Raw genomic sequence first — 172,079 nt, forward strand, 5'->3', positions numbered from 1 at the left:
GGGCGGGGGCGGTGCTTGCGGCCGTCGGCCCAGGCGCTGCCGGCGGGCAGCGCGAGCGTCGCGGTGACCGCGGCGCCGAGGGTGGTGAGGGCTCTGCGACGGGTGATGAGGGCCATGTTCTGCCTCCCTGCGGGGCGGGTCGGAACCACAGGGAGTATGGGGCCCTTGGGCCCTCAATGGACCTGTACGTGCCAGGAGTTGGCCGGACTGCCGCCGCCCGTTCACTCCTTGCGCGCAGGGGCACGGAAAAGCCCGCCCCAGGTGGGGCGGGCTTCACCGGCGTTCACCGGGTGGTGCTCAGGGCGCCTGGAGGTCGACGAGTTCGGCCAGTCGGGCGCGGTGCGTGCCCGCCGTGCCGTAGGCGATCGAATCGGCCTTGGCCCGCTTGAGGTACAAGTGCACCGGGTGCTCCCACGTCATGCCGATCCCGGCGTGCAGTTGGAGCGCCTCCTCGGCGGCGTGCACGGCCACGGAGGCCGCGTAGGACTGGGCGACGGCGACCGCCACGTCGGTGTCCTGACCCGTCGCGAGCGCGTCGGCCGCGTTGCGGGCGGCGGCACGGAGGTTGACGACCTCCAGCCAGAGCTGGGCGAGCCGGTGCTTGAGCGCCTGGAATCCGCCGACCGGGCGGTTGAACTGCTTGCGCTCCTTGAGGTAGCGCACGGTCTCGGTCAACGTCCATTCGGCGAGGCCGAATTGTTCGGAGGCGAGCAGTCCGGCGCCGGCCCGCAGGGCGCGGTGCACGGCGACTTCGGCGTCGCCCAGCAGGCGGCCCCGGGCCCCGTCGAGGGTGACGGTCGCGAGCGGCCGGGTCAGGTCGAAGGCGATCTGCGGGGTGACGGTCGCGGCGGAGGCGTCCACCGCGTACAGCCCGCCGTCGTCCGCGGGCACGAGCAGCACGTCGGCCGCCTGGGCGTCCGCGATCGCCGTCAACTCGCCGTGCAGGGCGCCGCCTTCATGGCGTACGACCTTGTAGGCGCCGCCCGGAGCGACGTTCAGGGCGACGGCGAGGGCGCCGATCCTCCGCCCGGACGCGAGCTCGCCGAGCAGGTCGTCGGCGTCGCAGGCGAGCAGGGCCTCGGTGGCGACGACCGCACTGGTGAGGTAGGGCACGGGAGCGACAGCGCGGCCCAACTCCTCCAGGACGACCGCTACTTCGCGGTGCGAGGCGCCCTGGCCGCCCTTGTCCTCCGGGACCAGGAGCCCCGCGAGGCCCATGCCGTCCGCGAGGGCCTTCCAGGCCGCGAGGTCGTGCGGGGTGTCGGACTCGGTCCGGGCGATCACGCCGGGCGCGTCGCAGTGGTCGGCGAGCAGGTCCCGTACGGCGGCCCGGAGCGCCTCTTCCTCCTCCGAGTACAGCAGATCGCTCATCGGGACAGGTCCTTCCAGGCGACGTCCTTGTCGGTGCGCGGCTCGGCCGGGAGGCCCAGGACGCGCTCGGCGACGATGTTCAGCAGGACCTCGCTGGTCCCGCCCTCGATGCTGTTGCCCTTGGAGCGCAGGTAGCGGTAGCCGGCGTCGCGGCCGGTGAAGTCCACCAGTTCGGGTCGACGCAGGGTCCAGTCGTCGTACAACAGGCCCTCCTCGCCGCGCAGTTCCACCTCCAGGCCGCTGATCTCCTGGTTGAGGCGGGCGAAGGCGAGCTTCATGCCGGCGCCCTCGGGTCCGGGTTGTCCGGCGACGAGCTGCTGGCGCAGGCGCTCGGCGGTGAGGCGGGCGACCTCGGAGTCGACCCAGAGCTTCAGCAGGCGCTGGTGCAGGTCGTGGGTGCGCAGTTCGGGGCGTTCGCGCCAGGTCCTGGAGACCGGGCCGATCATGCCGCCCTCGCGGGGCAGGCGCATGCCGCCGATGGCGACGCGCTCGTTGTTCAGCGTGGTCTGCGCCACCCGCCAGCCGTCGCCGACCTCGCCGAGGCGTCGTGAGTCCGGGATGCGGACGTCGGTGAGGAAGACCTCGTTGAACTCGGCCTCGCCGGTGATCTGCCGCAGCGGGCGGACGTCGACGCCGGGGTCGGTCATGTCGCAGATGAAGTAGGTGATGCCCGCGTGCTTGGGCACGTCCGGGTCGGTGCGGGCGATGAGGATGGCCCAGCGGGAGTTGTGGGCGCCCGAGGTCCACACCTTCTGCCCGTTGACCACCCAGCTGTCGCCCTCACGCACGGCCCGGGTGCCGAGCGCGGCGAGGTCGGATCCGGCGCCGGGCTCGCTGAAGAGCTGGCACCAGACCTCCTCCCCCACCCACAGCGGCCGCAGGAAGCGCTGCTTCTGCTCCTCGGTGCCGTACTTGAGGATGGTCGGCGCGGCCATGCCGAGGCCGATGCCGTTGCGCCGCGGGTCGTTGTCGGGGGCGCCCGCGGTCTCCAACTCGGCGTCCACGACGGCCTGGAGGGATCGGGGCGCGTTCAGTCCGCCGAGGCCCTCCGGGTAGTGCACCCAGGCGAGCCCCGCGTCGAAGCGGGCCTTGAGGAAGTCGAGCCGGTCCGTGCCGGCGGGCGGGTGTGCGGCCAGCAACTCGGCGGTGCGGCGCTTGAGTTCGGCGGCGTCGGTCATGCCTGTGCTCCTGTGGGTACGACGGCGATCCGGCCCGTGGTCACCCCGTCGCCGAGACGCTGGACGGCGTCGGCGGCACCGGCGAGCGGCACCCGCTCGCTGATCAGCGGCTTGATCGCGCCCCGGGCGGCCAGTTCGGTGAGCTGCTCGTGGCAGTGCTGGACCAGCTTGGGGTTCTTGGTGTTGTACAGGCCCCAGTGCAGGCCGAGGATCGCGTAGTTCTTCACCAGGGCGTGGTTGAGGCCGGGGCTCGGGATCGTGCCGCTGGCGAAGCCGACGACCACGATCCGCCCCTCGAAGGCGACGACCTTGGTCGACTGCGTGTAGGCCTCGCCGCCCACCGGGTCGTAGATCACGTCCGCGCCCCGGCCCCCGGTGGCCTCCTTCACGGCGGCGACGACGTCCTCGCTCCGCCGGTCGACCACCACGTCACAGCCCAGCTCGCGGGCCACGTCGGCCTTCTCGGCGCCGCCGACGACACCGATGACGGTGGCGCCGGCGGCCTTGCCGAGCTGCACGGCCGCGCTGCCGACCCCTCCAGCGGCAGCGTGGACGAGCAGCGTCTCCCCGGCCTCCAGGCGGGCCCGGCGGTGCAGTCCGAACCAGCCCGTCTGGTAGCCGATGTGCAGCGCGGCGGCCTCGGCGTCGTCCAGCGCGTCCGGCGCGGACAGCAGGGCGGCGGCGTCCGCGACGGCGTACTCGGCGAAACCGCCGTACGGCAGCGCGGGGTTGGCGATCACGCGCCGCCCGTCCTCGGTCTCGCCGCAGATCTCCACGCCGGGGGTGAAGGGCAGCGGCGGACGGACCTGGTAGTGGCCGCGGCACATCAGCACGTCCGGGAAGTTGATGTTCGCGGCGCGCACCTTGAGCAGGACCTGGCCGTCGCCGGGCACGGGCTGCGCCACGTCCGCGAGGCGCATCACCTCGCACGGCTCACCGTTCTCGTGTACTTGCCAAGCCTGCATGGGGGGCCTCCACGGGACTGCGTCGTCATGCCGGGGTCTGACCGGGGTCCTCCGCATACTAAGCGGTCGCTTGCCGATCAGGGAACAGTCCGCCGGAAAGTGTGGGCATCGGGACAGGGGCCCGGGTCAGAGGGCCCTGAACAGGAGCGCACCGAGCCGGGACGGCCCGGTCGGTCGAAGGACGCGGCCCGGCCGCTCAGTGCGCGAGGCGGTGCGGGTGCGCCGGGTACACGCCCAGGACGCGCACCTCGGTGGAGAAGAACCGCAGTTCGTTCAGGGCGAGGGCGACGTGTCGCTCGTCGGGGTGGCCCTCGATCTCGACGTAGAAGCGGCTGGCGTCGAGGCCCGCGCCGACCTGGTAGCTCTCGATCTTCGTGAGGTTCACCCCGCTGGTGGCGAACCCGCCCAGCGCCTTGAAGAGGGCGCTCGGGATGTTGCGCACGGAGAAGAACAGGCTCGTCATCGTCGGCTCGCCGGTGTCGGGGCCCACGACGGCCTCCCGGGACAGGACGACGAACCGGGTGGTGTTGTCGGGGTCGTCCTCGACCCCGGCGCGCAGCACGTCGAGGCCGTACAGCCCGGCCGCGGCGGGCGGGGCGAGCGCCGCGTGCCGCGGGTCGCCCAGTTCGGCCACCTCGCGCGCCGCTCCGGCGGTGTCGTCGGTGACGAGGGTGCGCCAGCCGCCGTCCCGCAGCACCTTGCGGCACTGCCCGAGGGCGTGCACATGGCTGCGTACGCACTCCACCTGGTCCACCGTCGCCCCGGGCACGCCCATCAGGTCGAAGCGGATGGCGAGGAAGTGCTCGGCGATGATGAACAGCCCCGACTCCGGCAGCAGGTGGTGCACGTCCGCCACCCGTCCCGCCGCGGAGTTGTCCACCGGGATCACGGCGACGTCGGCCGTGCCGAGCGTCACCGCGTCCAGGGCCTGCTCGAAGCCCGTGCAGGGCTGCTCGGCGCACCCCGGGTACAGGGCGTGCGCGGCGGTCGCCGAGTTGGATCCGGGTTCACCTTGGTAAGCGACGGTCGTCACGGGCTGCGGTCTCTTGTCGTCGGGCGGCAGAAGCTCCGTAACGTACCAGGAACGCCCGATCCGGGATCAGGGTGTCCGGCGACGCCCCCGTGGCCGGTGCCGCTCACGCTTTCCGGGGACGCGCCCGTACGTGCATCCGCTCCCCCTGCGGTCCGAAGAGGCTGAGGAACTCCGCCGGGCCCTCCCCCGTCGAACCGAACCAGTGCGGCACCCGGGTGTCGAACTCCGCCGCCTCCCCCGCCGCCATCACCACGTCGTGCTCACCGAGCACCACCCGCAGCCGGCCCGACAGGACGTACAGCCACTCGTACCCCTCGTGGGTGCGCAGCTCCGGCTCCTCCTCGCGGCGCGGTACCAGCACCTTGAAGGCCTGGAGGCCGCCGGGTTGCCGGGTGAGCGGCCAGAAGGTGCGCCCGTGCCGTTCGAGCGGTGCCGACCGCACCCGGGGATCGCCGACCGGCGGGGCGCCGACCAGTTCGTCCAGCGGTACTTGGTGGGCCTGGGCGATCGGCAGCAGCAGCTCCAGGCTGGGCTTGCGCAGGCCGGACTCCAGCCGGGAGAGCGTGCTCACGGAGATGCCGGTGGTCTCCGATAGGGCCGCGAGGGTCACCTCCCGGTCCTTGCGCAGCCGCCTGAGCCTGGGTCCCACTTCGGCGAGAACGTCGTCGGTACTCATACCCGTATTGCAGAATCGGCAAAGTTGTTTGTCAATCCCGCGTCCGCGGAGCGACTGTGTCGGCATGACCGAGACATACGGCGAGACCTATGAAGTGATCGTTGTCGGTGGCGGCGCGGCGGGCCTGTCCGCCGCCCTGGTCCTGGGCCGGGCCCGGCGTCGCACCCTGGTCGTCGACGCGGGCGAACCACGCAACGCGCCCTCCGCGCACATGCAGGGCTTCCTCAGCCGCGACGGCATGCCGCCCGCCGAGTTCCTGGCGATCGGCCGCGAGGAGATCAAGGAGTACGGCGTCGAGCTGGTCCGGGACCGGGTGACCGAGGTCGCGCCGGGCTTCGCCGTGACCCTGGCGGGCGGGCGCGTGGTCCGGGCCCGCCGCCTGGTCGTCGCGACCGGCCTCAAGGACGAGCTGCCGGACGTGCCCGGCGTGGCCGAGCGCTTCGGCAGGGACGTCCTGCACTGCCCGTACTGCCACGGCTGGGAGGTCCGCGACCAGGCCTTCGGCGTGCTGGCCACGAGTGCGCTCAGCGTGCACCAGGCGCTGATGGTGTCCCAGTGGTCGAAGGACGTGACCCTGTTCCTGCACACGGTCGCCGAGTCCGCACTCGCGGACGACGACCTGCGCAGGCTGGCCGCGGCCGGCGTCCAGGTGGTGCCCGGCGAGGTCGCCGGGCTGGTGGTGACCGACGACCGGCTCACCGCCGTACGGCTGGCGGACGGCACGACGCACGCGCGCGAGGTCGTCTTCACCGCCCCGCGGGCCGTCCCGCAGAACGGCCTGCTGGAGCGGCTCGGGGCCGAGTTCCAGGAGACGCCGTACGGCAGCTATCCCGTGGTCGACGCGACCTGGCGGACGACCGTGCCCGGTGTGTACGCCGTGGGCAACGTGGCCGGCTTCGGCGAGCAGGTGATCAACGCGGCGAGCGCCGGGTACCGGGCGGCCGCCACGATCAACGGCGAGCTGCTGATGAGCGACCTCGACGCGGCCGTGGGCGCGTAGTCGGGTGCGTAGTCGGAGGCGGCCGGGGTGTAGACCGGCCGCCTCCGGTACACCCTGGAAGCATGTTGCTTGCCCGGCTGGCACAGGTGTCCCAGGACGTCGCCGCGACCTCGGCGCGTTCGAAGAAGATCGCGCTCCTCGCGGAGCTGTTCCGGGACGCCGAGGCGGACGACGTCCCGATCGTCATCCCGTACCTGGCGGGACGGCTCCCGCAGGGCCGGCTCGGCGTCGGCTGGAAGGTGCTGAGCCGCCCGGTCGCCCCGGCCGCCGAGCCGACCCTGACCGTGCGCGCGGTGGACGCCCTGCTCAGCGAGCTGGGCAAGGTCGCGGGGGCGGGCTCGCAGGCCGAACGTGCCCGACTGGTCGGTGAGTTGATGGGCGCGGCCACCGAGGACGAGCAGCGGTTCCTGCTCGGGCTCCTCACCGGCGAGGTGCGGCAGGGGGCGCTGGACGCGGTGGCGGTCGAGGGACTCGCCCAGGCGACCGGGGCGCCCCCGGCGGACGTACGCCGGGCCGTGATGCTCGCGGGCTCGCTCCAGACCGTGGCCGAGGCCCTGCTCACCGACGGCCCGCCCGCCCTGGACCGCTTCCGGCTCACCGTCGGCCGCCCGGTCCTGCCGATGCTGGCGCACAGCGCCTCCTCGGTGGCCGAGGCGGTCGACAAGCTCGGCTCGTGCGCGGTCGAGGAGAAGCTGGACGGCATCCGCGTCCAGATCCACCGGGACGGGGACGTGGTACGGCTGTACACGCGCACCCTCGACGACATCACCGACCGGCTGCCCGAACTGACGGCCGCCGCGCTGGAGTTGCGGGGCGAGCGGTTCATCCTGGACGGCGAGGTGATCGCCTTCGACGAGGACGGGCGCCCGCGTTCCTTCCAGGAGACCGCGGGGCGGGTCGGCTCCCGGGTGGACGTGACGACGGCCGCCGAGGCGGTCCCCGTCTCCCCCGTCTTCTTCGACGCCCTGTCCGTCGACGACCGCGACCTCCTCGACCTGCCCTTCGCCGAACGGCACGCCGAACTGGCCCGGTTGGTGCCCGAGCCGATGCGGGTCCGGCGCACGCTGGTGTCCGGCCCGCAGGACCTGGGCGCTGCGGAGGACTTCCTCGCCGAGACCCTGAAGCGCGGCCACGAGGGGGTCGTGGTGAAGTCCCTCGACGCCCCGTACAGCGCGGGCCGGCGGGGCGCGTCCTGGTTGAAGGTCAAGCCCGTGCACACGCTGGATCTGGTCGTCCTGGCCGCCGAGTGGGGTCACGGCCGCCGCACCGGCAAGCTCTCCAACCTGCACCTCGGCGCCCGCACGGCCGACGGCGGCTTCGCCATGCTCGGCAAGACCTTCAAGGGCATGACCGACGCGATGCTCACCTGGCAGACCGAACGGCTCCAGGAGCTGGCGGTGGACAGCAGCGGTTACGTGGTGACCGTACGGCCCGAACTCGTCGTCGAGATCGCCTACGACGGCCTCCAGCGGTCCACCCGCTACCCGGCCGGCGTCACCCTCCGCTTCGCCCGCGTGGTCCGCTACCGCGAGGACAAGCGCCCCGAGGACGCCGACACGGTCGAGACCCTGCTGGCCGCGCACCCCGAGGTGAGGCCGTGAGGACGAGCGCGGGCCTGCTGTTGTTCCGGCACACCGGCGACGGCCTTCAGGTGTTGCTGGGCCATATGGGCGGTCCGTTCTTCGCGCGACGGGACGCCGGTGCGTGGACGGTTCCCAAGGGCGAGTACGAGCCGGACGCGGAGTCGGCCTGGGACGCGGCCCGCCGGGAGTTCCAGGAGGAGCTCGGGCTGCCGCCGCCCGACGGCCAGGCCGTACCCCTGGGCGAGGTCCGCCAGACCAACGGCAAGGTCGTCACGGCGTGGGCGGTCGAGGCGGACCTCGATCCGGCGAGCGTGGTTCCGGGGGTGTTCAGCATGGAGTGGCCGCCGAAGTCCGGGAGGACGCAGGAGTTCCCGGAACTGGACCGCGTCGAGTGGTTCGGCCTCGACCGGGCCCGGTCCGTGATCGTCAAGGCGCAGGCCGCGTTTCTCGACCGGCTGGCTGAGCACTCGCCCTGACGTCCACGCGTTGCGGACGCCCCCGCCGCGCGGGAAGGTCGAAGCACAGTCAGCTCTTCAGGAGGTCGGTCATGCCCATCGCGACGGTGAACCCGGCGAACGGCGAGACGCTCAAGACGTACGAGGCCATGGGCGAGGAGGAGATCGAGCGCAGGCTCCAGCTCGCGGAGGCGACGTTCCGCACCTGGCGGACGACGTCCTTCGCCGACCGCGCCCGTCTCCTGAACCGGGCCGCGGGGCTGCTCGACGACATCCAGCAGGACATCGCCAAGGTCATGACGACCGAGATGGGCAAGCCGGTCAAGCAGGCCCGCGCGGAGGCCGCCAAGTGCGCCAAGGCGATGCGCTGGTACGCCGAGAACGCGGAGTCGCTGCTCGCCGACGAGGAGCCCGCCGAGCACGACGTCAAGGACTCCGGCGCCTCCCGCGCCCTGGTGCGCTACCGGCCGCTCGGTCCCGTGCTCGCGGTGATGCCGTGGAACTTCCCGCTGTGGCAGGTGGTCCGCTTCGCCGCGCCCGCGCTGATGGCGGGCAACGTCGGCCTGCTCAAGCACGCCTCGAACGTGCCGCAGACCGCGCTGTTCCTGGAGGACCTCTTCCATCAGGCGGGCTACCCGGAGGGCTGCTTCCAGACCCTGCTCGTGGGGTCCGGCGCGATCGACGAGATCCTGCGCGACGAGCGGGTGAAGGCGGCCACGCTCACGGGGAGCGAGCCCGCGGGACGGGCGGTCGCCGCCACCGCCGGGGACATGGTGAAGAAGACCGTGCTGGAACTCGGTGGCAGCGACCCGTACATCGTCATGCCGTCCGCGGACGTCGACCGGGCCGCCGAGATCGCGGTGACCGCCCGTGTGCAGAACAACGGGCAGTCCTGCATCGCCGCCAAGCGGTTCATCGTGCACACGGACGTCTACGACCGGTTCGCCGAGCGGTTCGTCGAGGGCATGAAGGCGCTCAAGGTCGGCGACCCGCTGGAGGAGGACACCGAGGTCGGGCCGCTCGCCAGCGAACAGGGGCGGACCGACCTGGAGGAGCTGGTCGACGACGCCCGGCGCAGCGGGGCGAGCGTGCTGTGCGGCGGGGAACGGCCCGAGGGGCCCGGCTGGTACTACCCGCCGACCGTGGTCGCCGACGTGAAGCGCGAGATGCGCATCCACCGCGAGGAGACCTTCGGCCCGGTGGCGACGCTCTACCGGGCGGCCGACCTCGACGAGGCGGTGCTGATCGCCAACGACTCGGCGTTCGGGCTGAGTTCCAACGTGTGGACCCGGGACGAGGCGGAGGTCGACCGGTTCGTACGGGATCTGGAGGCCGGCGGGGTGTTCGTCAACGGGATGACCGCCTCGCATCCGGCGTTCCCGTTCGGCGGGGTGAAGCGGTCCGGGTACGGGCGTGAGCTGTCCGGGCACGGAATCAGGGAGTTCTGCAACATCACGACGGTTTGGCACGGAGCGTGACACTTGCGCGGCTAACATCCCGGGTGTGAACCGCGAAGTGACACTGCCTCTGATCGTCGATGACCGCGGGACCCTTCAGGTGGCCGCGGCCGATGTGAGCAAGCTGCTCCGCAGTCTTGGCGGGCGGTGGCTGCACCTGGTCGAGGCCGGGGCCGACGGGCTCGACGAGGACACGGTGGCCGCACTGACCATCGAGCTCGCCAAGCTCGCCGATCGGATCGACGTCGCGTGCATCGCGCACAGCAGCGGTGGGGCGCCGTAGAGGTCTCGTGTCCCGCGTTCGGTGCAACCCGGCGCGACGCCGCCCGCCCCCCGGGTGATCGTGGACTGGACCAGGCTTCGGTACCGGGACGAGACGGTGTGGGATGAGCGAAGAGACGATCACCGAGATCCTGCCCCCGATCCGGCACTGGCCGGCACTCGACCTGTCCGGCGTCGACTTCGACCCGGTGCTGACCGAGCTGATGCGTGAGGGTCCCCTCACCCGGATCCAGCTCCCCCACGGCGAGGGCTGGGCGTGGCTGGTCACCCGGTACGACGACGTACGGACGGTGGCCGGCGACCCGCGCTTCGGTCGCGAGGCCGTGCCGGACCAGCCGGTCACCCGGTTCGCCCCGCACTGCGCGCCGCGGCGCCGCGCGGTCCCCTTCCTCGACCCGCCCGACCACACCCGGCTGCGCGGTGCGGTGGCCGCCGCGTTCACCGCGCGGGGCGTGGAGCGGGTCCGGGAGGAGTCCCGCCGGATGCTCGACGAGCTGGTCGACGAACTGCTCCAGGACGGCCCGCCCGCCGACCTCACCGCGGCGGTGCTCAGCCCCTTCGCCAACGCCGTGATCTGCGCGCTGATGGGTGTCCCGGCCGCCGACCGGCACACCCTGCACACCTGGACCGAGCTGATCCCGTCGTCCTCGCACGGTACGAAGGCCGGCGAGCGGGCCAGGGACGAGATGGGCGCCTACTTCGCCGACCTCATCGGCCTCAGGGAGGGCGGCACCGGCGAGGACGTGACCTCCCTGCTGGGGGCCGCCGTGGGCCGCGGCGAGGTGACGCTGGAGGAGGCCGTGGGGCTCGCGATCCTGCTCCAGACCGGCGCCGAGGCGTCGGCGAACAACAGCGGCCAGATGTTCTACCTGCTGCTGACCCGCCCCGACCTGGCCGAACGACTGCGTGCCGAGCCGGAGATCCGCCCGCGGGCCGTCGCCGAGCTGCTGCGCTACATCCCGCACCGCAACGCGGTCGGCCTGGCGCGGATCGCCCTGGAGGACGTGGGGGTCGGCGGCGTACGGATCCGGGCGGGCGACGCGATCTACGTGTCGTACCTGGCGGCGAACCGGGACCCCGACGTCTTCCCGTACCCGGAGACGATCGACTTCTCCCGCGGTCCGGACCCGCATGTGTCGTTCGGTGCCGGCCCGCACGCCTGCCCGGCCGGGACGCTGGTCCAGATGCAGGCCGAGTTGCTGGTCGAGGCACTGCTCGGCCGTGTCCCGGGCCTGCGGCCGGCGGTCCCGGCGGAGCAGGTGCCCTTCAGGAAGGGCACGTCCGTCCGCGGCCCCCAGGCGCTCCCGGTGACGTGGTGACGGCTCCGAAGGAGGGCTTCAGGTCCCTCCGGAGCCGCACCCACTACCGAATGGGCATCCCGGAGAGCGTCCGCGCGATCACCAGGCGCTGGATCTCGCTGGTGCCTTCGAAGATGGTGTAGATCGCCGCGTCGCGGTGCATGCGCTCCACCGGGTACTCCCGGGTGTAACCGTTGCCGCCCAGGATCTGGACCGCCTGCGCGGTGACCTTCTTCGCCGTCTCGCTCGCGAAGAGCTTCGACATCGAGCCCTCGGCGGCGGTGAACTGCTTGCCGTTGATCGCCATCCAGGAGGCACGCCAGACCAGCAGACGGGCCGCGTCGATGGAGGTGCGCATGTCCGCGAGCTGGAACGCCACGCCCTGGTTGTCGATGATCGGCCGCCCGAACTGCTCACGCGTCTTGGCGTAGTCGAGGGCGACCTCGTACGCGGCCCGGGCGGTGCCCACGGCCATGGCGCCCACGGCGGGACGCGAGGCCTCGAAGGTGGCCATCGCCGCGTTCTTGACCCGCTCGCCGCCGGCCTTCGCCCGCTCCCGGGCCCGGGCGAGGCGCTCGTCGAGCTTCTCCTTGCCGCCGAGGAGGCAGGAGCCGGGCACCCGGACGTTCTCCAGGACGACCTCGGCCGTGTGCGAGGCGCGGATGCCGTGCTTCTTGAACTTCTGGCCCTGGGACAGGCCCGGGGTGTTCGGCGGCACGATGAAGGAGGCGTGGCCCTTGGAGCCGAGCTCCGCGTCGACGACCGCGACGACGACGTGGACGTTGGCGATACCGCCGTTGGTCGCCCAGGTCTTGGTGCCGTTGAGCACCCACTCGTCCTTGGCCTCGTCGTAGACGGCACGCGTGCGCATGGAGGCCACGTCGGACCCGGCGTCCGGCTCGGACGAGCAGAACGCGGCGACCTTGACATCGTTCGCGTCGCCGTACATCTGCGGGATCCAGGTGCCGATCTGTTCCTCGGTACCGTTGGCGAGAACGCCGACAGCGGCCAGTCCGGTGCCTACGATCGACAGGGCGATGCCCGCGTCGCCCCAGAACAGCTCCTCCATCGCCATCGGGATACCGAGCCCGGTGGGGTCGAAGTACTGCTGGGCGTAGAAGTCGAGGGAGTAGATGCCTACCTTCGCGGCCTCCTGGATGACCGGCCAGGGAGTCTCCTCACGCTCGTCCCATTCGGCGGCCGCGGGGCGGATGACGTCGGCGGCGAAGCCGTGCAGCCAGTCCCGGACCTCCTTCTGTTCGTCGTTGAGCTCCATGGTGAACTCGGCCATGTCCCCTCCAGCGGCGACGCACGTGCATGTTACTTGCGGTAACCAGAGTCTGTTACCCACGGGTAGGAAAAGTCAACTCCCCATGACCAGTCAGCAGCCTGTTCGATGTCCGTCACCCGCCGGGTGTTAGTTTGCGCAGGCGTTACCGATTCAGCACGGGTGGGGAGAGCTCATGGACACCACACAGCGGACCGATCAGCAGCGGTCCGCCGACCGCCGCCGGCGCGAACTGCTGGAGGCCGCGGACAGAGTGGTGCTGCGTGACGGCCCACAGGCCTCCATGAACGCCATCGCCGCGGAAGCCGGCATCACCAAGCCGATTCTCTACCGGCACTTCGGCGACAAGGGGGGACTCTACGCCGCGCTCGCCAAGCGACACACCGACGCCCTGCTGGACTCGCTGCGGGCGGCCCTTGACGCACCCGCGGACCGGCGCGAGCGGGTCGAGGCCACGCTGGACACCTACCTGGCCGCGATCGAGGCCCGGCCCCAGGTGTACCGGTTCCTGATGCACCCCGCCGAGGGAAGCCAGGCCGGGGACCAGGGGTTCGACGTCGGCCAGCATTCCGCGCCGCTGCTGCGCAGGATGGGTGAGGAGTTGGGGCAGGTCATCGAGGACCGGCTGGATCTCGGGCCCGGGAGCCAGTTGCTGGCCCGGGTGTGGGGGCACGGGATCGTCGGGATGATGTACGCGGCCGGTGACTGGTGGCTGGGTGAACGGCCGTGCTCGCGGGCCGAGTTGGTGCGGAGCATGGCGGACCTGTTGTGGGGGCGGCTCGCCGCGGCGGGGGACAAGGTGGGGGGTCCGGGGTTCTGATCGCTGAATCCCGGGTGCGGGACCGTGGGGGCTGGTCGCGCCCACGCGGCGGAGCCGCACATTGACACAGCCCCGCGCCCCTAAGTCGGTCCACTCCCCCTGTGCCAGGAAGATCTGGCCACTTGTCGCATCAGCTTTCGGTGGCGGCGGCCCGTCAAGTGGTCCGCGTACACCTTGCCCTCCAGGTGGTCCGTCTCGTGTTGCAGGCACCTCGCGAAGAAGCCCGTGCCGTGGACCGTGATCGGGTCTCCCGTCATCGTGAACCCCTCCACCACCGCGTGGTCGTGGCGTTCCACCCCCGCCTCCAGGCCCGGCAGCGACAGACAGCCCTCGGGCCCCCTGAACACCAGACCGTCCGCCGCCACCAGCCGTGGGTTCACCACATGGCCGAGGTGGCGGACCTCCTCGTCGTCCGGGCAGTCGTACACGAACACGCTCAGGGGGACACCCACTTGGTTCGCCGCGAGGCCCACCCCCTCGTGCGCGTACATCGTCGCGAACAGGTCCTCCACGAGCGTCGCCAGTCGCGGACCGAAGTCCGATACCTCCCCGCAGGGTTCGTGCAGCACGGGGCTGCCGAGCAGGGTGAGGGGCCGGACCCGGCCACGGGTGCCCGGAATGGAGCCGTTTCGCATGGCCGCAAGGGTACGGCGATTCGGGAGTGCCTTCGGATCTCGATAGGCTGAGGTCCACACCACGTGGCCGGAGGCTGAGGCGCGGCGCGTACGCAAGGAGGATCGAGAACTGATGACAGGCAACTCGGACCCGCTCTCGCCGCGGGCCAAGCTGGCCGTGACGGCGGGCAAGGCCGTCGCGGCGGCATCCCGAGCCGCGGGTCGCGGCAGCGGTTCGGTCATCGGCGGCAAGGTGGCCCTCAAGCTCGACCCCGACCTCCTCGCCCGGCTCGCCCAACACCTGGACGTCGTCCTCGTCTCGGCGACCAACGGCAAGACCACCACGACCCGACTGATCGCGGAGGCGCTCGGCGCCGCCGGGCCCGTGGTCTCCAACGCCCTCGGCGCCAACATGCCGGCCGGCATCACCTCGGCGCTCGCCGGCGGCTCGGACGCCCGGTACGGCGTCATCGAGGTCGACGAGAAGTACCTCGCGGGCGTGGCCCGCGACACCGACCCCAAGTGCATCGCCCTGCTCAACCTCTCCCGCGACCAGCTCGACCGGGCCGCCGAGACCCGCATGCTCGCCGAGAACTGGCGCGAGGGGCTCGCCGGTTCGAAGGCGGTCGTCGTGGCCAACGCCGACGACCCGCTCGTCGTGTGGGCCGCCTCCTCCTCCCCCAACGTCATCTGGGTCGCCGCCGGGCAGATGTGGAAGGACGACGCCTGGTCCTGCCCGTCCTGCGGTGGCGTGATGCAGCGGCCGGGCGACGACTGGTTCTGCGGCGAGTGCGGGTTCCGGCGTCCCACGCCGAGCTGGGCGCTCTCCGGTGACCACGTGCTCGACCCGCACGGATCCGCCTGGCCGATCCACCTCCAGCTCCCCGGCCGCGCCAACAAGGCCAACGCCGCGTCCTCCGCCGCCGTCGCCGCCGTCTTCGGCGTGCCGCCGCAGGTCGCCCTGGAACGCATGTACCAGGTACAGGCCGTGGCCGGCCGCTACGACATCGTCCAGTTCCAGCAGCGCGACCTCAGGCTGCTGCTCGCGAAGAACCCGGCCGGCTGGCTCGAGACGTTCAGCCTGATCGACCCGCCGCCCACCCCGGTGATCCTCTCCGTCAACGCCCGCGGCGCCGACGGCACCGACACCTCCTGGCTGTGGGACGTCGACTACACGCGGCTGACCGGCCACCCGATCTGCGTGATCGGCGACCGGAAGCTGGACCTCGCGGTGCGCCTCGAGGTCGCGAACCAGAACTTCCAGGTCTGCGACAACCTCGACCAGGCCGTGCAGATGAGTCCGCCCGGCCGCATCGAGGTCATCGCGAACTACACCGCCTTCCAGGACCTGCGCCGCCGCGTCGGCAACTGAGACACAGGGGACTTTTGTGAGCGACAACCAACTGCGGATCGTCTGGATCTACCCCGACCTGCTCAGCACCTACGGCGACCAGGGCAACGCCCTCGTCATCGAGCGCCGGGCCCGCCAGCGCGGCCTCGACGTGGCCCGCCTGGACGTGCGCAGCGACCAGCCGATCCCGACCTCCGGCGACATCTACCTGATCGGCGGCGGCGAGGACCGGCCGCAGCGGCTGGCGGCCGAGCGGCTGCGCCGGGACGGCGGTCTGCACCGGGCCGTGGGCAACGGCGCGATCGTCTTCTCGGTGTGCGCCGGCTACCAGATCCTCGGCCACGAGTTCATCAACGACCTCGGCCAGCGCGAGCCCGGCCTCGGCCTGCTCGACGTGGTCTCCGTGCGCGGTGAGGGCGAGCGCTGCGTCGGTGACGTGCTCGCCGACATCGACCCGCGCCTCGGTCTCCCCCCGCTGACCGGCTTCGAGAACCACCAGGGCGTCACCCACCTCGGCCCCACCGCCCGCCCGTTCGCCAACGTCAAGCTGGGCAAGGGCAACGGCACCGGGGACGGTACGGAGGGCGCGTACAACGACACGGTCTTCGGGACGTACATGCACGGGCCCGTGCTCGCGCGCAACCCGCTGATCGCCGACCTGCTGCTGAAGCTGGCCCTCGACGTCAACGCGCTGCCGCCGACCGACGACCGCTGGTACGAGGCGCTGCGCAACGAGCGCATCTCGGCCGCGCAGCAGCCGGCCTGAGCAGGGAGTTCACCTCGGTTCCAGGCGCCTGTCAGCAGCCCGTCTGACGAGGTGTCCGCACAGGTGAGCGGGGCCGTCCAGCAGGCGGACGCATGCTTCGGCCCCGCCCCCTCCTGCCGCTAGGGTGTGCGGGGTTCCAGTCGGACAGCGTGGTCCGGACCCATGCCACGTCCCATCGCTGAAAAGGTTCCCGCGGCTATGCGCATTGGTGTCCTCACGTCCGGCGGCGACTGCCCCGGCCTGAACGCCGTCATCCGGTCCGTCGTGCACCGCGCCGTAGTCGACCACGGCGACGAGGTCATCGGGTTCCGGGACGGCTGGAAGGGCCTCCTGGAGTGCGACTACCTCAAGCTCGACCTCGACGCGGTGAACGGCATCCTGGCCCGCGGCGGCACGATCCTCGGCTCCTCCCGGGTCCAGCCCTCGCACCTGCGGGACGGCGTGGAGCGGGCCAAGGGGCATGTCGAGGAGCTCGGGCTCGACGCGATCATTCCCATCGGCGGTGAGGGCACCCTCAAGGCCGCCCGGCTGATGTCGGACGCCGGTCTGCCGATCGTGGGCGTGCCGAAGACGATCGACAACGACATCGCGGTCACGGACGTCACCTTCGGGTTCGACACGGCCGTCGGTGTCGCCACCGAGGCCCTCGACCGGCTCAAGACCACGGCCGAGTCCCACCAGCGGGTGCTCGTCGTCGAGGTCATGGGGCGGCACACCGGCTGGATAGCGCTGCACTCCGGGATGGCGGCCGGCGCGCACGCCATCGTCGTACCGGAGCGTCCCTTCGACATCGAGGAGCTGGCCCGGCGGGTCGGCGAGCGCTTCGAGGCGGGCAAGCGGTTCGCGATCGTCGTGGCGGCGGAGGGCGCCAAGCCGGCGCCCGGCTCCATGGCCTTCGACGAGGGCGCCAAGGACATCTACGGCCACGAGCGCTTCGCCGGGATCGCCCGCCAGCTCTCGATCGAGCTGGAGGAGCGGCTGGGGAAGGAAGCCCGGCCGGTCATCCTCGGGCATGTGCAGCGCGGCGGTACCCCGACCGCGTACGACCGGGTACTGGCCACCCGGTTCGGGTGGCACGCGGTGGAGGCCGTGCACCGGGGCGAGTTCGGTCACATGACGGCTCTTCGCGGGACCGACATCGTGATGGTGGCGCTCGCGGAGGCGGTCGAGACGCTGAAGACGGTGCCGGAGGACCGGTACGCGGAAGCCGAGTGCGTGCTTTAGTTCCGGCGACGGTGGGCCCCGGCTGAAAGATCAGCCGGGGGCGGTTCTAGTCTGTGTGGCGGACAGACTTGTACAACCCCCACGAATCAGGAGCCGCCGCGATGGACCACAGCGGGCACGGCATGACGCACGATCTGCCGCCGTTCACGCTGGGACGAGGGCTTCAGTGGTCGGCCGACCCGTTCTTCCTCGTCGCCTGCCTCCTCGCGCTCGGCCTGTACGCGTGGGGTGTCGTGCGGCTGCGGCGGCGGGGGGACTCGTGGTCCGTGGGGCGGACCGTCTCCTACGTCGTCGGTGTGCTGTCCATCGGGCTGATGATGTGCACGAAGCTGAACGACTACGGGATGGTCATGTTCAGCGTGCACATGGTGCAGCACATGGTGATCAGCATGCTGTCGCCCATCCTCGTCCTGCTCGGCGCCCCGGTCACTCTGGCTCTGCGGGCGCTGTCCGTCGCGGGCAAGGGGCGCAAGGGGCCCCGTGAGCTGCTGCTCGCGCTGCTGCACAGCCGGTACATGCGGATCGTCACGCATCCGGCGTTCACCATCCCGCTGTTCATCGCGAGCCTGTACGCCCTGTACTTCACGCCGATCTTCGACTTCCTGATGGGGTCGAAGACCGGGCACGTCGCGATGATGGTCCACTTCCTCGCCGTCGGTGTCGTCTTCTTCTGGCCGATCATCGGGGTGGACCCGGGACCGCACCGGCCCGGGTACCTGATGCGGATGCTGGAGCTGTTCGCCGGGATGCCGTTCCACGCGTTCTTCGGCATCGCGCTGATGATGGCGTCCGAGCCCATGGTGGAGACGTTCAAGAACCCGCCCGCCTCGCTCGGCATCGACGCGCTCTCCGACCAGAACTACGCCGGCGGTATCGCGTGGGCGTTCAGTGAGATTCCCTCCGTTCTGGTGCTCATCGCACTGCTGTTCCAGTGGTACGGCTCCGAACAGCGGCAGGCCAAGCGCACGGACCGGGCCGCCGACCGGGACGGCGACAAGGAACTCGAGGCGTACAACGCATATCTGGCCTCATTGAGCACCCGCGAGCGTTGAAAGGCTTCGCCTTTCCGGAGCATTCAGTAGCATGAAGCGCGTTGGGGGAACCGCTAGGGGGAGCGGTCATGACACTTCGCGCATTTATGCACAGGATCGCCGTCCTGGTGATTTTCTCACTGCTGCTGAGCGGCTGCGAGAAGGGGAATCCACTGCCGGTGGTCAAGGCGGTCGCCGTCGGTGTGCCCTCGCTCGCGCCGTTCTTCGAGGAGAACAGCGGACTGGGCAAGGACGCCGCCACCGTGCGGTCGCAGCCCGTCCAGGGAAGTCTCCAGCAGGGGGACACGCCCGGCCTGTACGGCGGCAGCAAGCAGCCGACCATCTGTGACGTCGCCAAACTCGAACGATTCCTCACCGATCCCAGGAATCACCAAAAGGCACAGGCGTGGGCCGACGTGCTGGACATCGGCACGGGCGAGATACCGGAATATCTGGATCGACTCACACCGGTCCTGCTGCGTCACGACACGCTCGTCAAGAACCACGACTACAAGAAGGAAAAGGCCGTCCCGTACAACTCCTTGCTCCAGGCGGGAATCGCGATTCTCGTCGATGAACAAGGGATTCCGGCTGTGAAGTGCTCGTGTGGAAATCCATTGCGGCCCTTCGACGGCGACACCAGGCGGATTTCCGTCCGGTTCGAGGACGGCAACAAGAAGTGGGCGGGATACGAACGGGAGTCCGTGGTGGCCGTGAAGCCCGCGCCGCGGACGCTGGAACGGGTCGTTCTCGTCGACGTTCGGGAGCCCGCCCGCGGCATCAGCCGTCCGGTCGGCACCACCGGTGAGAAGGACACCGCCTTCGACGCGGAGAAGCGGCGCACCGTGCCGGACGTCACCGGGCGGACCTTCGCCCAGGCCGGTCGGGAGCTGATCGAGGCCGGGCTGGCGGCCGGGTACGCCGGGCAGGGGACGCCGTCCGACGGCGCGAGGGTCACGGCGACCGATCCGCCCGCGGGGACCGAGCTGCCGTTCGGGCGGTACGTGACGCTGACCGTGGCCGGGGGCGGGGCCGGCACGGGTACCTCCGGCGGGGGGAACGGGCCGACGACCACTCCCCCACCACCGCCCCGGACGAAGACACCGCCGCCCCCGAGCACACCGCCGCCACCGCCGCCACCACCGTCATCGGGGTCGACGTCGCCCAGCGGCAGGCCCGGTGGTTCGCCCTCGGCGCCGCCGTCGTCGAGCACGCCGGCGCCCGGCTCGCCCTCGCCTGGCAGGTCGAGCAGTCCGCCGCCCTCCGCCCAGCCACCACCGGCCGGCGCCCCGACGACCAGCAGCGCGCCGCCTCCCCCTCCGCCGCCTCCGCCGCCTCCCCCGCCACCGCCGCCTCCGTCGACGACCAGCGCGCCCGTCACAGGCAGGCCCTCCACCAGCGCGCCCGCCTCCAGCCAGCCCGCCACCAGTGAGCCCGCCACCGACGGGCCGAGCACCACCGTCGCCACGTAGCGTCCCGCAGAACCGGGGAGTCACCGGATGCCTTCAGGATCACCGACGTCGGGAGTGGGCCGGGTCATCGCCGGCCGGTATCTGCTGCTGAACCCGCTCGGCAGCGGCGGCATGGGCCATGTGTGGCTCGCCCACGACCGGAGACTCGCCTGCGAGGTCGCGCTCAAGGAGATCGTGTTCCGTGACCCGGTGGAGGAGGGCCACGAACGGGAAGCCCGGGTGGCGCGGGCCCGCGCGGAGGCCCGGCACGCGGCGGGGCTGCGCGGCCACCCGCACGTGGTGACCGTGCACGACGTGCTGGAGCACGAAGGGCTGCCGTGGATCGTCATGGAGTACGTGGCGGACGCCGTGGACCTGCGTGACCTGGTCGACTCCCGGGGACCGCTCGCCCCGGCGGAGTGCGCCCGCATCGGCCTCGCCGTGTTGGACGCGCTGACCGCCGGGCACCAGCGGGGCGTGATGCACCGGGACGTGAAGCCGGCGAACATCCTGCTGGCGCCGGACCGCTCGGGATCGCCGTACGGACGTGTCCTGCTCACCGACTACGGCATCTCCGTGCAGCCGGACGCCGGGGAGACCCGGTACACGCTGGCGTCGGTGCTGGTGGGCACGGCGGGCTATCTGGCGCCGGAGCGGGCCACGGGCGGTACGCCCACGCCGGCCGCCGACCTGTTCTCCCTGGGCTGCACGCTGTACCACGCGGTGGAGGGCGTGGGTCCCTTCGAGCGGGAGTCCCATCTGGCCGAGGTGACCGCGGTGGTCATGGAGGAGCCGCGGCCCGCCGTGCGCGCCGGCGCGCTGGGCCCCGTGCTCCAGGCGCTGCTCGCGAAGGACCCCGGGCGGAGGCTGTCGGCGGCGGAGGCGGAGGCCGCGCTGTCGCGGATCGTGACACCGCAGGCCGAGCCGTACGTCCGGACGCAGACCGACCTCGGTTCCCAGCCGCCCTGGGCGGCCGTGCAGGCGCCGCCGCCCGGGACACCGCCTCCGAACGGGCACCGGCGCGAGCGCTCGCACGCCCTGCGGGCCGTCCTCGCCTGCGGTCTGGGGCTGCTACTGGCCCTGGGCGGTGTGTGGTACGCCATGGCCGACCGGTCGTCGGACGGCGGGGGCGGCCACCAGGGCGCGCGGCAGCCGTACGGCGAGACGGTCGGGCTCACGAAACCGCTGCGGGACGGCGACTGTGTGATCGCCGACTGGCCGGGGTCTAAGCGGTTCCGGGGGACTCCTCGGCTACGGCTGGACCCCACGTGCGGCACGGCCCCGGACGGCCAGGTGACGGCGTTCGCCACGGCCGCCTCGGCGGACGAGGCACGGCGGACGGGTGCGGCGCGGTGCGAGGAGCGGACGCGGGAGGTCCGGGAGCGGCTCGCGGACGTCCGAAGCCAGGCCGTCGTACCGACCGAGGGCGGCTTCGAGGCGGCGGGGCGGCGCACCGCCTGTCTGGTGCTGGGGGCGAGCGGGCCGTTGTACGGGCCGGTCGGGGCGCATCGGTCGCCGGGTTCGTCGTTCGCGGACACGGCGACCATGCAGCGGCGGGACTGTCTGGACGTGCGCACCAACCGGGACGCCCGGCTGGTGTCCTGCGCGGGCTCCTACGACGAGCAGGTGCTCGGATTCACCCGGCTGGCCCCCGACGTCACGCTGTCCGAGGCGCGCACCGAGTCGGACACGGCGTGCGCGCGTGACGTGCCGCCGGGCGACTACGGCTTCGATCCGTCCGTGTACACGGCGGGCTCCTGGACCAGCGAGGGGCCCTGGAAGAACGGCACACATTTCGTCGTGTGCACCGTCCGCAGGCAGAACGGGGGCACCATGGAGGGGGACGAATCCTGAGGAGGGTGTCGCGATGCCCGGTACCGGTTCCACGGACGGCTCGACCCGGACGATGGGGGTGCTCACCGTAGGCGGTCTCGTCGCGGTGACCGCCTACACGGTGGCGCTCGGCAGCAACGGCTGGCTGTGGTTCGGCTGGGTCGTGCTGGGCCTGATCACCCTCGGGATGGTGGCCACCCGCGGCTGACTCAGCCGCCCGTGAGGCGGCCCGCCGAGTGCACGCCCGGCTGGTACTTGGGCAGCCGGGCGGTGATCTTCATGCCCGCGCCCACGGCGGTCTCGATGACGAGGCCGTAGGCGTCGCCGTACACCTGGCGCAGCCGGTCGTCGACGTTGGACAGGCCGATGCCGCCCGAGGGGCTGACCTCGCCCGCGAGGATACGGCGGAGCAGGACCGGGTCCATTCCGGCGCCGTCGTCCTCGATGACGACCAGGGCCTCGGCGCCGGCGTCCTGGGCGGTGATCTGGAGGTGGCACTTCTCGGCCTTGCCCTCCAAGCCGTGCTTGATGGCGTTCTCGACGAGGGGCTGGAGGCACAGGAAGGGCAGGGCGACCGGCAGTACCTCGGGGGCGATCTGGAGGGTGACGGAGAGGCGGTCGCCGAAGCGTGCCCGCACGAGCGCCAAGTAGTGGTCGATGGCGTGGAGTTCGTCGGCGAGGGTGGTGAAGTCGCCGTGCCTGCGGAACGAGTAGCGGGTGAAGTCGGCGAATTCGAGGAGCAGTTCGCGGGCGCGCTCGGGGTCGGTGCGGACGAACGAGGCGATCACGGCGAGCGAGTTGAAGATGAAGTGCGGGGAGATCTGGGCCCGGAGTGCCTTGATCTCGGCCTCGATCAGGCGGGTGCGGGACTGGTCCAGGTCCGCCAACTCCAGTTGGACGCTCACCCAGCGGGCGACCTCCCCGGCGGCGCGGACCAGGACGGCCGACTCGCGGGGCGCGCAGGCGACCAGGGCCCCGTGGACGCGGTCGTCGACGGTCAGCGGGGTGACGACCGCCCAGCGGACCGGGCAGTCGGGCGCGTCGCAGGTGAGCGGGAAGGCCTCGCCGCGGCCGGTCTCCAGCGGGCCGGCGAGGCGTTCCATGACCTCGGTGCGGTGGTGGCTGCCCACGCCGTCCCAGACCAGGACCTGTTTCTGGTCGGTGAGGCACAGGGCGTCCGTGCCGAGCAGCGAGCGCAGTCTGCGCGCCGATTTGCGGGCGGTCTCCTCGGTGAGCCCGGCCCGCAGCGGAGGTGCGGCCAGGGAGGCGGTGTGCAGGGTCTCGAAGGTGGCGTGCTCGACGGGGGTGCCGAGGCCGCCGAGGTTCTGCGGGTGGGCCGTGCGCCGGCCGAGCCAGAAGCCTGCGGCGAGCAGCGGGAGGATCGCCACGCAGAGGCCGGCCAGGAATCCGCTCATGCCTTCAGCCACCTCATGCCTTTACCTCCGCCCTGAGCTCCTCCGGCAGGTGGAAGCGGGCCAGGATCGCCGCCGTGCCCGCCGGTACCCGGCCCGCGGTGGCCAGGGACACCAGCACCATGGTGAGGAAGCCGAGCGGCACCGACCAGAGCGCGGGCCAGGCGAGCAGGGAGTGCAGGGTGCCGGTCGCCGGGAGGCCCGCCATGGTCGCGGCCACGGCGAGGAAGGCGGAGCCGCCGCCGACCAGCATGCCCGCGGCGGCGCCGGGCGGGGTGAGCCGCCGCCACCAGATGCCGAGCACGAGCAGCGGGCAGAAGGAGGAGGCGGAGACGGCGAAGGCGAGCCCGACCGCGTCGGCGACGGGGAGTCCGCCGACCAGGACGCTCGCGGCGAGCGGGGCGCACATCGCGAGGACCGTGCCGAGCCGGAAGTGCCGTACGCCGCGTGACGGCAGGACGTCCTGGGTGAGCACGCCCGCCACGGCCATGGTGAGTCCGGAGGCCGTGGAGAGGAAGGCCGCGAAGGCCCCGCCGGCCACCAGCGCGCCCAGCAGGTCGCCGCCGAGGCCGCCGATCATGCGCTCCGGGAGCAGCAGGACGGCGGCGTCGGCGTCCCCGGTGAGGGTGAGTTCGGGGGCGTACAGGCGGCCGAGGGCGCCGTAGACCGGGGGCAGGAGGTAGAAGCAGCCGATGAGGCCGAGGACGGCGACGGTGGTGCGGCGGGCGGCGACGCCGTGCGGGCTGGTGTAGAAGCGGACGACGACGTGCGGCAGGCCCATGGTGCCGAGGAAGGTGGCGAGGATCAGTCCGTACGTGGCGTACAGGGGCCGTTCCTCGCGGCCTGCTGCCAGGGAGGTGGACATGCCGTCGCTGGTGCCGCGGTCGGCGGCGGGGACCGTGGTGCCCTTGGCGAAGGTGAGGCGGGTGCCGCGTTCGATGTGGTGGGTGCCGGTGGGAAGTTCGAGTCGCTCGTCGTCGTGCCGGCGGCCGTCGACCATGCCGGTGACCGTGACGGACAGGGGGCTCTCCAGCTTGAGGTCGAGGGTGGAGTCGACGCGGACCACCCGCTGTTCGCGGAAGGTGGCGGGTTCCTCGAAGGCGTGACTGGGGGCGCCGTCACCCTGCCAGGCGAGGATGAGGAAGAGGGCGGGGACGAGCAGGGCGGTGAGCTTGAGCCAGTACTGGAAGGCCTGCACGAAGGTGATGCTGCGCATGCCGCCCGCGGCGACGGTGGCGACCACGACGGCGGCGACGATGACTCCGCCGAGCCACTGGGGCGCGCCGGTCAGGACCGTCAATGTCAGTCCGGCGCCTTGGAGTTGGGGCAGCAGGTAGAGCCAGCCGACGCCGACGACGAAGGCGCCCGCGAGCCGTCGTACCGCTTGGGAGGCGAGCCGGGCCTCGGCGAAGTCGGGGAGGGTGTAGGCGCCGGAGCGGCGCAGCGGGGCGGCGACGAACAGGAGCAGGACGAGATAGCCGGCCGTGTAGCCGACCGGGTACCAGAGCATGTCGGGGCCCTGGACGAGGACCAGGCCGGCGATGCCGAGGAAGGAGGCGGCGGAGAGGTACTCGCCGCTGATGGCGGCCGCGTTGAGGCGGGGGCCGACGGTGCGGGAGGCGACGTAGAAGTCGGAGGTGGTGCGGGAGATGCGCAGGCCGAAGGCGCCGACCAGGACGGTGGCGACCACGACCAGGGCGACGGCCGGCACCGAGTAGCTGGAGTTCACCGGTCCTCGACCAGCCGCACGAAGTCCCGTTCGTTGCGTTCCGCGCGGCGCACGTACCAGCGGGCCAGCAGGACCATGGGGACGTAGAGGCCGAAGCCGAGGACGCCCCATTCGAGGCGGTGGGCGTCGGGCATGGCCGCGAAGAGCAGCGGGAGCGGGCCGATGAGCAGTCCGAGGAAGGCGAACACGGCGAGGGCGGCGCGCAGTTGGGTGCGCATCAGGGAGCGGACGTAGGTGTGGCCCAGGGTGGTCTGTTCGTCGATCTCGGTGCGCGGCCGGTAGTAGCCGGAGGTGGGCCGGCCACGGCGGGGCGGGCCGGTGACGACGACCCGGCGCTCGACGGGGTCCTGGGGCATGGCTACGGCCTCCTCATCAGCAGGTCCCGCAGCTCGCGCGCGTGGCGGCGGCTGACCTGGAGCTCCTCGCCGCCGACGAGGACGGACACGGTGCCCGCGTCCAGGCGGAGTTCGCCGATGTGGCGCAGGGCGACGAGGTGGCGGCGGTGGATGCGGACGAAGCCGCGTGAGCGCCAGCGTTCCTCCAGGGTGGACAGCGGGATCCGGACCAGGTGGCTGCCCTTGTCGGTGTGGAGGCGTGCGTAGTCGCCCTGGGCCTCGACGTGGGTGATGTCGTCGACGGCGACGAAGCGGGTCACGCCGCCGAGTTCGACGGGTATGTGGTCGGGGTCGGGTTCGTGCACGGGGATGCGGGGCGCGCTGTCGAGGCGCTCGGCGGCACGGCGGACGGCCTCCGCGAGGCGTTCTTTGCGGACCGGTTTGAGGACGTAGTCGACGGCCTTGAGGTCGAAGGCCTGGACGGCGAAGTCCTCGTGGGCGGTGACGAACACGACGAGCGGCGGTTTGGCGAAGCCGGTGAGCAGCCGGGCGAGGTCGAGGCCGTCGAGGCCGGGCATGTTGATGTCGAGGAAGACGACGTCGATCGCCTCGGGCCCGTGCGGCCCGGACTCCAGCGCGCGGTTGATGCGGCGCAGCGCCTCGGTGGCGTCGCCGGCGCCCTCCACACTGCCGATCCGCGGGTCGGCGTTCAGGAGGTAGAGCAGTTCCTCCAGCGAGGGGCGTTCGTCGTCGACAGCCAGGGCGCGCAGCATGAACCCGGAGTGTAGGAGCAATTCGTACGACTGGACACGTGCGGTGGTGTGGACGCCCCCGCTGGATACAGTGCCGACATGAACAGCAGGACCGCCGCGTTCGACGAGCTCGACCGGAAGATCATCACCGCGCTGATGGCGAACGCGCGGACCTCCTTCGCGGAGATCGGTGCGGCGATCGGGCTGTCCTCCACGGCGGTGAAGCGGCGCGTGGACCGGCTGCGGGAGACCGGGGTGATCACCGGGTTCACGGCCACGGTGCAGCCGTCCGCGCTGGGCTGGCGCACGGAGGCGTACGTCGAGGTGTACTGCGAGGGCGCGGCCCCGCCCCGGCGGCTCGCGGAGGTGGTCCGCAACCATCCGGAGATCACCGCGGCGATGACGGTGACCGGTGGCGCGGACGCGTTGCTGCACGTACGGGCGCGGGACGTGGAGCACTTCGAGGAGGTCCTTGAGCGCATCCGGGTGGAGCCGTTCATCCGGAAGACGATCAGCGTGATGGTGCTGTCCCACCTCATCCCGGAAAGCCCGGAGGCGGGGGCGACCCACGCCGCTCCCGAATAAACCTCAGGGGGCGCAGCGGTCGTGCGTCATATCCGTCGAATACGCAGCGTTCCTGCGCGGACACGCAATTCTCGTTCCTTGTCGGGCGTGACCGTCACTTCCTACCTTGGTGTCAACCCTCAGTCGACACCGCAGGAAGCGGAGGAACCCCTCTGTGTCCGACTCCCGTGTGCCGAGCCGTCGGCGTTTCCTCGTCTGCGAACCCAGACACTTCGCCGTGCGGTACGCGATCAATCCCTGGATGCATCCCGACACCCATGTCGACGTGGATCTCGCGCAGGAGCAGTGGCGGACCCTGATCCGCGCCTACGAGGCCCACGGTCACCGCGTCGAGGCCGTGGAACCGGTCCCCGGTCTCCCGGACATGGTCTTCGCCGCGAACTCGGCGGTCGTCGTCGGCGGCCGCGTCTTCGGCTCCCTCTTCCACGCGCCCGAGCGGCGCCCCGAGTCCACGCACTACGACCTGTGGTTCAAGAAGGCCGGCTATGACGTCCAGCGCCCCCGGGCGGTCTGCGAGGGCGAGGGCGACCTCGTCTGGACGGGCCGGTACGTGCTGGCCGGCACCGGGTTCCGCACGAGCCGGGAGGCGCACCGCGAGGTGCAGGAGTTCTTCGGGCACCCGGTGATCAGCCTGACGCTGGTGGACCCGCACTTCTACCACCTGGACACCGCGCTGTTCGTCCTGGACGACGACAACATCGCCTATTACCCGGAGGCCTTTTCACCGGGCAGCCGCGAGGTACTCGCCAAGCTGTACCCGCGCGCGGTGCTCGCGACCCGCGACGACGCGATGGCGTTCGGCCTGAACTCCGTGTCCGACGGCCGGCACGTCTTCATCGCCCCGCAGGCCGAGGCCCTCGCCCTGCGCCTCGACGACCACGGCTATGTCCCCGTCCCCGTCGACCTCTCCGAGCTCCACAAGGCCGGCGGTGGCATCAAGTGCTGCACCCAGGAGATCCGCTCATGACCGCACCCGTAGGCACGCGTTCCTCCGCCGATCTCATCAGCGCCGAGGAGCCGGTCCTCGCGCACAACTACCACCCGCTGCCCGTGGTCGTCGCCCGTGCCGAGGGCACCTGGGTCGAGGACGTGGAGGGCCGCCGCTACCTCGACATGCTGGCCGGCTACTCCGCCCTGAACTTCGGCCACCGCCACCCGGCGCTGGTCGAGGCCGCGCACCGGCAGCTCGACCGGCTCACCCTGACCTCCCGGGCCTTCCACAACGACCGCCTCGCCGAGTTCGCCGAGCGCCTGGCCGAGCTGACCGGCCTGGACATGGTGCTGCCGATGAACACCGGCGCGGAGGCGGTGGAGAGCGGCATCAAGGTGGCCCGCAAGTGGGCGTACGAGGTGAAGGGCGTCCCGGCCGACCGGGCCACGATCGTGGTGGCGGCGGAGAACTTCCACGGCCGTACGACCACGATCGTGTCGTTCTCCACCGACGAGACGGCGAGGGCGGGGTTCGGCCCCTTCACGCCGGGCTTCCGGATCGTGCCGTACAACGACCTGGCGGCGCTGGAGGCGGCGGTCGACGAGACGACGGCCGCGGTGCTCCTGGAGCCGGTCCAGGGCGAGGCGGGCGTGGTCATCCCGGACGACGGCTATCTGACCGGGGTCCGCGAGCTCACCCGCCGCAGGGGCTGTCTGTTCGTCGCGGACGAGATCCAGTCGGGCCTCGGCCGCACGGGCCGCACGCTGGCCGTCGAGCACGAGGGGGTCGTCCCGGACGTCCTGCTCCTGGGCAAGGCCCTGGGCGGCGGCATCGTCCCGGTCTCCGCGGTGGTCGCCCGCCGGGACGTCCTCGGCGTCCTGCGCCCGGGCGAACACGGCTCGACCTTCGGCGGCAACCCGCTGGCGGCGGCGGTGGGCACGGCGGTCGTCGAGCTGCTGGAGACGGGCGAGTTCCAGCGCCGGGCGGCCGAGCTCGGCGTACTGCTGCGGGACGGCCTGGCGGGGCTGCTCGGCAAGGGCGTCGTCGGTTTCCGCGCGAGGGGCCTGTGGGCGGGCGTGGACGTCGACCCGGCGATCGGCACGGGCCGGGAGGTGAGCAAGCTCCTGATGGAGGAGGGGATCCTGGTCAAGGACACCCACGGCTCGACGATCAGGCTGGCACCCCCGCTGACGATCACGGCGGAGGAGCTGCGTGAGGCGCTGGGGGTACTGGAGAAGGTACTCAGGCACTGACCTAACCAGGGGCGTGGGGAACTGCGCGATCAACCCCCACACACCCGCGCCCGCCACCCGACTCATGCACCCCTCCCCGTAGGCGCACTCCCGACGTACCGGGTGAAGATGATGCGAAGAGGTGATAGACCACTCTCAGCGACAGAGAGGTCGTCCGTGGGCGCTCACAAGGGGCAGGACACCGCGCGGCACCGGTTCGACGTGGCCGATGCCGCCCCCCTGCTGCTCGACGCCCACGGCACGGTGACCGGCTGGACCAGGGACGCCGAGCGCCTGCTGGACTACGGCGCCGCGGAGGCCGTCGGAATGGCGGCCTCCGCGCTGCTGGCCGCCGAGGAGGCCCACCGTCTGCCCGAGCTCGCCGAGCGGTGCCGCAGCGACGGCGGCTGGGTCGGACTGCTGACGGCGCTGCGCAGGGGCGGCCGGCCGGTCCGGGTCATGGCGCGGATCACCGCCGCCGACGACTCCGACGGCTCCGCCCGCTGGCTGGTCCTGCTCTCCGAGATGGCGGAGGCCCCCGGCTGGGACATGAGCCGCCGCGTGCTGGAGCAGATGGTCAGCCGCTCCCCCATCGGCATCGCGGTCGTGGACACGGACCTGCGCTGTGTGTGGTCCAACCCGGCGCTGGAGCAGTTCGGCAGTGCCCCCGCCCAGCAGCGGCTGGGACTGCGGTTCGCGGAGATCCAGCCGGGCCTGGACGCCGAGGCGATAGAGACGCAGATGCGGCGCGTCCTGGAGACCGGTGAACCGATCGTGGAGTACGAGCACGTCGGGCGGGTCCGCTCCGCCCCGCACCGCGAGACCGCGCACACGATGTCGTTCACCCGGATCGACGACGACCGTGGTCACCCGATCGGCGTCTACTACACGGTCGTCGACATCACCGAGCGGCACCGGGCCCGCCAGCGCCTCGCCCTGCTCGACCGGGCCGGCGAGTACATCGGCCGCAGCCTGGACATCTCGCGCACCGCGCAGGAGCTCGCCGACGTGGCGGTACCGGCGCTGGCCGACTACATCACCGTGGACCTGCTGGAGTCGGTGCTGCGGGGAGCGGAGCCCTCCACGGACGTGATGCTGCTGCGCGCCGGGCAGCAGTCGGTGAACGAGGGCGTCCCGGAGGCCGTCGTCGCGGTCGGCGAGGTGGCCGCCTACCGGTCCGGCTCCCCCCCGCTGAGGTGCCTGGCCGAGGGCACGTCCTGGCGGGAGGAGCGGCTCGACCCGCCGGCCGCGGAGTGGGCGAGCGACATACCCGGCGGACGCCGGGCCACCTTCCTGGAGCTGGGCCTGCACAGCGTGATGGTGGTGCCGATCCGCGCGCGGGGCGTCACCCTGGGCGTCACCACCTTCTTCCGCCGACGCCGTCAGGAACCCTTCGACGAGGACGACCTGAACCTGGCCGAGGACCTCGTCTCCAGGGCCGCCGTCTGCGTGGACAACGCCTGGCGCTACACCCGGGAGCGTGAGGCGGCGCTCGTCCTCCAGCGCAGTCTGCTCCCCCACCGGCTGCCCGAGCAGGACGCCGTGGAGGTGACCGCCTGCTACCGGCCCGCCGACGAGCTGACCGGCCTCGGCGGCGACTGGTACGACCTCATCCCGCTCTCCGGCGCGCGGGTCGCCCTCGTGGTCGGCGAGGTGCCCGGGCACGGGATCGGCGCCGCCGCGGCGATGGGCCGGCTGCGGACCGCCGTACGGACGCTGGCGGCGCTGGACCTGCCGCCCGAGGAGGTGCTGGGCCACCTCGACGACCTGGTGGCCCGGGCGGCGCGCGAGGAGGGCGCGGAGGCGGAGACGGAGGACACCGACAGCGCCCGGGGCTCCGGATGCGTGTACGTCGTCTACGACCCGGTCGACGGGCAGTGCACGATGGCCGCCGCCGGGCACCCCGCGCCCGCCGTGATCCTGCCCGACGGCACGGTCGCCTTCGTGGACCTTCCGCAGGGCCCGTCGCTCGGCGTCGGCGGGCCGCCCTTCGAGTCGGTCGAGCTGGCCCTGGCCGCGGGCAGCACCCTGGCGCTGCACACCGACGGGCTGCTGGCCCGCGGCGAGGAGTGGGCCGTGGACGCGGGCCGGCACCGGCTGCGCCAGGCGCTGGAGAGATCGGCGCCCTCGCTCGACCTGCGCTGCCGCGCGGTGGTCGACGCCCTGGCCCCGGACCGGCCGCACGACGACGTGGCCCTGCTCATGGCCCGTACCCGGCTGCTGGGCCCCGACCAGGTCGCGGACTGGGACGTGCCCGTGGACCCGGCCCGGGTCGCCGAGGCCCGCAAGACCGCGTCCCGGCAGCTCACGGAGTGGGGCCTGGAGGCGTTCGCGTTCACCACGGAGCTGGTCGTCAGCGAACTGGTCACCAACGCCATCCGGCACGCCGTCGGCCCGATCCGGCTCCGGCTGATCCGGGAGCGGTCCCTGATCTGCGAGGTGCTCGACAGCGGGGACACCGCGCCCCATCTGCGCCACCCGCGCACCACCGACGAGGGCGGCCGGGGGCTGCTGCTGGTCTCCCAGTTCGCCCGGCGCTGGGGCACCCGGTTCGTCCCCGAGGGAAAGGTCATCTGGGCCGAGCAGTCCCTCGCGGATCCGCCGGACTGACCGCCGGACCCCGCATACCGTGGGAAAATGGTGCGATCCCGGCGGGGAGGCGGCAGCCATGAGCGACAGATCCAGCGACACCGACTCCATCGACTACGCGGCCGTGTTCCAGGCCCTGCCCGGCATGGTCGCGCTGCTCACGCCCGACCTGGTGTACGCGGACGTCAACGAGGAGTTCCTGCGCATGGCCGGGCGCCGGCGCGAGGAGCTCGTGGGCCGCTACCTCTTCGACGTGTTCCCGGACAACCCGAACGAACCCGCGTCCACCGGCATGCGCAACCTGGCCGCCTCCCTGCGCCGGGTGCTGGAGACCGGGGAACGCGACTCCATGGCACTCCAGCGGTACGACGTCGAGGCGCCGGGCCGGCCGGGAGCGTGGGAGGAGCGCTACTGGAGCCCCTGCAACGCCCCGGTGCTCGGCGCCGACGGCAGGGTCGAGCTGCTGGTGCACCGGGTCGAGGAGGTCACCGAGCTGATCCGGAACCGTGGCAGCGCGAGCGGCGAACGGGACCACGTGCTGGAGGCCGAGCTGTACACCCGCGCCCGTGAACTCCAGGCCGTCAACGAGCGCCTGCGGCAGGCCCACGCCCGTGACCGCGAGGTCGCCCTCGCCCTCCAGGACGCCATGCTGCCCACCTGCCGGCAGACCCAGCACCCCAGGGCCGCCGTGCGCTACCGGCCGGCGGTCGGCGCCCTGCACGTGTGCGGCGACTGGTACGACCTGGTCGACCTGGTGGGCGGCCACCGTGTCGGCGTCTCCGTCGGTGACGTGGTGGGCCACGGTCTCGCGGCCGCCGGGGTCATGGGCCAGCTCCGCAGCGCCCTGAGCGCCGCCTCCCGGGTGGCCGAGGGCCCGGCCCAGGCCCTGGACGTGCTGGGCCGGTACGCCCATGTCGTCGACGGGGCCGAGTCCGCCACCGCGGTCACCACCTTCATCGACCTCGACCGCGGCACCATCACCTACAGCAGCGCGGGGCACCCGCCGCCCATGCTGGTGCACGCCGACGGCCGGGTGGAGTGCCTGGACAAGGCGACCGACCCGCCGCTCGACGCCCGCCCCGACCCGATGCCCCGGCCGCAGGCCGCGACCACCTTCACCAGCGGCGCCACCCTCGCGCTCTACACCGACGGCCTGGTGGAGCGGCGCCGCGAGGACATCGACACGGGTCTCGCCCGGCTCGCCGACTCCCTCGCCCGGCACCGCGAGGACGACCCCGAGACGCTCGCCGACGCGGTCCTGCTGGAGCTGCTTCCGCCCGGCGGCGCCACGGACGACACGGCGCTGGTGATCGTACGGCTGTGAACAGGCCAAGGTCCGGTGAGAGCTGCCTCGGCCCTGTTCCGGGGCCCGGCGCCTGCGCCTACACTGACACCCCCGCCTCACGCCGGTTGACCAGCCAGAACGCGGAGTTGAGCCGTCCGCCCGACAGAGGAGCGCCCCCTCTTGTTCTACTACCTGCTCAAATATGTACTGCTGGGGCCGTTGCTGAGACTGGTGTTCCGGCCTCGAATAGAAGGTCTGGAGCACATCCCGGAGTCGGGTGCGGCCATCGTCGCCGGCAACCACCTGTCCTTCTCCGACCACTTCCTGATGCCCGCGGTGCTCAAGCGGCGCATCACCTTCCTGGCCAAGGCCGAGTACTTCACCGGACCCGGCGTCAAGGGCCGGCTGACCGCCTTCTTCTTCCGCAGCGCCGGGCAGATCCCGGTCGACCGCTCCGGCAAGGAAGCGGGCCAGGCCGCCATCCGCGAGGGCCTCGGCGTACTGCGCAAGGACGAACTGCTCGGCATCTACCCGGAGGGCACCCGCTCCCACGACGGCCGCCTCTACAAGGGCAAGGTCGGCGTCGCGGTGATGGCGCTCAAGGCGCAGGTCCCGGTCGTCCCGTGCGCGATGATCGGCACCTTCGAGGCCCAGCCGCCCGGCAAGGTCATCCCCAACATCCACCCCGTGGTCATCCGCTTCGGCAAGCCGCTGGACTTCTCCCGCTACGCCGGGATGGAGAACGAGAAGGCGATCCTGCGGGCCATCACCGACGAGATCATGTACGCCATCCTGAAGCTGTCCGACCAGGAGTACGTCGACCAGTACGCGGCCGTGGTGAAGGCGGAGGAGACCGCGGCGCGCCAGGAGAAGGAGCGCAAGTTCCCCCGGATGCCGCTGAGCTGAGGTCTGCCGTCGGCAGAACCCTCTGGAGAAGGCGGAGTCGAGCGCCGTACGGTCGCCGCATGACACGACGTGCTGTGGTGGTCGGAGCGACGGGACAGATCGGGCGGGCGGCCGTGGGAGCGCTGGCCCGGGACGGCTGGGAGGTGACGGCCGTCTCCCGGGGCGGCGGACGCGACGAGAGCTGGCCCGACGAGGTGCGCACCGCGCGGGCCGACCGGGCGGACGACGACGCCCTGGCCGCCGCGGTCGGCGACGGCTGCGAGGTACTGGTGGACATGGTGGCCTACGAGCCCGCGCACGCACGGCAGTTGGTGTCGCTGGCCGACCGGGTGGGCTCGGCCGTGGTGATCTCCAGCATCTCGGTGTACGAGGACGACAAGGGCCGTGGCTTCGACACCCAGGGCGAGCCGGACGGCTTCCCGGAGTACCCGGTGCCCCTGACCGAGGACCAGCGGACCGTCGCGCCGGGCGACACCTCGTACAGCACCCGCAAGGCGGGGCTCGAACGTGAACTCCTGGCGGCCGGGGAGCGGTTGCCCACCACGCTGCTGCGGGCCGGCGCGATCCACGGACCGCACTGCCGAACCCCGCGTGAGCTCTACTTCGTCAAGCGCAACCTGGACGGCCGGTCCCGGCGCGTTCTCCCCTTCGGGGGCGTAAGCCGCTTCCATCCCGCGAGTGTCCACAACATCGCGGAGCTGATCCGGCTCGCGGCCGCCCGCCCAGGCAGCCGGGCCCTGAACGCCGTGGACCCGGACGCCCCGACGGTGGCGGAGATCGCCGCCGCGATCGACGCCGTCATGGGCGTGGAGACGGAGACGGTCCTGCTGGACGGACCGCCACCGTCGCCGACCGTGGGCGACACCCCGTGGTCGGTGCCCGTGCCGGTGGTCTGCGACATGTCCGCCGCCGAACGGGAGTTGGGCTACCGCGCCGTGGTGCGGTACGCGGACCGGCTGCCCGAGACCGTCGCCTGGATCGAGGCGCACCTGGCCGGGCGGGACTGGCGGGAGGCGTACCCGAGGATGTTCCAGACCTACGGCGACCTCTTCGACTACGCGGCGGAGGACGCGTATCTCGACGCACTCGGCGCATGAGGAAGGGGCGGCCCGTGGCTCGGGCCGCCCCTTCTTCTTGTCCTGCGGTGTACCGGTTACGGCTTCGGCGTGGCGTGCGGGGTGCAGGTCACGTCGGCCTTGTCCAGCTTGCCGGTGAGCAGGTAGGCGTCCACCCGCGCGTTGATGCACGGGTTGACCAGACCGGTCACGCCGTGGGAGCCGGCGTTCTTCTCGGTGATCAGGCGGGAGCCCTTGAAGCGCTTGTGCAGTTCGACGCCGCCCTCGTACGGGGTGGCCGCGTCACGCTCGGACTGCACGATCAGCACGCCCGGAAGGCCCTTGCCGGTCTTGACGTTCACCGGGGTCTGCTGCTTGACCGGCCAGGTGGCGCAGGGCAGGTTCAGCCAGGCGTTGGCCCACGTCATGAACGGGTACTTCTTGTGGAGCGCGGTGTTGTCGCGGTCCCACTTCTTCCAGCTCGTGGGCCACTTGGCGTCGGTGCACTCGACGGCCGTGTAGACGGCGTTGCCGTTCTCCGAGGAGATGTTGCCCGCGGTGTCGCTGAGGTCCGGGGCGGCCGCGTCGACCAGCGCCTGGGTGTCACCGGCGACGTACTTGCTGAACACCGTCGCGACCGGCACCCACGAGGAGTCGTAGTACGGGGCGCTCTGGAAGAAGCCGATCAGCTCGGCCGGGCCGACGACCCCGCCGATGGGGTTCTTCTTGGCGGTGGCCCGCAGTTGGAGCCACTTCGCCTCGACCGCGGCCCGGGTGGTGCCGAGGTGGAAGGCGGCGTCGTTGGCGGCGACCCAGTCCTCCCAGTCCTTCCAGCGGCCCTCGAAGGCGATGTCCTGGTCGAGGTTGGCCTCGTACCAGATCTTCTCCCGCGACGGGTTCACCACGCTGTCGACGATCATGCGACGGACGTGGGAGGGGTACATCGTGCCGTAGACGGCGCCGATGTAGGTGCCGTAGGAGACGCCCAGGAAGTTGAGCTTCTTCTCGCCGAGCGCGGCGCGGATGACGTCCAGGTCGCGCACGGTGTTGGGCGTGGTCATCTGCTGGAGCATCGCCTTGCCGGTGCGCTCGGCGCAGCCGTCGGCGTACTCACGGGCCAGCTTGCGCTGGGCGCGCTTGTCGGCCTCGCTGTCCGGCACCGGGTCCATCTTGGGCGCCTTCACGAACTCCTGCGGGTCCATGCAGGAGATGGGCGCGGAGTGGCCGACGCCGCGCGGGTCGAAGCCCACGAAGTCGTACGCCTTGGCCGCGTTGGCCCAGATCGGGTTCTTGGTGGTGACACGGAGCGGGAAGCGCATGCCCGAACCGCCGGGCCCGCCCGGGTTGTAGACGAGGGCACCCTGGCGCTCCGTCTTGGTGCCGGTGTTGCCGATGCGGTCGACGGCGAGCTTGATCTGCTTGCCGTTCGGCTTGGCGTAGTCCAGCGGCACGCTGACCCAGCCGCACTGGACCGGCTTGGCGATCCCCCAGTCGGCGGGGCAGTCCGCCCAGTCGATGCCGGCCTTCGCGGCGCGGGCCGCGGCGATGGCGGCACCCACCGCCTCACGGTCCTGTGCGTGCCGGCCCGTCCGGTCGGACGTGTTGGCGCCGGACGCGGGTGCCGCGACGGCACCGGATATCAGTGTGGCCGTGATGAGCACCCCGGCCGAACCGAGCGCGGTCGTCCGCCACTTCGGTCTCGTCTCCCTCAAGAGGGATCCCTCCCCGTACGTCGTTTCGATTCGTACGGGGATCCTCCTGGCTATGGAGACTCTGTGAACAGGGGCACGGGCCCTTCTTTGCCAATCCGATAAACGGAAGAGCTCGTTCGCTGGGCGGACTAGGCACCCAGAGCCGTCAGCGCCTGCTCCAGTGCCCGGCGCAGTCGCAGGGCGTCCGGGGCGACGGCGCTCACGAGAGCGGCGGGTCCGGCGAGCGGCATGAGGGCGGCGCCCTCGTCGAGGACCTGTGCCGTCACCGGCCGGTCCGCGAACTCCGGGCGTACGACGAGAAGTTGGCCGACCGCCCGTCGGCCCCCGAGGACCGCCGGGCCGTCCCAGCCGCCGGGTGCACCCGGGCCGCAGACCAACTCCTGGTCGAGCACGAGCCGCCCCGCGACCCGCAGCACGAGCCGGCTGCTGAGCCGCCCGGGCTCCTCCCCGACCCGCCCGAGGACCTGCTCCTCCCGCAGCACGAGGCGGCCCGTCGCCGCGACGTCGATCCGTGTGGTGACGTACAGGTCGCTGCCGCCCACGGAGATCAACTGCTCGGGCAGCCAGTGCAGTTCGCCTCCGTCGGCGACGGTGAGCCGGACGTCGTAGCGGGCCTCGCCCTTGGCCTGACCCGGCAGGGCGATGGTGGCGGCCGCAGATCCCACCCGCAGGCGCGCGCCCTCCTGGACGTCGGCCGCCACGGTGAAGTGGTCGCCGCCGAGGGGTCCGCTCATCGCGCCGACGAGCATGACGCGTGTCTCCGTGCCGCTCCCCCGGGTCCTCCGCAGCGCCAGCGGTCCGTCGCTCTCCAGCACCGGCAGGGCCGTGCCGCCGCGCCCGTCCTCCCGCGCGACCAGCCGCGCGGTGGCCCGCACCCCGGCCGCGGCCGTGGTCACGCCGTCCACGCGGTGAGCTGCGCCCGGACCCAGGCGGCGACGTCCTTGACGCCCGCCTCGCCGCGGAGGGACTGGAAGACGACGGGGAGTTCGGCGCGCTGGGCCTTGGCGTCGGCGGCCATGCGGGCGAGGTCGGAGCCGACGTACGGGGCCAGGTCGGTCTTGTTGACGATGAGCAGGTCGGCGGTGGTGACGCCGGGGCCGCCCTTCCTCGGGATGTCGTCTCCCCCGGCCACGTCGATGACGAAGATCTGGGCGTCCACCAGGCCCTTGGAGAAGGTGGCGGTGAGGTTGTCGCCGCCGCTCTCCACGAGGATGAGGTCCAGGGGGCCGACCTCGTCCTCCAGGTCCTCGACGGCCTCCAGGTTGGCGGAGATGTCGTCCCTGATCGCGGTGTGCGGGCAGGCGCCGGTCTCCACCGCGGTGATCCGCTCGGGGGGCAGCACGGCTTCCCTGAGCAGGAACTCGGCGTCCTCGCGGGTGTAGATGTCGTTGGTGACGACGGCGAGGGACAGTTCGTCGCGCAGGGCGCGGCAGAGGGCGGCCACGGTGGCGGTCTTGCCGGAGCCGACGGGGCCGCCCAAGCCGATACGCAGGGCTCGGTGGGAGCCGTCCGCGCGGTGGGCGTCGGCGCTTACAGCGGCGGGGCCGTCGTGGTGGTGGTCCAAGTGCATGTGCGGCTCCTGGGGTTCGTTGTCGGGTGCGGGTGCGTGGGGGCTTGTCGCGCGGTTCCCCGCGCCCCCGGGTAGGTTGCCTGCCGGGAGCCCCTTATGAGGCGAACAGTCGTACTGGCCATGCCGCGTGCAGCTCCGCTCCGATCTCCAGCAACGGTGCGGACGCCGAGGGCAGCGCATCGACGCCCTCACCGGCAATGACCCGCCTCGCCGCCTCCACCGCACGGTCCGCCACGCGATCCAACTCCGGTGCCAGCCTCGCCAGTACGCCCGTCGCGTCGAAGGGGTCCAGGCTCAGCAACCGGACGATCGCCGACGCGGGTCCGCTCACGCTCTCGTACGCCGCGCAGTAGGCCGCGTCCAGGGGATCCAGGCCCGCCGATCGAGCCGCCAGCCCCAACACGACAGGCTGGTGGGCGCCCTTGGGGAACTCCCGTGCCAGCGCGTCGAGTTCGACCGAAGGCCAGGTCGCCCGGGCCGCCCGCATCAACTGTCGGCCCAGCTTGCGTGCTGCCGTCCGCAGCGCCGGAGAGGGGGTGCGGGCGTCCGCGGCCTGGTCCAACTGCCGTGGATCGACGCCGAGCACGGCCGCCGCGGCGAGCGCCGCCGACACCAGGCCCGCCGTGTGCAGCCGCCCTCGGCAGAAGGATTCCAGGCCCTCCGCGCCGGTGATCCGCCCCGCCTTCACCGCCGCCTCCGCCCCGCCGGAGTGCGCGTGCCCCCCGGCGGGAAAGCGGCCGTCGGCCAGGACGAGCAGTGCTGCCCGTGACATCACAACCCCGCCATCAGAAGAGGAAGTAACGCTGGGCCATGGGCAGTTCGGCCGCCGGGGTGGCCTCCACCAGCTCCCCGTCGATGTGCACGGCGAAGGAGTCGGGGTCCACCCGTACGTCGGGCCGGGCGTCGTTCTCGCGCATGTCGGCCTTGGTGACCTGGCGCGTCGACTCGATCGCCACGAACCGCTTGCCGAGCTGGAGCCGCTCCGGCAGCCCGTCCTCCAGGGCGAGGGGGGCCACGAAGTTGAAGGAGTTCGCGGCGGGGGCCCGCCCGATCGCCCCGTACATCGGCCGGGGGAGGATCGGCTGCGGGGTCGGGATGGACGCGTTCGCGTCGCCCATCTGCGCGTAGGCGATCTGCCCGCCCTTGATCACGAGGTGCGGCTTGACCCCGAAGAACGCGGGCTCCCACAGCACGAGGTCGGCCAGCTTGCCCGTCTCCACCGACCCCACTTCGCGCGCGAGGCCCTGAGCGACGGCAGGGTTGATCGTGTACTTGGCGACATAGCGCCGTACCCGATGGTTGTCCGCGCGGCCGTCGCCCGGCAGCGCTCCCCGGCGCCGCTTCATGACGTGCGCGGTCTGCCAGGTCCGCATGACGACCTCGCCGACGCGTCCCATGGCCTGGGAGTCGGAGGAGATGATCGAGATGGCGCCCAGGTCGTGCAGGATGTCCTCGGCGCCGATGGTCGACGGGCGGATGCGGGACTCGGCGAAGGCGAGGTCCTCCGGCACGGCCGCGTTGAGGTGGTGGCACACCATCAGCATGTCGAGGTGTTCCTCGGCGGTGTTGACGGTGAAGGGCCGGGTCGGGTTGGTCGAGCTCGGCAGCACGTTCGGCTGGGAGACCACGGTCATGATGTCCGGCGCGTGCCCGCCGCCCGCACCCTCGGTGTGGTAGGCGTGGATGCCCCGGCCGGCGATCGCGGCGAGCGTGTCGCCCACGAATCCGGCCTCGTTGAGGGTGTCCGTGTGGATGGCGACCTGGATGCCGGTCCGCTCGGCGACGGTCAGCGAGGCGTCGATGACGGCCGGGGTCGAGCCCCAGTCCTCGTGCAGCTTCAGCCCGAGCGCGCCGCCGCGGATCTGCGACAGCATCGCCTCGTGCGAGACGGTGTTGCCCTTGCCGAGGAAGCCGATGTTGAGCGGGTACTGCTCCATCGCCTCCAGCATCCGGGCGAGGTGCCAGGGGCCGGGGGTGACGGTGGTGGCCTTGGAACCCTCGGCGGGGCCGGTACCGCCGCCGACCAGGGTGGTGATCCCCGCGGACAGCGCCTCGTCGGCGATCTGCGGGCAGATGAAGTGGACGTGCGCGTCGATGGCACCGGCGGTCAGGATCCGGCCGTTGCCCGCGATGATCTCGGTCTCGGGGCCGATCACCAGGTCCGGGTGGACGCCGTCCATGGTGTCGGGGTTGCCCGCCTTGCCGATGCCGGTGATCCGGCCGTCGCGGATACCGACGTCGGCCTTGACGACACCCCAGTGGTCGACGACGACCACGCCCGTGATGACGGTGTCGGGGGTGCCTTCCGCGCGCGTGGCACGTGACTGGCCCATCGACTCGCGGATGACCTTGCCGCCGCCGAACACGGCCTCGTCACCGGCGAGTCCGGGACCGCCGGAACGATCCTCCTCGATCTCGATCAGCAGATCGGTGTCGGCGAGCCGGATCCGGTCACCGGTGGTGGGGCCGAACAGGTCGGCGTAGGCGGCACGGGAGATCTCAGGCATCGAGGGCACCTCCGGTCTCCCCGCGCAGTCCCGGCACCACGCGGGCGCCGGCGAGCGGGACGAGTTCCACCTCGACCGGGATGCCGGGCTCGAAGCGCACGGCGGTGCCGGCGGGGATGTTCAGGCGCCTGCCGCGGGCCGCCGGCCGGTCGAACTCCAGGCCGGGGTTGGTCTCGGCGAAGTGGTAGTGGGAACCGACCTGGACCGGCCGGTCGGCGGCGTTGAGGACGGTCAGCCGGGTGACCTCGCGGCCCTCGTTGTAGGCGATCGGCCCGTCGGCGAAGAGGATCTCTCCGGGAATCATCGGGCCCCCTCAGACGATCGGGTCGTGGACGGTGACGAGCTTGGTGCCGTCCGGGAAGGTGGCCTCGACCTGGACGTCGTGGATCATCTCGGGGATGCCTTCCATGACGTCGTCGCGGGACAGCAGCGTCCGCCCGGAGGCCATGAGTTCGGCGACGGTACGGCCGTCACGGGCGCCTTCGAGGATGTGTGACGTGATGAGGGCGACCGCCTCGGGGTGGTTGAGCCTGAGCCCGCGGGCCCGACGCTTCTCGGCCACGTCGGCCGCCACGTGGATGAGCAGCCTCTCTTGCTCGTGCGGGGTCAGTTGCACGTCCCACCTCACAGTCCTCGCTCCGGACCGTGCGGGGCCCGGTTGCCTCAGCCCCGGGGCAAAGTCCCTGGTGGCGTGGATCCGCAGGCTAGTTGGATCCGGTTTCAGGCACGTTAACCGAGCTGTGATCCATCAGCGCGTGTCGGCTTCCTCCCGCACGCTCATCAGCGCCCGCAGACCGTCCCCCAGGACCTCGGTGGGCGTCGGCCCGAACAGTGCCTGCTGCGCGATGAAGCCCATCGCGGCCGCCATCATCGTGCGGGCCACGTGCTCCGGGGACACGTCCGAGCGCATCGTCCCGGCCTCCTGGTACGCCCCGACGATCCGCGCCCAGGTCTCGCGCACGGCGCCGTAGCCCTCGAACAGGACGGCCGCCAGCTCGTCGTTGCGGAGCGTCTCGGTCCACACCTGGATCACCAGCCGCGGGAACGCCGGACGCCCGTCCACGGTCAAGGACTCCTTGGTGCCGAGGACGCGGCTGAGCACCGACGCCACCAGGACGTCCGGCGGCGGGGGCGGGCTGCTGCGGACCGCCTCCTCGAAGCCCGCGTGGACCTCGCCGAGCACCTCCCCGACGATCGCGCCGATGAGCTCCTCCTTGCCGCTGAAGTAGCGGTACACGGCTCCGGCCGAGAGGTCGACCTCCTTCAGGACGTCCTGCATGGACGTGGCGTGGAAGCCGTTGCGGGCGAAGCAGACCGCCGCGCCGTCGAGGATCTGCCGACGCCTGGCGTCGAGGTGTGCCTGGGATACGCGTGCCATGCCGCCCAAACTAAAACGAACATTCCTTCTTGACAAGGAGCGGCGAGGGCGAGACGGTGGTGGCGACCCTAAAACGAACGATCCTTCTTTTTGGCGGGGCCGCCCAGGCCCCGGAGAGGACCACCATGTCCACCCGTCGCATGCTCGCGGTCGTCGTCCTGGTGCCGCTGCTCGCCACCCTGGCCCTGTGGGCCTTCGCCTGGCCCGCCGCCCGCACCGCCCCGCGCGACCTGCCCCTCGGTGTGGCCGGGCCGACCACGGCGACCGCACAGGTGGAGAAACAGCTCCGGCAGCACGAGGGCGCCTTCGAGATCCACCACTACGCCGACGAGCGGGCCGCACGGGCGGCGATCGAGGACCGGACCGTATACGGCGCCGTCGTCGTCACCGCCCAGGGCCCCGAGCTGCTCACCGCGTCCGCCGCGAGCCCGGTCGTGGCCCAGCTCCTCCAGCAGGCCGTGACCCGGCAGGCCGCGGCGGGCGGCGCCGAGGTGCGGACCGTGGACGTCGTCCCGGCCCCGGCGTCCGACCCGAGGGGCGCGGCGCTGAGCACGTCCGTGCTGCCGCTGGCGCTGAGCGGCATCATCGCGGGCGCGATCGTGACTCTGCTCGGTCTGCGCGGATGGCGCGCCATGACCGCACTGGTCCTCAGCGCCGCCCTGGTGGGCGTCATCGCGGCTGCCCTGGCCCACAGCTGGCTCGGCGCGCTCACCGGGAACTGGTGGGCGGAGGCGGGGACGCTCGCCCTGGCGACACTGGCGGTGAGCGCGGCCGTCGCGGGACTCGCCTCCCTGATCGGCTTCGCGGGGATCGGCGTCATCGCGTTCCTGGTGATGTTCCTCGGCAACCCATTCTCCGGTGCCGCCTCGGCCCCGCAGTTGCTGCCGGAGCCGGTGGGCGCGATCGGCCAGTGGCTGCCGCCGGGGGCGAGCGCGACCCTGCTGCGCTCGGTGTCGTTCTTCGACGGCGCGGCGGCGACCGGACCTCTCCTGACGCTCGCCTGGTGGGCCGCGCTGGGCCTGGGTGCCGTGATGCTGGGGAGCGCGCTGAAGTCGCGGCCGAAGGGCACCGCGCCCGCCGCCGACGAGAGGGAGCTCGCCCCGGTCGGCTGACCGGACCCGCCACCCCGTGCCCCCGGCCGCGACGCCGGGGGCACACGCGTGTGCGCAAGGGACCTTCACGTAGGGCCGGTCCCGCGGTGACGCACGGGGCCTTACGAAGGACCGGCTCCGCGGTGACGCACGGGACCCTACGAAGGGCCGGCTCCGCGGTGATGCGCCGAGATACCGAACCGCTGCTGTTCGCGAGGAGCGGACGCGACCTCGCGCACGCTGGACACCGCGCTGATCACCGGCTCCTCGACGGGCTCCGAGGACTCCTCCAGCCGTTCGAGGTCGGCGGCCGAGACCAGGGCGACCAGCGGCTTTCCGTGCCGTGTGACGACGACGCGCTCGCCGCCGTACACCACCCGGTTGATCAGGTCGGCGAGTTCAGCCCTGGCTTGCGTCACCGGAATCTCGTAGGCCATACCCCCATCATAACGTCACGTACGTCCTGTACATTTTTGACAGACAGCCTGCCGCGAGGAGGGGTACGCCATGACCCGACCGACCGCCCGTCACGTCCTGCCCGAGTTCCATGAGCGCACGAGCGCCGGACAGAAGACGACGGATCCGTACTCGAAGCTGCTGGAGGGGCGGATCGTCTTCCTCGGGACGCGGATCGACGACACCGCCGCCAACGATCTGATGGCGCAGTTCATGTACCTCGAGCACCAGGCCCCGGACCGGGACATCTCGCTGTACATCAACTCCCCCGGCGGCTCGTTCAGCGCGATGTCGGCGATCTACGACACCATGCAGTACGTCAGTTGTGATGTGGAGACGACGTGTCTCGGCCAGGCCGGCTCCTCCGCGGCGGTGCTGCTGGCGGCGGGAGCCCCGGGCAAGCGGTCCGTGCTGCCGGGCGCCCGGGTGGTGATCCACCAGCCCGCGCTGACCGAGCCGGTGCGAGGGCAGGCCAGTGACCTGGCCATCCAGGCCGACGAGTTGATCCGGGTGCGGGCCCGCCTGGAGGAGATGCTGGTCCGGCACACCGGACGCAGCCCCGAGCAGGTCGGCGCGGACATCGAGCGGGACAAGATCCTGGACGCGCAGGGCGCCGTGGACTACGGCCTCGCGGACACGATCGTCCCGAACCGGAAGTCCTCCCGCATCGCACCGGACGTGAGGTGAGCCCTCGATGGTGCCGGACCTTCCACCGCTGCCCGCGCTCACGCGCGCCGAAAGCGAGCTGATCGACCGTTACCTCGACGTGGTCGACCTGCTGGGCCGGATCAACCCGGCCCGTCGCGAGGACACCTACGGCGGGCTGCGCGCGGCGCAGGCGCTGGTGAGCAGGGCGACCGAGCTGCGCGACGCGCTGGCGCTGATGCACGGCCGGGGCGAGCGCGAACTGCACGCCGCGACACTGGCGCGGGCCCTGCGGGTCCTGGACGGCGAACGGCGCACGGCTCGGGTCACCGTGCCGCCCGATCCCGGCAACTGACGCACCAGCAGTGAATCCGGACACCCCTCGGGCCTGACGGGGCGTCCGGAGCACGGCATAAACGGACCAAAAGGAGTACCGCCATTTGCAGGAGACGCGGATCCTTTTTCGGGGCGGTCGAGGTTGCGCAACGCGCCTGATTCAGGGAGGGAATGAGGAGTTTCTGTGCTGGTCGCGAGGGCTGCGGGTGCCTCGACGCCCCTGCGTTAGGTCAGGTGTCCACCCGAACGGGTGAGTGGTGAGTAACAACACAAACCCCCGGTTCCATTGGGTTTTTGGGACATCCGTGCGCCAAGATCCCTGTCTGACGACAAGCCCCCGCCGCAGCGGCGGGGCGATCCGGGCGGACGCCGAGTCCTGCCGCCGCCCGGATGACCGGTCGACAGGAGTGGATCGGCAGGAGTGGAGGACCCAAGCACGACGGGTCGCCGGAACGGTCACGCCATGACCGGGTCGAGCAGCCCTTGGGGTGAAGCCGCGTCAGCGGCCGGGCAACTTCGCCAGCCCGAATCCGACAGGTCATCCTTCACAGGCGGCTGACGAAGGGTTGCGCATGACTGCGCTCAATCGTGTCCCGTCGCTGATGGTCCGGGCCGGTACGGCCTCGGCCTTCGCCATCGCCGCCGTGGGCGGCTCCGTCGTGGTCCCGGGCGTCGCCGCAGACGCCGCCGCCGCGACGCCGGCGACGAAGGCGCTCAAGGTAGCGGCCTCCAAGAAGGGCTCGCCGTACAAGTACGGCGCCACCGGGCCCCGCCGCTTCGACTGCTCAGGGCTCACGCTGTACTCGTTCAAGAAGGCGGGCAAGAAGCTCCCGCGCACGGCGGCCCAGCAGTACAACAAGACCCGCCACATCGGCGCGGGCAGCCGCAAGGCCGGCGACCTGGTGTTCTTCCACTCGGGTTCGAACGTCTACCACGTCGGCATCTACGCCGGGAAGGGAAAGATCTGGCACGCCCCGAAGACCGGGGACGTGGTGCGGCTGCAGAAGATCTGGACGAAGAGCGTCTGGTACGGCCGGGTCAAGTGACGCCCCCGAGGGGACGGCGGCGACCTGACCTCCCGCCGTCCCCTCGGGCCCCCGGCGGCACGTGACACGGCCTCAGGCCCATTGGGCCGACCACCGCCCGCAGCGAGAGCATGCCGACCGCAACTCCGGCGAGCTGCTCAGGAACCGCTTCCCGCCCCTCGGCACCCGTCCAGCGCGCCAGGTACGTCACCACGCTGCTGTACACGGTGCTCTCGGCGGCCCTCTCCACCGCCGCCGGCCACCCTGCACCGCTCGCTCTCCCAACGCGGCGCGGTGAAGAACTCATCAGGCCCCGAACAACGGCTCGGCCAGGAGCAGCACCCCGAGAGCCGTCAACGCGCTTCCGGTGACCGCGCCGACGGCCCGCGCCGCCCGCGGCCGACGCAGCCACCGCCCCAGTCGGTCCACGAGCAGGGCCACCGCCGGGAACCACACCAGCGCGAGCACCACCACGATCAGCGCGAGCGACAGCGTCCGGGGCACCGCGGAGCTTCCCGCGGGCACGAACTGCGGCAGCAGACTGAGGAAGGTGATGGGCGCCTTGGGATTGAGCGCGTTGGTGACGAAGCCCTGGCGTAGCGGCCGTGCGCTCGCGTCGCCCTCGACGACGCTCTCCGTACGCGCCTCCCGCAGCTCCAGCAAGGTTCGCACGCCGAGGTACACCACATAAGCCCCGCCCAGCAGTTGAAGCGCCCGGAAGAGTGCGGGCACGGCCGTCAGCACCGCGGCGACCCCGGCCACCGCGAGAGCCGTGTGCAGCAGGAGCCCGCCCGCGACGCCGAGCGCGCAGGCGACCCCGGCCCGGCGGGACACCAGGGCGTTGCGTACCACGACGGTGAAGTCGGCGCCCGGCATGGCGACCATGCCGGCGGCGACCCCGGTGAAGGCGACGATCTGTCCGTCCATGCCGACCAGCCTGCCGCCCGAGAGCCTTCAGCAGGTATGTCGAATAACCTGGGTTTCCCTTAAGCACTTCTTTAGGCAGGCCCCGATATGTACGATCCGACCCGGCTCGCCGCGCTGGTCGCCGTCGCGGAGGCGGGCTCGATCACCCGGGCTGCCGAGCGCCTCGGCTACACCGCGCCCGCGCTCTCCCAGCAACTGGCCAAGTTGGAGCGGGAGGCCGGCGCAGCTCTTCTGGTACGGCATCACCGGGGCGCGCGGCTCACCGGCGCGGGCGAGTTGCTCGTGGCGCGGGCCCGACGGGTGCTGGACGAGTTGGACCGTGCCCGCCACGAACTCGCCCGCTTGACCGGCCTGTCGGGCGGCACGCTCAGGCTGGGCACTTTCCAGACGGCAGGCATCCAGTTGCTGCCGCCGGTGCTGAGCGCCTTCCGCCGGGCGTACCCGGACGTGGAGCTGTCGGTCGCCTTCTGCGAACCCCCGGCCGGGGTCACGGCGGTGGCGGCCGGCGAGGTCGACCTGGCGCTGACGCACACCTACGAGCCGGGCGAGCCTTCTTCCCTTCCGGCCACCCTGGGCGCGGAGCCGCTGCTGACCGAGGAGTTGGTCCTGGTGACCGCGCCCGGGCACGTCCTCTCCGACAGCTCGACGCGGCTGCCGCTGGCGGAACTGGCCGGTGAGCCACTGATCAGCATGGCGCCGGAGCATCCGGCCCGGCGTGAGGTGGAGGCGCTGTTGGCCCGGGTCGGGGCCACACCGTCGGTGTTGGTGGCTACCCCGGGATACGCCCTGGTGTGCGCGCTCGCCAGCGCGGGGCTCGGGGTCGGGGTGGTGCCGGAGATGGTGGCTCGGACGGCGGCCACTCCGGTGGGCACGCGGCTGCTGGAGGGCGGTGCGTTGCGCCGTACGATCTCGGTCGTTCATCGGGCCGGCGAGACGGCACCTGCCGCGGACGCCTTCCGGGCGCTGCTGCGGGGCGCGTTCGGCCGCGCGCGGCCGGTGTGACGTCGGCTCGGTCCGACGTCGCCTCGGCGGGTCTGTGCCGCACCGCGTCCGGCTGTCACGGCTCCTGCTGTCCCCCCGTCGTGACCGGCTGTGCCGGTACCGTCCAGGGGAGTTCGATCGAGACAGTCTTGCCGCCCTCCCGGGTGGGCCTGACTCTCAGCTTGCCGCCGTACTCGGCCGCGAGCCAGCGGATGATCACCATTCCCCGGCCGTTGTCCTGCTGGACCGCGGCCGGCAGCCGCTTGGGGAAGCGGGGGTGGCTGTCGGTGACCCCGATGCGCAGTTGTTCGTCACGGTCCAGCTCGATGTCCACCGTGAAGGTGGGTGACTGCCCGAAGGTGTGCTGTACGGCGTTGGTGGTGAGTTCGGAGACGATGAGCCGGACGGTCTCGGCGGTGTCCGTCGTGGGCGGCAGCCCCCACTCCGCCAGTGTGCTCAGGACATAGGTGCGGGCCGCGGAGACCGAGGCGGGTTCGCTCGGCAGAGTGACGGATGCTTCCAGGTGGTCTGCCATGGCGACGTCGTCCCTTTCCCACGGGACCGGAGTCCGACACGGTGCGGATGGTTCGAGTACGGTCCCGGACTGGTGGTTCATCGCCAGAGTGCCATCACCGAGGCTGTGACGGGTGCCGATCCACCAAGATGTGCATATATCTGTCGCTCGAAGCGGTGAACTCTGCGACGCGAGACCGTATTTGGGCGGCTCGTCGGGAGTAAGGAGGAACGCATGCAGCACGGCCCCGCGGTGCGCCGGCGGAAACTGGGCGCCGAACTGCGTGCGCTGCGCGCGAGTGCGGGGCTCACCAGCGGTGAGGCGGCCCGGCTCGTGGGCTGGCACCAGTCGAAGGTGAGCCGCATCGAGACCGGTGCCAGCGGGGTGAAACCGGCCGATGTGCGGTTACTTCTCGACGCCTACCGCGTGGGGGACGCGAATCTGCGGGAGCTGTTGCTGGTATTGGCGGGCTCCGACGAGAGCGCCGGCCGGCACCACTGGTGGCACGCGTACCGGGGTGTGCTGCCGCCGACGTACCGGGACTTCATCAGTCTGGAGTCCCAGGCGAGCGCGATGCGCACGCTGGAGACCTCGGTCGTGCCCGGGCTGCTCCAGACGCGTGAGTACGCCCGCGCGGTGACCCGGGCCGCGGTGGACGGCCTGGACGACGAACGTCTCGAAGCCCTGGTCGAGGTCCGGCTCGCCCGGCAGGACATCCTCCGTGCGCAGCGGCCCCTGGAGTTGAGCGCCGTCCTGGACGAGGCGGTACTGCGGCGGGAGGTCGGCGGCCCCGAGGTGATGGCTCGTCAGTTACGAAGGCTCCTGGAGGCCGCACGGCTGCCTCAAGTGCGGCTCCAGGTACTGCCGTTCACTGCCGGGGCCCATGTGGGCATCACCGGGCCTTTCGTAATCTTCTCATTTTCGCGCACTTCTGATCTGGATGTGGTTGTTCTCGACCACTTGACGAGTAGCCTCTATCTCGAGCGGAAAGAAGACCTCCAGGCCTACACCGAGGCCTTCAACACCCTTCAGGTCCACGCCCTTTCGCCCGAGGACTCGTTGGATTACCTCGCCGGGATGGGTGACGGCGCGTAAGGAGGCACCATGTCTGCACTGCCTCGGAACGTAACCTCCACTACCGAGCTGCCCGAAGTGCGCTGGCTGCGCAGCAGCTACAGCACCGGCGCGAACAACTGCGTAGAGACGGCGAGGCCGTCGGCCGGGCCCTGTGCCGGGCTGCTCGCCGTACGCGACTCCAAGAATCCGGACGGGCCCGCGCTGCTCTTCTCCCCCGAGAGCTGGGCGGGCTTCACAGCCGCGTTCTGACTCATCAGTCCACCAGGCGCACGGCCGTGTCACGCCGACTCATGGTCGTGTCTCGCCGATCACACGTACAGCGCGTTCGATCTGCTCCTCGGAGAGGTCCGCGCGGGCGGTCAGCCTGAGCCGTGAGATGCCGTCGGGCACGGACGGGGGCCGGAAACAGCCCACGAAGAGCCCGGCGGCACGGCAGTCGGCCGCCCACTGCACGGCCTCCTCCGGGGAGGGCGCGCGCACCGAGACCACCGCGGCGTCCGGACGTACCGCTTCCAGACCCGCGGCGGTCAGACGTGCGTGCAGTCCGGTCGCCACCTCGCGCGCGCGTGCGGCCCGCTCGGGCTCACGGCCGAGCAGCCGCAGGGCCGCGAGGGCGGCTCCCGCCGAGGCGGGGGCCAGACCGGTGTCGAAGATGAACGTCCGTGCCGCGTTGACCAGGTGTTCGATCACCCGTGCGGGGCCCAGGACGGCACCGCCCTGGCTGCCGAGCGACTTGGACAGCGTGACCGTGACGACCACGTCGTCGGCGGCCGCGAGTCCCGCCGCGTGCGGGGCGCCGCGGCCGCCGGCGCCGAGCACGCCCAGGCCGTGGGCGTCGTCGACGACCAGGCCCGCGCCGTGTTCCCGGCATGCCTCGGTGAGGCCGGCCAGGGGCGCCGCGTCGCCGTCGACCGAGAAGACCGTGTCGGAGACGGCGAGGGCGGGCCCGTCGTGGGTGCCGAGCGCCTTGCGGACCGCGTCCGGGTCGGCGTGGGCGACGACCTGGGTCGTGCCGCGGGCCAGTCGGCAGCCGTCGATGAGCGAGGCGTGGTTGCCCGCGTCGGAGACGATCAGTGAGCCGTGCGGCGCGAGCGCGGTGACGGCGGCCAGGTTCGCCGCGTACCCGGAGGAGAAGACGAGCGCCGCCTCGAAGCCGCAGAACTCGGCCAGCTCGCGCTCGAGTTGGGTGTGCAGCTCGGTGGTACCGGTGACGAGCCGGGAGCCGGTGGCGCCGCCGCCCCAGGTCCGCGCGGCCGCCTCCGCTCCCGCCACGACCTCGGGGTGGCGGGCCAGCCCCAGGTAGTCGTTGCTCGCGAGATCGAGCAGCGGCGAGTCGGACGGGCGGGGCCGCAGGGTCCGTACGAGTCCGGCCCGGCGGCGCGCCCGCGCCTGTTCGTCGATCCAGCCGAACGCCATGGGTCCTCCGGGGCTTTTGTAGACAACGGACAGACCCTAGCGGCAGCAAACGCTACCCACGGTGTGGCAATACCCACACGTCAAAGCGGGTGAGTTGTTCGATCCCTACCTTGGCCGGAAGCGGGTCCGTAGGACAGGATCGGCTCTCATGGACCTGCTGAACACGCTGGTGGACAAGGGGCTTCGGCGCGAGCTGCCGACCCGCGAGGAGGCGCTGGCCGTGCTGGCCACCTCCGACGACGACCTGCTCGACGTGGTGGCCGCGGCCGGAAAGGTGCGCCGGCACTGGTTCGGACGCCGGGTGAAACTCAACTATCTCGTCAACCTGAAGTCCGGACTGTGCCCCGAGGACTGCTCCTACTGCTCCCAGCGGCTCGGCGCCGACACCGGCATCCTGAAGTACACCTGGCTCAAGCCGGACGAGGCGTCCAAGGCCGCGGCCGCCGGTCTCGCGGGCGGCGCCAAGCGGGTCTGCCTGGTGGCCTCCGGGCGCGGCCCGACCGACCGTGACGTGGACCGGGTCGCCGGCACCATCAAGGCGATCAAGGAGCAGAACGAGGGCGTCGAGGTGTGCGCCTGTCTCGGTCTGCTCTCCGACGGCCAGGCCGAGCGGCTGCGCGAGGCGGGCGCGGACGCCTACAACCACAACCTCAACACCTCCGAGTCGACCTACGGCGACATCACCACCACGCACACCTACGCCGACCGGGTCGACACCGTGACCAAGGCGCACGCGGCCGGCCTGTCCGCCTGCTCGGGTCTGATCGCGGGCATGGGCGAGAGCGACGAGGACCTGGTCGACGTCGTCTACTCGCTGCGCGAGCTGGACCCCGACTCGGTCCCGGTCAACTTCCTGATCCCCGTCGAGGGCACCCCGCTGGCCAAGGAGTGGAACCTCACCCCGCAGCGCTGTCTGCGCATCCTGGCGATGGTCCGCTTCGTCTGCCCGGACGTCGAGGTCCGCATCGCGGGCGGCCGCGAGGTCCACCTGCGCACCATGCAGCCCCTCGCTCTCAACCTGGCCAACTCGATCTTCCTCGGCGACTACCTCACCACCGAGGGCCAGGCCGGCCAGGCCGACCTGGAGATGATCGCGGACGCCGGGTTCGAGGTGGAGGGCGCGGACCAGGTCACGCTTCCGGAGCACCGGGTGGGCGGCGGTTGCCACGAGAGCGCGGGCTGCGGCTCCCACGAGGGCGGCGGCGCCTGCGGTACGGCCGCCCCGGCCGCGCCCACGGTGAGCGAGCCCCGTACGGACCTGGTCGCCGTACGCCGTCGAGGCGCCGGAACGGATCTCGCGCCCAATGCCTGATCTGCCCGGCCTGCCCGTGCCGGAGCTGCTGGCGCTCGACCGGCGGCACGTGTGGCATCCGTACGGTCCGATGCCCGGCAGGGTCGACCCGCTCGTCGTGGAGTCGGCGAGCGGGGTGCGGTTGCGGCTCGCCGAGGGCCCGGAGCTGGTCGACGGGATGTCCTCCTGGTGGTCGGCGATCCACGGCTACAACCACCCGGTGCTGAACGAGGCCGCGCGGGAGCAGCTCGGGCGGATGAGCCATGTCATGTTCGGTGGGCTCACCCACGAGCCCGCCGTCCAGCTCGCGAAGCTCCTTGTCGACATGTCTCCCGAGGGTCTGGAACATGTCTTCCTCGCCGACTCGGGGTCGGTGTCGGTCGAGGTCGCGGTGAAGATGTGTCTCCAGTACTGGCGTTCGCTGGGCCGTCCGGGCAAGCAGCGGCTGCTGACCTGGCGCGGCGGCTACCACGGCGATACCTGGCAGCCGATGTCCGTGTGCGACCCCGAGGGCGGGATGCACGAGCTGTGGTCGGGGGTCCTGCCCCGCCAGGTGTTCGTGGACGCGCCCCCGGGCGAGTACGAGGAGTCGTACGCGGATCGGCTGCGCGCGGCGATCGAACGGCACGCGGACGAGCTGGCCGCGGTGATCGTGGAGCCGGTGGTGCAGGGCGCGGGTGGGATGCGGTTCCACTCCCCCGCGTATCTGCGGGTGCTGCGCGAGGCGTGCGACGCGCACGACGTACTGCTGGTGTTCGACGAGATCGCCACCGGCTTCGGCCGTACGGGCGCCCTGTTCGCGGCGGACCACGCGGCGGTGACGCCGGACGTGATGTGCGTGGGCAAGGCGCTGACCGGCGGTTACCTGACGATGGCGGCGACCCTGTGCACACCTCGGGTGGCCGACGGCATCTCGCGGGGCGAGGTCCCGGTGCTGGCCCACGGCCCCACCTTCATGGGCAACCCGCTGGCCGCGTCGGTGGCCCGCGCCTCGATCGGGCTGCTGCTCGGGCAGGACTGGCTCGCGGAGGTCAAGCGGATCGAGGCGGGGCTGCGGGAGGGACTGGCACCGGCTCGTGAGCTGCCGGGTGTGAAGGACGTACGGGTGCTCGGCGCCATCGGGGTCGTCCAACTGGACCACGAAGTCGACATGAGGGCCGCGACTCAGGCCGCCGTAGGCGAGGGCGTGTGGCTGCGGCCGTTCCGTGACCTCGTCTACACGATGCCGCCGTACGTCACGGGTGACGAGGACGTGGCACGGATCGCGCGTGCGGTGTGCGCCGCCGCCCGGGAGGGATGACATGCCGGTACTGGTGATCACGGGGACGGGCACGGAGGTCGGCAAGACCGTCACCACGGCCGCCGTCGCCGCGGCCGCGCTCGCCGCCGGACGGACGGTCGCCGTCCTGAAGGCCGCGCAGACCGGCGTACGGCCGGACGAGCCCGGGGACGCCGAGGAGGTGGCGCGGCTCGCGGGTGGCGTGACGAAGGGCGAACTCGCCCGCTATCCCGAGCCGTTGGCCCCGGCGACGGCCGCGTGGCGGGCCGGTCTCCCGCCGGTGCGCCCGCGGGAGGTCGCCGAGGCCGCCGCCAAGCTGGCCGCCGAGCACGACCTGGTGCTGGTGGAGGGGGCGGGCGGGCTGCTCGTCCGCTTCGACGACGAGGGCGGGACGCTGGCCGACGCGGCCCAGCTGCTGCGGGCGCCGGTCCTGGTGGTGGCGTCGGCGGGCCTGGGCACACTCAACACCACGGAGCTGACGGCCCGTGAACTCGGGCGTCGTGGACTGGACTTCGCGGGTGTGGTGATCGGTAGCTGGCCCGACTCCCCCGATCTTGCCTCGCGTTGCAACCTGGCGGATCTGCCGGACGTGTCCGGGGCCCCGCTGCTCGGCGCCCTGCCGGCCGGCGCGGGTGGCCTGGCGCCCGCCGACTTCCGCGCCAGTGCGCCGGGTTGGCTGGCACCACGGCTGGACGGGACGTGGGACGCGGAGGCGTTCGCGGTGCGCGAGGCGCCCTGAGGGAGCCGAGGGACCCGGCCGACATGGATGCTGACCGGCGAGGAGCCGCCGCCCTGGGGCGCCGCGCACAACGACCACGGCGTCTACGGGCAGGTGCGCGACTTCGTGCAGCGGGGGTGCGACGGGGTCGCGCGGGGGACAATCGCAGTGAGGCACATCCTGTGAGGGAGGCTGCCATGGCGCTGCGGTCCGCCGGTTCCGGCAAGGTGTCCCGGGACCCCGTCCACCATCCGCTGTTCGCCCGGTACTACGCCCGGGTCAGTGTCGCCGCCGAGACCCGGATGGGCATGGCCGGTGTGCGCGAGCGGCTGCTCGCCGGGCTGTCCGGGCGAGTGATCGAGATCGGCGCGGGCAACGGTCTGAACTTCTCGCACTATCCGGGCACGGTCTCCGAGGTCGTGGCGATCGAACCGGAGCGCAGGCTGCGGCAGTTGGCGGTGGAGGCCGCCCTGCGCTCCGAGGTGCCGGTCGACGTGGCGCCCGGGGCCGCGGAGGCGCTGCCCGTCAAGAGCGAGGCCTTCGACGCCGTGGTGATCTCGCTCGTGCTGTGCAGTGTGCGCGATGTGCCGCGGGCGCTCGGCGAGGTGCGCCGGGTGCTGCGGCCCGGCGGGGTCGTGCGGTTCTTCGAGCACGGCAGGGGCGGCGGCCCGGCGATGCGCCTCACCCAGCACGCCCTCGACCGCACGCTGTGGCCCCCGCTGACCGGTGGCTGTCATCTGGCCCGTGACCCGGTCGCCGCCCTGCGCCGGGCCGGGTTCGAACTCGGCCCCTACCGGCGGGTGTCGATGCCGGAGAAGGGGCCGACGCTGCCTACGTCCTTCTGCGTGCTGGGCACCGCCTGGCGGCCGCTGGAGGAGCGCTGATCAGAGGGTCCACCTGCGCAGCTCGCGCGCGATGTCGTGCACCGAGGCGTCGCCCTTCTTGGCCACTTTCGCGAGGTCCCGGACGAGTTCGGGCGAGGTGACGACCCTGAGTCCGCTCGCGACGAGGTAGGCGTACCCCACCGCGCAGGCGAAGAGCACGTTGGTGCGCTCCAACGCCGGGACGTGGATGAGGAGTTGCAGCAGCGCGGCGGCACGCAGGTGCGGGTTGTCGTAGACGGGGATGTCGAAGATCTCGGCCTGGTGGCGTGCCACGGCGGCGACCAGGGCGCCCCAGTCGGCGACCTGGGGATCGCCCGGGGTCTTCTGCTCGGCGAGCATCAGGAGCCAGGCGAGGTCGATGTGCAGATCGCTCAACGAGTCTCGTGGTCCTTGCTTTCCTTGCCGAACTCCTCCGCGAACACGGATTCGTACTGCTTCATGAAGTCGGCCGCGGCCTCCACGAAGGCCTGGCCCGCCTCGCCGGTGTCTTTCATGACCAGTTCCTCGATGTAGCGGTTGACGCTCACGCCGCGGGCGAGGGCACGTTCACGGGCGGCGCGGGCGGTGCCCTCGTCCACCCGCACGTTCAACTGAGTCTTCGCCATACCTCGAAGCTAGCGCCGAAACGCTAGCACTGGCAAGAGGGGCTTTCGCGGGCGGCAGGTGTCCCTTACACGGGTGTCAGGGACCCGACCTGGGGTGGAGACCGCCTCGACCGCGAGGGGGATATCGAGTGTGGGCCGGATCACATTACCCTCGGCGTCATGGCAACTGCTGCGGAGGACGCCCCAGGCACCGCCCCTGCCGACGCGATCGCGGCCCGCGCCCGCGGTCTGACCAAGGCGTACGGCTCGGGTGAGACGGCCGTGCTCGCCCTGGACTCGGTGGACGTGGACATCGCGCGGGGCCGCTTCACCGCGGTCATGGGGCCCTCGGGCTCCGGAAAGTCCACGTTGATGCACTGCCTGGCGGGACTGGACACCGTCTCGGCCGGCCAGGTGTGGCTCGGCGACACCGAGATCACCGGACTCAAGGAGCGCGAGCTGACCCGGCTGCGCAGGGACCGGATCGGGTTCATGTTCCAGTCGTTCAACCTGATCCCGACGCTGAACGCGGCCGAGAACATCACCCTGCCCATGGACATCGCGGGCAAGAAGCCCGACGAGAAGTGGCTGGACCAGGTCATCGACACCCTGGGCCTGCGGGACCGCCTCAAGCACCGGCCCTCGCAGCTCTCGGGCGGTCAGCAGCAGCGCGTCGCGTGTGCCCGCGCGCTCGCGTCCCGCCCCGAGCTGATCTTCGCGGACGAGCCGACCGGCAACCTCGACTCACGGGCGGGCCTGGAGGTCCTCGGCTTCCTGCGCGAGGCCGTCGACCAGCTCGGGCAGACCGTCGTCATGGTCACCCACGACCCCGGCGCCGCCGCCCACTCCGACCTGGTGCTCTTCCTCGGGGACGGACGGATCGTGGACCGCATGGAGCGGCCCACCGCGGAGGCCGTGCTGGAGCGTATGAAACGGTTCGACGTGATCCGCGGCCCATTCGACGAGACGCCCGAGGCCGGGGAGGCCTGACCGCCGTGCTGAAGGCGACGCTCCGGAGCTTCCTCGCCCACAAAGGACGGCTGCTGCTCTCCGCACTCGCCGTCGTCCTGTCCGTGGCGTTCGTCTCGGGCAGCCTGATCTTCTCCGACACCCTGAGCCGCACCTTCGACCGGCTCTTCGCCTCGACCGCGCCCGACCTCACGATCAGCCCGAAGGAAGACCTGCGCGAGGCCATCCCGTCCGGCACCACGGCCACCCTGCCGGCCGCCCTCGCGGACCGGGTCGCCCGGGTCGACGGGGTCGGCGCCGCGCGCTTCGACGCCGAGGACGACGGGATCACCGTCGCCGACTCCGAGAACGAGTCGGTGGGTTCGTCCACCGGCACCCCCACGATCGGCACCGACTGGAACCCGACCTCGCGCAGCCCCGTGAAGCTCACCTCCGGCCACGCCCCGCACGGCCCGGCCGAGGCGCTGCTCGACTCGGAGACCGCCGACCGCAAGGGCCTGCGCATCGGCGATCCGCTCACCGTGATCGCGGGACCCGGCTCGTTCAAGGTGCGGATCGTCGGCATCGCCACCTTCACCACCACCAACCCCGGGGCCACCCTGCTGTTCCTCGACCCGCCGACCGCGCAGACGAAGCTGCTCGGCTCCTCGAAGGCCGCCACCAGCATCTCCGTCGACGCCGCCGAGGGCGTCAGCAACGACCAGCTCAAGCAGCGCGTGGCCGCCGCGCTCGGCGCGGGCACCTACGAGTACCGGACCGCCGACGAACAGGCGAAGTCGGACATCGACCAGCTCGGCGGATTCCTCGACGTCGTCAAGTACGTCATGCTCGGTTTCGCGGGCATCGCCGTCCTGGTCGGCATCTTCCTGATCGTCAACACCTTCTCCATGCTGATCGCCCAACGCACCCGTGAACTAGGCCTGTTGCGCGCCCTCGGCGCGGACCGGCGCCAGGTCCGCCGCTCGGTGCTCACCGAGGCCACCCTGCTCGGCCTGGTCGGCTCCACGCTCGGGCTCGGCACCGGCATCGGCCTCGCCGTCGGCCTCATCGCACTGATGAACGCCTTCGGCATGAACATCGAGACCGGCGAGATGGTCATCGGCTGGGGCACACCCGTGGCGGCGTACGTCGTCGGCGTGGGCGTCACCTTCGTCGCGGCCTATCTCCCGGCCCGGCGCGCGGCCGGCGTCTCCCCCATGGCGGCCCTCGCGGACGCCGAGATCGCCGGCATCGGGCGACCGCTCAAGGTCCGCGCGATCGTGGGCGGCCTGGTGGGGGCGGCCGGCGCGGCGGCCCTCGTCGGCTGCGTGGTGTCGTCGAAGACGGCCTCCGCCGCCTCTTTCCTCGGCCTCGGTGTGGTCCTGACGCTCCTCGCCACCGTGATCGCCGGCCCGCTGCTGGTGCGGCCGGTGATCAGGGTGCTGGGCGGCGCCTTCCCAGCCCTCTTCGGCTCGGTCGGGCGGATGAGCCAGCGCAACGCCCTGCGCAACCCCCGCCGCACCGGCGCCACCGCGGCCGCCCTGATGGTCGGCCTCGCCCTCGTCGGCGGGATGTCCGTGGCGAGCGCCTCGATGTCCAAGTCCTTCGACGACCAGATCGACAAGACCCTCGGCGCCGACTTCGTGGTGCAGAACGGCAACTTCCTGCCGTTCCCGCAGGAGGTCACGGACGCGGTGCGTGACACCGAGGGCGCCGGGCTCGTCGTACGGTCGAGGTTCGCCCCCGTCGCCGTACGGCTGCCGGACGGCGAGCGCGTCGAGACCACCGCCGCCGGGTACGACCCGCGACTGGACGAGGTCGCCCACATCAATTACGCGCAGGGCGACACCGCGGCCGCGCTCGCCCCCGGTCACCTGGCCATGGACCTGGACTTCGCGCGCGACCACGACGTGAAGGTGGGCAGCAGGGTCCCCGTCGAGTTCCAGGGCGGGCGCCGGACCGAACTGACCGTGGGCGCGCTCACCGACCAGGACGCGGCGGAGGGCTTCGGGACACAGGGCGGCATCTACTTCGGTCTGGGCACGCTGGAGCGGTTCACACGGGGCGGTCAGGACTCCGCGCTGTACGTCAACGCCGCCCCCGGCACCGGTGCCGACCGGCTGCGCGCGGGACTGGAGCAGACGCTCGACCCGTATCCGCAGGTCCAGGTGCGCGACCTCGCCGACTACAAGGACCTGGTCCACGACCAGATCGCCGTCCTGCTCTACCTCGTGTACGCGCTCCTCGGGCTCGCGATCGTCATCGCGGTGCTGGGTGTGGTCAACACCCTCGCCCTGTCGGTCGTGGAGCGCACCCGCGAGATCGGGCTGCTGCGCGCCATCGGGCTCGCCCGGCGTCAGCTGCGCCGGATGATCCGGCTGGAGTCGGTGGTGATCGCGGTGTTCGGCGCGGTCCTCGGGCTCGCGCTCGGGCTGGTGTGGGGGGTGTGCACCCAGCAGGTGCTGGCGCTCCAGGGCATGAACGCGCTGGCGATCCCCTGGGGCACGATCGTCGCGGTCGTCGTCGGCTCGGCGGTGGTGGGCATCGTGGCGGCACTGTTGCCGGCGTTGCGTGCATCGCGCATGAACGTACTGGCGGCGATCGCGCACGAATGATGGAATCGCGGGGCAGACAACTCAAGTCGCTTATCGCTGAGGAGAGTTCATGCCCCGCCCCGAGCAGCCCCACCCCACCCTGCCCCGCCCCTTTCGCTTCGCCGTCAACCTGACCGCCGCCGCCACCGACGAGGACTGGCGCGCCAAGTGCCGCCGGGCCGAGGAACTCGGTTACGACGTGATCCTGGTCCCCGACCACCTCGGCAAGGTCGCGCCGTTCCCGGCTCTGGTCGCGGCGGCGGAGGTCACCGAGCGGCCACGGCTCGGCACGTTCGTCCTCAACGCGGGCTTCTGGAACCCGACCCTGCTCGCCCGTGAGGTGGCCACGGTGGACGCCCTGACCGGTGGCCGCCTCGAACTCGGCCTGGGCGCCGGCTATGTGCAGTCCGAGCACGACCGGGCCGGCCTGCCCTTCGGCTCGCCGGGCGAGCGGGTGGACCATCTGCGGCGCACGGTCGAGGAACTGGAGCGGCTGCTGTCCTCGGCGGACCATGTGCCGCAGCCGGTGCAACGGCCCAGGGTGCCCCTGCTGATCGGCGGCATAGGCAACCGGATGCTGAAGCTGTCCGCCGAGCACGCCGACATCGCGGCCTTCACGGGCGCCACCCTGATCCCGGGCGACACGACCGGCAAGCTCACCCCCACCACCGCCGAGCAACTCGACGAGCGCGTCGCGCACTACCGGCGACTGGCCGAGGGCCGCAAGGAACCAGCCGAACTGAACCTGCTCGTCCAGACAGTGGTCGTCACCGAGGACCGCGAGGCCGTCGCCGCCCCGTTCCTGCACCGGTTTCCGGACCTGACCCTCCAGCAGGCCCTGGACCTGCCCATCATCCTGATCGGCACGGTCGAGGAGATCGTCGCCCAGGTGCTGGCGCAGCGCGAGCGGTACGGCTTCACCTATGTCACGGTGCTGGAGGCGTCCATGGATGTCTTCGCGCCGGTGATGGCGGAGCTGCGCGGCCGGTAGCCGTCCGGATGGTGGAACTCGGGGCCCCGGGACGTCGGGTGTGATGGGATCGCCGTATGACCGACCTGCGGATACGGGCCGCGACGCCCGACGACCTCGACACCGTGCTGGCCTTCTGGAAGCAGGCCGCCGAGGGCACGAGCATCAGTGACGACCGGGACGGCGTGGAGCGACTGGTCACCCGCGACCCCGAGGCACTGATCCTCGCCGAGCTCGACGGCGAACTCGTCGGCACGGTGATCGCGGGCTTCGACGGCTGGCGGTGCCATCTGTACCGGCTCGCGGTGCACCCGGAGCGCCGGCGGCGCGGCATCGGATCGGCGCTGCTCACGGCCGCCGAGGAGCGGTTCGTACGGCTCGGCGGACGGCGCGGGGACGCGATGGTGCTGGTGCGCAACGAGACGGCACAGCACGCATGGCGCGCCGCGGGGTACGCGCCCGAGGAGAAGTGGCGGCGCTGGGTGAAGCCCCTCGCCGGCTAGGACGGGCGATCCTGGGGACCCTGTCCGATCATGGGACGGAGGTGACCCGATGACCGAAGTGCTCCTGCTGCTGGTGGCGATCCTGCTCTCGCTGGCCTGCGGTGCCTTCGTGGCGGCGGAGTTCTCGCTGACCACGGTCGAGCGCGGGCACTTGGAGCGGGCGGCGGAGCGTGGCGAGCGGGGCGCGGCCGGGGCGCTGAGAGCCGTACGGACCCTGACGTTCCAGCTTTCCGGGGCGCAGCTCGGGATCACCGTCACCAACCTGGTCGTCGGCATGCTCGCCGAACCGTCGATCGCGGCGCTGATCGCGGGGCCGCTGGAGGCGCTGGGGGTCTCGCAGTCCACGTCCCGGTCGCTGGCGCTGGTGCTGGGAACCGCGCTGTCGACCGTCTTCCTGATGGTGGTCGGCGAGCTGGTGCCGAAGAACTGGGCGATCTCCTCGCCGCTGGCCATGGCCAAGCGGGTGGGCACCGCGCAGAGCTGGTTCAGCGCGGCCTTCCGGCCCTTCATCACCCACCTCAACAACACGGCCAACCGGGTGGTGCGCCGCTTCGGCCTGGAACCCGCCGAGGAACTGGCCTCCGCGCGCGGGCCGCAGGAGCTGGCGGCGCTGGCCCGGCACTCGGCGCGGGCGGGCGCGCTGGAGGCGGACACCGCCGAGCTGTTCGTACGGACGCTCAACCTCGCGGACCTGACCGCGGAGAACGTGATGACCCCGCGCGTGCAGGTGATCGCCCTGGACGTCCAGGCGACCTGCGAGGACGTGGCGAACGCGACGCGCGCGACCGGGCTGTCCCGGTTCCCCGTCTACCGCGGCAGCCTCGACTCGGTCGTCGGCATCGCGCACATCAAGGACGTCCTGGCGGTCCCGGCCGAGCGCCGGCCGCGCGCCTCGGTCGCCGAACTGCTGCGGGAGCCGCTGCTGGTGCCCGAGTCGCTCACCGTGGACCGGCTTCTGGACCGGCTCTCCGGCAAGCGCACGATGGCGGTCGTCATCGACGAGTACGGCGGCACGGCGGGCGTGGCCACGCTGGAGGACATCGTCGAGGAGGTCGTCGGCGAGGTGCGCGACGAGCACGACCCGCACGAGACGCCGGACCTCGCCCCCGCGGGCACCGACGAGGAGGGCCGGGAGCTCTTCCATGCCGACGGCTCGGCCCGCATGGACCAGCTCGCGCGCGTGGGGCTGCGCGCCCCCGAGGGCCCGTACGAGACGCTGGCCGGCCTCCTGGCGACGGAACTCGGCAGGATCCCGGCCGCGGGCGACTCGGTCCGGGTCGCCGGCTGGCAGCTCGACGTGACGGACGCCCAGGGCCGCAGAGCCGCGCGACTTCTCCTGCACGCGCCTCCCGCCGGGGGTGGCGAGGGGGAGGAGGAGGGGGTGGGGCCATGACCGCCGGCCAGCGGGGGCGGGAGGGGGCTTTCGGGGTTCGTGCGGTCCGGTTGCTGCGGGAGAGGATCCTGGCGGTGACTGACGGCCGGATGCTGCGGGAGAGGGCTCACGGGGCTCGTGCCGGCCGACTGCTGCGGGAAGGGGCTTACGGGGCTCATGCCGTCAGGTTGCTGTCGGCGGGGACCCCCGCGGTGGCTGCCGGTCGGTCGCCGCAAGACGGGACCCGGGCCTTGCCCGCCGCCCGAACGTCCCTACAGGAAAGCCCAGCCAAGACCGCCGCCCGGGCGTCCAGCAAGGGAAGTCCCGGGACCATCACCCGGGCGTCCCTCCAAGAAAGCCCTGCCGAGACCGCCGCCCGGCCACCCCGCCGGAAAGCCTCGGGCGGGACCACCCCACAGCCGCCCCACTCAGGGAGGAGCCGGCGATGACCGTTGTCCAGTTGCTGATCGGTCTGGCGACGCTTGTCGTGAACGCCTTCTTCGTGGGGGCCGAGTTCGCGTTGATCTCGGTGCGGCGCAGTCAGATCGAGCCGTATGCCGAGCAGGGCGACCGGCGTGGGAAGAGCGTGTTGTGGGGGCTGGAGCACGTCTCCGCGCTGATGGCGGCCGCGCAGCTCGGGATCACACTGTGCACGCTGGTCCTGGGTGTGGTCGCGGAGCCGGCCATCGCGCATCTGCTGGAGCCGGTGTTCCACGCGGTGGGCGTGCCGAAAGGCGCGGGGCACGCGGTGTCCTTCGTGATCGCGCTGACCCTGGCCACCTATCTGCACATGCTGCTCGGCGAGATGGTCCCGAAGAACATCGCGCTCGCGGAGCCGGTACGCAGCGCGCTGCTGCTCGGGCCGCCGCTGGTCGCGCTGGCGCGCGGACTGCGCCCGGTGATCTTCGCGGTCAACGCCTTCGCGAACGCCCTGCTGAAACTGCTGCGCGTGGAGACCAAGGACGAGGTGACGGCCACCTTCTCGGACGCCGAGCTGGCGCGGATCGTGCGGGACTCCGGCGAGGCGGGGCTGATCGACGAGCGGGCGCGGGAGCGGCTGCACGACGCTCTGGAGCTGGGGCGGCGACCGGTGCGGGACGTGGTGCTGCCACTGGAAGGTGTCGTCTACGCGCGCGTGGGCGTCACGCCGGAGCAGTTGGAGGCACTGTCGAACGAGACGGGGTTCTCCCGGTTCCCGGTCGTGGACGAGGGCCGCCGGATCGTCGGCTACCTGCACGTCAAGGACGCGCTGGACGCCTCGCCGCGGGACCTGCCGTTCTCGGTGCGGGACATGCGCCCGATCGCACGGATCCGGGAGAGCACACCGTTGGACGACGTGCTGACGGCGATGCGGCGCAGCCGGACGCACCTGGCCGCGGTGCTCGGCACGGACGGACGGCTGGCGGGACTGGTGACCATGGAGGACGTGCTGCGGGAGCTGTTCGGACGGCAGGAGTGAGGACGCCCGAGCCCACCGACCGGTAAGTATGTGAGCGGGTTACCATTTCTTCCGCCATGCAGACGAATCCCACATACTCCAGCCTGGTCGCGGTCGGCGACTCCTTCACCGAGGGCATGTCGGACCTCCTGCCGGACGGTTCCTACAGGGGCTGGGCCGACCTCCTCGCCGGCCGGATGGCCGCCGTGACGCCCGGCTTCCGGTACGCCAACCTCGCGGTGCGCGGCAAGCTGATCCAGCAGATCGTCGACGAGCAGGTCGACGTGGCGGCGGCGATGCAGTCGGACGTGATCACGCTGGTGGGCGGGCTCAACGACACCCTGCGGCCCAAGTGCGACATGGTCCGGGTGCGCGACCTGCTCACGGAGGCCGTGGAGCGGCTGGCCCCCTCCTGCAAGCAGCTCGTCCTGATGCGCAGCCCGGGCCGCCAGGGCCCGGTCCTGGAGCGGTTCCGGCCGCGCATGGAGGAGCTGTTCACGGTCGTCGACGAGCTCGCCGCACGGCACGGCGCGGTGGTCGTCGACCTGTACGGCGCCCCTTCCCTCTCCGACCCGCGCCTGTGGGACGTGGACCGGCTGCACCTGACGGCCGAGGGCCACCGCCGCGTCGCCGAGGCTGTGTGGCAGACCCTCGGCTACGACCCCGAGGACACGCAGTGGCGTACGCCGATCCCGGCCACGGTCCCGCCGAGGTGGGTCGCGCGGCGCGTCGCGGACGTCCGTTTCGCCCGGCAGCACCTGCTCCCGTGGATCGGCCGGCGCCTGACGGGCCGCTCCTCGGGCGACGGCCTGCCCCCGAAGCGGCCCGACCTGCTGCCCTGGGAGCACTGAGGACGCCGTGCACACGCGCGTGGTCAACATCAGGGGCCGTATCCACGAGTACGGCCCCCGCCTCGAACACGCGCCCGCCGACCTCGTCTACGTCGGCCGCCGCTGGACCCTGGGCGGCTGGGACCTGCCCAAGCACCCGCTGTACAACCCCTTCGCCTACGACACCCCCGCGCGCCGCCGGGACGGTACCCGGGCCGAGGTGATGGCGAAGTACCGGGCGCATCTGCTGGGGCGGCCGGATCTGCTCGCTCTGCTGCCGGGACTGCGCGGCAAGGCCCTGGCCTGCTGGTGCGCGCCCGAACTGTGCCACGCCGAGGTCCTCGCGGAGCTCGCGGAGGAGCTCTCGTAGGTTCCGACGAACGGGACCCCGACGCTGGCCTGCACGAATCGCCAGTAGAATCCGTACACGTGACTTCCGCTCCCGCCAAGCCCCGCATCCCCAACGTCCTCGCCGGACGCTACGCCTCCGCCGAGCTCGCCACGCTCTGGTCGCCCGAGCAGAAGGTGAGGCTCGAGCGTCAGCTCTGGCTCGCCGTGCTGCGGGCCCAGAAGGACCTCGGGATCGAGGTCCCGAAGCAGGCCCTCGCCGACTACGAGCGGGTCCTCGACACCGTCGACCTGGCCTCCATCGCCGAGCGCGAGAAGGTCACGCGGCACGACGTGAAGGCGCGGATCGAGGAGTTCAACGACCTCGCCGGGCACGAACAGGTCCACAAGGGCATGACCTCCCGGGACCTGACGGAGAACGTCGAGCAGCTCCAGATCCGGCTCTCCCTGGAGCTGATCCGCGACCGCGGCGTGGCCGTCCTGGCCCGCCTCGGCAAGCTGGCCGGCGAGTACGGCGAGCTGGTCATGGCCGGCCGCTCCCACAACGTGGCCGCGCAGGCCACCACCCTCGGCAAGCGCTTCGCGACCGCCGCGGACGAACTGCTGGTGGCGTACGGCCGGGTCGAGGAGCTCCTCGCCCGCTACCCGCTGCGCGGCATCAAGGGCCCGGTCGGCACCGCGCAGGACATGCTGGACCTGCTGGGCGGGGACGCGTCGAAGCTGGCGGAGCTGGAGCACCGGATCGCCGGTCACCTGGGCTTCTCGCAGGCGTTCACCTCGGTCGGCCAGGTCTACCCGCGCTCCCTGGACTACGAGGTCGTCACCGCGCTGGTGCAGGTGGCGGCGGCCCCCTCGTCGCTGGCGAAGACGATCCGCCTGATGGCCGGGCACGAGCTGGTGACCGAGGGCTTCAAGCCGGGCCAGGTCGGCTCCTCGGCGATGCCGCACAAGATGAACACGCGGTCCTGCGAGCGGGTCAACGGTCTGATGGTGATCCTGCGCGGCTACGCCTCGATGACCGGCGAGCTGGCGGGCGACCAGTGGAACGAGGGCGACGTGTCCTGCTCGGTGGTGCGCCGGGTCGCGCTGCCGGACGCGTTCTTCGCGCTCGACGGCCTTCTGGAGACCTTCCTGACCGTGCTCGACGAGTTCGGCGCCTTCCCGGCCGTCGTCGCCCGCGAGCTGGACCGCTACCTGCCGTTCCTCGCCACCACCAAGGTGCTGATGGGCGCGGTGCGCGCGGGTGTCGGCCGTGAGGTCGCGCACGAGGCGATCAAGGAGAACGCCGTCGCCTCCGCCCTCGCGATGCGCGAGCAGGGCGCCGAGCGCAACGAACTCCTCGACAAGCTGGCCGCCGACGAGCGCATCCCGCTCGACCGGGCCCAGCTGGACGCGCTGATGGCGGACAAGCTGTCCTTCACGGGTGCCGCCGCCGACCAGGTCGCCGTCGTCGTCGGCCGGATCGAGGAGATCGTCAAGCAGCACCCGGCGGCCGCGGGCTACACGCCCGGGGCGATCCTCTGACACGCTCCTCGCGATGACGCGCTTCACCCCCGAGGAGCTGGAGGCCGCCCGCGACCGGCTGGTGCCGGACGTGGTCGCGGACGGTCTCCACGTGCTGTTCTGCGGCATCAACCCCGGTCTGATGACGGCCGCGACGGGCCATCACTTCGCGCGGCCCGGCAACCGGTTCTGGCCGGTGCTGCACCTGTCCGGCTTCACACCGAGACTCCTGAAGCCCTCGGAACAGCAGGAGTTGCTGTCGTACGGGCTCGGGATCACCAATGTCGTGGCCCGGGCGTCGGCGCGGGCGGACGAGCTGAGCGCCGAGGAGTACCGCGAGGGTGGTCGGCTGCTGGCGGAGAAGGTGACGCGGCTCAGGCCACGCTGGCTGGCCGTGGTCGGGGTCACCGCCTACCGTGCGGCCTTCGACGACAAGAAGGCGAAGGTCGGGCCGCAGGAGCGGACGATCGGGGACTCGCGCGTGTGGGTGCTGCCCAATCCGAGCGGCCTCAACGCGCACTGGACCGCGGCGACCATGGCGGAGGAGTTCGCCCGGCTGCGGGTGGCGGCCGAGCAGGGCTAGCGGCTCAGACCGGGTCGATGTCCGAGGCCACGGCGAGGACATGGACCTCGTCGGACTCGTCCCGGTAGCCCACGCCGAGGGCGATCCAGCGGTCCGAGCCCGGGGGCTGCCACAGGTCCAGATCGTCCGCCACCGAACTCGTCGTCGCCCAGGGTTCGGGTATCTCGTCCCCCCGCTCGCCGTGCACCCGGAGCGTGCCCATCCCCCAGAGCGGCTGCTGCCTGCCCCAGCGGTCGTCCAACTGCCGCGCTATGGAGCTCTTCAGCGCGTAGAAGTCCGCCACGGCCGCCATGCGCCGCGTCGCGTCACCGGTCCGCGTCCCGTGGCTCACCGCTAACGACTCGATGCGGTAACCGGGTCCCGCCCCGTAGGGGACCGACTCGCCGTCCGCCGCGGTCAGGTCGCGGGCGCACAGCGAGTCGATCGCGGCGAGGTACTTCGCACTGTCCATGTGATCCAGTAAAGCGGCCGCCACTGACATTTGGCGGGGCGTCAGGCGACTCGTGGTTCAGGCGTCCCGGTGTCGCACGCTCCAGGCCCCCGCGACCAGGGCAGCGGCCGCCCAGGCAGCGGTCACGGCGAGTCCCGTCCACGGTCCCAGGGGCCCGTCGTGCGTCTCGTACAGGACGATCTGTCCCGCGCGGTCCGGCAGGAAGTCGGTGGCCCCGCCTGCCACATCGCCGATCACGAACGAGACGACCAGGATGAAGGGGATCAGGAGCGAGAGCGCCGCCACCCCGCTGCGCAGCACCGCAGCGAGACCGGCCGCCAGCAGTGCCATCAGGGTGAGGTAGATCCCGCAGCCGACGACACCGCGTACCTGTTCACCGGTGCTCAGGCCGCTCGCCGCCTCGCCGAGCCCGGCACGGGCCACGACGAGGGCGGCGAGGGCGGTCACCAGACCGACCACGAGCGTGGGTACGGCGATGGCCGTCGCCTTCGCCGCGAACCACCGCCCCCGCCGCGGCACCGCGGCCAGGGACAGCCGGAGCCCACCCCCGTGGAACTCCGACGACACCGCCATGGCACCGAAGGAGATGGCGGCGATCTGGCCCGGCGCGACCCCGGACAGCGCCATGAACAGAGGGTCGAACTCGGGGTCGGAGGTCTCGGAGACCCCGGCGATCGCGGAGAACGCGGTGGTGGCGGCGAACAGCGCGAGCAGCGCGCCGGGGAGCGAGCGCAGCGTACGGATCTTCAGCCACTCGGAGTGGAGTACGGGGACGAAGGGCATGTCAGGCCTCCTGGTGCTGTGCGGTGAACTCGGTCTCGGCGGAGGTGAGGTCCAGGTAGGCCTGCTCCAAGGTGCCCTCCTCGGCGGCCAGTTCGAGGAGGGGGACGCCCGCGGCGGAGGCGAGGACGCCGATCTCGTCCACGCGTGCGTGCTGCACGGTCCAGTGCCCGTCCTCGTGCTCCACGGCGTCATGGCCGTGCCGCGCGAGGGCGCCCTTGAGCGCGGTCGGGTCGGTCGTGCGGACACGGACGCTGGGCTGCACGCGTGCGTGGATGAACTCCCGCATCGGGGTGTCGGCGAGGAGGCGGCCCCGGCCCAGGACGACGAGGTGGTCGGCGAAGGACGCGGTCTCGTTCATGAGGTGGCTGGAGACCAGCACCGTGCGGCCCTCCGCGGCCAGTCGGCGCAGCAGCTCGCGGATCCAGATGATGCCTTCGGGGTCGAGGCCGTTCGAGGGCTCGTCGAGCATGACCACACCGGGGTCACCGAGCAGGGCGGCCGCGATGCCGAGCCGCTGCCGCATGCCCAGGGAGTACGTCCGCACCCGGCGCCGGGCCACCGAGCCCAGGCCGGTCAGCTCCAGCACCTCGTCGACCCGGCGGTCGGGGATGCGGTTGCTCGCCGCCAGGGTGCGCAGGTGGTCGCGGCCGGTGCGGGAGCCGTGCGCGGCCTGGGCGTCGAGCAGGGCGCCCACGTGGCGCAGGGGTTCGTCGAGCGTGACGTAGGCGCGGCCGCCGACGGTGGCCGTCCCGGAGGTCGGTCGGTCGAGGCCGAGGACGAGCCGCATGGTGGTGGACTTGCCGGCGCCGTTGGGGCCGAGGAAGCCGGTGACACGGCCGGGCAGGACACGGAAGGTGACGTCGTCCACGGCTCGTCGGGTGCCGAACTCCTTGGTGAGGGCTTGGACTTCGATGCTGGTCATGGCATCAGCCTGGCCGCTGGCACGGGGACGGGGCCTCCCCCGCGCGTGGAGATCGTCTCCCCCGTGCGGGGGAGGCTCGTTGTCGGTGGCGGCTGGCACGATGGCCGGATGGTCCACTTGCTGCGCCCGTTCGGCCGGGCGGTGACGTACACACGATGGCTGCATCTGTTCATCGCCGTCGTGTGGCCGGCCATGTGGATGTTCATCGAGGAGGCGTGGTGGATCTGGCCGATGGCGGCCGTGACGCTCGCGCCCGCCGGGCTGGTGCCCGCGATGCGCACCGTGGAGGGGCTCCAGGCGAGGCTGCTGCTGACCGGACACCGGCACAACAGCGAGGACATCGACATCGTCGTCGCGCCGTCGCAGTCCTGGAGCGACCGGTGGCGGCTCGTCCTGTGGCTGGAGACGCGGCTGCTGCTCGGCAACGCCACGGCGATGCTCAGCGTGCAGCTGCTGCTCAGCTCGGTGGACCTGGTGGCGTCGGCCTTCGGCCGTGACGTCGACGAGGGTGTGCTGATCCTCCTGGACGGCCACCGGTGGTGGCACGTCCTGCTCGCGCCCCTGTCGCTGGCCGCGCTGGCCGCGACCGTGTTCGGCTCGGGTCGGCTGATCACCGCGCTCGCGCTGCGGCTGCTCGGCCCCTCTCCCGCCGAGCGCCTGGCCGCCCTGGAGGAGCGCACCGAGCAGCTCCTGGAGCGCACCCGTATCGCGCGTGAGCTGCACGACTCCATCGGGCACGCCCTGACCGTGGCCGTCGTGCAGGCGGGCGCCGCCCGGGCGGCCGGCGATCCGGCCTTCACGGACCGTGCGCTGGACGCCATCGAGGAGACCGGCCGGGCCGCGCTGGAGGACCTGGAGCGCGTCCTGGGGATCCTGCGCGAGTCCGATCGGCCGGTCAGCAGCCGTCCGACGCTGACGGACGCGGACCGGCTCCTGGAGTCCGCGCGCGCGTCGGGCGCGAAGGTGGACGCCGAACTGACCGGACCGGTGGACACCCTGCCCGGGCCGGTCTCGCGGGAGGGCTACCGGATCCTCCAGGAGTCGCTGACCAATGTGCTGCGGCACGCGGGGGCCGTCCCGGTCCGGGTTCGTATCGAGGTCACGGGCGAGGCCCTCGCCCTGGAGGTCCGCAATCCGCTCACGGCCGAGATACCGGGCCCCGGGCGGGGCAGCGGGCTGCGCGGCATACGCGAGCGGGCGGCCCTGCTCGGCGGCCACGCGCACACCGGACCCGACCGGGGCGACTGGCAGGTGCATGCAGAGCTGCCGCTCCGCTGATCTACGCTGACGGGATGCCCGTCACCGTTCTCCTCGTCGACGACGAACCCCTCGTGCGCGCCGGTCTGCGAGCCGTGCTGGAGGCGCAGCCCGACATCGAGGTGGTCGGCGAGGCGGCCGACGGAGCGGCGGTGATCCCCCTCGTCCGGCAACTGCGGCCCGACGTGGTCGCCATGGACGTACGGATGCCCCTGCTGGACGGCATCGAGGCGACGCGCGCGGTACTGCGGACGGTGGCGGAGCCGCCGAAGATCCTCGTGGTGACGACGTTCGAGAACGACGAGTACGTGTACGAGGCGCTGCGGGCCGGTGCCGACGGGTTCCTGCTGAAGCGGGCCCGGCCGGCCGAGATCGTGCACGCGGTGCGGCTGGTCGCCGAGGGCGAGTCGCTGCTGTTCCCCGCGTCGGTACGGCAGCTCGCCGCCCGCTACGGCGACGACGGCGGCAACCGGGCGGCCCGGGCCGCGTTGGAACGGGCCCAACTGACCGAGCGGGAGGCCGAGGTGCTGCGGCTGATGGCGCGCGGTCTGTCCAACGCGGAGATCGCCGCGCGGTTGATCGTCGGCACCGAGACCGTGAAGTCGCACGTGAGCGCCGTCCTGGCGAAGCTGGGGGCGCGGGACCGGACCCAGGCGGTGATCGCGGCGTACGAGTCGGGGTTCGTGGCACCGGGGTGAGAGGGGAACGGGACCGCGCCCCCCAAGGGCGCGGGGAACCACGAGGGCGTCGCAGCCGAAAAAGGGCCTGGCACGCCGCACCATCCCGGCGACGCGGCCTGTACGATCCGCCCCACACGCGCACGAGCTGGGAGGACGGACGTTGGGGCGACTGACCGGCGGGGATCCCTCGCTCCTGCGAAGGATCAATTCCGCGGTGGTGCTGCACGCGCTGCGTGCCACGGACTGCGCGACGCTGACCGAGATCACCCGGGTGACGGGCCTGTCCCGGCCGACCGTCGAGGGGGTCGTCGAGGGGCTCATCGAGGCCGGTCTGGTGGTCGAGAAGGCCGCCGACGACAGCGTCGCCCGGCGACAGGGGCGGCCCGCCCGGCGCTTCCGCTTCCGGGCCGAGGCCGGGCACCTGCTGGGCCTCGACATCGGGCCGCACCGGGTCGCCGCGCTTCTGTCCGACCTCGACGGCCGGGTGCTCGGCGCCGTGGCCAAGGACGTAGCCGAGACGGCGTCCGCCGACGAGCGCCTGGAGCGGCTGCGCACCGCGGTCGCCGAACTGCTGCGCCGGGCCGGGGTCGCGCGCGACTCCCTGTGGGCCGTGGGGGTCGCCTCGCCGGGCATCGTGGAGGCGGACGGCACCATACGGCTGTGCGCGGCGCTGCCCGAGTGGACGGGGCTGCGGCTCGGCGAGCGGCTCAGCCGGTCCTTCAAGTGCCCGGTGCTGGTCGAGAACGACGCCAACGCGGCCGCGGTCGCCGAGCACTGGAAGGGCTCCGCCACCGAGTCCGACGACGTGGTGTTCGTGCTGGCCGGGCTGAGCCCGGGGGCCGGTTCGCTGATCGGCGGGCGGCTGCACCGGGGGTACGGCGGGGCGGCCGGGGAGATCGGCGCGCTGCACCTGCTGGGCCGGGAGGTCACCCCGGAGACGCTGCTGTCCACCACCGACGAGCCCTTGCACCCGCTCGACGAGCAGGCCGTCGCCGAGGTGTTCGCGCAGGCGCGGGAGGGCGACCAGCGGGCCCGGGCGGCCGTGGACCGCTTCATCCAGCGGCTGGTGCACGACGTGGCGGCCCTGGTCCTGGCCCTCGACCCGGAACTCGTCGTGGTCGGCGGCTGGGCGGCCGGCCTGGACGGCGTACTGGAGCCGCTGCGGCGGGAGTTGGCCCGCTACTGTCTGCGCCCACCGAAGGTCGCCCTGTCGCTCCTCGGCGAGGCGGCCGTGGCGACGGGTGCGCTGCGGCTGGCCCTCGACCATGTGGAGGAGCAGTTGTTCGCCGTCGAGGGCACGGTGACCGCCCGGCGGTGAGCGGTCCGACGCCGTACGGCGGTGCCCGGGACGCGGGTCCGGGGCACCGCCGTGGCGCTCAGGAGGCCCGGCGTTCCGGGCTCTCGTGGATCTCCACCGCGCCGGAGTCCCCGAAGGTCAGCCGGCAGGTGTCCGCGCGGTAGGTGGCCACCGAGACCGCGGCGGGGCGGCCGCTGGCCAGGTAGCGGGTGGTGACGACGAGCACCGGAGCGCCGGGCAGGCGGTCCAGTTCCTTCGCGTCGTCCGCGCGGGCCGAACCGAGTTCGACGGCGTTCTCCCGGCTCTCCAGCTCCAGGCGCTGCAGTTCGCGCAGCACGGCACGCGCGCGTGCCGCCCCGGACGGGGCGTCTATGGCGGAGAGCTCCGGCACCGACGCCTCGGGGATGTACAGCAGTTCGGCCGCTACCGGCTGGCCGTGGGTGACGCGGGAGCGGCGCACGACGTGCACGGACTGCTCGCGGTCGGTGCCGAGGGTGTCCGCGACGGACGCGGGCGGTACCGCGGTGGCACAGTCGACGGGCTGCCAGTCGTCGCCGGCCGTACCGGGCCAGGCGTGCTGCTCGGTGCCGACGGACACGCCGACGCGTGGCGGGGCGACGGTCGTCCCGACACCGCGGCGGCGCTGGAGCCTGCCTTCCAGCTCCAACTGCTCCAGGGCCTGGCGGAGCGTGGCACGGGCGACACCGAAACGGGCGGCGAGGTCGCGTTCGTTGGGCAGGATCTCGCCCACGGAGAATTCGGAGTCCAGTGCCTCGCTGAGCACCGTCTTGAGATGCCAGTACTTCGGTTCCGGCACCGTTTCGAGCTGCGTGGTCCCCACCCTGTCCTCCGCAATCGCCGTGGTCCGGCGGCTTTTTAGCGCCCTTGTTTATTAAAGGTTGTTGCACTTCTCTGCGACCATAGGGCGGCCCCCACCCTTGGTCAAGACCAATCCTCGATCCCTCAGGCAGCAGACAGGGCGTGCAGCTTGTCCGGGTTGCGAATGATGTAGATGGACTGGATGCGGCCGTCCAGGACGTCCAACTGGACGACGGAGTCGGGCTTTCCGTCCGACAGGACGAGCACCGCGGGCCCGCCGTTGAGCTCCAGGAAGCGCCAGGAGATGTCCGTGACGTCCTTGCCGGCGACGCCGACGATGAAGCGCCCCACGTGGTCGGCCGATTCCAGGGCCCGCAGCGGCGCCTTGGACTTGCCGCCGCTGTCCCCGACGAGCCGGACGTCCGGGGCGAGCAGCGACATCAGTTCCTTCAGGTCGCCTCCGCCCGCGGCGGCGAGGAAACGCTCCGTCAGGTCACGGCGCCGGACCGGGTCGACGTCGTAGCGCGGCCGTCGTTCGTCGACGTGCTTGCGGGCCCGCCCGGCGAGCTGCCGTACGGCGGGTTCGGCGCGGTCGAGCATGGCGGCGATGTCGGCGTAGGGGTAGCCGAAGGCCTCCCTGAGGACGAACACCGCCCGCTCCAGGGGGGACAGCGACTCCAGGACGACCAGGACCGCGAGGGAGACCGAGTCGGCGAGGACGGCCCGCTCGGCGGTGTCGGGCACGGTGTCCCCGAAGTCGGTGACGTACGGCTCGGGCAGCCAGGGGCCCACGTAGGTCTCACCGCGCGCCTTGACCTGGCGCAGCCGGTCGATCGCCAGGCGGGTGGTGACGCGGACCAGGTAGGCGCGCGGTTCGCGCACCTCGCTCCGGTCCGCCGCCGACCAGCGCAGCCAGGCTTCCTGCACCACGTCCTCGGCGTCGGCGACGCGCCCGAGCATGCGGTAGGCGACGCCCAGGAGGACGGGACGGTGCTCTTCGAAGACATCGGTCTCGGTGTCGGTGGCCACGGGTTCATCCCAACGCAGACGCCGGTTCGTGTCCAGGCGACATGAGGTGCGGCGCGCCCTGCCGACCGGAGGGGTCTACCCGCCAGTAGCAATTGCTGACAAGCTGTCTACGACGTGTCCCGAGCGTCATCGCCTCAGCCCCCTGAGCCGCCGACAAGGAGCCCTCATGTCCGCCACCGTCTCCTTCAAGGTCCCCTCCCCCGAGGGTCCGCAGCCCGTGACCGTGTCCTACGCGCGCGTGGGGCGCGGTGAACCGCTGCTCCTGCTGCACGGCATAGGTCACCACCGGCAGGCCTGGGATCCGGTGGTGGACATCCTGGCGACCGAGCGCGACGTGATCGCCGTGGATCTGCCCGGGTTCGGCGCGTCGCCGGGGCTGCCCGAGGGGCTGTCGTACGACCTGGCCACCACCACGTCCGTGTTCGGGGCGTTCTGCGAGGCGTTGGAGCTGGACCGCCCGCACGTGGCAGGCAACTCCCTCGGCGGGCTGCTGGCCCTGGAACTCGGGCGCGAACGGCTCGTGCGGTCCGTCACCGCGCTGTCCCCCGCGGGGTTCTGGTCGCAGGCCGAGCGGCGCTACGCGTTCGGGGTGCTGCTCGCGATGCGGCACATCTCCCGGCGGCTGCCGCTGCCGCTGGTCGAGCGGCTCTCGCGCAGCGCGGCCGGCCGCACGATGCTCACGAGCACCATCTACGCCCGCCCCGGCCGGCGTTCAGCCGAGGCCGTGGTCGCCGAGACGCTCGCCCTGGCGCGTGCCACGGGGTTCGACGAGACGCTGCGGGCCGGGACCGCCGTCCAGTTCGGCGACGACGTCCCCGGACTGCCGGTCACGGTCGCCTGGGGCACCAGGGACATGCTGCTGGTGCGCCGGCAGGGCGTGCGGGCCAAGCAGATCATCCCCCGGGCACGGCTCGTGCGGCTGCCGGGCTGCGGCCACTGCCCGATGAACGACGACCCGGCCCTGGTCGCGCGGGTCATCCTCGACGGCAGCCGCTGACTTTCTCCGCCTCCGGCTCAACGCCCCCGATCCGAGGGCGACTCCGGCGCCGACCAGGGCACTGCCCACCACCTGGGCGGCGCCGTAGGAGCCCGTGCCCACGAGGGGCGCGGTGCAGGCGGCCGCGACCGGGATGAGACCCGAGAACAGCGTGGCGCGCTCCGCGCCGATCCGCTGCATGCCCATGTACCAGCACACGAACCCGACGACGGTGACCACCGCCGCCTGCCACAGCAGCGCGGCGGCCTCGGCGGTGTCGGGGCGGCGCAGCCACGCGGTGCCGTCCAGGATCAGTCCGGCCGCCGCGGCCTCGACGGCGGCGACCGCGCAGACGACGGCGGACAGCAGCCGTGGCCCCAGCGGCCGCAGCACCGGCACGGCGAGCACCGCGAAACCCACCTCGCCGGCCAGCGCGCACACCGAGAAGGCGATGCCCGCGCCGTCCGTACGGCCCCAGCCCTGCACGGCGAACGCGCCGAGAGCCACGAGCAGCGCGCCCCGCAGGACCCGGCGCCGGGGCCGGCGTCCCTCCAGCAGCGGGACGAGGACGGCCACCAGCACGGGGGCGCAGCCCACGAACACACCGGGGACGGCCGGTTCCGCGGTGCGTTCGGCGGCGATGACGGCGAGGTTGAAGCCGACCATGCCCACGGCGGCGAGGAGCGCGAGACGGGTCCACCGACCGGGCCCGAGCGCGCGCAGCCGTGCCCCGGCTCCCTTCGCGGCCAGGGGGACCAGCAGCAGCGCGGCGAGGGCGTAGCGCAGGAACTGGCCGCCCGCGTACGGGTAGTCGCCGAGGAGGCTGTTGGCGGTGAAGGACGCGCCGACGAGGACACAGGCGAGCGCGGCGAGGAGCGAGCCGCGCGTGGTGGTGGCGTTCATGGGAACGACGCTAGGAACTGGCGCGGCCCGGATTAAGGTCCAGTGCCATGACGTCATCGGGGACCAATCCGGAGCACCGGCCGCACGACCACCCCGTCGGTTCGGCCGCCTGGGAACTGCTCCTGCCCGCCGTCTCGGCGCCGGCACGCACGCGTGGCCGCTCCCTCCAGGCGGCGCTGCGGGAGGCGGTCCGCTCCGGGCGGCTCGTGCCGGGGACGCGGCTGCCGTCGAGCCGGGATCTGGCCGCCGACCTCGGGGTGTCGCGCGGTCTGGTCACCGAGGCGTACGAGCAGCTCACGGCGGAGGGCTATCTGCGCAGCGGCCGGGGTGCCGGTACCTGGGTCGGCGGTGCTGTGCGGGCGGCCCGGCCACGCCCGCGCGACCTGGCCCCGCGCCCTCGGGGCACCCGCGCGGACTTCGTCGCGGGGACGCCCGACCTGTCGTTGTTCCCCCGTACCGCCTGGGCCACCGCGCACCGGGGTGTGCTGGCGGAGCTGCCGCACCAGGACCTCGGCTATCCGGACCCGCGCGGGCTGCCCCGGCTGCGTGCCGCCTTGGCCGAGCTGCTGGCACGCCGCAGGGGTGTGGTCGCCGATCCGGAGCGGATCGTGGTCGTCTCCGGTGTGGCGCAGGCGACGACGCTGCTCGGATTCGCGCTCCACGCGCGCGGGTTGCCGACGGTCGGCGTGGAGGATCCCGGGAGCCCGCAGCACGACGCCCTGTACGCGGCGGCCGGCGTCACCACCGTCCCGGTACCGCTGGACGAGGACGGCATCACGGTCGGACCCCTGCGTGACGCGGGCGTGCGTGCCGTCGTCACGACGCCCTCCCACCAGTTCCCCACCGGCATCGCCTACTCCGCGCGGCGGCGGGCGGAACTGCTCGACTGGGCGCGCTCCGTCGACGGCTTCGTGCTGGAGGACGACTACGACGGCGACTTCCGCTACGACCGGGCTCCCGTGGGCGCGCTCCAGGGCCTGGACCCGGACCGTGTCGCCTACGCGGGATCGGTCAGCAAGTCCCTCGCTCCCGGACTGCGCCTGGGCTGGCTGCTGGTGCCGGAGGCGCTGGCCGACGAGGTCGTCGAGCGCAAGCGGACCATGGATCTCGGACATCCCACCATCGACCAGGCGCTGTTCGCCCGGTTCGTGGAGCGCGGCGACTACGACCGCCAACTGCGCCGCTGCCAGCGCGCCTACCGGGAGCGGCGCGACGCGCTGGTCTCGGCGCTGGACGAGCACCTCCCCGGCACGGAGGTGTCCGGGATCGCGGCCGGACTGCATGTCATCGCGGCGCTGCCGCACCGGTACGGCCCCCAGGAGAAGTTCCTCGCCCGCCTCGACGCGGCCGGTGTGACCGTCCGGCCCCTGACGGACTACGCACACGCGCGTGCCGAGCCCGACGACGAGGGGGGCGGCGTGCGGTTGGTCCTGGGATACGCGCACCTGTCCCCGACGCGGATCCGGGACGGCGTACGACTGATGGCCGAGGCCGCCCGCCACTGAGCCGCGCCATGGCGCACGCGGGTTCCCTTGTTCCCGCGGCCAGTTGTTCACTCGCGGTTCGCGTGTGCGCTGCGGAGCCCCAGTAGTTGTGGCATCGCACACTGGCCGGATCCCGTCCCTGGAGGCGCCTCCATGTCCCCTCGTCCGTTCCCCGGCCGCCGCAGCGTGCTGCGCGGCTCCCTGGCCGCGTCGGCGGCCCTCACCCTGCCCGCGGTCTCTTCAGCCGCGCCCGCCTTCGCCCTGTCCGGGCGCCCCGGGGCGGGCTGGGGGGTGCAGACGGGAGACGTGACCTGCGACTCCGGCCTGGTGTGGGTGCGTTCCGACCGTCCGGCCCGGATGATCGTGGAGACCTCCGCGACCGAGTCGTTCCGCAACCCCCGCAGATGGCACGGCCCGCTGCTCGGCGCGGACACCGACTTCACGGGGACGACCCGGCTGCGCGGGCTGCCGTCGGGCGAGCAGATCCACTACCGCGTGCTGCTGGTCGACCCGGACGACCCGCGCCGCACCGGCGAGCCGGTCACCGGCACCTTCCGCACGGTGTCCCCCAAGCGCCGGGACGGGGTGCGGTTCCTGTGGTCCGGTGACCTCGCCGGGCAGGGCTGGGGCATCAACCCCGACTTCGGCGGCTACACGATCTACCGGGCGATGGCGGGGCTCGACCCGGACTTCTTCCTGTGCAGCGGCGACAACATCTACGCCGACGGCCCGATCTCGGCCACCGCCGCCCTGCCCGACGGCGGCACCTGGCGGAACATCACCACCGAGGAGAAGTCCAAGGTCGCCGAGACCCTCGCCGAGTTCCGCGGCAACTTCCGCTACAACCTGCTCGACCACCACCTCCGCGCCTTCAACGCCCAGGTGCCGTCGATCATCCAGTGGGACGACCACGAGGTGCGCAACAACTGGTACCCGGGCCAGACGATCCTGGACTCCGACACCCGCTACACCGAGAAGCGCGTCGACGTGCTCGCGGGCCGGGCGCGGCGCGCGTTCAGCGAGTACTTCCCGATCTCCACGCTCCAGCCCGGCAGGCGGGACGGCCGGGTGTACCGGGTGCTGCGGCAGGGCCCGCTGCTCGACGTGTTCGTGCTCGACATGCGCACCTACCGCAACGCCAACTCCCCCGACGACCAGACCGTGGACCCGCAGGGCATCCTCGGCCGGGAGCAGCTGGAGTGGCTCAAGCGGGAGCTGTCACGCTCGCGCGCGGTGTGGAAGGTGATCGCCTCCGACATGCCGCTCGGCCTGGTCGTGCCCGACGCCACGGAGGGCAGGGCGAACATCGAGGCGGTGGCGCAGGGCGATCCGGGCGCCCCGCTCGGACGTGAACTGCAGATCGCCGAGTTGCTGCGGTACATCAAGCACCGGAGGATCACCGGCACGGTGTGGCTGACCGCCGACGTCCACCACACCTCGGCCCAGCACTACCAGCCCTCGCGGGCCGCGTTCACCGACTTCGAGCCGTTCTGGGAGTTCGTGTCGGGTCCGCTGAACGCGGGGGCCTTCCCGGCCAGCGCGCTCGACGGCACCTTCGGCCCCGAGCGGGTGTTCGTGAAGGCGCCGACCGCCTCGAACGTCTCCCCCGCGGGCGGCTACCAGTTCTTCGGCGAGGTGGACATCGACGGCCACAGCGGCGAGCTGACCGTACGGCTGCGCGAGCAGGACGGCACGGTGCTGTTCACGAAGGTGCTCCAGCCGGGCCGGGTGGGCCAGTAACTCCCGTACCCTCGACGGCGGGTCGCGCATCGGCGTCATCCCCCGGTGCGCGGCCCCTGAACAGTTGAAAAGGTCACAAACCGTACGGACCACACTTTACCGATCAGTCACAATGCGTTCGTGATCACGCAACACCGTTCCTCCACAGTGGCTGCATGACTCGAGACATGTCTGATGTGACCCGTGCGAAACACGGTCGCCCCGTGCACCACTGGCGGCGCGACGTGATCGAACTGGCAGCCCTGTTCACGGCCGTCGCGGTGGCCGACACGGTGGCGAACCTGATCGGGCACGGCCCCGACGGCACCGCCCTGCTGGTGATCTCGGCGGTGGCCCTGGCCGCCACGGCCGGATTCCACACCTGGTGGGCACGGCGCCACGGCCACGCACCCCCGACGGGCGATACCGGCGCCCGGCCGCTGCCCGAGGGGAAGCAGGCCGGGCCGTCCGAGCAGCCGTCGCGGGACCCGGACCCCGTGGCCCTGGAGAGCACGCTGTGGCGGATGCGCACCACGGTGAAGGACGAACCGGGCTCGCTGGCCGCCCTGTGCACGGTCCTCGCCGGGCAGCGGATCGACATCCTCAGCCTCCAGACCCACCCGCTGGCCGAGGGCACGGTCGACGAGTTCCTGCTGCGTGCCCCGGGCGCGCTGGAGGGCTCCGAGATCACCCGGGCCGTCGCGCGGTCCGGCGGCGCCGACACCTGGATCGAGCGGGCCGACACGCACGATCTGGTGGACGCCCCGACCCGGGTGCTCGGCCTCGCCACCCGTACCGCGCTGGACGCGGCCGAACTGCCGCTCGCTCTGCGGCAGTTGCTGGGCCGGTGCACGATCCGGTCGCTGCCGGCCGTGCCGGTGGGAGGCGGTCGCGGGCCGGAGGGGGTGCCCGTGGAGGGAGCGTTGGAGGACACCGTGATGCGGTTGCGGGCGCCGGAGGGCGGCGTGATCACCGTGGAGCGGCCGTATCTGCCGTTCACGCCGACGGAGTTCGCCCGGGCCCGGGCCCTGGTCGAGCTGGACGCCCGGCTCGGTCCGCGGGTGCCGCGCAGCCAGGACGTGCTGACCCTGCCGGAAGGCCACGACATCACCGTGCGGCGGGCCGACACCGGGGACCTCGCGGCCGCGGTGGCGATGCACGAGCGGTGCTCCCCGCGGACGTTGGGCATGCGGTACCACGGGCCGGTCGGCGACGCCGACCGCTATCTGAACCACCTGCTCAGTCCGCGTTTCGGGCGCACGCTCGCCGTGCAGACCGCCTCGGGGCGGATCGTCGGGCTCGGGCATCTGCTGTGGGACGGCGACGAGACCGAGGTCGCGCTGCTCGTCGAGGACGCGTGGCAGCGGCGGGGCATCGGCGGCGAGCTGCTGGAGCGGCTGGTCGCCATGGCCGCCGAGGCCGGGTGCGAGAGCGTGTACGCCGTGACGCAGTCGTCCAACACCGGGATGGTCGCCGCGATGCGCGGACTGGGGCTCCCCCTCGACTACCAGATCGAGGAGGGGACCCTGGTGATCACGGCGCGGCTGGGTGCGTCGGTGGAGGAGACGGAGGCCGCGGTCGCGATCACCAAGGCCGAGGCGCCGTAGCGATCCCGGCCTGGTCGGCGGGTGCGGGCCCACGCCCGCACCCCAGTGCCGTGTCCAGGTCCGCCCACAGGTCCTCCACGTCCTCCAGGCCCACCGACAGGCGCAGCAGACGGTCGCTCACCCCGGCGCCCCGCCGGTCGTCCGCGTCCACGATGCGGTGGCTGATCGACGCCGGGTGCTGGATGAGGGTGTCCACGCTGCCCAGGCTCACCGCCGGGGTGATCAGACGCACCCGTTCGATCAGGCCGTGCGGGTCGCCGTCGACCTCGAAGGCGACCATCGCGCCGCCGATGCGCGGGTAGTGGACCCGGCCGACCCGGGGATCGGCGGCGAGGCGGCGGGCGAGTTCCGCGGCGGTCGTGGAGGCGGCGCGGACGCGGACCGGGAGGGTCGACAGGCCGCGCAGGAGGAGGTAGCCGGCCAGGGGGTGCAGGACACCGCCCGTGGCGAAGCGGACCTGGCGCAGGTGCCCGGCGAACTCCTCGTCGCAGGCCACCACCCCCGCCATCACGTCCCCGTGGCCGCCGAGGTACTTGGTCGCGCTGTGCAGCACCAGCCGGGCGCCCTGTTCCGCGGGCCGTTGGAGCACCGGCGTGGCGAAGGTGTTGTCCACGAGGAGGGGCACGGAACCACAGGAGTGGGCCAGGGCCCGCAGGTCGATCTCGGCGAGGGTGGGGTTGGCCGGGGACTCGACCAGGACCAGGCCGGTGTCGGGGCGCAGGGCGTCGGCCACTCCCGCCGGGTCGGTCCAGGTGACCTCCGTCCCGAGCAGCCCCGCGGTCAGGAGGTGGTCGCTGCAGCCGTACAGGGGGCGTACGGCGACGACGTGGCGCAGGCCCAGGGAGGCCCGTACGAGCAGGACGGCGGTGAGCGCGGCCATGCCGCTGGCGAAGGCGACCGCGGCCTCGGTGTTCTCCAGTCGGGCCAGGGCGGTCTCGAAACGGGCGACCGTCGGGTTGCCGAGGCGTCCGTACACCGGCGGGCCGTCCGGCTCGGCGCCGGTCGCGGCGAAGGCGTCGATACGGGCGGCCTCGCCGCGGCTGTCGTAGGAGGGGTAGGTCGTCGACAGGTCGATGGGCGGGGCGTGCAGTCCCTGCCGGGCGAGGTCGTCGCGGCCGGCGTGGACGGCCTCGGTGGCCAGTGCTCTGAGCGGCGTACGAGAGGCGGTGGAGGTGCGCGCTGAGTCCATGGCCGCAAGAGTGAACACCGACCGGCGTTCACGGTAAGAAGCCCGTGCTACGTTCGGCCGATGGCCGAATCTGTCGTACTGGACCCGGTGGACCTGCATCTGCTGCGGCTGTTGCAGAACGACGCCCGGACCACCTACCGCGATCTCGCCGCCCAGGTCGGTGTCGCGCCGTCCACCTGTCTGGACCGGGTGACCCGGCTGCGCCGCTCGGGCGTCATCCTCGGACATCAGCTGCGGCTGGATCCGGCGAAGCTGGGCCGGGGTCTGGAGGCGCTGCTGTCGGTGCAGGTCAGGCCGCACCGGCGGGAGCTGGTGGGGCCGTTCGTGGAGCGGATCCGGGCGCTGCCGGAGTCACGGACCGTCTTCCACCTGACCGGCCCCGACGACTACCTCGTGCACGTGGCCGTGGCCGACATGGCGGATCTCCAGCGGCTGGTCCTTGACGGGTTCACGTCCCGGCGCGAGGTGGCCCGGGTGGAGACCCGGCTGATCTTCCAGCAGTGGGAGTGCGGGCCGCTCCTTCCGCCTGCCACGCCGACAGCGGAATCGGGGTGACTCCCGCGAGGTCCGCGTATGAGGATGGACCGCATGTCTGAGACTCAGAACCCGCTGCCCCGTCAGGTCGCCGACACCTACGTCGACGAGCTCATCGCCCTCGATCCGATCACCGGCACCTACCTGGGTGTGAAGGAGAGTTCGAGCAAGCTTCCCGACACGTCGCCGGCGGGTCAGGAGGCGCTCGCGGAGCTTCAGCGGGCCACGCTCGCGAGGCTCGACGAGGCCGAGCGCCGGCCCGGCGCTGACAGCGACATCGAGCGACGCTGCGGCCGGCTGCTGCGGGAGCGGCTGACGGCCGAACTCGCCGTGCACGAGGCGGACGAGGGCCTGCGCTCGGTCGGCAACATGGCCACGGCCGCGCACTCGATCCGGGAGATCTTCACCGTCACCCCGATGGAGACGGAGGAGGACTGGGCGGCGATCGCTCAGCGGCTGCGCGCGGTACCGGCCGCGTACGCCGGTTACCGCGAGTCCCTCGCCCTCGGTCTGGAGCGCAAGCTGTACGCGGCACCGCGTCCGACCGCCACCTTCGTCGACCAGCTCACCGAGTGGGCGGACACCGACGGCAACGGCCGCGGCTGGTTCGAGGACTTCGTCGCGGCCGGCCCCGAGGCGCTGCGCGCGGAGCTGGACGAGGCCGCCCGCACCGCGACCTCCGCCGTGGTGGAGCTGCGCGACTGGATGCGGGACGTGTACGCGCCGACGATCGCGGGCGCCCCGAACACGGTGGGCCGGGAACGGTACGCCCGCTGGGCGCGCTACTTCAACGGCACGGACCTCGACCTGGACGAGGCGTACGCCTACGGCTGGTCCGAGTTCCACCGGCTGCTCGGCGAGATGAAGCAGGAGGCCGAGAAGATCCTGCCCGGCGCCGCGACGCCGTGGGTGGCGCTCGCCCACCTCGACGAGCACGGCAAGCACATCGAGGGCGTCGACGAGGTCCGCGACTGGCTCCAGGGCCTGATGGACCAGGCGATCGACTCGCTCGACGGCACCCACTTCGAACTCGCCGAGCGGGTACGGAAGGTGGAGTCCTGCATCGCCCCGCCCGGCGGTGCGGCGGCCCCGTACTACACGGCCCCGTCGGAGGACTTCTCGCGCCCCGGCCGCACCTGGCTGCCCACGATGGGCCAGACCCGTTTCCCGGTCTACGACCTCGTCTCGACCTGGTACCACGAGGGCGTGCCCGGCCATCACCTCCAGCTCGCCCAGTGGGCCCACGTCGCGGAGAACCTCTCCCGCTACCAGGCCACGGTGGGCGGGGTCAGCGCCAACGCCGAGGGCTGGGCGCTGTACGCGGAGCGGCTGATGGACGAGCTGGGCTTCCTCACGGACCCCGAGCAGCGGCTCGGCTACCTCGACGCGCAGATGATGCGGGCCGCGCGGGTCATCGTCGACATCGGCATGCACCTGGAGCTGGACATCCCGGCGGACTCCCCCTTCCACCCGGGTGAGCGCTGGACCCCTGAGCTGGCGCAGGAGTTCTTCGGCTCGCACAGCAGCCGTCCGGCGGACTTCGTGGAGAGCGAGCTGACCCGCTACCTCACGATCCCCGGCCAGGCGATCGGCTACAAGCTCGGCGAGCGGGCCTGGCTGCTGGGCCGCGAGAAGGCCCGCGAGCGGCACGGCGACGCCTTCGACCTCAAGGCCTGGCACATGGCGGCGCTGTCGCAGGGTTCACTGGGGCTCGACGACCTGGTGGACGAGCTGGCCCGGCTGTGATCCGTACGACGGAACGGTGACGTGGCAGGCCGGTTCGTCGCTGTGTTCCGTACGTCGGACAGGTGATGAGGCGGGCCGGTTCGTCCGGCCCGCCTCGGCAGCTCAGGTGAACCGTGCTCAGTCCGGGAGCCGCCGCAGTTGCACGAGACCCAGCCAGGTCTCCGGACCGGGCCGCACGTTGGCGGCGCGTACCGCGTACCGGCCGGGGGCGAGCGAGACCTTCAGGTGGTCGGTGCCGACCGAGTCGCTGCCGGGCCAGGCCGCGTCGAACAGGACGACCGGGCCGGGCACCGTCCAGCTCACCTCGTCCTCCCAGACGGCGGTGGCGAGGGCGGACGGGACCTCGGCGAGGAGTTCGTCCTCGGAGTCGGCGGCGTACCACCGTACGAAGGTGTCGTATTCGGGGAGATAGGACGTCGAGGCGGGCTCGTCCCCGAGGACCAGGGCCGCGGCGTCGCCGACCGGCAGCAGGCCCACACAGCCGTCGACTTCACAGGCCCGGTCGTAGTCGGAGGCCGTCTCGTCGCCGTCGGCGCCCGCCCAGAACGGCAGCACCGTCTCCGGCACCGCTATGAGCGGACCGCCGCCCGACTCGACCCACTCCACCGCGCCCGGCTCCGCGTATCGCACCATGGGCCAGAACCTACACGCACCGGAACCTCAGGGTTGCACCTGCACAGGAACCCCACCGGAATCCCCAGGAGTCAGCAGCCGCAGTCCTCCGCGTCGGCCGGTGCGGTCAACGCGTCGGCGGCGCGCCGCTCCCGACCCTCCACGGTCTCGAACGCGAAGCCCTCGCGCACCCAGTACTCGAAGCCGCCGAGCATCTCCTTGACCTGGTAGCCGAGTTCGGCGAGTGCGAGCGCCGCGCGGGTGGCTCCGTTGCAGCCGGGACCCCAGCAGTACGTCACCACCGGCACGGACCTGTCGAGGAGTTGCCCGGCCTGCTCGGGGATGAGGGCGGTGGGCAGGTGGACCGCGCCGGGGACGTGGCCCTGGTCCCAGGCGGCGGTGGAACGGGAGTCGAGGACCACGAAACCGGGGTCCTCGTCCGCGGCGAGCGTGGTGGCGACGTCGGAGACGTCCGCGTGGAAGACGAGGCTGGCGCGGAAGTAGGCGGCGGCCTCGGCCGGGGCGGCGGGGGCGGCCCGCAGGACGGGGTTCAGGGTGAGTGAGTCGGTTGTCGTCATGCCCAGAAATCTACGGTTGATGATCCATCACCTGAAGGAGCATTCCCCGGCGTGAGCCTTGCCGGGCCGGGGATTCCCCTGCTATTCCTCGGGCATGACCGCGTATTCCCCGGACGCCACCGACTGGCGCATCCTCGACGTCCTCCAGCGGGAGGGCCGGGCCAGTTTCGCCGAGCTCGCCCGTGCCGTCTCGATGTCCGCGAGCGCGGTCACCGAACGGGTGCGGCGACTGGAGGAGGCGGGTGTCATCCAGGGGTACGCCGCCGTCGTGGACCCCGACCGATTGGGCCTGCCGATCCTGGCGTTCGTCCGCCTCCGGTACCCCAACGGCAACTACAAGCCCTTCCACGACCTGGTCGCCGTGACGCCCGAGATCCTGGAGGCGCACCACGTGACCGGCGACGACTGCTTCGTCATCAAGGTCGCCACCCGCTCGATGGGGCACCTGGAGGAGGTGACGGGCAAGATCGGCACGCTGGGCTCGGTGACCACGAGCGTCGTCTACTCCTCCCCGCTCCCCCGGCGGCCCCTGGGGCGCTGAGCTCAGACGCCGCCGCGCTGTCTCAGCACCGACCCCGACCGGCCCTTCACGACCTCCAGTTGGGCGTGGATGCGGCGGCGCAGATCGGCGACATGGCTCACGATGCCCACGCTGCGGTCGCGTTCCCGCAGGGAGTCCAGGACGTCGAGGACCTCGTCCAGGGTCTGGTCGTCGAGGCTGCCGAAGCCCTCGTCGATGAAGAGGGTGTCGAGCCGGACCCCGCCGGCCTCGTCGGTGACGACGTCCGCGAGACCGAGGGCCAGGGCGAGCGAGGCGAAGAAGGTCTCGCCGCCCGACAGTGTGGCCGTGTCCCGCTCGCGTCCCGTCCAGGCGTCGACGACGTGCAGTCCCAGGCCGCTGCGGCCGCGGCCGGTGCGGCCGTCGGAGTGGACGAGGGTGTAGCGGCCGGACGACATCCGTTGCAGGCGCACGGTCGCCGCGGCCGCCACCTGTTCCAGGCGGGCCGCGAGCACATAGGACTCCAGACGCATCTTGCGTTCGTTGTCCGCGGAGGTGCCCGCGGCGAGCGCGGACAGACGGGCCACCCGGTCGTACTCCGCACGCAGCGGCGCCAGTCGCCTGAGGCCGTCGGCCGAGCGGGCGGAGAGCCGGTCGAGCTCCGCGCAGCGCCGGGCGGCCGCGTCGCGCGCGGAGGCGGCCTCGCGGACCCGGCGGCCCGCGTCGGCGGCGGCCCGCTCGGCGGCGAGGACATCGGCGGGCGGCCGCTGGGCCGCCTCCGCGGTGTCGGACTCGGCGAGCACGGCCCGTACGGCTGCCTCCTCGGCCTGCCAGGCATCCAGCCGGTGCTGGAGGTCGCGGTGGGCCGCCTCGTCGAGGAGGGCGTCGGCCGCGGCCTGCGGGGTGTCGAAGCCGGCCCGGAAGGCTGCGTCGGCGAGGCGGGCGTCGGCGTCCTTGAGCCGCTGGGCGGTGTCCTCGGCGACGCGCGCGCTGTCGGCGGCGGTGGTGAGCAGCGCGGCCTGCCGCTCCAGCTGGGCGGCGCGGGCGGCCACGCTGTCGGCGGCGCCGCGCGCTTCGGCCAACTCCGCTTCCAGGGTGGTGTGTTCCCTGGCCAAGGCGTCCCGACGGGCGGCGCGCGAGGCGGTGCGCACGGCGGCCTCCTGCTGGGCGGTCAGGCGTTGTTCGCGCTCCCGCTCGGCCTGCCGCAGCTGTTCCGTCGCGGTGTGCAGCGCCGAGGCGAGGGTGCGGACGTGCGCGTACTCGCGCTCCAACTCGTCGGCCTGGACGGCGAGTTCCTCGGTGGAGGTGTCGCCGGCCTCGCCCTGGGCGGCGGCCAGCGCCCGCTGGACGAAGGCGAGGCGCCGCTCGGCCTCGGCCCGCTGTTCGTCGGCGTGCTGCGAGGTGGCGAGCGCGTGCTCCTCGGTCTCCCGGTCGACGTGGCCGGCGTCCTTGCGGGCGGGGGCGGGGTGTGCGGTGGCGCCGCAGACCGCGCAGGGCTCGCCGTCGGTGAGCTGTGCGGCCAGCTCGGCGGCGATGCCGTTCAGCCGCCGCTCCTTGACGTCCAGCCAGTGGGCGCGGGCCTGCTGTGCCCGGTCCGTCGCGTCGATGACCTGCCGCTGGGCGTCGTCGGTGTCCCGGGCGAACTGGTCGCGCTGGCGTGCGGCGGCGAGCCGCTTGCGGGCGGGCTCCCGCTGCACGGCGAGCTGTTCGGCGCGGGTGGCCGCCTCCTGGGCCGACTCGACGGCGTGCTGGAGGCCCGCGCGGGCCTCCTCCCAGCCGGCCAGCCAGGCTTCGGCCTCCTGGAGGACGTCCTCGTCGGAGCGCTCCTCGCTGTCCAGGTCGGCGCGTTCGCGGACGAGTTCGGTGAGCCGCCGCTCGGCGCGCCGGGCCGAATCCAGGCCGCCCAGCTCCTCGGCCGCCCGGCGTGCGGCGGTCGCGAGTCCGGCGGCGCCCGCCCCGGCGAAGGTCTCCGGCAGCCGCTCACGCGCGCGTGTCTCGGCCTCGGCCGCCCTGCGGTGCTCGGCCTCGGCCGCCTCCCGAAGTTCCAGCGCGGGTGCCACCGCCTCCGCCTTGCGGGCCCGCTCCATCCGGGCCTGCGCCTGGTGGTAGCCGTCGGCCCGCTCCGCCAGCAGCGCGGCCCGCTCACGCGCCTGGGCGAACCGGCGTTGCAGCCGGTCGACTTCGCGTACGTCGGCCAGGGCGCGCTCGGCGGCGGCCTGAGCGGACTCGGCGGCGGTGAGCCCGCAGTGGGCGATCGTCAGCTGTTCGCGGGCGGTGCTGCGGGCGACGGCGGCCGCGCCCAGGACGGCCTCGCCCAACCCGGGCTCACCGGGCGCCAGTTCGGGCAGCTCCATGGCGTGGCCGGCCGCCTGCTGCATGCGGTGCGCGTCGGCCAGCAGCGCGGCGTCGGCCTCGCGGACCTGTGCCTCGGCCGCGCGGCGACGCTCCGCCAGCCGCTTCTCGACCTCGGCGAACCGGTGCGTGTCGAAGAGCCGTCCCAGCAGCTTGCCGCGCGCCTCGGCGTCGGCCCGCAGGAAGCGCGCGAAGTCGCCCTGGGGCAACAGCACGACCTGGCAGAACTGTTCGCGGCTCATGCCGAGGAGCTGGGTGATCTCCTCACCGATCTCCTGGTGGGACCGGCTCAGGTCCTTCCAGGCCCCGGAGGGCGGGTCGTACTCGCGCAGCCAGCTCTGGGCCTTGTCGAGCGTCGTACCGGTACCGCGCTTCTTGGGTCGCTCCCACGGGGGTTGGCGGGTGATCTCCAACCGGCGTCCGGCGACGGTGAGTTCGAGGCGGATCTCGGTGCGGGTGCTCGGGGCGGCGTGGTCGCTGCGCAGTGCCGTCCCCTGGCCGCTCTGCCGAGCCCCGGGCACCGAGCCGTACAGCGCGTAGCACACGGCGTCGAGGACGGAGGTCTTCCCGGCGCCCGTCGGCCCGTGCAGCAGGAACAGGCCGGCCGCCGACAGCTCGTCGAAGTCGACCGTCTGGGAGCCGCCGAACGGCCCGAAGGCGGTGATGTCCAGCCGGTGCAGCCTCACCGCGCCACCTCCCGCACGGCGTCGTCCGCGCGCACGGCGTCGAACGCGTCCCGCAGCACGGCCTGTTCCCGCTCGTCGGGCCCGGCGCCGCGCACATGGGCCACGAAGTCCTCGGCGATCTCCTGGTCGCTGCGTCCGGCCAGCCGCCGGGCGTACGACACGTCGGGGTCGTCCGGCGCCCGCTCGGGGTCGAACACGAGGCTGAGGGTGTGCGGGAAGCGCTCACAGAGCCGGGCCATGGGTTCCGCCGGGCGGACCGGGTCGGTGAGGGTCGCCTCGACCCAGGCCTCCTCCTGCGGCACGAGCCGCGGGTCGGCGAGGAGCTCCTCCAGCGTCCCCCGGATCCGGGCCAGCGCCCGCGGCACAGGGCAGTCGACACGCTCGACGGTGACCGCGCCCCGGGCGTCCAGGTCGACGAGCCACATGCTCTTGCGGTGGTCGGTCTCCGAGAAGGAGTACGGCAGCGGGGAGCCGGAGTAGCGCACGGGCTCGGTGATGGTCTGGCTGCCGTGCAGATGCCCGAGGGCCGCGTAGTCGACCCCGTCGAAGACACCGGCGGGCACGGCGGCCACTCCGCCCACGGTGATGTCCCGCTCGCTGTCGCTGGCCTCGCCGCCAGTGACGAAGGCATGGGCGAGGACGACGGACCGCGTCCCCCGCGCGCGCGTGGCGAGGTCGGCGCGGACCCGGTCCATGGCGGCGGCGAGCACGGCCTCGTGCCCCGCCTTCTTCACGCCGAACTCGTCCTTCACCAGGGCGGGTTCGAGATAGGGCAGACCATAGAAGGCCACGTCGCCGTGAGCGTCGGAGAGCACCACGGGAGTTCCGCACGCCGCCGGCTCGGTCCGCAGATGGATGCCGGCGCGCCCGATGAGTCCCGCGCCGACGCCGAGGCGGCGGGCGGAGTCGTGGTTCCCGGAGATCATCACCGTCGGCACGCCGAGGTCGGCGAGCCGGTGCAGGGCGTCGTCGAACAGCTCGACCGCGGCGAGCGGCGGCACCGCGCGGTCGTACACGTCTCCCGACACGACCACCGCGTCGACCCCGTGCTCCCGCACGGTCGTGACGAGGTGACCGATGAACTCGGCCTGGGCCCCGAGCATGTTGACCCGGTGGAACGCCCGGCCGAGATGCCAGTCGGAAGTGTGCAGCAGTCTCATGATCCCCGACCCTAACGGCCGGGTCTGACATCACGGGCGGTTACTCCCGTATCGACCCGTCATACCCCGACTCCGGAAGGCCCGTTATGTCCGGAAAGCCCAACTAGGCGTCTCCGTACGCCTCTCCTCCGAGCTCGAACCCCGCCGTCCCCGCGGTCACGTCCGCCAGCCATCCCCGGAACGCCTCCACGTCCGCGTCCGGCAGCCCGATCTCGATCGTGACCGCCTCGCCGTAGCGGACGTCCCGGACCTCGCGGCCGGTCGAGCGCAGGTCGTTCTGCACCTTGCCCGCGCGCTGGTGGTCGACGGTCACCGTGGCGAGGCGGAACCGGCGGCGCGTGAGGGTGCCGAGGGTGTCCAGGGCCTCGCCGACCGCGCCGCCGTACGCCCTGATGAGTCCGCCCGCGCCGAGCTTGACGCCGCCGTAGTAGCGGGTGACGACGGCGACGACGTACCGCATGTCCCGGCGCAGCAGCATCTGGAGCATGGGGACGCCGGCGGTGCCGCCGGGTTCGCCGTCGTCGCTCGCCTTCTGGATCGCGGCGTCGGCGCCGATGACGTACGCGTAGCAGTTGTGGGTGGCGTCGGCGTGCTCCTTGCGGACCGACGCGACGAAGTCCTGGGCCTCCTGCTCGGTGGCCGCGGGGGCGAGGGCGCACAGGAAACGGGAGCGGTTGACCTCGGTCTCGTGCACGCCCGCGCGGGCCACTGTGCGGTACTCGTCCTGCATCCGGCCAGCCTAACGGCGTGGTGCGCGTCGCCAGGAGCGGGAGCGGGAGCGGGCGGATCTCATGGACTGCCCGGGTGACTGTGGAGCGGTCAACGTCGTAGGGAACGGGCACAGCCGCGTGCGGAAGCTGGAAGCGCAGGACCACCAGGGTGGCTATCACCCGGTCGGTGAGAAAGCCGCCAAGAGCCCTCAGAAACGCCCTAGTCCCGCTGGGCGGCGAACAGTTCCAGATGTGCGCAGGTGGGACAGCGATAGGCATCGATCTGCCAATGGGGCCGGCCCATCCTCCTGGCACCGCCGAGCGGGCCTCGCTGAAGGGGGCCCGCGATCCACCGCGCGAACCCGCGAGCGCCTTGTCCGGAGTCCTCGACGAAGCCCGGCTCCAGCCCCACCGCACCGCAGTGGGTGCACCGTATGTTGTTCATCGTGGGAGTGTAGTGAGCGGCTGTGGGCGTTGGTCATGGGGACCGGTTCCCGTCGCCCTCCTCCCATGTGACGCGCGGCAAACGGGCCGTGGACTTTCGAACGCGGCCCGTTGATCCGTGATCGAACACCGGTCGTGGCCGGGTGGACCTCGTGGTCCTCCCCCGGTCACTTCCTCCCGCGCGGCACCATCACGGACGTGAGCAGTGCCGTCCCCGGCTCCAGAGCCCGCCAGGACGTGCCGTGCCAGGCCAGCACCGCGATCGCCGAGGTCGGGAACTTCACCCGCACCTCGTCCAGCGCGTCGTCGAGGCTGTCCCCGGCCAACGTGAGGACCAGCTCCTCCAGGCCGGGGTTGTGCCCGACGAGGAGCAGCGTCACGACCTCGGGAGGTGTCTCGTGCACGGCCGCCAGCAGCTCCGGTACGTCGGCCCCGTACAGCTCGGGGTCGAGGCGTACCGGCGGCGGGGTGCCCCACTCGGCGGACGCCAGCTCCCAGGTGTGCCGGGCGCGCACGGCGGTGGAGCACAGCGCGAGGTCGGGGAGCAGGTCGGAGGCGGCGAGGACACGGCCCGCCTCCGGCGCGTCCCGGCGGCCGCGGGGCCCGAGGGGGCGTTCGTGGTCGGCGACGCCCTCGGGCCAGGCGGACTTGGCGTGTCTCAGCACGACCAGCCGGCGCAGCGGGCCCGCTCCGGGGCGCTCGATCATGCCGGGGCTCCCAGGTCGCGGGTGAGTTCGAGCCCGAGCAGCCGGTCCGCGTAGGCGTACGTCTCGAAACGGGCGCCCTCCGGCAGGTCCGACTCCTCGACCCACCGCAGCACGCGCAGCACCTCGGGTACGTCCAGGTCGTCCTCCCAGGCGGTACGGAGCCGTCCGCGCACCTCGTCGGGGACGGGCCGGGACGGATGCCGGGCCCAGTCGGCGACGGCCCGGCGCCAGCGTACGAGGGTGTCCTGGGCGTCGTTCAGGGCTGTCCCGTCGAGCTGGGCGGGCGTGCTCCGGGGCGGGGTGAGCAGGGCGAGGCGGACCTCGGCGGGGTCGGCGACCTGCGGGACGTCCGGTGTCCCGACGGGGGCGACGGCGACGCGGACCCCGTCCGGGGCGGCGCCGCCCTCCCCCACCACGTGGAGGACCTGGGAGTCTCCCCAGCCGGGGCCGACGTCCCGGCGGTCCTCGAAGGGCCGGATGCCCAGGGCGGCGGCGTCCGCGTGCAGCTCGGCCTGTTCGCGGCCGCCGGTGAGCAGCGCCCACACGGGCGTGCCGCCGATCTCCAGGGCGCGGACGAGAAGGTCGGCGACGAGCAGGACGCGCAGGGCGGAGGCGTCGTAGCCCGGCACATGGGCTTCGACTCGGGTCAGGCCCCTGCGGGCGGGGACGGCGTCGACGGTCTCGCCGGTTCGGGCGTCGGTGATGCGCAGCACGGGGCGAGCGTAGGCGGGCGGAGCGCTCCGCGCAGCCGACTGACCGGTATTCCGGACACGCTCACGCACGCGGTAGCGGACCCCGACCCTGACCCCGGCCCCGGCCCCAGCCCCAGCCCCAGCCCCAGCCCCGGGAAGACCCGGACGGCGGCCGGTGTTCCCTCCCATGCCGCAGTTCCCCCTTCCTTCTTCCCTAGGAGATCCGACGTGTACGGCGACCCAGCGACGGTCCGCAAGATCCTCACCGAACTCGGCGACACCTGGGCCGTCGTGGGCCTGTCGTCGAACCAGCGGCGCGCGGCCTACCGCGTAGCCGAGGTGCTCCAGCGCTACGGCAAGCGGATCGTGCCGGTCCACCCCAAGGCGGAGACCGTGCACGGCGAGCGGGGGTACGCCTCCCTCGCGGACATCCCCTTCGACGTGGACGTGGTCGACGTGTTCGTGAACAGCGACCTCGCCGGAGCGGTCGCCGACGAGGCCGTCGCCAAGGGCGCGAAGGCCGTGTGGTTCCAGCTCGACGTGATCGACGAGCCCGCGTACGACCGCACCCGTGCCGCCGGCCTCGACATGGTCATGGACAGGTGCCCGGCGATCGAGATCCCCCACCTGGGCTGACCTCTCTCCCGAATTCCTGAAACACTCGCAAGGAATTCCCCGCAGAGAAGTCAAATACACGACAACCGCCTTTAACTCAAAGGCGGTGGATTCGTAATCTGGGGCCGCTCACACAGTAAATGTATGTAATTCGTGAGAGGCCCCTTAATTTATGGTAAGCGTCGATTCAGCACCTGAGACAAAGGGGATACCGGGCGGCGGTCTGCGGCGGGACGTGGGGCTGATCGGGCTCATGTGGGCCTCGGTGGGCTCCATCATCGGTTCGGGCTGGCTTTACGGCGCCCAGGAAGCGGTCGTCGTGGCCGGGCCCGCCGCCGTCATCTCGTGGGTGATCGGCGCGGTGGCCATCGTGCTGCTCGCCCTGGTCCACGCGGAACTCGGCGGTATGTTCCCGGTGGCCGGCGGCACCGCACGATATCCGCACTACGCTTTCGGCGGCCTCGCCGGAATGTCCTTCGGCTGGTTCTCCTGGCTCCAGGCGGCGACCGTGGCGCCGATCGAGGTCGAGGCGATGATCGGTTACGCCGGTCACTGGTCGTGGGCGCGTGGACTCCAGCACGCGGACAAGACGCTCACCACGAGCGGACTCCTCGTCGCGGTACTCCTCATGGCCGTCTTCGTGGTCGTCAACTTCCTCGGCGTACGGGCACTCGCGCACACCAACAGCGCCGCCACCTGGTGGAAGATCGCGGTGCCGCTGGCGGCCATCTTCATCATCGCGATCGGCAACTTCCACCCGGCCAACTTCCACTCGGAGGGCTTCGCTCCGTTCGGCGCCAAGGGTGTGCTGAGCGCGATCAGCACCAGCGGCATCATCTTCGCCCTGCTCGGCTTCGAGCAGGCCATCCAGCTGGCGGGCGAGAGCCGCAACCCCCGGCGGGACCTGCCGCGCGCGACCATCGGCTCGGTCGCCATCGGCGCGGTCATCTACGTACTGCTCCAGGTCGTGTTCATCGGCGCGCTGCCGCACAGCACGTTCGCCCACGGCTGGGCGAAGCTCGACTACCCGGGGATCACCGGTCCTTGGGCCGGTCTCGCGACCCTCGTCGGCCTGGGCTGGCTGAGCGTGGTGCTGTACCTGGACGCGGTGATCTCACCGGGCGGCACCGGGCTCATCTACACCACGGCGACCTCCAGGGTCTCCTACGGCCTGGCCAGGAACGGTTACGCGCCCAGGCTGTTCGAGCGCACCGACCGCAGGGGCGTGCCCTGGTTCGGCCTCGCCATCTCCTTCGTGACCGGCGTGGTCTGCTTCCTGCCCTTCCCGAGCTGGCAGCAGCTGGTCAGCTTCATCACGTCGGCGAGCGTCCTGATGTACGCCGGTGCCCCGCTGGCGTACGGCGTCTTCGCGGACCGGCTGCCGCACCACGAGCGCCCCTACCGGCTGCCCGCGGGCTCGGTCCTGTCCCCGCTGTCCTTCGTGGTGGCCAACCTCATCATCTACTGGGCCGGCTGGCACACCCTGTGGCGGCTGGGGGTCGCGATCCTCCTCGGCTACGTGCTGCTCGGCGGTTACGCGCGCTACGCCATCGCCAAGAACCTGCCCGACGCGCCCCGCCTGGACTGGAAGGCCGCCCAGTGGCTGCCGGTCTACCTGGTGGGCATGGGCCTGATCTCCTGGCAGGGCGGCTTCGGCGGCTCGGGCCGGATCGCCCTGTGGTGGGACATCGCGCTCATCGCCGTCTTCTCGCTCGTCATCTACCACTGGGCCAGGGCCACCGCGTCCCCGGCCGCGGAGATCGAGCGCAGCATCGACGAGGTCGTCGTCACCGACGCGCCCGCGCACTGAGACGAGCGCCCGGGTGCCTCGCCGCGGAGGCACCCGGGCCCTCCCCGTCCCGACCGGAGGGCCGACATAATGACCGGGTGACGTCCCACCCCAACTCCCTTGCCCCACAGCGCTTTCCGGTCGTCGTCGTCGGTGCCGGACCCGCCGGGCTGACGATCGGCAACATCCTGCGGGCCGCCGGCGTCGACTGCCTGGTCCTGGAGGTGGAGACCCGCGCGTTCATCGAGCGGCGGCCGCGCGCGGGCGTCATCGAGGAGTGGGCGGTACGGGGTCTGCAACGGCGGGGTCTCGCCGACACCCTGCTGGAGCGCGCCCAGGTGCACACCGAGTGCGAGTTCCGCTTCGCCGGCGACCGCTTCCGCTTCACCTACGGCGAGCTGACGGGACAGCACCACTTCGTCTACCCCCAGCCCCTGTTGGTCACGGACCTGGTCCACGAGTACGCCGACGTACGGGGCGGCGAGATCCGCTTCGGCGTCCGGGACGTCCGGCTGCACGACCTGGAGACACCCCGGCCGTCCGTGTCGTACACCGACGCCGAAACAGGCGAACGGCAGCTGGTCGAGTGCGAGTTCGTGGCAGGCTGCGACGGGGCCCGCGGGGTGACCCGCACCGTCCTGCCCGAGACCACGAACATCGCCCGGCACGACTACGGCGTCGGCTGGCTGGCGCTGCTCGCCGAGGCGCCGCCGTCCTCCGACTGCGTCCTGTTCGGCATCCACCCGAACGGTTTCGCCGGGCACATGGCCCGTAGCCCCGAGGTCACCCGCTACTACCTGGAGTGCCCGCCCGGCGACGACCCCGAGAACTGGTCCCACGACCGGGTCTGGGCCGAACTCCAGCAGCGCCTGGGCGCGGACGGCACCCCGCCGCTCACCGAGGGCCGGCTGATCGAGAAACGCGTCCTCGACATGCACAACTACGTGGTCGAGCCGATGACGTTCGGCCGTCTCTTCCTCGCGGGGGACTCCGCCCACCTCACCGCGCCCATAGCGGCGAAGGGCATGAACCTCGCCCTGCACGACGCCTTCCTGCTCGGCGACGCGCTCGTCGCCTACCTCGGCGAGGGCGACGGCAGCGGACTCGACAGCTACTCGCAGGCCTGTCTGCGGCGCGTGTGGGACTACCAGGAGTTCTCCCAGTGGCTCTCCGAGGTCTACCACGGCACCTCGTCGGGCGACGAGTACCGCGCGGGCACCACCTTCGCCCGCCTGCGCCGCCTGTTCACCTCACCCGCCGCTGCCACCGCCTTCGCGGAGCAGTATCTCGGCACGGCGGCCGCCTACTGATCCCTCAGTCGTGCACCGGCCGGTCGCTGAGCCGGTGGTCGGCCACGCTCAGGGCCTCGTCGACGAGCCGGCGCAGATGGCCGTCGCGCAGGGCGTAGACCACCCGGCGTCCCTCCTTCCGCGTGTTCACCAGCCCGGCCAGCCGGAGCCGGGCCAGGTGCTGGCTGACGGCGGGCCGGGCCGCCCCGCACGCCTCGGTGAGCGTGGTGACGTCGGCCTCTCCCCCGGCCAGGGCGTGCAGCAGGGTGAGGCGGGTGCGGTCGCCGAGCAGGGCGAGGATCTCGGCGGCGAGGGCGAACTGTTCCTCGCCGGGGGTGCGCGGGTGCGCATCGTGTGCAGTTGATAGGTGCATGCGTGCGCTCATACGCACATAATGGCTCCATGGACGCGGTACGTCCACCACCGCGCGCACGGAAGGGGCAGCACGTGAGCGGCCACCACCACGAACACCCTCACCCGCACGAACACGGGCAGGGGCACCGGAGCCACCGGCTGCGCCACCGCCTCGCCCACCTCCTCACCCCCCACTCCCACGAGACCGCCGACAAGCTCGACTCCGCCCTGGAGTCCTCCGCCCGCGGCATGCGCGCCCTGTGGGTCTCGCTGGCGGTGCTGGGGGTCACGGCCCTGACGCAGGCGGTCGTCGTGGTCGTGTCCGGGTCCGTCGCGCTGCTCGGCGACACGGTGCACAACGCGGCGGACGCGCTGACCGCCGTACCGCTGGGCATCGCCTTCGTGCTGGGCCGGCGCGCGGCCACCCGCCGCTTCACGTACGGCTACGGCCGCGCCGAGGATCTCGCGGGCATCGTGATCGTGCTGACGATCGCCGCGAGCGCGGCCTTCGCGGGGTGGGCGGCGATCGACCGGCTGCTCGACCCACGTCCCGTGGCGCACGTCCCGGCGGTCGCCGCGGCCGCGCTGGTGGGCTTCGCGGGCAACGAGTGGGTCGCCCGCTACCGCATCCGGGTGGGCCGGGACATCGGCTCGGCCGCCCTGGTGGCGGACGGACTGCACGCCCGCACCGACGGGTTCACCTCACTGGCCGTGCTCGTCGGGGCCGGCGGCTCGGCCCTGGGCTGGCAACTCGCCGACCCGATCGTGGGGTTGGCGATCACGGCCGCGATCACGCTGGTGCTGCGGGACGCGGCGCGCGAGGTGTTCCGGCGGGTGCTGGACGCCGTCGACCCGGCCCTCGTGGACCGTGCCGAGGGGGCGCTGCGCGAGGTCGAAGGGGTGCGCGGGGTGGGCGAGTTGCGGCTGCGCTGGATCGGGCACCGCCTGCGTGCGGAGGTGGCCGTGGTGGTGGACGGCGAGATGACGGTACGTCAGTCGCACGCGGTGGCCGTGGCCGCCGAGCACGCCCTGCTGCACGCGGTGCCCCGCCTCACGGCAGCCCTGGTGCACGCCGATCCGGCGCCGGTGCCGGGCGAGGCGGACCCGCATCACGCCCTGGCCCACCACGCGTCGGCCTGAGCTCAGGCGACGCCCAGTCCCTCCAGCACCACGGCGCCCGGCAGTTCCGCGAACGCCTTGCCGGGCACCAGCAGCTTCCCTTGTCGCCGCCCGCTGCCGACCAGGACGTAGGGCAGGTCGACCACGGCCGAGTCGATCAACAGCGGCCAGTCGGCGGGGAGTCCGATCGGGGTGATGCCGCCGTACTCCATGCCGCTCTCCCCGGTCGCCGTGTCCATCGAGGCGAAGGACGCCTTGCGGGCGCCGAGTTGGCGGCGGACGACCCCGTTGACGTCGACCCGGGTGGTGGACAGCACCACGCATGCGGCGAGCGTGGTCTCACCGCCGCGCCTGCCGGCCACCACGACACAGTTCGCCGACTGCTCCAGGAGCTCTTGGCCGTAGTGCTCGACGAAGACCGCGGTGTCGGCCCACCGCGGGTCGGTGTCGACGTACACGATCTGCTCGGCGGGGACGCTGCCGCTCCAGTGGCGTACGGCGTCGGCGACCGGGCGGACCAGCTCGTCGAGGGCGGCGGGGGCGGGGGTGGCGTGGTCGAAGTGTCCGATGGGTGCGTCCATGACGGCACGCTAACAGCCGCTCAGGGCACGGCCGGCACCGAGACGGCCAGCATCCACCGCGCGGGGACCTCGCCCTGGTTGGCGTACACGTGCTCGGCGTTGGCCTCGAAGGTGACGCTCGCCCCAGCGGGGACCCGGTGCTCGACACCGTCGACGGTCAGGGTCATCTCACCCTCGGTGACGTGCAGGATCTCGACCGTCCCGGCCGGGTGCGGATCCGAGCGGCTACTCTCGCCCGGCATCATCAGCCACTCCCACATCTCCAGCGGGCCGGGGGCCTCGGCGCCCGCGAGGAGCCTGCTCCAGCTTCCCGCGTCGGTGCTCCACAGCCGCACCACCTGCTCGGGCGGGACGACCCGCACCTTCGGTCCCTGCTCGTAGTCGAGCAGCGTGGTGATACTGATGCCGAGGGCGTCGCCGATCTTCACGACGGTGCCGAGGCTGGGGTTGGTGCGGGCCTGCTCGATCTGGATCAGCATGCCGCGGCTGACTCCGGCCCGGGCGGCGAGCGCGTCCAGGGTGAAGCCGCGTTCGGTCCGCCAGCGCTTGACGTTGCGCGCCAGGGACTGGGTCAGCAGGTCGAGGTCCGACACGTCACGTCCAATATCATGTATGACACAGTGCAACTGAATGAACTACGGTGGGGTGTACCCGATCGTTCACCGAACTGTACTGCGAGGCACGCCGTGACAGCACTCTTCGCCCTGGCCACCAGCCTGTTGTGGGGCCTGGCCGACTTCGGCGGCGGGGTGCTGACCCGGCGGCTCCCGGCGCTCACGGTGGTGGTCGTCTCGCAGGCGATCGCGGCGGGCGTGCTCGGCGCGATAGTGGTGGCGACGGGCGGCTGGAGCGAGGCGGGTCCCCGGCTGTGGTTCGCGTTCGCCGCCGGGCTGGCCGGACCGGTCGCCCTCATCTGCTTCTACAAGGCGCTCGCGCTGGGCCCGATGGGAGTCGTCTCGCCCCTGGGCACGCTCAGCGTGGCGGTCCCGGTCGGCGTGGGCCTCGTCCTCGGTGAGCGGCCCGGGCTCGTGCAGGCCGCGGGCATCGCGGTGGCCGTCGTCGGAGTGATCCTGGCGGGCGGCCCCCAGTTGCGCGGAGCCCCGGTGCAACGGCAGGCGATCGTCCTCACCCTGATCGCGGCCCTCGGGTTCGGCGCGGTCTTCGCCCTGATCGCGGAGGCGTCCACGACCGTCACCGGCCTGTTCCTGGCCCTGTTCGTGCAGCGTCTGGTCAGCGTGGTGGTGGGGGGCGCTGCGCTGTTCGGCTCGGTGCGACGAGGCACCCCCGCCCTGCCGACCCCCGGCTTCCCCTGGCCGTCCCTACCCGCCCTCGCCTTCGTCGGCCTCGCGGACGTGGCGGCCAACGGCACGTACGCGGTGGCCGCCCAGCACGGCCCGGTCACGGTGGCCGCGGTCCTCGCCTCGCTGTACCCGGTGGTCACGGCCCTGGCCGCCCGGGGCTTCCTCAGCGAGCGCCTGCGCACCCTCCAGGCGGCGGGCGCGGGCCTGGCCCTGGTGGGCACCCTGCTCCTGGCGGCGGGGTGAGGCTCCGGCGCGCCCCTTCAGGGGCGCGGGGAACTGCGCGACAGGCCCCCACGAACCCGCAGCCGCCCGACAACCGAACCAGGCACTCGCCAGGCGCGTTCAGTCCAGCTCCGCCAACTTCGCCACGGTCTCCTCGTCCAACCCCGCCAACGCGTTCAACTCCTCCGCCGTGGCCCCCGGAGGGATCGGCACCGGCGCCGGCGTGCGCAGCGGCGGCTGCCAGCCGTCCTCGGCGGTCCATCGGCGTACGACACGGGCGGGCGCCCCCGCGACCACGGCGTGGTCCGGCACCACCCCCCGCACGACGGCACCGGCGGCCACGACGACGTTCCGCCCGATCCGCGCGCCGGGCAGGATCACCGCCCCGGTCCCGATCCAGCACCCCGAACCGATCTCCACCGGCTCCATCCGCGGCCACTGCTTGCCGATGGGCTCGTGGGGATCGTCGTAGGAGTGATTGGTGGACGTCACGTAGACGTACGGGCCGAAGTAGCAGTCGCTGCCGATGGTGACCGTGGTGTCGGCGATGACATGGCTGCCGCGGCCCAGCACGACCCCGTCGCCGATGCGCAGGATCGGCTCCGGGCCGAGATCCAGGTCGGGCATCAGGCCGGCGGTCAGGGTGACCTGCTCGCCGACGATGCAGTGGGAGCCGACGTGGATCCACGGCTCGCCGAAGACCGTGCCGAGCGGGAAGGCCAGCCGGGTGTGCGCCCCCAGCGCGCCGAAGCGGAAGCGCCCCGGGCGCTCGGCGGTGACGGAGCCCGTGCGCTGCACCCAGGCCCAGCCCGCGTGGACGGCACGCTGCACGAGGCGGCCCCGCCAGGATGAGAACGTGTTCTTGCTCTTCGGCACGAGCTCACCGTACTGAGCGCGCGCCGTCCGCATGAGCCCGCGGGCTTGTGATCTTCGCCCCAACCGGGTGGCGTACGGTGCGGGATATCACGAACCAGGAGGCGAAATGGCGCACAAGGCGTTGATCACGGGCATCGGCGGCCGGGACCCGCAGATTCACGGGGAGGCCTTCGTGGCGCCCACCGCGTCGGTGATCGGAGACGTCACGCTTGAGGCGGGAGCGAGCCTCTGGTACGGCGCGGTGGCCCGCGGTGATGTAGAACGCATCTCAGTCGGCGCCCAGAGCAACGTCCAGGACAACTGCACGCTCCACGCAGACCCCGGCTTCCCGGTGACGATCGGCGAGCGCGTGTCCGTGGGTCACAACGCCGTCGTCCACGGCGCCACGGTCGAGGACGACTGCCTGATCGGCATGGGAGCGACCGTGCTGAACGGCGCGGTGATCGGAGCGGGTTCCCTGGTCGCGGCCCAGGCGCTGGTACCGCAGGGCATGCTGGTTCCGCCCGGTTCGCTGGTGGCGGGCGTACCGGCGAAGGTGCGCCGGGAGCTGACGGAGGAGGAGCGTCAGGGGGTCACCCTGAACGGAACGCTCTACTCGGACCTCGCCAAGGCCCACCACGAGGTGCACGAGACACCGTGAGGGTCAGTCGGCGGCCGGGACGGGCTCCGGTTCGGCCGCCGACTGCGTCTGCGCCGTCGCCTTCTTCGCCTTGCGCTTGAGCACCAGCATCGAGGTCAGGCCGATCAGCACGGCCAGCACGAGCCCGAGCCACGAGAACTTCTTCAGCCAGGACTCCGCGACGATCCCTACGTAGTAGATGACCGCCGTCGTACCGCCCGCCCAGACGATCCCGCCGAGCACGTTGGCGATCAGGAACTTCCAGTACGGCATCCGCAGCACACCGGCGAGCGGTCCGGCGAAGATCCTCAGCAGTGCGACGAAGCGGCCGAAGAACACCGCCCACATGCCCCACTTCTCGAAGGACCGCTCCGCCGTGGCGACATGGCCCTCGCTGAAGTGCCTCGGGAACTTGTTGCCCAGCCAGGTGAGCAGGGGCCGCCCGCCCTTGCGTCCGATCGCGTAGCCGATGGAGTCACCGACGATCGCCCCGACGCTGGCGCACGCGCCGAGCACCACGGGGTTGATCCCCGCGTGCTGCGAGGACAGCAGCGCGGCGGAGACCAGGATGATCTCGCCGGGCAGCGGAATGCCCAGGCTCTCCAGGCCGATGACCAGGCCCACCAGGGCGTAGACGGCGGCCGGGGGCACGGTGTCGAGCCATTCCTGGACGTGCAACGCCGGTTCCTCCCAAGTCGCGTTCCCCGCGTGCGCCACCTGCCGACGCACGCCGGGGAAGCCTACCGGTTCAGGAGATCCGGCGTCGGGAGCACCGGCTCACCCGCCGAAGCTCCGCCCCGCACCGGCGACGAGTACGCCGAGGGAGGAGGCGCCGGACGCCGTCGCCGATGCCACGGTGTCCGCGACCGCGCCCACCGCCGCACCGGCCTGCTCGACCGGAACGGCAGGCCCGCTGTCGCTGTGGTCGACCTGCGCCGCCCGGGTCCCGTACTGCTGGGACGGGCTTCCGTGCTGCTCCGAGGGCTGGCCGGAATCCTGTTCGGGGTGGGCGTCGGAACCGGAGGGCGGGGGCGGCGGGGCGAGATCGGGTGCGGTCGGATCTCCGCCGGACTCTCCGGAGGGCCGGCCCGACTCCGCGTCCTGCCCCGGCCCCCTGTCCTGCGGCGAGCGCGTTCCCTGCTCGGCCGGCGCGCTCTCCGCCGCGGACTCCAGCAGCCACCGCTGGCCCTTCGATCCGTCGCGCTCGGTGACGACGACGCTCTCCCCCTTGCCGGGAGCGACCAGGAGCCCCTTGCCCCGGCGCAGCAGCAGTTCGCCGCGCACGGTGAGGTCGTAGCGGACCTCTCCGGCGTGGGTCAGGCAGTCGGCGACCACGACCGACCGTTTCTCGGTGTCCGCGTCCAGGCAGAGCCCGGGGTCGGCCGCACTGCGCAGCAGTCCGTCCTCCTGGTACGTCCACTGCTGGGACGCGGCGGAGGAGCATTCCGCGAGCACGGCCTTCGTACCGCCCGCGGTCCGCGGGTGGCCGGTGTCCAGGCACCGGCCGTCGCCGGCGTTGCGGAGCGTGCCGTGGCCGACCTCGACGGGGTTGCCCATGGAGGCGGTGGACGGGGAACCGGCGTCCTGCGAGACCTGCGACGGGCTCGGCCGTACGGTGTTGCCGCTCACCGCGCCCCAGGTGGCGCCGGGCATGGGAACACCGCCGTCGTCGGACCAGCCCTTGGTGACCAGCACCGTCGCGAGCAGGGCCAGGGAGGTCAGACCGGCGCCCACGAGGACGGCCCGGGCGCTCTTGCGCGGCTGGGCGAGCGGGCCTGCCGGGGCGGGGCGGTGGCGCCCGCCGTGCTTCGTGCGGGCCGCGCCGGGCAGGGACGGGGCCGGCCGCTCGGCGGCACGCGCGGGTCGTGAGTCGAGATAGCGGTGGGCGCCCCAGCCGAGCACCGTCTCGGCGAGCAGCACCTCCAGGCCGCCTTCGAAATGGCTGAGCTGTTCGGCGGCGTGACGGCAGTACCGGCATTCCGTCAGATGCTTGCGGACATCGGGCAGAAGGCCCCCGCCCCGACGAATCGGGACATCCAGGAGACGATTGTAGAAACGGCATTCACTGGTGGGCGCGAGTTCCCGGTGGGCACGGACACAGCCGGTACGGAATTGCTCGCGCGCCTGCTCGAGGCCGGCCGCCGCACGAACCGTGTCCACGCCCAGCAGACCGGCCGGTACGGATAGGGGTTCGGCTTCGACCTCGACATGCCACAACAGACATTGGGAAGCTCCGGGAAGGGCCCGGAATGCGCGCTCGGCGAGCAGTCGCCTTTCGGGGGTGACGGACCTCGCCGCGCGCAGGCCACGGCCACCGATCGTCTTGCGGAGTTCCGGCAGCACGGCGGATATCTCGTCGTCCGCGGCCCACTCCTTGACGAACTCCCTCACGGCAACGAGAAGTTGGGGGCGCAGTGCACCCTCACCCGCCCGGCCGAGCACACGGTGAAAAGCCGCCGCGGCCGCCATCGAGGCCGAACCCGACCAGGAGGCGAGGCAGATGACCGAGTATTCGTAGGTCGCCTGCCAGTGCCGCGCCATCAGCAGCGCGACGGCATGGCCGTCCACACCGTTCTCTCCCAGCCGGGCCAGGAGATTGCGGTCGGACTCCGCCGGACTCGATCCGGGACGTGGCGCGTAAGGGGGTCGTGGGGGGTAAGCGGATTGCACGGGACCAATTCCTTCCAAGCCGCAGAACCGCATGGAATATGCGGTCCTCGGAAAGCAGGCGCCTGATTGGTGCATACCTATGCCGCGTCAGATGTGACCCGGCCGTCGGCGGGGCGCTCACCTTCGCACAATTGATGTACAGCAAACAAGAAGGTGGAGTGACCCATGTTCAAAAAGAGGCGAGTTCAGAAAAGTTACCGCCGGTATCCGCACCCGTATTCGAAATAGGCGGGACGCGGGCACCGAGTTGTCCCCGGCAGCCGGATGCTTGGCACACGAAATCGCCCGCGCCCCGCCGGGTCCACAGCGGGCCCCCAGGCTTCTCCCGGTGTGCTCTCATCCGCGTGACGCAGCATGTCCCGCATGATCGTCCCCCACGCGACCGACACCACCGTCCCCGCCCCCGGCACCGTCCGCAAGGCGGTCGTCCCGGCCGCCGGGCTCGGCACCCGGTTCCTGCCGGCGACCAAGGCGACGCCGAAGGAGATGCTCCCGATCGTCGACAAGCCCGCCATCCAGTACGTCGTCGAGGAGGCCGCCGCGGCCGGGCTCCACGACGTCCTGATGGTCACCGGCCGCCACAAGCGGGCCATCGAGGACCACTTCGACCACGCCTTCGAGCTGGAACAGGCCCTCGCGGCCAAGGGCGACGCGGTACGGCTCGACGCCGTGCGCGACCCGGCCCGCCTCGCCGACATCCACCACATCCGCCAGGGCGAGCCGCTCGGCCTCGGCCACGCGGTGCTCTGCGCCCGCCGCCACGTCGGCGACCAGCCGTTCGCCGTCCTCCTCGGCGACGACCTGATCGACCCGCGCGAGACCCTGCTCAGCACGATGCTCGACGTCCGCGACCGGTACGCCGGAAGCGTGGTCGCCCTCATGGAGGTACCGCGCGAGCAGATCCACCTCTACGGCTGCGCGGCGGTGGAACCGACAGCGGACGAGGGCCTTGTCCGCGTGACCGGTCTGGTCGAGAAGCCCTCCCCCGAGAACGCGCCGAGCGCCTACGCGGTCATCGGCCGCTACGTCCTCGACCCCGCCGTCTTCGACGTCCTCGACCGGACCCCGCCGGGCCGCGGCGGCGAGATCCAGCTCACCGACGCCCTCCAGACCCTCGCGAGCGACGGCACGGTCCACGGCGTCGTCTTCGACGGCCTCCGCTACGACACCGGCGACAAGGCGGACTACCTGCGCACCGTGGTCCGCCTGGCCTGCGCCCGCCCCGACCTGGGCCCGGAGTTCACCGACTGGCTCAAGGGGTTCGTGACGGAACTGGAGAGCGGCGAGGGGATCGCAGGAGGGCGAGGGGGCCGCAGCGGGACGCGGGTGGCGGCCTGAGGGCCGGAGACCGACCGCCCGATTGCCGGAGATCGGTGTGCGGCCTCTCCCGCCCCCGGACTCAGCCGTCCTGCTCCGGACTCAGCCGTTCGGCCGCAGTGTCCACACCACCGTCATCTCGCCCGTGACCGCCCCGTCCCCGCGGCGGATCTCGATCGTGACCGGGAACTCCGGGCGCTCCCCGGCGTCGAGTTCGGCGACGACCTCGGAGGCCGGGCGGCCCAGGGTCGCCGTGGCGGTCACCGGGCCCATCGCGAGCTTGCGGTAGGCGATCTCCGCGCTGACGGCGAGCGGTACCGCCCGCGCGAGCTGGTCGCCGAACGCGGCCAGGACGACCGCCCCGCTGGCCGACTCGCCGAGCGTGAACATCGCTCCGGCGTGCGGTCCGCCCACGTGGTTGTGGAACTCCCCCTGGTCGGGCAGGGCGAGCACGACCTTCTCCGGGCCGGTCTCCACGAACTCGAGGTTCAGGGTCCGCACCATGGGCACGGTGGCGGCGAGCATCTCGCCGACGGACATCTGGTCTGCGCTCATGCCCGGGATGTTACCCACGAGTAGATGCCCCTGACCAGGCCCGGCACCAGTGACCGCCGTCTCCTTGCCGCAGACACCGAGCAGACTCCGACGCAGAGGCCGCCTCAGAACCCCACACCGACGCGGACACGGCCGGAACCGGCGGCCACACTCCCGATCTGGCCTGCAAACGGTTTGGCAAGGCGCCACCTCGACGGCGATAGTCGGCCGGTGACCCCCTCCGCCACCTCCTCCCGCGCCCGCAGACCCGCTTGGGCGAGCCGCAACTACGGCCTGCTGACCGGCGCCGCGTTCGTGACCAACCTCGGCAGCAACGGCGCCCTGATCGCCGCCGCGTTCGCCGTGCTGGAGGCGGGCGGCGACAGCGGCGACGTGGGCCTGGTGGCCGCCGCGCGCACCCTCCCGCTGGTGGTGTTCCTGCTGATCGGCGGCGCCGTGGCGGACCGCCTTCCCCGGCACCGCGTGATGGTCGCGGCCAACACCCTCAACTGTCTCTCCCAGGGCGCGTTCGCCGTCCTCGTGCTGACCGGCGAGCCGCAGTTGTGGCAGATGATGCTGCTCACCGCGCTCGGCGGCACGGGCCACGCGTTCTTCAGCCCGGCGGCCGAGGGCATGCTGCTGTCCTCGGTGAGCGGCGAGCAGGCCGGCCGGGCCTTCGCGGTGTTCCGGATGGCGATGCAGGGGGCGGCGCTGGGCGGTGCCGCGCTCGGCGGTGCGATGGTCGCCGCCGTGGGCCCCGGCTGGGTGCTGGCGGCCGACGCCGCCGCGTTCGCGGTCGCCGGTTCGCTGCGCTGCTTCCTGGACGTCGGTCACATCCCGGCCCGCGAACCGGGCGCCGGCCTGCTCGCCGACCTCCGCGACGGCTGGCGCGAGGTCGCGAGCAGACCGTGGCTGTGGGGCATCGTCGTGCAGTTCTCCGTGGCCAACGCGGTCCTGGGCGCCGCCGACGCCGTCTACGGCCCGCTCGTCGCCCGTGACCACCTGGGCGGCGCGGGCCCCTGGGGCGTGGCCCTCGGCTTCTTCGGCGCCGGCACGGTCGTCGGCGCCCTCCTCATGACCCGGTGGAAGCCGCACCGGCTGCTGTTCGTGGGCATCCTCTGCGTGTTCCCGCTGGCGCTGCCGTCCGCGGCGCTGGCCGTACCGGTCTCGGTGCCCCTCCTGTGCGCGGCGATGTTCGTGGCCGGCGCGACCGTCGAGGTGTTCGGGGTCTCCTGGATGACCGCCCTGCACCAGGAGATACCGGAGGACAAGCTCTCCCGGGTCTCGGCCTACGACTGGTTCGGCTCGGTCGCCCTCATGCCGCTCGCGGCCGCGCTGGCGGGCCCGGCGGAGTCGGCGTTCGGACGCTCCGCGGCCCTGTGGGGCTGCTCGGGCCTGATCGCGGCGGTCACGGCGGCGGTCCTGTGCGTACCGGACGTCCGCGACCTGCGCCGGAGCACCAAGCAGGTCGCACAGGCCGCGACCGAGTCAGCCGATTCCGAACGCCCCGTCGGGGGGCTCGGGTGACGCCACGGCCTCCTCGTCCCTGACCGGCCGGGCCGCGCCGATGAACTTCCGCACCCCCGCGCCGTGTTCGACCCGGGCGGGAAAGGCGTCGGCCGCCGTACGCCGGGCCAGGGCGGCCGTGTCCAGCGGCAGACGCGCGGCGACGAGCAGCGCGTTCCCGAACCGCCGCCCGCGCAGCACCCCCGGCTCGGCGATCAGCACGAGCTCCTCGAACACCTCGGCGAAGTTCGCGAGTTGGGACCGCAAGAAGGTGAAGGGCGCCGCGTCGGCGAGGTTCGCGAGATAGACGCCGTCGCTCCGGAGCACCCGCGCGGCCTCGCGGGCGTACTCCAGGGACGTCAGGTGCGCCGGGACGCGCGATCCCCCGAAGACGTCGGCGACCAGCACATCGGCACAGTCCGCCGGGGCGCTTTCCAGCCACGCCCGTGCGTCGGCCGCGTGCAGCGCGATACCCGACCCGTCCGGAAGCGGCAGATGTTCGGCGACCAGCTCCAGCAGCCCCCGGTCGAACTCGACGACGTCCTGCCGCGACCCCGGCCGGGTGGCCGCCAGATACCGCGGCAACGTCAGAGCACCCCCGCCGAGGTGTACGACGTCCAGGGCCCGCCCCGGCTCCCCGACGCCGTCCAGGACGTGCCCGAGCCGCCGCGCGTACTCGAACTCCAGATGCGTCGGCTCGTCCAGATCGACGTAGGACTGCGGAGCCCCGTCCACGGTCAGCAACCAGGCCCGCTCCCGGTCGACGTCGGGCATGAGCTTGGCGAAGCCGAAGTCGGTGGCCTTGGCGACGGGTATCGAGTCATTCACACGTCCAGTGTGCCGACTCAGGGGCGCGGGGAACTGCGCGACCAGCCATGACCGGGCCCGCAGTCCCCCGCTCAACCGCAACCAGCCTCACACGACGGCCGTCACGGTGCCCGCCCCCACGGTCCTCCCACCCTCGCGGATGGCGAACCCGAGCCCCGCTTCCAAGGGCACGTCCCGACCCAACTCCACGGTCATGACCACCCGGTCCCCCGGCCGCGCGACAGCGACCTCACCGAGGTCGACGTCCCCCACGACGTCCGCCGTACGGATGTAGAACTGCGGCCGGTACCCGGTGGAGACCGGTGTCGTACGCCCGCCCTCCCGGGCAGACAGCACGTACACCTGCGCGGTGAAGCGCCGACTGGGCACCACACTGCCGGGCGCGGCCACGACATGCCCGCGCCGGACCGCGTCCCGGGGAACGCCCCGCAGCAGCAAGGCCACGTTGTCCCCGGCCTGCGCCTCCTCCATCGGCTTGCCGAAGGTCTCGACCCCGGTCACCACCGTCTCCACGGCGGCCCCGAGCACCTCGACCCGGTCACCGACCCGCACGGTGCCCCGCTCGACCGCGCCGGTCACCACGGTCCCCCGGCCGGTGATGGTCAGCACGTTCTCGACGGGCATCAGGAACGGCGCGTCCAGATACCGCTCGGGGATGGGCACGTACGTGTCCACCGCGTCGAGCAGAGCCTCGATCGACGCCGTCCAACGCGGGTCCCCCTCCAGTGCCTTGAGCCCCGAGACCCGTACGACGGGCACGGCGTCGCCGCCGTAGCCGTGCGCGGAGAGCAGCTCACGCACCTCCAGTTCGACGAGCTCGACCAGTTCGTCGTCGGCCGCGTCCGCCTTGTTGAGGGCGACCACCACGTGGTCGACGCCCACCTGCCGCGCGAGCAGCACGTGTTCGGCGGTCTGCGGCATGATCCCGTCGAGCGCGGAGACGACGAGGATCGCCCCGTCGAGCTGCGCGGCCCCGGTGACCATGTTCTTGACGTAGTCGGCGTGGCCCGGCATGTCCACGTGCGCGTAGTGCCGGGTGTCGGTCTCGTACTCGACGTGCGCGATGTTGATGGTGATCCCGCGCGCGGCCTCCTCCGGGGCGCGGTCGATGCGGTCGAACGGCACGAACGTGCCGCTGCCGCGCTCGGCGAGGACCTTGGTGATGGCGGCGGTCAGGGTGGTCTTGCCGTGGTCGACGTGGCCCATCGTGCCGATGTTCAGGTGCGGCTTGGTCCGCACGTAAGCGGTTTTGGACATGGCTGTACCTCGAAGTCTCTTCGTGTTCGCGGAAGAACGGGGACCCCGAGGACTCGCCGACCCTCCCCCTGCGGGGTCCGCCGGACGATCCGGGAAGGGTCAGCTTCGGGCGCCGTCTGCGGCGGCCAGGAACACGGGAACGGCAGCCTTCGGCGCATCCGCGACTGCGGATGCTGCGAGAGCGAAGGCGTACCGGAACATGACGCAGATCATGTCCGACGCGTCGTCCCACGTCGAACGGTTTTTTGCGTCTCCCGGTCGTCGTCCGCCCGTACAACCGACGGCACCCGTACGGCGATCACGCCTCCGTGTCGGTTACCGTCACAGGATGCTCGATGCCACCACCCGCTCTGGGGGCACCGCCACGGCCACTCCCCCGGCCATCGCCACGGAGCTCGCTCTCCCCGTCCCCGCTCCGGTGCGTCTCACCGCCCGCTGCTCCAGAGTGCTGCTGTCTCCCTGGTTCCGGCTCTCCCTGCTGGTCGCCCTGCTCGCGGGCGCCGCGTCCACGGTCCTGCTCTTCGAGCCGCAGAGACTGCTGTCGGACGGCTGGCCGCCCCAGCTCGGCGGGGTCGCGGCCGCGGTCGTGTTCGGGGTCGCGTACGGGCTGTGCACGGTGGCGTTCGTGCCACGGCCGCTGCTCAATCTCGCCGCGGGCGCGCTCTTCGGGTCGCAGCTCGGGCTCGCCTCGGCGCTCGCGGGCACGGTGCTCGGGGCGGGTATCGCCTTCGGTCTGGGCCGGGTGCTCGGGCAGGACGCGCTGCGGCCGTTGCTGCGGGGGCGGTGGCTGAAGGCGGCGGACGGGCAGTTGAGCCGGCACGGCTTCCGCTCGATGCTGGCGGCCCGGCTGTTTCCCGGGGTGCCGTTCGCCGCGGCGAACTACTGCGCCGCCGTCTCCCGCATGGGATACGTCCCTTTCCTCACCGCGACGGCGCTCGGGTCGATACCGAACACCGCCGCGTACGTGGTCGCCGGGGCGCGGGCCTCAGCGCCCACCTCGCCGGCGTTCCTGATCGCCATGGCCGCGATCGCCCTGCCGGGCCTGGCGGGGGCGATCGTGGCATGGCGCAAGCGGCATCAGCTGCGCCGCCGTTGAGCCTCTGATCCGGCGGGTCGGCCGCGCTCCGCAAAAGGCCCTCCTCACACCCTTTCCAGGATCATCGCGTTGGCCAGTCCACCCGCCTCGCACATGGTCTGGAGGGCGTAACGGGCCCCGCGTTCCCGCATCGCGTGCACCAGCGTCGTCGTCAGACGGGTGCCGCTCGCGCCCAGGGGGTGTCCGATCGCGATCGCGCCCCCGTGGACGTTGACCTTGGCGAGGTCCGCGCCCGTCTCCTGCTGCCAGGCCAGGACCACGCTGGAGAACGCCTCGTTGACCTCGAACAGGTCGATGTCGTCGAGGGTGAGACCGGCCCGGCGCAGGACCCGCTCCGTGGCCGGGACGACTCCGGTGAGCATGAGGACGGGATCGGAGCCGGTGACGGCGAAGCTGTGCAGGCGGGCCAGGGGGCGCAGGCCCAGGCGTTCGGCGGTCTCGCTCGACGTGATCAGGACGGCCGAGGCGCCGTCGTTGATCGGGCTGGCGTTGCCCGCCGTCACGTTCCACTCGATCTGCGGGAAACGCTCCGCGAAGTGCGGGTCGTGGTAGGCGGGCTTGAGGCCGGCGAGGATCTCGGGGGTGGTGCCCGGGCGTACGCACTCGTCGCGCGAGACGCCCTCCAGGGGCGCGACCTCGGCGTCGAAGAGCCCCTTCTCCCAGGCCGCCGCGGCCTTCTGGTGCGAGGAGACGGCGAACGCGTCCATCTGCTCGCGCGTGATGGACCACTTCGCGGCGATGAGCTCGGCGCTGATGCCCTGCGGGACGAGGCCCTCCTCGTAGCGTGCGGCGATCCCGGGGCCGAAGGGGTCCTTGCCCTCGGGGACGTTCGACCACATCGGCACCCGGCTCATCGACTCCACCCCGCAGGCCACGACGATGTCGTAGGCGCCCGCGATCACCCCCTGCGCGGCGAAGTGCACGGCCTGCTGTGAGGAACCGCACTGGCGGTCCACGGTGGTCGCCGGGACCGTCTCCGGGAACCCGGCCGACAGGGCCGCGTAGCGGGTGGTGTTCATGGCCTGCTCGCCGACCTGGTCGACGGTGCCGCCGATGACGTCGTCGATGAGCGCCGGGTCGACGCCGGAGCGCTCCACGAGGGTGCGCAGAGTGTGGGCGAGGAGTTCGACGGGGTGCACGTGCGCGAGGGAGCCGTTCGGCTTGCCCTTGCCCACGGGGGTGCGTACGGCTTCGACGATGACTGCGTCACGCATGGTGCGGGCCTCCATCAATGAGGGCTACTACTGGTGAGTAGGGAATCCAAACTCACCATAGCCCTGCGGGTTGGAAAATCAAACCCTTGAGTTGGAGAAACAAACCCTCCCCTAGACTGGGCCTCATGGCCGCCACCGGAGATCCACGCCCCTGCTCCATCGCCGACGCCCTGGCGCTCGTCGGCGAGAAGTACTCCCTGCTCGTACTGCGGGAGGCCTGCATGGGCAACGGCCGCTTCGACCAGCTCGTGCGCAACATCGGCGCCCCGCGCGACGTCCTGGCCACCCGGCTGCGCCGGCTCGTCGACGCCGGGATCCTGACCAAGCGCGTCTACAGCGAGCGGCCCCAGCGCTTCGAGTACCGGCCCACCGAGGCGGGGCTCGAACTGGAGCCGCTGCTGCTGACGCTCATGGCGTGGGGCGACCGGCACCTGCGCAAGGACGACGACCGGCCCATGGTCGTCGAGCACATCTGCGGCAACGAACTTCTGCCCGTGGTCACCTGCTCCGCCTGTGGGGACACGGTCCGCCACGAGGACCTGACAGCTCACCCCCAGGCCGACGGCTGGACGGTGACCGGACCGACAGCCGCCTGAGCGCCCCTGTGGCCAGGCTGTCACCGCGGGGCGCTACGCTGCCCTCGCACCCCGATCACCGCGCCCGGTGATGCGGCGCGCCCGACTCCCGTCACACGACCAGCACTTGGACGCCGTAACTTCATGTCTTGGTTCGAATCACTCATCCTCGGACTCGTCCAGGGGCTGACCGAGTTCCTTCCCGTCTCCTCCAGCGCGCATCTGCGTCTGACCGCGGCCTTCTCGGGCTGGAAGGACCCAGGGGCGGCCTTCACCGCGATCACCCAGATCGGCACCGAGGCCGCCGTGCTGATCTACTTCCGCAAGGACATCGGGCGGATCATCTCGACGTGGAGCCGTTCCCTCGTCAAGAAGGAGCTGCGCGCCGACCACGACGCCCAGATGGGCTGGCTGGTGATCGTCGGGTCCATCCCCATCGGCGTGCTGGGACTGCTGTTCAAGGACCAGATCGAGGGGCCGTTCCGCGATCTGCGCATCACCGCCACGATGCTGATCGTCGTCGGCGTCGTCATCGGCGTCGCCGACCGGCTGGCGGCCCGCGACGAGAGCGGGGGGCGGCATCGCGCGCCCAAGCAGCGCAAGGGACTTGAGGACCTCGGCGTCAAGGACGGCCTGATCTTCGGCCTGTGCCAGTCCATGGCCCTCGTCCCCGGCGTCTCCCGCTCCGGCGCCACCATCAGCGGCGGCCTCTTCATGGGCTACCGGCGCGAGTCCGCGGCCCGCTACTCCTTCCTCCTCGCCATCCCGGCCGTACTGGCCTCCGGTCTCTTCGAGTTGAAGGACGCGCTGGAGAGCGACCACGTCTCCTGGGGCCCCACGATCTTCGCGACGGTGATCGCCTTCGTCGTCGGTTACGCGGTCATCGCCTGGTTCATGAAGTTCATCTCGACCAAGAGCTTCATGCCCTTCGTCTGGTACCGCATCGCCCTCGGCATCGTCATCATCGCCCTGGTCACGATGGGCGTCCTGAGCCCCCACGCGGCGGAGTCGGCGGGCTGACGCACCCGCGGTCCTGGACTCGCCGGGCGCGGCACCGAACCGGGGCCCGCCGACCGAGGACCTCCTGGACGTGGGCAGGGCGGTGTGCGTCATCCGGCGCCCGGCCCCTGCTGCTCACAGGGCGCCCGCCCCGAAACCCGTGACCAATCACATACGTTGTGCGTAGCCGTCCGGTAGCGCACTGTCAGTGCTTGCGCCTAGGCTTGTGCGCATGTCCCCCGATTCCGTGACCCCTGGTTCCGTGCGTTCCGCTGCCGAGGTGAACGAGCAGATCCGGGCGCTCTGGATGCGCGCAGGCGGCACGCTGTCGTCACAGGAGCGCGCGGAGTACGAGCTGTTGGTGGTCGAATGGGCGGCCGCGATCCGCAGTGACGTCATCGAGGCGGCCTGACCCAGAAGAGACGGCACGTCCCGCGAAGGTGAGGTCATGCCATGAGAGCGATCGTCGTGGGCGCGGGCATCGGCGGTCTGACCGCGACGCTGAGCCTGTGCCGGGCCGGCCATGACGTGACCCTAGTCGAGCAGTCGCGGCGGCTCACCGAGATCGGCGCGGGCATCCAGCTCGCCCCCAACGCCACCCGCGTACTGCGCCGGCTGGACCTCCTCAACGCCGTGGCGAAGCACTCCACGCGCCCGTCCCACGTGAGCTTCCGCACCTGGTCCGACGGTTCCGAGATCTGTCGCTACGTCATCGGCCGGGACGCCGAGGAGGAGTTCGGGGCACCGTACCTCCAGCTCCACCGGGCCGATCTCCAACGAGCCCTGCTCGCCGCCGTGCCGCCCGGATCGCTGCGCCTGGCCACCACCGTCGTGGGCATCGACCAGGACGACAAGGGAGCCCGCGTGGCCACGGCGAGCGGTGAACACCTGGACGCCGACCTCGTCGTGGCCGCCGACGGCATCCGCTCCGCCGCCCGCCAGTGGCTCTTCGGCGCGGACGAGGCGGTGTTCTCGCACACCGCCGCCTACCGGGCCCTGCTGCCCGCCGCCGAGGTCGCCGACCTGGACCTGCCGGAGTACGCCGCCTGGCTCGGCCCGGGCCGCCACATCGTCCACTACTGGCTGCGTGGCGGTGAACTCCTCAACTTCGTCGCCGTGTTCGTGACGGACCGGGCGGCCCAGGAGTCGTGGACCGCGCGGGCGGAACCCGGCGAGCCGTCACGCGCGTTCACCGGCTGGGACCCCCGTGTGACGACCGTCCTCGACCGCGCGGGCCAGGTCTTCCGCTACGGCATCTACACGCGCGCCCCGCTCCCCCGCTGGAACGTCGGCCGGGTCACCCTGCTCGGGGACAGCGCCCACGCGATGGTGCCCTTCCAGGCCCAGGGCGCGGCCCAGGCCATCATGGACGCGGCCGTCCTCGGCGACTGCCTCACCGGCACCGCACCGGACGAGGTGCCCGACGCGCTGGACCGGTACGTCCGCAGACGGGTCCCGGCCGCCACGGCCGTGCAGGCCAGTTCCGCGCGGGCCGGCCACGACTACCACGTGCCGGACGGCCCCGAGGCCGAGGAACGCGACGCCCGCCTGGTCGCCCTCGCGGCCGTGAACAGGTTCGGCCCCCACTCGGCGGCCTGGCCGCTCGACGTCCTCGCCGACGGCTGACCGCCCGCGACGGCCCTCCACGTCCAGCGGCAGCCCTCGCCGACCACCCCGGCCGTCCCCCGCCCCGCCCTCCGAATGTCACCGCACGCCCCTTGGCTCGGCCCGCCGCATGCCCAACACTGAGCCGATGACGCAGCGTGTGGAGCTCGCGACCGTGATGGACCGGCTGGCCGTGGACGCACTCGTCACCGACTACGCCGTGGCCGTGGACGACGGCGACTGGGAGGCGTACCGAGGACTGTTCACCTGCGACGGGCGGGCCGACTACCGCTCGGCGGGCGGGGTCGAGGGGGACGCGCGACAGGTCGCCGCATGGCTCGCGGAGAGCCTGACGTTGTTCTCGATGCGGCAGCACCTGATCGTCAACCGCCGCGTCCGGTTCGGCACCCTGGACCAGGACACCGGCGACACGGCCCGCGTCCAGGCCGACTACATCAACCCCATGCGCCTCGCCGCCGACACCCCCTCCACCACCCCCGACTTCGTCTGCGGAGGCCGCTACGCCTTCGCCCTGCTGCGCACGGACGACGGCTGGCGGCTCAGCGAGGTCGTCGTGCGGGAGAAGTGGCGTCGTCCGCCCCACCCCCGGCCCGCACCTGTGATCAACTGAGCCGACACCCCCGGGTGGTCAACCACACGCACACTGGAGACCCACACGGGGTAGGAGGCGCCGTATGAACACGTTCGGCCACTGGCTTGCCTCCCCCTGGCGGCGCTCGACCGTCGCGGTGCTGGCAGGCGCCCTCCCCGTCCTCGCGTTCCCGGCCCCGTCCCTGTGGTGGTTCGCCTACGTCGCCCTCGTCCCGTGGATCGCGCTGATCCGCTCGGCCCCGACGGCGAAACGGGCGGCGTACGACGGCTGGGCCGGCGGTTTCGGCTTCATGGTGGGGATGCACCACTGGCTGCTGCCGAGCCTGAGCGTGTTCATCTTCGTCATCGGCGCCCTGCTCGGCGCGCTGTGGGCGCCCTGGGGCGCTCTGGTACGGCACTTCCTCGGAGCGGCCGGATCTTCCCGGACTCCCTCGCACGGCCGGATCGCGGCCGCCCTGGCCGTGCTGCCGTCGGGCTGGCTCGGCATCGAACTCGTCCGCTCCTGGCAGGGGCTCGGCGGCCCCTGGGGCGTGCTCGGCGCCAGCCAGTGGGAGGTGGCGCCGGCGTTGCGGCTGGCCTCGGTCGGCGGGGTGTGGCTGATCAGCTTCCTGATCGTGGCCGTCAACGTGGCGGTCGCCGTGCTGGTGACGGTCCGTGAGTCCCGGGTCCCCGCGGTGGCGGGCCTCGTCGCCACCGCCGCCGTGACCTCGGCGGCCTGGATGTGGGCCCCGCGTCCCGACACCCGGAACAGCACGCGGATCGCGGTCGTCCAGCCCGGTGTCATCGACGGCCCCGACCGGCGCTTCGCCCGCGAGGAGCAGCTCACCCGCGATCTCGCCGGGCAGGACGTGGACCTGATCGTCTGGGGCGAGAGCAGTGTCGGCTTCGACCTCGGGGACCGGCCCGACCTGGCGAAGCGGCTCGCGGCACTCTCCGAGGAGACCGGCGCAGACCTCCTCGTCAACGTCGACGCCCGCCGCTCCGACAAGCCCGGCATCTACAAGAGTTCGGTCCTCGTGGGCCCCGGCGGGCTCACCGGCGACCGCTACGACAAGATGCGCCTGGTCCCCTTCGGCGAGTACATCCCGGCCCGCTCACTGCTCGGCTGGGTCACCTCGGTCGGCAAGGCGGCGGCCGAGAACCGCAGGAACGGCTCCGAACAGGTCGTGATGGACGTCGGGCACGGGCTGAAGGTGGGTCCGATGGTGTGCTTCGAGTCGGCGTTCCCCGACATGAGCCGGCATCTCGCCGAGGACGGCGCCCAGTTGCTGATCGCTCAGTCGTCGACCTCGTCCTTCCAGAACAGCTGGGCCCCCGAGCAGCACGCCTCGCTCGCCGCCCTGCGCGCCGCCGAGTCGGGCCGCCCGATGGTGCACTCGACCCTGACCGGTGTCTCAGCCGTCTACGACGCGAGCGGCGGGCGCGTCGGGCAGTGGGTCGGCACCGACGCCAGCGCCTCCCGCGTGTACGACGTTCCGCTGGCGACCGGGACGACGCCGTACGTGCGCTTCGGCGACTGGCCGGTGCACGCGGCCCTGCTCGTCCTCGCCGTGTGGTGCGCCACCGAGCTGGGCCGGCGGTTCAGGCGGCCCGCTCCTGAACCGCTCGTACCACCCGCTCGCACAGCTCATGGGTCGCCAGCGCGTCCCGGGCGCTGAGCACCTTGCCCGCGCGGACGGCGTCGAGGAAGGCGAGCACCGCCTGCTCGATGCCGCGCTGCCGGGCCACCGGCACCCAGTCGCCGCGCCGCCTGATGGTGGGCTGGCCCTTGTGGTCGATCACGTCGGCCAGGTTGAGCACCTGCCGCTTGGTGTCCTGCCCGGACACCTCCAGGATCTCCTCGGCCGAACCGCTGAGCCGGTTCATCACCCCGAGCGCGGTGAAGCCGTCCCCGGCGAGCTGGAGCACGACGTGGTGCAGCAGTCCGTCCTCCACGCGCGCGCGTACCGTCACGTCGTCGACCGGCCCCGGCACCAGGAACCGCAGGGTGTCGACGACGTGGATGAAGTCGTCGAGGATCATCGCGCGCGGCTCCTCCGGGAGCCCGATCCGGTTCTTCTGCATGAGGATCAGCTCGCGCGGATGCTCGGCGCACTGCGTGTACCCGGGGGCGAACCGCCGGTTGAAGCCGACGGCCAGAGTCACGTTCCGCTGCTCGGCGAGCGCCACCAGCCGTTCGGAATCGGCCAGTTCGTAGGCGAGCGGCTTGTCGACGTACGTCGGTACGCCCGCTTCCAGCAACCGCGCGACGATCTCGGGGTGCACGGCCGTCGGCGCGTGCACGAAGGCGGCGTCGAGGCCCTGGGCGAGCAGCGAGTCGAGGTCCCGGTGCCGTTGTCCCTCGGGCAGGTGGAGCCCGTCGGCGACCCGGACCAGCGTCGCCGGGGTCCGCGTCTGTACGTGCAGTTCGATGCCGGGCCGACTGCCGAGCACCGGCAGATACGCCTTCTGCGCGATGTCACCGAGTCCGATGCAGCCGACCTTCACGTGGACTCCTCCATGTCGTCGGGCCAGGGCGCTGCCGGAAGCATACGGCGACCGCCGCGGGCCCCGGCCGACGGCCGGGAAATCGCTGGTGGTGAGGGGTGAGGCGGGTGAGGATACAAGCATGACGACTCAGCGCGCCGAACCCGCGACCACCGCCGACGAACGCAGCATGCTGGAGGGCTGGCTCGACTACCACCGGCAGACCCTCGCCTGGAAGTGCGAGGGCCTGACCGACGCCCAGCTCCGGACCGCCTCGGTGGAGCCGTCCACGCTCTCCCTGATGGGTCTGGTACGGCACATGGCGGAGGTGGAGCGCAGCTGGTTCCGCCGGGTCCTGGCCGACGAGGACGCCGGACCGATCTACTACAGCGAGGCCGACCCGGACGGCGAGTTCCGTCTCACCGGGGCCGACACCTGGGCGGAGGCGTACGCCACCTGGCAGGCCGAGATCGACAGGAGCCGGGAGAACGCGGCCCGGTTCGGCCTGGACGACATCACCGTGGGCAAGCACCGCCGGACCGGCGAGCGGTACAACCTGCGCTGGCTCTACACCCACATGATCGAGGAGTACGCCCGCCACAACGGCCACGCCGACCTGCTCCGCGAGCGCCTCGACGGCGCCACCGGCGACTGACGTCAGCACCGGGAGACCCGAGCACGCCGTACGGGGGCGGAGATCACCCGTGCGGGGCAACCTCCGCTCGTCCGCTGTCGCCGAGGTCGCCCGACCCAGCAGAGTGACGCGGGTGCATCGAACCACGACTACCGCAACGCTCCTGGTCACCGTGGCTGTCTCGGCCCTCACCGGCTGTGTGACGGTCCAGCGTCCACCCGTGTCCGGGCCGCCGCCGACGACGGCACCGTCGCAGCTCCCGGGGCCGGGGGACGCCCGTCCGGACGGTCAGGCGGAGCCGCAGATCGTGCAGGCGCCGGCCCAGGAGGCGCTGTCCATGATCGACCCGTCCCCCTCCTCGAAGCCGGACGGGACCACGTCCCGCGACAAGGCTCCGGGGGCCGGGTGGGCCCCCGCGCATCCGCACGGCCGACAGCCGACACACGCGCATCCGTCTCACCCGGAGCGCCCCGCACGCCGGGCACATCCGGAGCCGTGGCGCCCGGACGCACCCCACCACCGGCGGCCGCCCGTCGAGATCCCGGACGTGGCCAGATCCGTGCCCAAGTCAGTCCCGAAGGGGCCGCAGGACGTGTGCGCGATGGGCCGGAAGTACGGCCGCTGGCAGGAGGGCAGCCCGGAGTCGGTCATCTGCGACCAGACCTACGGGCGGTGAGGCCCCCGGGCCTCAGGGCCGCTGCCTCGGCGGCCCCCACCTGCCCTCGCCGGCGGAGCCGCCTTCGCCCAGGCGCAGCTCCAGTCTGCTGATCGCCGCCCGCACCCCGTCGCTGTAGCTGTCCTCGCCCAGGGCGTCCGCCGCCCTGCGGGCCCGGCGCAGATGGGTGCGGGCGGCGTCCGCGCGGGCGAGCCGCACATAGTCGGCGGCCAGGTTGAGGTGCAGCGAGGGATACAGGGCGCGCACGGCGATCGCGCTCTCGTGCCGGGCCGGCCGGTCGCAGGTGAGCTCCTCGGCTGCCGTCAGCGCCCTGAGGTCCCACGCGAGTTCGTCGCAGGGGTCGTCCTGGGCGTCGGCCATGTAGTGGGCCAGGGTGCAGCGGTGCAGCGGGTCGCCGTCCTCGCCGATCTCCGCCCACAGCTCCAGGAAGCGGTGCCGGGCCTCCTCGCGGTCTCCCGCGTGACACAGCATGACGACCTGCCCGATCCGTGTCATCACGGCATCCGGCGCCGTCTGCTCCTGTCGCTCCGTCACACGTCCTCCACCAGGCCCTGGTCGGCTGTCGTCGCTGTCCCTCCCGACGCTAGCCGCCGCCACTGACAATCCCGGTCAGGCGGGACCGGGCCGGTCGGTGCGCCACCGGCCCGGTGGCGGGGTCAGCCGAGGTTCGGGATCGTCCAGTCGATGGGCTCGTGGCCCTGCCGGGCGACCGCCTCGTTGATCTGCGTGAACGGGCGGGAGCCGAAGAACTTCTTCGCCGACAGCGGGGAGGGGTGCGCGCCCTTGACCACCACGTGCCGGCTCTCGTCGATCAGGGGGAGCTTCTTCTGGGCGTAGTTGCCCCACAGCACGAAGACCGCCGGGTCGGGCCGCTCCGCCACCGCGCGGATCACCGCGTCGGTGAACTTCTCCCAGCCCTTGCCCTTGTGCGAGTTGGCCTCTCCGGAGCGGACCGTGAGCACCGCGTTGAGCAGCAGGACGCCCTGCTGGGCCCACGGCATGAGGTAGCCGTTGTCCGGGATCTCCAGGCCCAGCTCCTCCTTCATCTCCTTGTAGATGTTCCGGAGGGAGGGCGGGGTCTTGACGCCCGGGCGGACCGAGAAGCACAGGCCGTGTCCCTGGCCCTCGCCGTGGTACGGGTCCTGGCCGAGGATCAGGACCTTCACCCGGTCGTACGGCGTGGCGTCGAGGGCGGCGAAGACCTCCTCGCGGGGCGGGTAGACGGGACCCTTCGCCCGCTCGTCCTCGACGAACTCCGTCAGCTCCTTGAAGTAGGGCTGCTGCAGCTCGTCGCCCAGAACCCCGCGCCAGGACTCGGGCAGCATGGCGGTGTCGGTCACGTCAATTCCTCACGATGTGCGGTCACTTGCAGGCTTCAGAACCTACAGCTGCCCACTGACAATCGCTGCTACCAGCTCGTCTTCCAGTACAGCTCCCACATCGCCATCATGGTCGCCGGGTCGATGACCCGCTCGAGCCCGGCGATCTCCTCGCTCGCGGCCACGTACTGCTTGCCCTGCCACAGGGGCACCAGGCGTGTGTCGTCCACGAAGACCTGCTGGGCCTCCTCGATCTGCGGGCCGACGGCCCCACGGTCGCTCTCCGCGCGCGACTGCGGGAGCAGCTTGCCGGTGATCTCGGGGGCCTCGTACGGGGTGCCGAGGGCGTTCTGCTTGCCCACGAAGGGCGCGATGAAGTTGTCGGCGTCGTGGAAGTCGGGGAACCAGCCGCGCCCGAACACCGGGTACTCGCCCTTCTGGTAGCCCTCGACGTAGGTCTTCCACGGGCGGCTCTTGAGGGTGATCGTGAAGAGGCCGGAGGCCTCCAGCTGCCGCTTCAGCTCCTCGAAGGCGGGCTTGGTCGTCGAGCCGTAGCGGTCGCTGGTGTACCAGAGGGTGAGCGGGACGCGTTCGGTGATCCCCGCTTCGGTGAGGAACTTCTTGGCCTTGGCCACGCTGGGGTCCCCGAAGTCGTCGAAGAAGCCCGTGGTGTGGCCGGTGAGCCCGGCCGGGACCATGGAGTACAGCGGCTCGACGGTGTCCTTGTAGACGTAGTGGACGAGCGCCGGGCGGTCGACGATCTGCGCGACGGCCTTGCGGACCGCGGGCTTGGCGGACCACGGGTCGCTGGGGTTGAACACCAGGTAACTGATCTCGGTGGTGGGGTTCTCGACGAGCTGGAGCCCCTCCTTCCGCTGGTTGACCTCGATGTCCACGGTGTCGGAGGCGCCGAGACCCCGGTACACGACCGAGATCTCCTTGTCCTTGAGGGCCTTGACCATCGCGTCCGACTGCTGGAAGTAGCGGATCGTGACGGCGTCGTTCTTGAGGTCCGCTATGCCCTTGTAGTGGTCGTTGCGGACCAGCTCCGCCTTCTCGCCCTCCTGGTAGGAGTCGAGGCTGTAGGGCCCCGAGCCGCTGATCTTCCCGTCCTTGCGGATCTCGCTCGAGGAGTACTCCTCGGGGTCCACGATCGACATGGCCGGAGTGGTGAGCACCAGAGGGAAGGTGGCGTCGGGCTGGCTGAGGCGGAAGACGACCTCGCGGTCGCCCTTCACCTGCACCCGGGAGAGCGTGCCCAGCAGGCCCGCGGGACCGCCGTTGACGTTGATCTTCTTGATGCGGTCGAACGAGTACTTGACGGCATGGGCGTCCAGGGTGTGCCCGTTGGAGAACTTCAGCCCCTCGCGCAGCGTGCAGCTGTACACGGTGCTCGACGCGTCGGTGAACTCGCAGCGCTCGGCGGCGTCGGGTTCGGGGTCGGACGCGCCCGGGGAGTAGTTGAGGAGCGTCTGGTAGACGTTGCGGAACAGTTCCCAGGAGTTGTCCCAGGAGGCCGCGGGGTCGAGCGTGGCCGGGGCGCTGGTGGTCCCCACGATGATCGACTTCCCGCCGTCGGAGGAGTCCGAGGAGAACACACCACATCCGGCCACCGTGGATATGGACACGAGCGCCGCGAGAGGCGGCAGGTATCGGTTCCGCTTGAACACGCGCTTGCTCCTCGAAATGCCGTGCCGAGAGTCGGCAAAACATACCGCAGCGCCACGCACACTCAACCGGTTCGTCCACAGGCGGCTTGATCACCTCACCGGTGATGACCCTGTAATGCCGCTGTGAGGCTTTTGTGCGTCGACACGGGCGCCGTCGGTGTCAACGGGCGCCCGTGCCGAGGCGACGGGGATCAGCCCACGCCGGCGTTGAGGAAGATGCCGCCGTCGACGACGAGCGTCTGACCGGTGACCCAGTCGGACTGCTCCGAGGTGAGGAAGGCGGCGGCACCGCCGATGTCGGAGGGCACGCCGAGCCGGGCCAGCGGGTAGGACGCGGCGGCCTCCGCCTCCCGGCCCTCGTACAGGGCCTGCGCGAACTTGGTCTTCACGACGGCCGGGGCGATCGCGTTGACCCGCACCCTGGGGGCGAACTCGTGCGCGAGCTGCTGGGTGAGGTTGATCATCGCGGCCTTGCTGACGCCGTACGCGGCGATGAAGGGCGAGGGCGCGATGCCCGCGACGGAGGCGATGTTGACGATCGCGCCGCCGTTGTCCTTCTGCCAGGCGTGCCAGGTCTTCTGGGCGAAGCCGAGCGCGGAGATCACGTTGGTCTCGAAGACCTTGCGCGCCACGTTCAGGTCGAGGTCGGCGATCGGCCCGAACACCGGGTTGGTGCCGGCGTTGTTGATCAGGTAGTCGACGCGGCCGAAGGCGTCCATGGCGCGCTGCACGGCGACGGCCTGGTGCTCCTCGTCGTGCGCCTTGCCGGCGACGTAGACGGCGCGCTCGGCGCCGAGCTGCTCGACGGCCTCCTTGAGCGCGTCCTCGGTGCGGCCGGTGATGACCACCCGGTCACCGCGCGCGACGAGCGCCTCGGCGACGCCGTAGCCGATACCGCGGCTGGCGCCCGTGATGAGCGCGACCTTGCCCGAAGGCTCGGGGAGTTGCGAAGTCATGGTTCCGTTTCCCTAGTCGAGCGGTCCGCCGGCGACGTACAGCACCTGGCCGGAGACGAATCCGGCCGCCTCGCCCGTGAAGAAGGCGATGGCGTTGGCGATGTCCTCGGGCTCGCCCACGCGCGCGACCGGGATCTGGGTGGCGGCCGCGGCCTTGAACTCCTCGAAGCCCATGCCGACGCGCTCGGCGGTCGCGGCGGTCATGTCGGTGGCGATGAAGCCGGGGGCGACGGCGTTGGCGGTGATGCCGAACTTGCCGAGCTCGATGGCGAGGGTCTTGGTGAAGCCCTGGAGTCCGGCCTTGGCGGCGGAGTAGTTGGCCTGGCCGCGGTTGCCGAGCGCGGAGGACGACGAGAGGTTGACGATCCGGCCGAAGCCCGCGTCCACCATGTGCTTCTGGACGGCCTTGGTCACCAGGAACGAGCCCTTGAGGTGCACGTTCAAGACGGTGTCCCAGTCGGAGACGCTCATCTTGAACAGCAGGTTGTCGCGGAGCACGCCCGCGTTGTTCACGAGGATCGTCGGCGCGCCGAGCTCCTCGGCCACGCGCGCGATCGCGGCCTGCACCTGGGCCTCGTCGGAGACGTCCGCGCCGACCGCGATCGCTCGGCCGCCGGCCGCGGTGATCTTCTCCACGGTGTCCTTGCAGGCGGCCTCGTCGAGATCGATCACGGCGACCGCGCGGCCCTCGGCCGCCAGTCGTACGGCGGTGGCGGCGCCGATGCCGCGCGCGGCACCGGTGACGACGGCTACCCGCTGCTCAGTGGTGGACATTGCTGATTCTCCTCGCCCTTGAGAACGTTCGGCCCGACCGGGTCGGTGAGCGACCGCTTAGTACCTTCGGCAGACGTGACGCTAGAAGCCCTGGCACGCGGTGTCAACGTCCCGCGTGACCGGTGTGATCCATTACCTCACCAGCAGGTCGAGCAGGCGCTCCGGTTCGGCCGCCGGATCCAGGGTGAGTCCGGTGTGCACGGGGCCCGGCTGGACGACCGTGGAGCGGGGGGCGACGAGCCACCGGAAGCGGCGTCCGGTGTCGTCCCGCGCGGCCGGCCCGGCGGCCTCACTGCCCTCGCAGACCGCCTCGACGGCCCGCAGCGCGGCCCGGACACCGGCCACGTCCGCGTCCGGGTCGAGCGCCCGCAGCCGGTCCTCGTCGAGGTGGGTGCGCACGCCGACGTAGGCCTTGGCGCGGCAGTACACGAGCACGCCGGCGTTGATGCACTCACCGCGCTCGATCCGGGGGACGACCCGCAGCAGGGCGTACTCGAAGACGTCCCGCTCGCTGCTGCGGCCGCCCCTGATCACGTGGCGCTCGACCACGCTGCCGGCCATGTGGATGTGGCGCTCGCTCACTTGTCCCCCTCGATGCCGGTGATGCGTTCGTGAACCGCGGCGGCCCGCAGGAGCAGGGGCCGGGCGTACGCCCTTCTGAGCTCGTCCGGGGTGTCGAACCCGGGCTCGTCCGCCAGCCAGGCGTCCGGGATCTCGGCGGTGACCTCGGCGAGGAGGTCCTCGGTGACACGGGGGGCCAGGTCGGCGGCGGCAGCGGCGACATCGGGCGCGAAGGGCCTGAGGACGTGGTCCGAGGCGTCGTAGGGGCGGGCGGCGGATTTCTCCGCGCCGGGCCAGTTGTGGTGCCAGATCATGGTCGCGCCGTGGTCGATGAGCCACACCTCGCGCCGCCACCACAGCAGGTTGGGGTTGCGCCAGGAGCGGTCCACGTTGTTGACCAGCGCGTCGAACCAGACGATCCGGCCCGCCTCCTCGGGGTCCACCGGGAAGGCGAGCGGGTCGAAACCGAGCGCTCCGGAGAGGAAGTCCATGCCGAGGTTGGTGCCGCCGCTGGACCGGAGGAGCTCCTGCACCCGTTCGTCGGGCTCGCCGAGCCCCAGGTCCGGGTCGAGGTCGAGCGTCAGGAGCCGCGGCACCCGCAAGCCGAGCCGGCGGGCGAGTTCTCCGACCACCACCTCGGCGACCAGCGTCTTGCGGCCCTGGCCGGCGCCGGTGAACTTGATGACGTACGTCCCGCGGTCGTCTGCCTCGACGAGCCCCGGCAGCGAGCCGCCCTCACGCAGGGGCGTGATGTAGCGGGTCGCGATGGCTTCCTTGAGCATCGCCCCAGGTTACTGGGGGGGTGTCTGAACAACAGGCACTCCGGGGCCGTACCTCAGGGCAGTCCGGAGAATCCGTGGAAGGGGACGTCAGCATGGCCAGCGAATCGATTCATCCCGCATCGGCCCCCAGTCGCCGGGTCGTCGTGGCGGCGGTCGGCGCGGCGGGACTCGCCCTCACCCTGAACGCGTGCGGGTCGGAGGACGAACCCTCCTCGTCGTCGGAAGGGGCCGCCGCCGGCAGCGTGCTCGGCAAGACCTCGGACATCCCCGAGGGTGGCGGCAAGATCTTCAAGGACTCGGGCGTGGTGGTCACCCAGCCCACGGCGGGTCAGTTCAAGGCGTTCTCGTCGAAGTGCACGCACCAGGGGTGCGCGGTGACCGGAATCGCCGACGGGGTCATCACCTGTCCGTGCCACAAGAGCGAGTTCTCGGTGACCGACGGCAGCGTGAAGAAGGGGCCCGCGACCCAGCCGCTGCCCGAGGAGAAGATCACCGTCAGCGGCGACTCGATCACCCTCGCATGAGAGGTCAGGCACCGCGGGGGCGCCGGAGACAGGCCAGCACCTCGTCCGTGGTCGCGAGGGTGGCGACGAGGGCGAGGGTGTGACGGATCATCGCCGGGGTGTAGTCGGAGGGCACACCGGCGACGGCGTCCGTCACCACCACGGTGTGGTATCCGCGGTTCACCGCGTCGAACACGGCGTTGGGCACCGCCACGTTGACGGAGACGCCGGTCACGACCAGGGTGCGGCAGCCGAGGTTGCGCAGCAGCGCGTCGACCTCGGTGCCCTGGATCGGCGACAGGCCGTGCAGCCGTCGTACTACGAGGTCCTCCTCGCTCACCTCGATCGGGGCCGCCACCCGCACCGCGGTGGTCCCGGTGAGCTGCTGGACGGGCAGGCGCTCGGCGGCGCCGAAGAGGCGGGCGTTGCGGTTCGCGCCGCGGCCGTCCGGACGGCGTTCGGCGATCGCGTGGATCACCTGGACCCCGCTCCCGTGGGCCGCGGCGACCAGCCGGGCGACGTTGGCGAGCGCGCCCGAGTCCCGTGCGGCCCGGGCGAGTTCGGGCAGGGCGCTGTCCGGTCCGACGACGCCCTGCTGGCACTCGACGGTGAGCAGGACTGTGCCCTCGGGATCGAGCAGTGCGCTGAGTCGTTCGTACGACGGCACGGTTCCCCCTCGTCGCCGACGGTCCAAGGGCCGTGACAGTAGCCACCATTGCGTGGGGACGGAAGACGACCCATCCTTTTCTGACGTGATGTCAGAGGATCTCTCCTCTGACACGACGTGAGAGAAAGAGGGGGATGTATGACCGTCACGCAGCGCAGGGGCCGGAAGATCATGATGACGCCGGGCGAGCTGGACGAGTTCCTGACGAGCCAGCGCACCTGCCGGGTCGCCACGGTCTCGGCCGACGGTGCTCCGCACGTGAGCACGCTGTGGTTCGCCTGGGACGGCATCTCGATGTGGCTGTACTCCGTGGTGCGCAGCAAGCGCTGGGCGGACCTGCGGCGCGATCCTCGGGTCGCCATCGTGGTCGACACGGGCGAGGAGTACGACGAGTTGCAGGGCGTCGAGCTGTCCGGGACCGTGGACTTCGTGGGCGAGGCCCCGCGCACCGGCGAACTGTGCGCCGAACTGGACGTCCCCGAGACGCTGTTCGCCCGCAAGAACTTCCGCCTGGAGGAGATGCCGCACGACGGACGGCACGCGTGGATACGGCTGACCCCGGAGAAGATCGTCTCCTGGGACTTCCGCAAGCTGGGCCCGGCCTGAACCGAGCGGCCCCACTCGGCACCTGCCTCACACGGCCTTCTCCGCCGCCGACTTCAGCGCCTCCACCGCCGCCCGGATCGACGGGCGGCGGTCGGCGTCCGCGCGCCACACGGCATAGATGTGCCGGCTGACCGACTGCCGTACGGGCACGGTCCGCACGCTCTTCGGGACCGGTCCGCGTCCGAGCCGGGGCGCCACGCACACGCCGAGTCCGGCGCCGACCAGGGCGAGTTGGGTCGGGTGCTCCTCCGCGCGGTGTGCGACGCGCGGTTCGACGCCCTTGGAGCGCAGGGTGTGCATCAGCCACTCGTGGCAGAACTCGCCCTCGCCCCAGGTGACCCAGTCGTCGTCGGCGAAGTCCTCCAGATCGACCTCGCCGCGGTGCGCGTGGCGGTGGGTCGCGGGCATCGCCACGTCGGCGGTGTCGTCGACGATCGAGGCCTTCACCAGCCCCTCGGGCATGGGCAGCGGCTTGTTGTACCAGTCCAGGACGACCGCGAGGTCGTAGTCGCCGCGGATCACGGCGAGGACCGCGGCTTCCGGCTCCATCTCGCGCGAGCTGATCCGCAGGCCCGGATGCGCCGAGCGCAGTCCGGCGATCGCGGCCGGGAACAGTCCGCGCGCCGCCGTCGGGAACGCGGTGAGCCGCAACTCCCCCACCACCTGGCCGCGTTGGGCCTCCAGGTCGGACTGGGCGAGTTCTACCTGGGACAGGATGCGGGCCGCGTGGTCGGCGAGGAGCCGGCCGGCGTCGGTGAGCCGCACCCCCCGGCCGTTCTTGGCGAGGAGCTGCTGGCCGACCTCGCGCTCCAGCTTGGACATCTGCTGCGAGACGGCCGAGGTCGTGATGTGCAGGCCCTCGGCGGCGCCGCTGACCGAGCCGTGCCGGGCGAGGGCGTCGAGGGTGCGCAGGCGCTCCAGGTTCAACATGTAAGCAATACTACGAGATACTTCGCCGAAATACTCGCTTGTGCTACGAGATCGTGTGGGGGATCGTGGTCGGCATGACCACCGCGACCGTCGCCGAAGCCCCGCCTGACGCCTCCCGCCGCCCTGCCCTCGACTGGCGTCTGCGCTTCGGCGTGCTCTCGCTGATCTGGGGGTTCAGCTTCCTGCTCATCAAGGTGGGCACCGAGGGGTACGCGCCCTTCCAGGTGACGCTCGGGCGACTGGCGTTCGGCACGCTGGTGCTCGCCGCGGCGATGGTCGTGAAGCGGCAGCGGCTGCCTCGCGGGGTGCGGACGTGGGCACATCTGGCGGTCGCCGGGTTCCTGCTGAACGCGCTGCCGTTCTCGCTCTTCGCCTACGGGGAGTTGACGATCCCGTCCACGCTGGCGGGGATCTGCAACGCGACCTCGCCGCTGTGGGGGATGCTCCTGTCGCTCGTCGCCCTGTCCGAGGACCGGCCCACGCGTGTGCGTGTCGCGGGGCTCGGTCTCGGGTTCCTGGGCGTGCTGACGGTCCTCGGCGCGTGGCAGGGGTTCAGCGGTCTGGACGGCAGGGGGACGGCGATGGCCCTGCTGGCCTCGCTCAGCTATCCCATCGGGTGGATCTACGTGCGCCGGACCCTGGCCGGTACGGGGTACTCCCACATATCCCTGACGGGGGCGCAGTTGCTGCTGGCCACGGTGCAACTTGCGGTCGTCACGCCGCTGTTCACCGGTGCGCCGACGCATTTCCACCTGCTGCCCGTGCTTGCCGTCGCGGCTCTGGGGGCGCTCGGTACGGGACTGGCCGTGCTCCTTCAGTACGGCCTGGTGGCGGAAGTGGGGCCGACGACCGCGCAGATGGTCACGTACTTCATTCCGGTCATCGCCACGGGGGCGGGGGTCGTGGTGCTCGGGGAGTCGTTGAACTGGTCCACGCCGGTGGGGGCGGTGGTGGTGCTGGCGGGGGCCGCGCTCACGCAGGTTCGCCGGGGCGCCTGAGGGACGGGGACCTGGGTTGCCGAGGGGTGCCGGGTCCGCCGCGTGGCCCGCGGGGGCCCATGCGCGACTCAAGCGACTCACCTGTACGCGACGGCGGGCCGCGCCCGGACCCACCGCCCTCGCGACAGCGCCCGCCGGGGCGAGGCTCGGCTTGCCGACGGGTGGCGGGTGGCGGGCAGCGGGCGGCGGGTGGCGGGCGGCGGGCGGCGGATCCGTCGTGGCGCGGCCGGCCCGCTCCCCGCGCCCAGGCGACCGCATCCGCCAAAAGCGCCGAGCGAGGCCCGGGTTGTCGACGGGCGGTGGCCGATGGGCGACGGATCCGACGCAGCCCGGCCAGCCCGATCCCCACGCCCAGGAGACCACGGCCGCCACTAGCCCGGGTGGAGCCCCGGGTTGTCGGCGGGCGGCGGATCCGTCGTGGCGCGGCCGGCCCGCTCCCCGCGCCCAGGCGACCGCATCCGCCAAAAGCGCCGAGCGAGGCCCGGGTTGTCGACGGGCGGTGGCCGACGGGCGACGGATCCGTCGCAGCCCGGCCAGCCCGATCCCCACGCCCAGGAGACCACGGCCGCCACTAACGCCGGGTGGAGCCCCGGGTTGTCGGCGGGCGGCGGATCCGTCGTGGCCCGGCCGGCCCGTTCCTCGCTCCCAGAAGAACCGCGGCCACCAAAGGCGCCGAGTGGGGCCCGGGTTGTCGGCGAGCGATCGACGGCGGCCTGCCGTGGCCCGGCCGCTCCTCTCCCCCCCACCCCCACCAGACAACTCACCGATACGCACTCGCAGACCGCACCGCCCCCAGCGCCCTAGCCACCGCGTCCGCCAAGGGGGCGACCTCGGCAGCCTCCAGGGTGGCCACGGTCACCCGGATCCCCTGCGGTGCGCCCATCCTGAAGCGGGCGCCCGGGGCCACCGCCCAGCCCGCGTGCAGGAGGCGGGACACGGCACCGGTTTCGTCCGGGACCGGGATCCACACGTTGAGACCGCTGCGGCCGTGGGCCTCGACCCCGCGTTCCGCCAGCGCGCCGATCAGCCGGTCACGGCGCTCGCGGTAGGCGGCCGCCACCTTCGCGGTGTCGAGCACACCGTCCGCCCACAGATGCGCCACCGCCCGCTGGGTGATGCGGCTGACCCAGCCGGGACCCAGACGGTGACGGCCGTGGACGCGGTCGACGGTGACCTCGTCGCCGGTGAGGACCGCCAGGCGCAGATCGGGGCCGTAGGCCTTGGCCACCGAGCGGACGAAGGCCCAGTGGCGGGTCACTCCGGCCAGGGGGTGCAGGGGGAGGTCGACGATGCCGTGGCCGTGGTCGTCCTCGACGAGGAGGACGTCGGGGTGGTTCTCGAGGACCGCGCGGAGGGCACGCGCGCGGGGGGCGGTCACCGAGGCGCCGGTCGGATTCTGGGCCCGGTCGGTGACGATCAGGGCTCGGGCGCCCGACTCCAGGGCCCGGCGTACGTCGTCGGCGAGCGGTCCCTCGTCGTCCACGCCCACCGGGGCGATACGCAGGCCGAGCGCCGGGACCAGGTCGAGGAGACTGCCCCAGCCGGGATCCTCCACGGCGACCGTGTCGCCGGGCTTGAGGTGGGCGGCCAGGACGCGCTCGATCACGTCGAGGGATCCGCAGGCCAGGGCGAGAGGGCCGTCCGGGACGCCGTCCGCGTCGAGCGCCTCCCGGGCCAGGCGCGCCAGGTCCGGGTCAACGGTCGCCTCGCCGTACAGGACCGGCTCCCTGTCGGCGCGCGCGGCTGCCGCGGCGAAGGCGGGCGCCAGCGGGGGCAGCAGCGCGGGATCCGGGTTGCCGTTCGCCACGTTCCGCACGCCCTCCGGGACCTCCACCCGGATGTACTCCCGGCCCGTGGTCGCCGGCATCGACCGGACCCGGCTGCCCCTGCGCCCGGCGGTCTCGATGACCCCACGTTCACGCAGGGTGCGGTACGCGGCCGCGACCGTATTCGGATTCACACCCAGTTCGGTTGCCAACTCCCGCATGGGAGGCAGCAGTTGGCCGGGCTCCAGCTCCCCGGCGCCCACCGCGCGCTCGACGCTCGCCGCAATCTCCGCTGCGCGTCGCCCTTCGATCCGATATTCTCCTAGCACAAAGCAGATTATGCACTAGTGCAATGGAGACCGCAATGCAGGGGACCACCGCGACCACGCCGGAGCCGACCGCCTACGCGCCGACCGACCGCACCGTCCCGACGCGCTCCCCGGGCCGGGCCTCGTACGACAAGGAACTGGTGCACTCGATACTCGACGAGGGGTACGTCTGCCATCTCGGCTTCGTCCGGGACGGCGCCCCGGTGGTGCTGCCCACGCTGTACGGCCGGGTGGGCGAGCGGCTCTACGTCCACGGCTCGACCGGTTCGCGCCCGCTGCGGATGACCGGTGAGGCCGACCCCGGGCTGCCGGTGTGCCTGACGGTCACGCACGTCGACGCGCTGATCCTGGCCCGCTCGGCCTTCCACCACTCGATCAACTACCGGTCGGTGGTGGTGCACGGGCTCGCGTACGACGTCACGGACCCCGAGGAGAAGCGCCTCGCCCTCGACGCCCTGGTCGACCACGTGGTCCCGGGACGCGCCGTCGACTCCCGCCCGGCCAACAAGAAGGAACTGGCCGCCACCGCCGTCATCCGCCTCGACCTCGACGAGGTCTCCGCCAAGCTCCGCACCGGCGGTGTCAACGACGAGCCCGAGGACCTCGCCCTCCCTCACTGGGCCGGTGTGCTCCCGCTCCGCAAGGGCTACGGCACCCCGGTCGCCGACGGGCAACTGAACCCCGGCACCGAGGTTCCCGACTATCTCGCGGTGCTGTGATGCTGATCCACCCCTGGGACGCGGCCCGCGACGACACCGAGTGGCAACAGTGGCTCGCCGTCCACGACTTCGGGCAGCTCGCCGTCAACGGCCCCGCGGGCGAACCGCCGTTCGTCCAGCCCCTGCACTTCGCCCACGACCCCGCCCGGGGCGAGGTCCTCACCCACCTCGCGCGGCCCAACCCGCTGTGGAGCGCGCTGGAGGCGAGTCCGGACTGCCTGCTGAGCGTGGTCGACGACTACGCGTACGTGCCGGGCCCGTGGCAGGCCGAACCGGACGGTCCCGCCGAGCACGGCACGCCGACCAGCTTCTACGCGGCGGTCCAACTGCGTTGCCGGGCGCACGTGGTGGACGACCCGGTCGAGAAGGCCGCGCTCCTGAACCACCAGGTCGGCCACTTCCAGCCGGAGGGCGGCTCCGCGCGGGTGGCGGTCGGCGAGGTGCCGTACGGGCGGATGCTCTCGGGAATCCGTGGTCTGCGGCTCGAAGTGACCGATGTGCGGGCGAAGTTCAAGTACGCCGGGAAGCGGAGCGCGCAGGTGCGGAAGCGGATCGCGGACGGGTTGACGGACCGGGGCGGTCCCGGGGACGCGGCGGCACGCGAGCACCTGCTGCGGCGACAACGCGCGTGACCGGAGGGGCCCTTCACCGGAAGAGCCCCTCCGCCCGTCCACCGTCAGGCGGGCACGCGGGCCTCCGTCACCGCGAGCCCCGCCACCGCGCCCAGCATCAGCAAGGTGCCGAGGACGACGGCCGGGGTGAGGTGCTCGCCGAACAGCACGACGGCGAGCACCGCCGCGCTCACCGGTTCGAGCAGCATGATCACGGAGACGGTGGTGGAGCGGACGACCGCGGCGGCCGCGAAGTAGAGGCCGTAGGCGAGAGCCGTGGGCACGGTCGCCAGGTAGGCCAGCAGGCCCAGGAGCAGGACGGGTTCGGGCGTGTGCGGGACCGGGCCCTCGGCCAGCGCGAAGGGCAGCAGACAGAGACTGGTGACCGCGAACACCCCCACGGAGGTCCCGGAGGACCCCGCCCCGGAGGTGCGGGTGATCAGGGTCATCACACAGCAGCCGGCCGCCGAGAGCAGCCCGAGGAGCACACCCAGCGGGCGTACGGACGCGTCCGCGCCGCCCAGCATCAGCACTCCGAGTCCGGCGAGCGCTCCGGCGACAGCGACGGTTCCGCCACGCCCGAGCCGCTCCCCGAGGGTCAGGCGGGCCCCGAGTGCGATGAGCAGGGGGCCGGCGCCGAGGGTGACGACCGTGGCCACGGCGAGCCCGGTGGACCGTACGGCGGCGAAGTAGGCGGTCTGGAACACCGCCAGGGCGATGCCCGACGCGCCGACCCGCAGGGCCCTGCGGCGGAGCGGTTCCGAGACGGCCGTACGCGCGCGTGGCCGGACGAGACGGACCGCGAGAAGGACCGCCAGTCCGGCCGCGCAGCGCCAGAAGGACAGGGCCACCGGGCCCAGGTCACTGGTCCGGTAGGTCAGGGAGGCGACGGCTCCCGCGGTGCCCCAGGTGACACCGGCGACGATCAGGTAGACGAGGCCTCGCCCGACGGGCAGGCCTGAGGAAGCATGCGACACGTGTTCTCTCCGCAGTCGCGCCGAGGCGCGGAAGTTCGGAAGAGGACGCCCGCTCGAGGGCGGGGTCCCACGGACTTCGTCTGCGGGCAGCACCGTTCAGCCCGGCGACATGCCGGGCGTGGTCTCCGGAGGGCCCGCCTCAGGCGGCCGGCGGAGAAACGACGAGGGTGCGCGTATGCATGATCCGTGAGCCTAGGCGGCGTTCTCCCGGGCGGACAACCGACTTTCGGCGCCCCCGGCCGCGACCGGCTCCACGGACCCCTTGGCCGGAGTGGAGGACTGCGCGATGAAGGCGCCCAGCAGGACGACCGCTCCGCCCACGATCTGCGGGGCGGAGAGGTGTTCGCCGAGCAGCACCCAGGCGAGGACGGTCGCGACGACCGCTTCGAGGCAGGCCACGACCCCGGCTATCGCGGGTGAGAGCCTGCGCACCGAGACCACGCCGGTGACGTAGGCGAGGACGGTGGCGATCAGCACGATCCAGCCGAGCAGCAGTCCGGCCGCGACCGGGGTGCCGTCCATGTCGGCGCTGTGCGCGAGGACGGAGAAGTCCATGGTCCACGGGCGGGCCACGACGGTCAGGACGGCGGTGCCGATGAGCAGGCCGTACGCGATCACGCCCAGCGGATCGGGGGCCTCGTCCGAGTCGCTGCCCTGGTCGGACAGGACGAAGTAGCCGACCTGGCAGCAGGCGGCGCCCAGCGCGAGGAGCAGTCCGAGGGCGTCGAAGCTCAGGCCCGCCCACACCTCGACGACACAGGCGAGCCCGCCGACCGCGAGGACCACGCCGAGCGCGGCGGCGCGGGTGACCGGCCGGCGCTGGACGAACCGCACCCAGCCGAGCACCAGGGCCGGGGCGAGGTACTCGACGAGCAGGGCGACGCCGACCGGGATGCGGGAGATCGAGGCGAAGTAGAAGGCCTGGACGCCCGCCACGCCGAGCAGTCCGAAGCCGGCGAGCAGGGCGGGCCGGCTGCGCAGCAGCGCGCGGTGCCGGACGGCGAGCGGCAGCATCACCAGGGCGGCGCCCGCCACCCGCAGCCACACCACGTGGAGCGGATCGAGCCCCGCCTCGATCAACGGCTTGGCCGCGACCCCGGATCCGCCGAAGGCGAGCGCGGACACCAGCGCGAGACCCAGTCCGACTCCCTTGCCGTCACCGGGCCCGACTCCCCCGCTGTCACCGGCCCTGCTGCGTTCAGACGTATGCACCGACCCATGATGACAGGGCACGACATGAGCGTCACCCCCGTTGACTCCTGTCTCAGCGGCTGGACCGCGGTGGGCCGCCCCACAGGCCGCCGGGCAGGCGGTCGTCGATCCGGGCGGACACCGCCCGGGCGTCGATCCCCGCCCGGGTCAGCACCTCGACGGCCCGGGACTCGGGGTCGACCAGGATCGCCGCGAGCAGGTCGATCCCACGGGCGGGCCCGTCGGCGCGGTGCTCGGCCCGGGCGCGGGCGTACTCCATGGCGCCCGCGGCGAGCGGTGAGAAGCCCTCGGCCTCGATCACCACGGGGACGGCGCCGGAGTCCTCGACGGTGCCCTGCCAGCGCAGTCCGTAGCCGATGCTGCGCTGCACGAGATATCCGAGGAGCCGTGGCAGGTGGGGCTCCGCGTCGAGGACGGCGTACGCCTCGGCGTCGGCGTCGAGCAGTGAGTGCAGCAGATGGGCGGTGTCGATCTGCCGGTCCCCGTCCCGCAGCGCGCGCCTGCGGGCACCGGACACCACCGCTGTCAGTTCCGGGCTGAGCCTGACATCGTCGTCCGGACGGGCCGGTGGCGGGCCGCTGTGTTCGCGGGCCGACTGCCGGGGGATACGGGGGTGCACATCCCCCACCCCATCAGCCCCACCGCATCCGGTCATCCCCGAGGGGAAGCATCTTCGCGTCCCACGGAGAGCGGATCCCGGGGCTGGGTTCTCCTCCTTTTGGATGAGGTCACGCCTGCCACCCCAGGGGCGCGCACCGACGTGCCGCGCGCCCCTCGGGCAACCGTCATGCGACGTCATTCGTCCCACACAGGCGTGGAGAGCAGGTGTTGGCTGGTGGCGCTGCCGGCGGTGGACGGCAAGCAGTACGTGTACCGGGTGGACGCCCCGGAGGACGCGCTGCTCGCCGACCTGTTCTGGGAGGCGTGGCACTGCCACGACGAGAGCGCCTTCCCGCGCGCGTGGGACCTGTTCGACGCGGCGGTGATACGGCGGGTGGCCTGAGCATCCCTCCACACTTCTGACGGTTCATCAGTATTGAATGTTGTGGCTCCTGCGGCTACTTTCCGCGACACCACAGCCCACACGAAGAGGTGGCCGCATGGCGGAAATCAGCGCGGAGGCACGCATCCCGGCGCCCGCGGAGAAGGTCTGGGCCCAGCTCACCGACTGGTCCGCGTACGGGGACTGGAACGCGACCCACACCAGTTTCCCCAAGGGCGGCCCGACGGCCCTCGAACCGGGTGGGACCTTCCAGGAGAACATGAAGCTGATGGGCTTCCCCGCCGAGGTCGAGTGGACCATCGACCAGGTGGAGCCGGCCCGGCTGTTCGCCATCCGGGGCAAGGGCCCGATGGCGGTGAGTGTGGCCACCCGCTACACCCTCACCCCGGACGGGGACGCCACCACGGTCCGCATCGACGGCGAGTTCACGGGCGCCGCCGTCTCCTTGATGGCGGGCAGGCTGAAGGACTCGGGCACCGCCGCGCTGAACGAGTCGCTGCGGAAACTGGCCGGGCTGGTGTCCTGACGAAACGGCCGGGCTGATGTCCTGACGGCGGGACGCACGAAGGCGCCCCGGGACTTCCCGCCCGGGGCGCCTGTCGCGGCCGTACAGCCGCGATCCGTGATCAGTCCTCGTCGGCGAGGATGAGGTACAGCTTCTTGCGGGCCTCGTTGATGACGGCCACCGCCTTGTCGCGCTGTTCCTTGCTGCCGGTCTTCCAGACCTGGCCGAAGGCCTCCATCAGGCCGAAGCCGGCCTGCCGGATCTCACCGAGCGCCTCGAAGTCGATGCCGCGGGAGGCTTCCTCCCAGGGCGCGTCGGGGCCCTCGCCGGCCGCGGTACGGCCGGCCTCGGTGAGCGAGAACAGCTTCTTGCCGCCCTCGGTCTCACTGACGATCAGCCCCTCGTCCTCCAGCAACTGGAGGGTGGGGTACACCGAGCCCGGGCTGGGCTTCCACGCCCCGCCGCTGCGCTCGGCGATCTCCTGGATCATCTCGTAACCGTGCATGGGCCGGTCCTTGAGCAGGGCCAGGATCGAGGCGCGCACGTCACCGCGCCGCGCCCTTCCCCTGGGTCCACCCCGCCCCCTCGGCCCCCAGGGCCCGGGGCCGAAGCCCGGGCCTCCGAAGCCGGGGCCACCGGGACCGCCCGGACCGAAGGGCCCGAAGGCACGCCGCAGGCTCTCGGGGCCACCGCGGCCCCGACGACCGGCTCCACCATGTCCACGCTCGAATCCGTGGGAACGCATCGCAATCACTCCATCCATCGTTGATCAGTCGCGATGCTTCAACGATATATCGGAACCGATCGCATGGCAAGGCCCTTCTCTGCCCGGCCCGTCACGAGACCGGTGAAACCGGTCGTAGCGAGGCTGTCGGATTCTCAGCGCACGGGAGTCGGTTCGGTGTCGGGGTACGGGCTGACCATGGTGTCGAAGTAGCCCTCCGGGGCTTCCTCCAGGAAAGTCGACAGGGTTTCCAGGAAGGCGCGCAGCGGGGGCGTCGCGTTGTGCCGGTCCAGGTCTTCCTGGGAGCGCCAGACCTCGTACAGGAAGAAGCGGCCGTCCTCGTGCTCGTGCAGGTGGTACTGCAGGTTGCCGGGCTCTCGCCTGGTGGGTTCCACGAAGGAGGAGAGGATGCTCCGGACCTCGTCCGCGCGCTCCGGCCTGGGCCGCAGGAAACCGTAGAGGGCGATGGGGCGTTCTGTGTTCGTCATGACCCTCAAGCTAGGATCTGACACCGATGTGAGGTTCAAGGGGTTGTGAGGAGCACCACATGAAGATCGGCGAGCTCGCCGCCGTGACGGACACCTCGGTCCGACTGCTGCGCTACTACGAGGAGCAGGGCCTCCTGGAGTCCTACCGCCTCGACAGCGGCCACCGCCGCTACGACGACAGCGCCCCGGCCGTGGTCCGCCGCATTCGCGCGCTGCTGGACGCCGGCCTGCCGACACGGGTGATCCGCGACCTGCTGCCGTGCGTTCGCCAGGACGGCACGGTCGCCGGATGCAAGCTGGAGACCCTCCAAGAGCACCTCCAGGGTCTGGACGACCGGATCTCCGCACTGTCGGAAACCCGCACCTCACTGGCCGGGCTGATCTCCGCCACGCGTGCCCTCGAGCCGACACTCAGGTAGGACCGCTGCCGCGCTACAAGGTGGAGGCGCGTGCAATTTCCGGTCCGCGTCCCGGCCTTAGGGCTTCGGTCTGCTGCACGGTCATTGTCCGCCTGACTCCAGGCGGCCAGCCAGTCCAGGAGCGCGCCGACTCGCAGGGCTGAGTGCGCGCACTTGGAGTGCGGTGGGCGTCTTCGGATCACCCGTCTGGACCGCGGGCCGCAGCGGTGCGAGGAAGATCCTGTTCAGCCCAGCCGGCCATGGGCCGAAGACGACCTGAAGTCGTGTGCCTGCCGGGGTGAGTTGGTACTCCACCCGGGGCGGGACCTCCGGGTAGGCGGCGCGGGTGATCCGCCCGCTGAGGACGCATCGCCGGAGCCGTGAGGACAGGGGCTCGGAGCTGAGTCCCGGTAGCGCGTCACGCCACCTCGAACGCCCGGGCCGGTCAGTCCAGCAGGGCAGCCGTGAACGTCTTGCGGTGGTCCACCAGCCAGGACTGCATGCGGTCCCAGCGGTCCCAGCCACCACGCTCGGCCAGCGCCTGGAGATAGACGGGGTCCTGGTCGGCCACACGGCGGGCGACGAAGGCCCGGCACACCTCCGTGGCCTGCTCGATGACGCCGGGCAACTCGGCGCGGTCCCCGGCCGAGAGGCCGTAGCTGTCGACGAGGATCCGCAGCCGTGCGGCCGCATCCAGCCCGGGGGGATAGAAGGCGGCCGCGGACGCGGGATCGAGCATGGGCACCCAATAGCGGGCGGTCATGGCGAGGTCCCAGAGGGCACGGCCCGGGGCCGCGAAGTCGAAATCGATCAGGGCGGCGGCACGACCGTCGCGGAAGACGACGTTCTCCGGGCACACATCGTTGTGGCACAGCATCGTTCCCCCCTCCGGGTCGGCGAGGTCCAGGGGCCACTCGGCACGGGTGTCGACCCCGACGGCCGCGCTGGTCTCGTGCAGACGCCGCAGCAGGCTTCCCACGGATTCGAGGGCGGCACGCGTCATCGACCAGTCCGGGAACGGTGACAGAGCCACGTCGCCAGGGAGGAAGGTCAGCTGTTCACGGCCGTCCGCGGTGAGACCGACGGGGGTCGGCGCCGCGTCGAAGCCGTGCTCCTTCAGCGCGAGGAGATGCGCATGCAGGGCGCGCGCGTTGCGCGGTGCCGGTCGCTCCACGCACTCGCCCCGGCGGAAGACCGCCCCCGCGTTCACCATCCCGCCGACCAGCGCCTCGTCCTCAGCCGTCATGAAGATCACGCTATCGCCGGAAATGATGTTCCCGCGCACGCCCGCTCCCCCGCTGTACCTGACCCGCGCGGGCCCGGCTGCAGAGGGCCGTCGCACGCGACACGGATCAGTGCACGACGGAACGCGCGACGCGGAACCCCACGTCGTCGACCTGGAAAGTCGGGTGGCTGCGGCGCCGCGCGGAGGCCCGGCAACTCCAGTGCTCGTCGAACCAGCCACCGCCACGGAGCACCCGGTAGGCGCCGTAGACCTCGGCGTCGTACACGTCCCAGCACCAGTCCCAGACGTTGCCGAGCATGTCGTGCAGCCCCCACGGGTTGGGGCGTCTGCCGCCCACCTCGTGGAGGCGCTCGTGCGAGTTGCCGCGGTACCAGCCGATCTCGTCGAGCTCCCCGTAGCGCGGCCCGGTCGTCCCGGCACGGCAGGCGTGTTCCCACTCGGCTTCGGTCGGGAGTCGATAGCCGTCGGCGGACAAGTCCCACTCGACGTCGTCGGCCTCGGCACGGAAGTGGTACGCGGGCGTGAGACCGGCGCGCCGGGACAGGTCGTTGCAGAACCGGACTGCGTCCCACCAGGAGACGCACTCGACGGGCAACCGGTCCCCGCGGGTGGCACTTGGCTGCCGGCCTGTGATCTGTGCGTACAACGCCTGGGTGACCGGGAAGGCCGCGAGCTGGTAGGGCGCGAGTTCGACCGACCAACTGCGCCGCGTCCGCCGGTCCGACAGCGTCACCCGTCCCGGCGGAACGGCGATCATCTCGTTGCCCATCACATCAACACGTCCATGATCAGGGGATCCTAACGAGCCCCGTCAGCGACTTGCTCACCGATCACCGGCACAGGTCAGTCCCGACTCCGCACCCCATCCCGCCCGCACGTGTGACTAGCCTGCGGGCATGACAGAGCACCCCGGGTTCGGGTCGATGCTGGCGCGGTTGCTGGATCACAGGGAGCTCGGCGTGCCTGAACTGGCCGGGCGTGCCGGGCTGAGCGAGAGCGAGACCCGTGCCGTGCTCGCCGGGGGCAGTCCCGACGAGGAACCGCTGCGACGGCTCGCGCCCGCGCTGGGTCTGCACACCGTCGATCTGTTCGTCCTCGCGGGACGGGCGGTCCCGGACAGCATGGCGCCGCTGGACGCCGGGGCCGCGATGTTCGTGAAGTGGACGGTGACGGATGCGGTGCGCGTCCCCGCGGCCGGGCGCCGCGAACTCCTGCGGCGGATCAGCGCACTGCCGCGGGAGGAACGCCGGTCCAGGTTCACCCCGAAGCCGCTCCTGCCCCTGGACGGTGGACCCGGCGCTCAGGTCGTCCGCATGCTCCAATACCGCAACCTGAACCTCTCGGGCATGGCGGCGGCGCTCGCGCTCACGACGCCCACCTATCTGTCGAGCGCCACTTACGGTGTGATCGGCTCCGGCCGCAAGGAGCTGACCCCGCGCCTGGTGACGGACTTCGCCGCGCTGCTGGGGATGGACGCGGGCGATCTGGCCGCGCTGACGGGCGTCGTCCTGCGTGCGGTGCCACCGCCTCCCCCGCGCCGGGCCGTGGACGCCGCGGCACTGCTGTGGGCGGCACGGCGCCTGTCCGCCGCCCAGGCGCGGCACCTCTCCGAACTCGCGCGCTCCCTGCGCGAGGACTCCAGCGACACCCCCGACGCGGGTCAGCGACACGCCCACGAGTGACTCCGTGGGGACGGGACGGTCACTTCAGGGCGTCGCGCAACGTGGTGGCCATCAGGTCGATGGCCTCCTTGCCGGCCGCTACCGGGCCCGTGTGGGTGAAGTAGTGGTCGACACCTTCGAAGACGCGATGGGTGACCGGAACGCCGGCCGCCTCCAGGGCCTTGGCGTAGGCGTCCCCCTCGTCACGCAGGCGGTCGTTCTCCGCGGTGACGACGAGGGCGGGCGGCAGTCCGGCGAGATCGTCGGCGAGGGCGGGCGAGACCAGGGGGTGGGCGCGGTCGGCGGGCTCGGGGACGTAGGCGGCGGTGAAGATCCGCATGAGCTGCGGGGTGAGCAGCGGCTTGGCGACGAGGGACCGCTTGGTGGCCGGGTCGGCGACCTGGTCGAGCGGTGCGGAGTCGAGGATCTGGAGCCGGGGCGAGAAGGTGCCGCGCTCCCTGGCCAGGCGGCACACCGCGGCGGTCAGGTTGGCCCCGGCGCTGTGTCCGCCCACGGCGAGCCGCGAACCGTCCCAGCCGCCGACGGCGCCGTTCTCGGCGACCCACGCGGTGACGTCGTAGGCCTGGGTGACGGGTGTCGGGTACGGCCGCTTCGGCGCGACCGCGTAGTCGACGTTGATCACGACACAGCCGGCCGTGGCGGCGATGTAGCGGCAGATGTGGTCGTCCTGCTCGGGGCGGGCCACCACGAACCCGCCGCCGTGGAAGTTGACGTACACGGGAGCGGCGGCGTCGGCGGCCGGCGGGTGGTAGACGGTGCACGTCACGGGCCCGGCGCCGGTCTCCACCCGGAGGGTCTCGGTGCGCGCCGGGATGTCGGTGAAGCGCAGGTCCTTGTGTACACGGGACATCACGGGGCCGAGCAGGAGCTGGATCCCCCTGGCCTTGATTCCGGGGCTGAACGGCATGACTGAGCACCCATCGCTACAAGTTTAAAGTAACAGGATTCCTGATAATGAGTGCTCGGCGGCGAGAGCGCAATGGGTGCGGTGCCACTCCCCCGCGCCACGGGCGCAGGGTCGGCTGGGCCCACAGGCGGGAAATCGGTCCAGCGGCCCGGAATTGGCCTTGTCCCGGCCGCGAGATCGGCCCGTACCGTCGGCCCATGCGCATCCGAATCGTCGACGCCTTCACCGACCGCCCGTTCGCCGGCAACCCGGCCGGGGTCCTGCTCCTGGACGACGCCTTCCCGGACGACGACCGGCTCCAGAACATCGCCCTGGAGGTGAACCACGCCGAGACGGCCTTCGCCCACCGGCTCCCCGGCGGCGGCGAGGCCGACTGGGCGCTGCGGTGGTTCACGCCCGCCACCGAGGTGAACATGTGCGGGCACGCCACGCTCGCCACCGCCCACGTCCTGCACGGCACCGGCGCCCATCGGGGCCCGGTGCGGTTCGCCACCCGCAGCGGGGTCCTCGTCGCCACGCCCGGCGAGGACGGCTCGATCACCCTGGACTTCCCGACGGCTCCCCTGACGCCGGTCGCGCTTCCCGAGGGGGTCGCGCGGGCCCTGGGCGCCGAGCCGCTGACCGCCTTCGACACCGGGCCGAACATCGGGGACCTGCTCCTCGAACTGGCCGACGAGAGGACCGTGCACGCCCTGCGCCCCGACCACAAGGCCCTGGCCGGCTACTCCGAGCGCGGGATCATCGCCACCGCACGGGCCGAGAACCCGGACCTGGGCTACGACTTCGTCTCCCGCTGCTTCTTCCCGAACGTCGGCATCGACGAGGACCCGGTCACCGGCAGCGCCCACACCGCCCTGGCGCCCTACTGGTCGCAGCGGCTCGGCCGTACGGATCTCACCGGGCTCCAAGCCTCGCCGCGCTCCGGCCGGGTCCGCACCGGGCTGCGCGGTGAGCGCACCCTGCTGACGGGCCGGGCGGTCACGGTCATCGAGGGCGAACTGCTCGCCTGATCACGCGGTCGGCAGCCAGCCCACCTTGCCGGCGAGCAGCGCGTATCCGACGAACGCTCCGATGTCGAGCAGGGAATGCGCCACCACCAGGGGGCCCACCCGCCCCCACCGCCGGTACAGGAGGACGAACACCACGCCCATGACCATGTTGCCGACGAAGCCGCCGACGCCCTGGTAGAGGTGGTAGCTGCCGCGCAGTACGGAACTGGCCACCAGGGCGGTGCCCGGGGTCCAGCCCAACTGGTTCAGCCGGCGCAGCAGATAGCCGACGACGATCACCTCTTCGAGGATCGCGTTCTGCATCGCCGAGAGGATCAGCACGGGGTACTTCCACCACACGTCGGGCAGCGCCTCGGGCACCACGGTGAGGTTGAAGCCCAGGCCCCGCGCGGCCAGGTAGAAGGCGATGCCGGTGCTGCCGATCACGGCCGCGATCCCGGCCCCGCGAGCGAGGTCGGGGCCGGGCCGGGTGCGGTCGAAACCGAGGGTCCGCAGGCTCTGCCCCTCACGCAGCAGGAAGTGCGCGACCAGGGCGACGGGCACCAGGGCCGACGCGATCCCGAAGAGCTGCCAGGCGAGATCCAGCCAGGGCCGGCCGGGCGCGGCCGAGGCGTTGAGGGTCGCCGCCTGATCCTTGAGACCCCCTGGCTTGGTGACCGATCCGACAAAACTGATCAGCGCGGACACACCACTCGCACCGAGCGAAAGCCCCAGAACGAGCAGCGTCTCGTCACGGAAGAACTTCCGTGAGAGCGCCTTCTGCGGAAAAGAATCGGCCACTGCCCCTTCCTCCGCCTGCACACCTGCCTCCAGTTGAGTAATCCAGCCTCATCCCCCTCCCCACCCCGCTAGGGTCCTTCGAAAGTACTTACGAAGATCGTGAGCACTTACGTAGTTCGTGCGCGACAGGCCGTCGGGGGGACGGACGCCGTACGGGGCGTACCTCCCACCCTTTCCTGCCGGATACGGCTGTCCTGGCACGGGGAGTCGACAGGGAGGGGCACCACCGTCATGGGACGTCACAGCTTGCCCGATCAGTATGGGGCGGGCGGCAGCGCCCCCCGCCCACGCGCCCGCCGCCGCACCGTGGCCATCGCGACCGGGCTCGTCCTGACCGTCGCCGGCGGTACGGCCGCCGCCGTCCACGGCGGTCTGCTCTCCCGGTTCGGCTCCTCCTGCCGCGACGACGCGGTGCGGATCGAGGTCGCCGCCTCCCCCGACGTGGCCCCCGCACTGAGCGCCGCGGCCGAGCGGGCCCACGACGAGAACCTCACCTCCGACGGGCGCTGCGTCGACATCTCCGTGACCCCTCGTGAGTCGTACAAGGTCAGGGACACGCTCGCGGCCGGCAAGAACCCCGGTGCGCAGGTGTGGGTGCCGGACTCGAACGTGTGGCTGGAGCAGATCTCCGCGGACGGGGGCGCGACGAAGGTGGCCCGCGTGGGCAACGTGGCCTCCACTCCGGTCGGCATGGCGATGGTGCCGTCCGCCGCGAAGTCGCTGGGCTGGCCGAAGAAGACGTACGGCTGGCTGGAGCTGGCGGGCGCCACCCTGCGGGACGACTCCCTCAAGCTGGGCGCCGCCGACCCCGCGCGCAGCGCGTCCGGGCTGCTCGCCCTGACCCGGCTCAGCAGTGCGGCCGGGCAGGTCGAGGGCGGGGCCACGCAGGCCGCGGCGATGATGAAGTCGCTCTCGCAGCGCATCTCCGACAGCGACGGCCAGCTCGTGGAGACGCTGCCGCGGGACTCCTCGGGCACCGAGCAGGGCAATCCGAAGCGCAACCAGGCGCTGGTCCTGTCCGAGCAGGCGGCCTTCACCCACAACTCCTCGGCGGAGTCCGGGGCCGGGCTGGACTTCTTCTACCCCGAGGACGGTTCACCGCGGCTGGACTACCCGTACGCGCTCGTCGACGAGACGAGGCTGAGCACCGACGAGAGCCGGGCGGCGATCCGCTTCATGACGTATCTGCGCAAGCCCGAGCAGGAACAGCTCCTGACGGACCGGGGGTTCCGGACCTCCGACGACCAGGTGTCGGCCTCCCTGGTCGCGAAGGCCGGGGGCAGGGTGCCGCAGCCGTACACAGCGGAGGCCGGTGAGCCCGCCTCCGCGACAGCGCTCCAGGAGGCCCTCGGCACCTGGACGATCACCGTGCAGAGCGCGCGGATCACCACGGTCGTGGACGCGTCGTCGTCCATGGCGGAGGCCGTCCCGGGCGCCGGCCGCTCCCGGATGGACGTCACCAAGGGGTCCCTCCTCCAGGCTCTCGCCACCTTCACCCAGGAGGACGAGATCGGTCTGTGGGAGTTCTCCACCGAACTCGACGGCGACAAGGACTACAGGATCCTCGTGCCGACCGGCCGCCTGGGCGACAGCACGGCCGCGGGCGGCACCCAGCGGGAACGGCTGTCGGCGGCCTTCGGCGACCTGGAGCCGGTGCCGGGCGGCGCTACGGGCCTGTACGACACCACGCTCGCCGCGTACCGGGCGGCGACCTCGTCCTACGCCGAGGGGAAATTCAACGCGCTGGTGGTGCTGACCGACGGCGTCAACCAGGACCCCGGCAGCATCTCGCGCGGGGAGCTGATCTCCGAACTGGAGAAGCTCTCCACTCCCTCCCGTCCGGTCCCGCTGATCGTGATCGCGGTGGGCCCCGACGCCGACCGCGCGGAAGCCCGACAGCTCGCCGAGGCCACCGGCGGCTCCGGCCAGCAGGTCAACGACCCCGCCCAGATCCACACGGTGATCCTGAAGGCGATCGTGGCCGCGGGCGCCCGGGGCGGCGGCTGACCCGGCGCCTCGCGGCGGCCCTCACCCCAGCGGCGCCGGCTCCGGCAGCCCCACCGGCCAGGTGTGCACCGGCTCGCCCTGGCGCATCAGCTCGCCGTACCGGCGCGTCGTGGCCGCCAGCGCCGCCTCCCGCGACAGCCCCGCCTCCAGGGCCCGATGGAAGGTCGCCGCCTGCCAGGACGCCCCGTTGGCCCGGCGCCGGCACCGCTCCTCGATCACCCCGAGATACAGGTCGCGGTCGGCGCGCTCGACGCCCCAGGCCGCGAGTCCCGCCTCGGCCAGCGGCAGCAGTTCGTCGCGTACGAGGGTCACCGCGTCGACCTCGACCGTGCCGCCGTACCGGCCGCGCCGGGGCCACGTCATGCGCGCGTCGATGCCGTGCCGGCAGGCCGCGTCGAAGTTGGCCGCGGCCGCCTCGAAGGGCATCCGGGTCCACACCGGCCGGGACTCCTCGGCGAGCGCGCGGACGAGGCCGTAGTAGAAGGCCGCGTTGGCGATCACGTCGGTGATGGTGGGGCCGGCGGGCAGGACGCGGTTCTCGACGCGCAGGTGCGGGACGCCGTCGGCGATGTCGTAGACGGGCCGGTTCCAGCGGTAGACCGTGCCGTTGTGCAGGACGAGTTCGGCGAGCGAGGGCACCCCGCCCTCGTCGAGCACCTTCAGGGGGTCCTCGTCGTCGCAGATCGGCAGCAGGGCCGGGAAGTAGCGCAGGTTCTCCTCGAAGAGGTCGTACGCCGAGGAGATCCACCGCTCCCCGAACCAGGTGCGCGGCCGCACACCCTGGGTCTGGAGCTCCGGCGGGCGGGTGTCCGTGGACTGCTGGAAGAGCGGCGGCCGGGACTCGCGCCACAGCTCACGGCCGAACAGGAACGGCGAGTTGGCCCCGACGGCGATCTGTACGCCCGCCACCGCCTGCGCGGCGTTCCACACGTCGGCGAAGCGCCCCGGGGTGACCTGGAGGTGCAGCTGCACCGAGGTGCACGCGGCCTCCGGGGCGATGGACTTCGAGGTACAGGTGAGGCGTTCCACCCCGTCGATGTCGAGGAGGAAGTCCTCTCCGCGCGCGGCCACGATCTGATCGTTGAGCAGGGTGTAGCGGTCGACGTCGGAGAGGTTGGAGGAGACCAGGTCGTCCCGGTCGAGCGTCGGCAGAATGCCGATCATCACGATTCCGGCGTCGAGCTCGCCCGCTTTACGGTCGGCATACGCCAGCGAGGTACGGAGTTCCTCCGAGAGCCGGTCGAATACCCGGCCGCCCAGCTGGTGTGGGGCTATGTTGACTTCCAGGTTGAACATGGCGAGTTCTGTTTGGAAGTCTCGGCTTGCGATGCGTTCGAGGACCTCTCCGTTCAGCATTCTCGGCATACCGTCGGCGCCGACCAGATTCAATTCGATCTCCAGCCCCATCAGGTTCTTGGGGCGGTCGAACCGCTGCTCCGCCAGGAGCCGCTCCAGCCCCGTCAGGCACGTCCGGAGCTTGTCGCGGTAGCGCTGGCGATCGGACAGGTCGAACTGGCCTGCCACGACCTTCTCCCCCATCGAAGGGTCCCTCCTCGTTGCGTCATGAGTCAGGTGGGATGATGCCCAGCCGGAACGATCGGTAACGTCCCGCCGCGGCCCCGACCCCGCTACGCTGTTGCATGTGACCGGTGGCACATTCATTCGGCATGGAGCTGTCAGCAGTTTCGAGTGCCCTGAAGAACTCGTGAAAAACGCCGACGAGAATTGGCCGACCGCTTCCCGAACATTTTCCGAGGTCACCGCCGTTAAGTACGCACGGTATCGGGATGATTACCGCGTATCCCCGACCGAATGACTCCTTGCCCGACACGGCGGAAACGGCTAGACGAAACATCGTGTGAACACTTGTCGTATAAACTCCGCGAACAAGGCAGAGGGTTGGCACCCGCGGTCCTCGATCCTGCCGTCGGGTGACGTACGGCAGTCTCATCCGCCCCCGCGTCACCGGACCCCGGCCCCCGCCTCTCTGACCCCCCGAGCTGACAGCGTCGTCCGCCCCCGCCCTCGCGCCACCGTGCCTGTCGAATGAGAGGCGACCCACCATGCCGCTGCATGTACCCCCGGCTCCCGCGCCCGCACTTCGCTCCGTCCTCACCGCACTCGCCTCGCCCACCGCGGTCCGCGACGCCCGGACCCCTTCCCTGTTGCGCGCCCAGGGACCTGTCACACCCGAGCTCCCGCTGCCCGTGCACGTCCTGGACGGCACCGCGACCAGGCTGACCGGGTGGCGATTCCTGATCCGCTGCGGCGAGCGCTCGGTGGCCGCGGCCGAGACCATGCTCACGCCGGACGGCTGGGCCTTCTCGCACTTCTTCGAGGGTCCCTACATCGCCTCCACCGAGCGGGCGCTGCGTCAGGCCGAGGTGATGCAGCAGCCCTACCAGCCACGTCTGCTGTCGATCCCCGGCCTGTACATGCTCGCGCTGTGGCTGCACGGCGACTGCGCGGCGGACGCCGGCACGGGCCGTCTCGCCGCCACCGATCTGCTCGTCCCGCTGGCACCGGCCCCGCCCGGCATCGCCGCGCACCGCCCGCACCGGGCCGCGGAACTGCTCCCGGTACTGACCCATCGGGTGACTCCGGCCCCACTGCTCGGCTCACCCGCCTGAGATCCCGGCCTCCGACACCCGGCACCCGTCGTACCCCGCCCCGAATTCCGGGCAGCGGGGTACGACTCCGTTTCCGGCACCATCAGGGTCGTACGAATTCCTCAGGGATCACAGAAACCATTTGCTCGTACGAGCACACAATGGCTCGGACGAGCCGCGCACGGGCCGACTCCAGGTGGACTAGCCCTTTCCGGCCCCCTCGAACCACCCGAAGGGGCAGTGCAGTTGGGATGAACCGTCCGGCCGGGTGATGCGTCTCCAACCTGTGAAGAAGTGGTGATGCGAAATCCCTGCGGATTGACGCCCGTAGGGCAACACTGGGTTCGGACTGAGTTATCGCGACGGGGGACGTCATGACCACAACACAGCGAAAGATCCCACCAATGTGCCAGCACCAGCCACCGTGTCCCACCGCCGACTCCGCCGACCGGGAATCCGCCCGCCTCGTGGCGCACCACCCGGAACAGGGCTGGAGCCTGCTGTGCAACGGCGTTCTGCTCTTCGAGGACACCGGTGAGCTCCTGCCCGACGGTCGGGTCATCGCCCCGCACCGCCCGCTCGCGGCGGCGACAGCCGCCTGAGCGGCCCGGGCGGCCGCCGTACCGCCCGGAGCCCGGAGATCTTGAGGGGCCGGCTCGCAGCGACAACTCTGCGCACCGGCCCCGACGCATGTCCGCGGGCGATCACTCCCTGTGACACCTTGTGTATGGGCCTGCTTTTCCGGAAGACTCCTGGAAGTTTCGAGCTCGACGCGTTCGAGGCTCTGACGCGCAGGTGGGCAAGTGATCGGGGTGGGCGTGACTGAAGTGGGCGTGACTGGGGTGGGCGTGACTGGGGTGGGCAAGTGACAGCAGGCGAGGCCGACGCCGAGCCCCGGGGCAGAGTCACCATCACGGAGATCGCCCGGCAGGCCGGAGTCTCGGTGCCGACGGTGTCCCGCGTGGTCAACGGCCGCTCGGACGTGTCCCCGCACACCCGCGCCCGGGTCGAGGAACTGCTCCAGCGGTACGGCTACCGCAAGCGCCCCGCGGCCCCTGGCACCCGCGCCGCCCTGCTCGACCTGGTCTTCAACGACCTCGACAGCCCCTGGGCGGTGGAGATCATCCGTGGCGTCGAGGAGGTCGCCCACGCGGAGGGCGTCGGCACCGTGGTCTCCGCGATCCACGGCCGCTCGGGCGACGCCCGCGAGTGGATGCGCAACCTGCGGGCCCGTGCCTCCGGCGGGGTCATCCTCGTCACCTCGGCGCTGGACACGGTCCTCCTTGCCGAACTGCGCCTGCTCGGCGTGCCGTTGGTGGTCGTCGACCCGGCCGGCTCCCCCGCGCTGGACGCCCCCACCATCGGCGCCGCCAACTGGTCGGGAGGGGTCGCGGCCACCGAGCACCTCCTCTCCCTCGGTCACCGCAGGATCGGCCTGATCGCCGGGCCACCCCGGCTGCTCTGCTCGCGGGCCCGCCTCGACGGCTACCGCGCGGCACTCGAAGGCGCCGGGCTCACCCTCGACGAGGCCCTGGTCGTGCCGGGCGACTTCCACGCGGAGTCCGGCTTCGCGGGCTGCGAGAAACTCCTCGACCTGCCCGAGCCGCCGACCGCTGTGTTCGCGGCCAGCGACCAGATGGCCCTCGGTGCGATCGAGGCCCTGCGGAGGCGTGGGCTGAGAGTGCCGGAGGACATGAGCGTGGTGGGTTTCGACGACCTCCCGGAAGTCCGCTGGTCGGCGCCCCCGCTCACGACGGTCCGCCAACCCCTCGCCGACATGGGCAAGTTGGCCGCCCGCACGGTCCTCGAACTGGCCCGCGACGAACGCCCGGACTCCCCACGGGTGGAACTCGGAACAGAACTGGTGGTGCGCTCGAGCACCGCGCCTCCGAGTACGGCGTGAGGGGGCAGGACCGGTGGGGTGCTCGCGCCGCACCCCGAGTACGGCGTGACCGGGCAGGACCGGTGGGGCGGTCGCACCGCAACATCGGCGTCTGCGCGACGGGGCAGGACCAGTGGGATGCTCGCGCCGCACCCCGAGTACTGCGTGACCGGGCAGGACCGGTGGGTGCCAGTGGGACGCTCGCACCACACCCTCGACCACTGCGCGACAGGGCAGGGCCAGTGGGGCGCTGACGCCGTACCACCGATCATTCCTGACGGGTCCCGGCCGGTGACACGGTCGCACGGCACCCCGAGTACCGCGCGACGGGGCACGGCCGTGGGCGCTCGCACCGCACCACCGATCACTCCTTGACGGACGCCGGCCTGCGGCGCGGTCACACCACACCGCCAGCCACCGCCTGACGAACCGAGGTGACGCACGACACCACCGGCCGCTGCCCGACCCGTTGAGCCGCCCGGCTCCCGCCGGGGTCCCGGACGGACGGACAGTTCTCGTGCAGCCTGACTAAGCCAGCCAGAAGGAACGCCCCCGCCGCTGCGAGCGAGCAGGCCGCTTCCCGCGAACCAGCCGACCCGAGCCCCAACGATCCCCACCACCGAGTTCGCGCGGGCCGACACCCCTCAGGTGGCCCACCAGGAGAGGGTAGGGACAGGTTTCCTGCCCCTACCCACCCCCGTCAGGTCCGTAGACCCGAGCCACCCACCCCGGAGCGGCCCTCACCGGTCAGTTCACGTCGGCGACGACGCCCCCGCAGGACATCCGCCCCTACTTCAGCGCCGCCCGGATCGCGTAGTACGCCGGCTTCGGTTGGAGCTGTTCGTCCCAGGGCAGCGCGGCGCCCTGGCCCTCGAAGAACGCCGGGATCCAGGAGTACTTGTCGGTGTAGTCCCAGATGGTGATGCCGACACACCGGCGCACCGCGAGGCAGGCGTCCGTCAAGTCGGCGTACCACTCGGCCTGTTGGGCCAGTTTCTCCTCGGTCGCGGGCAGGATCATCCGGATGTCGACCTCGGTGAGCGAGGTGTCGAGGCCCAGCTTGGCGAAGCGGCGGAGGTTGTCCTCCAGGGTCGTGGGATAGCCGTACTGGAGCGCCAGATGGGCCTGGAGGCCGATGCCGTCGAGCGGGACGCCCTGCGCCTTCAGCTCCTTGGCGAGGTTGTAGTAGGCGTCGCTCTTCGCCCCGACTCCCTCGATGTTGTAGTCGTTGAGGTACAGCTTGACCTTGGGGTCGGCCTGCCGGGCCCAGCGCAGGGCGTCGGCGATGTAACCGGGGCCGAGCGTCTTGTAGAAGACGGTCTCCCGGTACGTGCCGTCCTCGTTGAACGCCTCGTTGACGACGTCCCAGGCGAACACCTTGCCCCGGTAGTGCCGCACCTCGGTCTGGATGTGCTTCTTCAGTACGGCTCGAAGCTCACCCGCCGTCCACTCGCGCGAGGTGATCCAGTCGGGCAACTGGCTGTGCCAGACGAGGGTGTGACCGCGCACCTTCTGGTGGTGCGCACGGGCCAGGTTCACGATCTCGTCGCCCTTGGAGAAGTCGAAGACTCCCTGCTGGGGCTCGGTGGCGTACCACTTCATGCCGTTGCCCGGCGTGATCTGGTCGAACTCGCTGCCGAGGATCTTCTTGTACGGCTCGTCGACGAGTTCGGGGTTGTCGGTGGCGCTGCCGAAGTAACGGCCGTGGCGCTGGGCGAGGTCGGCGAGGGTGGGCGTCTTGCCGTGGGCCTGCGCGGCGGGTGCGCCGAGCCCGGCGACGAACAGGGCCGCGGTCAGGACTCCGACGAGTCTGAGACGGTTCTTACGCATGGGGCGACTCCTCACGTGCGGGGGTGGGTGAGCCGTACTTTTCTTGAAGGCGCCGCCGTCAGCCCTTCGTGGCACCGGCGGTCAGGCCGCCGACGAGCTGGCGCTCGGCGACCGAGTAGAAGGCGAGGGCGGGAACCATCGCCAGGACGAGATAGGCGAAGACACGGGCGTACTCCGCGGAGTACTGGCCCTGGAACTGCTGCACCCCGACGGGCAGCGTCCACCACGTGTTGTCGGTGAACACCAGCAGCGGCAGCATGAAGTTGTTCCAGCTCGTGACGACGGCGAGCACCGAGACGGTGCCGAGCGCGGGCCGTGCCATGGGCAGCAGCACCCGCCAGAAGAAGCCGAAGGAGCTGCACCCGTCGAGCGTGGCCGCCTCCTCCAGCTCCCCGGGGATCTCCCGGAAGAAGGCCCGCAGGATGATGATCGTCATCGGCAGTCCGAAGGCGGCCTGCGGCAGGATCACGCCCAGCGGGTTGTCCAGCAGGCCGAGCGAGCGCAGCAGCAGGAACAGCGGGAGCACCGCCACCGCGAAGGGGAACATCAACCCCATCGTGAAGAGCGTGAACAGCGCCTCCCGGCCGCGGAAGGCGAACCGCGCGAAGGAGAACGCGGCGAGCGCGGACGCGGCGACCACCAGCACGGTCGTACCGACCGCGATCAGGGTGCTGCTGCCGACCAGCCGCCAGAAGTCGCTCCCGGCCAGGATGTCGGTGTAGTTGCTGGTCAGCCAGTGCCTGGGCAGCCCGAAGGGGTTGCTGGAGAGCTCGTCGGTGGACTTGAACCCGGACAGGACGGCGTACACCAGGGGTACGACCATCACCGCGCCGACGGCGACGAGGATCACGTGCAGCGGCAGGGTGCGCACACCCTCTGTACGGCGGGTCACTTGCCGTCCCCCCTCATCGTCGTGGTGGCCCCTTCGAGGTCGCGGCGGAGCACGAACCGCTGGTAGGCGAGGGCGAAGACGAGGCAGATGCCGAACATGACCACGCTGATCGCGCTGGCGTAGCCGACCTGGTAGCGCTTGAAGCCGTACTGGAACATGGTCACGGCCATGGTCTCGGAGTGGTGGTCGGGGCCGCCCTGGGTGACCACCCACACCAGGTCGAAGAGCTGGATCGAGCCGATGACGGACAGGAACACGCTGATCCGCAGGGTGGGCGCTAGCAGCGGCAGGGTGACGTTTCGGAACCGCTGCCAGGCGCCGGCACCGTCGATGAGCGCCGCCTCGGTCAACTCCCTCGGGATGGACTGGAGTCCGGCCAGGTAGAGCATCATGTGGAAGCCGAAGTACTTCCACATCATGACCAGGAAGAGCGTCGCCATGACGTAGGAGGGATCGGCGAACCAGAGCCCGCCGACGCCGTCGAGGCCGACCGCGCCGAGGACATGGTCGGCCAGTCCGGAGTCCGGGGCGAAGACCATGCTGAACAGGACGCCGGTGATCGCCTCGGACAGCACGTAGGGGGCGAAGAACAGCATCCGGTAGACGGCCCGGCCGCGCAGTTTCTGGTTGAGCAGGACGGCCATGGCGAGCGCGAACGGCAGCTGGAGCGCGAGGGACAGCACGACCAGGACCAGGCAGCGCCACAGGTCGCCGAGGAAGACGGGGTTGTCGAAGAGGTCCGTGAAGTTGTCGACGCCGACGTAGTCGGAGGGCATCCCGAAGCCGCCCCAGCGGAAGAAGGCGGCGTACAGCGCGAACAGCATCGGCAGCAGGACCATGCCGATGAACAGCACCAGGGCGGGCACTTGGAAGCCGACCGCGGTGAGCCAGTGCGTCACGCGCCGGCGGCCCCGCCCCCGGGCCCTGACCGATTCCGGGGGCGGGAGATCGGTGCCCGGACCGCTCCGCTTGTCTGCGAGGAACGTGGAGGTCATCGCGGGCTACTGCTCTTCCTTCGCCGTCTGCGTGATCGACTGGGCGACCTGCTCGGGGGACTTGGAGCCGGCGATCAGCGCGGCCACGCTGTCGTTGACCTCCTGACCGACGGCGGGGGCGTACGCCTGGTCGAGGTAGAGCTGGAAGCCGGTGGCGGCCTTCAGCTGGGCCTGGACGAGCTTGAGGTTGGGGTCGGTCATGGCCTTCTCCGCGTTCGGGAGCACCGGAAGGACACTGGTCTTCTTGACCAGTTCGAGTTCGGTGGCCTCGGAGGCGAAGAACTTCAGGAAGTCGACGGCGGCCTGCGGGGCGCCCCGGCGCAGGGCGTGTCCGCCTCCGCCGCCGAACACCTCGGTGATGGCGCCCTTGCCGCCCTCGACCGCGGGGAACGGGAAGAAGCCGAGGTCGTCGCCGAGTCCCTTGCCGGAGTCGGCCTGCACGGACGGCGCCCACTGGCCCATGAGTTCCATGGCCGCCTTGCCGTTGCCGACGGCGGCCGCCTGGCCGGTCGGGGTGGAGTAGGCGGCGTTGAGGAAGCCCTTCTGGAAGGGCTGGAGGTCCACGAGTTCCTTGAGGTGCCGGCCGGCCTCGACGAATCCGGCGCCGGTGAAGTCCTTGTCCTCGCTGGCCTTTTGGAGCGCCTCGATGCCGGCGGTGCGCATCGCGAGGTAGGCCCAGTAGTACATGCCGGGCCACTTCTCCTTGCCGGCGAGGGCGATGGGCGTGATGTTCTTCGCCTTGAGCTTGCTCACGGCCTCCAGGAAGCCGCCCCAGGTGGTGGGGGGTTCACTGACACCGGCCTGCTGGAAGAGCTTCTTGTTGTACCAGAAGCCGATCATGCCCATGTCGAACGGAATGCCGTAGACCTTGTCGTCCAGGATGTACGGCTCCTTGGTGACCTTCAGCAGACCGTCGGCCCACGGCTTGGTCCGGTCGGTCAGGTCCTCGACGAGCCCTGCGTCCACCTGCTGCTTGAGGACACCGCCGCCCCAGGTGTGGAAGATGTCGGGGAGCTTCCCGGATGCGGTCAGCGCCGTCATCTTCGACTTGTAGGCGTCGTTCTCCAGCTGGACGATCTTTATCTTGACCTTGGGGTTCTGTGCCTCGAACTTCTTGGCGAGGCTCGCCCAGACACTCTTCGCCGGCTCGGTGGTGGAGATGTTCCACCACTCCACCGTGGTCGTCCCGTCGGACGATCCTCCGTCCGAGTCGCCGCCACAACCGGTCAGTGCCGTCATGCCCAGACCGGCCGCGGCGGACGCCGCCAGAAAACCACGGCGGGACAGTGCCGGGTCGCCCATGATGCGCTCCTTGGGTACGGGACGGAGTCGTCCTTGTCCGTCCTGCGGTCCGAAAGTTTCGGAGTAGATCCAGAAAGCTTCGCTGCTGCCGCACCCTAGAGACAGCTACTAAACGGTGGCAACCCCCTGTGCACGGGGAATGTTCACGGATTGCGTCGCCGACTCCCCCGGCAGGACCCAGCCTCCCACTCGGCTCTCGTCGGCGACAGGGCGTCGAGGCACACGAGACGCGTGTCGGTCACACGCCGGGCAGTTGATCGGGCGGGGGGACGCGTCCGCGGCACACGAGATCGGGGGCGACTTCCCCTGGCCAGGTCGCGGCACCGTCCTGCCCGCCAGACCCCTTGGACCGACGAAACATTCGGCAGCATCGACGAACATTACGAAGCGGTCCGCGCGGAGATTCCGCACGGACCGCCCCACTTCGGCCCGGGCGTCGGGGCCGCACCGCCACCTCATCCGCGAGGTCGGCTCCTTTCGCGGGCCGAACAGCGCGTCGAGGTGACCGGCCGGTGGCGTCCGCGTCCGTGTGCAGCAGCGTCGCCATCACCGGCTTCTCGGCGGGGGCCAGGTTCACCTCGTGGTCGTCCACGAAGAGCAGGTGCTCGGCGGTGAGGCCGAGCCGCCGACAGGTACGTCGGTAGATATCGGACGCGGGTTTGCGCAGCCCCTCCAACTCCGACAGCACCACGACGTCGAAGAGGCCGAGCACATCGAGGTCCCGGTAGACGTTGCAGGGCCCCAGGCCGAAGGAGTTGGACAGCATCGCGGTCCGCACACCCCGCGCACGGGCCCGCCGTACCGCCGCCAGCACGGCGGGTTCCGGCCGCAACCGGTGGAGCACCCGGCGCATCAGGCCGTCCGGAGGCAGGCCCGGCAGCCCTCCGATGACGTCGTCCCCCTCCTGCTGGGTGGCCCGTCCCTGTATGCCTCCCTCTCCGACTGCGCGACGCAGACTCGGAAATGTCCATCCGGCGGCTCGGGAGCCCCTGCTTCCCGCAGTTCGGAGCACCGGCTTCCCGCAGCCCGTCTCACGCCTCACGGACGGGCCCCCTCCCGCCCACGCCCCCGTCACGCCCCGGCCGTGACATGACGGCCGCGACATGACGCTGCGTGTCCGTCCCGGCGTACGGCCCCGAACGCCTCGAACTAAGCCGCACGGCCCTTCAAGCTGCCCCGTCACCCCCGCCGACGCCCCCAGCCCGAGTCTTAACGGAAGTTTGACGCCTCCGCCCCCGCCATCCACAGGCCCTGGCGTCACTCTCCGCTTACGCTGATCCCGCCGTCGGACAGGCGGCCCGATCCGAGCCGTGCCGCACCGAGGAGCACCACCCGATGGCCACCACCGAGCACCCTCCCCCGAGTCGTCTGCGCTCCTGGATGCTGGAGGGCCTGTCGGACATGGGCAAGGACGGCGGCCACGTGGGCCCGCACGCCGAACCCGAACCCCCGCACCAGGGGCAGCCCTGGTACCGGGTGATGTGCCTGACCGGTGTCGACTACTTCTCCACCCTCGGCTACCAGCCGGGCATCGCCGCCCTCGCGGCCGGCCTGCTCTCCCCCGTCGCCACCATCGTGCTCGTCCTGGTCACCCTGGCCGGCGCGCTGCCCGTCTACCGCCGCGTGGCCGAGGAAAGCCCCCACGGCGAGGGCTCCATCGCCATGCTGGAACGCCTCCTGTCCTTCTGGCAGGGCAAACTCTTTGTCCTGACCCTGCTCGGCTTCGCCGCGACCGACTTCCTGATCACCATCACCCTCTCCGCCGCCGACGCCTCCACCCACCTGGTCGAGAACCCCCACCTCACCGGCGCCCTGCACGGCCGGCAGATGCTGATCACCCTCGTCCTGGTCGCCCTGCTCGGCGCGGTCTTCCTCAAGGGCTTCCTGGAGGCCGTCGGCGTCGCGGTCGCCCTGGTCGGCGTCTACCTGACCCTCAACGTGGTCGTCGTGATCGTCGGCCTGTGGCACGTCGTCACCGCGGGCCATGTCGTCACCGACTGGTCGAACGCCCTGACCGCCGAGCACGGCAACGTCTTCGCCATGGTCGGAGTGGCCCTGCTCGTCTTCCCCAAGCTCGCCCTCGGCCTGTCCGGCTTCGAGACCGGCGTCGCCGTCATGCCACACGTCAAGGGCGACCCGGGCGACACCGAGGAACGTCCCGTCGGCCGCATCCGCGACACCAAGAAGCTGCTCACCGCCGCCGCCCTGATCATGAGCGTCTTCCTGATCGCCACCAGCTTCATCACCACCCTCCTGATCCCGGAGAAGGACTTCGAGTCCGGCGGCCCGGCCAACGGCCGCGCACTCGCGTACCTGGCGCACGACTACCTGGGCGGCGTCTTCGGCACGGTCTACGACATCTCGACCATCGCCATCCTGTGGTTCGCCGGCGCCTCCGCGATGGCAGGGCTCCTCAACCTGATGCCCCGCTACCTGCCCCGCTACGGCATGGCCCCGCACTGGGCCCGCGCGGTACGCCCCATGGTCATCGTCTTCACCCTCATCGGCTTCCTGGTCACCTGGATCTTCGACGCCGACGTCGACGCCCAGGGCGGCGCCTACGCCACCGGCGTCCTGGTCCTCATCAGCTCGGCCGCGATCGCGGTGACCATCGCCGCCCGCAAGGCCGGCCAGCGGGGCTGGACGATCGCCTTCGCGGTCATCTCCGCGGTGTTCCTCTACGTCACCGTCGCGAACGTCATCGAGCGCCCCGACGGCGTCAAGATCGGTGCCTGCTTCATCGCCGGCATCATCCTCGTCTCCCTCCTCTCCCGGCTGGCCCGCGCCTTCGAGCTGCGCGTGACCAGCGTGCGCCTCGACGACATGGCGGAACGTTTCATCCGGGACATCGCCAGCCGCAAGATCCGCTTCATCGCCAACGAACCCGACCAGCGCGACCAGGCCGAATACCGCGACAAGATCGAACAGATCCGCGCCGACAACGACATCCCCGGTGAGGACTTCGTCTTCGTCGAGGTCACCGTCCTGGACCCCTCCGAGTTCGAGGCGAGCCTGACCGTCCGCGGCGAGGTACTCCACGGGCGCTACCGCGTCCTGACGCTGGAGTCCTCCTCCATCCCGAACGCCCTGGCCGCGCTCCTCCTGCACGTCCGCGACATCACCGGCTGCACCCCCCACATCTACTTCGAGTGGACCGAGGGCAGCCCCTTCCACCACTTCCTGCGCTTCTTCCTCTTCGGCCAGGGCGAGGTCGCCCCCGTCACCCGAGAGGTCCTCCGCGAGGCGGAACCTGACCGCGCCCGCCGCCCCCGCGTCCACACCGGCTGACCCGCGCGCAACCGCGACCTTCCCCCGAGCGAACAATTCCCGGCGCAACGAAACGCAATGAAAAAGGGCCCCGCCGAAGCGGGGCCCTCCTCACGTCAGGTCAGTCGTCGTACGCGTCCAACGGCGGGCAGGAACACACCAGGTTCCGGTCACCGTAGGCCTGGTCGATCCGCCGCACCGGCGGCCAGTACTTGTCCGCGACCGAGACACCGCCCGGGAAGACGGCCTCCTCGCGCGTGTACGCGTGCTCCCACTCACCGCCGAGCGCCCCGGCGGTGTGCGGAGCGTTCCGCAGCGGGTTGTCGTCCGCGTCCCACTCCCCGGTGCCGACCTTCTCGATCTCCCCGCGAATGGCGATCATCGCCTCGCAGAACCGGTCGAGTTCGCTCAGGTCCTCGGACTCGGTCGGCTCGATCATCAGCGTCCCTGCCACCGGGAACGACATGGTCGGCGCGTGGAAGCCGTAGTCGATGAGCCGCTTGGCCACGTCGTCGACGCTCACCCCGGTCGCCTTGGTCAGCGGCCGCAGGTCGATGATGCACTCGTGCGCGACCAGCCCGCCGGGGCCGGTGTAGAGCACGGGGTAGTGCGGCTCCAGCCGCTTGGCGATGTAGTTGGCGGAGAGCACCGCCACCTGCGTGGCCCGCTTGAGCCCCTCACCGCCCATGAGCCGGACGTACGCCCAGGAGATCGGCAGGATGCCCGCGGAACCCCAGGGCGCGGCCGAGATCGGGCCCACGCCCGTGTCAGGACCGGCCTCGGGCTGCATCGGATGGTTCGGCAGATACGGCGCCAGGTGCGCCCGTACGCCGACCGGCCCGACACCAGGACCACCCCCACCATGCGGAATGCAGAAGGTCTTGTGCAGGTTCAGGTGCGAGACGTCACCGCCGAAGTGCCCCGGCTTGGCCAGTCCCACCAGCGCGTTGAGGTTGGCCCCGTCGACGTACACCTGTCCGCCGGCCTCGTGCACCTGCGCGCAGATGTCGGCGACGTGCTCCTCGAACACACCGTGCGTCGACGGATAGGTGATCATCAGCACGGACAGCTCGTCACGGTACTGTTCGATCTTGGCGCGCAGGTCCTCGACGTCGATCTCGCCGTCCCCGGCGGTCTTCACGACGACGACCTTCATGCCCGCCATCACGGCGCTGGCGGCGTTGGTCCCGTGCGCGGACGACGGGATCAGACACACGGTCCGCTGCTCGTCACCGTTCGCCCGGTGATACCCGCGTACGGCGAGCAACCCGGCCAGCTCACCCTGCGAACCGGCGTTGGGCTGGAGCGACACCTTGTCGTACCCGGTGACCTCGGCGAGCCGCTCCTCCAGCTCCCGGATCAGCGACAGATAGCCCCGCGCCTGCTCGGCGGGCGCGAAGGGGTGCAGCTGCCCGAACTCGGGCCAGGTGACCGGCTCCATCTCGGTGGTCGCGTTGAGCTTCATGGTGCAGGAGCCCAGCGGGATCATGCCGCGGTCGAGCGCGTAGTCGCGGTCGGCGAGCCGGCGCAGGTAGCGCAGCATCGCGGTCTCGGAGCGGTGCTGGTGGAAGACGGGGTGGGTGAGGAAGTCGTCGTCGCGCAGCAGCGCGTCCGGCAGCGCCTCCTCGGTGGCCGCGTCCAGCGCCTCGATGTCGGCCTCGACCCCGAAGGCGTTCCACACGGCGGCCACCTGGGCCCGCGCGGTGGTCTCGTCGCACGCGAAGGACACGTGGTCGGCGTCGACGAGGTGCAGGTTGACGCCGTTGCGCCGCGCCGCGGAGACGATCTCGGCGGCCTTCGCCGGCACCCGCACGGTGAGCGTGTCGAAGTAGGCGCCGTGCACGACCTCGACCCCGCCGGCGCGGAGCCCCGCCGCGAGGAGGTTGGCGTACCGGTGCGTCCGCCGCGCGATGCCCTTGAGCCCCTCGGGCCCGTGGTAGACGGCGTACATCCCGGCCATGACCGCGAGCAGCACCTGCGCGGTGCAGATGTTGCTGGTCGCCTTCTCCCGGCGGATGTGCTGCTCACGCGTCTGCAGCGCGAGCCGGTAGGCCTTGTTGCCGTCGGCGTCCACGGACACGCCCACGAGCCGCCCGGGCAGGCTCCTGGCGAACTTCTCCTGGACGGCCATGTATCCGGCGTGCGGCCCGCCGAAGCCCATCGGCACGCCGAACCGCTGCGTGGTCCCGACCGCGATGTCCGCCCCGAGCTCGCCCGGTGACTTCAGCAGGGTCAGCGCGAGCAGGTCGGCGGCGACGGTCACGAGCGCGCCGAGCTCGTGGGCCTGGTCGATGAGCGGCTTGATGTCCCGCACGACACCGGAGGCGCCGGGGTACTGGACGAGCACTCCGTTGATCTCACGCCCGGCGACCTCGGCCGGGATCCCGTCGCTGAGGTCGGCGACCACGACCTCGAGGCCGGTCGGCTCGGCACGGGTCTCGATCACGGCGATGGTCTGCGGCAGCGCGTCGGCGTCGACGAGGAAGAGCCCCTTCTTGTTCTTCCCCATCCGACGGGACAGCGCCATGGCCTCGGCCGCCGCGGTCCCCTCGTCGAGCAGCGAGGCACCGGAGGTCGGCAGCCCGGTGAGGTCCGCGACCACGGTCTGGAAGTTGAGAAGGGCCTCGAGCCGCCCCTGCGAGATCTCCGGCTGGTACGGCGTGTAGGCCGTGTACCAGGCCGGGTTCTCCATGACGTTGCGCAGGATGACGGGCGGGGTGAAGGTGCCGTAGTACCCGAGCCCGATCATGGAGTCGAGCACCTGGTTCCGGTCGGCCAGCGACCGCAGCTCGGCCAGCACCTCGGCCTCGGTGCGCGCACCGGGCAGGTCCAGCGCATCGGCGTTCTTGATCACATCCGGCACCGCGGCGGCGGTGAGCTCGTCCAGCGAGCCGTAGCCGACCTGCGCGAGCATCTTGGCGCAAGCCTCGTGATCAGGGCCGATGTGACGCTGCTCGAAGGGAATGCCCTGTTCGAGCTCGGAGAGCGGAATGCGGTGGGCGGTCATTGCGGAGGCCTCCTGGTCTGACGCGACCTTCGAGGGGTACCCCGGCACGGGTACCCCGACGGCCTCCCCCTCTGTCATCTCGACCTGAGAGCTTCACCGGCCGCCCGAAGGCCACCGGCTTTCACCGTCGGTGAGAGCGGAAGCCGTCGACACCCGCCCTGCTTTCCAGAGTGACCTCGTCCGTGCGGTACGTGAGCCTGAGAGATTCCGGGGAGGATTTGCTCCTTCGGCGCCTCCGATGGTGTCTGGAGGACTCTCCCGCACGGGGTCAGCAGCCGTTCGCAAGCCTACCAGCGAGGTCCCCGCACGAGTCTTCGAGTGGCCGCACACCCCGATGTGCTCTTTCGTAGTGCTTACGACCGCTTCGGATGAGTTGCGACCAAGTGGAGGGCACGTGCAGACCGACATCGATCCGCGCAACCTGATCGGCCGCAAGGCGTTCGACCGCAACGGCACCAAGATCGGCACCGTCGACGAGGTCTACCTCGACGACGCGACGGGCGTACCGGAATGGGCCGCCATACGCACCGGCCTCTTCTCCCGCGACGCCTTCGTCCCCCTGGAGCCCAGCGAACTGGTCGACGGCTCGCTGCACGTCCCCTTCGACCGCACCCTCATCAAGGAAGCCCCCGACTTCGGCGTGGGCCGCCACCTCTCCCCCGACCAGGAACTCCAGCTCTACCACCACTACGGCCTCGACGTGGCGGCACCCCCCACCTTCCCGGACCGCGACTTCGGCAAGCTGGCAGGCACGGAGGACGTGGAGGCCTGACCTCCCCCGCGCCCTACGCCCGCAACACCGCCGCCCCCAACGGAACCGAAGCCGACGCCCCGACCAGCACGCTCGGGCCCTACATACCGTCGGCCCTACAACGGCGCCGAACCCGGCAACACAGCCACCACCCCGCGCCACGCCCTCCACCCCCGTCGGCCCCACAACGCGGCCGAAGTCGGCGACACAGCCAGCACCCCCGCGCCCCTCCGCCCGCAACCACACCCACGCCGACCCACGGGGCTCCCTGCAACCCAGTCGGCCGACCGGCGCCACAGCCACGCCCCCGCCACTCGCGCGCCCGCTCCCCCTCGCCCCTCCCACGCTCCACGGCGCCCCGCCAACGACCCTCACCACCCCCGCCGGAGGTCTACGCCCCGCTGACGTCCTACACACCTCGCCCCCCACCAACCCGCCGAACGTCCCCCACGCCTCGCAGCCCACCCGTCCCAGCCGCCCCACCACCCCAACCGTCCGGCACCCCACCGAGCCCCGCCACAACGCCACCACCCACCACCCACCACGGCCCCGCCTCCCGCCGACGGCGCTCAACCCCTACAGGAGCCACCCGCATCCGACAACGAATCCGTCACGGGTGGAATCCGTCACGGGTGGTGCTGTGGGAACCCATCACCTCAACCAACGGCAACGGCTCAGCCACCTCCAGCGCAGGGTCATCGACAAGAAACGTCCGCACCCGCCCCGGCTCCGAATCCGGCGTCTCGAACCGCACGGTCACCCGCCCCAGCCCACTCCCCTGCACCCACCCGTGCCCGTACTCGGCATGCCGCACGTCATGCCCCGCGACCCACCGCCGCTCGACGACCACATCCCGTTCCGCCGCAACAGGGACGTCATCGGCCACCTCCTCGACGGCATGGTCCGCCCCCACCCCCGCGGCCTGGGCGAACAGATCCTCCTGAGTGAAGTCGGCAAGCCCGGAAACCCCCACCCCCAACAACCGCACACCGCCCGTGGAGTCCACCCCCTCCAGCAACCGCAACGCGGCCTCCCGCACCACGGCGGGATCATCCGTGGGCCCCCGCAGCGTCTCGGACCGCGTCAACGTGGAGAAGTCGTACCGCCGCACCTTCAGCACGATCGTCCGCCCCGACAACCCGGCCTCCCGCAACCTCCGCACACACCGGTCCGCCAGCCGCTGCACCTCGAGCCCCACTCGGACCCGGTCGTGGATGTCCACGTCGTAGGTGTCCTCCACCGACACCGACTTCGCCTCCCGCTCCGCCACCACGGCCCGCTCGTCCCGCGCCAGCGCCATGGCGTACAGCCCGTGCCCGTGCGCCTTTCCGAGCAGCCGTACGAGCTCGTCCTCCCCCGCCTCGACGATCTCGTCGACCGTGTGGATCCCGGCCCGCCGCAGATGGTCCCCGGTCGCCGGCCCCACCCCGGGCAGCGTCCGCACCGACATCGGCCCGAGCAGCGCCCGCTCGGTGCCAGGCTCGATCACCACCAGCCCGTCCGGCTTGGCCTGCTCGGAGGCGATCTTCGCGAGCATCTTGGACGCGGCCAGCCCCACCGACCCCGTGAGCCCCGTGACGGCCCGTATGTCGGCCCGCAGCTTCGCCCCGACCAGTCGCGCCGACGCCTCGTCCCAGGCCGTCCCCCCGGCCTCCAGATCCACGAACGCCTCGTCCAGGCTCAGTGGCTCCACCAGCGGCGACAGCTCCCGCAGCAGCCCCATCACCTGCTCGCTGATCGCCTTGTAGAACGCGAAGCGCGGCACGAGGTACGCGGCGTTCGGCGCGAGCCGTCTCGCCTGGGCCATGGGCATCGCCGAGTGCACCCCGAACACCCGGGCCTCGTAGGACGCGGTGGCCACCACGCCCCGCGGCCCCAGCCCGCCCACGACGACGGCCTTCCCGCGCAGACTCGGCTTGGACGCCTGCTCCGCCGAGGCGTAGAAGGCATCCATGTCGAGATGCAGGATCGTGGGCGCTTTTCTCACATGTCCGATGCTGCCCTACGCCACTGACAATGCCCCGCCGAGGAACGCGGGACCGGCCTCAGACCGCCTTGTTGCGGCGCCTGGCCAGCTCGTCGGCGGGGTTGTGCCCCACGAGCGTCTCCCCGGTGTCGATGCGCTCGCCGTGCAGCTGCGACAGGGCGCTCTCGACATCCCGCCACACGACCCCCACGGCGATCCCGAAGATGCCCTGGCCGCCCTGGAGCAGCGCGTGGACCTCGTCGGGCGAGGTGCACTCGTAGACCGTGGCCCCGTCGCTCATGAGCGTCATGCGCTCCAGATCCTGGAAACCGCGCTCCCGCAGGTGCTGGACCGTGGTGCGGATGTTCTGCAGCGACACACCGGTGTCGAGGAACCGCTTGACGATCTTCAGGACGACGACGTCCCGAAAGCTGTAGAGCCGCTGCGTCCCCGACCCGTAGGCGGGCCGCACGCTCGGCTCCACGAGCCCGGTGCGCGCCCAGTAGTCGAGTTGTCGGTAGGTGATGCCGGCCGCCGCGCACGCGGTAGGACCGCGGTAGCCGATCTGCTCGGACGCCATGGACGTCGCCCCTCCGCCGCTCGGCACGGCCGCCGGTCGCTGGAGAGCGTGATCGGCCGCGCTGCCGTGCTGGGGGTCCCCCCAAGCCGCACGCAGTTGAGAGCCTGGGGGAGGGTACGGACCGCTCGCCCCGAGACTCCGTCCGGGGGCACCCCCAGCCGTACCGTCGCCGCTGCTTCTCACGCCGACCTCCGTCCTTGACCTGCCTTCTCGACGGTAGGCAGTCACCAGGGGTGCGTCAACGATCGCCACACTCGGCACGCCGAGTGATAATCACCCAAGGAGTGGTTTGCCGTACCCCACCGCGGGGAAAGGCTAGCCGAATGCGCTCCGAGCGGGCCGCAGGACGCACTCACGCGCCGGTGGCAAATGCCGGCATTTCCGTGACGATCGGACACGGCCGAACCGTCACGGACCACTGGTCCGCCGACTCGGCCGTATCCGCCTCACTGACTGCTGGTGCCGAAGTCCTCGGGGGAGATCTGGTCGAGGAACTCGCGGAACTTCTCCACTTCGTCCTCCTGCTCGTCCGGGATCGCGATACCGGCGTCGTCGAGCACACCGTCGCTGCCGTAGATCGGCGTCCCGGTGCGCAGCGCCAGCGCTATGGCGTCGGACGGCCGCGCGCTCACCTCGACCCCGCTGGCGAAGACCAGCTCCGCATAGAAGACGCCCTCACGCAGGTCCGTGATGCGTACCTCGGTGAGCTCCTGGCCGACCGCCTCCAGCACGTCCTTGAACAGGTCGTGGGTCAGCGGTCGTGCGGGGGCCATGCCCTGCTGCGCGAAGGCGATCGCCGTCGCCTCCCCCGGCCCGATCCAGATGGGGAGGTAGCGGTCGCCTCCCACTTCACGCAGGAGCACGATCGGTTGGTTGGAGGGCATTTCGACCCGGACACCTACGACATCGAGCTCGTTCACACAGCAACCCTAGGCCGTGCCCGGGACGTTTGGGTAGTCGGGCAGGAAACGGGTGACGATCCGGGGCCCGGTGCGCCTCAGGGCAGGCGTACGCCGAGCGCGGTCTGTACAAGTGCCGAGTGCAGCTTCACCGTGAGCCCCGCGAGTTCCTTGGCGCGGGCTTCCGCGTGTGCGCGGGTCTGCGGGTTGCGGTGGCGCTTCAGCGGGGCGACCACCTGGTCCACGAGCCCTGCCTCACGGTCGGCGGCCGCCTTCATCGCCCGCAGGTGCCGCGGCTCGATCCCGAACCGCCCGAGCTCCACCACGAGCGCGGCCACGGTCACCGCCTCGGCGTCGTAGGCCCCGTCCGGCAGCGGTGTGATGAGCCCGTACGACTCCCACTCCGCCAGGTCCGACTCGGCGATCTCGGCGGCGGCGAGCAGCTCGGCCCGGCCGATCCTGGCCGCGGTCGGGCCCTCGGAGACCTCCAGGACCGTTTCTCCGTCCCGCTGGCGGCCCACCGTGGGCAGCGCGACGGCCTCACCGCGCTCCATGGCGTCCAGGTGCTCACGGATCACCTTGAGCGGCAGATAGTGGTCCCGCTGCATCCTCAGGACATGGCCGAGGCGCTCGACGTCCCGGTTGCTGAACTTGCGGTACCCGGAGGGGGTCCGCTGCGGTTCGATGAGGCCCTCGGACTCCAGGAAACGGATCTTGGAGATCGTGACCTCGGGGAACTCGTCGCGCAGCACGTTCAGCACCGTGCCGATGCTCATCAGCCCACTGTCCGTGGCGGCGGTGCCGTGTCCGGCACCGCCGCTCGGTGTTTGAAGCATGGACCTTCCCTGGGAGGGTCAGTAGCCCCGCTGGCTCGCGTAGAACACCAGGCGGTACTTGCCGATCTGCACCTCGTCGCCGTTGTTCAGGGCGACCGAGTCGATCCGCTCGCGGTTGACGTACGTGCCGTTGAGGCTGCCCACGTCGGACACCGTGAACGAACCGTCCTGACCCCGACGGAACTCCACGTGCCGACGCGAGACCGTCACGTCGTCCAGGAAGATGTCGCTCTGCGGGTGGCGGCCGGCCGTGGTCAGCTCGCCGTCCAGCAGGAACCGGCTGCCCGAGTTCGGCCCGCGGCGCACCACCAGGAGCGCGGAGCCCAGCGGGAGCGCGTCGACGGCCGCCTGCGCCTCCGGCGAGAGCGCCGGCATCTGCGTCTGGCCGGTGACCTCGGAGTCGTAGGCCTCGAGTCCCGAGATGGAGATGGTGGAGGTCGTCTCCGAGGGGCGCTCGGGCACGGCCCCGGCCCGCAGCGGCGCGCCGCAGTTGGAGCAGAAGCGGCTGTTCTCCGCGTTGCGGTTGCCGCACCTCGTACACACCAGGGCTGACATAGGGGAAAACCCTCCACCCGTACTTGAGGTTGACGGCTGTCCGAAACCTATGCCGCCGGACTGGGCAGGGTCAACAGACGGCAGGCCCTGACCACCGGAAACGTCACCACCCTGACCGGCGACCTGGTCCCGGAACAGCGGGCGCTGACCCTCGGCGTCGGGCTGTGCGCGATGACGAGCGGTGGCGTTGTCGCTACCTTCTCGCGCGCTCTTGCCGAACAACTTCGCAAACAACTTCACGGGCGATTCCCCTTGACCGAAACAGACCCGCCCGTGGGGCAGGACGAACCCTGATTGAACACACCGGTCGACCCGGACATCCTCACAACGTCCGTTGCCACCTGACAGTTTCCACCACGCACCACCCATTCGGTGCGCCGACCCCCCGCAACCTCATGCCCTGGCCGGATGCCCCCCATGCACCCCCGGTTCACCGGGAGGACGACCGAGCGTAGTCAGGCTGCTTCGCTGCTCGCAAGGCGTCCACGACGATCTTGGCCGACCGCTCGACGGTAACGGTGGCCTGCTCCTTCTCGAGAGTCTGCACCACGCCTCCAGGGATGTTCAGCGCCGGTTCGAGGTCCTGCGGATTGCCGATGACCTTGAAACGAAACGGCGCGGTGATCTTGTTCCCGTCGACGCTCACGCTCTTGCCCGAATCCGACAGATAGGTGTTGGCGACGACCCGTACGCCGTTCACCTGGATCGCCTCCGCCCCGGCCGCTCGCAGCTCCTGGACCGCGTCGAGCAGCATGTCCGCCTCGACCGTCCCCTTGGTGTCCTGGATCGTCATCGTGATGCCCGGCCCCTGCGCGGCCACCGTGCCCGCGAGGATGCCGAGTTGCCGCTCCTTCTCGACCGTCTGCTTACGGGCCTCCTCGGCCTGGTCGGAGCTGTTCTCCAGCTCGTCCCGCTGCTTCTCGAGGCCCTGCTTCTCGTCTTCAAGACGCTGCGTACGGTCGTCCAGTTCATCGAGGATGCGAACGAGATCTTCCTGCCGCGCACCCCGCAGCGCGCTGTCATTGTCGCTGTTGGACGCCACCTGGACCGCGAGGCCGAATCCGAGGCCGAACAGCAGTACCGCGACGATGAGTTGGGCCCGCGTCACGCGCGGCGGCCACAGCCCCTGCACCAGCCGCTGACGGCCGGTCAGCCCGGCCTCCGCAGCCGGGGCGACGGGCCGTTCGGTCTCCTGGGCGGGCGCCGCCGGGAGTTCTTCCGGCAGTTCCTTGCGCAGCCCGTTCCCGGGCGTCTCCTCCTGCTCGTTCATCGGCCTCACGCCCGGAAGACGTGCCGGCGGATCGCGGCGGCGTTCGAGAAGATCCGGATGCCGAGCACGACGACGACACCGGTCGACAACTGCGCGCCCACGCCCAACTTGTCACCCAGGAACACGATCAGCGCGGCCACGACCACGTTCGACAGGAACGACACGACGAAGACCTTGTCGTCGAAGATGCCGTCGAGCATGGCCCGCAACCCCCCGAAGACGGCGTCGAGCGCCGCCACCACGGCGATCGGCAGATAAGGCTCGACAACCGCCGGAACCTCAGGCCGGACCAACAGGCCGGCCACGACTCCCACGACGAGGCCCAGTACGGCGATCACGATGTGCCCTTCTCAGTTCTCGGCTCTGCTGTACGTACGATCACACTCGGTGCGGCCGGCAACCGGAGGTCGTCCTCCACGGAGATGGCGGTCCGGATGCCGTAGTTCTCTTGCAGGGCGTGCAGATACAGCCCGTCGGCGCTGTCCTGGAACCTGGTGCTCAGTCGCTGCCCGTCCCCCACGGCAAGCACCGTATACGGCGGAACCAGCGGCTTGTTGTCGACCAGTATCGCGTCACCCGCGGCCCTGATCGCCGACAGCGCGGTCAGCCGCTGTCCGTTGATGGAGACGGCCTCGGCCCCCGACTCCCAGAGCCCGTTCACGACCCGCTGCATGTCGCGGTCGCGCACCCGCCCGGTGTCGGAGAACCCCGATGTCTCCCGCGGGTTCCCGTCGCCGCCGCCCGTGCTGGCTTCCTTGGCGTCGTTCACGACCAGTTTGACGCCCGGGCCGTGCACCTCGACGGCGCCCGACAGGATGCCCACGAGATCGGCCTGACCGCTGTCGCCACTCTGCTTGAGGGCCTCGCGCTGCCGCGTGCTCACGTCGCCGCGCAGTCGGTCGACGTTCTCCTCGAGCTTGTCCGCCGTCTCGGTCTCGCGGTCGATGCGGTCGATGAGCTCCTCGCGCTCCTTGGCCACGACCGGAGCGGCCACCCGTGCCTGCGCCGCTCCCACGGTGACCACGAGAGCGGCGAGCACCAGGCCCAGGGCGAGACCCAGTCTCGCCCGCAGCGTCTTGGGCAGCCCACCGTCACCGGCCGCCTTCTTGCGGGCCGCGGCCTCCGCGTACCCGTCGTCGAGGCTGTGGTCCATGACGTTGGTGAGCAGCGACATGGAGGCGTCCGGGCGCGACGGGCGCGTGGGGGTGCTCCGAATGGGGGGCTGCTGCGGCATGCCGCACATCGTCGCACGTCGCGGCCCCGACCTCCGAATGGCCCCATCGGCGTGCCGGACAGGCCCCCTTGGAGGCCTGTCTGGCACGCGCGCGTACGCAGCTCAGCGGCCGGCGCTGTCCACGACCGCCGACCACTCGTCCAGCAGGGCCTGGGCGGACGCGTCGTCCGGCCCCTCGGCCCACAGGTGGGTGACTGCCTCCGCCGGGTCCGGCAGCACCATCACCCAGCGCCCGTCGGTCTCCACGACCCGCACACCGTCGGTCGTGTCGACGAAGCGATCGCCCGCCGCCTCCACGACCCTGCGCATCACCAGCCCCTTGACGGCCCACGGGGTCGCCAGATCCCGCTTGAGGACATGCGCCCTCGGGATCCGCGCGTCGATCTGGCTGAGCGTGAGCTGCGTCCGCGCCACCAGCCCGATCAGCCGTACGAAGGCCGCCGTACCGTCGAAGACGCTGCTGAACTCCGGAACGATGAAGGCGCCCTTGCCGTCACCGCCGAAGATCGTCGAGTCGTCGCGCCCGACCCGGGTGAGGTCGTCGGGCGAGGTGGTCGTCCACTCGACCTGCGTCCCGTGGTACGCCGCCACCTGCTCCGCGATCCGCGTGGTGGTCACCGGCAGCGCCACACGGCCGCTGCGCCGCTCCGCGGCGACCAGGTCGAGCATGACGAGCAGCGCGCGGTCGTCCTCGATGATCCGCCCCTTCTCGTCCACCAGGGACAGCCGCTCGCCCACGGGGTCGAACCGCACTCCGAACGCGGCCCGCGCGGACGCCACGATCTCGCCCAGCCGCACCAGCCCCGACCGCCGAGCCTCCGCCGTCTCCGTCGGCCTGGACTCGTCGAGCCCCGGGTTGATGGTCAGCGAGTCCACCCCGAGCTTCCCGAGCAGACTGGGCAGCACCAGTCCCGCGCTGCCGTTCGACGCGTCCACGACCACCTTGAGTCCGGACTCGGCGATCCCGGTGATGTCGACGTTCCGCAGCAGTGAGCCGGTGTACGAGTCGAAGACGCTCGCGGGAAAGTGCAGGTCCCCGATCTCACCGGGGAACGCACGCCGGTACTCCTGCCGCGCGAACACCCGGTCCAACTTCCGCTGACTGCCCTGGGAGAGGTCCGCACCCCGCCCGTCGAAGAACATGATGTCCACGGAGTCCGGCACCCCGGGCGTGGTCCGGATCATGATCCCGCCGGCACTCCCCCGCGCGGTCTGCTGCCGTGCCACAGGGAGCGGTACGTTCTCCAGGTCCCGTACGTCGATGGCGCTGGCCTGCAGAGCGGAAATCACCGCCCGCTTCAGTGCCCGCGCACCACGGGAGTGGTCGCGGGCGGTGGTGACGGTCGACCCCTTCTTGAGGGTCGTCGCGTAGGCGCCGGCCAGCCGGACCGCGAGCTCCGGGGTGATCTCGACATTGAGGATGCCGGAGACACCGCGTGCGCCGAAGAGATGCGCTTGGCCCCTGGACTCCCAGATGACCGAGGTGTTGACGAAGGCACCGGCTTCGATGGTCTTGAACGGGTAGACCCGCACATTCCCCTGAATGATCGATTCTTCGCCGACGAGGCACTCGTCACCGATGACCGCGCCGTCCTCGATACGAGCCGCACGCATGATGTCGGTGTTCTTTCCGACGACACAGCCGCGGAGATTGCTCTGCTGCCCGACGTACACGTTGTCGTGGACGACGGCCTTGTGCAGAAACGCCCCGCTCTTCACGACCACGTTCGAGCCAACGACGGTGTGCTCACGGATCTCGGCGCCGGCCTCGACCTTGGCGTAGTCGCCGATGTACAGCGGACCACGGAGAACGGCATCGGGATGCACCTCGGCACCCTCGGCCACCCATACACCCGGGGAGAGTTCGAAGCCGTCGATCTCGACGTCGACCTTGCCTTCAAGGACGTCGGCCTGCGCCTTCACATAGCTCTCGTGGGTGCCGACGTCCTCCCAGTAGCCCTCCGCGACATAGCCGTAGACCGGCTTGCCTTCCTTCATCAGCTGCGGGAAGACGTCGCCGGACCAGTCCACGGGCACATCGGGGTCGACGTAGTCGAAGACCTCGGGCTCCATGACATAGATGCCGGTGTTCACAGTGTCAGAGAAGACCTGGCCCCAGGTCGGCTTCTCCAGGAAGCGCTCGACCTTGCCTTCCTCGTCGACGATGGTGATGCCGAATTCAAGCGGATTGGGCACACGCGTCAGACAGACGGTGACCAGCGCGCCCTTTTCCTTGTGGAAGTTGATGAGCTCGGTGAGGTCGAAGTCGGTCAGGGCATCGCCGGAGATGACAAGGAAGGCATCGTCCTTCAACGCCTCTTCGGCGTTCTTGACGCTTCCGGCGGTACCGAGTGGCTTCTCCTCATTGGCATAGGAGAGCTCCATTCCGAGCTCTTCACCGTCACCGAAGTAGTTCTTGACCAGTGAGGCCAGGAACTGGACGGTGACGACGGTCTCGTTGAGCCCATGCCTTTTGAGCAGCCGCAGAACGTGCTCCATGATCGGCCGGTTTGCCACCGGCAGGAGCGGCTTGGGCATGCTCGAGGTCATGGGACGAAGGCGTGTGCCTTCGCCTCCGGCCATCACGACGGCCTTCATGTCGGAAGCGTCCTCCTTAAAAGATGACGGTCTAGCCGACTTCACCCGTCCAGATTGTCCCGCACATTTCTGCCGGGGGCCATCGAGCCACTACGGCCGTGCCAATGGGCGAGTTCAGTCGGCCTCGGCGTCCGCACGGACCAGACGGCGGACTTGGACCACATAGAGCACTCCTGCCCACCAATACAGCGTTGTACCCCATCCGGCGAACGCCCATCCGAAAATAGCAGCCAGTGACGAGATCCATCCAGTTCCGTCACTGAGCAAGAGCAGCGGGAAGGCGTACATCAGGTTGAAGGTGGCGGCCTTGCCGAGGAAGTTCACCTGCGGCGGCGGATAACCGTGCCGCCTGAGGATGCCCACCATCACCAGGAGCATCAGCTCACGCAAGAGCAGTGCAGCCGTCAACCAGATTGGCAGAATCTCGCGCCAGGTGAGGCCGACCAGAGTCGAGAGAATGTAGAGGCGGTCTGCCGCGGGGTCGAGCAGCCGGCCGAGGCTGCTGATCTGGTTCCACCGGCGGGCGAGCTTGCCGTCCAGGTAGTCGCTGATCCCGCTCAGAGCGAGTACCAGCAATGCCCAGGTGTCACTCTTGGGCCCTCCGAACTCGGGCCTGAGGATCAGCCACAGGAAGAGCGGCACCCCAACGAGCCGCGCCATGCTGAGGATGTTGGGGATGGTGAGGACCCGGTCCGTCTGGACCCGGGTCTCCTGGACCTCCACCCGGGGGCCTCCTGTGGGAAACGTGCCAACGATGCCCCCTGACCCTACCTCAACGCAAAAAAGCTCTGGCTCTTGGGCTGCGTGCCCAAGAGCCAGAGCTCTAAAAGGAGTTCGGCGGTGTCCTACTCTCCCACAGGGTCCCCCCTGCAGTACCATCGGCGCTGTAAGGCTTAGCTTCCGGGTTCGGAATGTAACC

173 protein-coding genes, 1 rRNA gene, 1 pseudogene and 2 riboswitches (1 of these 177 only partly in view) are annotated in these 172,079 nt (G+C 71.6%); of the genes and pseudogenes, 85 read left to right on the top strand and 90 right to left on the bottom strand.

Annotated features, from left to right (window positions below; genetic code table 11):
* The 6 genes from ABZ098_RS32760 to ABZ098_RS32785 all read right to left on the bottom strand — a co-directional run.
* Positions 1-116 carry the start of a phosphatidylinositol-specific phospholipase C/glycerophosphodiester phosphodiesterase family protein gene (locus tag ABZ098_RS32760; protein WP_356597362.1) on the bottom strand. 742 nt of this gene lie to the left of the window's left edge, so the window shows 116 of its 858 coding nt (coding positions 1-116); its start codon is at positions 114-116; its stop codon lies off the left edge, out of view.
* Positions 117-297: 181 nt separating this feature from the next.
* Positions 298-1,371: an acyl-CoA dehydrogenase family protein gene (locus ABZ098_RS32765; protein ID WP_356597363.1), complete on the bottom strand. Its 1,074-nt coding sequence runs from the start codon at positions 1,369-1,371 to the stop codon at positions 298-300.
* The gene (locus ABZ098_RS32770; RefSeq protein ID WP_356597364.1) at positions 1,368-2,549 is read right to left on the bottom strand and encodes an acyl-CoA dehydrogenase family protein; all 1,182 of its coding nucleotides are present in this window, start codon (positions 2,547-2,549) and stop codon (positions 1,368-1,370) included. The genes ABZ098_RS32765 and ABZ098_RS32770 overlap by 4 nt, the downstream gene beginning before the upstream one ends.
* The gene (locus tag ABZ098_RS32775) at positions 2,546-3,514 is read right to left on the bottom strand and encodes an NADPH:quinone oxidoreductase family protein (RefSeq protein ID WP_356597365.1); all 969 of its coding nucleotides are present in this window, start codon (positions 3,512-3,514) and stop codon (positions 2,546-2,548) included. The genes ABZ098_RS32770 and ABZ098_RS32775 overlap by 4 nt, the downstream gene beginning before the upstream one ends.
* Before the next feature lie 196 nt (positions 3,515-3,710).
* Positions 3,711-4,547 (bottom strand): prephenate dehydratase, encoded by an 837-nt coding sequence (locus ABZ098_RS32780; protein ID WP_356597366.1) that lies wholly within the window; start codon positions 4,545-4,547, stop codon positions 3,711-3,713.
* Between the two features lie 103 nt (positions 4,548-4,650).
* Positions 4,651-5,223 (bottom strand): XRE family transcriptional regulator, encoded by a 573-nt coding sequence (locus tag ABZ098_RS32785; protein ID WP_356597367.1) that lies wholly within the window; start codon positions 5,221-5,223, stop codon positions 4,651-4,653.
* 64 nt (positions 5,224-5,287) lie between these two features.
* Here ABZ098_RS32785 and ABZ098_RS32790 point away from each other — a divergent pair, with 64 nt between their 5' ends.
* The 6 genes from ABZ098_RS32790 to ABZ098_RS32815 all read left to right on the top strand — a co-directional run bounded on the left by ABZ098_RS32790 (position 5,288) and on the right by ABZ098_RS32815 (position 11,319).
* Positions 5,288-6,223: an NAD(P)/FAD-dependent oxidoreductase gene (locus ABZ098_RS32790; RefSeq protein ID WP_356597368.1), complete on the top strand. Its 936-nt coding sequence runs from the start codon at positions 5,288-5,290 to the stop codon at positions 6,221-6,223.
* A gap of 62 nt (positions 6,224-6,285) precedes the next feature.
* Positions 6,286-7,824: an ATP-dependent DNA ligase gene (locus tag ABZ098_RS32795; RefSeq protein WP_356597369.1), complete on the top strand. Its 1,539-nt coding sequence runs from the start codon at positions 6,286-6,288 to the stop codon at positions 7,822-7,824.
* Positions 7,821-8,282, top strand: a complete 462-nt coding sequence (locus ABZ098_RS32800) for an NUDIX domain-containing protein (protein ID WP_356597370.1) — start codon at positions 7,821-7,823, stop codon at positions 8,280-8,282. The genes ABZ098_RS32795 and ABZ098_RS32800 overlap by 4 nt, the downstream gene beginning before the upstream one ends.
* A 71-nt stretch (positions 8,283-8,353) precedes the next feature.
* Complete coding sequence (locus ABZ098_RS32805) at positions 8,354-9,739, top strand: NADP-dependent succinic semialdehyde dehydrogenase (protein WP_356597371.1); 1,386 nt, start codon at positions 8,354-8,356, stop codon at positions 9,737-9,739.
* A gap of 25 nt (positions 9,740-9,764) precedes the next feature.
* Positions 9,765-10,001 (top strand): DUF6213 family protein, encoded by a 237-nt coding sequence (locus ABZ098_RS32810; protein ID WP_007380390.1) that lies wholly within the window; start codon positions 9,765-9,767, stop codon positions 9,999-10,001.
* Positions 10,002-10,104: 103 nt separating this feature from the next.
* The gene (locus ABZ098_RS32815) at positions 10,105-11,319 is read left to right on the top strand and encodes a cytochrome P450 (protein ID WP_356597372.1); all 1,215 of its coding nucleotides are present in this window, start codon (positions 10,105-10,107) and stop codon (positions 11,317-11,319) included.
* A 43-nt stretch (positions 11,320-11,362) separates the two neighbouring features.
* Here the strand turns inward: ABZ098_RS32815 and ABZ098_RS32820 are convergent, their stop codons facing one another.
* The gene (locus ABZ098_RS32820) at positions 11,363-12,589 is read right to left on the bottom strand and encodes an acyl-CoA dehydrogenase family protein (RefSeq protein WP_356597373.1); all 1,227 of its coding nucleotides are present in this window, start codon (positions 12,587-12,589) and stop codon (positions 11,363-11,365) included.
* Between the two features lie 172 nt (positions 12,590-12,761).
* On the opposite strand from ABZ098_RS32820, the gene ABZ098_RS32825 reads away from it, so the two are divergent.
* A complete protein-coding gene (locus ABZ098_RS32825) occupies positions 12,762-13,406 on the top strand; it encodes a TetR family transcriptional regulator (RefSeq protein ID WP_356597374.1) in 645 nt (214 codons plus the stop codon).
* An 80-nt stretch (positions 13,407-13,486) separates the two neighbouring features.
* On the opposite strand, the gene def is transcribed toward ABZ098_RS32825, so the two are convergent.
* Positions 13,487-14,041, bottom strand: a complete 555-nt coding sequence (gene def, locus ABZ098_RS32830; RefSeq protein ID WP_356597375.1) for a peptide deformylase — start codon at positions 14,039-14,041, stop codon at positions 13,487-13,489.
* A 112-nt stretch (positions 14,042-14,153) separates the two neighbouring features.
* On the opposite strand from def, the gene ABZ098_RS32835 reads away from it, so the two are divergent.
* The 7 genes from ABZ098_RS32835 to ABZ098_RS32865 all read left to right on the top strand — a co-directional run bounded on the left by ABZ098_RS32835 (position 14,154) and on the right by ABZ098_RS32865 (position 21,884).
* Positions 14,154-15,392, top strand: coding sequence for a MurT ligase domain-containing protein (locus ABZ098_RS32835; protein ID WP_037710162.1), 1,239 nt, complete (start codon positions 14,154-14,156; stop codon positions 15,390-15,392).
* A gap of 16 nt (positions 15,393-15,408) precedes the next feature.
* Positions 15,409-16,137: a glutamine amidotransferase gene (locus tag ABZ098_RS32840; protein ID WP_053851916.1), complete on the top strand. Its 729-nt coding sequence runs from the start codon at positions 15,409-15,411 to the stop codon at positions 16,135-16,137.
* A 198-nt stretch (positions 16,138-16,335) separates the two neighbouring features.
* Entirely contained in the window at positions 16,336-17,361 is a 1,026-nt protein-coding gene (locus tag ABZ098_RS32845; protein WP_356597376.1) for a 6-phosphofructokinase, read from the top strand.
* 101 nt (positions 17,362-17,462) lie between these two features.
* The gene (locus ABZ098_RS32850; protein ID WP_356597377.1) at positions 17,463-18,413 is read left to right on the top strand and encodes a cytochrome c oxidase assembly protein; all 951 of its coding nucleotides are present in this window, start codon (positions 17,463-17,465) and stop codon (positions 18,411-18,413) included.
* A gap of 68 nt (positions 18,414-18,481) precedes the next feature.
* Positions 18,482-19,864: a PASTA domain-containing protein gene (locus ABZ098_RS32855; protein ID WP_356597378.1), complete on the top strand. Its 1,383-nt coding sequence runs from the start codon at positions 18,482-18,484 to the stop codon at positions 19,862-19,864.
* Positions 19,865-19,891: 27 nt separating this feature from the next.
* Positions 19,892-21,697 (top strand): protein kinase, encoded by a 1,806-nt coding sequence (locus ABZ098_RS32860; RefSeq protein ID WP_356597379.1) that lies wholly within the window; start codon positions 19,892-19,894, stop codon positions 21,695-21,697.
* 13 nt (positions 21,698-21,710) lie between these two features.
* Entirely contained in the window at positions 21,711-21,884 is a 174-nt protein-coding gene (locus ABZ098_RS32865) for a hypothetical protein (protein WP_037710178.1), read from the top strand.
* 1 nt (position 21,885) lies between these two features.
* Here the strand turns inward: ABZ098_RS32865 and ABZ098_RS32870 are convergent, their stop codons facing one another.
* The 4 genes from ABZ098_RS32870 to ABZ098_RS32885 are packed head-to-tail and all read right to left on the bottom strand — an operon-like array spanning position 21,886 to position 25,925.
* Positions 21,886-23,091 carry a histidine kinase gene (locus ABZ098_RS32870; RefSeq protein ID WP_356597380.1) on the bottom strand — a complete coding sequence of 402 codons (1,206 nt, stop codon included), beginning with the start codon at positions 23,089-23,091 and terminating at the stop codon, positions 21,886-21,888.
* Positions 23,092-23,104: 13 nt separating this feature from the next.
* Positions 23,105-24,817, bottom strand: coding sequence for a cation acetate symporter (locus tag ABZ098_RS32875; protein WP_356597381.1), 1,713 nt, complete (start codon positions 24,815-24,817; stop codon positions 23,105-23,107).
* Positions 24,814-25,173 carry a hypothetical protein gene (locus ABZ098_RS32880; protein ID WP_356597382.1) on the bottom strand — a complete coding sequence of 120 codons (360 nt, stop codon included), beginning with the start codon at positions 25,171-25,173 and terminating at the stop codon, positions 24,814-24,816. The genes ABZ098_RS32875 and ABZ098_RS32880 overlap by 4 nt, the downstream gene beginning before the upstream one ends.
* 2 nt (positions 25,174-25,175) lie before the next feature.
* Positions 25,176-25,925 carry a LytTR family DNA-binding domain-containing protein gene (locus ABZ098_RS32885; RefSeq protein ID WP_356597383.1) on the bottom strand — a complete coding sequence of 250 codons (750 nt, stop codon included), beginning with the start codon at positions 25,923-25,925 and terminating at the stop codon, positions 25,176-25,178.
* Positions 25,926-26,003: 78 nt separating this feature from the next.
* Here ABZ098_RS32885 and ABZ098_RS32890 point away from each other — a divergent pair, with 78 nt between their 5' ends.
* The 7 genes from ABZ098_RS32890 to ABZ098_RS32920 all read left to right on the top strand — a co-directional run bounded on the left by ABZ098_RS32890 (position 26,004) and on the right by ABZ098_RS32920 (position 34,529).
* Complete coding sequence (locus tag ABZ098_RS32890) at positions 26,004-26,489, top strand: Lrp/AsnC family transcriptional regulator (RefSeq protein WP_356597384.1); 486 nt, start codon at positions 26,004-26,006, stop codon at positions 26,487-26,489.
* Between the two features lie 154 nt (positions 26,490-26,643).
* On the top strand, positions 26,644-27,456 hold the full coding sequence (gene ddaH / locus ABZ098_RS32895) for a dimethylargininase (protein ID WP_356597385.1): 813 nt from the start codon (positions 26,644-26,646) through the stop codon (positions 27,454-27,456).
* On the top strand, positions 27,453-28,673 hold the full coding sequence (gene rocD, locus ABZ098_RS32900) for an ornithine--oxo-acid transaminase (protein WP_356597386.1): 1,221 nt from the start codon (positions 27,453-27,455) through the stop codon (positions 28,671-28,673). Before ddaH ends, rocD begins: the two co-directional genes overlap by 4 nt.
* Positions 28,674-28,829: 156 nt before the next feature.
* The gene (locus ABZ098_RS32905) at positions 28,830-31,262 is read left to right on the top strand and encodes a SpoIIE family protein phosphatase (RefSeq protein WP_356597387.1); all 2,433 of its coding nucleotides are present in this window, start codon (positions 28,830-28,832) and stop codon (positions 31,260-31,262) included.
* Positions 31,263-31,320: 58 nt separating this feature from the next.
* Positions 31,321-32,565, top strand: a complete 1,245-nt coding sequence (locus ABZ098_RS32910; protein ID WP_356597388.1) for a SpoIIE family protein phosphatase — start codon at positions 31,321-31,323, stop codon at positions 32,563-32,565.
* Between the two features lie 141 nt (positions 32,566-32,706).
* Entirely contained in the window at positions 32,707-33,432 is a 726-nt protein-coding gene (locus tag ABZ098_RS32915) for a lysophospholipid acyltransferase family protein (RefSeq protein ID WP_356597389.1), read from the top strand.
* Positions 33,433-33,506: 74 nt separating this feature from the next.
* Positions 33,507-34,529, top strand: a complete 1,023-nt coding sequence (locus tag ABZ098_RS32920) for an NAD(P)-dependent oxidoreductase (protein ID WP_356597518.1) — start codon at positions 33,507-33,509, stop codon at positions 34,527-34,529.
* Positions 34,530-34,585: 56 nt separating this feature from the next.
* Here ABZ098_RS32920 and ABZ098_RS32925 read toward each other — a convergent pair whose 3' ends face one another.
* The 8 genes from ABZ098_RS32925 to ABZ098_RS32960 all read right to left on the bottom strand — a co-directional run bounded on the left by ABZ098_RS32925 (position 34,586) and on the right by ABZ098_RS32960 (position 41,654).
* Complete coding sequence (locus tag ABZ098_RS32925) at positions 34,586-36,199, bottom strand: alpha/beta hydrolase (RefSeq protein ID WP_356597390.1); 1,614 nt, start codon at positions 36,197-36,199, stop codon at positions 34,586-34,588.
* 128 nt (positions 36,200-36,327) lie between these two features.
* Positions 36,328-37,104 carry an urease accessory protein UreD gene (locus tag ABZ098_RS32930; protein WP_356597391.1) on the bottom strand — a complete coding sequence of 259 codons (777 nt, stop codon included), beginning with the start codon at positions 37,102-37,104 and terminating at the stop codon, positions 36,328-36,330.
* Positions 37,092-37,769, bottom strand: a complete 678-nt coding sequence (gene ureG / locus ABZ098_RS32935) for an urease accessory protein UreG (protein ID WP_356597392.1) — start codon at positions 37,767-37,769, stop codon at positions 37,092-37,094. Before ureG ends, ABZ098_RS32930 begins: the two co-directional genes overlap by 13 nt.
* A 94-nt stretch (positions 37,770-37,863) precedes the next feature.
* A complete protein-coding gene (locus ABZ098_RS32940; RefSeq protein ID WP_356597393.1) occupies positions 37,864-38,541 on the bottom strand; it encodes an urease accessory UreF family protein in 678 nt (225 codons plus the stop codon).
* Between the two features lie 13 nt (positions 38,542-38,554).
* Complete coding sequence (locus ABZ098_RS32945; RefSeq protein ID WP_356597394.1) at positions 38,555-40,276, bottom strand: urease subunit alpha; 1,722 nt, start codon at positions 40,274-40,276, stop codon at positions 38,555-38,557.
* Positions 40,269-40,580: an urease subunit beta gene (locus ABZ098_RS32950; protein WP_356597395.1), complete on the bottom strand. Its 312-nt coding sequence runs from the start codon at positions 40,578-40,580 to the stop codon at positions 40,269-40,271. The genes ABZ098_RS32945 and ABZ098_RS32950 overlap by 8 nt, the downstream gene beginning before the upstream one ends.
* A 9-nt stretch (positions 40,581-40,589) precedes the next feature.
* Positions 40,590-40,892: an urease subunit gamma gene (locus tag ABZ098_RS32955; RefSeq protein ID WP_037710300.1), complete on the bottom strand. Its 303-nt coding sequence runs from the start codon at positions 40,890-40,892 to the stop codon at positions 40,590-40,592.
* Positions 40,893-41,024: 132 nt separating this feature from the next.
* Complete coding sequence (locus ABZ098_RS32960) at positions 41,025-41,654, bottom strand: TetR/AcrR family transcriptional regulator (protein ID WP_356597396.1); 630 nt, start codon at positions 41,652-41,654, stop codon at positions 41,025-41,027.
* 125 nt (positions 41,655-41,779) lie between these two features.
* Here ABZ098_RS32960 and ABZ098_RS32965 point away from each other — a divergent pair, with 125 nt between their 5' ends.
* Positions 41,780-42,766, top strand: a complete 987-nt coding sequence (locus ABZ098_RS32965; protein WP_356597397.1) for an ABC transporter permease — start codon at positions 41,780-41,782, stop codon at positions 42,764-42,766.
* 137 nt (positions 42,767-42,903) lie between these two features.
* On the opposite strand, the gene ABZ098_RS32970 is transcribed toward ABZ098_RS32965, so the two are convergent.
* Positions 42,904-43,182, bottom strand: a complete 279-nt coding sequence (locus ABZ098_RS32970) for a type II toxin-antitoxin system Phd/YefM family antitoxin (protein WP_356597398.1) — start codon at positions 43,180-43,182, stop codon at positions 42,904-42,906.
* 70 nt (positions 43,183-43,252) lie between these two features.
* Here ABZ098_RS32970 and ABZ098_RS32975 point away from each other — a divergent pair, with 70 nt between their 5' ends.
* From ABZ098_RS32975 to ABZ098_RS32985, 3 genes are all read left to right on the top strand, one after another.
* On the top strand, positions 43,253-43,888 hold the full coding sequence (locus ABZ098_RS32975; protein WP_356597399.1) for an ATP-dependent Clp protease proteolytic subunit: 636 nt from the start codon (positions 43,253-43,255) through the stop codon (positions 43,886-43,888).
* Between the two features lie 7 nt (positions 43,889-43,895).
* Entirely contained in the window at positions 43,896-44,201 is a 306-nt protein-coding gene (locus ABZ098_RS32980; RefSeq protein ID WP_356597400.1) for a hypothetical protein, read from the top strand.
* 338 nt (positions 44,202-44,539) lie between these two features.
* Positions 44,540-44,751, top strand: a riboswitch (cyclic di-AMP (ydaO/yuaA leader).
* 3 nt (positions 44,752-44,754) lie between these two features.
* Positions 44,755-45,228: a C40 family peptidase gene (locus ABZ098_RS32985; RefSeq protein ID WP_037710218.1), complete on the top strand. Its 474-nt coding sequence runs from the start codon at positions 44,755-44,757 to the stop codon at positions 45,226-45,228.
* Positions 45,229-45,513: 285 nt separating this feature from the next.
* Here ABZ098_RS32985 and ABZ098_RS32990 read toward each other — a convergent pair whose 3' ends face one another.
* A complete protein-coding gene (locus ABZ098_RS32990; protein ID WP_356597401.1) occupies positions 45,514-46,134 on the bottom strand; it encodes a LysE family translocator in 621 nt (206 codons plus the stop codon).
* An 87-nt stretch (positions 46,135-46,221) separates the two neighbouring features.
* Between ABZ098_RS32990 and ABZ098_RS32995 the strand changes: the two genes are divergently transcribed.
* A complete protein-coding gene (locus tag ABZ098_RS32995; RefSeq protein WP_356597402.1) occupies positions 46,222-47,136 on the top strand; it encodes a LysR family transcriptional regulator in 915 nt (304 codons plus the stop codon).
* 55 nt (positions 47,137-47,191) lie between these two features.
* Here ABZ098_RS32995 and ABZ098_RS33000 read toward each other — a convergent pair whose 3' ends face one another.
* Entirely contained in the window at positions 47,192-47,650 is a 459-nt protein-coding gene (locus tag ABZ098_RS33000; RefSeq protein ID WP_356597403.1) for an ATP-binding protein, read from the bottom strand.
* 213 nt (positions 47,651-47,863) lie between these two features.
* Here ABZ098_RS33000 and ABZ098_RS33005 point away from each other — a divergent pair, with 213 nt between their 5' ends.
* Together ABZ098_RS33005 and ABZ098_RS33010 are read left to right on the top strand one after the other, a co-directional pair.
* The gene (locus ABZ098_RS33005; protein WP_356597404.1) at positions 47,864-48,724 is read left to right on the top strand and encodes a helix-turn-helix transcriptional regulator; all 861 of its coding nucleotides are present in this window, start codon (positions 47,864-47,866) and stop codon (positions 48,722-48,724) included.
* A 9-nt stretch (positions 48,725-48,733) separates the two neighbouring features.
* Positions 48,734-48,955: a DUF397 domain-containing protein gene (locus ABZ098_RS33010; RefSeq protein ID WP_356597405.1), complete on the top strand. Its 222-nt coding sequence runs from the start codon at positions 48,734-48,736 to the stop codon at positions 48,953-48,955.
* 39 nt (positions 48,956-48,994) lie between these two features.
* Here ABZ098_RS33010 and ABZ098_RS33015 read toward each other — a convergent pair whose 3' ends face one another.
* Entirely contained in the window at positions 48,995-50,122 is a 1,128-nt protein-coding gene (locus ABZ098_RS33015; protein WP_356597406.1) for an 8-amino-7-oxononanoate synthase, read from the bottom strand.
* Positions 50,123-50,270: 148 nt separating this feature from the next.
* Here ABZ098_RS33015 and bioB point away from each other — a divergent pair, with 148 nt between their 5' ends.
* The 4 genes from bioB to ABZ098_RS33035 all read left to right on the top strand — a co-directional run bounded on the left by bioB (position 50,271) and on the right by ABZ098_RS33035 (position 54,294).
* Positions 50,271-51,434, top strand: a complete 1,164-nt coding sequence (bioB, locus tag ABZ098_RS33020; protein WP_356597407.1) for a biotin synthase BioB — start codon at positions 50,271-50,273, stop codon at positions 51,432-51,434.
* Complete coding sequence (locus ABZ098_RS33025) at positions 51,427-52,713, top strand: adenosylmethionine--8-amino-7-oxononanoate transaminase (protein WP_356597408.1); 1,287 nt, start codon at positions 51,427-51,429, stop codon at positions 52,711-52,713. Before bioB ends, ABZ098_RS33025 begins: the two co-directional genes overlap by 8 nt.
* Before the next feature lies 1 nt (position 52,714).
* Entirely contained in the window at positions 52,715-53,431 is a 717-nt protein-coding gene (gene bioD, locus ABZ098_RS33030) for a dethiobiotin synthase (protein ID WP_356597409.1), read from the top strand.
* Between the two features lie 176 nt (positions 53,432-53,607).
* On the top strand, positions 53,608-54,294 hold the full coding sequence (locus tag ABZ098_RS33035; RefSeq protein WP_356597410.1) for a class I SAM-dependent methyltransferase: 687 nt from the start codon (positions 53,608-53,610) through the stop codon (positions 54,292-54,294).
* Here the strand turns inward: ABZ098_RS33035 and ABZ098_RS33040 are convergent, their stop codons facing one another.
* Positions 54,295-54,669, bottom strand: a complete 375-nt coding sequence (locus ABZ098_RS33040; protein ID WP_356597411.1) for a fic family toxin-antitoxin system, toxin component — start codon at positions 54,667-54,669, stop codon at positions 54,295-54,297.
* On the bottom strand, positions 54,666-54,899 hold the full coding sequence (locus ABZ098_RS33045) for an antitoxin (protein ID WP_356597412.1): 234 nt from the start codon (positions 54,897-54,899) through the stop codon (positions 54,666-54,668). Before ABZ098_RS33045 ends, ABZ098_RS33040 begins: the two co-directional genes overlap by 4 nt.
* Positions 54,900-55,058: 159 nt before the next feature.
* On the opposite strand from ABZ098_RS33045, the gene ABZ098_RS33050 reads away from it, so the two are divergent.
* The 10 genes from ABZ098_RS33050 (at position 55,059) to mug (ending at position 65,967) form a co-directional block, all read left to right on the top strand.
* Complete coding sequence (locus tag ABZ098_RS33050; protein ID WP_356597413.1) at positions 55,059-55,868, top strand: ABC transporter ATP-binding protein; 810 nt, start codon at positions 55,059-55,061, stop codon at positions 55,866-55,868.
* A gap of 5 nt (positions 55,869-55,873) precedes the next feature.
* Positions 55,874-58,441: an FtsX-like permease family protein gene (locus ABZ098_RS33055; RefSeq protein WP_356597414.1), complete on the top strand. Its 2,568-nt coding sequence runs from the start codon at positions 55,874-55,876 to the stop codon at positions 58,439-58,441.
* A gap of 79 nt (positions 58,442-58,520) precedes the next feature.
* Positions 58,521-59,411, top strand: coding sequence for an LLM class F420-dependent oxidoreductase (locus tag ABZ098_RS33060; protein ID WP_356597519.1), 891 nt, complete (start codon positions 58,521-58,523; stop codon positions 59,409-59,411).
* A gap of 56 nt (positions 59,412-59,467) precedes the next feature.
* Positions 59,468-59,893, top strand: coding sequence for a GNAT family N-acetyltransferase (locus ABZ098_RS33065; RefSeq protein ID WP_356597415.1), 426 nt, complete (start codon positions 59,468-59,470; stop codon positions 59,891-59,893).
* A gap of 49 nt (positions 59,894-59,942) precedes the next feature.
* Positions 59,943-61,286 carry a hemolysin family protein gene (locus ABZ098_RS33070; RefSeq protein WP_356597416.1) on the top strand — a complete coding sequence of 448 codons (1,344 nt, stop codon included), beginning with the start codon at positions 59,943-59,945 and terminating at the stop codon, positions 61,284-61,286.
* Between the two features lie 424 nt (positions 61,287-61,710).
* A complete protein-coding gene (locus ABZ098_RS33075) occupies positions 61,711-62,724 on the top strand; it encodes a hemolysin family protein (protein WP_356597417.1) in 1,014 nt (337 codons plus the stop codon).
* 56 nt (positions 62,725-62,780) lie between these two features.
* Entirely contained in the window at positions 62,781-63,554 is a 774-nt protein-coding gene (locus tag ABZ098_RS33080; protein ID WP_356597418.1) for an SGNH/GDSL hydrolase family protein, read from the top strand.
* A 7-nt stretch (positions 63,555-63,561) separates the two neighbouring features.
* Positions 63,562-63,903: a DUF4326 domain-containing protein gene (locus ABZ098_RS33085; RefSeq protein ID WP_356597419.1), complete on the top strand. Its 342-nt coding sequence runs from the start codon at positions 63,562-63,564 to the stop codon at positions 63,901-63,903.
* 59 nt (positions 63,904-63,962) lie between these two features.
* Positions 63,963-65,405: an adenylosuccinate lyase gene (purB, locus tag ABZ098_RS33090; RefSeq protein WP_356597420.1), complete on the top strand. Its 1,443-nt coding sequence runs from the start codon at positions 63,963-63,965 to the stop codon at positions 65,403-65,405.
* Between the two features lie 13 nt (positions 65,406-65,418).
* The gene (mug, locus tag ABZ098_RS33095) at positions 65,419-65,967 is read left to right on the top strand and encodes a G/U mismatch-specific DNA glycosylase (protein ID WP_356597421.1); all 549 of its coding nucleotides are present in this window, start codon (positions 65,419-65,421) and stop codon (positions 65,965-65,967) included.
* Positions 65,968-65,971: 4 nt separating this feature from the next.
* On the opposite strand, the gene ABZ098_RS33100 is transcribed toward mug, so the two are convergent.
* From ABZ098_RS33100 to ABZ098_RS33110, 3 genes are read right to left on the bottom strand one after another with little or no spacing between them, the layout of a single operon-like run.
* Positions 65,972-66,418: a hypothetical protein gene (locus ABZ098_RS33100; RefSeq protein ID WP_356597422.1), complete on the bottom strand. Its 447-nt coding sequence runs from the start codon at positions 66,416-66,418 to the stop codon at positions 65,972-65,974.
* Between the two features lie 57 nt (positions 66,419-66,475).
* A complete protein-coding gene (locus ABZ098_RS33105) occupies positions 66,476-67,201 on the bottom strand; it encodes an ABC transporter permease (RefSeq protein WP_356597423.1) in 726 nt (241 codons plus the stop codon).
* A 1-nt stretch (position 67,202) separates the two neighbouring features.
* Positions 67,203-68,123, bottom strand: a complete 921-nt coding sequence (locus ABZ098_RS33110) for an ABC transporter ATP-binding protein (protein ID WP_356597424.1) — start codon at positions 68,121-68,123, stop codon at positions 67,203-67,205.
* Between the two features lie 108 nt (positions 68,124-68,231).
* Here ABZ098_RS33110 and ABZ098_RS33115 point away from each other — a divergent pair, with 108 nt between their 5' ends.
* The 3 genes from ABZ098_RS33115 to ABZ098_RS33125 all read left to right on the top strand — a co-directional run bounded on the left by ABZ098_RS33115 (position 68,232) and on the right by ABZ098_RS33125 (position 71,378).
* On the top strand, positions 68,232-69,401 hold the full coding sequence (locus ABZ098_RS33115; protein ID WP_356597425.1) for a histidine kinase: 1,170 nt from the start codon (positions 68,232-68,234) through the stop codon (positions 69,399-69,401).
* A gap of 14 nt (positions 69,402-69,415) precedes the next feature.
* Complete coding sequence (locus ABZ098_RS33120) at positions 69,416-70,078, top strand: response regulator transcription factor (RefSeq protein ID WP_356597426.1); 663 nt, start codon at positions 69,416-69,418, stop codon at positions 70,076-70,078.
* Between the two features lie 142 nt (positions 70,079-70,220).
* Positions 70,221-71,378 (top strand): ROK family transcriptional regulator, encoded by a 1,158-nt coding sequence (locus tag ABZ098_RS33125; protein ID WP_356597427.1) that lies wholly within the window; start codon positions 70,221-70,223, stop codon positions 71,376-71,378.
* A 58-nt stretch (positions 71,379-71,436) separates the two neighbouring features.
* On the opposite strand, the gene ABZ098_RS33130 is transcribed toward ABZ098_RS33125, so the two are convergent.
* Positions 71,437-72,198 (bottom strand): GntR family transcriptional regulator, encoded by a 762-nt coding sequence (locus ABZ098_RS33130; protein ID WP_356597428.1) that lies wholly within the window; start codon positions 72,196-72,198, stop codon positions 71,437-71,439.
* A gap of 122 nt (positions 72,199-72,320) precedes the next feature.
* Positions 72,321-73,205 (bottom strand): RNA polymerase sigma-70 factor, encoded by an 885-nt coding sequence (locus ABZ098_RS33135; RefSeq protein ID WP_356597429.1) that lies wholly within the window; start codon positions 73,203-73,205, stop codon positions 72,321-72,323.
* A gap of 166 nt (positions 73,206-73,371) precedes the next feature.
* Between ABZ098_RS33135 and ABZ098_RS33140 the strand changes: the two genes are divergently transcribed.
* The gene (locus tag ABZ098_RS33140) at positions 73,372-74,202 is read left to right on the top strand and encodes an alpha/beta fold hydrolase (RefSeq protein ID WP_356597430.1); all 831 of its coding nucleotides are present in this window, start codon (positions 73,372-73,374) and stop codon (positions 74,200-74,202) included.
* A 45-nt stretch (positions 74,203-74,247) separates the two neighbouring features.
* On the opposite strand, the pseudogene ABZ098_RS33145 reads toward ABZ098_RS33140, so the two are convergent.
* Positions 74,248-75,141: pseudogene (locus ABZ098_RS33145) on the bottom strand (EamA family transporter); the annotation flags it as partial.
* Between ABZ098_RS33145 and ABZ098_RS33150 the strand changes: the two are divergent.
* From ABZ098_RS33150 to ABZ098_RS33160, 3 genes are all read left to right on the top strand, one after another.
* Positions 75,132-76,589 (top strand): PLP-dependent aminotransferase family protein, encoded by a 1,458-nt coding sequence (locus tag ABZ098_RS33150; protein ID WP_356597431.1) that lies wholly within the window; start codon positions 75,132-75,134, stop codon positions 76,587-76,589. The pseudogene ABZ098_RS33145 and the gene ABZ098_RS33150 overlap by 10 nt on opposite strands.
* Before the next feature lie 132 nt (positions 76,590-76,721).
* Positions 76,722-78,308 carry an alkaline phosphatase D family protein gene (locus ABZ098_RS33155; RefSeq protein WP_356597432.1) on the top strand — a complete coding sequence of 529 codons (1,587 nt, stop codon included), beginning with the start codon at positions 76,722-76,724 and terminating at the stop codon, positions 78,306-78,308.
* A 203-nt stretch (positions 78,309-78,511) separates the two neighbouring features.
* Entirely contained in the window at positions 78,512-79,894 is a 1,383-nt protein-coding gene (locus ABZ098_RS33160) for a GNAT family N-acetyltransferase (protein WP_356597520.1), read from the top strand.
* Here ABZ098_RS33160 and ABZ098_RS33165 read toward each other — a convergent pair.
* Positions 79,872-81,083, bottom strand: coding sequence for a PLP-dependent transferase (locus tag ABZ098_RS33165; protein WP_356597433.1), 1,212 nt, complete (start codon positions 81,081-81,083; stop codon positions 79,872-79,874). The two genes, ABZ098_RS33160 and ABZ098_RS33165, sit on opposite strands and share 23 nt — an antisense overlap.
* A 60-nt stretch (positions 81,084-81,143) precedes the next feature.
* Between ABZ098_RS33165 and ABZ098_RS33170 the strand changes: the two genes are divergently transcribed.
* On the top strand, positions 81,144-81,638 hold the full coding sequence (locus ABZ098_RS33170; RefSeq protein ID WP_020122341.1) for an Lrp/AsnC family transcriptional regulator: 495 nt from the start codon (positions 81,144-81,146) through the stop codon (positions 81,636-81,638).
* A gap of 33 nt (positions 81,639-81,671) precedes the next feature.
* Positions 81,672-83,363 carry a DUF885 domain-containing protein gene (locus tag ABZ098_RS33175; RefSeq protein ID WP_356597434.1) on the top strand — a complete coding sequence of 564 codons (1,692 nt, stop codon included), beginning with the start codon at positions 81,672-81,674 and terminating at the stop codon, positions 83,361-83,363.
* Between the two features lie 117 nt (positions 83,364-83,480).
* Here the strand turns inward: ABZ098_RS33175 and ABZ098_RS33180 are convergent, their stop codons facing one another.
* Both ABZ098_RS33180 and ABZ098_RS33185 read right to left on the bottom strand, forming a co-directional pair.
* The gene (locus ABZ098_RS33180) at positions 83,481-83,996 is read right to left on the bottom strand and encodes an immunity 21 family protein (protein WP_356597435.1); all 516 of its coding nucleotides are present in this window, start codon (positions 83,994-83,996) and stop codon (positions 83,481-83,483) included.
* A gap of 71 nt (positions 83,997-84,067) precedes the next feature.
* Positions 84,068-84,553, bottom strand: coding sequence for a rhodanese-like domain-containing protein (locus ABZ098_RS33185; RefSeq protein ID WP_356597436.1), 486 nt, complete (start codon positions 84,551-84,553; stop codon positions 84,068-84,070).
* Positions 84,554-84,647: 94 nt separating this feature from the next.
* On the opposite strand from ABZ098_RS33185, the gene ABZ098_RS33190 reads away from it, so the two are divergent.
* Positions 84,648-85,094: an Lrp/AsnC family transcriptional regulator gene (locus ABZ098_RS33190; protein WP_356597437.1), complete on the top strand. Its 447-nt coding sequence runs from the start codon at positions 84,648-84,650 to the stop codon at positions 85,092-85,094.
* A 2-nt stretch (positions 85,095-85,096) separates the two neighbouring features.
* On the opposite strand, the gene ABZ098_RS33195 is transcribed toward ABZ098_RS33190, so the two are convergent.
* The 6 genes from ABZ098_RS33195 to ABZ098_RS33220 form a co-directional block, all read right to left on the bottom strand.
* Positions 85,097-88,090, bottom strand: a complete 2,994-nt coding sequence (locus ABZ098_RS33195; RefSeq protein ID WP_356597438.1) for an SMC family ATPase — start codon at positions 88,088-88,090, stop codon at positions 85,097-85,099.
* Positions 88,087-89,250 (bottom strand): exonuclease SbcCD subunit D, encoded by a 1,164-nt coding sequence (locus ABZ098_RS33200; RefSeq protein WP_356597439.1) that lies wholly within the window; start codon positions 89,248-89,250, stop codon positions 88,087-88,089. Before ABZ098_RS33200 ends, ABZ098_RS33195 begins: the two co-directional genes overlap by 4 nt.
* Positions 89,251-89,353: 103 nt before the next feature.
* On the bottom strand, positions 89,354-89,980 hold the full coding sequence (locus tag ABZ098_RS33205; RefSeq protein ID WP_356597440.1) for a YigZ family protein: 627 nt from the start codon (positions 89,978-89,980) through the stop codon (positions 89,354-89,356).
* 200 nt (positions 89,981-90,180) lie between these two features.
* Positions 90,181-90,405, bottom strand: a complete 225-nt coding sequence (locus ABZ098_RS33210) for a hypothetical protein (protein WP_356597441.1) — start codon at positions 90,403-90,405, stop codon at positions 90,181-90,183.
* A 166-nt stretch (positions 90,406-90,571) separates the two neighbouring features.
* Positions 90,572-91,111 (bottom strand): histidine phosphatase family protein, encoded by a 540-nt coding sequence (locus tag ABZ098_RS33215; protein ID WP_356597442.1) that lies wholly within the window; start codon positions 91,109-91,111, stop codon positions 90,572-90,574.
* Positions 91,108-91,824, bottom strand: coding sequence for a hypothetical protein (locus tag ABZ098_RS33220; protein WP_356597443.1), 717 nt, complete (start codon positions 91,822-91,824; stop codon positions 91,108-91,110). Before ABZ098_RS33220 ends, ABZ098_RS33215 begins: the two co-directional genes overlap by 4 nt.
* Before the next feature lie 207 nt (positions 91,825-92,031).
* On the opposite strand from ABZ098_RS33220, the gene ABZ098_RS33225 reads away from it, so the two are divergent.
* The 3 genes from ABZ098_RS33225 (at position 92,032) to ABZ098_RS33235 (ending at position 95,517) form a co-directional block, all read left to right on the top strand.
* On the top strand, positions 92,032-92,439 hold the full coding sequence (locus ABZ098_RS33225; RefSeq protein ID WP_356597444.1) for a CoA-binding protein: 408 nt from the start codon (positions 92,032-92,034) through the stop codon (positions 92,437-92,439).
* Between the two features lie 151 nt (positions 92,440-92,590).
* Positions 92,591-94,228 carry an APC family permease gene (locus ABZ098_RS33230; RefSeq protein ID WP_356597445.1) on the top strand — a complete coding sequence of 546 codons (1,638 nt, stop codon included), beginning with the start codon at positions 92,591-92,593 and terminating at the stop codon, positions 94,226-94,228.
* A gap of 77 nt (positions 94,229-94,305) precedes the next feature.
* Positions 94,306-95,517 (top strand): 4-hydroxybenzoate 3-monooxygenase, encoded by a 1,212-nt coding sequence (locus tag ABZ098_RS33235; RefSeq protein WP_356597446.1) that lies wholly within the window; start codon positions 94,306-94,308, stop codon positions 95,515-95,517.
* A gap of 4 nt (positions 95,518-95,521) precedes the next feature.
* Here ABZ098_RS33235 and ABZ098_RS33240 read toward each other — a convergent pair whose 3' ends face one another.
* Complete coding sequence (locus ABZ098_RS33240; RefSeq protein WP_356597447.1) at positions 95,522-95,881, bottom strand: metalloregulator ArsR/SmtB family transcription factor; 360 nt, start codon at positions 95,879-95,881, stop codon at positions 95,522-95,524.
* Positions 95,882-95,898: 17 nt separating this feature from the next.
* Between ABZ098_RS33240 and ABZ098_RS33245 the strand changes: the two genes are divergently transcribed.
* Positions 95,899-96,990, top strand: coding sequence for a cation diffusion facilitator family transporter (locus ABZ098_RS33245; RefSeq protein ID WP_356597448.1), 1,092 nt, complete (start codon positions 95,899-95,901; stop codon positions 96,988-96,990).
* A 2-nt stretch (positions 96,991-96,992) separates the two neighbouring features.
* Here ABZ098_RS33245 and ABZ098_RS33250 read toward each other — a convergent pair whose 3' ends face one another.
* The gene (locus ABZ098_RS33250) at positions 96,993-97,550 is read right to left on the bottom strand and encodes a YbaK/EbsC family protein (RefSeq protein ID WP_356597449.1); all 558 of its coding nucleotides are present in this window, start codon (positions 97,548-97,550) and stop codon (positions 96,993-96,995) included.
* A gap of 20 nt (positions 97,551-97,570) precedes the next feature.
* A complete protein-coding gene (locus tag ABZ098_RS33255; RefSeq protein WP_356597450.1) occupies positions 97,571-98,143 on the bottom strand; it encodes an XRE family transcriptional regulator in 573 nt (190 codons plus the stop codon).
* A 93-nt stretch (positions 98,144-98,236) separates the two neighbouring features.
* Here ABZ098_RS33255 and ABZ098_RS33260 point away from each other — a divergent pair, with 93 nt between their 5' ends.
* Positions 98,237-99,094 (top strand): DMT family transporter, encoded by an 858-nt coding sequence (locus tag ABZ098_RS33260; RefSeq protein ID WP_356597451.1) that lies wholly within the window; start codon positions 98,237-98,239, stop codon positions 99,092-99,094.
* 99 nt (positions 99,095-99,193) lie between these two features.
* Here ABZ098_RS33260 and ABZ098_RS33265 read toward each other — a convergent pair whose 3' ends face one another.
* Positions 99,194-99,949, bottom strand: coding sequence for an acyltransferase (locus ABZ098_RS33265; RefSeq protein ID WP_356597452.1), 756 nt, complete (start codon positions 99,947-99,949; stop codon positions 99,194-99,196).
* Positions 99,950-100,055: 106 nt separating this feature from the next.
* On the opposite strand from ABZ098_RS33265, the gene ABZ098_RS33270 reads away from it, so the two are divergent.
* Positions 100,056-100,589, top strand: a complete 534-nt coding sequence (locus ABZ098_RS33270) for a gamma carbonic anhydrase family protein (RefSeq protein ID WP_356597453.1) — start codon at positions 100,056-100,058, stop codon at positions 100,587-100,589.
* Positions 100,590-100,592: 3 nt separating this feature from the next.
* On the opposite strand, the gene ABZ098_RS33275 is transcribed toward ABZ098_RS33270, so the two are convergent.
* Together ABZ098_RS33275 and ABZ098_RS33280 are read right to left on the bottom strand one after the other, a co-directional pair.
* Positions 100,593-101,246, bottom strand: a complete 654-nt coding sequence (locus tag ABZ098_RS33275) for a DedA family protein (RefSeq protein ID WP_356597454.1) — start codon at positions 101,244-101,246, stop codon at positions 100,593-100,595.
* A gap of 99 nt (positions 101,247-101,345) precedes the next feature.
* Positions 101,346-103,109 carry an RICIN domain-containing protein gene (locus tag ABZ098_RS33280; RefSeq protein WP_356597521.1) on the bottom strand — a complete coding sequence of 588 codons (1,764 nt, stop codon included), beginning with the start codon at positions 103,107-103,109 and terminating at the stop codon, positions 101,346-101,348.
* Between the two features lie 492 nt (positions 103,110-103,601).
* On the opposite strand from ABZ098_RS33280, the gene galU reads away from it, so the two are divergent.
* A complete protein-coding gene (galU, locus tag ABZ098_RS33285; protein WP_356597455.1) occupies positions 103,602-104,576 on the top strand; it encodes a UTP--glucose-1-phosphate uridylyltransferase GalU in 975 nt (324 codons plus the stop codon).
* Positions 104,577-104,657: 81 nt separating this feature from the next.
* Here the strand turns inward: galU and ABZ098_RS33290 are convergent, their stop codons facing one another.
* Positions 104,658-105,095 (bottom strand): DUF4442 domain-containing protein, encoded by a 438-nt coding sequence (locus ABZ098_RS33290; protein WP_356597522.1) that lies wholly within the window; start codon positions 105,093-105,095, stop codon positions 104,658-104,660.
* A 225-nt stretch (positions 105,096-105,320) separates the two neighbouring features.
* Here ABZ098_RS33290 and ABZ098_RS33295 point away from each other — a divergent pair, with 225 nt between their 5' ends.
* Entirely contained in the window at positions 105,321-106,616 is a 1,296-nt protein-coding gene (locus ABZ098_RS33295; RefSeq protein ID WP_356597456.1) for an MFS transporter, read from the top strand.
* On the opposite strand, the gene ABZ098_RS33300 is transcribed toward ABZ098_RS33295, so the two are convergent.
* Both ABZ098_RS33300 and tuf read right to left on the bottom strand, forming a co-directional pair.
* Positions 106,578-107,423, bottom strand: a complete 846-nt coding sequence (locus ABZ098_RS33300; protein WP_356597457.1) for a fused MFS/spermidine synthase — start codon at positions 107,421-107,423, stop codon at positions 106,578-106,580. The two genes, ABZ098_RS33295 and ABZ098_RS33300, sit on opposite strands and share 39 nt — an antisense overlap.
* An 87-nt stretch (positions 107,424-107,510) precedes the next feature.
* The gene (gene tuf, locus ABZ098_RS33305; RefSeq protein ID WP_356597458.1) at positions 107,511-108,680 is read right to left on the bottom strand and encodes an elongation factor Tu; all 1,170 of its coding nucleotides are present in this window, start codon (positions 108,678-108,680) and stop codon (positions 107,511-107,513) included.
* A gap of 328 nt (positions 108,681-109,008) precedes the next feature.
* Here tuf and ABZ098_RS33310 point away from each other — a divergent pair, with 328 nt between their 5' ends.
* Positions 109,009-109,776, top strand: coding sequence for a TVP38/TMEM64 family protein (locus ABZ098_RS33310; RefSeq protein ID WP_356597459.1), 768 nt, complete (start codon positions 109,009-109,011; stop codon positions 109,774-109,776).
* 44 nt (positions 109,777-109,820) lie between these two features.
* On the opposite strand, the gene ABZ098_RS33315 is transcribed toward ABZ098_RS33310, so the two are convergent.
* Positions 109,821-110,990: a thiolase family protein gene (locus ABZ098_RS33315; RefSeq protein WP_356597460.1), complete on the bottom strand. Its 1,170-nt coding sequence runs from the start codon at positions 110,988-110,990 to the stop codon at positions 109,821-109,823.
* A 125-nt stretch (positions 110,991-111,115) separates the two neighbouring features.
* Between ABZ098_RS33315 and ABZ098_RS33320 the strand changes: the two genes are divergently transcribed.
* The 6 genes from ABZ098_RS33320 to lnt all read left to right on the top strand — a co-directional run bounded on the left by ABZ098_RS33320 (position 111,116) and on the right by lnt (position 116,439).
* Positions 111,116-111,586, top strand: coding sequence for a helix-turn-helix domain-containing protein (locus ABZ098_RS33320; RefSeq protein WP_356597461.1), 471 nt, complete (start codon positions 111,116-111,118; stop codon positions 111,584-111,586).
* A gap of 123 nt (positions 111,587-111,709) precedes the next feature.
* Positions 111,710-112,585, top strand: coding sequence for an undecaprenyl-diphosphate phosphatase (locus ABZ098_RS33325; RefSeq protein ID WP_356597462.1), 876 nt, complete (start codon positions 111,710-111,712; stop codon positions 112,583-112,585).
* Positions 112,586-112,796: 211 nt separating this feature from the next.
* Positions 112,797-112,976, top strand: a complete 180-nt coding sequence (locus ABZ098_RS33330; protein WP_356597463.1) for a hypothetical protein — start codon at positions 112,797-112,799, stop codon at positions 112,974-112,976.
* A gap of 41 nt (positions 112,977-113,017) precedes the next feature.
* Positions 113,018-114,190 carry an FAD-dependent monooxygenase gene (locus tag ABZ098_RS33335; protein WP_356597464.1) on the top strand — a complete coding sequence of 391 codons (1,173 nt, stop codon included), beginning with the start codon at positions 113,018-113,020 and terminating at the stop codon, positions 114,188-114,190.
* Between the two features lie 127 nt (positions 114,191-114,317).
* Positions 114,318-114,800 carry a nuclear transport factor 2 family protein gene (locus ABZ098_RS33340; RefSeq protein WP_356597465.1) on the top strand — a complete coding sequence of 161 codons (483 nt, stop codon included), beginning with the start codon at positions 114,318-114,320 and terminating at the stop codon, positions 114,798-114,800.
* 64 nt (positions 114,801-114,864) lie between these two features.
* Complete coding sequence (gene lnt, locus ABZ098_RS33345) at positions 114,865-116,439, top strand: apolipoprotein N-acyltransferase (protein WP_356597466.1); 1,575 nt, start codon at positions 114,865-114,867, stop codon at positions 116,437-116,439.
* Here lnt and ABZ098_RS33350 read toward each other — a convergent pair.
* Positions 116,363-117,268, bottom strand: coding sequence for a Gfo/Idh/MocA family oxidoreductase (locus tag ABZ098_RS33350; RefSeq protein ID WP_356597467.1), 906 nt, complete (start codon positions 117,266-117,268; stop codon positions 116,363-116,365). The genes lnt and ABZ098_RS33350 overlap by 77 nt on opposite strands.
* 121 nt (positions 117,269-117,389) lie before the next feature.
* Here ABZ098_RS33350 and ABZ098_RS33355 point away from each other — a divergent pair, with 121 nt between their 5' ends.
* Together ABZ098_RS33355 and ABZ098_RS33360 are read left to right on the top strand one after the other, a co-directional pair.
* Positions 117,390-117,902 (top strand): DinB family protein, encoded by a 513-nt coding sequence (locus ABZ098_RS33355; protein WP_356597468.1) that lies wholly within the window; start codon positions 117,390-117,392, stop codon positions 117,900-117,902.
* A gap of 199 nt (positions 117,903-118,101) precedes the next feature.
* Positions 118,102-118,557, top strand: a complete 456-nt coding sequence (locus ABZ098_RS33360; RefSeq protein WP_356597469.1) for a hypothetical protein — start codon at positions 118,102-118,104, stop codon at positions 118,555-118,557.
* A 12-nt stretch (positions 118,558-118,569) separates the two neighbouring features.
* On the opposite strand, the gene ABZ098_RS33365 is transcribed toward ABZ098_RS33360, so the two are convergent.
* From ABZ098_RS33365 to ABZ098_RS33395, 7 genes are all read right to left on the bottom strand, one after another.
* Positions 118,570-119,091 carry a hypothetical protein gene (locus ABZ098_RS33365; protein ID WP_356597470.1) on the bottom strand — a complete coding sequence of 174 codons (522 nt, stop codon included), beginning with the start codon at positions 119,089-119,091 and terminating at the stop codon, positions 118,570-118,572.
* Positions 119,092-119,213: 122 nt separating this feature from the next.
* Entirely contained in the window at positions 119,214-119,897 is a 684-nt protein-coding gene (locus ABZ098_RS33370; RefSeq protein WP_356597471.1) for a uracil-DNA glycosylase, read from the bottom strand.
* Positions 119,898-119,965: 68 nt separating this feature from the next.
* On the bottom strand, positions 119,966-121,546 hold the full coding sequence (locus ABZ098_RS33375) for an ABC transporter substrate-binding protein (RefSeq protein WP_356597472.1): 1,581 nt from the start codon (positions 121,544-121,546) through the stop codon (positions 119,966-119,968).
* 191 nt (positions 121,547-121,737) lie between these two features.
* A complete protein-coding gene (locus tag ABZ098_RS33380) occupies positions 121,738-122,502 on the bottom strand; it encodes an SDR family oxidoreductase (RefSeq protein WP_356597473.1) in 765 nt (254 codons plus the stop codon).
* Between the two features lie 12 nt (positions 122,503-122,514).
* Positions 122,515-123,276 (bottom strand): 3-oxoacyl-ACP reductase FabG, encoded by a 762-nt coding sequence (gene fabG, locus ABZ098_RS33385; protein WP_125190518.1) that lies wholly within the window; start codon positions 123,274-123,276, stop codon positions 122,515-122,517.
* A 132-nt stretch (positions 123,277-123,408) separates the two neighbouring features.
* Positions 123,409-123,858, bottom strand: a complete 450-nt coding sequence (locus tag ABZ098_RS33390; protein ID WP_356597474.1) for a DUF3037 domain-containing protein — start codon at positions 123,856-123,858, stop codon at positions 123,409-123,411.
* Positions 123,855-124,619 (bottom strand): HipA family kinase, encoded by a 765-nt coding sequence (locus ABZ098_RS33395; RefSeq protein WP_356597475.1) that lies wholly within the window; start codon positions 124,617-124,619, stop codon positions 123,855-123,857. The genes ABZ098_RS33390 and ABZ098_RS33395 overlap by 4 nt, the downstream gene beginning before the upstream one ends.
* Positions 124,620-124,711: 92 nt before the next feature.
* On the opposite strand from ABZ098_RS33395, the gene ABZ098_RS33400 reads away from it, so the two are divergent.
* Complete coding sequence (locus tag ABZ098_RS33400; protein WP_356597476.1) at positions 124,712-125,143, top strand: Rieske (2Fe-2S) protein; 432 nt, start codon at positions 124,712-124,714, stop codon at positions 125,141-125,143.
* 4 nt (positions 125,144-125,147) lie between these two features.
* On the opposite strand, the gene ABZ098_RS33405 is transcribed toward ABZ098_RS33400, so the two are convergent.
* Complete coding sequence (locus ABZ098_RS33405; RefSeq protein ID WP_356597477.1) at positions 125,148-125,789, bottom strand: cysteine hydrolase; 642 nt, start codon at positions 125,787-125,789, stop codon at positions 125,148-125,150.
* Positions 125,790-125,927: 138 nt separating this feature from the next.
* On the opposite strand from ABZ098_RS33405, the gene ABZ098_RS33410 reads away from it, so the two are divergent.
* A complete protein-coding gene (locus ABZ098_RS33410) occupies positions 125,928-126,395 on the top strand; it encodes a pyridoxamine 5'-phosphate oxidase family protein (RefSeq protein WP_356597478.1) in 468 nt (155 codons plus the stop codon).
* Positions 126,396-126,422: 27 nt separating this feature from the next.
* On the opposite strand, the gene ABZ098_RS33415 is transcribed toward ABZ098_RS33410, so the two are convergent.
* On the bottom strand, positions 126,423-127,325 hold the full coding sequence (locus ABZ098_RS33415) for a LysR substrate-binding domain-containing protein (protein ID WP_356597479.1): 903 nt from the start codon (positions 127,323-127,325) through the stop codon (positions 126,423-126,425).
* A gap of 74 nt (positions 127,326-127,399) precedes the next feature.
* Between ABZ098_RS33415 and ABZ098_RS33420 the strand changes: the two genes are divergently transcribed.
* On the top strand, positions 127,400-128,323 hold the full coding sequence (locus tag ABZ098_RS33420) for a DMT family transporter (RefSeq protein WP_356597480.1): 924 nt from the start codon (positions 127,400-127,402) through the stop codon (positions 128,321-128,323).
* Positions 128,324-129,083: 760 nt separating this feature from the next.
* Here ABZ098_RS33420 and ABZ098_RS33425 read toward each other — a convergent pair.
* Positions 129,084-130,418 (bottom strand): aminotransferase class I/II-fold pyridoxal phosphate-dependent enzyme, encoded by a 1,335-nt coding sequence (locus ABZ098_RS33425; protein ID WP_356597481.1) that lies wholly within the window; start codon positions 130,416-130,418, stop codon positions 129,084-129,086.
* Positions 130,419-130,453: 35 nt separating this feature from the next.
* On the opposite strand from ABZ098_RS33425, the gene ABZ098_RS33430 reads away from it, so the two are divergent.
* Positions 130,454-131,137 carry a pyridoxamine 5'-phosphate oxidase family protein gene (locus ABZ098_RS33430; protein ID WP_356597482.1) on the top strand — a complete coding sequence of 228 codons (684 nt, stop codon included), beginning with the start codon at positions 130,454-130,456 and terminating at the stop codon, positions 131,135-131,137.
* On the top strand, positions 131,137-131,769 hold the full coding sequence (locus tag ABZ098_RS33435; RefSeq protein WP_356597483.1) for an FMN-binding negative transcriptional regulator: 633 nt from the start codon (positions 131,137-131,139) through the stop codon (positions 131,767-131,769). Before ABZ098_RS33430 ends, ABZ098_RS33435 begins: the two co-directional genes overlap by 1 nt.
* 44 nt (positions 131,770-131,813) lie before the next feature.
* On the opposite strand, the gene ABZ098_RS33440 is transcribed toward ABZ098_RS33435, so the two are convergent.
* The 3 genes from ABZ098_RS33440 to ABZ098_RS33450 form a co-directional block, all read right to left on the bottom strand.
* Positions 131,814-132,725, bottom strand: a complete 912-nt coding sequence (locus tag ABZ098_RS33440; RefSeq protein WP_356597484.1) for an EamA family transporter — start codon at positions 132,723-132,725, stop codon at positions 131,814-131,816.
* A 192-nt stretch (positions 132,726-132,917) separates the two neighbouring features.
* The gene (locus tag ABZ098_RS33445; protein WP_356597485.1) at positions 132,918-133,937 is read right to left on the bottom strand and encodes an EamA family transporter; all 1,020 of its coding nucleotides are present in this window, start codon (positions 133,935-133,937) and stop codon (positions 132,918-132,920) included.
* 52 nt (positions 133,938-133,989) lie between these two features.
* Positions 133,990-134,556, bottom strand: a complete 567-nt coding sequence (locus ABZ098_RS33450; protein ID WP_356597486.1) for a Clp protease N-terminal domain-containing protein — start codon at positions 134,554-134,556, stop codon at positions 133,990-133,992.
* Between the two features lie 195 nt (positions 134,557-134,751).
* Here ABZ098_RS33450 and ABZ098_RS33455 point away from each other — a divergent pair, with 195 nt between their 5' ends.
* Together ABZ098_RS33455 and ABZ098_RS33460 are read left to right on the top strand one after the other, a co-directional pair.
* A complete protein-coding gene (locus tag ABZ098_RS33455; RefSeq protein ID WP_356597524.1) occupies positions 134,752-134,940 on the top strand; it encodes a hypothetical protein in 189 nt (62 codons plus the stop codon).
* Positions 134,941-135,037: 97 nt separating this feature from the next.
* The gene (locus ABZ098_RS33460; RefSeq protein WP_356597487.1) at positions 135,038-135,466 is read left to right on the top strand and encodes an SRPBCC family protein; all 429 of its coding nucleotides are present in this window, start codon (positions 135,038-135,040) and stop codon (positions 135,464-135,466) included.
* Between the two features lie 100 nt (positions 135,467-135,566).
* Here ABZ098_RS33460 and ABZ098_RS33465 read toward each other — a convergent pair whose 3' ends face one another.
* On the bottom strand, positions 135,567-136,190 hold the full coding sequence (locus tag ABZ098_RS33465; protein WP_356597488.1) for a PadR family transcriptional regulator: 624 nt from the start codon (positions 136,188-136,190) through the stop codon (positions 135,567-135,569).
* A gap of 134 nt (positions 136,191-136,324) precedes the next feature.
* Positions 136,325-136,657: a putative quinol monooxygenase gene (locus ABZ098_RS33470; RefSeq protein WP_356597489.1), complete on the bottom strand. Its 333-nt coding sequence runs from the start codon at positions 136,655-136,657 to the stop codon at positions 136,325-136,327.
* Between the two features lie 59 nt (positions 136,658-136,716).
* Between ABZ098_RS33470 and ABZ098_RS33475 the strand changes: the two genes are divergently transcribed.
* The gene (locus ABZ098_RS33475; RefSeq protein WP_356597490.1) at positions 136,717-137,076 is read left to right on the top strand and encodes a MerR family transcriptional regulator; all 360 of its coding nucleotides are present in this window, start codon (positions 136,717-136,719) and stop codon (positions 137,074-137,076) included.
* Between the two features lie 81 nt (positions 137,077-137,157).
* On the opposite strand, the gene ABZ098_RS33480 is transcribed toward ABZ098_RS33475, so the two are convergent.
* The 3 genes from ABZ098_RS33480 to ABZ098_RS33490 all read right to left on the bottom strand — a co-directional run bounded on the left by ABZ098_RS33480 (position 137,158) and on the right by ABZ098_RS33490 (position 139,070).
* Positions 137,158-137,583, bottom strand: a complete 426-nt coding sequence (locus ABZ098_RS33480; RefSeq protein WP_356597491.1) for a winged helix-turn-helix transcriptional regulator — start codon at positions 137,581-137,583, stop codon at positions 137,158-137,160.
* Complete coding sequence (locus tag ABZ098_RS33485) at positions 137,501-138,301, bottom strand: phosphotransferase (protein WP_356597492.1); 801 nt, start codon at positions 138,299-138,301, stop codon at positions 137,501-137,503. Before ABZ098_RS33485 ends, ABZ098_RS33480 begins: the two co-directional genes overlap by 83 nt.
* A 106-nt stretch (positions 138,302-138,407) precedes the next feature.
* Positions 138,408-139,070 carry an SUMF1/EgtB/PvdO family nonheme iron enzyme gene (locus ABZ098_RS33490; protein ID WP_356597493.1) on the bottom strand — a complete coding sequence of 221 codons (663 nt, stop codon included), beginning with the start codon at positions 139,068-139,070 and terminating at the stop codon, positions 138,408-138,410.
* A 127-nt stretch (positions 139,071-139,197) separates the two neighbouring features.
* On the opposite strand from ABZ098_RS33490, the gene ABZ098_RS33495 reads away from it, so the two are divergent.
* The gene (locus ABZ098_RS33495; RefSeq protein ID WP_356597494.1) at positions 139,198-139,983 is read left to right on the top strand and encodes a hypothetical protein; all 786 of its coding nucleotides are present in this window, start codon (positions 139,198-139,200) and stop codon (positions 139,981-139,983) included.
* Between the two features lie 19 nt (positions 139,984-140,002).
* Here the strand turns inward: ABZ098_RS33495 and ABZ098_RS33500 are convergent, their stop codons facing one another.
* Positions 140,003-140,890, bottom strand: coding sequence for an alpha/beta hydrolase (locus ABZ098_RS33500; protein ID WP_356597495.1), 888 nt, complete (start codon positions 140,888-140,890; stop codon positions 140,003-140,005).
* A gap of 197 nt (positions 140,891-141,087) precedes the next feature.
* Between ABZ098_RS33500 and ABZ098_RS33505 the strand changes: the two genes are divergently transcribed.
* Positions 141,088-141,900, top strand: a complete 813-nt coding sequence (locus ABZ098_RS33505) for a PhzF family phenazine biosynthesis protein (protein ID WP_356597496.1) — start codon at positions 141,088-141,090, stop codon at positions 141,898-141,900.
* On the opposite strand, the gene ABZ098_RS33510 is transcribed toward ABZ098_RS33505, so the two are convergent.
* Positions 141,901-142,701: a type II CAAX endopeptidase family protein gene (locus ABZ098_RS33510; protein WP_356597497.1), complete on the bottom strand. Its 801-nt coding sequence runs from the start codon at positions 142,699-142,701 to the stop codon at positions 141,901-141,903.
* Positions 142,702-142,911: 210 nt separating this feature from the next.
* On the opposite strand from ABZ098_RS33510, the gene ABZ098_RS33515 reads away from it, so the two are divergent.
* A complete protein-coding gene (locus tag ABZ098_RS33515) occupies positions 142,912-144,687 on the top strand; it encodes a substrate-binding and VWA domain-containing protein (RefSeq protein WP_356597498.1) in 1,776 nt (591 codons plus the stop codon).
* 21 nt (positions 144,688-144,708) lie between these two features.
* Here the strand turns inward: ABZ098_RS33515 and ABZ098_RS33520 are convergent, their stop codons facing one another.
* The gene (locus ABZ098_RS33520; RefSeq protein ID WP_356597499.1) at positions 144,709-146,226 is read right to left on the bottom strand and encodes a glutamate-cysteine ligase family protein; all 1,518 of its coding nucleotides are present in this window, start codon (positions 146,224-146,226) and stop codon (positions 144,709-144,711) included.
* Positions 146,227-146,750: 524 nt separating this feature from the next.
* Between ABZ098_RS33520 and ABZ098_RS33525 the strand changes: the two genes are divergently transcribed.
* The 3 genes from ABZ098_RS33525 to ABZ098_RS33535 all read left to right on the top strand — a co-directional run bounded on the left by ABZ098_RS33525 (position 146,751) and on the right by ABZ098_RS33535 (position 149,199).
* On the top strand, positions 146,751-147,317 hold the full coding sequence (locus ABZ098_RS33525; protein WP_356597500.1) for a hypothetical protein: 567 nt from the start codon (positions 146,751-146,753) through the stop codon (positions 147,315-147,317).
* Positions 147,318-147,700: 383 nt separating this feature from the next.
* Positions 147,701-147,898 (top strand): DUF5999 family protein, encoded by a 198-nt coding sequence (locus tag ABZ098_RS33530; protein WP_020123464.1) that lies wholly within the window; start codon positions 147,701-147,703, stop codon positions 147,896-147,898.
* A gap of 263 nt (positions 147,899-148,161) precedes the next feature.
* Entirely contained in the window at positions 148,162-149,199 is a 1,038-nt protein-coding gene (locus ABZ098_RS33535) for a LacI family DNA-binding transcriptional regulator (protein ID WP_356597501.1), read from the top strand.
* A gap of 768 nt (positions 149,200-149,967) precedes the next feature.
* Here the strand turns inward: ABZ098_RS33535 and ABZ098_RS33540 are convergent.
* The 5 genes from ABZ098_RS33540 to ABZ098_RS33560 all read right to left on the bottom strand — a co-directional run bounded on the left by ABZ098_RS33540 (position 149,968) and on the right by ABZ098_RS33560 (position 155,050).
* Positions 149,968-151,008: an endo-1,4-beta-xylanase gene (locus ABZ098_RS33540; protein WP_356597502.1), complete on the bottom strand. Its 1,041-nt coding sequence runs from the start codon at positions 151,006-151,008 to the stop codon at positions 149,968-149,970.
* A gap of 58 nt (positions 151,009-151,066) precedes the next feature.
* Entirely contained in the window at positions 151,067-151,900 is an 834-nt protein-coding gene (locus tag ABZ098_RS33545; RefSeq protein WP_356597503.1) for a carbohydrate ABC transporter permease, read from the bottom strand.
* A complete protein-coding gene (locus ABZ098_RS33550) occupies positions 151,897-152,895 on the bottom strand; it encodes a sugar ABC transporter permease (RefSeq protein WP_356597504.1) in 999 nt (332 codons plus the stop codon). The genes ABZ098_RS33545 and ABZ098_RS33550 overlap by 4 nt, the downstream gene beginning before the upstream one ends.
* Before the next feature lie 6 nt (positions 152,896-152,901).
* Positions 152,902-154,197 carry an extracellular solute-binding protein gene (locus tag ABZ098_RS33555; protein WP_356597505.1) on the bottom strand — a complete coding sequence of 432 codons (1,296 nt, stop codon included), beginning with the start codon at positions 154,195-154,197 and terminating at the stop codon, positions 152,902-152,904.
* Between the two features lie 238 nt (positions 154,198-154,435).
* On the bottom strand, positions 154,436-155,050 hold the full coding sequence (locus tag ABZ098_RS33560) for an HAD-IA family hydrolase (protein WP_356597506.1): 615 nt from the start codon (positions 155,048-155,050) through the stop codon (positions 154,436-154,438).
* 482 nt (positions 155,051-155,532) lie between these two features.
* Here ABZ098_RS33560 and ABZ098_RS33565 point away from each other — a divergent pair, with 482 nt between their 5' ends.
* On the top strand, positions 155,533-157,485 hold the full coding sequence (locus ABZ098_RS33565) for an amino acid transporter (protein WP_356597507.1): 1,953 nt from the start codon (positions 155,533-155,535) through the stop codon (positions 157,483-157,485).
* Positions 157,486-157,585: 100 nt separating this feature from the next.
* On the opposite strand, the gene gcvP is transcribed toward ABZ098_RS33565, so the two are convergent.
* Positions 157,586-160,471 (bottom strand): aminomethyl-transferring glycine dehydrogenase, encoded by a 2,886-nt coding sequence (gene gcvP / locus ABZ098_RS33570; RefSeq protein ID WP_356597508.1) that lies wholly within the window; start codon positions 160,469-160,471, stop codon positions 157,586-157,588.
* A 175-nt stretch (positions 160,472-160,646) separates the two neighbouring features.
* Positions 160,647-160,742, bottom strand: a riboswitch (glycine riboswitch).
* Between the two features lie 123 nt (positions 160,743-160,865).
* On the opposite strand from gcvP, the gene ABZ098_RS33575 reads away from it, so the two are divergent.
* Entirely contained in the window at positions 160,866-161,243 is a 378-nt protein-coding gene (locus tag ABZ098_RS33575; protein WP_356597509.1) for a PRC-barrel domain-containing protein, read from the top strand.
* Between the two features lie 589 nt (positions 161,244-161,832).
* On the opposite strand, the gene ABZ098_RS33580 is transcribed toward ABZ098_RS33575, so the two are convergent.
* From ABZ098_RS33580 to rrf, 11 genes are all read right to left on the bottom strand, one after another.
* Complete coding sequence (locus ABZ098_RS33580) at positions 161,833-163,209, bottom strand: DNA polymerase IV (RefSeq protein WP_356597510.1); 1,377 nt, start codon at positions 163,207-163,209, stop codon at positions 161,833-161,835.
* Between the two features lie 58 nt (positions 163,210-163,267).
* Entirely contained in the window at positions 163,268-163,951 is a 684-nt protein-coding gene (locus ABZ098_RS33585; RefSeq protein ID WP_356597511.1) for a MerR family transcriptional regulator, read from the bottom strand.
* Between the two features lie 263 nt (positions 163,952-164,214).
* Positions 164,215-164,688 carry a bifunctional nuclease family protein gene (locus tag ABZ098_RS33590; protein WP_004002801.1) on the bottom strand — a complete coding sequence of 158 codons (474 nt, stop codon included), beginning with the start codon at positions 164,686-164,688 and terminating at the stop codon, positions 164,215-164,217.
* Between the two features lie 77 nt (positions 164,689-164,765).
* Positions 164,766-165,503: a MerR family transcriptional regulator gene (locus ABZ098_RS33595; protein ID WP_356597512.1), complete on the bottom strand. Its 738-nt coding sequence runs from the start codon at positions 165,501-165,503 to the stop codon at positions 164,766-164,768.
* 18 nt (positions 165,504-165,521) lie between these two features.
* Positions 165,522-166,427 carry an FHA domain-containing protein gene (locus ABZ098_RS33600; protein ID WP_356597513.1) on the bottom strand — a complete coding sequence of 302 codons (906 nt, stop codon included), beginning with the start codon at positions 166,425-166,427 and terminating at the stop codon, positions 165,522-165,524.
* A gap of 61 nt (positions 166,428-166,488) precedes the next feature.
* Entirely contained in the window at positions 166,489-167,328 is an 840-nt protein-coding gene (locus tag ABZ098_RS33605; protein WP_356597514.1) for a DUF881 domain-containing protein, read from the bottom strand.
* A 5-nt stretch (positions 167,329-167,333) separates the two neighbouring features.
* Complete coding sequence (locus tag ABZ098_RS33610; RefSeq protein ID WP_003988855.1) at positions 167,334-167,666, bottom strand: small basic family protein; 333 nt, start codon at positions 167,664-167,666, stop codon at positions 167,334-167,336.
* A complete protein-coding gene (locus ABZ098_RS33615) occupies positions 167,663-168,502 on the bottom strand; it encodes a DUF881 domain-containing protein (RefSeq protein ID WP_356597523.1) in 840 nt (279 codons plus the stop codon). The genes ABZ098_RS33610 and ABZ098_RS33615 overlap by 4 nt, the downstream gene beginning before the upstream one ends.
* 162 nt (positions 168,503-168,664) lie before the next feature.
* Positions 168,665-171,160 (bottom strand): mannose-1-phosphate guanyltransferase, encoded by a 2,496-nt coding sequence (locus ABZ098_RS33620; RefSeq protein ID WP_356597515.1) that lies wholly within the window; start codon positions 171,158-171,160, stop codon positions 168,665-168,667.
* 114 nt (positions 171,161-171,274) lie between these two features.
* Positions 171,275-171,883, bottom strand: a complete 609-nt coding sequence (locus ABZ098_RS33625) for a CDP-alcohol phosphatidyltransferase family protein (RefSeq protein WP_053852216.1) — start codon at positions 171,881-171,883, stop codon at positions 171,275-171,277.
* Between the two features lie 109 nt (positions 171,884-171,992).
* Positions 171,993-172,079: ribosomal RNA gene (gene rrf, locus ABZ098_RS33630) — 5S ribosomal RNA — on the bottom strand; the annotation flags it as partial.

The organism is Streptomyces sp. NPDC006335, from assembly GCF_040612795.1.
Classification (GTDB): Bacteria; Actinomycetota; Actinomycetes; order Streptomycetales; family Streptomycetaceae; genus Streptomyces.

Excerpts from the sequence above, each read along its gene's own strand:
- ABZ098_RS33355 (WP_356597468.1), top strand. The coding sequence starts at position 117,390 with ATGACGACTCAGCGCGCCGAACCCGCGACCACCGCCGACGAACGCAGC.
- ABZ098_RS33460 (WP_356597487.1), top strand. The coding sequence starts at position 135,038 with ATGGCGGAAATCAGCGCGGAGGCACGCATCCCGGCGCCCGCGGAGAAG.
- ABZ098_RS33470 (WP_356597489.1), bottom strand. The coding sequence starts at position 136,657 with ATGACGAACACAGAACGCCCCATCGCCCTCTACGGTTTCCTGCGGCCC.
- ABZ098_RS33115 (WP_356597425.1), top strand. The coding sequence starts at position 68,232 with ATGGTCCACTTGCTGCGCCCGTTCGGCCGGGCGGTGACGTACACACGA.
- ABZ098_RS32940 (WP_356597393.1), bottom strand. The coding sequence starts at position 38,541 with ATGTCACGGGCAGCACTGCTCGTCCTGGCCGACGGCCGCTTTCCCGCC.
- ABZ098_RS33600 (WP_356597513.1), bottom strand. The coding sequence starts at position 166,427 with ATGGGTGGTGCGTGGTGGAAACTGTCAGGTGGCAACGGACGTTGTGAG.
- ABZ098_RS33560 (WP_356597506.1), bottom strand. The coding sequence starts at position 155,050 with ATGCGCCGGGTGCTCCACCGGTTGCGGCCGGAACCCGCCGTGCTGGCG.
- ABZ098_RS32995 (WP_356597402.1), top strand. The coding sequence starts at position 46,222 with ATGTACGATCCGACCCGGCTCGCCGCGCTGGTCGCCGTCGCGGAGGCG.
- ABZ098_RS33540 (WP_356597502.1), bottom strand. The coding sequence starts at position 151,008 with ATGCGTAAGAACCGTCTCAGACTCGTCGGAGTCCTGACCGCGGCCCTG.
- ABZ098_RS33415 (WP_356597479.1), bottom strand. The coding sequence starts at position 127,325 with ATGTTGAACCTGGAGCGCCTGCGCACCCTCGACGCCCTCGCCCGGCAC.
- ABZ098_RS33110 (WP_356597424.1), bottom strand. The coding sequence starts at position 68,123 with ATGACCAGCATCGAAGTCCAAGCCCTCACCAAGGAGTTCGGCACCCGA.
- ABZ098_RS33420 (WP_356597480.1), top strand. The coding sequence starts at position 127,400 with ATGACCACCGCGACCGTCGCCGAAGCCCCGCCTGACGCCTCCCGCCGC.
- ABZ098_RS32765 (WP_356597363.1), bottom strand. The coding sequence starts at position 1,371 with ATGAGCGATCTGCTGTACTCGGAGGAGGAAGAGGCGCTCCGGGCCGCC.
- tuf (WP_356597458.1), bottom strand. The coding sequence starts at position 108,680 with ATGTCCAAAACCGCTTACGTGCGGACCAAGCCGCACCTGAACATCGGC.
- ABZ098_RS33550 (WP_356597504.1), bottom strand. The coding sequence starts at position 152,895 with ATGACCTCCACGTTCCTCGCAGACAAGCGGAGCGGTCCGGGCACCGAT.
- bioD (WP_356597409.1), top strand. The coding sequence starts at position 52,715 with ATGCCGGTACTGGTGATCACGGGGACGGGCACGGAGGTCGGCAAGACC.
- ABZ098_RS33045 (WP_356597412.1), bottom strand. The coding sequence starts at position 54,899 with ATGGCGAAGACTCAGTTGAACGTGCGGGTGGACGAGGGCACCGCCCGC.
- ABZ098_RS33230 (WP_356597445.1), top strand. The coding sequence starts at position 92,591 with ATGGTAAGCGTCGATTCAGCACCTGAGACAAAGGGGATACCGGGCGGC.
- ABZ098_RS33380 (WP_356597473.1), bottom strand. The coding sequence starts at position 122,502 with ATGACTTCGCAACTCCCCGAGCCTTCGGGCAAGGTCGCGCTCATCACG.
- ABZ098_RS33595 (WP_356597512.1), bottom strand. The coding sequence starts at position 165,503 with ATGCTTCAAACACCGAGCGGCGGTGCCGGACACGGCACCGCCGCCACG.
- ABZ098_RS32965 (WP_356597397.1), top strand. The coding sequence starts at position 41,780 with ATGTCCACCCGTCGCATGCTCGCGGTCGTCGTCCTGGTGCCGCTGCTC.
- rocD (WP_356597386.1), top strand. The coding sequence starts at position 27,453 with ATGACCGCACCCGTAGGCACGCGTTCCTCCGCCGATCTCATCAGCGCC.
- galU (WP_356597455.1), top strand. The coding sequence starts at position 103,602 with ATGATCGTCCCCCACGCGACCGACACCACCGTCCCCGCCCCCGGCACC.
- ABZ098_RS33205 (WP_356597440.1), bottom strand. The coding sequence starts at position 89,980 with ATGCAGGACGAGTACCGCACAGTGGCCCGCGCGGGCGTGCACGAGACC.
- ABZ098_RS33155 (WP_356597432.1), top strand. The coding sequence starts at position 76,722 with ATGTCCCCTCGTCCGTTCCCCGGCCGCCGCAGCGTGCTGCGCGGCTCC.
- ABZ098_RS33150 (WP_356597431.1), top strand. The coding sequence starts at position 75,132 with ATGACGTCATCGGGGACCAATCCGGAGCACCGGCCGCACGACCACCCC.
- ABZ098_RS33335 (WP_356597464.1), top strand. The coding sequence starts at position 113,018 with ATGAGAGCGATCGTCGTGGGCGCGGGCATCGGCGGTCTGACCGCGACG.
- ABZ098_RS32790 (WP_356597368.1), top strand. The coding sequence starts at position 5,288 with ATGACCGAGACATACGGCGAGACCTATGAAGTGATCGTTGTCGGTGGC.
- ABZ098_RS33080 (WP_356597418.1), top strand. The coding sequence starts at position 62,781 with ATGCAGACGAATCCCACATACTCCAGCCTGGTCGCGGTCGGCGACTCC.
- ABZ098_RS33475 (WP_356597490.1), top strand. The coding sequence starts at position 136,717 with ATGAAGATCGGCGAGCTCGCCGCCGTGACGGACACCTCGGTCCGACTG.
- ABZ098_RS33340 (WP_356597465.1), top strand. The coding sequence starts at position 114,318 with ATGACGCAGCGTGTGGAGCTCGCGACCGTGATGGACCGGCTGGCCGTG.
- ABZ098_RS33270 (WP_356597453.1), top strand. The coding sequence starts at position 100,056 with ATGGCGCACAAGGCGTTGATCACGGGCATCGGCGGCCGGGACCCGCAG.
- ABZ098_RS33075 (WP_356597417.1), top strand. The coding sequence starts at position 61,711 with ATGACCGTTGTCCAGTTGCTGATCGGTCTGGCGACGCTTGTCGTGAAC.
- ABZ098_RS33500 (WP_356597495.1), bottom strand. The coding sequence starts at position 140,890 with ATGCCGTTCAGCCCCGGAATCAAGGCCAGGGGGATCCAGCTCCTGCTC.
- ABZ098_RS32970 (WP_356597398.1), bottom strand. The coding sequence starts at position 43,182 with ATGGCCTACGAGATTCCGGTGACGCAAGCCAGGGCTGAACTCGCCGAC.
- ABZ098_RS33620 (WP_356597515.1), bottom strand. The coding sequence starts at position 171,160 with ATGAAGGCCGTCGTGATGGCCGGAGGCGAAGGCACACGCCTTCGTCCC.
- ABZ098_RS33525 (WP_356597500.1), top strand. The coding sequence starts at position 146,751 with ATGCCGCTGCATGTACCCCCGGCTCCCGCGCCCGCACTTCGCTCCGTC.
- ABZ098_RS33200 (WP_356597439.1), bottom strand. The coding sequence starts at position 89,250 with ATGAGACTGCTGCACACTTCCGACTGGCATCTCGGCCGGGCGTTCCAC.
- ABZ098_RS33400 (WP_356597476.1), top strand. The coding sequence starts at position 124,712 with ATGGCCAGCGAATCGATTCATCCCGCATCGGCCCCCAGTCGCCGGGTC.
- ABZ098_RS33565 (WP_356597507.1), top strand. The coding sequence starts at position 155,533 with ATGGCCACCACCGAGCACCCTCCCCCGAGTCGTCTGCGCTCCTGGATG.
- ABZ098_RS33465 (WP_356597488.1), bottom strand. The coding sequence starts at position 136,190 with ATGCGTTCCCACGGATTCGAGCGTGGACATGGTGGAGCCGGTCGTCGG.
- ABZ098_RS33165 (WP_356597433.1), bottom strand. The coding sequence starts at position 81,083 with ATGGACTCAGCGCGCACCTCCACCGCCTCTCGTACGCCGCTCAGAGCA.
- ABZ098_RS33395 (WP_356597475.1), bottom strand. The coding sequence starts at position 124,619 with ATGCTCAAGGAAGCCATCGCGACCCGCTACATCACGCCCCTGCGTGAG.
- ABZ098_RS33290 (WP_356597522.1), bottom strand. The coding sequence starts at position 105,095 with ATGTCCGTCGGCGAGATGCTCGCCGCCACCGTGCCCATGGTGCGGACC.
- ABZ098_RS32880 (WP_356597382.1), bottom strand. The coding sequence starts at position 25,173 with ATGCCCCAGGACCCCGTCGAGCGCCGGGTCGTCGTCACCGGCCCGCCC.
- ABZ098_RS33025 (WP_356597408.1), top strand. The coding sequence starts at position 51,427 with ATGCCTGATCTGCCCGGCCTGCCCGTGCCGGAGCTGCTGGCGCTCGAC.
- ABZ098_RS33170 (WP_020122341.1), top strand. The coding sequence starts at position 81,144 with ATGGCCGAATCTGTCGTACTGGACCCGGTGGACCTGCATCTGCTGCGG.
- ABZ098_RS33485 (WP_356597492.1), bottom strand. The coding sequence starts at position 138,301 with ATGACGGCTGAGGACGAGGCGCTGGTCGGCGGGATGGTGAACGCGGGG.
- ABZ098_RS33050 (WP_356597413.1), top strand. The coding sequence starts at position 55,059 with ATGGCAACTGCTGCGGAGGACGCCCCAGGCACCGCCCCTGCCGACGCG.
- ABZ098_RS33010 (WP_356597405.1), top strand. The coding sequence starts at position 48,734 with ATGTCTGCACTGCCTCGGAACGTAACCTCCACTACCGAGCTGCCCGAA.
- ABZ098_RS32975 (WP_356597399.1), top strand. The coding sequence starts at position 43,253 with ATGACCCGACCGACCGCCCGTCACGTCCTGCCCGAGTTCCATGAGCGC.
- ABZ098_RS33120 (WP_356597426.1), top strand. The coding sequence starts at position 69,416 with ATGCCCGTCACCGTTCTCCTCGTCGACGACGAACCCCTCGTGCGCGCC.
- ABZ098_RS33505 (WP_356597496.1), top strand. The coding sequence starts at position 141,088 with ATGCGCATCCGAATCGTCGACGCCTTCACCGACCGCCCGTTCGCCGGC.
- ABZ098_RS33520 (WP_356597499.1), bottom strand. The coding sequence starts at position 146,226 with ATGGGGGAGAAGGTCGTGGCAGGCCAGTTCGACCTGTCCGATCGCCAG.
- ABZ098_RS33495 (WP_356597494.1), top strand. The coding sequence starts at position 139,198 with ATGACAGAGCACCCCGGGTTCGGGTCGATGCTGGCGCGGTTGCTGGAT.
- ABZ098_RS32890 (WP_356597384.1), top strand. The coding sequence starts at position 26,004 with ATGAACAGCAGGACCGCCGCGTTCGACGAGCTCGACCGGAAGATCATC.
- ABZ098_RS32855 (WP_356597378.1), top strand. The coding sequence starts at position 18,482 with ATGACACTTCGCGCATTTATGCACAGGATCGCCGTCCTGGTGATTTTC.
- ABZ098_RS32980 (WP_356597400.1), top strand. The coding sequence starts at position 43,896 with ATGGTGCCGGACCTTCCACCGCTGCCCGCGCTCACGCGCGCCGAAAGC.
- ABZ098_RS32805 (WP_356597371.1), top strand. The coding sequence starts at position 8,354 with ATGCCCATCGCGACGGTGAACCCGGCGAACGGCGAGACGCTCAAGACG.
- ABZ098_RS33035 (WP_356597410.1), top strand. The coding sequence starts at position 53,608 with ATGGCGCTGCGGTCCGCCGGTTCCGGCAAGGTGTCCCGGGACCCCGTC.
- ABZ098_RS33105 (WP_356597423.1), bottom strand. The coding sequence starts at position 67,201 with ATGCCCTTCGTCCCCGTACTCCACTCCGAGTGGCTGAAGATCCGTACG.
- ABZ098_RS33325 (WP_356597462.1), top strand. The coding sequence starts at position 111,710 with ATGTCTTGGTTCGAATCACTCATCCTCGGACTCGTCCAGGGGCTGACC.
- gcvP (WP_356597508.1), bottom strand. The coding sequence starts at position 160,471 with ATGACCGCCCACCGCATTCCGCTCTCCGAGCTCGAACAGGGCATTCCC.
- ABZ098_RS33210 (WP_356597441.1), bottom strand. The coding sequence starts at position 90,405 with ATGAACAACATACGGTGCACCCACTGCGGTGCGGTGGGGCTGGAGCCG.
- ABZ098_RS32885 (WP_356597383.1), bottom strand. The coding sequence starts at position 25,925 with ATGCTGCGCGCCCTGGCTGTCGACGACGAACGCCCCTCGCTGGAGGAA.
- ABZ098_RS33000 (WP_356597403.1), bottom strand. The coding sequence starts at position 47,650 with ATGGCAGACCACCTGGAAGCATCCGTCACTCTGCCGAGCGAACCCGCC.
- ABZ098_RS33215 (WP_356597442.1), bottom strand. The coding sequence starts at position 91,111 with ATGATCGAGCGCCCCGGAGCGGGCCCGCTGCGCCGGCTGGTCGTGCTG.
- ABZ098_RS33410 (WP_356597478.1), top strand. The coding sequence starts at position 125,928 with ATGACCGTCACGCAGCGCAGGGGCCGGAAGATCATGATGACGCCGGGC.
- ABZ098_RS32835 (WP_037710162.1), top strand. The coding sequence starts at position 14,154 with ATGACAGGCAACTCGGACCCGCTCTCGCCGCGGGCCAAGCTGGCCGTG.
- ABZ098_RS33530 (WP_020123464.1), top strand. The coding sequence starts at position 147,701 with ATGTGCCAGCACCAGCCACCGTGTCCCACCGCCGACTCCGCCGACCGG.
- ABZ098_RS33070 (WP_356597416.1), top strand. The coding sequence starts at position 59,943 with ATGACCGAAGTGCTCCTGCTGCTGGTGGCGATCCTGCTCTCGCTGGCC.
- ABZ098_RS33430 (WP_356597482.1), top strand. The coding sequence starts at position 130,454 with ATGCAGGGGACCACCGCGACCACGCCGGAGCCGACCGCCTACGCGCCG.
- ABZ098_RS33240 (WP_356597447.1), bottom strand. The coding sequence starts at position 95,881 with ATGAGCGCACGCATGCACCTATCAACTGCACACGATGCGCACCCGCGC.
- ABZ098_RS33330 (WP_356597463.1), top strand. The coding sequence starts at position 112,797 with ATGTCCCCCGATTCCGTGACCCCTGGTTCCGTGCGTTCCGCTGCCGAG.
- ABZ098_RS33310 (WP_356597459.1), top strand. The coding sequence starts at position 109,009 with ATGCTCGATGCCACCACCCGCTCTGGGGGCACCGCCACGGCCACTCCC.
- ABZ098_RS33435 (WP_356597483.1), top strand. The coding sequence starts at position 131,137 with ATGCTGATCCACCCCTGGGACGCGGCCCGCGACGACACCGAGTGGCAA.
- ABZ098_RS33005 (WP_356597404.1), top strand. The coding sequence starts at position 47,864 with ATGCAGCACGGCCCCGCGGTGCGCCGGCGGAAACTGGGCGCCGAACTG.
- lnt (WP_356597466.1), top strand. The coding sequence starts at position 114,865 with ATGAACACGTTCGGCCACTGGCTTGCCTCCCCCTGGCGGCGCTCGACC.
- ABZ098_RS32770 (WP_356597364.1), bottom strand. The coding sequence starts at position 2,549 with ATGACCGACGCCGCCGAACTCAAGCGCCGCACCGCCGAGTTGCTGGCC.
- ABZ098_RS33315 (WP_356597460.1), bottom strand. The coding sequence starts at position 110,990 with ATGCGTGACGCAGTCATCGTCGAAGCCGTACGCACCCCCGTGGGCAAG.
- ABZ098_RS33065 (WP_356597415.1), top strand. The coding sequence starts at position 59,468 with ATGACCGACCTGCGGATACGGGCCGCGACGCCCGACGACCTCGACACC.
- ABZ098_RS33605 (WP_356597514.1), bottom strand. The coding sequence starts at position 167,328 with ATGAACGAGCAGGAGGAGACGCCCGGGAACGGGCTGCGCAAGGAACTG.
- ABZ098_RS32845 (WP_356597376.1), top strand. The coding sequence starts at position 16,336 with ATGCGCATTGGTGTCCTCACGTCCGGCGGCGACTGCCCCGGCCTGAAC.
- ABZ098_RS33175 (WP_356597434.1), top strand. The coding sequence starts at position 81,672 with ATGTCTGAGACTCAGAACCCGCTGCCCCGTCAGGTCGCCGACACCTAC.
- ABZ098_RS33015 (WP_356597406.1), bottom strand. The coding sequence starts at position 50,122 with ATGGCGTTCGGCTGGATCGACGAACAGGCGCGGGCGCGCCGCCGGGCC.
- ABZ098_RS32815 (WP_356597372.1), top strand. The coding sequence starts at position 10,105 with ATGAGCGAAGAGACGATCACCGAGATCCTGCCCCCGATCCGGCACTGG.
- ABZ098_RS33490 (WP_356597493.1), bottom strand. The coding sequence starts at position 139,070 with ATGGGCAACGAGATGATCGCCGTTCCGCCGGGACGGGTGACGCTGTCG.
- ABZ098_RS32990 (WP_356597401.1), bottom strand. The coding sequence starts at position 46,134 with ATGGACGGACAGATCGTCGCCTTCACCGGGGTCGCCGCCGGCATGGTC.
- ABZ098_RS33515 (WP_356597498.1), top strand. The coding sequence starts at position 142,912 with ATGGGACGTCACAGCTTGCCCGATCAGTATGGGGCGGGCGGCAGCGCC.
- ABZ098_RS33615 (WP_356597523.1), bottom strand. The coding sequence starts at position 168,502 with ATGTCGCTGCTCACCAACGTCATGGACCACAGCCTCGACGACGGGTAC.
- ABZ098_RS32865 (WP_037710178.1), top strand. The coding sequence starts at position 21,711 with ATGCCCGGTACCGGTTCCACGGACGGCTCGACCCGGACGATGGGGGTG.
- ureG (WP_356597392.1), bottom strand. The coding sequence starts at position 37,769 with ATGCACTTGGACCACCACCACGACGGCCCCGCCGCTGTAAGCGCCGAC.
- mug (WP_356597421.1), top strand. The coding sequence starts at position 65,419 with ATGACGCGCTTCACCCCCGAGGAGCTGGAGGCCGCCCGCGACCGGCTG.
- ABZ098_RS33190 (WP_356597437.1), top strand. The coding sequence starts at position 84,648 with ATGACCGCGTATTCCCCGGACGCCACCGACTGGCGCATCCTCGACGTC.
- bioB (WP_356597407.1), top strand. The coding sequence starts at position 50,271 with ATGGACCTGCTGAACACGCTGGTGGACAAGGGGCTTCGGCGCGAGCTG.
- ABZ098_RS32950 (WP_356597395.1), bottom strand. The coding sequence starts at position 40,580 with ATGATTCCCGGAGAGATCCTCTTCGCCGACGGGCCGATCGCCTACAAC.
- ABZ098_RS32870 (WP_356597380.1), bottom strand. The coding sequence starts at position 23,091 with ATGAGCGGATTCCTGGCCGGCCTCTGCGTGGCGATCCTCCCGCTGCTC.
- ABZ098_RS32850 (WP_356597377.1), top strand. The coding sequence starts at position 17,463 with ATGGACCACAGCGGGCACGGCATGACGCACGATCTGCCGCCGTTCACG.
- fabG (WP_125190518.1), bottom strand. The coding sequence starts at position 123,276 with ATGTCCACCACTGAGCAGCGGGTAGCCGTCGTCACCGGTGCCGCGCGC.
- ABZ098_RS32860 (WP_356597379.1), top strand. The coding sequence starts at position 19,892 with ATGCCTTCAGGATCACCGACGTCGGGAGTGGGCCGGGTCATCGCCGGC.
- ABZ098_RS32795 (WP_356597369.1), top strand. The coding sequence starts at position 6,286 with ATGTTGCTTGCCCGGCTGGCACAGGTGTCCCAGGACGTCGCCGCGACC.
- ABZ098_RS33100 (WP_356597422.1), bottom strand. The coding sequence starts at position 66,418 with ATGGACAGTGCGAAGTACCTCGCCGCGATCGACTCGCTGTGCGCCCGC.
- ABZ098_RS33180 (WP_356597435.1), bottom strand. The coding sequence starts at position 83,996 with ATGGTGCGATACGCGGAGCCGGGCGCGGTGGAGTGGGTCGAGTCGGGC.
- ABZ098_RS33320 (WP_356597461.1), top strand. The coding sequence starts at position 111,116 with ATGGCCGCCACCGGAGATCCACGCCCCTGCTCCATCGCCGACGCCCTG.
- ABZ098_RS33245 (WP_356597448.1), top strand. The coding sequence starts at position 95,899 with ATGGACGCGGTACGTCCACCACCGCGCGCACGGAAGGGGCAGCACGTG.
- ABZ098_RS33555 (WP_356597505.1), bottom strand. The coding sequence starts at position 154,197 with ATGGGCGACCCGGCACTGTCCCGCCGTGGTTTTCTGGCGGCGTCCGCC.
- ABZ098_RS33140 (WP_356597430.1), top strand. The coding sequence starts at position 73,372 with ATGTCCGCCACCGTCTCCTTCAAGGTCCCCTCCCCCGAGGGTCCGCAG.
- ABZ098_RS32910 (WP_356597388.1), top strand. The coding sequence starts at position 31,321 with ATGAGCGACAGATCCAGCGACACCGACTCCATCGACTACGCGGCCGTG.
- ABZ098_RS32775 (WP_356597365.1), bottom strand. The coding sequence starts at position 3,514 with ATGCAGGCTTGGCAAGTACACGAGAACGGTGAGCCGTGCGAGGTGATG.
- ABZ098_RS32820 (WP_356597373.1), bottom strand. The coding sequence starts at position 12,589 with ATGGCCGAGTTCACCATGGAGCTCAACGACGAACAGAAGGAGGTCCGG.
- ABZ098_RS32945 (WP_356597394.1), bottom strand. The coding sequence starts at position 40,276 with ATGCCTGAGATCTCCCGTGCCGCCTACGCCGACCTGTTCGGCCCCACC.
- ABZ098_RS33250 (WP_356597449.1), bottom strand. The coding sequence starts at position 97,550 with ATGGACGCACCCATCGGACACTTCGACCACGCCACCCCCGCCCCCGCC.
- ABZ098_RS32785 (WP_356597367.1), bottom strand. The coding sequence starts at position 5,223 with ATGAGTACCGACGACGTTCTCGCCGAAGTGGGACCCAGGCTCAGGCGG.
- ABZ098_RS33280 (WP_356597521.1), bottom strand. The coding sequence starts at position 103,109 with ATGGCGCGGCACTGGCAGGCGACCTACGAATACTCGGTCATCTGCCTC.
- ABZ098_RS33185 (WP_356597436.1), bottom strand. The coding sequence starts at position 84,553 with ATGACGACAACCGACTCACTCACCCTGAACCCCGTCCTGCGGGCCGCC.
- ABZ098_RS32825 (WP_356597374.1), top strand. The coding sequence starts at position 12,762 with ATGGACACCACACAGCGGACCGATCAGCAGCGGTCCGCCGACCGCCGC.
- ABZ098_RS32985 (WP_037710218.1), top strand. The coding sequence starts at position 44,755 with ATGACTGCGCTCAATCGTGTCCCGTCGCTGATGGTCCGGGCCGGTACG.
- ABZ098_RS32960 (WP_356597396.1), bottom strand. The coding sequence starts at position 41,654 with ATGGCACGCGTATCCCAGGCACACCTCGACGCCAGGCGTCGGCAGATC.
- def (WP_356597375.1), bottom strand. The coding sequence starts at position 14,041 with ATGCGAAACGGCTCCATTCCGGGCACCCGTGGCCGGGTCCGGCCCCTC.